The organism is Delftia sp. WSY_10 (assembly GCF_043104705.1).
GTDB classification, from domain to species: Bacteria; Pseudomonadota; Gammaproteobacteria; order Burkholderiales; family Burkholderiaceae_C; genus Comamonas; species Comamonas tsuruhatensis.
In genome coordinates this window covers 276,928-462,607 of record NZ_JBICKY010000035.1, presented here as the reverse complement: position 1 = coordinate 462,607, position 185,680 = coordinate 276,928, and the positions used below count along the sequence as shown (strand labels likewise).

General features: G+C 67.0%; 166 protein-coding genes, 2 pseudogenes and 2 riboswitches (1 of these 170 cut by a window edge). Of the genes and pseudogenes, 69 read left to right on the top strand and 99 right to left on the bottom strand.

Going from position 1 to position 185,680, the window contains the following annotated elements; all coding sequences use genetic code 11:
- The 5 genes and pseudogenes from ACF8ML_RS17855 to ACF8ML_RS17835 all read left to right on the top strand — a co-directional run.
- Positions 1-93, top strand: a pseudogene (locus tag ACF8ML_RS17855) (protocatechuate 3,4-dioxygenase); the annotation flags it as partial.
- A gap of 82 nt (positions 94-175) precedes the next feature.
- Entirely contained in the window at positions 176-1,135 is a 960-nt protein-coding gene (locus tag ACF8ML_RS17850) for a Gfo/Idh/MocA family oxidoreductase (protein ID WP_016450429.1), read from the top strand.
- A gap of 168 nt (positions 1,136-1,303) precedes the next feature.
- Complete coding sequence (locus ACF8ML_RS17845; RefSeq protein WP_034366790.1) at positions 1,304-2,188, top strand: 4-hydroxyphenylpyruvate dioxygenase; 885 nt, start codon at positions 1,304-1,306, stop codon at positions 2,186-2,188.
- A gap of 65 nt (positions 2,189-2,253) precedes the next feature.
- The gene (locus tag ACF8ML_RS17840) at positions 2,254-3,150 is read left to right on the top strand and encodes a sugar phosphate isomerase/epimerase (protein WP_016450427.1); all 897 of its coding nucleotides are present in this window, start codon (positions 2,254-2,256) and stop codon (positions 3,148-3,150) included.
- A 74-nt stretch (positions 3,151-3,224) separates the two neighbouring features.
- Positions 3,225-4,250, top strand: a complete 1,026-nt coding sequence (locus ACF8ML_RS17835) for an aldo/keto reductase (protein WP_392407561.1) — start codon at positions 3,225-3,227, stop codon at positions 4,248-4,250.
- A gap of 16 nt (positions 4,251-4,266) precedes the next feature.
- Here ACF8ML_RS17835 and ACF8ML_RS17830 read toward each other — a convergent pair whose 3' ends face one another.
- Entirely contained in the window at positions 4,267-4,704 is a 438-nt protein-coding gene (locus ACF8ML_RS17830) for a DUF4440 domain-containing protein (RefSeq protein ID WP_392407560.1), read from the bottom strand.
- Between the two features lie 17 nt (positions 4,705-4,721).
- Positions 4,722-5,492, bottom strand: a complete 771-nt coding sequence (locus tag ACF8ML_RS17825) for an IclR family transcriptional regulator C-terminal domain-containing protein (protein ID WP_012206241.1) — start codon at positions 5,490-5,492, stop codon at positions 4,722-4,724.
- A 186-nt stretch (positions 5,493-5,678) separates the two neighbouring features.
- On the opposite strand from ACF8ML_RS17825, the gene ACF8ML_RS17820 reads away from it, so the two are divergent.
- From ACF8ML_RS17820 to ACF8ML_RS17790, 7 genes are all read left to right on the top strand, one after another.
- Positions 5,679-7,073, top strand: a complete 1,395-nt coding sequence (locus ACF8ML_RS17820) for an MFS transporter (protein ID WP_392407559.1) — start codon at positions 5,679-5,681, stop codon at positions 7,071-7,073.
- Positions 7,074-7,108: 35 nt separating this feature from the next.
- Positions 7,109-7,942 carry a shikimate dehydrogenase family protein gene (locus tag ACF8ML_RS17815; protein WP_392407558.1) on the top strand — a complete coding sequence of 278 codons (834 nt, stop codon included), beginning with the start codon at positions 7,109-7,111 and terminating at the stop codon, positions 7,940-7,942.
- Between the two features lie 91 nt (positions 7,943-8,033).
- The gene (locus ACF8ML_RS17810; RefSeq protein WP_392407557.1) at positions 8,034-9,185 is read left to right on the top strand and encodes a porin; all 1,152 of its coding nucleotides are present in this window, start codon (positions 8,034-8,036) and stop codon (positions 9,183-9,185) included.
- 11 nt (positions 9,186-9,196) lie between these two features.
- A complete protein-coding gene (locus ACF8ML_RS17805; protein WP_392407555.1) occupies positions 9,197-10,258 on the top strand; it encodes a Gfo/Idh/MocA family protein in 1,062 nt (353 codons plus the stop codon).
- Between the two features lie 26 nt (positions 10,259-10,284).
- Entirely contained in the window at positions 10,285-10,722 is a 438-nt protein-coding gene (gene aroQ, locus ACF8ML_RS17800) for a type II 3-dehydroquinate dehydratase (RefSeq protein ID WP_392407554.1), read from the top strand.
- 84 nt (positions 10,723-10,806) lie between these two features.
- Positions 10,807-12,066, top strand: coding sequence for an MFS transporter (locus tag ACF8ML_RS17795; protein ID WP_392407553.1), 1,260 nt, complete (start codon positions 10,807-10,809; stop codon positions 12,064-12,066).
- A gap of 122 nt (positions 12,067-12,188) precedes the next feature.
- Complete coding sequence (locus ACF8ML_RS17790) at positions 12,189-12,602, top strand: RidA family protein (RefSeq protein WP_392407552.1); 414 nt, start codon at positions 12,189-12,191, stop codon at positions 12,600-12,602.
- Between the two features lie 75 nt (positions 12,603-12,677).
- Here ACF8ML_RS17790 and ACF8ML_RS17785 read toward each other — a convergent pair whose 3' ends face one another.
- Positions 12,678-13,334, bottom strand: a complete 657-nt coding sequence (locus ACF8ML_RS17785; protein ID WP_047327528.1) for a GntR family transcriptional regulator — start codon at positions 13,332-13,334, stop codon at positions 12,678-12,680.
- Positions 13,335-13,522: 188 nt separating this feature from the next.
- On the opposite strand from ACF8ML_RS17785, the gene ACF8ML_RS17780 reads away from it, so the two are divergent.
- The 3 genes from ACF8ML_RS17780 to ACF8ML_RS17770 are packed head-to-tail and all read left to right on the top strand — an operon-like array spanning position 13,523 to position 16,150.
- Positions 13,523-14,401 (top strand): NAD(P)-binding domain-containing protein, encoded by an 879-nt coding sequence (locus tag ACF8ML_RS17780; protein ID WP_392407551.1) that lies wholly within the window; start codon positions 13,523-13,525, stop codon positions 14,399-14,401.
- Positions 14,402-14,448: 47 nt separating this feature from the next.
- On the top strand, positions 14,449-15,435 hold the full coding sequence (locus ACF8ML_RS17775; RefSeq protein ID WP_016450417.1) for a tripartite tricarboxylate transporter substrate binding protein: 987 nt from the start codon (positions 14,449-14,451) through the stop codon (positions 15,433-15,435).
- Between the two features lie 40 nt (positions 15,436-15,475).
- Positions 15,476-16,150 (top strand): RraA family protein, encoded by a 675-nt coding sequence (locus ACF8ML_RS17770; RefSeq protein WP_063325658.1) that lies wholly within the window; start codon positions 15,476-15,478, stop codon positions 16,148-16,150.
- A 55-nt stretch (positions 16,151-16,205) separates the two neighbouring features.
- Here the strand turns inward: ACF8ML_RS17770 and ACF8ML_RS17765 are convergent, their stop codons facing one another.
- The gene (locus tag ACF8ML_RS17765) at positions 16,206-16,544 is read right to left on the bottom strand and encodes a DUF6616 family protein (protein ID WP_392407550.1); all 339 of its coding nucleotides are present in this window, start codon (positions 16,542-16,544) and stop codon (positions 16,206-16,208) included.
- Between the two features lie 429 nt (positions 16,545-16,973).
- Here ACF8ML_RS17765 and ACF8ML_RS17760 point away from each other — a divergent pair, with 429 nt between their 5' ends.
- A complete protein-coding gene (locus ACF8ML_RS17760; RefSeq protein WP_392407548.1) occupies positions 16,974-23,033 on the top strand; it encodes a DUF4011 domain-containing protein in 6,060 nt (2,019 codons plus the stop codon).
- A 60-nt stretch (positions 23,034-23,093) separates the two neighbouring features.
- Here the strand turns inward: ACF8ML_RS17760 and ppk2 are convergent, their stop codons facing one another.
- The gene (ppk2, locus tag ACF8ML_RS17755) at positions 23,094-24,014 is read right to left on the bottom strand and encodes a polyphosphate kinase 2 (RefSeq protein ID WP_046238364.1); all 921 of its coding nucleotides are present in this window, start codon (positions 24,012-24,014) and stop codon (positions 23,094-23,096) included.
- 114 nt (positions 24,015-24,128) lie between these two features.
- Positions 24,129-25,103 carry a magnesium/cobalt transporter CorA gene (gene corA / locus ACF8ML_RS17750; RefSeq protein WP_012206223.1) on the bottom strand — a complete coding sequence of 325 codons (975 nt, stop codon included), beginning with the start codon at positions 25,101-25,103 and terminating at the stop codon, positions 24,129-24,131.
- A 181-nt stretch (positions 25,104-25,284) separates the two neighbouring features.
- On the opposite strand from corA, the gene ACF8ML_RS17745 reads away from it, so the two are divergent.
- Positions 25,285-26,178, top strand: a complete 894-nt coding sequence (locus ACF8ML_RS17745) for an amino acid ABC transporter substrate-binding protein (protein WP_016446415.1) — start codon at positions 25,285-25,287, stop codon at positions 26,176-26,178.
- An 88-nt stretch (positions 26,179-26,266) separates the two neighbouring features.
- On the opposite strand, the gene ACF8ML_RS17740 is transcribed toward ACF8ML_RS17745, so the two are convergent.
- Both ACF8ML_RS17740 and ACF8ML_RS17735 read right to left on the bottom strand, forming a co-directional pair.
- Positions 26,267-26,572, bottom strand: coding sequence for an NIPSNAP family protein (locus tag ACF8ML_RS17740; RefSeq protein ID WP_012206218.1), 306 nt, complete (start codon positions 26,570-26,572; stop codon positions 26,267-26,269).
- Positions 26,573-26,627: 55 nt separating this feature from the next.
- The gene (locus ACF8ML_RS17735; protein WP_392407547.1) at positions 26,628-28,184 is read right to left on the bottom strand and encodes a methyl-accepting chemotaxis protein; all 1,557 of its coding nucleotides are present in this window, start codon (positions 28,182-28,184) and stop codon (positions 26,628-26,630) included.
- A gap of 123 nt (positions 28,185-28,307) precedes the next feature.
- On the opposite strand from ACF8ML_RS17735, the gene ACF8ML_RS17730 reads away from it, so the two are divergent.
- The gene (locus ACF8ML_RS17730) at positions 28,308-28,571 is read left to right on the top strand and encodes a VF530 family DNA-binding protein (protein ID WP_191625470.1); all 264 of its coding nucleotides are present in this window, start codon (positions 28,308-28,310) and stop codon (positions 28,569-28,571) included.
- 126 nt (positions 28,572-28,697) lie between these two features.
- On the opposite strand, the gene ACF8ML_RS17725 is transcribed toward ACF8ML_RS17730, so the two are convergent.
- On the bottom strand, positions 28,698-29,573 hold the full coding sequence (locus ACF8ML_RS17725; protein WP_061289469.1) for a LysR family transcriptional regulator: 876 nt from the start codon (positions 29,571-29,573) through the stop codon (positions 28,698-28,700).
- 122 nt (positions 29,574-29,695) lie between these two features.
- On the opposite strand from ACF8ML_RS17725, the gene ACF8ML_RS17720 reads away from it, so the two are divergent.
- Positions 29,696-30,709, top strand: a complete 1,014-nt coding sequence (locus tag ACF8ML_RS17720) for an NAD(P)H-quinone oxidoreductase (protein WP_392407546.1) — start codon at positions 29,696-29,698, stop codon at positions 30,707-30,709.
- 17 nt (positions 30,710-30,726) lie between these two features.
- On the opposite strand, the gene ACF8ML_RS17715 is transcribed toward ACF8ML_RS17720, so the two are convergent.
- The 4 genes from ACF8ML_RS17715 to ACF8ML_RS17700 all read right to left on the bottom strand — a co-directional run bounded on the left by ACF8ML_RS17715 (position 30,727) and on the right by ACF8ML_RS17700 (position 33,872).
- Complete coding sequence (locus ACF8ML_RS17715) at positions 30,727-31,401, bottom strand: hypothetical protein (RefSeq protein ID WP_154834065.1); 675 nt, start codon at positions 31,399-31,401, stop codon at positions 30,727-30,729.
- 4 nt (positions 31,402-31,405) lie between these two features.
- Complete coding sequence (locus tag ACF8ML_RS17710; RefSeq protein ID WP_016451460.1) at positions 31,406-31,924, bottom strand: carboxymuconolactone decarboxylase family protein; 519 nt, start codon at positions 31,922-31,924, stop codon at positions 31,406-31,408.
- Positions 31,925-31,935: 11 nt separating this feature from the next.
- Positions 31,936-32,940, bottom strand: coding sequence for a tripartite tricarboxylate transporter substrate binding protein (locus tag ACF8ML_RS17705; RefSeq protein WP_047471551.1), 1,005 nt, complete (start codon positions 32,938-32,940; stop codon positions 31,936-31,938).
- A gap of 77 nt (positions 32,941-33,017) precedes the next feature.
- A complete protein-coding gene (locus ACF8ML_RS17700; RefSeq protein ID WP_392407545.1) occupies positions 33,018-33,872 on the bottom strand; it encodes an amidohydrolase family protein in 855 nt (284 codons plus the stop codon).
- A 133-nt stretch (positions 33,873-34,005) separates the two neighbouring features.
- Between ACF8ML_RS17700 and ACF8ML_RS17695 the strand changes: the two genes are divergently transcribed.
- A complete protein-coding gene (locus tag ACF8ML_RS17695; RefSeq protein ID WP_016446401.1) occupies positions 34,006-34,899 on the top strand; it encodes a LysR family transcriptional regulator in 894 nt (297 codons plus the stop codon).
- A 43-nt stretch (positions 34,900-34,942) separates the two neighbouring features.
- Here ACF8ML_RS17695 and ACF8ML_RS17690 read toward each other — a convergent pair whose 3' ends face one another.
- Together ACF8ML_RS17690 and ACF8ML_RS17685 are read right to left on the bottom strand one after the other, a co-directional pair.
- The gene (locus tag ACF8ML_RS17690) at positions 34,943-35,581 is read right to left on the bottom strand and encodes a LysE family translocator (RefSeq protein ID WP_016451462.1); all 639 of its coding nucleotides are present in this window, start codon (positions 35,579-35,581) and stop codon (positions 34,943-34,945) included.
- Positions 35,578-36,948 (bottom strand): MFS transporter, encoded by a 1,371-nt coding sequence (locus ACF8ML_RS17685; protein ID WP_046238365.1) that lies wholly within the window; start codon positions 36,946-36,948, stop codon positions 35,578-35,580. The genes ACF8ML_RS17690 and ACF8ML_RS17685 overlap by 4 nt, the downstream gene beginning before the upstream one ends.
- A gap of 89 nt (positions 36,949-37,037) precedes the next feature.
- On the opposite strand from ACF8ML_RS17685, the gene ACF8ML_RS17680 reads away from it, so the two are divergent.
- Complete coding sequence (locus ACF8ML_RS17680; protein WP_016446398.1) at positions 37,038-37,973, top strand: LysR substrate-binding domain-containing protein; 936 nt, start codon at positions 37,038-37,040, stop codon at positions 37,971-37,973.
- Positions 37,974-37,975: 2 nt separating this feature from the next.
- Here the strand turns inward: ACF8ML_RS17680 and ACF8ML_RS17675 are convergent, their stop codons facing one another.
- The 5 genes from ACF8ML_RS17675 to ACF8ML_RS17655 all read right to left on the bottom strand — a co-directional run bounded on the left by ACF8ML_RS17675 (position 37,976) and on the right by ACF8ML_RS17655 (position 42,426).
- Positions 37,976-38,350 (bottom strand): cytochrome c, encoded by a 375-nt coding sequence (locus tag ACF8ML_RS17675; RefSeq protein ID WP_016446397.1) that lies wholly within the window; start codon positions 38,348-38,350, stop codon positions 37,976-37,978.
- A gap of 120 nt (positions 38,351-38,470) precedes the next feature.
- Positions 38,471-38,878, bottom strand: a complete 408-nt coding sequence (locus ACF8ML_RS17670; RefSeq protein ID WP_016446396.1) for a PRC-barrel domain-containing protein — start codon at positions 38,876-38,878, stop codon at positions 38,471-38,473.
- A gap of 177 nt (positions 38,879-39,055) precedes the next feature.
- On the bottom strand, positions 39,056-40,840 hold the full coding sequence (locus ACF8ML_RS17665) for a putative bifunctional diguanylate cyclase/phosphodiesterase (RefSeq protein ID WP_392407544.1): 1,785 nt from the start codon (positions 40,838-40,840) through the stop codon (positions 39,056-39,058).
- Positions 40,841-40,900: 60 nt separating this feature from the next.
- Positions 40,901-41,374: a BLUF domain-containing protein gene (locus tag ACF8ML_RS17660; RefSeq protein ID WP_241150299.1), complete on the bottom strand. Its 474-nt coding sequence runs from the start codon at positions 41,372-41,374 to the stop codon at positions 40,901-40,903.
- Positions 41,375-41,523: 149 nt separating this feature from the next.
- Entirely contained in the window at positions 41,524-42,426 is a 903-nt protein-coding gene (locus ACF8ML_RS17655; protein ID WP_046238351.1) for a LysR family transcriptional regulator, read from the bottom strand.
- Between the two features lie 128 nt (positions 42,427-42,554).
- Between ACF8ML_RS17655 and ACF8ML_RS17650 the strand changes: the two genes are divergently transcribed.
- Positions 42,555-44,045, top strand: coding sequence for an MFS transporter (locus ACF8ML_RS17650; RefSeq protein ID WP_392407543.1), 1,491 nt, complete (start codon positions 42,555-42,557; stop codon positions 44,043-44,045).
- Here the strand turns inward: ACF8ML_RS17650 and ACF8ML_RS17645 are convergent.
- Positions 44,026-45,408, bottom strand: a complete 1,383-nt coding sequence (locus ACF8ML_RS17645; RefSeq protein WP_392407542.1) for a PLP-dependent aminotransferase family protein — start codon at positions 45,406-45,408, stop codon at positions 44,026-44,028. The two genes, ACF8ML_RS17650 and ACF8ML_RS17645, sit on opposite strands and share 20 nt — an antisense overlap.
- A gap of 174 nt (positions 45,409-45,582) precedes the next feature.
- Between ACF8ML_RS17645 and ACF8ML_RS17640 the strand changes: the two genes are divergently transcribed.
- The gene (locus ACF8ML_RS17640; RefSeq protein ID WP_016446390.1) at positions 45,583-45,819 is read left to right on the top strand and encodes a hypothetical protein; all 237 of its coding nucleotides are present in this window, start codon (positions 45,583-45,585) and stop codon (positions 45,817-45,819) included.
- A gap of 19 nt (positions 45,820-45,838) precedes the next feature.
- Here ACF8ML_RS17640 and ACF8ML_RS17635 read toward each other — a convergent pair whose 3' ends face one another.
- From ACF8ML_RS17635 to ACF8ML_RS17620, 4 genes are all read right to left on the bottom strand, one after another.
- The gene (locus ACF8ML_RS17635) at positions 45,839-46,639 is read right to left on the bottom strand and encodes an amino acid ABC transporter permease (protein WP_392407541.1); all 801 of its coding nucleotides are present in this window, start codon (positions 46,637-46,639) and stop codon (positions 45,839-45,841) included.
- A complete protein-coding gene (locus ACF8ML_RS17630) occupies positions 46,636-47,298 on the bottom strand; it encodes an ABC transporter permease subunit (RefSeq protein WP_392407540.1) in 663 nt (220 codons plus the stop codon). The genes ACF8ML_RS17635 and ACF8ML_RS17630 overlap by 4 nt, the downstream gene beginning before the upstream one ends.
- A gap of 3 nt (positions 47,299-47,301) precedes the next feature.
- Positions 47,302-48,204: a glutamate ABC transporter substrate-binding protein gene (locus ACF8ML_RS17625; RefSeq protein WP_016446387.1), complete on the bottom strand. Its 903-nt coding sequence runs from the start codon at positions 48,202-48,204 to the stop codon at positions 47,302-47,304.
- Between the two features lie 98 nt (positions 48,205-48,302).
- Positions 48,303-49,613, bottom strand: coding sequence for a flavin-dependent oxidoreductase (locus ACF8ML_RS17620; RefSeq protein ID WP_016451470.1), 1,311 nt, complete (start codon positions 49,611-49,613; stop codon positions 48,303-48,305).
- Between the two features lie 70 nt (positions 49,614-49,683).
- Between ACF8ML_RS17620 and ACF8ML_RS17615 the strand changes: the two genes are divergently transcribed.
- From ACF8ML_RS17615 to ACF8ML_RS17600, 4 genes are all read left to right on the top strand, one after another.
- Positions 49,684-50,289: a TetR/AcrR family transcriptional regulator gene (locus ACF8ML_RS17615; RefSeq protein WP_392407539.1), complete on the top strand. Its 606-nt coding sequence runs from the start codon at positions 49,684-49,686 to the stop codon at positions 50,287-50,289.
- A 73-nt stretch (positions 50,290-50,362) separates the two neighbouring features.
- Positions 50,363-51,364 (top strand): NADP-dependent oxidoreductase, encoded by a 1,002-nt coding sequence (locus ACF8ML_RS17610; RefSeq protein WP_392407538.1) that lies wholly within the window; start codon positions 50,363-50,365, stop codon positions 51,362-51,364.
- A gap of 30 nt (positions 51,365-51,394) precedes the next feature.
- Positions 51,395-52,099 (top strand): SDR family oxidoreductase, encoded by a 705-nt coding sequence (locus ACF8ML_RS17605; protein WP_074922907.1) that lies wholly within the window; start codon positions 51,395-51,397, stop codon positions 52,097-52,099.
- A 6-nt stretch (positions 52,100-52,105) separates the two neighbouring features.
- Entirely contained in the window at positions 52,106-52,267 is a 162-nt protein-coding gene (locus ACF8ML_RS17600) for a hypothetical protein (protein WP_156136031.1), read from the top strand.
- A gap of 27 nt (positions 52,268-52,294) precedes the next feature.
- On the opposite strand, the gene ACF8ML_RS17595 is transcribed toward ACF8ML_RS17600, so the two are convergent.
- Positions 52,295-52,666, bottom strand: a complete 372-nt coding sequence (locus tag ACF8ML_RS17595; RefSeq protein WP_209672831.1) for a hypothetical protein — start codon at positions 52,664-52,666, stop codon at positions 52,295-52,297.
- 504 nt (positions 52,667-53,170) lie between these two features.
- Here ACF8ML_RS17595 and ACF8ML_RS17590 point away from each other — a divergent pair.
- Positions 53,171-56,671 (top strand): IPTL-CTERM sorting domain-containing protein, encoded by a 3,501-nt coding sequence (locus ACF8ML_RS17590; protein WP_392407536.1) that lies wholly within the window; start codon positions 53,171-53,173, stop codon positions 56,669-56,671.
- A gap of 129 nt (positions 56,672-56,800) precedes the next feature.
- Positions 56,801-57,280, top strand: coding sequence for a GNAT family N-acetyltransferase (locus ACF8ML_RS17585; RefSeq protein ID WP_074931903.1), 480 nt, complete (start codon positions 56,801-56,803; stop codon positions 57,278-57,280).
- A gap of 36 nt (positions 57,281-57,316) precedes the next feature.
- Here the strand turns inward: ACF8ML_RS17585 and ACF8ML_RS17580 are convergent, their stop codons facing one another.
- The 10 genes from ACF8ML_RS17580 to ACF8ML_RS17535 all read right to left on the bottom strand — a co-directional run bounded on the left by ACF8ML_RS17580 (position 57,317) and on the right by ACF8ML_RS17535 (position 70,650).
- A complete protein-coding gene (locus tag ACF8ML_RS17580; RefSeq protein WP_209668839.1) occupies positions 57,317-57,757 on the bottom strand; it encodes a hypothetical protein in 441 nt (146 codons plus the stop codon).
- Positions 57,758-57,962: 205 nt separating this feature from the next.
- On the bottom strand, positions 57,963-59,948 hold the full coding sequence (locus ACF8ML_RS17575; RefSeq protein WP_209668842.1) for a HEAT repeat domain-containing protein: 1,986 nt from the start codon (positions 59,946-59,948) through the stop codon (positions 57,963-57,965).
- A gap of 189 nt (positions 59,949-60,137) precedes the next feature.
- On the bottom strand, positions 60,138-60,545 hold the full coding sequence (locus tag ACF8ML_RS17570; protein WP_016446377.1) for a GFA family protein: 408 nt from the start codon (positions 60,543-60,545) through the stop codon (positions 60,138-60,140).
- A gap of 94 nt (positions 60,546-60,639) precedes the next feature.
- A complete protein-coding gene (locus tag ACF8ML_RS17565) occupies positions 60,640-60,975 on the bottom strand; it encodes a hypothetical protein (RefSeq protein WP_223275358.1) in 336 nt (111 codons plus the stop codon).
- 198 nt (positions 60,976-61,173) lie between these two features.
- Positions 61,174-62,118 carry an FHA domain-containing protein gene (locus ACF8ML_RS17560; protein WP_016446376.1) on the bottom strand — a complete coding sequence of 315 codons (945 nt, stop codon included), beginning with the start codon at positions 62,116-62,118 and terminating at the stop codon, positions 61,174-61,176.
- A 119-nt stretch (positions 62,119-62,237) separates the two neighbouring features.
- Positions 62,238-64,448: a TOMM precursor leader peptide-binding protein gene (locus ACF8ML_RS17555; RefSeq protein WP_392407534.1), complete on the bottom strand. Its 2,211-nt coding sequence runs from the start codon at positions 64,446-64,448 to the stop codon at positions 62,238-62,240.
- Complete coding sequence (locus ACF8ML_RS17550; protein ID WP_289087145.1) at positions 64,405-65,271, bottom strand: class I SAM-dependent methyltransferase; 867 nt, start codon at positions 65,269-65,271, stop codon at positions 64,405-64,407. The genes ACF8ML_RS17555 and ACF8ML_RS17550 overlap by 44 nt, the downstream gene beginning before the upstream one ends.
- Complete coding sequence (locus ACF8ML_RS17545; protein WP_016446373.1) at positions 65,246-66,031, bottom strand: BMA_0021/BMA_0022 family TOMM bacteriocin; 786 nt, start codon at positions 66,029-66,031, stop codon at positions 65,246-65,248. Before ACF8ML_RS17545 ends, ACF8ML_RS17550 begins: the two co-directional genes overlap by 26 nt.
- A 17-nt stretch (positions 66,032-66,048) precedes the next feature.
- Positions 66,049-70,137 carry a TOMM system kinase/cyclase fusion protein gene (locus ACF8ML_RS17540; protein ID WP_047327504.1) on the bottom strand — a complete coding sequence of 1,363 codons (4,089 nt, stop codon included), beginning with the start codon at positions 70,135-70,137 and terminating at the stop codon, positions 66,049-66,051.
- Between the two features lie 165 nt (positions 70,138-70,302).
- Positions 70,303-70,650: a low molecular weight protein tyrosine phosphatase family protein gene (locus tag ACF8ML_RS17535; RefSeq protein ID WP_016446371.1), complete on the bottom strand. Its 348-nt coding sequence runs from the start codon at positions 70,648-70,650 to the stop codon at positions 70,303-70,305.
- Positions 70,651-70,793: 143 nt separating this feature from the next.
- On the opposite strand from ACF8ML_RS17535, the gene ACF8ML_RS17530 reads away from it, so the two are divergent.
- Both ACF8ML_RS17530 and ACF8ML_RS17525 read left to right on the top strand, forming a co-directional pair.
- Positions 70,794-71,198, top strand: coding sequence for a GFA family protein (locus tag ACF8ML_RS17530; RefSeq protein WP_016446370.1), 405 nt, complete (start codon positions 70,794-70,796; stop codon positions 71,196-71,198).
- Positions 71,199-71,209: 11 nt separating this feature from the next.
- Positions 71,210-72,352 (top strand): DSD1 family PLP-dependent enzyme, encoded by a 1,143-nt coding sequence (locus ACF8ML_RS17525; RefSeq protein WP_047327503.1) that lies wholly within the window; start codon positions 71,210-71,212, stop codon positions 72,350-72,352.
- 74 nt (positions 72,353-72,426) lie between these two features.
- Here the strand turns inward: ACF8ML_RS17525 and ACF8ML_RS17520 are convergent, their stop codons facing one another.
- The gene (locus ACF8ML_RS17520) at positions 72,427-73,434 is read right to left on the bottom strand and encodes a tripartite tricarboxylate transporter substrate binding protein (RefSeq protein WP_046238589.1); all 1,008 of its coding nucleotides are present in this window, start codon (positions 73,432-73,434) and stop codon (positions 72,427-72,429) included.
- Positions 73,435-73,637: 203 nt separating this feature from the next.
- On the opposite strand from ACF8ML_RS17520, the gene ACF8ML_RS17515 reads away from it, so the two are divergent.
- Positions 73,638-74,537, top strand: coding sequence for a LysR family transcriptional regulator (locus ACF8ML_RS17515; RefSeq protein ID WP_013801913.1), 900 nt, complete (start codon positions 73,638-73,640; stop codon positions 74,535-74,537).
- Between the two features lie 40 nt (positions 74,538-74,577).
- On the opposite strand, the gene ACF8ML_RS17510 is transcribed toward ACF8ML_RS17515, so the two are convergent.
- Positions 74,578-75,360 carry an IclR family transcriptional regulator C-terminal domain-containing protein gene (locus tag ACF8ML_RS17510; RefSeq protein WP_392407532.1) on the bottom strand — a complete coding sequence of 261 codons (783 nt, stop codon included), beginning with the start codon at positions 75,358-75,360 and terminating at the stop codon, positions 74,578-74,580.
- A 170-nt stretch (positions 75,361-75,530) separates the two neighbouring features.
- Between ACF8ML_RS17510 and pobA the strand changes: the two genes are divergently transcribed.
- The 3 genes from pobA (at position 75,531) to ACF8ML_RS17495 (ending at position 78,146) form a co-directional block, all read left to right on the top strand.
- Positions 75,531-76,706 (top strand): 4-hydroxybenzoate 3-monooxygenase, encoded by a 1,176-nt coding sequence (pobA, locus tag ACF8ML_RS17505; RefSeq protein WP_047327502.1) that lies wholly within the window; start codon positions 75,531-75,533, stop codon positions 76,704-76,706.
- A 120-nt stretch (positions 76,707-76,826) separates the two neighbouring features.
- Entirely contained in the window at positions 76,827-77,609 is a 783-nt protein-coding gene (locus ACF8ML_RS17500) for a 2OG-Fe dioxygenase family protein (protein WP_043791151.1), read from the top strand.
- Positions 77,610-77,708: 99 nt separating this feature from the next.
- Positions 77,709-78,146, top strand: a complete 438-nt coding sequence (locus tag ACF8ML_RS17495; protein WP_016446360.1) for a universal stress protein — start codon at positions 77,709-77,711, stop codon at positions 78,144-78,146.
- Positions 78,147-78,236: 90 nt separating this feature from the next.
- Here ACF8ML_RS17495 and ACF8ML_RS17490 read toward each other — a convergent pair whose 3' ends face one another.
- The 7 genes from ACF8ML_RS17490 to rpoN all read right to left on the bottom strand — a co-directional run bounded on the left by ACF8ML_RS17490 (position 78,237) and on the right by rpoN (position 87,696).
- Positions 78,237-78,791 (bottom strand): bacteriohemerythrin, encoded by a 555-nt coding sequence (locus ACF8ML_RS17490; protein WP_227468561.1) that lies wholly within the window; start codon positions 78,789-78,791, stop codon positions 78,237-78,239.
- Positions 78,792-78,851: 60 nt separating this feature from the next.
- Entirely contained in the window at positions 78,852-79,835 is a 984-nt protein-coding gene (locus ACF8ML_RS17485) for a Bug family tripartite tricarboxylate transporter substrate binding protein (protein ID WP_392407530.1), read from the bottom strand.
- 254 nt (positions 79,836-80,089) lie between these two features.
- Positions 80,090-81,367 carry a Zn-dependent hydrolase gene (locus tag ACF8ML_RS17480; protein ID WP_047327501.1) on the bottom strand — a complete coding sequence of 426 codons (1,278 nt, stop codon included), beginning with the start codon at positions 81,365-81,367 and terminating at the stop codon, positions 80,090-80,092.
- Positions 81,368-81,460: 93 nt separating this feature from the next.
- Positions 81,461-85,300: an ATP-binding protein gene (locus tag ACF8ML_RS17475; RefSeq protein WP_392407528.1), complete on the bottom strand. Its 3,840-nt coding sequence runs from the start codon at positions 85,298-85,300 to the stop codon at positions 81,461-81,463.
- Positions 85,301-85,633: 333 nt separating this feature from the next.
- Positions 85,634-85,828, bottom strand: a complete 195-nt coding sequence (locus tag ACF8ML_RS17470; RefSeq protein ID WP_016446355.1) for a hypothetical protein — start codon at positions 85,826-85,828, stop codon at positions 85,634-85,636.
- Positions 85,829-85,877: 49 nt separating this feature from the next.
- Positions 85,878-86,177 carry a hypothetical protein gene (locus ACF8ML_RS17465; protein ID WP_209801995.1) on the bottom strand — a complete coding sequence of 100 codons (300 nt, stop codon included), beginning with the start codon at positions 86,175-86,177 and terminating at the stop codon, positions 85,878-85,880.
- A gap of 184 nt (positions 86,178-86,361) precedes the next feature.
- Positions 86,362-87,696 (bottom strand): RNA polymerase factor sigma-54, encoded by a 1,335-nt coding sequence (gene rpoN / locus ACF8ML_RS17460; RefSeq protein WP_047327499.1) that lies wholly within the window; start codon positions 87,694-87,696, stop codon positions 86,362-86,364.
- A gap of 233 nt (positions 87,697-87,929) precedes the next feature.
- Between rpoN and ACF8ML_RS17455 the strand changes: the two genes are divergently transcribed.
- Positions 87,930-89,540 (top strand): hypothetical protein, encoded by a 1,611-nt coding sequence (locus ACF8ML_RS17455; RefSeq protein WP_047327498.1) that lies wholly within the window; start codon positions 87,930-87,932, stop codon positions 89,538-89,540.
- Positions 89,541-89,632: 92 nt separating this feature from the next.
- Here the strand turns inward: ACF8ML_RS17455 and ACF8ML_RS17450 are convergent, their stop codons facing one another.
- The 6 genes from ACF8ML_RS17450 to ACF8ML_RS17425 form a co-directional block, all read right to left on the bottom strand.
- Positions 89,633-89,776, bottom strand: a complete 144-nt coding sequence (locus ACF8ML_RS17450) for a hypothetical protein (protein WP_016446351.1) — start codon at positions 89,774-89,776, stop codon at positions 89,633-89,635.
- Positions 89,777-89,820: 44 nt separating this feature from the next.
- Positions 89,821-90,099 carry a GlsB/YeaQ/YmgE family stress response membrane protein gene (locus ACF8ML_RS17445; protein WP_016446350.1) on the bottom strand — a complete coding sequence of 93 codons (279 nt, stop codon included), beginning with the start codon at positions 90,097-90,099 and terminating at the stop codon, positions 89,821-89,823.
- Positions 90,100-90,169: 70 nt separating this feature from the next.
- Positions 90,170-90,697, bottom strand: a complete 528-nt coding sequence (locus ACF8ML_RS17440) for a hypothetical protein (protein ID WP_392407526.1) — start codon at positions 90,695-90,697, stop codon at positions 90,170-90,172.
- Between the two features lie 95 nt (positions 90,698-90,792).
- Positions 90,793-92,388: a sigma-54 dependent transcriptional regulator gene (locus ACF8ML_RS17435; protein WP_017404825.1), complete on the bottom strand. Its 1,596-nt coding sequence runs from the start codon at positions 92,386-92,388 to the stop codon at positions 90,793-90,795.
- 162 nt (positions 92,389-92,550) lie between these two features.
- Entirely contained in the window at positions 92,551-93,612 is a 1,062-nt protein-coding gene (locus tag ACF8ML_RS17430) for a DNA topoisomerase IB (protein ID WP_016446347.1), read from the bottom strand.
- Positions 93,613-93,957: 345 nt separating this feature from the next.
- A complete protein-coding gene (locus ACF8ML_RS17425) occupies positions 93,958-96,045 on the bottom strand; it encodes a catalase (RefSeq protein WP_392407524.1) in 2,088 nt (695 codons plus the stop codon).
- Here ACF8ML_RS17425 and ACF8ML_RS17420 point away from each other — a divergent pair.
- A complete protein-coding gene (locus ACF8ML_RS17420) occupies positions 95,953-96,411 on the top strand; it encodes a hypothetical protein (RefSeq protein WP_275826769.1) in 459 nt (152 codons plus the stop codon). The genes ACF8ML_RS17425 and ACF8ML_RS17420 overlap by 93 nt on opposite strands.
- Positions 96,412-96,612: 201 nt before the next feature.
- Here ACF8ML_RS17420 and ACF8ML_RS17415 read toward each other — a convergent pair whose 3' ends face one another.
- The 5 genes from ACF8ML_RS17415 to pdxK form a co-directional block, all read right to left on the bottom strand.
- Positions 96,613-97,602 carry a Ku protein gene (locus ACF8ML_RS17415; protein ID WP_016451498.1) on the bottom strand — a complete coding sequence of 330 codons (990 nt, stop codon included), beginning with the start codon at positions 97,600-97,602 and terminating at the stop codon, positions 96,613-96,615.
- Entirely contained in the window at positions 97,599-100,271 is a 2,673-nt protein-coding gene (gene ligD, locus ACF8ML_RS17410) for a DNA ligase D (RefSeq protein WP_392407523.1), read from the bottom strand. The genes ACF8ML_RS17415 and ligD overlap by 4 nt, the downstream gene beginning before the upstream one ends.
- A 134-nt stretch (positions 100,272-100,405) precedes the next feature.
- The gene (locus ACF8ML_RS17405; RefSeq protein ID WP_016451500.1) at positions 100,406-101,380 is read right to left on the bottom strand and encodes a hypothetical protein; all 975 of its coding nucleotides are present in this window, start codon (positions 101,378-101,380) and stop codon (positions 100,406-100,408) included.
- A 292-nt stretch (positions 101,381-101,672) separates the two neighbouring features.
- Positions 101,673-102,449 carry an SDR family NAD(P)-dependent oxidoreductase gene (locus tag ACF8ML_RS17400; RefSeq protein ID WP_279495118.1) on the bottom strand — a complete coding sequence of 259 codons (777 nt, stop codon included), beginning with the start codon at positions 102,447-102,449 and terminating at the stop codon, positions 101,673-101,675.
- The gene (pdxK, locus tag ACF8ML_RS17395; RefSeq protein WP_392407521.1) at positions 102,446-103,366 is read right to left on the bottom strand and encodes a pyridoxine/pyridoxal/pyridoxamine kinase; all 921 of its coding nucleotides are present in this window, start codon (positions 103,364-103,366) and stop codon (positions 102,446-102,448) included. The genes ACF8ML_RS17400 and pdxK overlap by 4 nt, the downstream gene beginning before the upstream one ends.
- A gap of 172 nt (positions 103,367-103,538) precedes the next feature.
- Here pdxK and ACF8ML_RS17390 point away from each other — a divergent pair, with 172 nt between their 5' ends.
- Positions 103,539-104,687 (top strand): hypothetical protein, encoded by a 1,149-nt coding sequence (locus tag ACF8ML_RS17390; protein ID WP_016446338.1) that lies wholly within the window; start codon positions 103,539-103,541, stop codon positions 104,685-104,687.
- 99 nt (positions 104,688-104,786) lie between these two features.
- Here the strand turns inward: ACF8ML_RS17390 and ACF8ML_RS17385 are convergent, their stop codons facing one another.
- The 10 genes from ACF8ML_RS17385 to gcvT form a co-directional block, all read right to left on the bottom strand.
- Positions 104,787-105,488 carry an ABC transporter ATP-binding protein gene (locus ACF8ML_RS17385; protein ID WP_026062223.1) on the bottom strand — a complete coding sequence of 234 codons (702 nt, stop codon included), beginning with the start codon at positions 105,486-105,488 and terminating at the stop codon, positions 104,787-104,789.
- A gap of 8 nt (positions 105,489-105,496) precedes the next feature.
- Positions 105,497-106,264, bottom strand: a complete 768-nt coding sequence (gene livG, locus ACF8ML_RS17380; RefSeq protein ID WP_016446336.1) for a high-affinity branched-chain amino acid ABC transporter ATP-binding protein LivG — start codon at positions 106,262-106,264, stop codon at positions 105,497-105,499.
- A gap of 52 nt (positions 106,265-106,316) precedes the next feature.
- Positions 106,317-107,555, bottom strand: coding sequence for a high-affinity branched-chain amino acid ABC transporter permease LivM (locus tag ACF8ML_RS17375; RefSeq protein ID WP_016451503.1), 1,239 nt, complete (start codon positions 107,553-107,555; stop codon positions 106,317-106,319).
- Positions 107,555-108,481 carry a high-affinity branched-chain amino acid ABC transporter permease LivH gene (gene livH, locus ACF8ML_RS17370; RefSeq protein ID WP_016446334.1) on the bottom strand — a complete coding sequence of 309 codons (927 nt, stop codon included), beginning with the start codon at positions 108,479-108,481 and terminating at the stop codon, positions 107,555-107,557. The genes ACF8ML_RS17375 and livH overlap by 1 nt, the downstream gene beginning before the upstream one ends.
- A 100-nt stretch (positions 108,482-108,581) precedes the next feature.
- Entirely contained in the window at positions 108,582-109,703 is a 1,122-nt protein-coding gene (locus tag ACF8ML_RS17365) for a branched-chain amino acid ABC transporter substrate-binding protein (RefSeq protein WP_016446333.1), read from the bottom strand.
- Between the two features lie 340 nt (positions 109,704-110,043).
- The gene (locus ACF8ML_RS17360) at positions 110,044-110,745 is read right to left on the bottom strand and encodes an RluA family pseudouridine synthase (RefSeq protein ID WP_392407518.1); all 702 of its coding nucleotides are present in this window, start codon (positions 110,743-110,745) and stop codon (positions 110,044-110,046) included.
- Positions 110,742-112,970 (bottom strand): PAS domain-containing sensor histidine kinase, encoded by a 2,229-nt coding sequence (locus ACF8ML_RS17355; protein ID WP_272206773.1) that lies wholly within the window; start codon positions 112,968-112,970, stop codon positions 110,742-110,744. The genes ACF8ML_RS17360 and ACF8ML_RS17355 overlap by 4 nt, the downstream gene beginning before the upstream one ends.
- Before the next feature lie 155 nt (positions 112,971-113,125).
- Entirely contained in the window at positions 113,126-116,017 is a 2,892-nt protein-coding gene (gene gcvP, locus ACF8ML_RS17350) for an aminomethyl-transferring glycine dehydrogenase (protein WP_016451506.1), read from the bottom strand.
- 71 nt (positions 116,018-116,088) lie between these two features.
- Positions 116,089-116,463, bottom strand: coding sequence for a glycine cleavage system protein GcvH (gene gcvH / locus ACF8ML_RS17345; RefSeq protein WP_012206130.1), 375 nt, complete (start codon positions 116,461-116,463; stop codon positions 116,089-116,091).
- Positions 116,464-116,596: 133 nt separating this feature from the next.
- A complete protein-coding gene (gene gcvT / locus ACF8ML_RS17340) occupies positions 116,597-117,763 on the bottom strand; it encodes a glycine cleavage system aminomethyltransferase GcvT (protein ID WP_252651968.1) in 1,167 nt (388 codons plus the stop codon).
- A gap of 25 nt (positions 117,764-117,788) precedes the next feature.
- Positions 117,789-117,907: riboswitch (glycine riboswitch) on the bottom strand.
- Between the two features lie 15 nt (positions 117,908-117,922).
- A riboswitch (glycine riboswitch) is annotated at positions 117,923-118,034 on the bottom strand.
- Between the two features lie 169 nt (positions 118,035-118,203).
- Here gcvT and ACF8ML_RS17335 point away from each other — a divergent pair.
- Positions 118,204-119,808: a fatty acid--CoA ligase gene (locus tag ACF8ML_RS17335; protein ID WP_154836355.1), complete on the top strand. Its 1,605-nt coding sequence runs from the start codon at positions 118,204-118,206 to the stop codon at positions 119,806-119,808.
- 15 nt (positions 119,809-119,823) lie between these two features.
- On the opposite strand, the gene ACF8ML_RS17330 is transcribed toward ACF8ML_RS17335, so the two are convergent.
- On the bottom strand, positions 119,824-120,753 hold the full coding sequence (locus tag ACF8ML_RS17330) for a LysR family transcriptional regulator (RefSeq protein WP_392407516.1): 930 nt from the start codon (positions 120,751-120,753) through the stop codon (positions 119,824-119,826).
- 98 nt (positions 120,754-120,851) lie between these two features.
- Between ACF8ML_RS17330 and ACF8ML_RS17325 the strand changes: the two genes are divergently transcribed.
- Complete coding sequence (locus tag ACF8ML_RS17325) at positions 120,852-121,343, top strand: DMT family transporter (RefSeq protein ID WP_082254744.1); 492 nt, start codon at positions 120,852-120,854, stop codon at positions 121,341-121,343.
- 50 nt (positions 121,344-121,393) lie between these two features.
- On the opposite strand, the gene ACF8ML_RS17320 is transcribed toward ACF8ML_RS17325, so the two are convergent.
- Positions 121,394-123,040 (bottom strand): ATP-binding protein, encoded by a 1,647-nt coding sequence (locus ACF8ML_RS17320; protein ID WP_392407515.1) that lies wholly within the window; start codon positions 123,038-123,040, stop codon positions 121,394-121,396.
- 458 nt (positions 123,041-123,498) lie between these two features.
- Here ACF8ML_RS17320 and ACF8ML_RS17315 point away from each other — a divergent pair, with 458 nt between their 5' ends.
- The 3 genes from ACF8ML_RS17315 to ACF8ML_RS17305 all read left to right on the top strand — a co-directional run bounded on the left by ACF8ML_RS17315 (position 123,499) and on the right by ACF8ML_RS17305 (position 125,169).
- Positions 123,499-123,954: an Lrp/AsnC family transcriptional regulator gene (locus tag ACF8ML_RS17315; RefSeq protein ID WP_016446324.1), complete on the top strand. Its 456-nt coding sequence runs from the start codon at positions 123,499-123,501 to the stop codon at positions 123,952-123,954.
- Between the two features lie 5 nt (positions 123,955-123,959).
- Positions 123,960-124,727, top strand: a complete 768-nt coding sequence (locus ACF8ML_RS17310; RefSeq protein ID WP_392407513.1) for a helix-turn-helix domain-containing protein — start codon at positions 123,960-123,962, stop codon at positions 124,725-124,727.
- An 85-nt stretch (positions 124,728-124,812) separates the two neighbouring features.
- Entirely contained in the window at positions 124,813-125,169 is a 357-nt protein-coding gene (locus tag ACF8ML_RS17305; protein WP_046985412.1) for a VOC family protein, read from the top strand.
- 50 nt (positions 125,170-125,219) lie between these two features.
- Here ACF8ML_RS17305 and ACF8ML_RS17300 read toward each other — a convergent pair whose 3' ends face one another.
- A complete protein-coding gene (locus tag ACF8ML_RS17300; RefSeq protein WP_016446321.1) occupies positions 125,220-126,701 on the bottom strand; it encodes an amino acid permease in 1,482 nt (493 codons plus the stop codon).
- Positions 126,702-126,958: 257 nt separating this feature from the next.
- A complete protein-coding gene (locus tag ACF8ML_RS17295) occupies positions 126,959-127,849 on the bottom strand; it encodes a LysR family transcriptional regulator (protein WP_016446320.1) in 891 nt (296 codons plus the stop codon).
- 91 nt (positions 127,850-127,940) lie between these two features.
- Here ACF8ML_RS17295 and ACF8ML_RS17290 point away from each other — a divergent pair, with 91 nt between their 5' ends.
- The 3 genes from ACF8ML_RS17290 to ACF8ML_RS17280 all read left to right on the top strand — a co-directional run bounded on the left by ACF8ML_RS17290 (position 127,941) and on the right by ACF8ML_RS17280 (position 130,740).
- A complete protein-coding gene (locus ACF8ML_RS17290) occupies positions 127,941-129,404 on the top strand; it encodes an MFS transporter (RefSeq protein WP_392407512.1) in 1,464 nt (487 codons plus the stop codon).
- Positions 129,405-129,464: 60 nt separating this feature from the next.
- Positions 129,465-130,277, top strand: coding sequence for an AraC family transcriptional regulator (locus tag ACF8ML_RS17285; RefSeq protein ID WP_392407511.1), 813 nt, complete (start codon positions 129,465-129,467; stop codon positions 130,275-130,277).
- A 76-nt stretch (positions 130,278-130,353) separates the two neighbouring features.
- The gene (locus ACF8ML_RS17280; RefSeq protein ID WP_016446317.1) at positions 130,354-130,740 is read left to right on the top strand and encodes a cupin domain-containing protein; all 387 of its coding nucleotides are present in this window, start codon (positions 130,354-130,356) and stop codon (positions 130,738-130,740) included.
- A 67-nt stretch (positions 130,741-130,807) separates the two neighbouring features.
- On the opposite strand, the gene ACF8ML_RS17275 is transcribed toward ACF8ML_RS17280, so the two are convergent.
- The 4 genes from ACF8ML_RS17275 to ACF8ML_RS17260 all read right to left on the bottom strand — a co-directional run bounded on the left by ACF8ML_RS17275 (position 130,808) and on the right by ACF8ML_RS17260 (position 135,857).
- Positions 130,808-131,602, bottom strand: a complete 795-nt coding sequence (locus ACF8ML_RS17275) for an ABC transporter ATP-binding protein (RefSeq protein WP_016446316.1) — start codon at positions 131,600-131,602, stop codon at positions 130,808-130,810.
- Between the two features lie 169 nt (positions 131,603-131,771).
- Positions 131,772-132,656, bottom strand: coding sequence for an ABC transporter permease (locus ACF8ML_RS17270; RefSeq protein ID WP_016446315.1), 885 nt, complete (start codon positions 132,654-132,656; stop codon positions 131,772-131,774).
- Between the two features lie 124 nt (positions 132,657-132,780).
- Complete coding sequence (locus ACF8ML_RS17265; RefSeq protein WP_016446314.1) at positions 132,781-133,752, bottom strand: ABC transporter substrate-binding protein; 972 nt, start codon at positions 133,750-133,752, stop codon at positions 132,781-132,783.
- Between the two features lie 404 nt (positions 133,753-134,156).
- Positions 134,157-135,857, bottom strand: coding sequence for an electron transfer flavoprotein-ubiquinone oxidoreductase (locus ACF8ML_RS17260; protein WP_034394846.1), 1,701 nt, complete (start codon positions 135,855-135,857; stop codon positions 134,157-134,159).
- 217 nt (positions 135,858-136,074) lie between these two features.
- Between ACF8ML_RS17260 and ACF8ML_RS17255 the strand changes: the two genes are divergently transcribed.
- On the top strand, positions 136,075-136,512 hold the full coding sequence (locus ACF8ML_RS17255) for a thioesterase family protein (protein ID WP_047327475.1): 438 nt from the start codon (positions 136,075-136,077) through the stop codon (positions 136,510-136,512).
- A gap of 168 nt (positions 136,513-136,680) precedes the next feature.
- Here ACF8ML_RS17255 and ACF8ML_RS17250 read toward each other — a convergent pair whose 3' ends face one another.
- The 3 genes from ACF8ML_RS17250 to ACF8ML_RS17240 form a co-directional block, all read right to left on the bottom strand.
- Positions 136,681-137,706, bottom strand: coding sequence for a methionine synthase (locus ACF8ML_RS17250; protein WP_016451519.1), 1,026 nt, complete (start codon positions 137,704-137,706; stop codon positions 136,681-136,683).
- 104 nt (positions 137,707-137,810) lie between these two features.
- Positions 137,811-138,794 carry a DUF1852 domain-containing protein gene (locus ACF8ML_RS17245; RefSeq protein WP_034366714.1) on the bottom strand — a complete coding sequence of 328 codons (984 nt, stop codon included), beginning with the start codon at positions 138,792-138,794 and terminating at the stop codon, positions 137,811-137,813.
- A 208-nt stretch (positions 138,795-139,002) separates the two neighbouring features.
- Positions 139,003-140,019, bottom strand: a complete 1,017-nt coding sequence (locus ACF8ML_RS17240; RefSeq protein WP_016446309.1) for a LacI family DNA-binding transcriptional regulator — start codon at positions 140,017-140,019, stop codon at positions 139,003-139,005.
- Between the two features lie 110 nt (positions 140,020-140,129).
- On the opposite strand from ACF8ML_RS17240, the gene ACF8ML_RS17235 reads away from it, so the two are divergent.
- The 12 genes from ACF8ML_RS17235 (at position 140,130) to ACF8ML_RS17180 (ending at position 154,447) form a co-directional block, all read left to right on the top strand.
- Positions 140,130-141,161 carry a Gfo/Idh/MocA family protein gene (locus ACF8ML_RS17235; RefSeq protein WP_392407510.1) on the top strand — a complete coding sequence of 344 codons (1,032 nt, stop codon included), beginning with the start codon at positions 140,130-140,132 and terminating at the stop codon, positions 141,159-141,161.
- Positions 141,158-142,753 carry an acyl CoA:acetate/3-ketoacid CoA transferase gene (locus ACF8ML_RS17230; protein ID WP_392407509.1) on the top strand — a complete coding sequence of 532 codons (1,596 nt, stop codon included), beginning with the start codon at positions 141,158-141,160 and terminating at the stop codon, positions 142,751-142,753. The genes ACF8ML_RS17235 and ACF8ML_RS17230 overlap by 4 nt, the downstream gene beginning before the upstream one ends.
- The gene (locus ACF8ML_RS17225) at positions 142,746-143,525 is read left to right on the top strand and encodes an enoyl-CoA hydratase/isomerase family protein (protein WP_043791169.1); all 780 of its coding nucleotides are present in this window, start codon (positions 142,746-142,748) and stop codon (positions 143,523-143,525) included. The genes ACF8ML_RS17230 and ACF8ML_RS17225 overlap by 8 nt, the downstream gene beginning before the upstream one ends.
- A 75-nt stretch (positions 143,526-143,600) precedes the next feature.
- Positions 143,601-145,160: an aldehyde dehydrogenase family protein gene (locus ACF8ML_RS17220; protein WP_392407508.1), complete on the top strand. Its 1,560-nt coding sequence runs from the start codon at positions 143,601-143,603 to the stop codon at positions 145,158-145,160.
- On the top strand, positions 145,157-146,404 hold the full coding sequence (locus ACF8ML_RS17215) for an ABC transporter substrate-binding protein (protein ID WP_392407506.1): 1,248 nt from the start codon (positions 145,157-145,159) through the stop codon (positions 146,402-146,404). Before ACF8ML_RS17220 ends, ACF8ML_RS17215 begins: the two co-directional genes overlap by 4 nt.
- Before the next feature lie 14 nt (positions 146,405-146,418).
- The gene (locus ACF8ML_RS17210; RefSeq protein ID WP_016446303.1) at positions 146,419-147,291 is read left to right on the top strand and encodes a carbohydrate ABC transporter permease; all 873 of its coding nucleotides are present in this window, start codon (positions 146,419-146,421) and stop codon (positions 147,289-147,291) included.
- Positions 147,284-148,168 (top strand): carbohydrate ABC transporter permease, encoded by an 885-nt coding sequence (locus tag ACF8ML_RS17205; protein WP_392407504.1) that lies wholly within the window; start codon positions 147,284-147,286, stop codon positions 148,166-148,168. The genes ACF8ML_RS17210 and ACF8ML_RS17205 overlap by 8 nt, the downstream gene beginning before the upstream one ends.
- Positions 148,169-148,196: 28 nt before the next feature.
- The gene (locus tag ACF8ML_RS17200; RefSeq protein WP_392407503.1) at positions 148,197-149,312 is read left to right on the top strand and encodes an ABC transporter ATP-binding protein; all 1,116 of its coding nucleotides are present in this window, start codon (positions 148,197-148,199) and stop codon (positions 149,310-149,312) included.
- Entirely contained in the window at positions 149,309-150,844 is a 1,536-nt protein-coding gene (locus tag ACF8ML_RS17195; protein ID WP_392407502.1) for a GMC family oxidoreductase, read from the top strand. The genes ACF8ML_RS17200 and ACF8ML_RS17195 overlap by 4 nt, the downstream gene beginning before the upstream one ends.
- A complete protein-coding gene (locus ACF8ML_RS17190) occupies positions 150,841-151,626 on the top strand; it encodes a 3-ketoacyl-ACP reductase (protein ID WP_392407501.1) in 786 nt (261 codons plus the stop codon). The genes ACF8ML_RS17195 and ACF8ML_RS17190 overlap by 4 nt, the downstream gene beginning before the upstream one ends.
- Before the next feature lie 11 nt (positions 151,627-151,637).
- A complete protein-coding gene (locus ACF8ML_RS17185) occupies positions 151,638-153,251 on the top strand; it encodes a GMC family oxidoreductase (protein ID WP_392407500.1) in 1,614 nt (537 codons plus the stop codon).
- Positions 153,252-153,265: 14 nt separating this feature from the next.
- Positions 153,266-154,447 carry a dihydrodipicolinate synthase family protein gene (locus ACF8ML_RS17180; RefSeq protein WP_392407499.1) on the top strand — a complete coding sequence of 394 codons (1,182 nt, stop codon included), beginning with the start codon at positions 153,266-153,268 and terminating at the stop codon, positions 154,445-154,447.
- Between the two features lie 78 nt (positions 154,448-154,525).
- On the opposite strand, the gene argC is transcribed toward ACF8ML_RS17180, so the two are convergent.
- Entirely contained in the window at positions 154,526-155,494 is a 969-nt protein-coding gene (argC, locus tag ACF8ML_RS17175; protein ID WP_392407498.1) for an N-acetyl-gamma-glutamyl-phosphate reductase, read from the bottom strand.
- 119 nt (positions 155,495-155,613) lie between these two features.
- Here argC and ACF8ML_RS17170 point away from each other — a divergent pair.
- Positions 155,614-156,490 (top strand): annotated as a pseudogene (locus ACF8ML_RS17170) (LysR family transcriptional regulator).
- A gap of 129 nt (positions 156,491-156,619) precedes the next feature.
- On the opposite strand, the gene ACF8ML_RS17165 reads toward ACF8ML_RS17170, so the two are convergent.
- Positions 156,620-157,036, bottom strand: a complete 417-nt coding sequence (locus ACF8ML_RS17165) for a jacalin-like lectin (protein WP_074922946.1) — start codon at positions 157,034-157,036, stop codon at positions 156,620-156,622.
- Between the two features lie 832 nt (positions 157,037-157,868).
- Here ACF8ML_RS17165 and ACF8ML_RS17160 point away from each other — a divergent pair.
- Together ACF8ML_RS17160 and ACF8ML_RS17155 are read left to right on the top strand one after the other, a co-directional pair.
- On the top strand, positions 157,869-158,795 hold the full coding sequence (locus tag ACF8ML_RS17160) for an NAD-dependent epimerase/dehydratase family protein (RefSeq protein WP_154834128.1): 927 nt from the start codon (positions 157,869-157,871) through the stop codon (positions 158,793-158,795).
- Positions 158,792-159,487 (top strand): type 1 glutamine amidotransferase domain-containing protein, encoded by a 696-nt coding sequence (locus ACF8ML_RS17155; protein ID WP_392407497.1) that lies wholly within the window; start codon positions 158,792-158,794, stop codon positions 159,485-159,487. Before ACF8ML_RS17160 ends, ACF8ML_RS17155 begins: the two co-directional genes overlap by 4 nt.
- A 25-nt stretch (positions 159,488-159,512) precedes the next feature.
- Here ACF8ML_RS17155 and ACF8ML_RS17150 read toward each other — a convergent pair whose 3' ends face one another.
- From ACF8ML_RS17150 to ACF8ML_RS17135, 4 genes are all read right to left on the bottom strand, one after another.
- Positions 159,513-160,007 carry a MerR family transcriptional regulator gene (locus tag ACF8ML_RS17150; protein ID WP_016451534.1) on the bottom strand — a complete coding sequence of 165 codons (495 nt, stop codon included), beginning with the start codon at positions 160,005-160,007 and terminating at the stop codon, positions 159,513-159,515.
- A 149-nt stretch (positions 160,008-160,156) separates the two neighbouring features.
- Positions 160,157-160,387 (bottom strand): hypothetical protein, encoded by a 231-nt coding sequence (locus tag ACF8ML_RS17145; protein ID WP_154834131.1) that lies wholly within the window; start codon positions 160,385-160,387, stop codon positions 160,157-160,159.
- Between the two features lie 11 nt (positions 160,388-160,398).
- The gene (locus ACF8ML_RS17140) at positions 160,399-160,806 is read right to left on the bottom strand and encodes a VOC family protein (RefSeq protein WP_013801980.1); all 408 of its coding nucleotides are present in this window, start codon (positions 160,804-160,806) and stop codon (positions 160,399-160,401) included.
- Positions 160,803-161,294: a helix-turn-helix domain-containing protein gene (locus ACF8ML_RS17135; RefSeq protein ID WP_043821580.1), complete on the bottom strand. Its 492-nt coding sequence runs from the start codon at positions 161,292-161,294 to the stop codon at positions 160,803-160,805. Before ACF8ML_RS17135 ends, ACF8ML_RS17140 begins: the two co-directional genes overlap by 4 nt.
- 136 nt (positions 161,295-161,430) lie before the next feature.
- Between ACF8ML_RS17135 and ACF8ML_RS17130 the strand changes: the two genes are divergently transcribed.
- Positions 161,431-161,922, top strand: coding sequence for a hypothetical protein (locus ACF8ML_RS17130; RefSeq protein ID WP_012206106.1), 492 nt, complete (start codon positions 161,431-161,433; stop codon positions 161,920-161,922).
- Between the two features lie 88 nt (positions 161,923-162,010).
- Here the strand turns inward: ACF8ML_RS17130 and ACF8ML_RS17125 are convergent, their stop codons facing one another.
- The 5 genes from ACF8ML_RS17125 to ACF8ML_RS17105 all read right to left on the bottom strand — a co-directional run bounded on the left by ACF8ML_RS17125 (position 162,011) and on the right by ACF8ML_RS17105 (position 165,542).
- On the bottom strand, positions 162,011-162,619 hold the full coding sequence (locus ACF8ML_RS17125; protein WP_034366698.1) for a DUF4337 domain-containing protein: 609 nt from the start codon (positions 162,617-162,619) through the stop codon (positions 162,011-162,013).
- A 100-nt stretch (positions 162,620-162,719) separates the two neighbouring features.
- Positions 162,720-162,899: a DUF2256 domain-containing protein gene (locus ACF8ML_RS17120; RefSeq protein WP_013801983.1), complete on the bottom strand. Its 180-nt coding sequence runs from the start codon at positions 162,897-162,899 to the stop codon at positions 162,720-162,722.
- 20 nt (positions 162,900-162,919) lie between these two features.
- Complete coding sequence (locus ACF8ML_RS17115) at positions 162,920-163,969, bottom strand: NAD(P)/FAD-dependent oxidoreductase (RefSeq protein WP_392407496.1); 1,050 nt, start codon at positions 163,967-163,969, stop codon at positions 162,920-162,922.
- Positions 163,966-164,598: a lipocalin family protein gene (locus tag ACF8ML_RS17110; RefSeq protein ID WP_160852366.1), complete on the bottom strand. Its 633-nt coding sequence runs from the start codon at positions 164,596-164,598 to the stop codon at positions 163,966-163,968. Before ACF8ML_RS17110 ends, ACF8ML_RS17115 begins: the two co-directional genes overlap by 4 nt.
- Entirely contained in the window at positions 164,559-165,542 is a 984-nt protein-coding gene (locus ACF8ML_RS17105; RefSeq protein ID WP_392407495.1) for a MerR family transcriptional regulator, read from the bottom strand. Before ACF8ML_RS17105 ends, ACF8ML_RS17110 begins: the two co-directional genes overlap by 40 nt.
- A 259-nt stretch (positions 165,543-165,801) precedes the next feature.
- Between ACF8ML_RS17105 and ACF8ML_RS17100 the strand changes: the two genes are divergently transcribed.
- The 4 genes from ACF8ML_RS17100 (at position 165,802) to ACF8ML_RS17085 (ending at position 172,423) form a co-directional block, all read left to right on the top strand.
- The gene (locus ACF8ML_RS17100; RefSeq protein WP_392407493.1) at positions 165,802-167,376 is read left to right on the top strand and encodes a methyl-accepting chemotaxis protein; all 1,575 of its coding nucleotides are present in this window, start codon (positions 165,802-165,804) and stop codon (positions 167,374-167,376) included.
- Positions 167,377-167,845: 469 nt separating this feature from the next.
- The gene (locus ACF8ML_RS17095; protein ID WP_016446285.1) at positions 167,846-169,153 is read left to right on the top strand and encodes a dicarboxylate/amino acid:cation symporter; all 1,308 of its coding nucleotides are present in this window, start codon (positions 167,846-167,848) and stop codon (positions 169,151-169,153) included.
- A 46-nt stretch (positions 169,154-169,199) separates the two neighbouring features.
- Positions 169,200-171,080 carry an ATP-binding protein gene (locus ACF8ML_RS17090; protein WP_016446284.1) on the top strand — a complete coding sequence of 627 codons (1,881 nt, stop codon included), beginning with the start codon at positions 169,200-169,202 and terminating at the stop codon, positions 171,078-171,080.
- Entirely contained in the window at positions 171,077-172,423 is a 1,347-nt protein-coding gene (locus tag ACF8ML_RS17085; protein ID WP_017407471.1) for a sigma-54 dependent transcriptional regulator, read from the top strand. Before ACF8ML_RS17090 ends, ACF8ML_RS17085 begins: the two co-directional genes overlap by 4 nt.
- Before the next feature lie 6 nt (positions 172,424-172,429).
- On the opposite strand, the gene ACF8ML_RS17080 is transcribed toward ACF8ML_RS17085, so the two are convergent.
- Both ACF8ML_RS17080 and ACF8ML_RS17075 read right to left on the bottom strand, forming a co-directional pair.
- Positions 172,430-173,587, bottom strand: a complete 1,158-nt coding sequence (locus ACF8ML_RS17080) for a mandelate racemase/muconate lactonizing enzyme family protein (protein WP_392407492.1) — start codon at positions 173,585-173,587, stop codon at positions 172,430-172,432.
- A gap of 43 nt (positions 173,588-173,630) precedes the next feature.
- Positions 173,631-174,599, bottom strand: a complete 969-nt coding sequence (locus ACF8ML_RS17075) for a Bug family tripartite tricarboxylate transporter substrate binding protein (protein ID WP_392407491.1) — start codon at positions 174,597-174,599, stop codon at positions 173,631-173,633.
- A 229-nt stretch (positions 174,600-174,828) separates the two neighbouring features.
- Between ACF8ML_RS17075 and ACF8ML_RS17070 the strand changes: the two genes are divergently transcribed.
- Positions 174,829-175,833 (top strand): LacI family DNA-binding transcriptional regulator, encoded by a 1,005-nt coding sequence (locus tag ACF8ML_RS17070; RefSeq protein ID WP_017403823.1) that lies wholly within the window; start codon positions 174,829-174,831, stop codon positions 175,831-175,833.
- 4 nt (positions 175,834-175,837) lie between these two features.
- Here ACF8ML_RS17070 and ACF8ML_RS17065 read toward each other — a convergent pair whose 3' ends face one another.
- Positions 175,838-176,632 carry an arylamine N-acetyltransferase gene (locus ACF8ML_RS17065; RefSeq protein ID WP_392407490.1) on the bottom strand — a complete coding sequence of 265 codons (795 nt, stop codon included), beginning with the start codon at positions 176,630-176,632 and terminating at the stop codon, positions 175,838-175,840.
- Positions 176,633-176,728: 96 nt separating this feature from the next.
- Between ACF8ML_RS17065 and ACF8ML_RS17060 the strand changes: the two genes are divergently transcribed.
- Entirely contained in the window at positions 176,729-178,222 is a 1,494-nt protein-coding gene (locus ACF8ML_RS17060; RefSeq protein ID WP_392407489.1) for a PLP-dependent aminotransferase family protein, read from the top strand.
- Positions 178,223-178,317: 95 nt separating this feature from the next.
- Here ACF8ML_RS17060 and ACF8ML_RS17055 read toward each other — a convergent pair whose 3' ends face one another.
- The 8 genes from ACF8ML_RS17055 to ACF8ML_RS17020 form a co-directional block, all read right to left on the bottom strand.
- Complete coding sequence (locus tag ACF8ML_RS17055) at positions 178,318-178,704, bottom strand: hypothetical protein (protein WP_392407488.1); 387 nt, start codon at positions 178,702-178,704, stop codon at positions 178,318-178,320.
- A 93-nt stretch (positions 178,705-178,797) separates the two neighbouring features.
- Positions 178,798-179,190 (bottom strand): pentapeptide repeat-containing protein, encoded by a 393-nt coding sequence (locus ACF8ML_RS17050; RefSeq protein ID WP_392407487.1) that lies wholly within the window; start codon positions 179,188-179,190, stop codon positions 178,798-178,800.
- Between the two features lie 34 nt (positions 179,191-179,224).
- Positions 179,225-179,464 (bottom strand): hypothetical protein, encoded by a 240-nt coding sequence (locus ACF8ML_RS17045; RefSeq protein ID WP_392407486.1) that lies wholly within the window; start codon positions 179,462-179,464, stop codon positions 179,225-179,227.
- 128 nt (positions 179,465-179,592) lie between these two features.
- Positions 179,593-180,066 (bottom strand): hypothetical protein, encoded by a 474-nt coding sequence (locus ACF8ML_RS17040; RefSeq protein WP_392407485.1) that lies wholly within the window; start codon positions 180,064-180,066, stop codon positions 179,593-179,595.
- Positions 180,066-181,007 (bottom strand): RHS repeat domain-containing protein, encoded by a 942-nt coding sequence (locus tag ACF8ML_RS17035; RefSeq protein ID WP_392407484.1) that lies wholly within the window; start codon positions 181,005-181,007, stop codon positions 180,066-180,068. Before ACF8ML_RS17035 ends, ACF8ML_RS17040 begins: the two co-directional genes overlap by 1 nt.
- Positions 181,004-184,387 carry a DUF6531 domain-containing protein gene (locus ACF8ML_RS17030; RefSeq protein WP_392407483.1) on the bottom strand — a complete coding sequence of 1,128 codons (3,384 nt, stop codon included), beginning with the start codon at positions 184,385-184,387 and terminating at the stop codon, positions 181,004-181,006. The genes ACF8ML_RS17035 and ACF8ML_RS17030 overlap by 4 nt, the downstream gene beginning before the upstream one ends.
- A gap of 374 nt (positions 184,388-184,761) precedes the next feature.
- Positions 184,762-185,343, bottom strand: a complete 582-nt coding sequence (locus ACF8ML_RS17025) for a peroxidase-related enzyme (protein ID WP_013801997.1) — start codon at positions 185,341-185,343, stop codon at positions 184,762-184,764.
- Between the two features lie 120 nt (positions 185,344-185,463).
- Positions 185,464-185,680 carry the 3' end of a LysR family transcriptional regulator gene (locus ACF8ML_RS17020; protein ID WP_392407482.1) on the bottom strand. Its footprint extends 710 nt past the window's final position, so 217 of the gene's 927 nt are visible here — the last part of the coding sequence; its start codon lies off the right edge, out of view; the stop codon is at positions 185,464-185,466.

Sequence of the window (185,680 nt, the reverse complement as noted above, 5' to 3'; positions counted from 1 at the left end):
GGCCCCGCGCCGCTGCCCAAGGTCAACCACCGCTTCTACCATGTGCCGGCATCGAACACCGCTGTCGGACATCTCATCCTGGAGAACGGCTGAGGCACCCACGTTCATCACTGCGTGTATTCACTGCCCCCCGAGGGGGCCTTCGCCTCCTTGAGGCGGCTCTACGGAGACTCATATGAGCAACAAGACCATCAAAGTCGCCCTGGCGGGCGCCGGTGCCTTCGGCATCAAGCACCTGGACGGCATCAAGAACATCGACGGCGTTGAAGTCGTCTCCCTGGTGGGCCGCGAGCTGGCCAAGACCCAGGAAGTGGCCGACAAGTACGGCATCCAACATGTGACCACCGAGCTGGCCGACAGCCTGGCCCTGCCCGAGGTGGACGCCGTCATCCTGTGCACGCCCACGCAGATGCATGCCGCCCAGGCCATCGAATGCCTGAAGGCCGGCAAGCATGTGCAGGTGGAGATCCCGCTGGCCGACAGCCTCAAGGACGCGCAGGCCGTGGCCGATCTGCAAAAGCAGACCGGCCTGGTGGCCATGTGCGGCCATACGCGCCGCTTCAACCCCAGCCACCAGTGGGTGCACAAGAAGATCGCGGCCGGCGAGTTCAACATCCAGCAGATGGATGTGCAGACCTACTTCTTCCGCCGCACCAACATGAACGCGCTGGGCCAGGCCCGCAGCTGGACCGACCACCTGCTGTGGCACCACGCTGCCCACACCGTGGACCTGTTCGCCTACCAGGCCGGCAGCCCCATCGTGAAGGCCAACGCCGTGCAAGGCCCCATCCACCCGGAACTGGGCATTGCCATGGACATGAGCATCCAGCTCAAGGCCGCCAATGGCGCCATCTGCACGCTGAGCCTGTCGTTCAACAACGACGGCCCGCTGGGCACCTTCTTCCGCTACATCGGCGACACCGGCACCTACATCGCGCGCTATGACGACCTGGTCAACGGCAAGGAAGAGAAGATCGACGTTTCCAAGGTCGACGTGTCCATGAACGGCATCGAGCTGCAGGACCGCGAGTTCTTCGCCGCCATCCGCGAAGGCCGCGAGCCCAATTCCAGCGTGGCCCAGGTGCTGCCCTGCTATCAGGTCCTGCACGATCTGGAAAAACAGCTCACCCCCTGAGCCGCTTCGCGTCTTCCCCCTGAAAAGGGGGACGACATCCTCGGTGCGGGGCGGCCCTTCCTCGGTGTCTCTGAGTTGGGCCGCGCCAGTTTTACGCGTATTTGATCGTAGGAGAGCGATGCCACTTGGGCGTGGCACGACGATCATGTTTCCACCCGGAGTACCGCAATGACCGATTCCTCCTCCAGCAGCCGGGAAGACGTGCCCGAGGCGTCCAATCGCCTCGGGATCGACGGCATAGAGTTCATCGAGTACACGACCAGCCAGCCCCAGGCCCTGGGCCAGGTGCTGGAGGGGCTGGGTTTTCGCCCCGTGGCGCGGCACCGCTCGCGCGAGGTGACGCTGTACCGGCAGGGGGACATGAACCTGGTGGTCAATGCGGGCGCTGCCGATGCGCTGGCCCATGCCGCCTCGGACGGGCAGCCCGTCATCTCGGCCGTGGCGCTGCGCGTGCAGGATGCCCTGCAGGCGCATACGCGCTGCATCGAGCTGGGAGCCTGGGCGGCGCCCAGCCAGGCCCAGGCGATGGAGCTGCACATCCCGGCCATCCACGGCCCGGGTGGCAGCCGCTTCTACTTTGTCGATCGATGGCAGGAGTTCTCCATCTATGACATCGACTTCAAGCCCGTTGCCGGGGCCGATCCCCATCCGCCGGCGCTGGCCGGCCTGGGCTATTTCGGCGTGGTCCAGTACATAGGGCGTGGCCGCAGCGCCGACTGGATCACCTACTTCGAACGCATGTTCGACTTCCACCTGCTGCCCGATGCGCAGCGCTTCGGCATCCTGCCCAAAGGCAAGCTCATGCGCAGCCCCTGCAAGCGCTTCCTGTGGCAGCTAATCGAGCCCGATCCGGGCCTGGAGTGGGACGACATGCCCGAGCGCCTGCAGCGCATCGGCCTGGGCACCACCGACGTGCCTGCTGCCGTGCAGGCCTTGCGCCAGCGCGGCGTGGAGTTCGTGGAATCGAGCCGCCTGCACCCCGATGACCGCGGCGCGCTCACGCGCAACGCCATGGGCACCGTGGTGTTCGAGCTGGTGCACCGCGACGCCTAGCGCAAAGCCTGGCGCGCCGCCGTCCGATTCAACCGCCGATACACACAACGATCCTGGAGGGCAACATGGGCTTGCTGGACAGCTATGGCATGGACACCATCACTCTGAATGGCTCGCTGGAGGCCAAGCTCGACGCCATCCGGCGCGCGGGCTTCACCCAGGTCATGCTCAGCGCGCGCGACCTGGCCGGCCACCCGGGCGGCGTCAAGGCGGCTGCGGCGGCGGTGCGCGCCAGCGGCCTGCGGCCCACGGGCTTTCAGGTGCTGCGCGACTTCGAGGGCCTGTCCGACCACCTGCACCACTACAAGGTGGACATCGCCAAATCCATGCTGGAGATGTGCGCCGAGATCGGCAGCCCCGTGCTGCTGGCCTGCTCGTCCACCTCGCGCCATGCCACGGGCGATCTCGACGTGATTGCGCGTGACCTGCGCAAGCTGGCCATGCTCGGCATTCCGCTGGGCGTGAAGATCGCCTACGAGGGCCTGTCCTGGGGCCGCAACGTCAACGAATTCACCACCAGCTGGGACGTGGTCTGCCGCGCCGACATGTCCAACCTGGGCATCGGCCTGGACTCCTTCCACATCCTGGCCGCCAAGACGCCGCTGGATGCGCTGGAGCTGATCGACCGCGACAAGATCTTCCTGGTGCAGCTGTCCGACTTCATGTGGCATGACGCGCCCACCTTCGAGGAGCGCATGGCCACGGCGCGCACCTTCCGCGTGTTTCCGGGCGAGGGCGTGCACAGCGAGCGTCTGGCCGACCTGGTGCTGCGCCTGGACCGCCTGGGCTACCGTGGCGACTACAGCTTCGAGGTCTTTAACGACGACTACCAGCAACTGCCGCTGGACACCGTGGCCGAGCGCGCGCGCCGCAGCGCGCAGTGGCTCAACGACGACGTGCTGCACCGGCCCGTGCCGCTGCCGGCCTGGGCGCGCACGGGCGTGCGGGGCGCTGCGGTTTGACGGCAAAATCGTTGTGCGAATGCACTGCAAGGGAGCGCCGGCCGCTCCCTTTCTTCTTTTCCCTGTGAGCCACCATGACCAACCTGTCCACACGAAACCTGGGTCCCTTCTCCGTCAGCGCCGTCGGCCTGGGCTGCATGAACCTCAGCCACGCCTATGGCCATCCGCCGTCGCCCGAGCAGGGCAGGGCCGTGCTGCATGCGGCGCTGGACGCCGGTGTCACGCTGTTCGACACGGCGGCGCTGTATGGCTTCGGCGCCAATGAATCCCTGGTCGGCCCCGTGCTCAAGTCCCACCGCAACCACATCACCCTGGCCAGCAAATGCGGCATGGCCGGCGTGCGCGGCGAAGACGGCGTGGTGCGCCGCGTGATCGATGGCCACCCCAGGACCCTGCGCCGCAATTGCGAAGACAGCCTGCAGCGCCTGGGCACCGATGTCATCGACCTCTACTACCTGCACCGCTGGGACCGCCGCGTGCCCATCGAGGAATCGGTGGGCGAGATGTCGCGCCTGGTGGAAGAGGGCAAGGTGCGCGCCCTGGGCCTGTCCGAGATCGGCGCCGACGCGCTGCGCCGCGCCCATGCCACCTTCCCCATCGCCGCGCTGCAAAGCGAGTATTCGCTGTGGTCGCGCAATGCCGAGCTGGGCACGCTGCAGGCCTGCAAGGAACTGGGCATTGCCTACGTGGCCTTCAGCCCGCTGGGCCGCGCCTTCCTCACCGGCAAGCTCCAGGAGGTCGAGGGACTGGTCAAGGGCGATATCCGCGCCGCCATGCCGCGCTTTGCGCCCGAGGCCTATGCGAAGAACCTGCAGCTGCTCGCGCCCATGCAGTCCATTGCCGAGCGCGCCGACTGCACGCTGGCCGAGCTGGCCATCGCCTGGGTGCTGCACCAGGGCGAGCATGTGATTGCCCTGCCGGGCACCACCAGCGTGGACCACCTGCACGAAGACCTGCGCGGCGGCGCCGTGCGCCTGGATGCGGCCCTGCTGGCCGAACTGGACGACCTCTTCAAGCCCGAGCGCATCCAGGGCGACCGCTATGCCGTGGCCTCGCAGCGCGAGGTGGATACGGAAAAGTACGCGTTCGAGACCGTCTGAACACGCCGCAGGCCGCTCATGGCATGGATGCGGCCAGGTCGAATGGCGCCGTGGGCGTGCCCTGGTGGAAGCGCATCTGCCAGCCCCGCACCGTGTGCAGCCAGACCGAGGAGCGCAGCGTATGCCGGCCGGCCGTTCCATCCTCGGCCACGCTGGCCGAGCGGTAGGTCAGCAGCGCGCTGTCCGGTCCCAGGCGCGCCAGCGCAAAGCCGCCTGACACCAGCCGGGCAGGGGCCTGTGCTGGCAAGGCGTCCGCCAGGCTGTCCACGGTGGCGGCCCGGTCGTGCATGCCGCCCGATCGGCCGAATTCCAGGAAGTCTTCATGCAGCAGCGCCTGCAGCTGGCCTGCGTCCGATCGCACCTGCGGATCGTGCAGCCGCACTTCCAGTGCCTGCAGATGCTGCAGCAGATGGTCGTCGCCGCCATGCATGTCCAGGCCAGGAAGTTGCGCCATGGCCGTGTTGTTCACCATCAGATCAGATCCCGCATGGCCTGCGCCGTCTCGCGCAGCATGGGCAGCACGCGCGCCACGGCGTCCTTGCCGGTTTCGCGGCCCATGGGCATGGTGATGTTGAGGGCGCCGGCCAGCGCGCCGTGGCGGTCGCGCAGCGGCACGGCAATGCCGCGCGAGTCCAGGTTCAGCTGCTGCTCGCACAGGGCCCAGTCCTGGGTGCGGATCAAGGCCAGCTCGCGGCGCATTTCGGCGGGGCAGGTGATGGTGTGCGAGGTGAAGACCGTCAGCGCGCGGTTGTCCAGCCAGTGCTCCAGCTCGGCGTCACTGCGCATGGACAGCATCAGCATGCCGGCCGCCGTGACCTGGGCCGGCACGCGCGCGCCCAGCACGTAGCCGGTGTTCATGTTGCGGTTGGGGCCGTTGCGCGCGATGTAGACCACCTCGTCGTCGTCCAGCACCGCCAGGTAGGCGGTTTCATGGGTGCCGGCGGCCACGCGCTGCAGGAACGGCTGGACGATGCGCGGCAGCCGCGCCGACTCCAGGTACGACTGCCCCAGCCGCAGCACGCGCGGCGTGAGCCAGAACAGCTTGCCGTCCCCCGCCACGTAGCCCATGTGCTGCAGCGTCAGCAGGTAGCGCCGCGCGGCGGTGCGCGTCATGCCCGTGCGCTGGCCGGCCTCGGCGGCCGTCATGCGCGGGTGGGCGTCGTCAAAGGCTTCGATGATCGATACGCCGCGTTCCAGTCCGGCAATCCAGTCGCGCTGGGCGAGGGTGGAAGGTGTTGTCATGACGGTTTTGATTTTTCCGTATTAACCCTGGGTGCGTGCGATTATCGAACAGCGCGGTGCGATCAGCGCACATGCCTTTCGAAATTGGCTTGGGCGCATCCATAGGCGGGAACTACATTTTTTACATCCCGCCGGCCTGGCCGCAAGCATCGGGCAGGGGCCTTTTCTACATGGAGGAGACAACACATGAGCGCAACCCCGATACACACACAGCCCACCGGGCACCAGCCGCGCAAGGCCGCCACCAGCGGCTGGATAGGCTCGGCCCTGGAGTACTACGACTTCTTCATCTACGCCACGGCGGCTGCGCTGATCTTTCCGCAGATCTTCTTTCCGCAGGGTGATCCGGCGATTGCCATCATCGCCTCGCTGGCCACCTATGGCGTGGGCTATGTGGCGCGGCCCATCGGCGCCTTCGTGCTGGGCCACCTGGGCGACACGCACGGGCGCAAGCAGGTGCTGGTGTGGTGCATGTTCCTGATGGGCTTTTCCACCATCGCCGTGGGCCTGCTGCCCACCTATGACCAGGTCGGCCTGTGGGCGCCCGCGCTGCTGGTGCTGATGCGGCTGATACAGGGCTTCGCGGTGGCCGGCGAGATCTCGGGCGCCAGCTCCATGATCCTGGAGCATGCCCCGTTCGGGCGGCGCGGCTTCTTCGCCAGCTTCACGCTGCAGGGCGTGCAGGCCGGCCAGATCCTGGCAGCGGCTGTGTTCCTGCCGCTGGCGCACTACATGCCCACCGAGCAGTTCAACAGCTGGGGCTGGCGCATTCCCTTCATCCTGAGCTTCGTCGTCATCATCGCGGGCTGGATCATCCGCCGCGAGGTCAACGAGACCCCGGCCTTCACCGCCGCAGGCCGCAGCGAGGCGCGTCCGAGTTCGCCCGTGGTCGAGGCCTTCCGCCACCATTCGCCCGACATGCTGCGCGTGGTCTGCATGGCGCTGATGAACGTGATCCCCGTGGTGGCCACCATCTTCGGCGCGGCCTACGCCGTGCAGCCCGCCTACGGCATCGGCTTCGCCAAGGACATGTACCTGTGGATTCCCGTGGTGGGCAACATCGTCGCGGTGCTGGTGATCCCCATGGTGGGCAACCTGTCCGACCGCATCGGCCGGCGCCCGCCCATCATCTTCGGCGCGCTGCTGTCGGGCCTGCTGGCCATCGGCTACCTCTACGCCATCAGCGAACGCAACATGCCGCTGGCCTTCGCCATGTCCATCCTGATGTGGGGCGTGGTCTACCAGGGCTACAACGCGGTGTTCCCCAGCTTCTACCCCGAGCTGTTCCCCACCCGCACCCGTGTCTCGGCCATGGCCATCTCGCAGAACGTGGGCACGGCCATCACCGCCATGCTGCCCGCGCTGTTCACGGCCGTGGCGCCTCCGGGTGCGCACAACATCTGGCTGACCGTGGGCCTGATCGCCTTCGGCATCACCGTGGTGGCCGCCCTGGCCGCGTGGAGCGCCCGCGAGACCTACCGCGTGCGCATGGAAGACCTGGGCGAGGCCGGTGCGCAGCCCGTGGCAGCTGCCGAGTACGACCGCCTGCGCAACCAGGCCCTGGCCCAGTCCGGCCGCTGAATCCTGCAACCCAAGGCATCCGAAGGCCCCAGGAAATGATTTCCGGAAAAACCACCCTCATCGCGCACATCGGCGACCCGACCGAGACCTTCAAGTCGCCCATGATCTACAACCCGTGGTTCGACGGCCGGGGCATTGATGCCTGCGTCGTGCCCATGGGCGTGAAGGCGGCGCATTTCGCCGGCGACTTTGCCGCCATCATGCGTTTCACCAACCTGCGCGGCGCGCTGATCACCATGCCGCACAAGGTGTCCGTGGTGGACCTGGTGCACGAGGTCACGCCCGCCGTGCACATTGCAGGCGCCTGCAATGCCGTGCTGCGGCGCGAGGACGGCACGCTGCTGGGCGACCAGTTCGACGGCGCGGGCTTTGTGCGCGGCGTGCTGCGCAAGGGGCGGCAGCTGCAGGGCGCGCGGGTGCTGATTTCCGGGGCGGGTGGCGTGGGCTCGGCGATTGCCGCCTCGCTGGCGGCGGCCGGCGTGGGCGAGCTGATGCTGTTCGATACGCGGGACGAGAGCGCGCAGGCCCTGGCCGGGCGGCTCGCTGCCTACTACCCGAGGATGAAGGTGGGCACGGGCTCCAGGGACCCGCAGGGCTTTGACGTGGTCGTCAACGCCACGCCGCTGGGCATGAAGGACGATGACCCGCTGCCGTTCGATGTGCAGCGCATCGCGCCCACCACCTTTGTGGGCGAGGTGGTGATGAAGTCCGAGTTCACGTCCCTGCTGCGCGCCGTGCGCGACAAGGGCTGCGACTTCCAGGTGGGCACGGACATGCTGTTCGAGATGATTCCCGCCTACCTCGAATTCTTCGGCTTCGGCAGCGCCACGCCTGACCAGCTGCGCGCCACCGCCCACATCTCCTACTGATCCAGCCGACAGACAACCGGCCCTGGATGCGTCCGGGGCAGGGCGCAGCCACGCCCGAAAAAGCATTTTTCACAGAGAAGGAGACAAGACCATGCAACAGCAAATGCACCAGACACCGCGAGTGCCGCAGCGCGGGGCCCTTCGCATCCTGGCCCTGGCCACCGTGCTGGGCGCCTGGGGAGCGGGCGCCCAGGCCCAGTCCTCGGTCACCATCTACGGCAGCTTGGACCAGTACGTCAACCACATGCGCAGCAGCTCGGGCGCATCCATGACCACGCTGGAGGACGGTGCCCTGCTGCGCAGCCGCCTGGGCTTTCGCGGTCAGGAAGACCTGGGTGGTGGCCTGTACGCGAAGTTCCAGCTGGAGATGGGCATCAACGCCGACAACGGCACGCAGGCCGACAGCACGCGCGGCTTCGACCGCCAAAGTTGGGTGGGCCTGGGCGGCGGCTGGGGCGAGGTGCGGCTGGGACGGCAGAACACCGTGATCTTCGGGCGCGGCGACTACATCGACTTCACCTCGCGCACGTTGGGATCGATGGTCAACAACTTCGGCGTGCCCTCGCGCTTCGACAACGACATCTCCTACACCTCGCCGCGCGTGGCCGGCTTCCTGTTCGAGGCCCACTACGCCATGGCCGAGACCGGTGCTCCAGCGCGCCAGGCCATCTACCAGCTGGGCCTGGACTACCTGAACGGCCCCTACCGCGTGGGCTATGCAGGCCTGTATGCGCGTGCGCCGCAGAGCGCGGCCTATACCGACGCGGTCCGCTACGACAACCTCTACGCCAACTACGACTACGGCAAGGGCAAGGTCCAACTGGCCTTTGTGCGGTCCAACAACAGCACGGCAGGCTCGGCGGGCAACAACACGGGCACGGTGCTGGGCAATGTGGGCGGGCTGGTGGCGGGCACGAATGCCGATGTGCGCCGCTTCTACCGCGTCTGGCAGCTGTCGGCAGACTACCGCGTGACGCCGCAGCTGCGCGTGGGCGCACTGTGGGGCCGCATACAGGATGGCTCGGACAGCGGGCGCGGCGCATCGGGCGGCGCGGTCGCGGCCTACTACGACCTGTCCAAGCGCACCATGCTCTACGCGGTGGCCGAGCAGTTGAAGAACGACCGCAACGCGGGCTTCCGGCTGGCGGCCTCCGGCGGCATGAAGCCCAACTTCACATCGGCCGACGACGTCAACGGCCGCACCATCAAGGGCGTGCAGCTGGGCGTGCTGCACCGCTTCTGAGGGGGCATGCCATGGCACAGCTGCACTCGCTTCGCATTGCCGTGGCCGGCGCCGGCGCGATCGGCCAGGCGCATATCGCCGCCATCGGGGCCCAGGCGGATTGCCGCCTGTCCGCCGTCGTGGACCCGGCGCCCGCAGCCCGGGATCTTGCCCAAAGGGCCGGAGTGCCGCTGTGGCCCGACCTGGGCGAGCTGATCGCCCATGATCGGCCCGACGCCGTGGTGCTGGCCACGCCCAACCGACTGCATGCCCCGCAGGCGGCCCAGTGCATGCATGCGCGCTTGCCCATACTGCTGGAAAAACCCGTGACCGCCACCGTGGCCGAGGCCCAGCGCCTGGCCGCGCTGGCCGAGCGCAGCGGCGCCCGCGTGCTGGTGGGCCACCACCGCGCCCACAGCCCGATCATGGCGCGGGCCGCAGCCCTCATCGCCCAGGGGCGGCTGGGCCGCCTGGTGGCCGTGACAGGCGCGGCCCTGTTCTACAAGCCGGACGCCTATTTCGAGGAAGGCCCCTGGCGCCGCGAGGCCGGGGGCGGCCCCATCCTGCTCAACATGATCCACGAGGTCCACAACCTGCGCATGCTGTGCGGCGACATCGTGGCCGTGCAGGCCTTCGCCTCGCATGCCACGCGCGGTTTTGCCGTGGAAGACACGGTGGCCATCAACCTGCGCTTTGCCAGCGGTGCGCTGGGCAGCTTTGTGCTTTCGGACACGGCCGCCAGCGCGCGCAGCTGGGAGCAGACCTCGCAGGAGAACAAGGCCTATGCCAGCTATGAGGACGAAGACTGCTACCTGGTGGCGGGCACCTTCGGCTCGCTGGCCATACCGAGCATGCGGCTGAAGACCTATGCATCGGCCGGCCAGCGCTCCTGGAATGAGCCCTTCGACCTGGATGTGGCCGCCGTGGAGCGCGAAGACCCGCTGGTGCGCCAGATGGCGCATTTCGCGCAGGTGGCGCGCGGGCAGGCTGAGCCGCTGGTCAGCGTGCACGACGGCCTGCGCAACCTGCAGATCACCGAGGCCATTGCAGAGGCGGCGCGTACCGGTGCCGCCGTCGAGACCCCGGTGGCATGAACGAATCCCTGAATCGAGGACACCCCATGAAGACCATCCTGATGCTGCACGGCATCAACCACAACATGTTCGGCCAGCGCGATCCGGCGCAGTACGGCACGGTCACGCTGGCCGAGATCGACGCCTCGCTGCGCAGCCTGGGCAGCCAGCTGGGCTGCGAGGTGGACAGCTTCCAGACCAATTGCGAAGGCGCCATGTGCGATCGCATCCACCAGGGCTTTCTGGACGGCGTCGATGGCGTGCTCATCAACGCCGGCGCCTGGACGCACTACAGCTACGGCATCCGCGACGCGCTGGCCATGCTCACCGTGCCCGTGGTGGAGATCCACATGAGCAACATCCACGCGCGCGAGCCCTTCCGCCACCACTCGGTGTTTGCCGACATCGCCCGGGGCCAGATCTGCGGCTTCGGCGCGGACAGCTATCTGCTGGGCCTGCGGGCCGTGCTGTCCGCCGTCGCATAGGATGCATGGCGCGCAACTGGCCATGTATCGTCCTTCGAACTCCCTCGCTCGACGCGCTGCATGCCGTGACCAGGCTTCATTGAGATGAACTTCGCCGATCCCGGCCCGCGCCGCACCGTTTCCTTTCTCCTGCTGCTGCCGCTGCTGCTGGCCGCGCAGCCGGTCGCCACCGATGGCTATCTGCCGGCGTTGCCCGAGATCGCGCGCGACCTGGGCTCGGCCAGCAGCAGCCTGACCGTGTTCATGCTGGCCTTCGGTGTCGCCCAGCTGGTGTGCGGGCCGCTGGCCGACCGCTTCGGGCGCCGGCCCGTTCTGCTGACGGGTTTGGCCTGCTACACGGCAGCGGCGGCCGGCTGTGCGCTGGCGGGCAGCGCGGACGCACTGGTGGCCTGGCGCGCCGTGCAGGGCGCGGCCATGGCGGCCATCCTGGTGTGCGCCCGGGCTGCGGTGCGCGACCTGTATCCGGCCCATGAAGGACCGCGCATCATGGCCCGCGGCCTGATGGGCCTGGGGCTGGTAGCCCTGGTGGCGCCGATTGCCGGTGCATGGGCAGTCCAGGCCACCGGCTGGCGCTGGGTGCTGGGGGCGATGGGCGTCTACTCGCTGGCTTTGCTGGCACTGTGCTGGCGCACTTTCAGCGAGACGCGGCAAGCGCCGGTGGAGTCTGCCCCGGTCCTCGCATCCGTACCCGTATCCGTATCCGTATCCGCTGGCGGTGTGCGCCAGGTGTTCGCCGAACCCGGCTTTTGCGCCTGGACGGCGCTGGCCGCAACCACCTACGGCGGCATCTTCTGCTTTTTGCTGCTGTCGCCGATGGTGTACGTCGACCTGTTCGGCCTGTCGCCCGTGCTCTACGGCTGGATTCCAGCAGGCGGCTCGCTGGTCTACATCCTGGGCATCACATGGTGCCGGCGCCTGCTGTCGCGCCACGGGCCGGTGCGCACGGTGCAGCTGGGCGCTACGCTCAGTCTGCTGGGGCCGTGCATCCAGATCGCCGGCTGCGTGCTGGCGCCGAACTCGCCCTTTCCATTGTTGCTAGGGCACGCGGTATACGCGTTGGGCAATGGCCTGCACCAGCCTTGCGGCCAGGCGGGCGCGGTGGGTGGCCTGCCGCCGCAGCTGGCCGGGCGGGCCGTGTCGTGCTCGGGCTTCGTGATCATGTGCGTGGCCTTCTGCGCCGGCCAGCTGGCGGCGCAATTTGTCGATCCGACCATGCGCCACGGTGCCTGGCCGATGGTGCTGCCCATGGCGCTGGCGGGCGTTGTTCTGGTCCTCATCGCCTTTGTCTGGCTGCCCTGGTTGTATCGGGGGCGGGCGGCGGAAATGGTTCAGCCCCGCTCATGAGGTCACCGCGCAGTTGGCCGTTGGGAGTCAGACCTGCTAAAGGCCTCGGCTTTGCTCAAAGTCAATGAACTTTCAGTCCGACCAACAAGTTCAACTTGAACTGATTTAAGGGAGTCCATCCAATGTCCAATCTGATCCAATATCTCAATCCCCCAACGCTGGCGTGCCCCAATGGGTTTTCGCATCTGGCGGAAGCTTCTGTGGAGCGTCTGGTTTTCATCTCGGGGCAGGTTGCCTGTGATCCTGACGGGAATATCGTGGGCGCGGATGATCTCGCAGTCCAGACCCGCCAGGTGTTTATCAATCTGGGCCATGCCCTCGAAGCGGCGGGCACAGATTTCGATCAAGTGGCGAAGCTCAACATCTACGTACGGAACATTTCGGAGTCGGCCGTCGCGACCATCCAGCGGGTGCGCAAGGACTTCCTGCTCGATACGGCGCTGCCTGCAAGCACACTGGTCGGCGTGACAGGTCTGGCAAAGGAGGCTTTCTTGGTGGAAGTCGAGGCCTACGCCTTGAAAAAGCGTGCCGCTTGACTTGGTTGTGATCCGTACCTCGCCAAGCTGATGGGTTGGCGCCTGTCTACCGGACCAGGGCACTCCATTTAGTGCTCATGTATCCGCGCGGTATTCCCCTCGATGCTTCATGAACCGGTGGTAGGACATGCGCAGGTGCAGCTGCATCACCTGGCGTGCCAGCTCCCCATCCCTGGCACGTATGGCGATCACCAGGTCGCAGTGGTGGTGCAGGCTTTGCACCAGCTCTTCGGGCGTGTAGATGTAGAACGACCGCTTGATGATCGGCATGTCGATCATCGTCGCCAGCATGGTCTTGAGGCGCGGCGAGCCCGATGCCTCGATCAGCGCGTGGTGAAAATCCCGGTTGGCTGACTGCACCTCGCCAATGCCGTCGTGGCCAGCGGCAATGCCGGCCTCCATGCGCTGGTTGCTGGCCTCCAGCTCATCGGCCAGCCCCTCGCCGCCGCGCGTGGCCGCGAGGAACGAGGCGTACGGCTCCAGCAGCATGCGCAGCTGGAAGGTCTCCTCCACATCCCAGTCGCTCCACTCCGACACGCGGATACCCTGGCCCGCGCCATCGGTGGCCAGGCCATCTTCCACCAGGCGGTGCAGCGCATTGCGCACCGGTGTGCGGCTCAGTCCCAGGTCGCGGGCAATGGGCTCCTCCTTGAGCTGTTCGCCGGGTCGGTAGTGGCCGCCGATGAGCCGCTGCCGCAGAACCTCGTACGCCTTGTCTTTCACGTTTTGCACTGTGTTTGCACCAAGTGGATGGGAGTGGTGCGCCGATTCTAGGTGACGGCGGAGGGACCCGTTTCGCTTCGCTTCATTCCGAAAAATACAAAACAAGTACAAATATTCGAAGTTCTACGGGAAATCTCTAGGAAGAAAAAGGAGATGCGCTCCGTAGACTGCGATGAATGTTTTAAATTTGTATTTTTATGAAGTTCGCAATACTGGGTGGTGGAATGGTCGGCGCCTGCTACATGCAGGCCTTTTTGGAGCAGGGGCACAGCCTGGTGGGCCTGTGCGAGCTGCAGCCCAACGCTGCGGTGGCCGACGCCGTGCAGGCCGCTGGCGCGCAGGTGCATGCCGCGCCCGGCGCCTGGCTGGCCGAGGCCGACGTGGTGGTGAGCGCCGTGTTCGGCACCGTGGCGCGCAGCCTGTTCGAGGCCTGCCTGCCCCATCTGCGCGATGGCGTGGTCTATGTGGACATGACCACGGCCGACCCGCAGGAGATGCGCGAATGCGGCGAGCTGGCCCGGCGCGTCGCCCAGGGCAGGGCGGTGCACTTCGTGGATGTGGCCATCACCGGCGCGGTCAACCTGGGCGGCAGCAAGACGCCGCTGCTCGTGGCCGGTGGCAAGGCCGGTTTTGTACAGGAATTGTTCTTGCCCTTTGGCGGCTCCGTTCGCGTGGTGGGCGGACAGCCGGGCGATGCCGCCGCGCTCAAGCTCCTGCGCAGCATCTACACCAAGGGGGCCGAGGCGCTGGCCGTGGAGTGCCTGGTGACGGCCCAGCAGATGGGCCTGCGCGAGCAACTGCATGCCGTGCTGCAGGACATCGACGAGACACCGTTGCGCACGCTGATGGAGTCCATGGTGCGCACGCACATCCCGCATTCCGCACGCCGCCGCAACGAGGTGGCCGAGGCCCGGCAGCAGATGGCCCGCAACGGCCTGACGCCCATCGCCTTGACCGCCGTCGAGGCGCTGTTCGCCGACACGGCCCGGGCGCATGCGGTGCAGCCCTTCACCGGCACCTCCACCGACGAGGCCATCGATTGGCTGGGCAGCCACGTGCTCGCCAGCCAAGCCTGATCAACGTACCCATGCGCCAACCGACACCACCAAAGGAGACATCCGCAATGACGACCCCGACCCGACGCCGCCTGGCCCTCGCCGGCCTGCTGGCACTGACCGCTGCCGCCATGGCTCCGGCCCATGCCCAGGGCACCTATCCGCAGCGCCCCATCAGGTTCATCGTGCCCTTTCCGGCCGGTGGCGGCACCGACAACCTCACGCGGCTGGTCGGCACCAAGCTCACCGAGGCCCATGGGTGGGCCATCGTGGTGGAGAACAAGCCCGGGGCCGGTGGCAACCTGGCTCTGGACCAGGTGGCCAAGGCCCCCGCCGACGGCCTGACCCTGGTGATGGCGCAGACCGACAACGTGGTGCTCAACCCGCTGCTGTACTCCAAGCTCACCTACAACCCCGACAAGGACCTGCGCGCCGTGGCCCTGGTCGCAGCCGGCCCGGCCGTGCTCGTGGTGAATGCCGATTCCCCGTACAAGTCCCTGGACGACATCATTCAGGCGGCGAAGAAGGAACCCGGGCGCCTGAGCTTTGCCACGCCGGGCACCGGCACCATTTCGCACCTCATCAGCGAGGCCTGGCAGAAAAGCTCGAATGTGAAGTTCACCCACGTGCCGTTTCGCGGCATGGCGCAGGCCATGCCCGACCTGCTGGGCGGGCGCATCGACATGTACATGGGCTCCATCCCCACGCTGCTGTCGCACATCCAGTCGGGCAAGGTGCGCGCCATCGGCGTGACCACCGCGAGCCGCTCCAAGCTGCTGCCCGACGTGCCGACCTACACCGAATCCGGCATCAAGGGCGTGGAGCTGGCCAGCGTGTGGGGCGTGATGGCCCCGGCCGGCACCTCCGACGCCATCGTCAGGCAGCTCAACGAAGCCATCAACAAGGTGGTGAACGCACCCGACACGGCCAGGAAGATCGCCGACTCCGGCGCCGAACTCATCACCGGCACACCGCAGGACATGGCCAGGCTCTACGCCAGCGACCGCGCACGCCTGGCACCCATCGTCAAGAGCTCTGGCACCACGCTCGATTGAGCGGCACGGCTTTCATTCCATCCACTCTGAGCACCACACCATGATCGGTCTTCAAATTCTGAAGCGGCAACGCGCTGTCAGCCTGGATATTGCCAGGCGCTATCTCGACGTGCCTGTCGCCAACGTCAGCGACTGCATGGCCCGCATGACGGCTGGCGGCGCGCGGCTGCGCCCCATGCACGGCGGCGGGCGCATGGCCGGCCCCGCGTTGACCATCAAGACCCGCCCGGGCGACAACCTCATGCTCCACAAGGCACTTCAACTGGCCAGCCCAGGTGACGTGATCGTGGTGGATGCGGGCGGCGACCTCACCAACGCACTCATCGGAGAAATCATGGTCGGAGACGCCATGCGTCGCCAGCTGGGCGGGATCGTGATCAACGGCGCGATCCGCGACGCGGCATGGATTCGTGCTGGCAGCTTCCCGGTATTTGCCGCGGGCGTCACGCACCGCGGACCCTACAAGGATGGCCCGGGCGAAATCAATGTGCCTATCGCCATCGATGGCATGGTGATCGAGCCCGGTGACCTCATGATTGGCGACGACGATGGCTTGCTGTGCGTACCGCATGCGCAGGCGCAGGCCTTGCTGGATGCAGCACACGGAAAGCAGGTCGTTGAGGCCAGGATGGTGGCCGACATCGCTGCCGGTACCTACAGCGCGCCATGGATCGACGAGACGCTCAAGCGTCTGGGCTGCCCGATTCAGCCGTAGCGCCGGCGTTGCAGCATCCATCCTGCACCCATTCATCACCCATCGCCCGTCCGCCTCAGGCCTCGGCCAGCGCCTTCAGATGGCTTTCCAGGCCACCCGTGCCGCTGGCCGCGTTCACATGGTCGAAGTAGCCGTACCAGCCGCTGGCCTTGATGCCCGCCAGCAGGGCATCGCGCGCGGCGGTATCGGGAAAGCGCCAGATGCCCAGGAAGCGGTGCGGGCTGGCCTGGTCCAGGCCGCGCTCGGTCTCGGCCAGGGCCAGCACCTGCACGCCCATGGCAGCCAGCCCACCCATGGCGCTGGCAACCGCGTCCAGAAACTGCTGGCGCTGCGCGGCGGGCAGGGCCAGCCAGGCGGGGCTGGGGGAATAGAGCTCGACCAGATAGTGGGACATGGTGTTTCCTTGCATGGGCGCTGTGCGCCGTGGTTGTTGGTGCCATATTGTATGGTGGCTAATCATAAAGTTCCACAACCACGTGCAGCCGGGACCGTCCACCAGGCATTTGCGCATATCCAGATGCGGCAGGCTTGTTTGCGATGGGGTCAGCGCGCTTTGCCCGTGCCGTGACCGCCGTGCACGGCGCCGTCAACGCCATGATCTGCGAGGTGCTGATGGGATGCGCTCGTGCATGAAGTGATTGCCGGGCCTTCGGATTGATGTTCTCAGCAGGCCTCTTCGCTCTTATTTTTTGCAAACAGTGACCCCTGAAAACCGCCCATCTCGGACACGGCGCCCCATTCGCAGCGGACAATCGTCGGGCCAGGAATATGACGGGATTTCGACAGTTCCCGCCGCCTGCTGGCCAGCCAAGGACTACCGCGCATGACAGAAGACCCCCGCCGAGATTCCCCCGCAGATGCCGCCCCCGCCGCCGCCCAGGCGCCGCAGACGGCCCCGCAGCTGCGCATCGGCACCGTCGCCAAGCTCAATCTCGCCGACTTCCAGAACGCCGTGCCCGCGCTGCTGGAGCTGGCCATCGTCAACGAGGGCGATCTGCCGCTGCAGGCGCTGAGCCTGCATCTGGCCTCGGAGCCTGCCTTCATCAAGCCGCGCACCTGGCGCCTGGAGTCGGTGGCCGCGCACAGCACCTATGCGCTGACCGACCTGGATGTGGCGCTGGACGGCGCCTTGCTCTCGCGCCTGACCGAGGCCGAGCCTGCCGTGCTGCGGCTGGAGCTGCGCAGCGGCCAGCCGGCACAGACGGTGCTGGCCCGGCACGAACACCCGCTGGAACTGCTGGCCCGCAACCAGTGGGGCGGCCTGGGGCATTTGCCCGAGATGGTGGCGGCCTTCGTGCAACCCAACGATCCGGCCGTGGACCGCATCCTCAAGGGCGCGGCGCAGGCGCTGGAGGCGGCGGGCAAGTCCGGCGCCATCAACGGCTATGAACAGGGGCCGCAGCGGGCCTGGGAACTGGCCTCGGCCATCTGGACTTCCGTGCTCCAGAAGAAACTCAACTACGCGCTGCCGCCGGCCAGCTTCGAGCATGCGGGCCAGAAGATACGCGGCGCGACCCAGGTGCTGGATGCGGGCCTGGCCACCTGCCTGGACCTGACGCTGCTGTTCGCCTCCTGCCTGGAGCAGGCGCACCTGAACCCGCTGCTGGTCTTCACGCGCGGCCATGCCTTCGTGGGCCTGTGGCTGGGCAGGCAGGAATTCTCGACCGCCGTGGTCGATGACATCACGGCCGTGCGCAAGCGGCTCAAGCTGCAGGAGCTGGTGGTCTTCGAGACCACGCTGGCCGCGCAAGGCCAGGCCGTGGCCTTCAGCCAGGCCATTGCCCAGGGCGCGCGCCAGCTGGCCGAAGAGCATGAGGACCAGTTCGAGCTGCTGGTGGACGTGCGGCGCGCACGCATGCAGCGCATCCGCCCGCTGGCGCTGGCCCAGCCGCAGGACGCCGCGCCCGAGGCCGGCGAAGGCCAGGCCGAGCCACGGCTCACCGTGGAGCCGCCGCCCGAACTCCTGGCGCAGGCGCAGACACGCGAAGTGCCCACCTCCCAGCTCGATCCCAAGGACAGGCTGGCGCGCTGGCAGCGCCGGCTGCTGGACCTGTCGCTGCGCAATGCCCTGCTCAACTTCAAGCCCGGCAAGAAATCGCTGCTGCTGCAGGTGGCCGCGCCCGCGCTGGAGGACACGCTGGCCCGGGGCCAGGTGCTCAAGCTGCTGCCCAGCCCCGAGCTCATGCAGGGCAAGGACCCGCGCAGCCAGCCATTGCACGAGGCGCGCAGCCTGGAAGACCTGCGCGGCGCGCACGCCGAAGAGGCGCTGCAGCGCCGCGAGGTCTTCATCGACCTGGAGCCGCTGGAGCTGGACAGCCGCTTTGTGGAGCTGTTTCGCGGCGCGCGCAACGCGCTGCAGGAAGGCGGCGCCAACACCTTGTTCGTGGCCCTGGGCTTTCTGGTCTGGAGCCGGCCCGACAAGCCCGATGTACGCGTGCGCGCGCCGCTGATCCTGCTGCCCGTCACGCTGGAGCGCAAGAGCGCGCGCTCGGGCTTCACGCTGCAGGCGCATGAGGACGAGCCGCGCTTCAATCCCACGCTGGTCGAGATGCTGCGCCAGGACTTCCAGCTGGAGCTGGGCGTGCCCGCAGGCGACCTGCCGCGCGACGAGGCCGGGCTGGACATCACCGGCATCTGGGCCCGCGTGCGCGAGGCGATCAAGGACGTGCGCGGCTGGGAGGTCAGCGAGGACGTGGTGCTGTCCATGTTCTCCTTCGCCAAATACCTGATGTGGAAGGACCTGGCCGAGCGCGCCGACCAGCTGCGCAGCTCGCCCGTGGTCGCCCACCTGATCGACACGCCGCGCGAGCCCTATCGCTCGGAGATCGCCTTTCCCGACACGCGGCGGCTGGACCAGGAGTTCGCGCCGCAGCAGGTCTTCAGCCCGCTGCCGGCCGATTCATCGCAGCTGTCGGCCGTGATGGCCGCTGCGCGCGGCAAGGACTTCGTGCTCATCGGCCCGCCGGGCACGGGCAAGAGCCAGACCATTGCCAACCTGATCGCGCAATGCCTGGCCGAGGACAAGCGCGTGCTCTTCGTGGCCGAGAAAATCGCCGCGCTGGACGTGGTCTACCGCCGCCTGCGCGAAGTGGGCCTGGGCGAGTTCTGCCTGGAGCTGCACTCCAACAAGAGCCGCAAGCTCGACGTGCTGGGCCAGCTGCAGAAATCCTGGGACTCGCATGGCCAGGTGGATGCCGAGGCCTGGGCCGCCAAGGCCAGCCAGCTCGGCCGCCTGCGCGAGCAGCTGTCGGCCTATGTGGAGCGCCTGCACCGGCGCCACGCCAACGGCTGGACCATCTACCGCGCCATTGGCGCCGTGGCCGGTGGCCAGGCGCTGCCGCGCCTGGGATTTCACTGGCCCACGCCCCAGGCCCATGACGAAGCGGGCCTGGCCCTTTTGCGCGAGACTGCGGGCCGCCTGCAGGCCAATGCCCAGGCCGTTGGCGCGCAGCATCTGAAGGACGGGCCGCTGGCCACGGTGCAGGCCAGCGACTGGTCCGTGCGCTGGCAGCAGCAGATGATGGATGCCGCCCAGGCCCTGCACGATGCAGGCCAGGGCTTTGCCGAGGCGGCGCAGCAGCTGGGCCGGCTGCTGCGCATCGAGTGGCCGGCGCTGGGGCGCCAGGCGCGCTCGGCGCTGGGCGTGATCGCGCGCGCGCTGCCTGCGGCCGCAGGCAGCAACCTGGCTTTCTGCGTGCTGCCTGACGGCGCGCGCATTGGCGAATCCCTGCAATCGGGCCTGCAGCTGCTGGCGCAGCACGGTGATCTGTCCGCACAGATGCTGGCGCCCTGGCCGGCCGAGCTGCAGACGCGCCTGGCCCAGGCGCTGGACCTGCTGGCGCAGCGCCGGCGCCTGCAGGCCGGGCTGGGCACGCCCTGGCCCGTGGCCCTGGGCGACGAGCTGGAGCGCGGCCTGCAGTGCATCGACGAGATCGCGGCGCTGCGCCAGGGCCTGTCCGTCAAGTACGGCGCGGGCGTGGGCCAGCTCAATGTCTCGCAGCTGCAGCGCGAATGGGCCAGAGCCGGCAAGTCCTTGTGGCCGCTGTCCTGGCTGGGCCGGCGCAAGGTGCGCGCGGCGCTGGAGGCCACCATCGAAGGCGCGGGCGAGCCGCGCGTGGCCGATGACCTGGCCGCCCTGGTGCGCATCCGGGGCCTGCGCGAGGAACTGGACCAGATCCAGCCCGGGGCCGCAGCCGACGGCCTGTGGGCCGGACACCGCACGCGCACCGACCATGCGCGCAGCGCCTTGAAGGCCAATGCGGCCCTGCTGGCCGCGCGTGCGCAGAAGTCCTTCTCGCTCGACGGCCTGGAGGCCGTGGCCGAAGGCCATGGCGGCGAGCGCTGGGCGGCCGAAGTGCAGCGCCTGCAGGCCCTGTACCAGATCGACCGCCAGCTCGATGGCTACCTGCCGCTGGCCGATGCCAGCCACGGCCTGTGGCGCGGCCTGGAAACCGATACCCAGGCCTTGCAGGACGCGCTGGCCTTCGAGCGCGAGCGCCTGCAACTGACGCGGCGCGGCGGCCTGATGGCATCGCACGCCGCCGTGGCCCAGGGCCGCTGTGGCGCGGCGCTGCAGCAGGCCCATGCGCAACTGGCGGCCCGCAGCGCCATCGAGGAACAACTGCTGGCGCTGGACGAGCTGCGCTTGCGCTGCCCCGGCGTCTGGGACGGCCTGGACACGCGCCCGCAAGCCGTGGAGCATGCGCTGCGCCTGCAGGGATCGCTGCAGGCAGGGCTGACCGGGCTGGGCTGGCAGGAGGCCGAGCTGGCCCAGGCACGCCAGGCCCTGCACCAGGTGCTGGCCTTGCGCAGCGCCGAGCTGGGCGAGGGTGCCGCGGTCGGCATGGCCTGCCAGCAGTTGCTGGACAGCCTGGCCGGCCTGCACGCGGCCATAGACCCCTTCAGCGCGGCGGCAGCCCATGGCGAGTCGCAGCAGCGTGCCCTGGCCCAGCGCACGGCCGAGCAGCTGGCGGCCACGGCGGGCGGCGTGCTGGCCGGGCAGGGCGGCCTGCATGCCTGGTGCGCCTGGCGCAATGCCCAGGCCGCGGCCCGCGCGGGCGGGCTGGGTGCGCTGGCCGACGCCATCGAGTCCGGCAGCCTGGAGCCGGCCCAGGCACCCAAGGCCTTCGAGGTCAACTACGCGCGCTGGTGGCTGGCGCTGGCCGTGGACGAGGACGAGGTGCTCAAGCGCTTCGTCTCTGCCGAGCATGAGCGGCGCATTGCCGACTTCCGCGCGCTGGACGATGAATTCACCTCGGTCACGCGCCAGTGGATACGTGCGCGGCTGTGCGCGGGCCTGCCGTCGGCCGACAGCATCCAGCGCAACAGCGAGTGGGGCATCCTGCGGCGCGAGATCACCAAGAAGCGCCAGCACCTGCCGCTGCGCCAGCTGCTGGAGCAGATCCCGTCGGCCGTGCTGCGCCTGACGCCCTGCCTGCTGATGAGCCCGCTGTCCATTGCCCAGTACCTGAGCGCCGAGACCAGCAACTTCGACATCGTCATCTTCGACGAGGCCTCGCAGATCCCCGTCTGGGACGCCATCGGCGCCATGGCGCGTGCGAAGCAGGTGGTCATGGTGGGCGACCCCAAGCAGCTGCCGCCCACCAGCTTCTTCGGCCGCGCCGACACCTCCGACACCTTCGACGAGGACACGCAGGGCGTGGAAGGGGACATGGAAAGCATCCTGGACGAATGCCTGGGCGCCAGCCTGCCCACGCGCAACCTGTCGTGGCACTACCGCTCGCGCCATGAAAGCCTGATCGCCTTCAGCAACCACCGCTACTACGGCGGCGGGCTGGTGACCTTTCCCTCGCCCGTCACCGATGACCGCGCCGTCAGCTTCCACGCCGTGCAGGGCCGCTATGAAAAAGGTGGCGCCCGCATCAACCAGCCCGAGGCCAAGGCCCTGGTGGCCGACCTGGTGGCGCGGCTGAAGTCGCCGGGGTTTGCGCAGTCGGGTGCCACCATCGGCGTGGTCACCTTCAACTCCGAGCAGCAAAGCCTGATCGAGGATTTGCTGGACGAAGAGCGCCGCAAGGACCCGGGGCTGGAGCCGTTTTTCTCCGATGCGCTGCTGGAGCCCGTCTTCGTCAAGAACCTGGAAAGCGTGCAGGGCGACGAGCGGGACATCATGTACTTTTCCATCACCTACGGGCCCGATATCTCGGGCGCGGTATCCATGAACTTCGGCCCGCTCAACCGCGACGGCGGCGAGCGGCGGCTGAACGTGGCGGTGACGCGCGCGCGGCAGGAGCTGCGCATCTTCTCCAGCCTGCGCGGCGAGCAGATGGACCTGTCGCGCACCCAGGCGGCGGGCGTGCGCGACCTCAAGCATTTCCTGGAATTTGCCGAGCGCGGCCCGCGCGCGCTGGCCGAGTCGCACCATGGCAGCCAGGGCGATTTCGACAGCCCCTTCGAGGCCAGCGTGGCCCAGGCGCTGGAGCGCAAGGGCTGGCGCGTGCACACGCAGATCGGCGCGTCCTCGTTCCGCGTGGACCTGGGCGTGGTGCACCCGGACCATGCGGGCAGCTACCTGGCGGGCGTGGAGTGCGACGGCGCCACCTACCACCGCTCGGCCACGGCGCGCGACCGCGACAAGCTGCGCGAGCAGGTGCTGCGCGGCCTGGGCTGGCAGATACTGCGCATCTGGTCCACGGACTGGTGGGTCAACCCGGGCGGCACGCTGGAGCGCATCCACGCGGCGCTGACCGCGCTGCTCGAGCAGGAGCGGCGCAAGCGTGCGGCCGAGGTTGTTGAGGTGCCGCAGGCGGCCGCAGTCGCCGGGGCAGAGCCAGAGCCAGAGACGCCTGAGGCGTCCGAGGCATCCGAGGCCTCCGCGTCCTCCGAGGCATCCGTGGAGGATGGCGAGGCGCAGAAGGCGTGAGGAAACGGGTCTTGAGAAGACGGGTCGCGGGAACGCCGGCGGCCCGCTGCCGGCCGCCGCTCAGTACAGATCCGGCACGTACATGTGCTGGGGAACGGGGTTGCGTGTGTATTCGGGGTTGCGCGTGCGCTCGGGCAGCACGATGGCCGGGTGCTCTATCTCTTCATAGGGCAGCTGCGTCAGCAGGTGGGAGATGCAGTTGAGCCGCGCCTTCTTCTTGTCCACGGCCTGCACCAGCCACCAGGGCGCCTCGGCGATGTGGGTGCGCTCCAGCATGGCTTCCTTGGCCTTGGTGTAGTCCTCCCAGCGGCGGCGGCTCTCGAAGTCCATGGGACTGAGCTTCCACTGCTTGAGCGGGTCGTGCACGCGGCCCAGAAAGCGCAGGTGCTGCTCCTCGTCGGTGATGGAGAACCAGTACTTCACCAGCGTGATGCCCGAGCGCACCAGCATCTTCTCGAACTCGGGCACGGAGCGGAAGAACTCCTCGTACTCCTCGTCGGAGCAAAAGCCCATCACGCGCTCCACGCCGGCGCGGTTGTACCAGCTGCGGTCAAAGAGAACGATCTCGCCGCCCGCAGGCAGGTGGGAGACATAGCGCTGGAAATACCATTGCGTGCGCTCGCGGTCGTTGGGCGCGGGCAGGGCGGCCACGCGGCACACGCGAGGGTTCAGGCGCTGGGTGATGCGCTTGATCACGCCGCCCTTGCCGGCCGCATCGCGGCCCTCGAAGAGGATGACCACCTTTTTTCTGTGGTGCTGCACCCAGTCCTGCAGCTTGACCAGCTCGCCCTGCAGGCGCAGCAGCTCGCGGAAGTAGGTCTGGCGGCTCACGGTGTCGGCACCGTCCAGATCGTCGCCACCGCTGCCCAGGCGGGCGTCGTCTATCTCCATCTCCAGTTCTTCGTCGTAGCTGTCGAGCAGATCGCGTTCGATGCGCTGCATCAGCGAATCATGGTGGTCGGGCAGAAGTTCGTCGTACATGGTGGGGAATCCGGGCGTGCAGGAGTTGGCGCCTGGGATGGTGGCGTGGATGTGTGACGCGGCTGTGACGGTGCGGCTGGGTGAATACCCTGGCACCGCTCGCCTTCCCGCCGCCTACAGCCACCCCGCCTTGCGGAACTTGTAGTAAAGCAGGCCGCAAACACCCAGCACGAACAGCAGCGCGGCCGGATAGCCGTACTGCCACTTCAGTTCGGGCATGTTCTCGAAGTTCATGCCCCAGACGCCGAAGAAGGCCGTGCAGATGGCGAAGATACTGGCCCAGGCTGCCAGCCGCTTGGTGACTTCGTTTTCCTCGATGGACACCATGGACAGGTTCACCTGGATGGCCGTGCCCACGGTGTCGCGCATGGTGTCGATCTGGGCGTTGATGCGGCCCAGGTGATCCATCACATCGCGGAAGTAGTCCCTGGAGCCCACGCAGATCTGGGGGACGCGCCCGCCGTTGAGCTTGCCCACGGCTTCCAGCAGGGGGGCCACGGCGTGCTTGAGGTCCATGGCGCGGCCCTTGAGTTCATACAGCTGCTTGATGTTGTCGCGCGCCGCGCCCTTGGTGAAGATCTGCTGCTCGATCTGCTCCAGCTCCACCTCCAGCGCGTCGATGATGGGAAAGTAGCGGTCCACCACCGCATCCATCAGCGCATACAGCACAAAGCCCGAGCCGTGGCGCAGCAGCTCCGGCTCGCTCTCGCAGCGCTCGCGCACGCCCAGGAAACCGCGCTTGCTGCGGTTGCGCACCGACAGCACGTAATTGGAGCCCACGAAGACATCGACCTCGCCGTGGTTGAAGTGGCCGGGCCGCTCGGGCTCGGGCTCCAGCAGGTGCATCACGGCAAACAGCGAGCTGCCGTACTCCTCCAGCTTGGGCCGCTGGTGGCCGTGCAGCGCATCCTCCACGGCCAGGGCGTGCAGGCCGAACTCCTGGCGCATCTCCTCCAGCTCGGCCGGCGTGGCGTCCGCCAGCGCCACCCAGACGAAGCAGCCGGGCCGCTCTATGTAGTTGCTGATGTCGGCGACAGGAATGTCCGCCAGCTTGGCCCCGTTTTCGTAGGCAACGCAGTTGATCAGCATGGGAGTTCCCTCGGTAATTCTGGTGCTGGTGATCCTGCCATAACGGGGGAGGGGGAAAAGCCAGTGCCCAAGCTGCCACCGAAACAGCCAGCAGCCCAGGTTTGCGCACCTGGTAACAATACGTGTATAACCTGTCACAACCTGCTGGGCGCCGCCCGGCGCTTGCGAGCCAAGGACTCAGATGATCTTTCGCCAGTGGGGAATTGCGTTGGGTGCGTTGGGCCTGTGGGCCTTGAGCGGTGTATCTGCAGCCGGTGTGCTGGACAAGATCCAGGCCGGTGGCGCGCTGGTGATTGCGCACCGGGAATCGTCGGTTCCCTTCTCCTACATCGACACCCGCAGCGGCAAGCCCGTCGGTTATGCGCTGGATCTGTGCCTTCGCCTGGCCGAGGCGGTGCGCAAGCAGACAGGCAGGAAGGACATGAAGGTGGAGTTCCTGATGGTCACGCCCGCCAATCGCATGGCCGTGATCGAGCAGGGCAAGGCCGACATGGAGTGCGGCTCGACCACGAACAACGCGCAGCGGCGCCAGACCGTGGCGTTCACGGTTCCCCATTTCATCACCGGCGCCCGGATGCTAGTGAAGGCCGACAGCACCATCAACGCGATGGAGGATCTCAAGGGCAAAAAGCTGGTTTCCACCAAGGGCACCAGCCCGATGGCCCTGGTGACGCAGGCCAACAGGCAGCGCCTGATGGGCATCACCATTGTGGAGGCCCCCGATCACGCGAGGGCCCTGGAGATGGTGGAGAAGGGCGAAGCCGACGCGTTCGTGATGGATGACGTGCTTCTCAACGGGCTGGCCGCTGCACGGCCCGATCCACGTGCCCTGAAGGTGGTGGGCAAGTTCCTGTCCACCGAACCCCTGGCGATCATGCTGCCGAAGGCCGATACCGCGTTCAAGAAACTGGTCGATGAAGAGATGAAGCGGATCATCACCAGCCGCGAAATCCACCCCATCTACGAGAAGTGGTTCCTGCAGCCGATTCCACCCAACTCCACGAATCTGAACCTGCCGATCAGCTACCTGCTGCGCGACTTCTGGAAGTACCCCACGGCGGACATTCTGCTGTAGGCCCGTTCAGACGCGGCGCCGGATTTGTCGAGCCGCCAGCGCTTGCCCGCTTGCCCGGTTCGACGGGCGGCTGCGGCGCCGGGCAGATTCAGCCGAACACGGGGCGCATGAAGCTGCGCTCGTAGCTGAGGATGCAGCGCGTGTCCTCCGCGTAGCGGAAGGCGGCCTGGCACTCGGGGTCCTGCATGGACTTGATGCGGTACTCCTCGTACAGCGCCATGCTGGGAAAGCTGAACATGGCCAGCGCCACATTGTTGGCACCTTCGGACGGCAGGAAGTAGCCGTGGTGCTTGCCGCCGAACTTCTCGACCAGCGGAATCCAGGTCTTGCCGTACTCCTCGAATTCCTTGGCCTTGAACGGGTCGATGATGTAGCGCAGGTAGCAGGTGATCATGGGGATGGAAGAAGGGGAGGAAAGGAAAGGGGAGGCAGGGAGGGCAGAGCCGGCTCTAGAGTTTGAACGAAGCCGTCAGGCGCGACAGCTTCTCCGATTCTTCCTGCAGCACCTGGGTGGCAGCCGAGGACTGCTCGACCAGTGCGGCGTTCTGCTGGGTCACGCGGTCCATGTCGGTCACGGCATGGCCCACCTGCTCGATGCCGGTGCTTTGCTCGCGGCTGGCCGAGGCGATCTCGGTCACGATGCCTGTGATGTTGCGCACCGTGGTGACCACTTCGCGCATGGTCTGCCCGGCCTGGTCCACCAGGGTGGCGCCGGCGTCCACGCTGTCCACCGAGGTCTGGATCAGCGTCTTGATCTCGCGCGCGGCCGAGGCGCTGCGCTGTGCCAGCGTGCGCACCTCGCCCGCCACCACGGCAAAGCCGCGCCCGTGCTCGCCCGCGCGCGCCGCTTCCACGGCCGCATTCAGCGCGAGGATATTGGTCTGGAAGGCAATGCCGTCGATCACGCCGATGATGTCCACCACGCGGCGCGAGGAGCTGTTGATCTCGCCCATGGTGGCCACCACCTGGTCCACCACGGAGCCGCCGCGCTCGGCCACGGAACAGGCGCCCGAGGCGATCTGGCTGGCGTGCTGGGCGTTCTCGGCGTTCTGGTGCACGGTGGCCGTGAGCTGCTCCATGGAGGCGGCGGTTTCTTCCAGCGAACTGGCCTGGCGCTCCGTGCGCTGCGACAGGTCCACGCTGCCCGTGGCGATCTCGCCGGCCGAGCGGTGGATGACGCCGGCCGTTTCATGGATGCGCGTCACCAGCTGGCGCAGCTGCTCGCTCATGCGCTGCACGGCGGCGATCACGCTGCCTTCGGGGGCCTGGGCTGCGCCCGCCAGCCCCGACTGCGACAGGTCGCCCGAGGCGATGCGGTTGGCAATCTCGGCCGCCACCGCCGGCTCGCCGCCAATGGCATTGAGCACGCTGCGCGTGGCCAGCCACGCGATCAGGGACAGCAGTGCGCCCAGCACGGCCAGCGCCGCCACCGACTTGGTGATGGTGGCGACAAAGGCCTGCTGGATGTCGTCCACATAGTCGCCAGCGATCAGGTCCCAGTTCCAGGCCGTGGAGCGCCTGGCATAGGCCAGCTTCTCGCTGGGCTCCTTGGCGCCGGGGCGGGGCCACCAGTACGTGAGGTAGCCGCTGCCCTGGGCCGACGCGCCCACGGCGGCAATGTTGCGGTACAGGTAGTTGCCCTTGGCATCCTGGAAGCCGCCCATGTTCTTGCCGTTGATGCCCGGGCTTGCGGGATTGTTCAGCACCACGGAATCCGTGGTGATGCTGGTGATGTAGCCTGCGCCGCCCGCATAGCGCAACTGGCCCACGCGGGCAATGGCGGTGGCCTTGGCTTCTTCCTCTGTCAGCTTGCCGGCCTTGGCCTCGGCGGCAATCGCCGCAATCAGGCTGTCGCCCGCATCGACGAAGTCGCGCAGCGCCTGCTGCCGGGCCTCGTAGGCCTTGTCGCGTGCCTGGTAGGCGTTGAAGAGGGTGAGCGCAAGCAGCGCGAGAAGGCAGAAAACCAGCGGTGCCAGCAGTTTCTGGCGAAGGGACAGGGCGGGCATGGTCGGGGAGTGCAGCAGAAGGCCAGGAACGCCACAATGCTACAGAAACTTACGGCATGGTTGCATGTAATTACAAATAAAGCTGCGGTCCGCAGCACTGCAAAGGCGGGCGAAAATCGCGCCATGCAAGAAACCCCGCCTCCCGCCGCCCAGCCCCGCAATCCGCTGCACGGCGTCACGCTCGAAGCCATCGTCCTTGCCCTGGAGGCCCGCTACGGCTGGGCCGGGCTTGCGCGGCAGGTTCCGGTGCGCTGCTTTGCGCTGGACCCCAGCGTCAGCTCCAGCCTGAAGTTCCTGCGCAAGACGCCCTGGGCGCGCGAGAAGGTGGAGGCGCTCTATCTGGAGATGCTGCGCAAGGACAGGCACAGGCCTGCTTCCCAAGACTGAAGGCGCAGCCGGTGGCCACCGGGCAGCCTGTCCGGTGCGCTGGCGCAGGTTCTGCCGATCATCGGCTCCCGCTGCATGCCTGCATCCCTGCCGCCGTGATTGCCGCCGCCCTGGACAAGCTCTGCATCACGCAGGCTCCGCGCCCAGCGCCTGGGCCAGGAACTCGGCCGTGACGCGCACCCGGGCCGTGCGCTGCAGGTCGGGGTGCATGACCTGCCAGACCTCGTAGTCGTCCGAGCGCTGGCGCTGCGGCCAGATGCGCAGCAGGCCTTCGCGCTCGCCCATGCTCACGGGCATTTCGCCCAGGCCTATGCCGGCCGCCACGGCCTTGCGCACCAGCAGGCTGGAGTTGGCGGCCATGGCGATCCTGGCCTGGCGCGCGGGCACGTCCACCATGGTGGGAACGGGCCGCTGCTCCAGGAAGGGGCCGTAGACCACGAGGTGGTGGCCGCGCAGTTCGTCCTCGGCCACGGGCTCGCCAAAGCGCGCCACATAGGCGGCACTCGCAAACAGTCCTACCGGCCATGCCGCCACGCGGCGCACCACCAGCTCGGGCGCCTCGGGGCGGACGTTGCGAAACGCGATGTCGGCCTGGCGGCGGCCCAGGTTGAGCATCTGGGTGGACACCTCCAGGTCCACGCGGATGCCGGGCCAGCGCTGCTGCAGGCGCTCGATGGCGGGCAGCAGGAATTCTGTGGCAATCGAGTCGGTGCTGGTCACGCGCACCAGGCCGGCCGGGCTGTCGTCCAGGCCTTCGATGCGCGTGCGCAGGTCCAGCGCCGCGACCTCCATGCGTCGCGCCGCGCCCAGTGCGGCCTCGCCGGCGGCGGTCAGCAGGTAGCCGTCCCTGGCGCGCAGGAAGAGCTTGCTGCCCAGCTCGGCCTCCAGCGCATTCAGGCGCCGGCCCACGGTGGCCTGGTCCACGCCCAGGGTGCGTGCGGCCGCGCGCAGGGAGGGGGCGCGTGTCAGGGCGAGAAAGATGCGGGTGTCATCCCAGTTCATGGCGGTTGGCGTGATGCAGATTTGCAGCACTGTAGAGCGAAATCGCTGCGTTCGAGCGGCTGGCGGCAGTCGTAAGCTCGGGGCATTCATTTCTTCAACCTGTTTTTGGACACTCTTTCGCCATGAATGACGACGCCCGCATGCAAGCCATTGTTTTCGACGATTTCGGCGGCCCCGAAGTGCTCGTGGTCCGCGACGTGGCCCGGCCCGAAGTCCGGCCCCATGACCTTCTGGTGCGCAATGCCTCCATCGGCGTGAACCGTGCCGATGTCTCGCACCGCAAGGGCGCCTATGGCCGCGCCCACTTTGGCGAATCCGACCTCATGGGCCTGGAGATCGCCGGCACGGTGGTGCAAGTGGGCGCCGAGGTGCAGGGCTTCGCCGTGGGCGACCGCGTCATGGGCATCGTGGGCGGCGGCGCCTATGCCGAGCTGTCGCGCATCGACCACCGCATGGCCATGCATGTGCCCGAGGGCCTTTCGCTGACGGATGCCGGCGCGGTGGCCGAAGTCTTCGTGACGGCGCATGAGGCGCTGTTCCACCTGGCCCAACTGCAGCCTGGCGAAGCCGTGCTCATCCACGCGGCCGGCAGCGGCGTGGGCTCGGCGGCGGTGCAGCTGGCGCATGCGGCCGGGGCGCGCGTGTTCGCCACGGCCAGCGGCGACAAGCGGGCGGCTGTCTTGGGCCTGGGCGCCGACGTGTTCATCGACTACCGCAGCGAAGACTTCCAGGCCGTGGTGGCCGAGCAGACCGGCGGCCAGGGTGTGGATGTGGTGGTGGACTTCATCGGCGCCCCGTATCTGGAGCGCAACCTGCGCTCGATGGCCATGGGCGGGCGCATGGTCTGCGTGGGCCTGCTGGGCGGCGCGCTGGCGGCGGCCGTGCCCATGGACGTGCTGCTGTACAGGCACCTGAGGATCTTCGGCACGGTGATGAAGTCGCGCCCGCCCGAAGTCAAGCAGGCCATGGTCCGGCGCTTTGCCCAGCGCTGGCTGCCCGCGCTGGCTGCCGGCACCATCCGCCCCGTGATCGACAGCACCTGGCCGCTGGCCGAGGCCGCGCAGGCGCACCGGCGCATGGAGTCGGGCCAGAGCGTGGGCAAGCTGCTGCTGATTCCCGGGCAGGGCGCTCAATAGGGCGCTCAATAGGGCGTTCAATAGGGCGGCCAGGCCCCATCCCCCGCGTCCACGGTCGCGAACATGGTGCGCACGGTGTGCGTGAAATGCGGCCGCGTGATGTCGCTCCAGGCCGTGGCGCGCACCTGCAGCCAGGCCGGGCAGCCCAGCACCTCGGGGTTTTGCAGGTCATAGCAGGCCAGGGACAGCGGGCCGCCGTCGTGGTTCAGGTAGCGGCGTGAATGGATGTTGCCCTGCACGGCGGCCAGGCCCGGCATGTGTTCTTCGTCGTACCAGCGAAAGATCTCGGGCGCCCAGCCTTCGGCCGGGTCCATCTCCACCGTGTAGTGGGCATGGCGCTGCTGCCCGTGCGAGGCGCCGGGCCGGTCGAAGGCCAGCGTCAGCCTGGACGCCGCAAGGTTTGATGCGGCCGGCAGCATGGCCTGCGCCGCCGCCTGCACGGCAAGCACTGCAGGCCGCGAGACGCCCATGCGGCCCGGCAGCTCCACATAGACGTAGATGCGCCCCGTGCTGGCCGACCAGGCGAATCGCTGGACGGTCAGGCGCACGCCCAGGCCTGCCGCCTGGGTGAGGGCGTCGCCAAACGCAGGACCGTAGGCGCTTCTTGCGAATGCCTTGGCGCTTGCCAGGCAGGGCGCTGCCATCGTCCATTGCAGCAGCAGGCAGTCGGCAGGTATGCGGGAATCAGCCATGCCTTCAGTGCCCGATATGGAATGCGGTGAGAAAGCGCGAGACCATGTTGTAGGCCGCGATGGTGGCCACCAGGTCCACCTGTTCCTGCGCGCTGAAGCGGGCCTGCACCTGGGCGAACAGCGCGTCGGCGACGGTGATGTCGCGCGTCATGGCATCGGTCAGGCGGATGGCAAGGTGCTCTTGCTCGGTCCACGGCGCATCCGCGGCGCAGGGGATGCTGCGGGTCGCCTCGATGGCCGCATCGCTCTTGCCCGCCTTGTGGGCATGGGGTACATGGGCATTGAATTCATAGGGCGCGCCGTTGAGCACGGCCACGCGCAGGATGACCAGCTCGCGCAGCCCTGCATCCAGGCTGCTGCGATTGCGCACGGCCGACAGCATCTGCTCCCATCCGTGGGCGATGGGCGGGCTGTTGAGCAGCACCTGGTACAGCTCGGAAATGCGGCCGCGTTCGGCCAGGATGCGCGATTCCACAGCCGCCAGTTCGGGGCGGGTTCCGGGGAGTACGGGTTGGATTCTCATGGGGGCTCGCTTCAGTCGGGGGTGATGCCGTTGGCGCGTACCACGCGGCTCCATTTGAGGGTGTCGGCCTGCAGCGCCCTGGCCAGTTCGGCCGGCGTGCTGCCCACGACTTCGGTGCCAGAGGCTTCCAGGCGGCTTTTGACCGAGGACGTGTTCAGCGCTCGCTGCACGGCCTGGCTCATTTTTTCGGTCTCGGCCGCTGGCGTACCCTTGGGGGCGAACAGGGCGTACCAGTTGTCCGAATCCACGCCGGTGATGCCGATCTCGGCAAAGGTCCTGACCTCGGGAAAGCGCGGGTGGCGCCGGCTGGCGGCAATGGCAACGGGCTTGAGCTTGCCGGCGGAGATCTGTCCGATCAGCCCGGGAATGTCGCCAAAGAAACCATCGACATGGCCCGCCACCACATCCGTGATGGCGGGCGCGGCGCCCTTGTAGGGAATGTGGGCGAGCTGGATGCCCGCATGCTCTTTGAGCAATTCCATGGCCAGGTGCGGCACGCTGCCCGTGCCGGACGAGGCCATGGTCAGCGGTGTACGGGCCTGGCGTGCGGCTGCCACGAACTGCGCGCCGTTGCCGTAGGGCGCCTTGGCGTTGACCACCAGCATCTCCACGTTGCTGACCACCAGCGACACCGGTGCGAGGTCGGTGGCCGGCTTGTAGCCGAGCTTGGGGTACAGCGCCGGGTTGATGGCCACGGCGCCCACGCTGGTCAGCCACAGCGTGCGCGTGTCCGGCTGTGCGCGCGATACGTATTCGGCCGCAATGGCGCCGTTGGCACCGGCCTTGTTCTCGACCACGACGATGCTGCCCAGCTCCTTGCCCAACTGCTCGGCCAGCGTGCGCGCCACGAAGTCCACCGGGCCGCCCGGCGGAAAGGCCACGACGATGCGCGTCATCTGCGGCTGCGCGGGCGCAGGCGCGGGCCATGCGGCGCAAACCAGGGCAGCGAGGGGCGCCAGGGCCGCCAGCGCCATGGACAGGCAGCGCCTGCGGCGGGTGGAAGGGATGCTTGTCATGGATGTCTCCTTTTATGGGTATCTGTGGGCAGGGCGACGGGCGATGAGCCACAGGCGACAGGCGCCTTGTGCGATCCTCAGAACCGGTACAGCCCCTGCGGGTTGTCCACCAGCAGGGCCTGCCGCAGCGCTGGCGTGGGCGCGATGTCGGCCAGCGCATCGACCAGCAGGCCGTCGTCGGGCACATGCGTGTGGTTGGGGTGGGGCCAGTCCGTGCCCCACAGGCATTGCGTGGGAAAGCGCTCCACCAGCAGGCGCGCCAGCGGCTTGCCCTGGGCATAGGGCGGCTGGCTGTCGATGCGGTCCACGCCGCTGACCTTGACGTGGAACTGCGGCTGGTCGGCCAGCAGCTGCATCAGCGCCTGGAAATCTGCATGCCCTGCGCCCAGGCGCGCATCCACGCGCCCCATGTGGTCGATCACCACGGGCACGGCACTGGCCTGCAACTGCCGGCCCACCGTATGCACCAGGCTGCTTTCGAAATGCACCTGCAGATGCAGGCCGGCCGTGGCCAGGCGCGGGGTCAGTGCCAGAACGTCTTCAATGCAGGCGCCGGCCAGGTGCCGCATGAAGTTGAAGCGCACGCCCCGGAACCCCGCACCCGCCAGCCGCGCCAGCTCGCCATCGGACACATCGGCGGCCACCAGCGCCACGCCCAGGTAGTTGCCGCCACCGGCGGCAATCGCGTCCTGCACCGCACTGTTGTCCAGGCCGTGGCAGGCGGACTGCACGATCACGCAGCGCGACACGCCCAGGTGGCGGTGCAGTGCAAACAGCGTGTGCTTGCCCGCGTCCGCCGGGGTGAAGCTGCGCCCGGCCGCATAGGGAAACTGGGTGCCGGGACCGAACACATGCACATGGGTATCGCAGGCGCCCGCAGGCAGCTGCAGCGCGGGCTTGGAGGGGGACAGGGCGTAGGTGAGTTCAGGCATGGGGCTTTGCAACAAGGCAGCGACAGCGAAGGCTTGTGGCGATTGTGGTCGGGCTTGCCGCGAATGAGGCATAGACTTGGCTGATACCTGCTATCAGCCAAAAGCATGCTGAAAGCCCTTGCCAAGGAGAACCATGGACCTGACGCGCCTGAGCTATTTCGCTGCGGTGGCCGAGGCCGGCAGCTTCAGCCGCGCCGCCGCCGCCCTGCATTTGTCGCAACCGGCCCTCAGCCGACAGGTGCTGTTGCTGGAGGGGGAGCTGGGACAGCGGCTGCTGGAGCGCACCGGGCGCGGCGTGGTGCTGACCGAGCCGGGCCAGGCGCTGCTGCAGCATGCGGCCGGCATCTTTGCGCTGGCCGCGCAGGCCGAATCGGACATGCAGGACCGGCTGCGCAGCCCGCGCGGGCGCATCAGCATCGGCCTGCCGCCCTGGGTGGCGCGCTCCATCGCCGCAGACCTGGTGCAGGGCTTTTTGCAGCAGTACCCCGACGTCACCATCTCCATCGAGGAGAACCTGAGCATCAGCCTGCGCGAATGGCTGATCGCCGGGCGCGTGGACATGGCCCTGCTGTTCGATCCCCCGCACTCGCCGCAGATCACCACGGAGACCCTGCTGCGCGAGCCGCTGGTGCTGGTCAGCAGGCATGCGCTGCCCGCCAAGGTCCGCATGGCGGCGCTGTCCCAGCGCAAGCTCGTCATGGCGCGCGGCCCCAACGCGCTGCGCAAGCTGCTGGAGAGCTACACCGTGCCGCGCGGCGTGCCGCTGCACATGCTGGCCGAGGTCGATTCCGTGCACACCGTGCTCTCGCTGGTGGCCCGGGGCATGGGCGACTCCGTGCTGCCGCTGAGCGCCATCCAGGGCACGGCCTCGCCGTCGCAGCTGTCGATCGCGCAGATCATCTCGCCCGTCGTGCGCAACCGCCTGGTGCTGGCCATTCCGCGCGCACGCCCGTCCACCCGCGTCACGCGCTTTGCAGAGCAGCTGATCAAGCGGGTGGTGAGCGAGCGGCTGGGCTTGCCGGGTTGATCCGACAGCTGTTGAACGGCCAGTGCGAAGCCCTGGCCCGCACTCAGCCCAGCTTGTGCCGCGTCCTGAGCAATCCCAGGCCCAGCGCGATGAAGGTGCCGCCCACGATGCGGTTGAACAGCCTGGCGTGCGCCAGCACGTGGCCCTTGATCATGGAGATCAGCAGCACATAGCAGGCGTGCGAGATCAGGGCGCAGACCGCGAACGTGGTGGTCAGCACCAGGTACTGCGTGAGCAGCGGCTCGCCCGGGATGACGAATTGCGGGAACAGCGCGGAGAAGAACAGGATGGCCTTGGGATTGGTCAGCGACACGCCCAGGCCCTGCGCCACCAACTGCCAGTTCCCGCGTTCACGCCGGTGGGCAGGCGCCAGGCCGGCGTCGCTGCCCAGCAGCGCGTCCTTGCTGCGCCAGCGCTTGACGCCCAGCCAGATCAGGTACATGGCGCCTGCCACCTTCATGACCAGAAATGCGTGGGCCGACATGCTGAGAATGGTGCCCATGCCGATCATGGCCAGCCCGGAGACCACGAAGATGCCCACCGAGCTGCCCAGCGAACTCAGGGCCGTTCGCCTGGCGCCCACGTCCACCGAGTTGGAGATGGCTAGCAGCACTGCCGGGCCGGGAGTGAAGCACATCAGCAGCGAGACGCCGCAGAAAACAAGCCAGTGGGCGATGGTCATGGTCGGTGCGAGGAGGCCGTGGGAAGACAGCCGGTATTCTCGTTCAATAACGCCCCCTGCGTGGCCCCGGGGTTGCCGGCCACCCCGGCCCGTGCAAACAGATGCATGGCCCAGCCCGCGCAGGCCGCCGCGCAGGCCCAGACCAGCCCCCAGCCCTGGGCCGACAGCAAGTGCGGAATGGCCAGCGGCACGAGGAAGCACACCGCGAACACCGAGGTATTGGCCATGCCCAGCGCCGTGCCCGCGCGGGCCGCGCCGGCCAGCCCGGCCAGCTGCGTGTAGGCAACGCCGTGCCAGGCGGACACGCAGATACCGCACACGCCCAGCATCACCATCAGCACCAGGCCCATGGCGGGCGACACTGCCGATGCGCCCGGATGGCTGCTCCAGCTCAGGGCCGCCATGCCCGCGAACAACGCCAGGGTGAGCTGGCAGCAGGCGCGCAGAAAGGCCGGGCGGTTCTGGCGCCTGTCGGTCCAGCGGCCGCTGCAGATGCGCAGGGCCATGGAGGCGAGCTGCACGGCCGACATGACAGCCGCCGCCACGCCCAGCCCCAGGTGGGCATGGTCATGCAGAAACACCGTTCCGAACGAGAGCACGGCGAACTGCGGGGCGCACAGGATGCCGATGCCGGCGGCCATGCGCCAGGCTTGCCGATCGCGCAGGGGCCCTGGCGCGGATGGCCCGGCCCGGCCTGGCGCAGCGGCCTTGCCTGAGGCCGGGGCATGCGATGGCTCCTGAATCCACAGCGCTGCAAACACCGCCGCCGCCAGGCACAGCGCCGCCAGCACGCCATAGACGGCGGCAAAGCCTGCATGCGTGGCCAGGCCGGTCAGCAAGGGGGCGCCAATGGCGCCGCCCAAGGGCACTGCGGTCTGGCGGATGCTCATGGCCAGGCCGCGCTCGCCTTCGGCAAACCAGCCCATGACGGCCCGGCCACTGGCACCGTTGACGCTGCCGCCCAGCAGCCCCACCAGCACCAGCCCGCCGGCCAGCAGGCCGAACGAAGGGATATGGTCCGGCGATGGCGAGGCCCAGAGCGCCATCGCCGCCAGGGCCAAGGCCGTGCCGCACAGGCCCAGCAGCAGCACCGGCCGGTCGCCCCAGCGGTCCGTCAGCAGGCCCCAGGGCAGTTCGCTGAGCGCAATGCCCAGGCCCATCAGCCCCAGCGCCAGGCCCAGCGTCTGCGTGTCCAGCTGGTAGCCCGAACGCATGAGGATGGCCGTCATGGGAATGCCGCTGAAAGCCACGGAAAACGCGGCGTTGGCGATGACGCCAGCGGCCAGCACCTTCCATCGGTGGCGGGGCGGGCGGGGGGAAGCCAAGGGGCTGGGATTGGCGCTGCGGCCGGCAGGAGAAGAGGTCATGGCCGGCAGTATGGTCAGCCCCAACCATCCTGAAAATCACATAATTTCGTATCTACAATCCAGTTTTTCAGCACGATGAAGGCTTGGCAATGACACGTGTGCTCTATGACCTGGATGTGCTGCGCACGTTTTGCACCGGCGTCGAACTGGGCAGTTTTGCCCGCGCTGCGGACAAGCTCGGCCGCTCCACCTCGGCCGTCAGCGCCCAGCTCAAGAAGCTGGAATCCCAATGCGGCACGCCCTTGCTGCGCAAGTCCGGCCGGGGGCTGGTGCTGACGGAGGCCGGAGAAACCCTGCGCGGCTACGCGCTGCGCCTGCTCGAACTCAACGACCGCGCCGTGGCGGCCGTGCGCGGCAGCGAACTGCGCGGCCTGGTGCGCCTGGGCCTGCAGGAGGACCTGGGCGAAAGCGTGCTGCCCCATGTGCTGGGGCAGTTCGCGCGCGCCCATCCCCATGTGCGCATCGAAGCCAGCGTGGCCCGCAGCGATGAACTGCGCGAGCGCATCGCCCTCGGGCAATTCGACCTGGCCCTGCTATGGGATGCGGGCGTGAACCACGCGTGCGTGCATGGGGAGCACATCATGCGGCTGCCGCTCCAGTGGATTGGCCCGGCATCCATGGACGCGGCCGACGCCGGCTGGGCACGCTGGCGCAGTGGTGCAGCGCAGGACGACGACGTGCTGCCCCTGGCCATGCTCGATGCGCCTTGCCCCTTGCGGGACATCGTGACGGCTGCGCTGGACAAGAAGGGCATGGCCTGGCGCCATGCCTTCAACAGTGCCAGCCTGTCCGCCGTCTGGGCCGCCACGGCTGCAGGCCTGGGCCTGTCCGTGCGCACGCCGTTCGGCCTGCCCGCGCACGTCAAGCCGCTGGATGCGCAGGCCCTGGGCCTGCCGGCCCTGCCGTCCATGGATCTGATCCTGGGCCGTGCCACGCTCGATGCGCCAGCGCCCGTGGACCGGCTGGCCAGCATCCTGGTCGATGCGGTGCGCGAGCATATGCGCGCGCAGAAACTCGATATATAGGGCTACTTCTTCGCAACCAGGCCACTGAAGTATTCATTGAGGTCGCGGAAATCCTTCACGGTCCAGGCATGGGGCGGCACCTTCACCCCGTTTTCCCGCAAGGTCCTGGGAATCAGGTCGCCATTGGGGCGAAGAATGACGGACGAGACGATCACGCCCGGATAGTCATGGAGCCTTTTTCTGAACGCGGCGGTCGCCAGGTCGGGGGTGGGTGGATTGCTCTTGTTGGCCAGCGGGCCCGTACCCTTGGCGTCTGCCCCGTGGCACATGGCGCATCTGGACAGGTAGAGCTGCTTTCCATTGCTGTTGTCTGCAAGGCAGGGCAATGCCTGAATGCACAGCGATATTCCCAAGGATACGGCGACGATTGTTTTCATTGACTCGCGGATATTTTTTGGTATGAATCTGATCCGCCGCGATCATATGGTCCTGCACGGCCGCCCACGAAAAAGCCCTGCAACGCAGGGCTTGTCAAAGAAGCAGGGCGCGCGCCCGGCTTACTTCTTGGCGTACTCGAATTTGGGCAGCGCCTTCAGCGCGTCCTTGGTGGCGCCGGGCAGCGTGATCTTGTTGTTTTCCACGCGGAACTGGTTCACCGGAATGGCCACGTCATGCTTGCCCATGCCCAGGAAGCCGCCGGCGCCGACGATGGCGTAGGAGACCGCCTTGTCGGGTGCGACGATCACGTCGTCGATCTTGCCCACGGCCTTGCCTTCCTCGTTGTAGACGCTCTTGCCCAGCACGGACTTCTTCAGGCTCCAGCCCGTGGCCACGGCCTGGACTTCGGTGGCCGCCACGCCCAAGGTGGTAGTGCCCGCCACGGGCTGTGCCCAGCTGGTCGAGGCCGTGGCTGCGATCAGCGCGGTTGCGATCAAACCCATCTTCAGCGTCTTGAGACCTGTCATAGAGAACTCCTGGAAAACAAAATTTGAAGCCCTCATTAGGAGTGCAGCCCGGCAGCGGCGAGATCGGAAAACCAAGCAAAGCCATGTCAGCCGATCCAGCGCCACGGTGAGGAGACTGCCTACAGTCGTCCCGCCAATTGCCTGCGCCTGCGCCCGGCATGCCATGGCCAAGGCCCTTCATTTTCCCTGTGCGTATCGATTGCGCTCTTCGACGAATTTCCTGATTTCCGATGCCTCTATGGGCCTGCTGAAATAGTAGCCCTGTATCTCATCGAACCCCAGCGAAACCAGCAGATCGAAGACTTCGGCGCTGTCAACGCCTTCTGCCACGAGGCGGTAGCCAAGGTCCGAGGCCATGGTCATGATGGATTTGAGCACGGCCAGCGCCCGTTCATTGGTATCGACGTCGCAGACCATGGAGCGGTCTATCTTCAATATCTCGGCAGGCAGATTCTTGAGTGACGCAAGATTGGAGTAGGCGGCACCAAAATCATCCAGTGCGACCTGGATTCCGAGTTTTCTGATGTGCTGAAGCGCCTGGACCGTGCCGTGGCCTGTCAGCACATCGCTTTCGGTGCACTCGATCACGATATTTTCCAGGGCAACGCCATATTGACTGCACATGGCGTTGAGGTAGTCCGGAAAATCGACCTCGTCCAGATTGCGCGGCGAGACATTGATGGAGACCTGGAGGTCGAGACTTTCCGCTTTCCAGGCCGCAACCTGCGCCAGCGCCGTTTTGATCACGAACCGCGTCAGGCCATGGATCAACGGCGTGGCTTCCACCAGGGGGATGAATTCGCTGGGCGGGATTTCCCCCATTTCCGGGTGCTTCCAGCGGATGAGCGCCTCCAGCCCCTTGCAGCTGAAACTGCGGTTGTCGAATTTGGGCTGGTACACCAGCCGCAGCTGCCCCTTGTCCAGCGCATGCCCAAAGTCCCGCAATAGCCGATAGGATCTTCGCTGGCGGCTGTCCTCGTTCTCCTCATAGCGGTGAAGTGACCGATGGTTGTGGCCAGCCTGCTGCACGGACACCATGGCCTTGCGAATGACATCATCGACCTCGGCCTGGGCCAGGTGGAACCGCACCACGCCTGCCCGGGGCTGAAGTTCGAACCGGAGATCGGCACTGGTGATGGGCTTTTGCAGGTGTTTCAGCAATTGCCTGACCAGGGCCTCTTCATCTTCTTGCCTGCCTGCGCTGATGATCCATGCAAACCTGGCCAAGCCCACGTGGTACACGGTTGCGTGCGGTCCCGTCATGTCCGTGACGGCCTTCGCAATGTCACGCAGGAGCTGCTCGACATAGTTCAAGCCCAGCGCATTGCTCATTTCCAGCAGGCTGCAATGGTTGATCGCTTCCATCAATACCAGGCTGCGTGCCTCCTGCGGGGCCACAATGCAAAGGCTGTTCAGGTCGGACTGGAGCTGCGAGCGATTGTGCAAGCCCGTGACCTCGTCTACTTTTCCAATGCTGTGATGGTATTGGATCTGAGCCTGCACTATCGCAGCCATGGCGGCCAGTTGCCGGCCTTGCTCTTCAGAGAAGGTTCTGGGTCGGGTATCGATGATGCACAGGCTGCCGATGGCATGGCCGGATTTCATGATCAGGGGAACGCCGGCATAGAACCTGATGTTCGGTTGGCCGGTTACCAGCGCATTGCCTGAGAACCTGCGGTCAAGGTGCGTGTCAGGAATCACCATGATTCCTTCGTTTCTGATGGTGTGGTCGCAGAAGGCGTCCGTGCGCAGGCTGCCGTCCATGTCCACACCTACGGGCGCCTTGAACCATTGCCTGTGCTCGTCCAGAACCGTGATGATGGCAATCGGCACCATGAACATCTGGCTGGTCAGCTGGGTGATGCGCTGAAATTCCCGTCTGGCGGTCATGTCCAGGATTTCAGCGGTCTGAAGTCCGAGCAGTTGCTCTTTCTCGGATTCGGTAGTCCAACGGGTGAGCATCGATTTCCTGCCTCAGTGAACCCACATCATGAAAATCCCGCTCCGCTTTGGCCGAAGGAATTACTGAACATCCAGCAGCGGCAACAGCTCCTGCAATTTGGCCAGCGCACCAGGGCCTTCAAGCTTGGAAATCGTGCCCAGATGTTCTGCATCTTCCACAATCACATAGGCCATGGACCACTTGGCGAAACGCCTTTGATCAATGCGCGTTTGCGGGAACATCGGCGTGAAGTTGATATGTCTTTCGTCGCGCGAGATGGACTCCACCAGCAAACCCAATTGCCGTGCCGGCCCTTCGACATACTGAAAGAAACGTTCCCCGTCGAAAACCAGCATGCCCGTGATCCCGGCCGACCCGTTGAAGGAGCGTGCGGTCTTGATGATGCCCGCGATGCAGGTGGTGTCGGCCCCTGGTGCCAACTGACTGTGATAGAGGAAGCACTCCAGAGAACTCTCCTGCATAACCTCGCGCCTTTCTGTGTTGTAGGCCGGCGATGGTATGGCCTGCGCGGGACGGTCCACGTAGGTGTGCAACCCGTTGTTGCATATGTAACCATCCCGGCCTCCAGCGCCTGCTGCATCTGGCGCTGGTCAGCCTTGGTCTGCTGATGGGCTGGCCCATCTGCATGGGTATCTGCATGGGTGCATGGGAGCGGCGATGGCAGCCCGCTGGCTGCGGGCGCTCATGGCGAATCAGCCTTTGCGCAAATCTCCCGTACGCACCCGCGCAGCCAGCGGTGCGCAGGATCGGCATGCAGCCTGGGATGCCAGAGCAATGAAACCGTGATCTGCGGCATGGAGACCGGAAGGGGGAAGCTGTGCATTTGCGCGCGCAGGTTGCCGGTGTGCCGTTCGGGAACGCTGGCGATCAGGTCGCTGGCGCGGGCCAGGGCCAGCGCGCTGGAAAAGCCGCCGACGGTCGCAACGATCTGCCGCTGCAGGCCGAGCGCATTCAAGGCTTCATCAATGGGCCCCTTTTCCTGCCCCCGCCGGGACACCAGGATATGCCTGCCGCTCGCATAGCGCGCGGGTGTGATCTCGCCCTGGCTCAGCGGATGGCCCTGGCGCACGACGCCGATGAAACGGTCTCGGAACAGCGCCTGCGCGCGCACCTCCGGACCTATCGTGCTTGCGACAACGCCGGTTTCCAGGTCGACCGTCCCGTCGCGAAGCGGGCCGCTGTCCTTGTTGGTCTTTTGCACGAAGCAAAGCCGTACGCCGGGCGCTTGCTGGCCCACGCGGGCAATGAGGTCCGGTCCGAAATTCTCCACGAAGCCTTCACTGGTGCGCAGCGTGAACGTGCGCACCAGTTGTCCGAGGTCGGGCTGCCCGGCAGGGCGCAGAACAGCTTCCGTGTCCTGCACCAGCTGGCTGACCCGCTCGCGCAGCTCAAGCGCTCGCGGTGTGGGAACGAGACCCCGCCCGGCCCTGACCAGCAGCGGATCGCCGGTGGTCTCACGCAGCCGCGCCAGCGCCCGGCTCATTGCCGACGGGCTCAGCCGCAACCGCTGGGCCGCGCGCGCAACGTTTCCCTCCGCAAGGAGCACATCCAGGGTGACAAGCAGGTTGAGATCGGGCTTCGGCATGGATTGACCGTAGCACAGCGGGTAGTGACATGGCGTCAAACGCATGAATAAAGTGAGAGCAGTGCGCCTTCCGCCATGCCAGGCGCGGCACTAGGCTCCTGAGAACTTGAATATGGGAGTCGCCAAAGATGAAGTCCACGTCGAAACCGATCGGTGCCGGAACAGGTGGGGCAGGGGCCGGCGGTGCGCAACAGGGGCCGCCGGTCCGGTGGGTGCTGGCCGGCCTTTCGCTGTCCATGCTGCTGTCCTCCCTGGGCACCAGCATCGCCAACGTGGGATTGCCCACCTTCGCGCAGGCGTTCAACGCGTCCTTCCAGCAGGTCCAGTGGATCGTCCTGGCCTATCTGCTGGCCATCACCGCCCTGACCGTCAGCGCCGGCCGGCTGGGCGATGTCCTGGGCCGCCGACGGCTGCTGCTGGCCGGCATCGTCCTGTTCACGCTGGCCTCGGTCCTTTGCGGCCTGGCCCCCAATCTCTGGCTGTTGATTGCCGCCCGGGCGGTGCAGGGCCTGGGAGCGGCCATCATGATGGCCCTCTCCATGGCGCTGGTCGCCGAGACGGTTCCGAAGGCGAGGACCGGTAGCGCGATGGGCCTGCTCGGAACGATGTCCGCGATGGGCACCACCCTCGGTCCAGCACTCGGCGGATATCTGATCGCCGGACCCGGCTGGCGGGCCATCTTCCTCATCAACCTGCCGCTGGGCGTCCTGACATTCCTTCTCGCGCATCGATACCTGCCCGTGCATCGCCAAGGGGCGCAGGCGGATCGGGCGCGCTTCGACCACCTGGGCACCTTGCTGCTCGCTCTGACGCTTGTGGCCTATGCACTCGCCATGACGCTGGGGCGCGCAAGCTTCGGTTCGCTCAACGGGGCTTTGCTGTCGGCCGCGGCCTTCGGCGTCGTGCTCTTCGCGAGGGCCCAGGCGGCAGCCGCATCGCCATTGATCCGATTGGAGCGGTTCCGCGATCCGGGCTTCAGCGCGAGCCTGGCCATGAATGCGCTCGTCTCGACGGTGATGATGGTGACGCTGGTGGTCGGGCCGTTCTATCTGTCTCGCGGGCTCGGGCTTGACGAAACCACGGTCGGGCTCGTGATGTCGGTGGGCCCGTTCATCGCCATCCTGAGCGGTGTCCCGGCCGGCCGTGTCGTCGATCGCCTGGGCGCTGCCCCCATGGTCATCGCCGGACTCATCGCCATGGCGGCGGGCGCATTCGCCCTGTCCGTGCTTGCGGCGATGTTCGGTGTTGCGGGCTACGTTGCCGCCATCGCCGTCCTGACCCCTGGCTACCAGCTGTTCCAGGCCGCCAACAACACGGCCGTCATGGCCGATGTCGCTGCGGACCAGCGTGGCGTGATGTCGGGCATGCTCGGGCTGTCGCGCAACCTCGGGCTCGTCACCGGGGCATCCGTGATGGGGATGGTGTTCGCGTTCGCGTCAGGGACGGCCGACATCGCCGCGGCGCATCCCGGGGCCATTGCCCACGCGATGCGGATCACGTTCGCAGTCGCGGCAGTGCTGGTCGTGGCCGCGCTCGTGATTGCGATTGCGGCTGCGGCTGCGGCTGCGGCCGCAAGCCGTGCTCCCGCGACCGGCGCGGCTACACCACGGCAGCGCTGAACGACTCCGGCAGCCGTGCAAGCAGATGGGACAGCCGTTGAAGACCGGCGTGCAGGCGTCCTCGGTCCTTGATGCTGCCCAGGGAGATGCGGATGGCATTCACGGATTCGCTGCCGGTGGCGAATGCCTGCGCGGGCGTGACGGCGATGCCCTCGCTGTCGGCGGCACGTGCCAGCTGAGCGCAAGTCCAGTACCCCGGCAGCTCCAGCCATACATGCAGGCCGTCCCCGGCGCCGCTGTACCGCCCCGCCAGGATGTCCCTGGCCATCCGGTGGCGCAGGCGCGCCTCCTTGCGCACGCCGTCCATCAATTGCCCGGCCGAACCATCGAGGATCCACTGCGTGGCCAGCGCGGCCGTCACGGGGGTGGCCATCAGCGCAAAGGACCTGAGCGCCACCAGGAAGCGCTGGCGTTCATGCGGGTCGCGCATGAGCACGAAGGCCACGCGCAGGCCGGGCGTCAGGCATTTGGACAGGGTCGAGATGTAGTACACCTGCTGCGGGGCGAATGCGGCAATGGGCGGCGGCGGGGCGTCGGCCAGCAGCCAGTAGGGGTCGTCCTCGACGATGCGCACCTGGCAGCGCCTGGCCACGCTGGCCAGCTGCTTGCGCCGGCCTTCCGACATGGTGATGGCGGTCGGGTTCTGCAGTGTCGGATTGAGGTAGACCAGCGCCGGCCTGTGCTCGCGGCAGGCCTGCTCCAGCATCTCCGGCACCATCCCCTGCCTGTCCGCCTGCACCGCCAGGATGCGCCGGCCGAACTGGGCCGCTGCGGCACGCAGGCCGGGATAACTGGCGGGCTCCGCCAGGATCACGTCGCCCGGCGCGGTCAGCGCAAGAATCAGGGCGGCGATCGCCGCCTGCGCCCCGGGGCAGACAACGACCTGCCGGTCATCCAGACTTCCAAACATCGGCTCCAGCCATTGGGCTGCGGCCTTGCGGTCGGAGTCGCTGCCCCCGCCCAGGTGGTAGGTCATCAGCAGCTGGGCATCGGCCCTCATCAATACCTGCGACAAGCCCTGTTTGAGCATGTCGTCGAAGTCCACGCCCTCGGGCGGCGGCGGGGTGTTCATGCTCAGGTCGAGCACCGAGCTCCATTCGACCTTCGGCGCCGCGACATAGGTGCCTCGCGCGCCGCGTCCCTCCAGCAGGTGGCGCCGCCGGGCCTCGTCGTAGGCGCGGGTGATGGTCGTCAGGTCCACATCCAGCTGCGCTGCCAGCAGGCGCTGCGGAGGCAGGCGGTCACCCGGTTTCAGCGATCCGTCCGCCACCGCTGCCTGCAAGGCATCCGCAATCTGCAGAAAACGGGGGCCGCGCTGCACGGCCAGGCGCGGCAGCCAGCTTGGCAAAGAGTCATCTTGCATGGTTTTCAGCAGCGATGTTTGGGTCCATGTATGGAAATTGCTTTTGGGTAGTATGCGCCACAAGGTGTGGCTGCACCGTGCTTGCATGGCCGTCGCTGACGCTCTGCCTCTCATGTCCGGGAGGGGGGCTCCCCACCGTGGACAGTGCCAAGTCATTGGCTGGAAGTTCTCAAAATGATCGATTGGATCCCCGTAGTCTTCGTCACGTTCAAGGCGCTCGTGTTCGGCACGGCCATGTTCTTCGCCATCAAGTGGCATTACGACCAAGGCAAGAAGAAGGGGGCGGACAGGCGCGAGCTGCTCATTGCGGGCGGCAAGATCGCTGCCGTCTTCACGCTGCTGCTGCTGTGCGTGCTGGCCTTCACCTTCGGCCTTGCCAGGATGCTCGGCATGGATCTGAGCCTTCCCTGAGGGCAGGCACTGGCGGGCCTCAGTGCACGGGCCGGTTCAGCCGCCTGCTCGCCCTTGATATCGCGTAGTTCACAAGGCAGTAGAGCACCGCCACCACCAGGTACACGGGCACCAGCGCGTGGTAGTTGGCAATGAGCACCTTGGCGTTCTGCATGAGCTCGCCGTAGGTGACGATGTAGCCGAAGGTGGTGTCCTTGACCACGATGACCAGTTGCGCGACCAGCGCCGGCACGATGAAGCGCACCGCCTGGGGGAAGACGACGAACCGGAAGACCTGGACCTCGGTCAGCCCCAGGCTTCGCGCGGCATCGGTCTGGCCGCGAGGGACGGCCAGCACGCCTGCGCGGTAGACCTCGGCCACCACGGCGGCGGTGCTCAGGCCTATGGGAAGGGTCAGCATCCAGTACGTGCCGAGCTTGATGCCGGCTGCGGGAAGCACCAGAAAGCACACATAGATCAGCAGCAGCGTGGGCGTGCCGCGCAGGAATTCGATGACGGCGATGCTGGGCCAGCGCACGATGCGGGGCCGCGCCAGGCGCCCCGCCAGCAGCACCAGCCCAAGGCTCAGCGCAATGACGGCGGCCATGGCCGAGGATGCCAGCGTGCCGAGCAGGCCCTTGGCCAGAAAGGCCCAGGTGGTGGGCCAGGCGAAGAATTCCCAGAACCGGGCCTCGAGCTGGCCTGCGGAATGAAAACGCCACACGATGCCCGCAGCCAGCGCAATCAGCCCGGCCGCGGCGATCAGGCTGACCACCTGCGTGATCTTCCTGGCCTGCGGGCTGGGCGCGCCAAACAGAATGTCTTCCAGAGAACGGCTCATCGCAGTATCCGCAGCTTCTTTTCCAGGATGGCGCCCGCCCAGGCGATCAGCAATCCGGTGGCCACGTACATCGCGGCGGCCACGGCGAAGGCGGCCATGCCGGCAGCGGAGTCGTTGGCGATCTTGGACACGAGCGAGGTGAGTTCCCGGCCCGCCAGCGGCACCTGGGATGCCAGCGAGGTGGACAGCATCAGCGCAATGAGCAGCGACGTCATCGGCTGCACCACCGAGCGCAGCGCCTGCGGCAGCACCACGGCCGAGATGATCTGCATGGGCCGCATGCCCAGGCTGAGCGCGGCCTCGATCTGGCTGCCTGCAATGGTGTTGATGCCCGCGCGCAGATAGTCCGCCGTGAACGCGGAACACACCAGCGCCAGGGTCAGGACCACGCTGGGCTCATAGTCGATCACGACGTTGAGATCGGGCAGCGCGAACACGATGAAGATCAGCAGCGCCACGCTGGGGATGTTGCGGAAGATCTCGACGTAGCCCGTCAGCACGAAGCGCAGCGGCGGCAGCGGAAGCAACCTGAGCACCGTGACGACCACGCCCAGCAGGAAGCCGGGCAGGAACGAGAACGCGGTGAGCTTCCAGGTCAGCAAGAGGGCCTGCCAGAAGGCAGGCCCGTGGTCGGCGAGGAGTCTGGAGACGTCACCCATCGCTCAGGGCAGGGCGGGCGGCGTGGGAACGGCCGTGCTGCCGGTGCGCTGGCCGATGGAGATGGTCCACAGCTTGGCCCAGGTGCCGTCGGCTTCGATTTTCTTCAGGAAGGCGTTGATGAAGGCCACGCCGTCCGAGCCCTTGGGCAGGCCGATGCCATAGGAATCCTGCGTGCCGAAGGGCGCGCCCGCCAGCCGCGCGTCGCCGGTGCCCAGGCTCAGGGTGTTGAGCAGCAGGGTGTAGTCGGTCACATAGGCGTCCACGCGGCCCTGGCGCAGGGAGTCCAGCGCTTCCTGGTGCGTCTGGAACTCCTGCACGACCGCCTTGGGCGCGTGCTGCGCCAGGATGGCAGGCCCCGTGGAGCCGGCCTGCGTGGCGACCTTCTTGCCGCCCAGATCGCTGTACGACTGCACGGTCTTGTTGCTTGCCTTGACCAGCACCCCGGCCTGCGAGGTGTAGTAGGGGCCGGCAAACGAGATCTTCTCGGCACGGGCGGGGGTGATGGAGTAGGTGGCAATCACCATGTCCGCCTGGTTGTTGATCAGCACCTGCTCGCGCGTGGACGAGGTGACCTGCGCGAACTGGTACTTGGACGCATCGCCCAGGATGTAGCGCGTGAGCAGCTGGGCCAGGCCTGCGTCGAAGCCGCGGATCTTGCCGTCCTTCTCGTTGAGCAGGGAAAACAGATTGGAGGTCTGGGTGCTGCCCAGGCGCAGCGTGCCGGCCTGCTTGATCTTGCTGGCCCAGGTGCTCGATGCGATGGTCGCGGCGTCGGCGACGGGGCCTTGCGCAATCAGGGCGTCGAACGCCGCTGTGTTCAGGGGCGCGCCCTGCGCAAAGAGCGAACCGCTGCCCACGATCGCCAGTGCCACCACGGTGGATTTCAGAATGGATTGGATCGGCATGGGGTCTTCCTGCTGGGTCTGTGATGTAAATCTGGGGATGGCTGCCAGGGGCAAGGGCCGATTATGGCGACTCGCGGCCCTTGCCGCCGCACAAGGGCTCAGGCCCCGGCCACGCGCTGCCCTGGCGCAATGGTGGGGGGCGCGGCGTTGAGCGTCTCGATCGCAAAGCCGGCAGCGGCCTTGTACCGGGCCATGAAGCCCTCGCGCTCCTCGCGTGGCAGCACCTCGTCGATGTCGTCGAAGACGCCGCCGCAGCGCTCGTCCACCAGCCCCAGCAGGCCGAAGGGGCCGGCCCCCCGGTTGCGCAGCACCAGCGCCGAGAGGTCCTTGCACAGCTTGTCGTCATAGGCGCGCAGCGCCTGCGGGCCCACGCCGTGGGCAAGGAACTGCGCACCCAGCACGCGCGCGTCCACGATGGCCTGGCTGGCGCCATTGGAGCCCACCGGGTACATCACATGCGCCGCATCGCCCAGCAAGGCCACGCGGCCGTCCACCCAGGTGGGCACGGGGTCGCGGTCGATCATGGGGTACTCGAAGACATCCGTGGCGCCGCGCAGCATGGCCGGCACGTCCAGCCAGCCGTAGTCCCAGCCGTCGAAGTGGTGGATGAATTCCTCCAGCGCCACGCGCCGGTTCCAGTCGCCCTGCCGCCAGCCGCCCTGGTTGTCCACCGTGATCTCGGCGATCCAGTTGATGGTGGCCAGGCCCGTGACGGGGTCCGGCGGCGTGATGGGGTACAGCACCACGCGATGGCGCAGCGAGCCCACGCCCACGAAGGACGCGCCGGTGCGCACCGGCACCCCGGGCGTGGTGCCGCGCCACATGATGGCGCCGCCCCACTGTATGGGCGGCTGCGCGGGGTGCATCTGCGCGCGCACGGCCGAGTGCAGGCCATCGGCCGCCACCAGCAGCGAGCCCTGCACCTCCAGCCGCTGGCCATCGCGGGTGTCGATGAGGGCGGTCACGCCCTCGGCATCCTGCCGGTAGCCCACCACGCGCCGGCCCAGCTGCACGGCGTCGTCGCCCAGGCGCTGCCTGACGGCGTTGAACAGCATCATCTGCAGCTGCCCGCGGTGCACCGCGTACTGCGGCCAGCGGTAGCCGGCCTGCAGCCCGCGCGGCTCGGCATACACCTCGTTGCCGTTGCGCCCGACCAGCGCCCATTCCCGGGCCTGCAGGCCGATGGTGTCCAGCACATCGTTGCCGAAGCCCAGGTCATGCAGTTCCCGCACCGCGTTCGGCTGCAGGTTGATGCCCACGCCCAGCGGCTGCAGCTGCGCCACCGACTCGAACACGATGCAGGGCACGCCGATCTGGTGCAGCGTGAGGGCAGTGGCCATGCCACCGATGCCGCCGCCGGCAATGAGCACGGGGCGGGATGGATTGTGGTGTGAAGCAGCAGCAGACATGCCGGGATTGTCCATGCAATGGCTGCGGGCGGATGTCCCATCTGCGGTGCGTGCATGGCGCAAACAATGTATGATGACCATCATGCAAAACACAAATTCCAGCGCCCGGGCTTCCGCCAAGGAGGCCACGCATGAGCGCATCGTCTCCGTGGCGGCGCGTGCCATCCGCCGCAGCGGCTATGGCGGCACCGGGGTGGCGGACATCATGAAGGAGGCGGGCCTGACGCATGGCGCCTTCTACGCCCATTTCGCCTCGCGCGATGCCATGCTGGCCGAAGCGGCGGGCAAGGCCTGCGCGGAGTCCTGTGCCGCCGTCGCCGACGTGGTGGCCAAGGCGCCGCCCGGCATGGTGCTGCAGGCCATGCTGGCCGCCTATCTTTCCAAGGAACATGTCCAGCGCGCCGAGTTGGGCTGCCCCCTGGCGGCCCTGGGTTCCGAGACCTCGCGCCAGGCGCCGGAGGTGCGCCGCGTGGCCACGGGCCACATCAAGGAAATGGTCGATCTCATCGCCCGCCAATCACCGGACTGGGGACAGCCCGGTGCCCACGAGCGCGCGCTCGTCACCTTGTCCACCATGGTCGGCAGCCTGCTGCTGGCTCGGGCGGTGGACGATCCGGCCCTGTCCGACAACCTGCGCGAGGCAGCACTCAAGCACCTGGCGCCGGCCAGCCAGTGATGGCGCATGCCCTGTGCATGTGCCTGGATTTTTTTCGTCTTTACATATGATGATCATCATATAAAGGAGAGCCATGAAGGCATTCATTCTGGAAAGCTATGGAGCGAACCGCGCCTTGCAGCTGGCAGACGTACCCGAGCCGCAGCTGCGTGACGACGAAGTCCTGGTCCAGGTCCATGCCGCAGGCGTGAACCAGCTGGACTCCAAGATCAAGGATGGGCAATTCAAGCTCATCCTGCCCTATCGCCTGCCCCTGATCCTGGGCCACGACGTGGCCGGCGTGGTGGTCAAGGCCGGCCCGCGCGTGCGGCAGTTCAAGCCCGGTGACGAGGTCTATGCACGCACGGACGATTTCCGGATCGGCACGTTCGCGGAGTTCGTGCCGGTCAGGGAATCATCGCTGGCGCCCAAGCCCAAGGGGCTCACGATGGAAGAGGCCGCCTCCATCCCCCTGGTGGGCCTGACGGCCTGGCAGGCACTGGTGGAGACAGCGAAGCTGACGAAGGGGCAAAGGGTCTTCATCCAGGCCGGCTCCGGGGGCGTGGGCACGTTCGCCATCCAGCTGGCCAGGCACCTGGGCGCCACCGTTGCCACCACCACAAGCGCTGCCAACTTCGAACTGGTCAGGAGCCTGGGTGCGGATGTCGTCATCGACTACCGCACGCAGGACTTCGAGGATGTCCTGCACGACTACGACGTGGTGCTCAACAGCCAGGACGGCAAGGCGCTTGGCAAATCCCTGCGCGTGCTCAAGGGCGGCGCGAAGCTGGTCTCCATCTCCGGCCCGCCCGATCCCGCATTTGGCAGAAACATCGCGGCGCCCGCATTCGTGCGGCTGGTGATGCGGCTGCTCAGCTCCGGCATCAGGCGCCGGGCGCGAAGCCGTGGCATTGACTACTCCTTTGTCTTCATGAAGGCCGACGGTGGCCAGCTGCGCGAGATCACCCGCCTCATCGAGGCGGGCGCCATCCGCCCGGTCGTGGACAAGGTCTTCGCATTCGAGTCCACCAACGAGGCCCTTGCCTATGCCGAAGCCGGCCACGCAAAGGGCAAGGTCGTCATCAAGATCCGTTGAATCTGTTTCCCCCCACCCCTGGAGTGCTCCATGAAAATTGAAAACGCTGTTGTTCTCGTCACCGGCGCCAATCGCGGCATCGGCCTGGCCTTCGCACGCGAGCTGCTTGCCCGTGGCGCCCGCAAGGTCTACGCCGGCGCGCGCGACCCCGCCACCGTCACCCAGCCCGGCGTGCATGCCCTGCAGCTGGACGTGAACCGCCCGCAGGACGTGGCCGCCGCCGCAGCGCAGGCGCCGGACGTCACGCTGGTGATCAACAACGCCGGCATCGCGCAGCCCGGCGGCTTTCTGGCGCCCGACAGCGAAGAGGTCGCCAGGCGCATCTTCGAGACCAACTTCTTCGCCGTGCTGCGCATGAGCCAGGCCTTTGCGCCGGTTCTCAAGGCCAACGGCGGCGGGGCCTTGCTCAATGTGCTGTCGGTGGCCTCCTGGGTCAATGGCGGCGAACTGGCCGCCTACTCGGCCAGCAAGTCGGCCGCCTGGTCGCTCACCAACGCCCTGCGCAGCGAGCTTGCAGGGCAGAAGACACAGGTGCTGGGCCTGCACATGGCCTATGTCGATACCGACCTCACGCGCGGGCTTGACGCACCGAAGTCCAGCCCCGAGGACATCGTCAGCCGCGCGCTGGACGGACTGGAGGCCGGGCTCGATGAAGTGCTGGCCGACGAGCTCACCCAGCAGGTCAAGCGCGGCATGACGGCGGCACGGCCAAGCTATCTGCCGCAGGGCGCCTGAGCCTGGATGACCGCCGCAGCCCGTGGCCGGACCATCAACACAGGCCGGGCCATGAAGTGCGCGCCATGGCAGATCGCCGTGCTCTCCCCGGGCGTGTGCCTGGGAATCTGCGGCCAGTGCAACGCAGGGCTGACTGTGGTGCTGAGTACGGCGCTGAGTGTGGGCTGAACGCAGGCTGACTGGCGCGCTGGCGCATCAGCTGCTGCCGTCCAGCCCGGGCACCGGCCGGCGCTCAAGCAGTTGCGCCATGGCCCGGGCAGCCGCCTCGGCCGCTTCGGCGCGGCGCATCTCGGCCGCGTCTTCGAACCCGCAGCCCATGGCCTGGGCCTCGGTGCCGGCGTAGTCGGCCAGCGTGTCGGCGCTGTCGCGGATGCTTTGCAGGGCGCGGGCCACCACGTCCAGGTGGCGATGGCCCTTGGGGGTCTCCAGCCATGCCAGGGCCAGCTGGGCGATGGCGGAGATTTCTGCACAGCCTTGCTGCACAAGATGGTTCACCTGGGTGAGCGCATTGGACAGCTGCCGGGTGCTGTGGCTGTCTGTGGCGGGGGAGGGCTGGGCGGGGTTCATGCCATGTCCCTCCGCAGTTGGCCGGACACAAAGGGCTGGCATGAGGGAGGGACTGCGCCAAAAGACGGCGCGCAGGCGAGAGAAACGGCGTTCATTGTTCCGTGCTCCATTGCGGATCGAATCCACAGGCCATCGCATCTGCGTTGACTGATGGATTCGGTGTACCAAGCCTCGCTTTCGGAGAGGCTGTGCCGCTATACGACGGATGTTTTGAAGCATCAGCCCCGGGACAGGGGGCCGGGGCGGATGATAGCGCGGGACGGGAGGGGAACGCCCCTTTTTTTGGGGGGGTGAGGCTTGCGAAACGTCCAGTCAAGCGCGGCACGAACGCACAGTCAAGCCGCCAGGGCTGCGCGCCCGCAAGATGGCCGGCAGTGCGCATCCACCCGTGCCACACGCTTGCATCAACATGGCTTTCAGCGCTTGATACACAAGTGCTGAAAGCATTTTTCATGGCCGATCGCGGCTGGGTGGAACACCGCTCCACCCACCCACCCCATCGCCATGAAAACCCTTGCCCTTCGAATTGCCATGCTGCTGCTGACGGCGGCGGCTTCAGTGTCTGCTGGTGCAGTCACGGTATTCGACAACCTGGCAGCCGCCAATGACCCGTGGCTCATCCAGCACAACTCCAGCTACCACACCAAACTGTGGGTGGCCAACCGCATCCCGATTGGCAGCCAGTCGCTGCGCATCACGCAGGTGAAGATGAATCTCACCCAGATCGACCAGTTCGAGCTGCAAGTGTGCGCAACCGACGCCAGCGCCGCCACGCCGTTCGTGGACATGACGGCCTGCGCCCCCTTCACCGCCGACGCGGCCACGCCGGGCATGCGCGTGTTCACGGGCGACCGCATCGTGGCGGCGGGCGACTTTGCCTGGGTGGTGGTGCGCAGCATCGGCCAGACCATGATCCGCCGCCAGATCACCACGGCCACCAACGACGGGCTGACCTGGTATTCAGGCGCGAGCCACAACCCGGCCTGGGTGGCCGAGCCGCAGACCTCCATCGGCATGACGGTCGAGGCCGGCTCCGTGCAGCTCGATGGCGTGTGCGGCAGTGCCAGCAGCACCACGCCTCGCCGTTATCCGCCAGACGCCTTGCTGTGCAGCGTGGGCACGACCAGCGGCGTGATGGGTGAAACCTACTCCTTCTCCTGGGTGTGCCAGAGCAGCTACGGCGGCAACCCTTCGCCGCAATGCTCCGTGCCTCGCGCCTACCTCGTTACCTCCCAGGCCACGGGCGGCGGCAGCATCGAGGCGGGGCGCGATGTAGCGGCGGGGCAGCAGGCCAGCTTCACGCTCACCACGCCACCGGGCTATACGGTGCAGGTCAGCGGCTGCGGCGGATCGCTTGCGGGCAACACCTACACCACTGCGACCATTACCGGCAATTGCACCATCAGCGCCACCTTCGCGCCGCCGCCCACCAATGGCGCGTGTGGCAGCACTGCGCCTTCGCTCACCTTGCCAACCCTCTTGTGCAGCGCCGGTTCGGCCACCAACCAGTCTGCCGCGTCCGATGCCTTCCGCTGGAATTGCGCGGGCATCAGCGGCGGCACCACGGCCGCTTGCCTGGCACCGCGCCAGTACATGGTGACAGTCAACACGGATGCGGGCATTGCCAGCGCACAGTGCACCCCGAACCCCGTGACCCATGGCTCCAGCGCCAGCTGCACGGCCACGGTGCACGACCCTGTCGCCCGCCCCTTCAGCGGCTGGGGCGGCGCCTGCAGCGGCACGGGGGCTTGCCAGCCCGTGGTGCTCGGGGCTACCACCGTCTCTGCCAACACGACGCTCATCACCTACGCCATCACTACCACTGCCACCACGGGCGGGAGCATGTCTTGCACGCCCAATCCCGTGCCCCACGGCCAGGCCGCTGGCTGCACTGCCACGCCGCAAACGGGCTTTCAGTTCACCGGCTGGACGGGCGATTGCGCGGGCACGGGTGCATGCCAGTTCACCAACGTGACCAGCGCGCACAGCGTGGGAGCCACCTTCGCGCCGATTACCTACGCCATCGCCACCCCTGCCGTCACCGGCGGCAGCGTGAACTGCACGGCCAACCCCGTGCCCCATGGGCAAGACACCATCTGCGTCGCCTCGCCCGCGATGGGCTACCACTTCACCCATTGGTCGGGCGATTGCACGGGCACTGCCAGCGCGTGCATTCTCTACAACGTGACCAGCCCGCGCAGCGTGGGGGCCACATTTGTACTCAACACCTATTCCATCGGCATCGTCCCCGCCCCGGCCAACGGCACAGTCACCTGCACGCCCAACCCCGTCACCCACGGCCAGGATGCAAGCTGCACCGCCACGCCCGATGCGGGCTACCACTTCACCAGTTGGTCGGGCGATTGCACGGGCACGGGGGCATGCCAGTTCACCAGCGTGACCGCGTCGCGCACCGTCTCGGCCACCTTCACGCCCAACACCCACTCCATCGCCACCCCCGCCGCCGTCAACGGCACGGTCACCTGCGCGCCCAACCCCGTCACCCACGGCCAGGACGCAAGCTGCACCGCCACGCCCAATGCGGGCTATCACTTCACCAGTTGGTCAGGCGATTGCACGGGCACGGGGGCATGCCAGCTCACCAACGTGACCAGCCCGCGCAGCGTGGGTGCCACTTTCGCGCTGAACACCTACCCCATCAGCATCGCCCCCGCCACCACCAACGGCACGGTCACCTGCACGCCCAACCCCGTGACCCACGGCCAGGCCGCAAGCTGCACCGCCACGCCCGATACGGGCTATCACTTCACCAGTTGGTCGGGCGATTGCGCAGGGGCGGGGGCATGCCAGCTCACCAACGTGACCAGCCCGCGCAGCGTGAGTGCCACCTTCGCGCTCAACACCTACCCCATCAGCATCACCCCCGCCCCGGCCAACGGCACGGTCACCTGCGCGCCCAACCCCGTCACCCACGGCCAGGACGCAAGCTGCACTGCCATGCCCGATACGGGCTATCACTTCACCAGTTGGTCAGGCGATTGCACGGGCACGGGAGCATGCCAGCTCACCAACGTGACCAGCCCGCGCAGCGTGGGTGCCACCTTCGCGCTGAACACATACCCCATCAGCATCACCCCCGCGACCACCAACGGCACAGTCACCTGCGCGCCCAACCCCGTCACCCACGGCCAGGACGCAAGCTGCACCGCCACGCCTGGTACGGGTTATCACTTCACCAGTTGGTCGGGCGATTGCGCGGGCACGGGAGCATGCCAGCTCACCAACGTGACCAGTCCGCGCAGCGTTTCGGCCACGTTCACCCACGACCCGGTCGATGCCACCTGCGGCTCAGCGGCCAACGGCGCTGTGGCCTTCAAGCCCAGCGCGAATCTGTGCGCCACAGGCACGCCAGGGATAGTGCTATCCGCTGGCGGCCAATACAAATGGCAGTGCAGCGGTGAATATGGCGGCGCAGCGCAGCAGTGCAGCGCACCGTGGCAGGGTGCGGGCGGCAACGGCAATCTGGGGGCGGTGGAGGTGGATGGAGCGAACGGCTGGGAGATCAGCAGCGCTGCCTTTGCCTCCACCTTGCCCGCGCCCTTGCCGTCCCATGTGCGTGCGGTGCACGCGCCGCTGGGCCTGGTGCTGGGGCGTGTCGCTGGCAATGCAGATGCACAGGTGACCGTGCACTTCACCACACCAGTGCCGCAGGGGGCCGTTTATTACAAATACGGCCCCAGCCCCGACGGGCTGGGCTGCACCGGCGCTGCCTGCGCGCAGCCGCACTGGTATGCGCTGCCCGGCGCGCAGTTTGCGCCCGACGGCCTGAGCGTGACCTTCACCCTGGCCGATGGCGGCGTGGGTGACAGCGATTCCGTGCCCAACCAGATCACCGACCCCGGCCTGCCCGTGCTGCTGGCCCCGCAGGCCATCCCCGCGCTCGGCCCCTGGGCGCTGGCGTTGCTTTCGCTGCTGGCAGCGGGTCTGGTGGCGGTGCGTCGCCGAGCGCCGAGCAGTGGTTGCGCACCGCCGATCAGAAAGTGAAGCCTTGGCTTGCAGCGGCAGCAACCCCGCACTGTGGACTGCTGCCCCTTGGTTGACGCTCAGATAGACGGTCGGCAACCACCGTTTTGGTAGGCTTTGAATTTGATGGATAGACAACCAGATACAGGCATGAATTTGAAATTTAAGCGACTCACTGAAGTTGATCCGGCTCACATTGTTTCGCTGAACAACAATCCAGATGTGCTGCGACAAATGCCGCTTGGAAGTGCGAATTTCGACCTGGCGAAAGCAAATGAATGGGCTCGGCAAAAGGATGCCCAGTGGCAACAATACGGCTATGGGCCATGGGCGTTTGAAATTGACCAGCAATTTGCCGGCTGGGGCGGTTTGCAGTACGAGGAAGGTGATGCCGACCTCGCTTTGGTGCTTCACCCCAAATTCTGGGGAAGTGGCAAAGCCATCTATCAAGAGATAGTGAAACGTGCATTCACTGGCTTGGGGCTGAGCTCCATCACGATTTTGCTGCCACCTTCAAGAACCAGAATAAAAGGGATTCTCAAGCTGGGATTTCGGCCAGATGGCGCACTGGATATCGAGGGGACTCGCTTTTTGCGCTATCGCCTGCATGCACCCGGCAAACCCGCTTGACCAGATCTTTGGGCAGCGCGTCTTGATCCCGCGCGCTCATACCTTGGCAAGGAAGGCCGCTGCATCACCCGCTTCACACTTCCAGTCTGCGAAGACCCCAACCAGATTGCACTCCACGCAGCGGCAAGCGATGTAGTACCAGCGCACGTCGTGTGTGCCTTCGTACACGGAGACGCCGGACATCAGTTCGAACGTCTCGTTCTCGCACACGCACTCGTGTGCCTCAGGGGTGGCCTCTTCAACATGTTCCGCGCTGTCGCCCATCAGGTGTTCCTGCCCGCAGTCGGTGCAGGTGCGGATGGCCACGCCGGCTTCTTCATCCGTCTGCAGCGCAAAAGTCCGGCATCCGCAATCGCATTTGGACGAGGCAAACCGGACGGCCTCATGGCGATTCGCAACGCTGTAGCTGCGCAGCTCGGCTTGGGTGTCGCCGGACGTTGTCCCGTACCAGAACTCGCCCTTCTTCGTCAGTGACATTGATACTGTTCCATTCTTCAAGTTGGGCTTCCCGGCAGACCTGACGCCAAGCTTTCCCGATCGTCTGGATTTTGCCTGAAGGCACGGTGAATCTTCGTCAAGGGGCCGGGCAGCTCTCAGCCTCAAGCAGCCGCACCAAATGCCGGCTCTACAGCGATGGCAGATCCTGACCGGGCGCACCGCAATCCGTGCGGGGATGTGCGTGTCAGCGTTCCCTGCGCAGCTGTCTGGCACTGGCCAACAGGAATGCGCGCGTGCCCGGCGCGCCCAGCCCATCGAGTGCGCCACCATCTTGCGCGCCCATGGCCAGCCAGGCTTGCATTGCGGCCTGCGCCACCTCCAGATGAAACTCTTTCAGCAGCAGGCGGACAAGCGGTGCCCCCGCCGCAGGGTCTGCGATCTGCCCCAGCGCCATGGCCGCTGCCTGGCGGCGGCGCGCGTTGGGGCTGCTCAGTTGATCGATCAGTGCAGGCACAACCGCCTGGTCGCCCAGACTGCCCAGACGGCCCAAGGCTTCCAATATCTCTTCGGTGGCGAGGTCGGCCTGCAGCGCCCGTATCAGGTCTGGAATCGCCTCGCGCGTGGCTGCCTTCGCCAGCGTTTCGGTGATCAGCCGGGCATCAGCCGGCGATTCGGCTTGCAGCAATGCCGCAGCTAGCGCCGCGCTGGCCTCGGCGCTGGGCGTGGCTGACAGCGACAGCATGGCGGCGTCCCGCAACGGGTTGCGGCGGACCATCAGAGGCGCCAGCAAACCGGCCCCCTGGGGGTCGCGGAACTCGGCAAGCGCCATCACGTACCGGTGTCGCACGCTGTCGCCGGCTGCCTGGGCTGCAGCGATCAGCGCAGGCAATACGTCAGCCCCTTGCGCTGCCAGTGCTTTGCAGACGTGGTGGACGTATTCGTTGCGGATGCCGGGTATCAGCCCCAGGAGCAGGGCCTGCACTTGGGGGCCGCGAAGATTCTGGCAGGCGTACGCCACGGCGCTGGCATTCCAGTGGTGGGGGTCGTCCGCCAATGCCTTCGCGAAGCCTTCGAAACCCTCTGCTGAGCCCATCAAGGCCAGCGTTTCGGCCACGCCCACGGCGTCGCCGCCGCACAGCTGGGGCAGCATGGCGCGCAGATGCTGGGCCGCTTCCTGGGGCGCGGTGCGCGCCAGCTGCAGCGCGGCGGCTCGCCGTACCTGCAGCGACGCCGTGCGCAACCCTGCGCGGGGCCACTGCGACTCGCCAGGCCCTTGCAGCTGGGCCAACACCTCGGCCAGCTCGTCGGCATCGCGCGGTGTCCTTGCCTGCTCCAGCGCGGCCATCAGTTCAGGCACGGCTTCCTGCGCCTTCAGCGGGCCCAGCGCCGGTGCTGCAACGGTCACTCCGGCACGCAGCAGTGGCGCGATCGCACGCGCGTCGCCCAACTCGCCAAGCACCTTGACCAGTGCCGTCCTCAGCTCCCGCGGCATCCCGCGGCGCGGGTGTTCAAACGTCTCGATCAGCGGGACCACGGCTGCCGTATCGCCCAGGCGCCCCAGTGCGCTGATACAGGTCCCGCGGACTCTGGCGTCCGTATCGTGGAGTCCTTCCATCAGCAGGTCCAGGCAGGCGTGTGTGGATTTCTGGACCACCGCGCTGCACAGCGTGTTGATCACCTCGCCAAAGTCTTTCTTTTTGTCGGTCTCCTCACGCCGCAGCGTGCGGATGGCCTCCAGCAGGTCGGCGATCCAGTGTTCGTCGGCGTGGCTGTGAATGGATGTCGCCGCATACTCGCGCACCGCCGCGCTGCGGTGACCCAAGGCCTTGAACAAAGGCGCCCGGGCCTGTGGCGAGGAGATACGGCCCAGGTACATGCAGCCCGAGCAGGCTTCGTCAACGCTCTTGGACTTGGCCATGCGCAGGTACAGGGGCAGTGCCTCATTGGAGGGACGGATCAACAAGGCCTGCCTGGCCGCGTCAGCCACCTTTGCGTCTTCGTCCAGCGTCGCGCTCACCAGGAGCGCGGGAGCGCGGTCCGCCAGCTCCAGCAGTGCATTTCGGGCCAGGGGCAGCTGATTTGCCGGCGCGGACCTCATGAATGTCGTGATGGCCTCGAAAGCCACTGCGGGGGCAGCGCAGGACAGCGCTTGCAGCGCCATGAACACATCGACGTTTTTTGTGGAGCTCTGCAGCTGGTCTGCGAGTGCCTGGCTTGGGTTGTCGTTCATAAGTACTGGAAGGGCCGGTCCGGATTGCCCTGGTTCTGCTTGTCCGAGAAGACCACCAGCACAGGCTCGTCTGGCGCGCCCTGCATCATAGGTGCCGCCCCAGGGCCGCCACTGGACAAGTCGTCCACCGGTCGACCGGCCGGGCAGGCCTTGGCATCCGGCCGCTTTTTGCCGACCCCATCCGCCCGATCACCTTGTCCCACCATCCACCCACGCCATCCCCGCCCCCCGGTTCACATGCCGCTGCCTGCCCACGACAAACTCCGAATCCAGCGTGGCCAGTGCGACGGAGATCCATGCGCCTTCTTCGTAATGCTGGCTGTGCCATGACAGCGATGAGCCGCATTGCTGGCAAAAGCAGCGCGTGATGCCGGGCGATGAGGCAAAGGAGCGCAATTGCTCCTGGCCCCGGGTGAAGACAAGGTCCTTTGCCGGCACGCTGCCGTAGGTGGCGAATGCGGCACCGTGGGCCTTCTGGCAGATGCGGCAGTGGCAGTGCGAGACGGCCTGGGGCGTGGAGCGCAGTGCATAGGCGATGGCGCCGCACAGGCAGCTGCCGGTCAGGGCAAGAGGGGGGCTATCCGGGGCGTTGCTCATGGTCGGGCGGGCACGAAAAAAGGCGCATGCCATTGTGCATGCGCCCCAATGCCGCGACAGGGATGCGCGGCAACCCCAGGAGTCATCCGTTTCGTCAGTCGCCGATGACCTGCAGCCCGCTGCCGTCCCCATGCGCCTGCAGGCACATTCTTCCGAGGTCGTTGAGAAAGCGCAGCACCGGCATCTCGCCCACGCAGGCGGGGATGGCGGCCATGATGTCGTTGTGCAGTTCCAGCAACTGGTCCGAGGCCACGAACATGGCGGCGGATTCGCCGTAGTAGTGCCGCCAGAAGTCCTGCAGCAGGCCGTGACGGGCCTTGCCGACGACCAGGGGATAGCCGTTTTCCCAGACCTGTGCGTCCATGGAAAGGCTGGCCAGGCCAGGGTCAACGGGCCGCGCGCTGGCGGGGATCAACAGTACACGTCGCATGTCCATGCTCATTTGCGGTTTCCAGGTGCGCCAGTGGACTCGGGCAACCCGGTCCGGGAGGAGGGTGAGAGGTCCTTGCCGCAGGCGGCAGGAACCGGTTCCCACTTTATTGACGTGTGCACAACAAGAAAATTACAGCTGATTACATACGGCGAGCGATGCGCCGTGTGCCTGCCGTTCTCCGTTGCAGTTCGCCGTTCAGGCGCTGCGCGCCCCGCCCTCGATCTCGAACGCAAAGTCCCCGAAGCGCAGGCTGCCGCGCCGCCGCTCCACCAGGGCCGGCAAGGCCGCGCATTCGGGCAGGGCGCTGAGGATCTGGTGCTTGGCGCGGAAGATCTGGATGTTCACGTATGACGAATCCACGCCCAGCATGCGCGAGAGCGCGTCGAGCTCTATCCAGCCCTGGCTTGCGGGGGCCAGGCCCTTGTGGGCGTCCTGCTGGCGCACGCGGGCCAGGGTGACCAGGGTGTAGTGGTGTATGCGTTCACCCAGCGCGATGGGCTTGCCGTCGCTCATGACGGTCAGGCTGGCGTGCTCCTCGTTCTGGCTGACGTGGAAGCGAAAGGACACGTCCGGCGGCTTGGGCGCATGCGGGTCGAAGCTGCTTTCCCGCGTGGATTCCAGGTCGTCGCATTGCACGAATTCCCAGCTGCCTGCCGAGGTGTGGACCATGGCGCCGTCCACCAGGGGTTCGGTGCCGTCGCCGGACTCCAGCAGCCAGCGGCCGTCTTCGAAGAAGACGTTGGCTTCGGGCTCCTGGGCGTCGGGCAGCAGGGTGCCGCGCGGGTTCAGGGCCAGGGGGGCGTCCTGGGGCAGGCCCGGGCCGGGGCTCAGGCAGGTGACGGGCGGTCCCAGGTCTTGCACGGTCCAGGCCGCTTCTGCGCCTTCGCCCATGCTGAGCCTGGCGCCCACGGTCAGTACGGTCCAGCGGCCGGCGACCAGGCGCACGCCGTTGAGCATGGTGCCGTTGCGGCTCTGGTCCACGATTTCCCAGGTCTGCCGGTTCCAGCGGAACAGGGCGTGGACCTGGGAGACGTCGGGCGCCTTCATGACGGTCTGGCAGACCGAGGGGTGGCGGCCGAAGGTATGCAGGGGCCGCAGCACGACGATGCTGCCGTCGAGTTGGTTACGAAAGAGGGCCATCGCCTCGAATTCTCCTTGGGGCTTGTGTGAACAGGGGGTGGGCTGGGGGCGCATTGGCCCGGAGCCGGCAGCCTGTTGCCAAGCCGAGAGAGTACATGCCCGCTGCGCGTTTCAGTTTGTCAAACGTACAGCGCCTGCGGATTGAACTCGGATTCCTGCAGCGGCCGGCTGCGCCAGCCCAGGGCCACGGGCACGTCGCGCAGCCGTGGATTGCCCAGTTCCGGCCAGATATGGCACAGGCCCGGAACCACGACCTTGACGGTGTACAGAGGGATGTCGGGGCGCGAGTGGTCGTAGACGATGGTTTCCAGGCCCAGGCCCCGTGCGATGTCCACGCAGTGCGCAATGGCCCGGGCAATGTCCGGCGGCGCGGTGTCCGCCTGCTGCGCAGGCTGTTGCGGCGGCGCATCGGTGCCGTCCAGCGGATGCAGAAAGGCCTGCACCTGCTGCGGCACGGCAAAGCCCTTGCCCGCCGCGATCAGCTGGCTGATTTCGGTGAGGGCGCGTTCGCAGGCCAGGGCGCGGTCCAGGCTGCAGCCAAAGCCCACGGCCCAATGGCCGGTATCCGCGTGGCGGCCCACGCAGACCACGACCGGTATGCCGAAGTCATGGGTGATGTCCAGCAGCCAGTACGACCATTGCGGGCCGCAGCTGCGCGCCAGGCGCTGGCGCGTGGCTGCGGCGATGCCGTCCAGCGCGATGGCGGGCCTGCGGATCTGGCCGTACCACCAGATGGCGGCGGCGTCGCGTTCCACCAGTTCCATGAAGCCTTGGAGGATGGCCTCTTCCCGTGTGTTGCCTGCGGCGCAGCCGTTGGAGGTCCAGCCCACGTGGTGCTGGCTTTGCGCGGGCGCATGGGCCAGGCAAAAGCCCAGCGGCAGGTAGCGGCGCGCATCGGCGGTCAGGGACCAGGCGGGCGCCCACCACAGGGGTTCGCCCTGGCCGGCGCCGGGGGCCACGGCATGCGGCGGCCTGTCGGTGGCAAAGCGGGCGGTCTGCCGGTCGCTGAAGCGGGCCAGCGCTGTGGGAGGAATGCAGGGCGCATCCAGCTGCGCGGCGGGGGCGACGACCACGGCTTCATCGCCCTGGTGGAAGGCGGCGTAGCGCTCCACGGCTTCGCACATGGCGCTGGCGCGGGCCTGCATGGCCGACAGGCCCTTGCCCAGGCACAGCTGTGTCGGGGGGCCTGCCAGGAAGCCGCTGCCAGGCGCGGGCGTTCTGAAGATTTCGCTGCGGTAGACGGTGAGCGCTTCGTCGGTCTCGGCCGTCAGCGGCGTGACCCGGGCAATCACGCCGGTCAGCGGGCTGACGTGCCGGGACAGGCGCTGCACCGTGGTCTCGGCCGGCACGCTGCGCCAGCCGCCGTCGGCGCGCGCGGCATGCGTGCCGGGAACTGGCGCAATGGGTTCGCGTTGGCGCAGTGCCATCAGCCCCGGTGTGCCGCAGTGCGGGCATTGCGGGTGGGCGGCCACGGGGTGGGCCTGGGAGGGCTCCAGCGTCCACACGGTTTGCGCTGCATCGGTGTGCGCCAGCAGGCGCTGCACCGTGGGCAGCAGGGCCTGCAGCCGCGTGGCGATGAGGTCGGCGCCGGCGCGCACGGGCGGGCAGCGGCCGCTGTCGTGCGGCGGGCCGCCTTGCGCGGCGCGTGCGGGATGGTTGCGTTGCCAGCGGTGCGCCAGGCAATGCCAGCAGGCCGATGCGGTGCCGGCATGGGGCGTGAACAAAGGCCCGGCCATGGCCTGCTCGCCCGCGGGCCGGACCAGCAGCCAGGGCCGGCCTGCGGCACGCTGGCCGGCGTCGATGGCGCCCAGGCGCGGGTCCAGGTAGTCGTCGCAGAAAACGATGGTGAGCGGGGCGGGGGCGGGTGCCTGCGTGGCCACGGCTGCAGCCCAGTGGCAGGCGGCTGTGCTGTCCAGCGCTGCAGTCAGCAGGACGATGTCGATCTGCTCCGATGCCTGCAGGCGCACGGGCGGGGCCGAGAAATCCGGTTGCAGATAACCGTGGCCGTTCAAGTCGCTGTGCAGCACCGGCTGGACCAGGCCCTGGCGCAGCAGGGCGCCCAGGGCGTGCAGCATCTGCGCAAGCGGCGCATCGGGCGCTGTGGCGCAGTGCTGCATGAGGCTGTTGCCGGCCTGCAGCGGGGCGTTGAGCGCCAGCACGGCGGCGGAGCCCAGGGCCAGGGTGTCGCGTTCGCTGGCCAGCAAGAGGCGGTCGCCCTGCTGCACGGGGGGCAGGAATTTCTCGTGCCAGCGGAAGGCGTCGGCAAACAGGTCCGGGGCCGCAGGCTCAGGCAAGGGACGGGGCTCCCAGTTCAAGGCGGACGACGGCATACGGATGCTGGCCGGTGGTGGCGTGGAAGGCGGTCTCGAACAGCTGGTGCTGCTGCGAGAACCGGGCATACAGGTGTTCCTGCAGGCTGATGCGGATGGCGGGGTGAATGCGCTCCATCTGGGCGCCGTCCGCAAAGCCGGAGACGACGGGCAGCCGCATGCCGCCCACCTGCATGGGCAGCCGTGCAAGGGCCGGGTGCACATGGTCGAGCACCACGGTGCACGGCGGGCTGCCGGGCGCGGCAAAACGCTGGGCCAGCTGCTGCAGCATGGCCTCCAGCGGCGCCTGGGGAAGGTAGGGGCAGACGCCTTCGAGCAGCACCAGAACGGGCTGGCTGCCGGGCAGGGCGGCGGCGTCCAGCCAGGAGGTGTCGAGGATGGAGCAGGCAAGGCGGGTTTCGTCGCCGTCCATGTATTGATCGCGCAGCGCAATGGCGTCGGGCAGGTCCACGTTCAGCCAGCGTGCGGTGCCGGCCAGGGCCGCCAGGCGGCTGCGCCGCGTGCACAGGCCCGCGCCCAGCGCAATGCACAGGCCGGACGGATGCGCGCTCAGGAATTGCGTGGTGAGCCGGTCGAACAGCTGCGTGCGCAGCACCACGCTGCGCACAAAGGCGGGGTCGGCGGCGTGCGCCTCGCTGGCCTGGGGCAGCGCCGCCGCGATGCGGCACGCCTCGGGGTCGGCAAAGGGCGGCAGGTCGTGCAGCTCCGGGGGAGCTGCCGCACCTGCAGCGCGGGCACGTGCCGCCAGCGTCAGCAGCAAGGTGGCCGTGGCCCCTTGCAGCTGCGCCGGTGCCGTATCAGCAGGTGAAGGGATAGGCGTCACCGGTGTTGTTGTAGGAGGTGAGGGCGATGGCCCACAGGTCCTGCTCGGCGGGTGCCACCGGGTAGTTCAGCACGATGCCGTTCTTGATGGCCGTGCCGTCTGCGCGCTGCAGGTTCCACTCGCCGCGCGCGGCGTCCCAGGTGAAGGCCTGTTCGGTCTCGAAGCGGACCTGGAAGTTGAACGGGTTGTTGTAGCCCAGCCATTGGCTCAGCACGGGGGCCTTGTCCTTGCCGTCGTCACGCGTCAGCTCCGCGTGGAACTCGGGCGACTGCCAGGCCAGGGCGATGGCCCGCAGCACCACGCCGCCGAAGGCCAGCAGCGAGTCCGGGCCGCCGCCGGGGATGCCCAGGCCCGTGGGCAGGGCAGCCCTGAGCATGCCGTTGTTCGGTTCCTCGAACGAGGTGCTCACGCCCATGAAGTTGGGGAACAGCTGGTAGTAGGCGGCCAGGGCCTCGGAGGCATGGGTCTGGGGCGCCTGGGGCAGGACGATGACGAATTCATCGTCGGGACCGATCCAGCCGGCCGTGAGCACGGGCTTCCATTCGGCGCGCTGGGTGGGGTCGTCGCTCAGGCGCAGCGACACATCGACCTGGGGCCACTGGGTCGGCAGGTTGAAGTCGCGGTGCAGCATGGGCTGGATGTCGCGCTGCCCCAGCAGGTCACGGCGGTAGGCGTCATCCTGCCAGGAGCGGGCGATGGCCCGCAGGTAGGCAAGGCGGAATGCGAGCAACGGTTCAGTATTCTGCAGCTGGGTGGTCATGTGACTTCATCCTCGGTTCAAGAAAAATGCGCCTGGCCGGGCAGGGGCCCGGACAGGTGCACGGACAGTTCAGGCCGCAGCGCGGCCAGCTCACTCAGGCGCGCGGCCACGTCAGGCCTGGCGGGTGCCAGGGCCTGCGACAGGGCCAGTGCCTCGGTTTCGGTGCGGTACTTGCCGGCAGTGCGCGCAGTCCCGGCCGCCTGGGCCAGGCTGTCCTGCACGGCCGCGTGGTCGGCGCCCATGGCCAGCAGGAAGCGGGCCTTCTTCAGGTGCAGCTCGCTGCTGTGCAGCCGCTCGTCCAGCACGTCGGCCAGGCGCAGGCATTCGTCGATCTTGTCCAGGGCCTCGGCCCAGCGCCCGCTGGCCGCCAGCATTTCGGCGACGAAGGAGCGGTAGTAGGTCTGGCAGTAGCGGCAGCCCATGTCCCAGAGCAGCTGCGCCGTGCCGCTGGCGCGTTCAATGCCCTCGGCGCTGGCGCTGCCTGCGCCGTCACCCAGCGCCCAGCAGCGGATGATGTCCGCATAGCCCGAGAACGCAGGCAGGCCGTAGCGGGCCGTGATGTCCAGCAGTTCGCCCGTGGTGGCCAAGGCGCTTTCCTTGTCGCCACGTGCCTGGTGGACCAGGGCCTGGTAGAGCAGGGCCATGCTCAGGGATGGGATGTGCGAGACCTCGTGCGCCAGGCGCACTGCGTCGTTCGCATCGGCCAGCGCGGCCTGGTCGAAGCCGGCGAACCAGCGCACCAGGGCGCGCCCGCAGGTGGCCCAGACGCGCGTGTCGAAGCCGAACTCGGCCGCATGGTGGGCATGGGCCACGGGGTCGTAGCGGGTGATGGCGTCGGTCAGCGCTTCTTCGGCCTGCTCGAATCGGCCGTCGGAGTAGTGGGCCAGTCCCAGGTAGGTCTGGGCGGCCACCAGCACGCCCGTGTCCTGCTGGCGCACGGCCTGCTCCAGCAGCCGGTGGCTGAGCTGGCGCACTTCCTCGCGGTTGCTGGCCACGTGGTGGTAGGTGATCAGCATCCACAGGTGCTGCACCTGCTTGTAGTCGGCCACGGCGTTGGCGCCCGGGCCGGCCAGCAGCTCCTGCGACAGCGCGATGCGTTCCACCACCTGGGCATGGGCCCAGCCGTGCTTGTTCATCAGCGCCTGGGTCACGTAGCTGTTGACGTCCAGCCGCGCCTCGCGCTGGGCCACGCCCTGGAGCTGTTGCAGCCAGTCGTCGATATGGCGCGCGTAGGCAATGGTTTCATCGTTGAGCGAGCGCAGCTGGGTGATGCGCAACTGCCGCACGGCCAGGGCCACGGCCTGGGCGTGGTCGCCGGCGTCCGCCCAGTGCTGGGCCACGCCTGCGGGTTCCGCCGCAACGCGCTGCGGCTGGTGCTGCATCAGGGCCAGGGCCACGTCGCGGTGCAGCAGCCGGCGCTGCGATACCAGCATGCATTCGTAGGCCGTGTCCCTGATCAGCGCGTGGCGGAACATGTAGGCGCCCGGGCCCGCGCGTTCGTCGGCAATCACCAGGCCGGCCTGGCCCAGGGCGGCCAGTTCCTGCCCGACTTCGCCCTGCGGGCGTTCCAGGCAGGCGCACAGCAGGTCGAAGTCGAAGTGCCGGCCCATGGTGGCGGCCAGCTGCAGCAGGGGCTTGAGCGGGCCGATGCGGTCAAAGCGGCTGACCAGCGAGTCGCGCAGCGTGAGCGGAATGGCGGCCGGCAGCTCGGCATGGCGAAAGTCCCAGACGCCGTCTTCCTCCACCAGGTGGGCATCCAGCAGCATGCGCGCCATTTCCTGGATGAACAGCGGCACGCCGTCCGTGCGTTCCACCACGTGGCGGATCACGGCAGGGCTGAGCCGGCGCGGTGCCAGCGTCTGGCGGGCCAGTTCGGTGGCCTGGGCGTCTTCCAGGCGCCGCACGTCCACGCAGTCGGCCTGCAGGCCCTCGGGCGGTTGCCACTGCGGCCGCGCCGTGAGCACCAGCAGCACGCGCCGCCCGGGCAGGCGTGATACCAGTTGCTCCAGCAGTTCGATGCTGGTGGGGTCGGCCCAGTGCACGTCCTCGACGACCAGCAGCAGGGGCTCGGCTTCGGACATGTGCAGCAGCCATTGCGCGGTGGACTGCAGCAGCAGCGCCCTTTGCATGACGGCCGAGATGCGGCTGGGCTCGCAGTCGCCCAGGGGCAGCGAGAGCCAGGCGCACAGAATGGGCAGGGCGGCCTCGGCATCGCAGCCTGCGGCGCGCAGGGCTTCGCGCATCTGTTCGCGGTGGTCCTGCGGGGGATCTGCCGCCTCCAGCCGCTGCCGTATCAGGCCCAGGAAAGGGGTCAGCGCGGTGTTGCGGTGCTCGGGCTGGCATTGCAGCACCACGGTGTTCGCGCCCTGTGTCCTGGCGTGGACGAGCAGCATGTCGGCCAGGCAGGATTTGCCGATGCCCGGCTCGCCGCGAATCCACAGCGCATTGCCCCCGGCTTCGCGGGCCCGCGCCCATGCGTCGTGCAGGCGTTGCAGTTCGGGTTCGCGGCCTATGCACTGCAAGGCTGCATCGGACACAGGTCCCTGCAGTAGCTCGGCTGGCTGCTCCAGCTCCAGGCGATAGGTCTGCATGCCCGTGGGCTGGCCGGGCAGGCGCAGGCTGCCGGCCTTCTCGAAGCGCGCATGGCGCGACAGCAGGCGGTGGCTGCTTTCGCTGGCCAGCAGGGTGCCCGCATCGGCGATGGCCTCCAGCCGCATGGCCACGTTGACGGCATGGCCCGAGGGTGCTTCGCCGCCGACCACCACAGCCATGCCGGTGTGCAGGCCCATGCGGATTCCCAGGTGCAGTCCGTGGACCTGCTCGATGGCGGCCGCGCGGCTGCGGCTGAGCGTCAGCAGCTCCTGGGCCGTCATGCCGGCCTGGCGGGCATCGGTGTCGCTGGTGTGCGGGTAGCCGAAGAGCACCAGCATGCGGTCGCCCAGCGTGCCCGCCAGCATGCCACCGCGCCGGGTGGCAACGTCGGAGAATAGCGTGAGTTCCTCGCGCTGCAGCAGCTCGATGTCTTCGATGTTCAGCCCCTGCGAGGGCTGGCTTGAGGTGCCCGTCGTGCCGTCCATGCCGTGGGTGTCGCTGCCCGGCCAGAGGGAGACGCTGCAGCACAGCACGGTGAGCTGGCGCACTTCGGAGAACACGCGTGTGGTGGCCACGGTGCGTGTCAGGTCCGCCTGCTGCACCTGGGCGGCGGCGGGCAACTGGCCCACCAGATCGTCCAGCCGCACGCGCATGAGGTCCCTGAGCAGGGCCGCCGCCGAGTCGCTGCGCTCCGCAGGCCGCTTCTTGAGCGCCTTGCGCAGCAGGGCGGCGATGGGGTGGGTGGAGATGGCCGGCGGCAGCTGCACTTCCTGCGGGCTGAGCTGGCGGTGCACGATCTCGGCCACCGAGGCGCCCTGCACGGCGGGCGTGCCCGTCAGGCATTCGAGGAACATCAGCCCCCAGGCATACAGGTCGGTGCGGGCGCTGGGCGGCTCGCCGCGCAGCTGCTCGGGGGCGCTGTAGGCGGGCGTGCCAAGGCATTCGTCGCCCATGGTGAGCTGCGAGACCTGCGGGCCGGCAAACTGCGGGATCACGGTGCCGATGCCGAAGTCCAGCACCATGGCGTGGCGCACCGCGCCCGTGGAGGTGACCATCACGTTGTCGGGCTTGAGGTCGCGGTGCACGATGCCGGCGGCATGCGCGCAGTCCAGCGCATCGAGCACCTCGGCCATGAGGCGGCCGGCCTCGGCGGCAGTCAGCACGCCCTGGCGGCGGATCAGGCTCTTGAGGGTCTCGCCGGGCACATATTCGAAGACGCCGTAGACGCAGTCGCCTTGCTCGCCCTTGTCCAGCAGCTGGACGATGTGGGGATGGTGCAGGGACGCGCACAGCATGGTCTCGCGGTGGAAGCGCTCCACCTGGCGGCCGCCTTCCTGCAGCCTGACGACCTTGATGGCCACCGATGCACCCGTGCGCCGGTGTCGCGCGCGGTATACGGTGCCGTAGCCACCCGATCCCAAGGTTTCCAGCAGTTCGTAATCGGGTATTTCCAGGGGGGCTGGCGCCACCGGGGTCACCGCAGCTTGCGTGGGGTTGGTGATGGCATCGTGCATTTCAGCCTCGGTTGGGTATCCTCCTGGAGGGTATCCAGTCGTCCATTTGTCATACGGCAGACCGTGCTTTTGATACCGTTCGTTACTATAGCGTACGTCCGAATGCAATTGCCTGTTTTTGCCTACGTGCTTGCCCATGGTTGCCGTCGCCGTGGCGTCCGGCGCTCAGTCCAGTTGCAGCAGTGCGCTGACGGCGGTCTGCAGCATGTCCACCAGTTCCGGGTCCATGTAGCGGTACTCGTCAGGAATATCGAGCACATGCAGGCGCTTTTGCGCCAGCAGCCGGCCGTAATCGGCCTTGAGGCGGGACTGGTGCCTTTCCTCCATCACGAGAATCACGTCGGCCCAGGCCACATCGTCGGCCGACACGCGGTGGCGGGCGCCCGCACTGGTGCCTCCCGAGCGCACCTGCAAGGCAGGGTGCCTGCGCCAGACCTGCTCTGCCGTGGGGCTGCGCCACTGGTTGCGGCTGCAGACGAAGAGGACCTTGAGGCGGTTGTCATTGCGGGGCATGGCTGACAAGGGGGATGGATGGTTGAGAGGACTGGCGCGCAGTGTAGGGCGCCGCGGTTTGCAGGTGCTGCGCCATCGCCTATGATGCGCGACACCTGTGAATAATCCCAGGTACTCGCAACCCACGGAAAGGTCCATGCACCATGAACGGTCACTGTCTTTGCGGCGCTGTCAGCTTTGTCTCTCCCCAGGCCCGGGAAATCGGGGCCTGCCACTGTGGATACTGCCGGCGCTGGGGCGGCGGCCCCATGCTGGCGGTGCATTGCGGGCCCGATGTGAAGTTCGAGGGCGGCGAGCACATCGGCACCTATGCCTCCTCCGAATGGGCCGAGCGCGCCTTCTGCAGGCAATGCGGCACGCACCTGTACTACCGGCTGCACGCCACGGGCGAGTACTTTGTGCCGGCCGGCGCCTTCGAGTCGCAGGACTTTGAGTTGGCCACGCAGATCTACATCGACAGAAAGCCCGGCTACTACGACTTCGCCAACCAGACGCCGACCATGACCGAGGCCGAGGTCATCGCCCAGTACGCGCCCCCGCAGGAATGAGGCACAGCACCATGCCCTTGCACGATGACGCCAGCGGTCTGGCACTGGAGCCTGCCGCACGGCCCGGCGATCCGCTCGATCGCATCGACACACCCAGCCTGGCGCTGGACCTGACGGCCTTCGATGCCAACCTGCGCACCATGCAGGACTGGGCCGACCGCCATGGCGTGGCGCTGCGCCCGCATGCCAAGGCGCACAAGTGCCCCCAGATCGCGCTGCGCCAGCTGGCGCTGGGCGCGCGTGGCATCTGCTGCCAGAAGGTGAGCGAAGCGCTGCCCTTTGTGGCGGCCGGCGTGCGCGACATCCTGATCAGCAACGAGGTCGTGGGGCCGGCCAAGCACGCGCTGCTGGCCCGGCTGGCGCGCAGTGCGCGCATGGCCGTGTGCGTGGACAACGCGGCCAACCTGGTGCAGCTGTCCGAGGCCATGTCGCAGGCGGGCGTGGAGATCGACGTGCTGGTGGAGGTGGACGTGGGTCAAGGCCGCTGCGGCGTCACGGGCCCCGAGGCCGTGCTGGCCCTGGCGCGGCAGGCGCACAACCTGCCGGGCGTGAATTTCGCGGGCCTGCAGGCCTACCACGGAGCGGCGCAGCACCGGCGCAGCCGCGAAGAGCGTGCGCAGGCCTGCCAGGAGGCTGCGAGCCGGGCGGCGGCCTGCGCGCAGCTGCTGCGCGACAACGGCCTGGCGTGCCACACCATCACGGGCGGCGGCACGGGCAGCGTGGAGTTCGATGCGGCCAGCGGCGTCTACACCGAGCTGCAGCCGGGCTCCTATGCCTTCATGGATGGCGACTACGGCGCCAACGAATGGGGCGGGGCGCTGGCCTTTCGCCGCAGCCTGTTCCTGCTGTCCACGGTGATGAGCACGCCCGCGCCGGACCGCGTCATCCTCGATGCGGGCCTGAAATCCACCTCGGCCGAATGCGGCCCGCCCGCCGTCTACGGCACGCCGGGCCTGCGCTGCGTGGCCATCAATGACGAGCACAGCGTGGTATGCGTGGAGCCTGGCGCCCAGGCGCCCGCCCTGGGCAGCGTGCTGCAGCTGCTGCCCTCGCACGTGGACCCGACATTCAACCTGCACGACGAGCTGGTGGTGCTGCAGGGCGGCACGGTGCACGCGCTGTGGCCGATTGCGGCGCGCGGGCTGTCGCGCTGAAGACGGCATGAAAGAAGCCGCCGGCCTTGCGGCGCGGCGGCTTTTTTGCGTCTGCGCCTGCTGTGGCCTGTGGCTTACAGCTCGATCTTGGCGCGGCGGATCACGTCGCCAAAGCGCTTGTTTTCCTCGACGATGAAGGCCTTGAACTCTTCGGGCGTGGGAAAGTAGTTCTCGTAGCCGAAGGTCTGGAACTTGGGCTGGATGTCGGGCTCGCGCAGGACTTTCATGGTGTCCTGGCGGATCTTCTCGACCACGGCCGGCGGCGTGGACTTGGAGACGGCAAAGGCATTCCAGCCGGTGACCACGGCATCGGCCGGGCCGCCGGACTCGGCCACGGTGGGCACGTCTTCATAGCCCTTGAGGCGGTGGGGCGCCAGCACGGCCAGAAAGCGCAGCTTGCCCGAGCGCATCAGCGGGCCGGCCGTGCCCGAGGAGCCCAGCGCAAAGGCCAGCTCGCCCGTGGCCACGCTGGTGTACAGCTGGCTGGTTTCCTTGTAGATGACGTGTTCCATCTTGGTGCCCGTCAGCGACTCCAGCAGGGCCGAGCCCAGGTGCACCGGGTTGCCCACGGACCACGAGCCGTAGTTGAGCTTGCCGGGGCGCGCCTTGGCGTCGGCAATCAGGTCGGCCACGGTCTTGTAGGGGCTGTTGACCGGCACGCAGACGAAGAAGAAGGTGCGAAACAGCGGCAGGACGACCTCGAAGTCCTTGTCGATGCTGTAGGGCAGTTTCTTGAACAGGTGGGGATAGGCGGCCAGGTGGACGTTGTCCAGCTGGATGATGTCCGTGCCGTCGGTGGCGCCCCGCTTGAAGGCCTCGATGGCGATGAAGCCGTTGCCCCCCGGGCGGTTTTCCACGATGACGGGCTGGTTCCACAGGCGCGCCAGCTTGTCGGCCACCAGGCGCGAGGTGCCGTCCGGCCCGCCGCCCACGGGGAAGGGGTTGATGATGCGCACCTGCTTGGTGGGCCAGTTGGCGGCGGCACCCGACTGGGCGCGCGCGGGTGCCAGGGCGCCCATGGCCAGGGCGCCAAGGGCGAGGCCCGCCTGGCGGCGATTGATGCGGAAGGCGCTGTCTTTCATGGTTTGTCTCCGAGTCGCTGTTGGGCTTGCTGGGTGGCTTGGTCCTATGCCGGCAAGGCACAGGCTGCTCTTGTTTTTACGCTCTCTTGCGGGAGCGGCTGGATCATCCAGTCGCCGCATTGTGTCAGTTCGTTGCAAAGCACCTAGCCGTGGCTGGCGCTAGCAGCTATAGCAAAATGGCATAAGTGAGGAGGCGAGAGAACATGAATTTGCAGCAGATAGAGACGTTCGTGCATGTGGCCGAGACCGGCAGCTTCAGCAAGGCGGCCGTGCTGCTGGAGACGGCCCAGCCCGCACTGAGCCGCCAGGTGCGGGCGCTGGAGACCGAGCTGCGCGAAACCCTGCTGATTCGCACCGGCCGCGGCGTGACGTTGACCGACGCGGGCCGCCGCCTGCTGGAGCACGGCCACGCCATCATGCAGCGCGTGGCGCTGGCCAAGGAGGATCTGGGCAGCCAGCGCGACGAGCCCGTGGGCCGCATCGTGGTGGGCCTGCCGCCCAGCCTGGCGCGGCGCCTGACGCTGCCGCTGATCGACCTGTTCAGCAAGGACATGCCCAAGGCCCGCCTGGCCGTGGTCGAGGGCTTTTCCATGAACATTGCCGAATGGCTGACTTCGGGCCGCATGGACCTGGGCCTGGTCTACACGCCCGAGCCGCATCCGCACATCGAGGTCACGCCCGTGCTGGAAGAGCGCCTGTGCCTGATCGGCCCGGCGCGCACCCTGGGCGGGCGCAGCGGCGTGCGCTTTGACGAGCTGTCGCAGTTTCCGTTGATCATGCCGCAGCACGGCCAGATCTTCCGCAAGTTGATGGAAGCGCAGGCCACGCTGTCCCAGGTCAAGCTCAACGTGGTCTGGGAAGTGTCCAGCGTGCCGGCCATCCTGGACCTGGTGCGCGGCGGTTACGGCTACGCCGCGCTGACCGACAGCGCCATGCGCAGCCACCTGACCGATGCCGAGCTGGTGGGCATTCCCATCGAGTCGCCCCATGTGGTGAGCACGCTGTGCCTGGCGCAGTCGGCCAAGAAAAAGGCCACGCCGCTGATCCGAAAGACCTCGCTGGCCCTGCGCGAACTGAGCCAGCAGGTGTGCGCGCCGCTCTGAGCGGCTGCAGCGACGGAGGCAGGTCGCAGGTCAGCAGGCCTCAGAGCAGCGGCCGCAGCTCCCGCGCCGCCTCCTGCAGCAGCGGCAGCAGCTCGGCCGCCATGTCGGCGGGCGCCATGCGCTGGGGCGAGGTCACGATGTTGAGCGCGGCCACCGTGCGGCCCTCCATGTTGCGCAGCGGCACGGCCAGGGCCTGCACGGCCAGCTCATGCTCTTCCAGGGCCAGGCAGAAGTCCTGTCGGCGCACTTCGTCCAGCACGCCTTCGAGCGCTGCGCTGTCGGTGACCGTGTGGGCGGTCAGGCGCCGCAGGTCGTGCGAGGCCAGCCATTGCCTGAGCTCGGCCGCAGGCAGGGCGGCCAGCAGCACGCGGCCGGTGGAGGTGGCGTGGGCGGGCAGGCGGCTGCCCAGGTGCAGGCCGTGGGCCATGAGGCGCTGGCCGCGCTCGTGCAGGGCGCTGCGCGCGACGATGACCACCTCGTGGCCATCGCGCACCACGCAGGAAAACGACAGCTGGGTCTGCGCCGCCAGCCGGTAGAGCACGGGCTGGACGATGCGCGGCAGCCGCGCCGAGGCCAGGTAGCTGCCCGACAGCCGCAGCACCTTGGGCGCCAGCCAGAAATGGCTGCCGTCCGTCTCCAGGTAACCCAGGTGCGCCAGCGTCAGCAGATGGCGGCGCGCGGCCGTGCGCGTGATGCCCGAGCGCTCGGCCGCCATGGTGGCGTTCAGGCGCTGGCGCTCGGTGTCGAAGCTCTCCAGCACGGCCAGGCCCTTGGCCAGTCCGGCGATGAAGTCATCGGGGTCGATGGGAAAGGGCTGGTTCATGGGCGGGGAGGGCGGGCATGCAGGTAGTGCGCGATTGTCGCGCAGATTGCGCGATCACCGCGCAACTCATGTGCCAGCCCCTCGTCTTTGCGCTGCCTCAAAACTAGTCTTGGGACCAGGCCATGGCATGAACCGGCCATGACATCGAACAACGCAACGGAGACAGATCAATGCGTACCCAAGTCGCCATCATCGGCGCAGGCCCTGCCGGCCTGCTTCTCGGCCAGCTGCTGTACCGCGCAGGCATAGACAACGTCATCATCGAGCAGCGCAGCGCCGACTACGTGCTGGGACGCATCCGCGCCGGCGTGCTGGAACAGGTCACCGTGGACCTGCTGGAGCAGGCCGGCGCCGATGCCCGCATGCGCGCCGAAGGCCTGCCGCACGACGGCATCGAGCTGCTGTTCGGCGGCCAGCGCCACCGCATCGACCTGCACGGCCTGACCGGCGGCAAGCGCGTCATGGTCTACGGCCAGACCGAGGTCACGCGCGACCTGATGGAAGTGCGCGTCGCCGAGGGCCTGGCCACGGTCTACGAGGCCAGCAACGTGCAGCCCGTGGGCTTCGATGGCGACAGCCCCGTCGTGCGCTACGAAAAGGACGGCCAGGTCCATGAGCTGCAATGCGACTTCATCGCCGGCTGCGACGGCTTTCACGGCATCTGCCGCGCCAGCGTGCCGCAGGACAAGGTGCGCACCTTCGAGAAGGTCTACCCCTTCGGCTGGCTGGGACTGCTGTCGGACACGCCGCCCGTCTCGCACGAACTGATCTACGCCCAGACCGAGCGCGGCTTCGCACTGTGCAGCCAGCGCAGCGCCACGCGCAGCCGCTACTACCTGCAGGTGCCGCTGACCGAAAAGGTCGAGGACTGGAGCGACGAGGCCTTCTGGAACGAACTGCGCCTGCGCCTGGACCCCGAGGCCCGCGAGCGCCTGGTGACCGGCCCCTCGCTGGAAAAGAGCATTGCCCCGCTGCGCAGCTTCGTGACCGAGCCCATGCGCTTCGGCCGCCTGTTCCTGGCCGGCGACGCGGCCCACATCGTGCCGCCCACGGGCGCCAAGGGCCTGAACCTGGCCGCCTCGGACGTGGGCTACCTGTCCAGCGCCTTCGCGCAGTACTACCGCGACAAGGCGCCCGAAGGCATCGACGGCTATTCCGAGCAATGCCTGCGCCGCGTCTGGAAGGCCGAGCGCTTTTCGTGGTGGATGACCTCGCTCATGCACCGCTTCCCCGACGCGGGCGGCTTCGACACCAAGGTGCAGGAGGCGGAACTGGACTACATCGTCAACTCCCGGGCAGGCTCGACCTCGCTGGCGGAGAACTATGTGGGGTTGCCGCTGGTGTGAGCCCAGGGCAATAGCGAGGGGCAGCGCCCGCATTGATGCGCGTCTGTCGCCACAGCATTGCGCAAATTTGCAGCCCGCCTCGCCCGGACGGGTGCGGGCGAGGAGTAAGCTTGTCGGGTTATGGCGCACATCACGTTTCCCCCTCCCTATATCGCCCCCCAGAATGCAGCGCAGTCGCTGCGCGACGCAGGCTATGCGGTGCTGCGCCCCGATGAATTCGCGGCCTGGGCAGGCGTGTCATTGACCGAGCTGCATGCGCTCGATGCCGACTGGGCCCAGCTGCCGCCCGATGCCTTTCTGAAGGACGGCGGGCGCTACCGGCGCCGCCGCCATTCCTGCTTCATCGCCGGGCAGGACGGGCTGCAGCAGGTGGAGCACCGCGCGCACTGGCAGCCGGTGGAATACAACGCCCTGCATGGCGGCATGCTGCGCATGTTCGATCCCATGCGCGACGCCACGGCGCAAAGCGCCACCTGGAGCCGCCTGCTGCTGGCGCTGGCGGGCCTGTCCGACCAGGTGTTCTGCGCACAGGGCGATGATGTGCAGCACGAGCGCTGGTTCATCGAGTCCCACCAGTTCCGCATCGACACCACGGACGGCATTGGCCGACCCACGCCCGAAGGCGCGCACCGCGACGGCGTGGACCTGGTGGCCGTGATCCTGGTCGGGCGCGAGGGCGTGAAGGGCGGCGAGACACGCATCTTCGAGGCCACGGGTCCCAGCGGCCAGCGCTTTACGCTGACCGAGCCCTGGTCGGTGATGCTGCTGGACGATGCCCGCATGATCCACGAGACCACGCCCATCCAGCCAGAGCAGCCGGGCGGCGTGCGCGATACCCTGGTGCTGACCTATCGCCGCCAGGGTTTCCAGGGCTCGGAGCTGACGCGTCGCCGCAAGGATTGATGCAGCTCAAGACGCTGGCGCATGATGGGCGCACACTTTGGTTCATCGACCCGGCCGTCCCCGATTCCTGAGGGCGGCCAAGCACAAAGGAGAAAACGCATGTTCAAGCACATCCTGGTTCCCGTGGACGGCTCCAACAGCTCGATGCTGGCGGTCCACAAGGGCGTGGAGCTGGCCAAGGTCTTTGGCAGCACGCTGACGGCGGTCTACGTGGTGGACCCCTATCCGTTCACGGGCGTGGGCGCCGACTTCGCCTACGGCCAGTCGCAGTACCTGAGCGCGGCCACGGCCGAGGCCAACACCACGCTGGACGCCGTCAAGAAGATCACCGACGAGGCCGGCATCACCGCCACCACCGTGGTGGGCGAAGGCCATGCGGTGCACGAAGGCATCGTGCGCGTGCTCGAGAGCACGGGCGCCGACCTGATCATCATGGGCTCGCAAGGCCGCCGTGGCCTGGAAAAGCTGATGCTGGGCAGCGTGACCCAGCGCGTGCTGGGCGCCGTGCGCGTGCCGGTGCTGGTGGTGCGCGAGTAATTCCCGGGCCGCTCGGCCCTTCGCCGGGTGAAACGTCAACGGCTCCTTCGGGAGCCGTTTTTATTGGTGCGCTGCAGGGGGAGAGGGCGATCAGCGATTGAGCAGCCGTGCCAGCCAGCCCTTTTTCTTGCGCTGCAGTTCCAGTTCCTGCAGCACTTCGTTCTTGAGCCTTTCCTTCTCGGCGGCAGGACTGGACTCGCGCGCCATGCGCAGATAGGCCTTGGCCGAGTCCACGTAGCCGGTGTCTTCGTTGCGGATGTGGTTGAACAGCCAGCGCGAGAGCATGCCGTGCAGCTCGGCGGCCACGTCCTCGCCGGCATCGAAGCGGGTCTGCATCTCGATCACGCGGCGGGTGAACAGCTCGTGCACCTTCTTGTGCGGGCCGGCGAACATGTAGCCGGCGCTCTCGATCAGGCTTTCCTCGAACACGAAGTGCGAGACGGTGTAGTCGATCATCTCGCCGATGACATCGCCCAGGGCCTCGCGGTCGGGCGACGAACGCAGCTCGTAGAGCTTGTTGATGTAGTCGACGATGCGGCGGTGCTGCCTGTCGATCTCTGCAATTCCGGTGTCCAGCTCGGGGACCCAGACCAGCAATGCCATGGCGTTCTCCAGGAATTCGGTGATTTCCGGAGAAGTATTCACGGGACTGTCACATCGCCCCTTGATGCAGATCAGTCTGATCTGCATCAAGGAGACGCGGCGTCACTCGATCTTGGCGCCCGAGGACTCGACGATCTGCTTGGACTGCTTGAAGTCGGCCTGGAACATTTTGTCGAAGTCGGCCACGGTAATGGACTGGGGCTCGGCGCCCTGGGTCTGGATGGCGTCGCGCACTTCGGGCATGGCCAGCAGCTTGTTCACTTCGGCGTTGACCTTGGTCACGACGGCCGTGGGCGTGCCCTTGGGCATGAACAGGCCGTACCAGGTGCTCACGTCAAAGCCCTTGAGGCCCGATTCGGCCAGCGTGGGCGTGTCGGGCAGCGAGGACGAGCGCTTGGCCGAGGTCACGGCGATGGCGCGCAGCTTGCCGGCCTTGATCTGGCCGATGGCCGAGGGCACGGAGGACACCAGCAGGTCCACGTTGCCGGCCAGCGCATCCATCAGGGCCGGATTGGAGCCCTTGTAGGGCACGTGCACCAGCTGGATGCCCGCCGCTTTCTCCAGCAGCACGCCCGAGAGGTGGATGCTGGTGCCATTGCCCGGCGAGCCGTAGGTCACCTTGCCCGGGTGCTGCTTGGCAGCGGCCACGATGTCGGCCAGGGTCTTGTAGGGCGAGTTCACGCTGGTGGCGATCACGATGGGCGTGTAGGCCACGTGGGCCACGGGCACCAGGTCCTTGACGGGGTTCCAGGGCAGGTTCTTGTAGAGGTAGGGGCCCAGGACCACGTTGTCCTTCTGGCCCATGACCATGTCGTAGCCCGTGGGCGCTGCCTTGGCGGCCTCGGTGATGCCGATGGTACCGCCTGCGCCCGCGCGGTTGTCGGGCACCACGGTCCACTTGCTGACTTCGGTGAGCTTGTTGGACACCACGCGCGCGAGGATGTCGGTGCCGCCGCCGGGCGGGAAGGGCACGATCATGCGCACGGGCTTGTTCGGGTAGTCGGCCGCCGCGCCTTGGGCGGCTGCGGAAAAGCTCAGGCCCATGGCGGCGGCCACGGCGGTGCAGGTGATCAGTTGGCGGAACATGAAAGAAGAAACTCCAGGGTCTGATGGGGCGGTGCAACCTTCTCGCGGCGGACCGGCAGCGCCGGGCCGCCCATGCGGTGGGTTGTCGATGATCGGGGAGGGTGGTTCCGCCATCTTGCATTGGGAAACCCGCTATTTGGGCGGATTTCCGCAATCTGTGCCACAGGGGCTTCCACCAAGGAGCAGCTTGTGCCTGCTCCAGAGGGAAGCGGGCTATTTTATGCCGCCTTGGTGCCTGGCCGCAGGCCAGGCGCTCAGCCCTGCGCCAACTGCCTGTCCAGCACGCGCACCGTCTCGTACAGCACCCGGGTGCCGTCCAGCAGCTGGGACGGCTCTATCCATTCCTCGGGCGCGTGGCTGCGGCCGTGGAGGCAGGGGATGAAGATCATGCCCATGGGGCCGGTGGGCGCCATGTAGACGGCGTCATGGCCGGCGCCGCTGGGCATGCGCATGTGGGCGTAGCCCAGGTTGTCGCAGGCCTGCTCCACGCCCTGCATGACCAGGCCAGCGCAGTCCGTGGGCTGGGAGCGGCTCACGTCGGCCATCTCGGCACGCACGCGCAGGGCGGCCAGGCCGGGCAGGACTTCGGCCAGCAGTTCCTCGGGGAAGCTCTCCAGCACGCCGGCGTGGTCGCTGCGCACTTCCATCATCATCTCGACCAGGCCGGGCACGGCATTGGAGGCATTGGGCGTGAGCGAGAGCCGGCCCACAGTGGCCACCACATAGTGGGGCTGGCCATTGAGCGCAGCGGCCTTGCGGTTGGCCGCATCGATGATGCGCGCCGCGCCCACCAGCGCGTCCTGTCGGATGTCCATGGGCGTGGTGCCTGCGTGGTCGGCCTGGCCGTGCACGGTGAAGCCCACGCGGCGTATGCCCACGATGTTCGTCACCACGCCAATGGGCAGGCCGCGCTGCTCCAGCACCGGGCCCTGCTCTATGTGCAGCTCCACAAAGGCGGCCGTGCCGCCGGCGCTGCGCAGCGGGCGGTGCAGCGCCTCGGGCCGTGCGCCGATGCGCCGCATGCCTTCGGCCAGGGTTTCGCCTTGCGGGTTGCGTGCCGCCAGCATGGCGGCGTCCAGCTTGCCCGACAGCGCGCGGCTGCCTATGCAGGAGATGCCGTAGTCGCTGGGCTCCTCGGACAGGAAGTCGATCACCTCGAACGGGTGCTGCAGGGCGATGCCGTTTTCATGCAGGCAGTGCGCCACCTCGATGCCGGCCAGCACGCCGATGATGCCGTCGAAGCGCCCGCCCATCATCACGGTGTCGCAGTGCGAGCCGGTGGAGATGGGGGCGCGTTCTGCGCCGCCCGCAGCGGCCTGGGCAGACGGCAGGCGGCCGACCAGATTGCCGCCTTCATCCAGATGCACCTGCATGCCCGCGGCCGCGAGCTCGGCGCGCAGCCAGGCGCGGGCCTGGTCGAACTCGGGCGAGAAGGCGCGGCGGGTCCAGGGCCGGTCGGGCAGGGTGAAGGTGGACAGGGTCTGGACACGGCGCCAAAGGCGCTCGGCATTGATGGGGGGCAGGGCGGTCATGGGTCTCGGTGAGTTCTGCGGCAGGCGCGCGAGCCGCGCAGGCAGCGCAGGCAGGCTGGGCGAAGCGGGGATTGTCGCGCGCAAAGGCGGTGCTCATGCAGACGTGCGCAGGCTCCTGAGCAACCGCTCCAGCGTGTCGAAGCTCACGGGCTTGACCAGGTGGTGGTCCATGCCGGCCTCGCGCGATCGTCTCAGGTCATCCTCCTGCCCCCAGCCCGTGAGGGCGATCAGCAGCACCTGGTCGCGGTCCTGCCGGGCGCGGATGCGGCGCGCAACTTCCAGGCCGTCCATGCCGGGCAGGCCGATGTCCAGCAGCACGACGTCGGGCCTGAAGGCGTCGTGCATGGCCAGCGCGCCGGGGCCGTCGCGGGCGATCTCGACCTCGGCTCCCAGCAGCCCTAGCAGCATGGACAGGGTGTCGGCGGCGTCCGCGTTGTCATCGACCACCAGGATGCGGCCGAAGGCTGGCGCGTCCCCGGACTGCGCGCCTGCGGCCGGGCCGGGCAGGGAGGGCACATCGGCGGGTGCATGGGCGGATGCATCGGCAGGTGCATGGGCCGGCAAGGGCAGGCGCAGCCGCAATTCACTGCCCTGGCCCGGACCTTCGCTGAGCGCCTGCACGCTGCCGCCGTGCATCTCCACCAGGCTGCGCACCAGGGTCAGGCCGATGCCCAGGCCCCCCTGGCCCTGGCGGCCGCCGCGGTCCACCTGCATGAACATGTCGAAGATCCTGTCCAGCAGCGCGGCGGGGATGCCTATGCCGTCGTCACGCACGGAGATCACGGCCTGCGCACCCTCTGCCCAGGCCGCCAGCACGACGTGGCCGCCGGGATCGGTGTACTTGGCGGCATTGTTGAGAAGGTTGGTGACCATTTGCGCCAGCCGCACGGGGTCGGCAGGCAGCAGCAGGGTCTCGGCGGGCAGCTCCAGCCGAAGCTGGTGGCCGCCGGATTCCATGACCGCATGGCTGGCCGCCGCCACGCCTTGCAGCACGTTGTTCAGGTCCACCACCTCCTTGCGCAGCTGGACCTTGCCCGTGGTGATGCGCGAGACCTCCAGCAGGTCGTCCACCATGCGCACCATGTGGTTGACCTGGCGCTCCAGCATCTCCTGGCTGCGGCGCGCGCTGTCGTCGCCATGGACGGTGCGCTTGAGGATTTGCAGGCCGTGGCTGATGGGTGCCAGCGGATTGCGCAGCTCGTGGGCCAGGGTTGCCAGGAACTCGTCCTTGCGCCGGTCGGCCTCCCTGAGGTGCTGCTCGGCGCGCTTGAGTTCGGTGATGTCCTGGATGACGGAGCAGGTGCCCACGAGCTGCCCGCCGTCATCGCGCAGCGGAGCGGCGCTGACGCGCATCCACCATTCGCGGCCCTCGTCGTCGGTGTGCAGCATCTCCAGCCCCGGCATGACCACCTCGCCGCGCAGCGCGCGCCTGCCGGGCCAGTTCTCGGGCGGTATGGGCCGGCCCTTGTCGTCCCAGCCGCGCCAGCGCTGCACGCGGTCGGCAAGGGTGGACGGGATGGCGCGCGGGACGAATCGGTCCATGAGCGCATTGCTGAGCACCATGGTGCCGCCCATGTCGGACACGCCCACGCCCGCCGGCATCTGGTCGATGATGGCGCGCAGCCTTTTCTCGTTGGCGCGCAGGGCGGCATGGGCCTGCTCGCGCACGCGCTCGAGCTGCAGCAGCGAGGCGACGCGCGCCAGCAGCTCGCGCGCCGAAAAGGGCTTGACCAGGTAGTCGTCCGCGCCTGCGCGCAGGCCTTCGACCTGGGCCTCCTGGCCTGCACGCGCGGACAGCATGATGACGGGGATGGAGCGCGTGGCCTCGTCGCTGCGCAGCGCATGCAGCAACTCGAAGCCGTCGAGCACGGGCATCATCACGTCGGCAATCACGAGATCGGGCCGCTGGCGCCGGATGCAGTCCAGCGCGGCCCGGCCGTCACCAGCCACCTCCACCTCGTACAGCGGACGCAGCAACTGGCCGATATAGCCGCGCATGTCGGCGTTGTCGTCGGCGCAGACGATGCGCGGCCGGGGGCCTTGCGGTTCGGCCCCAGCCGGCACGCCGTGCGGGGCGTGCGGGACGTGCGTGGGCGATTCGCCCGGCTCCCACTGCCGCGTCTCGTCCACGAGCTGGCGTGCGGCCGGGGCGCCCGCGCCGTGCCCCGGCGGCGGCGGGGTTGACGGTGACGCGATGGGGTTCACCTGTTCGGCCGGCAGGTGCGCGCTGCCCTTGGGCAGCCGCACGGTGAAGCGGCTGCCCTCGCCCTCCGTGCTGGTGACCGTGATGGTGCCGCCATGCAGCCGCACCAGTTCCTGCACCAGGGCCAGGCCGATGCCCGTGCCCTCGTGCGTGCGGGCGGGCTTGCCCGGAATGCGGTGAAAGCGCTGGAAAAGATGGGGCAGGTGCTGGGGTGCGATCCCCGAGCCGGTGTCGCTGACGGACAGCTCCACCGCAGGGCCCGCGTCGTGCAGCGCCACGGCGATCTCGCCCTGCAAGGTGAACTTGAAGGCGTTGGACAGCAGGTTGAGCACGATCTTTTCGTACATGTCCTGGTCCACGTAGACCGGCCCTTGCAGTGGCGGGCAGTCCACGCGCAGCCGCAGGCCCGCCTGCTCCATGGCCGAGCGGAACACGCTGGCCAGCTCGGCCGTGGCGCGGGCCAGGTCCGTGGGCTCGTAGCTGGCCTGCATGCGCCCGGCCTCGATGCGCGCGAAGTCCAGCAGGGCGTTGACCAGCTTTTGCAGGCGCAGCGCGTTGCGGTGGACCATCTGCGCCTGATCGGGCGGCAGGTGGCCGCCGTGCTCGCGCAGGGCGTCGTCCAGCGGCCCCAGGATCAGCGTCAGCGGCGTGCGCAGCTCGTGGCTGACGTTGGAGAAGAACACGGTCTTGGCACGGTCCACCTCGGCCAGGGCCCGGGCGCGCCGCGCTTCCTGCTCATAGGCCACGGCGTGCGCGACAACGCCGCCCGTGTGGCTTGCCACCATATCGAGGAAGGCGCAGTACTCCGCATCCAGCGGGCGGCGCGGGCTGACGCCCAGCACCAGCACGCCCGAGGCCTGGCCGTCGCCCGACCAGCGAACGGGCACGATGCGCGCCAGGCGCGAGGGTTCGGGCCAGGGGCCGCCAGGCAGGGGCAGGCCCAGCTGCGCCAGGTCCACGTTGGCCGGCTGGCCCGATTGCACGGCCTGGGCCAGCGGCCAGGGCGCGGGGTCGGCCGCCAGGTCAGTGTCCATGCCGGTGGAACACAGCAGCTGGAAGGCCGGGGGAGCGGTGTCTGCGCTGCCTGCATCCGGGGCGGCCTGGCATTCGTAGATGATGGCGAAGGGCACGTCGTAGGGGTTTTCATCCAGCACGGCGCAGACCTTTTCGCCCGCGTCCTTGGCACTGCGCATGTCCAGCGTGCGGATGCCCAGGCGGTGCAGCGTCTCCAGGCGCCGCCGGCTGACGATTTTCTCGGTGGTGTCGGTGCAGGGACAGAACACGCCCTGCACGGTGATGCCGTCATCGGCCAGGATGGGGCCGTAGGTGAAGGTGACGAAGACCTCTTCCTGCGGCAGCTCGCGGTCGAAGAAGTAGCGCGCATCGGTGGACCAGGTGGCCTGGCCCGTGCGCAGCACGCCCTCCAGCATGGGGCCGATGTCGTCCCAGATCTCGCTCCAGCATTGCGCGCCGGCCTGTCCCAGCGCCTTGGGGTGCTTGCTGGTGCCCAGGAAGGGAATGTAGGCGTCGTTGTAGATCAGCCGGAAGTCATCGCCCCACCAGATGATGATGGGAAAGCGCGAGCCCAGCATCAGGCTGGCGGCGTTGCGCAGGCTTTGCGGCCAGCTCTGCGGCGAGCCCAGGGGCGTGCCCTCCCAGTCGTGGGCGCGCACGCGTGCCGCCATTTCGCCGCGCTGCGGCAGGAATCCAAAACCGTCTTCTGAATTCACGGGTTCTCCCACGGGATTGCCGACTTCGCGGGCCGGCCTGTGTCGTTGATCCAGGCGCCGGGGCCGCGGGGGCGGCGCAGCTATCGCGAGGCGGATTGCGCTGCAGGTGCGGCGCCTCGCCTGCGGGCGCCCTTGCGGGCAGCGCAATGCGCTGCTTGCCAGCCCCGGCCGCAGCCCGATTGCCTGCTGCCGCCGCTGTCCTTGTCCACGGTGGCCCACAGGCGCCTTTCGGCCTCTTCATGGCCTGCGCCGCGCGATTCGTGGCTGTGCACTATGTGCCGGGCCTGGCGTTTTCGCTCATGGGTATCGGTGGATTGGTCTCCTCGGGGCATGTCACTCTCCCTTGCGGGTCTGTTCCTGCTCGGGCGCGGGCGGCAATTCTATGGGGGGCGCCGTGGTGGGCGGATCTATCGGCTCGGGTCCGCGCGGGCGGCCGGGCTGGCGGTTGGGATCGTCGGGTGCCACGGGGTCGTTGGGCGTGGTCGGCACCTGGGGAATATTGGGTGCGTGGGGCAGGGGGTGGTTCATGGCTGCTGCTGTCCTGAGGGGAAGGGTTGATACAAGGGCGCAAGCGGGCTCAGCGTGGCGCGGTGGTGGCGGGTGCGGTGGCCGGATCGGCCTGCGGCGGCGTCATGGACGGCGCGGCAGGTGCGGCCGGCGAGGCAGAGGAGGTGGGTTCTGTCGCTGGCGTTCCGGTGGCGCTGGGCGCATCCAGCCGCCCCCTGGGTGCCATGAAGTTGAACATCAGCACCAGGATCAGTGCGACGGCGGCCGTGAGGGCGGCGATGCGCAGCGGCCAGCGGCCATCGCGGATGTGGTTGTTCTCGCTGCGCTGGCGTTCGAGGGGGGCGTGCACTCTGCGGGGAGGGGTGTCCATGGCGGTCTCCTTCAATCCATGAGCCTTCACCTTAGGCCGGACGGCGGCCTGCAACTGTCGGACAAGGCAGGACCTGGGGGAGCGACAAGCCGCTGCGCGGCAGTGGGGCTTGGCAGGACACACCGCCACGGGCAGCGGCGCCAAGGGCCATCGCAAGGCCGCGGCCGCGACGGCAGGTGCCGTGTCAGCCGTGGCGCCTGCGCCGGTCGGCCGGCGCTATGCGCAGCAGCTGACGGTACTTGGTGACGGTGCGGCGGGCCACGACCAGGCCCTGGGCGCCCAGCTGGCGTGCGATATCGACGTCGGACAGGGGCCGGGCATCGGATTCGGCCGCGATGATGTCGCCGATCAGCTCGCGGATGGCCGTGGCCGAGCAGGCGCTGCCGCTGGCACTGAGCATGGGGCGCGAGAAGAAGTGCTTGAGCTCGAACACGCCCGTGGGCGTGGCCATGTACTTGTTGTTGGTCACGCGCGAGACGGTGGATTCGTGCACACCCACTTCCTCGGCAATTTCGCGCAGCACCAGCGGCTTCATGGCCATGGCGCCGAACTCCAGGAACAGCTCCTGCTTTCGCACGATGGCCCGGGCCACGTCCAGGATGGTGGAAAAGCGCTGCTCCACATTGCGCACGGTCCAGCGCGCGTCCTGCAGATGGTCGGCCAATTGGGCCTGGCCCGTGCAGCGGTGGCGCTGGAACAGCTGCTCGTAGACGCTGTTCAGTCGCACGCGCGGCACGACGGCGGGGTTCAGTTGCGCATTCCAGCCGCTCGGTCCCCTGCGCACGATCACGTCGGGAACGATGTAGTCCACGTGCGTGGAGCCGAAGCTCCAGCCAGGCCTGGGGTTGAGGCGCCGTATGGCATCCATGGCCTGCACGATCTGGGCCGCCGGCACCTGCAGCGCCTTGGCCAGCCGCGGCACGTCGCGCGCGGCCAGCGCGTCCATGTGGTGCTGCAGCAGGGTCTGCGACAGCTGGCGCAGCGTGGCGTCGGCCATCTGCGGGCATTGCAGCAACAGGCATTCGCCCACGCTGCGCGCGGCCACGCCCGCCGGATCCAGCGATTGCACCAGTCGCAGGGCGATGAGCATTTCCTGCGCATCGGGCGCCGGGCTGAGCGCCAGCAGGCCGGCCAGCTCCTGCAGGTCCGTGCGCAGATAGCCGTCGTCGTCCAGCGATTCCACGATGGCGCGCGCCATGCACAGGTCGCGCGGCGTCATGGCCGTCACGTTGAGCTGGCCGTGCAGGTGCATGGCCAGCGTGGTTTCGCAGGCAGCCGTGTCCATGGCGGAGCCTTCCGCGTCAACGGCCTGGCGCGCGCCCAGGTGCATGTCGGCCACCCACAGGTCGCGGTCATCTGCGGGCTCGGCATCTTCCAGGAATGGGTTGTCCTCCATCTTGCTGCGCACCATCGCGGCAAAGTCCAGCGAGGACATCTGCAGCATGCGCACCGCGTGCTGCAAGCGCGGGGAAAGCGTCTGGGACTGGCGTATGTCCGCCTTGAGGTGCATGGAACCCATCTCGTCTCCTTGTTGCGATGGCCACAAGGACGCAACGTTCATGCCCCGATCAGCGTGGCGAATCGTCTGGATACACTTTGGGCACGAAACCTGCTGCGTACTTGCTGCGCAGAAGGCACAGGGGCCCGGGGTTCGGCCGTCGCTGCGGGTATCGGCTTTGCAACAGCAGGGCCGCTCAAGGCGCCTGCGGTAAAAATTTCCGCTCGGGCGCAAGGTTTTCTGCAAACTTTGCCATGTACCAATCCACCGGTTTTCACACGGTCCCGCCGCCGGGAACCCTCAATGCAGTCCCGCAAGGCGGGGCGCGCGGCGCCGCACGCGGGCCATCCATGTCCATGCGCCTGAGACGGGTCCTGTTGCTTCTGGCCTTGCTGGTGCTTGTGCTGGCCGCCTCGTCCTGGCTGCTGTTGCGCGCCTATCAATCCGGGCACGCGGCGCAGGAGCAGGCCGTTCGCATCGCCAGCATGGCCGCGGCCCGCCTGCTGGACAGGCAGGAGCCACGCGCTGCCAATGCCGAGCAGGCGCTGGCTGCCGTCCAACCGCTGCTGGAGGCGGGATGGTCCGGCTTTCTGGTGGACAGCGCGGGCCGTGCGGTGCCGGCCGGCACGGCTGCGGCAACGGGTCAGCCTGCCTTGCCCGCTGATTTCAGCGAGCGCCTGGCTTCCAGCCTGGCGCACGGCTGGCTGGATGTGCCCGATGCGCAGGGCGGCACCCTGCGCGTTTTCTTCAGCAGGACGGCCCAGGGCTGGACCTGGGTGAGCTGGGTTCCCTGTTCCGCGCTGGATCCGGCGTGTTCCCCGCTCCTGAGGGGCGTGATCTGGGCGGCGATCGTGTTGTTTGCGCTGGCCGGCCTGGGCCTGGCGGGGCTGGCCCTGCGTGGCAGGGCGGACCCGATGAGGCCGGCCCGGCGCAGCCAGGCCGGCGGCGCACCGGGGGAGCGGGACAACGAAGCCGGCGAGGCCCATATCCAGAATGAGCGCCTGCAGGTGGTCGGCCGGCTGGCAGGCCGCTTCTCCCATGAGTTCAACAACCAGCTCGGCGTTCTGAGCAACAGCGCCTATCTGATTGAGCGTCGTTCGGAGGACCCGAACCTGCGCCTGCCTGCACAGGCCATGCTGCGTTCGGTGGACACGGCCAGTCGGTTGACACAGCAGCTGCTGCGCTTCGGGCCGCGCCACAGCACGCATGCGCTGGTGGTGGATCTGTACCGCTGGTTGCCGGGGGTGCGGGGCACGCTGGCCGTGGTGCTGGGAAAGCGCGTGGCGCTGGAGGTGGCTGAGCCCGCCGAGGCCAGCCCGCCGGGCCAGCCGGCCGCGCGCCTGGGCGTGTATGTGGACCCTGACGAGCTGGAGCTGGCGCTGATCAGCATTTTCCTGTCCGTGCGCGAGGCCTTGCCCGATGGCGCCCGCGTGCGCATGGCGGCACATCCCGTGGGCGGACATCTTGCGGCATCGGCCGCCAAGGGCGAGCAGGTGGAGATCCGCATCGAGGCCGTGGCCCACTGGCAGGGCGCCGGGCCGGGGCCGGAGGGGGCGGGTCCGGGCGAATCGGGCGCTGCGGCCGAAGCGGGCGAAGCGGGCGTAGTGGCCGCAGCCAGCGCCGAGGCGCCGCAGCGGCCGCAGGAATCCCGCCCCGGCGTGCGGTTGAGCGACGCCGATGCAGATGCCTCCTGCGGCCTGGCCCTGGCGCGCCGACTGTGCCTGGCTGGCGGTGGCGTGGCGTGGGCCGAGGGCGGCAGCGGGGGAGGCGACGGCGATGGAGACAGCGGCGGCCTGGCCGTCTCTCTGGTCCTGCCGCGCGTGCCCATGGCGGCGCAGGATTGTCTTGCGCAAAGCCTGGACTGAGCTGGCATTCGCGGTCCTGGAAACAGGACTGCGCGCCGGGGCGCGCAGTCAGCAAGCAGGAAAGTCAAAAAAGAGAGGAGGGCCGAGCCCGGTCAGCGTGCGAGGCGCGCGATCAGCAGCCCCGCCGCCAGCGCCGTGGCAATGGAGCGCAGCGGTTTCTTGCACACGGCGCTGCCCTGGCGGGAGAGGTCGGTGCTGCCAGCGGTACTTCTGGTCTGGAAGGGATCTTTGCTCATGGAGGCTCCTTTCCTGCAAGTCAATGGCCCGTGGCCGGGCCGGCTCAGTGGCGCATGCGCGGTTTGCACAGGTTGAAGATGGCCAGCAGCGCAACGGCGCTGGCCATGGAAATGAAGATGGACATGGATGTGGCAGGCACCTGCGCCTGCGCATCCATGGCCGAAGGCGCCAGCAGCGGCGCCAGCAGCCAGCCGCCCAGCAAGGCGCCGATGGCGCCTATTGCCACGTTGAGCAAAATGCCTTGCTGGGCCTGGGTGTTCGTGACCATGCTGGTGATCCAGCCGATCAGCCCGCCCACCATCAGCCAGATGAGGAAATCCATGGCATCGCCTTTGACAAAAGTTGCAGTTGAATATCAATGGCAATCGGCGTGCCTGCCCGTCGCAAGCGACTCAGCGCTCCGGTCGCGGGGTGCCGTTGCCCCGGGCCGGCGCAGGGCGGATTTGTGCACGCTCGGCTTCGCGGCCTGAAGGTGTCTGGGCGTCCAGGCCCCGGTCGGGCGACTCGCTGACCTGGGGCAGATCGGCGGCGTGTTCTATCAATTCCTCGATGATGAAGCGGCCGTAGAGCTGGGCGCGCTCGGCGCCGGCGGCCTTGAGGGCATCGGCGGCGTTGCGTGCGGCCTCGTCGCTGTCCACCCGTACCACCAGCCAGTGGTAGCCGCGCTCGGCCAGGGCCTGGTGGGCCTTGACCAGATTGAGTTCCTGGCCCACGGCGGCCACGGGGCTGGCCTGTCGCAGGTCTTGGTCGATCTGGGCCAGCATTTCCCGGTCGGTGTAGCGCCGTACGTCCTGCTCGGGCAGGTTCAGCGCCTGCAGCGCCGCCATGCCGTCATCGGCCTGCGCAGCCGTGGGAAAAGAGACCACCATGTGGCCCACGGGCTTGAAGACACCGTAGGCGCGGGCAGGAGAGGAGTCCATGGGCTTGTCCTTGGTTGCTCAAAGGTGCTTGCAGGGTGGCAAGCAGCGTGCCCGCAAGGCAACGGCAGCAGGTGCTGTGCGCGTCTGCGCACGTGTCAGCCGGGTTCGGGGTCCGTCCTGTCCTTTTTGCCGCCCGCATAGTCCTTGAGCCGGTTGTACAGCGTCTTGAGGCTGATGCCGAGCACGGCGGCCGTGCGTTCCTTCTGGTACTTGCACTGCTTGAGCGTGGCCTGGATCAGCAGCCGCTCGGCCTGCGCCATGGTCATGCCGATGGGCAGCTGTATGGTGGCCGGCTCCATATCGGGCAGGTCGTAGGCGTCGCCTGCCGCGCCGTGGTCGGCGAACGGATGCACGGCGACAGGCGCGGCCTGCGCAGTGGGCGGCAACTGCGGGGCGTTGGCGGCCAGCTGTGCAGGCACGGATGTGTGCACGGATGCGTGCAATGACACCGGCATGGGGGCGGGCTGGGCAATGGCCACCGGTGGGCGGGGCAGCCATTCGGTGCCTACCTGCGGGCCGGGCTCCATGACGTAGGCACGCTGCACGGCATTGCGCAGCTCGCGCACATTGCCGGGCCAGCTGTGCTGTGCCAACTGCCTCAGGGCCGACGCCGTGAACTGCTTGGTCTGGCCCTCTCGCTGCGAGATGGCCTGCAGCAAGTGCTGGGCCAGCAGCGGGACGTCGGACAGGCGCTCGCGCAGCGGCGGCAGCTCGATGGGAAAGACGTTCAGCCGGTACAGCAGGTCCTCGCGCAGCCTGCCGCTGGCCACGGCCTCGAAGGGGCAGCGGTTGGTGGCGGCGATCACGCGCACATCGGTCTGCAGCGTCTGGGTGGAGCCCACGCGCATGAAGCGGCCGGTCTCCAGCACGCGCAGCAGCTTGACCTGCAGCTCCATGGGCATTTCCGTGATCTCGTCCAGGAACAGCGTGCCCGTGGCCGCGCGCTCGAAAAAGCCCTGGTGCTGGCGGTCGGCACCCGTGAAGCTGCCCTTTTCGTGGCCGAAGATCTCGCTTTCGATGAGATGCGGCGAAATGGCGCCGCAGTTCACGGCAAGAAACGGGCGGCTGCGCCGCTGGCTCAAGTCGTGCAGGGTCTGCGCCACGACCTCCTTGCCGGTGCCGCTCTCCCCCGTGAGGAATACCGTGACCGAGGTGCCTGCCACGCGCTCCATCTGCTGGTACAGGCGCTGCATGGGAGGCGATTGGCCCAGGAGCCGGCCAAAGCGTCCTTCCTGCGCGCAGTAGCTGCCAGCGGGTGCGCAATGGTCTTGTGCCGTGATCTGATCGGAGGCCGGGCCTGCGCCGTTGCGGCTGTCCGCGCCCGACAGGCCCGGCGTGGGGATGAGAAAGCGCGAAAGAATGTCCTCGAGCCGGCCTATGCCCACGGGCTTGACCAGATAGTCCATGGCGCCTCGGCGCAGGGCTTCGATGGAGGAGTCCAGGCTGGCATGGCCGGTCACCAGCACGATCTGCGAGTCCTGCGGCACTTGCCGGTCGCCGAACAGGTCCATGCCGTTGCCATCGGGCAGCTGCAGGTCCAGCAGAACCAGGCTGGGCGGCTGCATGGCCATCTGGCGGCGCGCATCGCGCAGGGTGTGGGCCACGGCGACCGAAAAGCGGTCCACGCCCACCAGTTCGCGCATGGTGGCTGCCGAGTCCGCGTCGTCATCGACGATCAGCACGTGGTTCATTCCATGGCCTCCAGAGCTGCTGGCCGCAGCCTGTTTTGACAAAAATTCATGATCCGGCAGTTTAGGGGCTGGGATGTATGCATCTGTGTCAGTCCACAGGCACAGTGCTTGCCGGGTGGTCCGGTCCCCGCCGCCGTCGCCGCAAAGAGAGGATCAAGCGGATCAGGCGGGCCGGCGGCTGGCGCCCTGGCCACGTCGGGGCGGGGTCCGGCGGGGCCGGGGCTGGGGCTCCAGCAGGCCCAGGAACAGGCATTCCTTGGCGCTCAGCCCGCGCGTGCGCCGTGCGGGTGCAGCGGTCGCGGCGGGCGGGCATTGTCCGGGCTGCTCGCACAGGGCCAGTACCTGGGGATGGATGTAGAACTTGCGGCAAACCGTACAGGTATTGCCCAGGCGCCGCGCCACCTCGGCGATGAGGTCCGTGAAGGTGAGCGCGCCTGGATGGCGGCTGCCCGCCGGTGACGCTGCGGCGGCCATGGCCAGCTCCAGCGCGTACACGCTGGCATGCCAGGTACGGAAGTCCTTGGCACTGAAGTCCGGTCCGTCTGCCTCGTCTGCCCCGGCCTTGCTGCAGATCCTGCGGATGTAGTCGTTCACGTGCTCGGAGCGCACGTGGTGAACATCCCCCTCGTCGTCCACGAACTGGAAAAGCCGCTGCCCCGGCAGGTCCTGGCAGCGCTTGACGATGCGGGCCACGGCCCGGTCGGACACGCGGGCCTGCTGGGCGACGCCGCTCTTGCCCTTGAAGCTCAGCGTCAGCTCGCCGGCGCGCACCTGGGCGTGGCGGTTCCTGAGCGTGGTCAGGCCGAAGGATCCATTGGCTTCTGAATACTCGTCATTACCAACGCGCAGTGCCGTGCAGTCCAGCAGCCAGACGATGGTGGCCACCACGGTTTCGAGCTGCGGCCGCCCCGGCCTGAGGTCCCGCGCCACGGCACGCCGAATGGCGGGCAGATGCCGGCCGAACTCGCGCATGCGGTCGAACTTGACCTGCTTGCGCTGCTCCTGCCACTGCGGGTGATAGCGGTATTGCTTGCGCCCGCGGGCATCGCGGCCCGTGGCCTGCAGGTGGCCCCGGGCGTCAGGGCAGATCCATACATCCACATAGGCCGGTGGAATGGCCAATTTGCGGATGCGCTCCAGCGCCTGGGCGTCGCGCACGGGCCTGCCGTCCTGGTCCACATAGGAAAAGCCTTTGCCACGCCGCACGCGGCGCCAGCCGGGCATGCGGTCGTTGATATGGATGAGGTCTGCAGTCAGTGCAACCCCTGCGGCGGCGGCGGCGGAGGTGCGATGGGGGGATCGGAATAGGGCGAAGGCGCCGGAGCCGGCGGAGGATCACCCACGGGTGGCACCAGCGGCTCGGTCGGCGGCGGATTGACCGGCGGAGCGACGGGAGGTGTGGCAGGCGGTGTGGGTGGCGCAGCGATCATGGAACGGTTTCTCCTGTGATGGTGGCGGGCCGCAGCGGCCATGCAGCCGCTGCAGCAATCGCCATGCCCGGACCCCTGCACGGGGCCGAAGCGTTGACATTTGGTAGCAATGATTCGCAAAAGCCGGTGGCCTGCGGCCTCAGGCCAGCGTCCTCAGCGTGGGCTCGCGGTCCCAGAAGCGTTTCTTGGCGCCTTCGACAAAGGGCTTGGGCGTGTCGATGGGAAACACGCCATCGTCCGGCGTGATGCCCGCGGTCTGCAGGATGTGCCCGGTGGCCTTGCAGGCCGCAATGGCCTTGAGGTGGCCGAAGGCATCGCGGAACCAGTCCTGGGCAGCCGCTTCCCGGGCCAGGGCTTCGCCGCGCTGCGGCGTGAGGATGGACACCACGGCGTCGAACTGCGCCGAGGGCGATCCGGCCAGCTGGCCGTCTGCAGGCAGGTGGCTGCCGTCGTCCAGCGTGGCGCCGCCGATCTTGGGCGCAATGATCTTCACGCTGGCCTTTTGCGCCACCAGGGCCTTGTGGAAGGCGGCAATGTGTCGGGCGCTGGAGCCTTCATCCACCAGGATGGCCACGCAGCGGCCCTGCAGTGTGGGTTTCATGCGGTCGATGATGCGCGTGGCCGGGCTGGGCGGCAGCTTTTGCGGGGGCACGGCAGGCTTGGCGGCAGGCGGCAGCTGGGGCAGGCCCAGGCCGTCGGCCACGCGCTTTGCCAGGTCGGCGTCTATCACCTGCAGGTGGCCCACCACGGCCAGTCGCACATGCGGCGTCTGCACCTTGGACAGCTCGAACACCAGGGCGCTGGCGATGTGGGCCTTCTCCACCGCGCTCTGGCTGGCGTAGAACATGCGCGCCTGGCTGTAGTGGTCGGCAAAGCTTTCGGGGCGGATGCGGCCCTTGGCGCCGTCCCCGTCATCCTGGGCAAAGTGCCTGAAGCCGCGCGCCGCCGAGGCGCGCGGACTGTCGGCCTGCAGGCTGGAGGGCTCGTAGGCCACGCGGCCCTTGGGCACCTGGGTCTGCATATGGCCGTCGCGCTGGTCGTGGGCAAACGGGCATTTGGGCGCGTTGATGGGCAGCTGCGTGAAGTTGGGCCCGCCCAGGCGCGACAGCTGGGTGTCCAGGTAGGAGAAAAGGCGGCCCTGCAGCAGCGGATCGTTGCTGAAGTCGATGCCCGGGGGCAGGTTGGCCGGGCAGAAGGCGACCTGCTCGGTCTCGGCAAAGAAGTTGTCGGGCCAGCGGTCCAGCACGAAGCGGCCGATCTTGCGCAGCGGTATTTCCTCTTCCGGAATGATCTTGGTGGGGTCCAGATGGTCATAGGGAAGGGCGTCGGCCTGTTCCTGCGAGAACAGCTGCACGCACAGCTCCCAGGCCGGGTAGTCGCCGGCCTCGATGGCCTCGAACAGGTCGCGGCGGTGGTAGTCGTTGTCGGCGGCCTGCAGCTTCAGGGCCTCGTCCCAGACGGTGGACTGGATGCCCAGCTCGGGCCGCCAGTGGAATTTCACGAAGGTGCTTTTGCCTTGCGCATTGACCAGCCGGAAACTGTGCACGCCAAAGCCCTCGATCATGCGCAGGCTGCGCGCGATGGTGCGGTCGCTCATGATCCACATGACCATGTGCATGGACTCGGGCATGAGGGAGATGAAGTCCCAGAACGTGTCGTGCGCCGTGGCGGCCTGTGGAAAGCCCCGGTCCGGCTCCATCTTCACGGCATGGACCAGGTCGGGAAACTTCATGGCGTCCTGTATGAAGAACACCGGAATGTTGTTGCCGACCAGATCCCAGTTGCCCTCTTCGGTATAGAACTTGATGGCGAAGCCGCGCACATCCCGCGGGGTGTCCACCGAGCCTGCGCCGCCGGCCACGGTGGAAAAGCGCACGAAGACCGGCACCTGCTTGCCGGTTTCGGTCAGCACCTTGGCGGTGGTGTACTGCTCCAGTGAATCGGTCAGCTGGAAATAACCGTGGACACCTGTGCCGCGTGCATGGACGATCCGCTCCGGAATGCGCTCATGGTCGAAATGCGTGATTTTCTCGCGCAATATGAAATCTTCCAGCAGCGTGGGTCCCTTTGGCCCTTGCTTCAATGAATTCTGGTTGTCCGCAACCGGTATGCCCTGCTGCGTCGTCAATACAGGATGAGAGGCTTCGGCCTGCTGCTGGAGTTCTCCGCCGTGGCCAACGGGGCATTGGGATGGGGATTTCTTTTCAGCTGGGGCTTTCTTGGCCATGATGCACTCCTTGGGAATGAACGCCATGTTCTTTTGACGCGGATATTTCAAGCGGAGCAACGGTATGTTTTTCAGTTGCCGCAATGGGAAAATAAAAAAAGGGCCCGGAGGACCCTTTTTTCAGGTCATGCAACCTGCGGCTCAACGCTGCTGGTGGCTGTCCTGCTTTTGCTGCTGACCCGGCTGGTTGCGCTGAGGGTTGCTCTGCTGTTGCTGGTGGTTGGGATTATTGGGATTGCTTTGCTGCTGCTGCCCCGGATTGTTTTGTTGCTGCTGCTGGTTCTGCTTGTTCTTGTCGTTTTGCTGGTTGCTGGCCGTGTTGCCTTGAGGGTTATTGGTCTGTTGCGTCATTTCCATACTCCTTAAGTAAACAGCGATGCCGTCATCACTGCAATTTCATTGTGCTGCTTGAAAAATCCACGGCGTGTAGGAAATTCGGAAGATTACTTTTGGTAAATCATTGGAATTTGCTATGCATATCGTGGAATCCATTTTTGCGGCAAAAATGCATGTATTTTTTATCATGAAATGCCATTTTTAGATTATGCAAAACGGCAATGGTCCGTTTCATTTGGATGTTGAACGTTTTGCAGGCGCCTTGGACGCTGGCTTTCGGGGCTTGGGCGTTGTCCGGGTCGCGGGCGCTTTTGCAGCTTTTGCAGCTTTTGCCGCCGCCCCGGTATTTTTTTCCTTGGCCGCGGAGGCGGGGGCCCCGCTGCCTGCCTTGCCCAGGCTGCTCCTGAGCAGGGCGGTCAGATCCAGCACGGCTGCGTTGGCGGGTGCGGCGGGCGCGTCCTGCTGCCTTTGCACACTTTGCACGTCGCCCGCATGGGCCTTGGCCTGCACCAGCTGGTGGATTTCCTCGCTGAAGGAGTTGCGGAACTGGTCGGCGTCCCAGGCCTGGCTCATGTCCTTGATCAGTGCCAGGGCCATGGTCATTTCGGCGGCCTTGATGCCTGCGGCCCTTGCGTCCAGCGGCGGCAGGTCCAGCTGCTCGAAGGAACGGATCTCGCCGCCCCAGCGCAGCAGGTTCAGCACCAGCGCCCGGCCGCAGGGGATCAGGATGGCCAGGTGCTGCTTGGCCTGGATGACGACCTTGGCCACGCCCACCTTGTTGCTCTTGCGCAGCGCCTCGCGCAGCAGTGCGTAGACCTTCCCGCCCCGGTGCAGGGGGGCGGTGTAGTAGGGCCGCTCCAGGTAGATGAAGGGGATATCGTCGGCATCGACAAAGGCCTCGATCTCTATGGTCTGCGTGGTCTTGGGAAAGGCGGCGGCAATCTCTTCGGCGCTCAGCACCACGTAGCGGCCTTCTTCGAATTCCACGCCCTTGACGATGTCGGCCGAGGCCACCTCCTTGCCTGTGACTTTGTTGATGCGCTTGTAGCCCACGGGCTGCATGTTGCGCTTGTCCAGCCAGTCGAAGTCGATGTCCGTGCTGGCCGTGGCCGCATACAGGCCTATCGGGATGTGGACCAGGCCAAAGCTGATGGCCCCCTTCCACAGGCTGCGCGAGGAGACGGCCGGGGCCGTGCGGGGAGATGTGGCTTTCCTGGTCATCGTTGTGCTTTCCTCGTTGGCGGCGCTTCGCGGGCCGGTGCCTCGAAGCCCAGCGCCTTCATGGCGCGGCCCAGGCTGGTGGCCGCCGTGCCGTAGTGCTCCCAGGGCGAGTTGCCCAGGCGCAGGCGCTGGTCCACCGAGCGAATGGTCCAGTGCGCGCCGCCCGTGAGCCTGTCGAGCTCGTTCCAGCCCACGGGCACGGAGATGCCCATGCCGGGCCGCGCACGCGCTGTCCACGCGCAGGCCGTGGTGGCGCCAAAGCCGTTGCGCAGGTAGTCCACGAAGATTTTTCCCACGCGGTTGCGTGGCCCGCTCTTGGCCACGAAGCGCTGGGGCACGGTGCTGGCCAGGTGCTGGACCACGGCCTGGGAGAAGGCCTTGACCGTGTCCCAGTCCAGCAGCCGCTTGATCGGCACGACCACATGCAGGCCCTTGCCTCCGCTGGTCTTGAGGAAGGCCGGCAGCTCCAGCTCCTGCAGCAGCACATGCAGCAAGGTGGCCGCTTCCTGCACCTGCGTCCAGGGCACGCCCTCGCCGGGGTCCAGGTCGAAGGTCATGCGGTCGGGCCGGTCGATGCGGTCCCGGCGGGCATTCCAGGTGTGCCATTCGATGGTGTTCATCTGCGCAGCCGCCACCAGGCCTTCACGCCGCGCCACCTCCATCAGCGGCGCATGGCCGGGATCGAGTTCGGGCGCCAGGGCGGCAATGCCCTGCAGCGGCGTCTGGTCCATGTGTTTCTGGAAGAACAGCTCGCCCTCGATGCCCTCCGGCGCGCGCACCATGGCCACGGGCCGGGCCTTGAGGTGGGTGATCATGAAGGGGGCCACCGTGGCGTAGTAGCGCGCCAGCTCCATCTTGGTGATGCCGGTGGAGGGGTCGATGACACGCTCGGCATGGGTGATGGCGATCGTGGCGGGCAGGCGCGCCGCCTTGGCCATGCGGGGCGGGGCGGCTTTGTGGCGGGTTGCGGTGCGGGGTGAAGATGCGGTCGATGGCACGTGCTGTGGCTCCTCTTTTGCGATGCGGCGCGCAGGCTTGTCCGTGCGCAGGCCCTGGAATACGGCGTGGCGGATGCGGCCGTCCGCGGTCCATTGCGCGAACGAGACTTCGGCCAGCAGGGTGGGGCGCACCCAGTGCACCTGGCTGCCAAGGCCCCGGGTGTCTGCCAGCGGGGATGTGCCGGTGGCCAGGCCGTCCAGGCGCTGGCGCAGGTCGGCCAGGGTGCGTGCGTTGAAACCCGTGCCGACCTTGCCGGCCGCGTGCAGCTGCCCGTCCTCGCCATGCACGGCGAGGACCAGGGCCCCCAGGCCGGTGCGCGAGCCCTGGGGATCGGTATAGCCGGCGATCACGAACTCCTGGCGGTGGCCGCACTTGAGCTTGATCCAGTCCATGCTGCGCCTCGAGACGTAGGCGCTGCCGCGCCGCTTGCCGATCACGCCCTCCAGGCCCAGCCGGCAGGCGGCAGCCATCAGGTCGGCGGGCGGGGCGTCAAAGGCCTGGCTGAACCGAACGCGGTCCGACGGCGCCTTGTGCAGCAGCTCCTGCAACCGCTGGCGGCGCTGTTCCACGGGCTGCGGGCGCAGGTCCTGGCCGTCGTGCCACAGCAGGTCGAAGGCGAAGAAGACCAGCAGGTCGGTGTGCTCGCCGTCGAAGGCGTTCTGCAGGGCCTGGAAGTCGGGGCGGTCGTCGCTGTCCAGCATCAGCACCTCGCCGTCGATCCAGCCTGTTTGCAAGGGCAGGGCCGCCAAGGCGCGGGCCAGGGCAGGCATTCTGGCGGTCCAGTCCTTGCCGTTGCGCGTGACAAGCCGCACGGTACCGCTGTCGATGCGGGCCAGCAGGCGGTAGCCGTCGAACTTGCTCTCGAAGATCCATTGCCCGGCCTCCGTGGGCGGGCGGTCCACCAAGGTCGCCAGCTGGGGGTCGATCTCCTGCGGCATGGTCGCGGTGCCGGCGTGCTGCTTTCGTGCTGGCGCTGGCGCTGTTGCTGTTGTTGTTTCTGTCGTTGCCGCTGCTGCAGGTTCCAGGGGAAGGCCGGCCACGCTGTCGGGCATGTCCTCGACCACGCTGAATTCGCCGGCGGCGCGTTCCAGCCCGTCATGCTCCTTGATCAGCAGCCACGCGGGTTTTTTGGCATCGTCCTTGCCGCGCATGCGCACCAGGGTCCAGCGGCCCTGCAGCTTGTGGCCGCGCAACTCGAACTTGAGCTTGCCCTTGCGAAGGCCCTCGGCGGCGTCGCCTTGTGGCCACCAGGTGCCCCGGTCCCAGATGATGACCTTGCCCGCACCGTACTGGCCCGGCGGAATCTGGCCTTCGAAGCGGTTGTAGGCCATGGGGTGGTCTTCCACCTGCACGGCCATGCGCTTGTCGGCCGGGTCGTAGCTGGGGCCCATGGGCACGGCCCAGCTTTTCATGCTGCCGTCCAGCTCCAGCCGGAAGTCGTAGTGCAGATGGCTGGCCCAGTGCTTTTGAATGACGAATTGCAGGACCCCCGTGCCGGGCTGCCCTGCAATCGCGTCGCTGGAAGGTTCTGCCGAGGGCTCCGGCGTGCGCGTGAAGTCGCGCTTTTGCCGGTAGGCCGCCAGCGAAGCGGCAGCCTTGTCCTGCCCGCCGGCCGCAGCAGCCCGCCGCGGCTGCTGCGTGACCGGGTGGCTGCGGCGCGGTGCGGGCATGCGGCGCTCCTTCAGAACATCAGTGCAATCAAAATGATGATGGGAATGGGCACGCCCAGAAGAAAAAGCAGTATGGATCGCATGAATGGCCTCCGTTCAATGAATGGTTGGATGGTGTTGACTGCGATGCAGGATCAAATGGCATCGCGTTGGCGGCCACCCCAGGTGGCGCACAGGCTGCCCACAAAGGCGCCCAGCATCAGGGAAACAAACAGCCAGAGCATGGAATGGGCGGTGGCCTTTCGCGTTTCTTCAGCGGCCTGCTTGGCCTTTTGCTTGGCCTCTTCTGCCTTTTGCTCGGCCTGCTTTATCTGCATCTGTACGGAATCAAAGGTGCTTCGCACTTTCTTTTGCGCTTCTTCCACCGGAATATCGGAATTGCGCGCAATCAGCTGGGCCAGATATTGCTCATCGGCCGCAGAAAGCTGGCCGGTGCGCAGCGACTGGGCAAAGATCACGCCGGCCTCCCGCGTGGCGCTGGCCATGTCGGCAGGCGTTGTGCTGCCGGAGGTTGCCGCGGAATTGCGGAACAGGCTGCCGGTCCAGTAGGCCAGGCCCTGGGGCGAGGCATCGGCGCCCGAGGCACCGGCCATGGCTGCGGCACCGCCAGCAGCCGCACCGCCGGCGGCGCCGATCGCGCCACCCACCACGCTGGAGGCGCTGGTGGCCACGGTCTGCGCCGCCTTGAAGGCGCCGGACACCGCACCACCGGCCGCAGCGCCCATCAGGGCCACCATGGCCAGCGTGGCCAGCGCCCAGGACAGAAAGCCGTGGGCCGTGTCGCGGAAGTAGACCTCGTCCGTATGCACGCCTTGCCAGCGGGTGCGCAGCCGCCCGGCCAGGTACCCGCCCACGCCGGCGGAGGCCAGCTGGGTGAAGGCGATCCAGGCCACGGCCGTCCACCCCAGGGCGCCGGCATCCATGCCTTGGCCGGTCCATACCGAGACAGACGACAGGCCCAGGCCCGTGCCCAGAATGAACAGCAGCAGCGACAGCGAGGCCGCCGCCATGGCGCCCGCGAATATCGCCGCCCATGAAACACCGCTGACGGATGTATTGGCCGCAGGGACCACTGGCGCTGCCAGGGGATCGGAATAGGCAATGGACATGGCTGGATTTCCTGGAGTTGAGTGCCCCATTCTTGCCAGCCGCAATAAATGCCACTGTAGGAGGATTGGAAAAGCGGGACTGGCAAACGCAGACGAAAAACGTCATCCTTTGCCAGATGACGTTTTTGAAGGCAATGCGCGGCCTGGATATGGGAAATGATTCCTGCAACCGGTAAAACTTGCGGAATATTTTCCAGTGCGAAGGGCTGGATTGTTTCCGGCAGCACGGCGATATGTTTCTGTCTGCTGCCGGTGTTTTTATTGCTGCATCGGGCCTGCCAGACCCGTACGTTCAGGGCTGGCGCACGTCGGCCACGACCTGCTCGCCAAAATCCGCGCGCTGCAGCCAGCCCAGCACCAGGGTGGCGGCCTGCTCGGGCGTGGACAGCTTGCCGCCCTCCTTGAGCTGGGCGAAGTTGCCTGCGTCGGGAAAGGCTGCGGCATCGGCGCTGCGCAGCTGCACCTGCATGTCGGTGTCGATGACGCCGGGCGCCAGCGAGCAGATGCGCGCGCCGTGGGGCTTGAGCGCCTCGTCCAGCGCCACGCTGCGGCTGAAATGGTCCATGCCGGCCTTGGCCGCGCAGTAGGAGGCCTGCGAGGCAATGGCGCGCCGCCCCAGGCCGGAAGAGATGTTGAGCACCTTGCGCGGCACGGCCGTCCAGCCTTCGGTGGCGGCCAGGAAGGCGGCCGTCAGCAGCATGGGCGCCTCCAGTCCCACGCGCATGGCCTGGGCGATGTCGGCGGGCCGCAGCTGCGACAGCGGCGCGATCTGCGGAATCACGCCCGCGTTGTTGATCAGGGTGACGCTGGCGTAGCGCGTGGCGTCCAGCCCGGCGAGCCATTCGCCCAGCCTGCGGGCCGCTGCCTCGGGCTCGCCCAGGTCCACGCTCCACTGCTGCAGCGGGGCGCCTGCCGTGGCGGCGGCCCGGTTCAGGTCTTCGCTGGTGGAGCGCGACAGCGTGACCAGCTCATGGCCGGCATCGAGCAGTTGCCGGGCCAGGGCCAGGCCCATGCCGCGCGAAGCGCCCGTGAGAATCGTCAGGGAAAGGAGAGGCGATGCATTGTTCATGCGGGCGATGGTATCGCTTGTGCCCGTGCTGCCGGTGCTGCCTGCGCGGTCATTGCCCGGGAGGCGACGGGGTCCGAGGGCAGCAGCAGCTCGGCGCTGCGCGCCTGCCGCGTGCGCTCCAGCGCCTGCACGATGCGTTCGCAGGCGCGCTCGGCCGCCTCGCGCAGGCTGGCGCCCTGCAGCCAGTGGCCGGTGAGCGCGGCGCTGAACAAGTCGCCCGTTCCCTTGGGCACCGTATCCACGCGCGCGTGGGTGACCACATGCACGTCCTCGCGCGTGACCAGCGCCACGCGCATGCGCAGTGCATGCTCGCCGCCCAGCTCGGGCGCCGCGCTGGTCACGGCCACCCACTGCGTGCGGCCGGTCAGCAGGCTGCGCGCGGCCTGGACCACATCGTCCATGCCGTGCACAGGGCGCGCGGTCAGCCGTTCCAGCTCGAAATGGTTGGGTGTCAGCCCGTCGGCCAGGGGCAGCAGGTGGCGCTGGTAGGCCTCGACCATGGCGGGGTCCACGTAGATGCCGCTGTCGTGGTCGCCGATCACCGGGTCCACCACCACGCGCAGGCCGGGGCGCTGCTGCAGCAGGCCCGCCACCCAGTCCGCCAGCAGCCCGGCCTGTTCCGGCCCGCCCAGGTAGCCGGCCAGAACGGCCTGCAGTTGCCCGAGCGCGCCGCGCGCGCCCAGGTCCTGCAGATAGCCCGCAAACCACTCGGCGGCAATTGCTCCGCCGTGGATGCTGGGATAGTGCGGCGTATTGCTGAACACCACCGTGGGCACGGCCGCCGCCGCCAGTCCCATGGCCTGCAGCGTGGGCATGGCCACGTTGTTGCCAACGCGGCCGTAGACGACCTGGGACTGCACGGACACCACGTCGATGGCCAGGGGGTGCAGCATGTCATGGGGGGCGGGGGCGTTCATGGGCGGCCTTGCGGGTGGTAATTCTTGGGCGAAGCTGCATTTATAGCGCTGCCATGCGAGGGCCGGCAGCACAATCCAGGGAGCACGGCCAGACCACTTCCAGAATCGCGGCAGCGGGATTGGAGCGCCATGCAAGAATGGTTTTTTCCGCGCGCATGCATCTCGCTTGAACATGAATTCCCCTTCAGAAATCCAGGCCCTGTATTCGAAATTCAGCGGTGCCGAGGCCTCGGAGCGATTGAGGGCCGAGATCCGCAGCCAGGTCGCAAGCTGGCGCTGGGCGTCCGACTCCATGAGCTTTGACGAACCCTATGCCCGTGAGCTGTTCGGCGGCCCTGCCGCACGCTGGCTCAGCGATGGGCGGGCAGACCCGCAAAAGCATGTGCACCACGGCTTTGATGCCCAGGGACGTATCGTCATCGAATGCCGGTCCAACGCGCGCGAGCAGGTATGCCTGTACACGCCCGGCCAGCGCACAACCGTGTCGTGGCATGGAGGCGGCAGCATCGATTCCGTCAGCCAAAGCCGCTACGAGGAGGGGCGGCTGGTCGCCCATCACATGCACCTTGGCTACCGTGGCATGGACAGCCGTTATGAGTACGACGGCCGGCAACTGCAGTGCAGCGTGACCCGGAACTGGGAAACCCGTGAGAAGCCCTGGCTCACGCGGCATGTGTTCGTGCATGGCGCGGACGGCGTTCTGGATCGCATCCACCTTCAATACCTGGACACCCAGGGCCAGCCCGAGCCGGGTGCCGACAGGCTGCTCTACCTGCGCCTGCCCAGGGGCGAGACGCTGAAGACCGTCGAGGCGCGTGTGCAGCAGCTGCTGGAGCAGTCACTGGCCACGGCCTTGCAGCAGATCCCACGCGGCGAACCGCTCTACGGTCTTTTGCTTTGCTACACGCATGAGGACCTGACTGCAGCCTGGCCGCCTTTTCTGGTCTGGGGGCGCGAATCCTATCGGCGCGCGGTGCTGGAGCGTGGTGAAGAGATTCCGTATTACCTGTGGGCGCCGGACGAGATACGCGGCATGGGCGAGGCCGATGAGCACTGGTTCTCCGATGAGGCGCTAGGCGAAGCCTGCCTGCTGCATGGCCAGTTGATGGAGATGAAGCAAAGCAATGCCTCGGCCATGCGGGTGCTCAGGCACATGCTGCCCTTGCTGGAGAGCATGGTCAGGCAGGCGGGCCTGCCCGTGACCGATGATTTCGTGGTGGCCTTTGCCGACAACACGGGCGAGGTCGATCCCTTGAAGGCCATGAAGGCCCGTCTGCCGGATGCGCATTGGGCGTTGCTCAAGCAGCGCGGCCTGGTGTGAGGTCTCGCGGGCTCTGAAATGAAAAGGCCCGCCGAATGGCGGGCCTCCGTTCAGTGCCGGCGTGCAGTATTGCCGGCGTTTTGCCGGGCGCGCAGGCGCTCAGGCGCCCAGGTAGGCGCGGCGCACGGCGTCGTTGGTCAGCAGGTTGGCGCCGGTGTCCTCCAGCACCACCTTGCCGGTCTCCAGCACATAGCCGCGGTCGGCGATCTGCAGGGCGCGGTTGGCGTTCTGCTCGACCAGGAAGACCGTGACGCCAGCGGCGCGGATGGTCTGGATGATCTCGAAGATCTGCGCAATGATCAGCGGCGCCAGGCCCAGCGTGGGTTCGTCCAGCAGCAGCAGGCGGGGCTTGCTCATCAGCGCGCGGCCGATGGCCAGCATCTGCTGCTCGCCGCCCGACATGGTGCCGGCGCGCTGGTGGGCGCGCTCGCGCAGGCGCGGGAAGAGGCCGAACACATGTTCGATGCCGGCCTCGATCTGCGGCTTGTCCAGGAAGAATCCGCCCATCTTCAGGTTGTCGGTGACCGTGAGGTCCGAGAAGATGCGCCGCCCTTCTGGCGAGACCGCAATGCCCTTGCGCATGATGTGGTGCGAAGGAAGCTGGGTGATGTCCTCGCCCTCGAACGAGATGCGACCCGAGCTGGCGCGCGGGTTGCCGCACACCGTCATCAGCAGTGAGGTCTTGCCGGCGCCGTTGGAGCCGATCAGCGAGACGATCTCGCCCTGGTTGACGTGCAGGCTGACGCTGTCGACCGCGCAGATGGCGCCGTAGTGGGTGGAGATGTTCTCCAGTTGCAGCATGGCAGGCATCAGGCTTCTCCCAGATAGGCCTTGATGACCCGTTCATCGTTGCGAATGGCATCCGGCAGACCCATGGCGATGGGCTTGCCGTACTCCATGACCAGGATGCGCTCGGACACGCCCATGACCAAGCCCATGTCGTGCTCGATCAGCAGCACGGCAATGCCGTACTGGCGGCGCAGCTGGTCGATCAGGCCCTGCAGGTCCTTTTTCTCCTGCGGGTTCAGGCCGGCGGCGGGTTCGTCGAGCATGAGCACGCGCGGCTTGGTGATCATGCAGCGCGCGATCTCCAGGCGGCGCTGGTGGCCGTAGGCCAGGTTGCCGGCCTCGCGGTTGACGAACTCGCGCAGGCCCATCACGTCCAGCCAGTGCAGGGCGCTCTCGATCTTTTCCTCTTCGCTGCGGCGGTAGCCCGCCGTGTTGAACAGGCCCGACAGCAGGTTGACGCCCGAGCGGCGGTGCTGTGCCACCAGCAGGTTTTCCAGCACCGTCATGGACTTGAACAGGCGCACGTTCTGGAAGGTGCGCACCACGCCGTGGTTGGCCACGTGGTGGCTGCTGCGCCCCTCGATGGCGCTGCCGTCCAGCGCGATGGAGCCGCTGCTGGGCTGGTAGAAACCGCTGATGCAGTTGAACACCGTGGTCTTGCCGGCGCCGTTGGGGCCGATGATGGCAAACACTTCCTGCGGACGCACGTTGAAGCCCACGTGGTCCACGGCCAGCAGGCCGCCGAAGCGCATGCACAGGTCTTTGACTTCTAGCAAATACTCGCTCATTGCCGGCCCTTGCTGCTATCTGTTGTCCCAAAAATCATGGTGTCGGCATGCCTCATGAGCGCACCTCCACATGGCGACGGCGCATGGGCAGCAGGCCCTGCGGGCGCCAGACCATCATCAGCACCATCACCAGGCCGAAGATCAGCATGCGGTACTCGGAGAACTCTCGTGCCAGCTCGGGCAGCACCGTCAGCAAGATGGCCGCGATGATCACGCCCAGCTGCGAGCCCATGCCGCCCAGCACCACGATGGACAGGATCAGCGCCGACTCGATGAAGGTGAAGGACTCGGGGTTGACGATGCCTTGGCGCGCCGCGAAGAAGGCACCGCCGAAGCCGGCGAACATGGCGCCCAGCGTGAAGGCCGACAGCTTGATCTTCATGGGGTTCAGGCCCAGCGAGCGGCAGGCGATCTCGTCCTCGCGCAGTGCCTCCCAGGCGCGGCCTATGGGCATGCGCACCAGGCGGTTGGAGATCCACAGCGTGACCACGGCCAGCAGCAGCGCCATCAGGTACAGGAAGATCACCATGTGCAGCGAGCTGAACTCCAGCCCCAGGAACTGGTGGAACGTCGTGCCGCCCTCGGTGGAGGGGGTGCGCGTCATCTCCAGGCCCAGCACCGTGGGCTTGGGGATGCTGGAGATGCCGTCCGGCCCGCCCGTGATGCTGGTCAGGTTGACCAGCAGCAGGCGGATGATCTCGCCAAAGCCCAGGGTCACGATGGCCAGGTAGTCACCGCGCAGCCGCAGCACCGGAAAGCCCAGCACGAAGCCGAACATCGCGGCAGCGGCACCGGCCAGCGGCAGCGCTTCCCAGAAGGACCAGCCGGCCCAGTGGAAGAGCAGCGCATAGGTGTAGGCGCCCACGGCGTAGAAGCCCACGAAGCCCAGGTCCAGCAGGCCGGCAAAGCCCACGACGATGTTCAGGCCCAGGCCCAGCATCACGTAGATCATGGCCAGCGTGGCGATGTCCACCGCGTTGCGGCCCGCAAAGAACGGCCAGGACACGGCGATCAGCAGGGCCGCCAGCATCAGGCCGTTGCGGTGGCTGGGGCGCGCCTGCGGCAGCGAGGGCAGCGAGACCTTGGGCATCTTCGCCGCGATCAGCGGGCGCAGCAGCTGCACCAGGAAGACCAGGGCGCAGGCCCAGGCCACCACCGTCCAGTCGGGGTTGATGATGGTGCGGGTGCCGGCGCGTTCCAGGTGCAGGCCGAAGATGGGCGTGACGACCACGGCCGTCATCACCGTGGCGATCAGGGCGTCGCGCAGGTTCAAAGTGGGTTTGGTTTTCATCAGACCTTCTCCACTTCAGGTTTGCCCAGCAGGCCCGTGGGGCGGAACAGCAGGATCAGCACCAGCAGGCCGAAGGCCACGATGTCCTTGTACTCGGACGAGATGTAGGCTGCCGCAAAGGTCTCGGCCACGCCCAGCAGCACGCCGCCCAGCATGGCGCCGGGGATGGAGCCGATGCCGCCCAGCACCGCGGCCGTGAAGGCCTTGATGCCGGCCAGAAAGCCGATGAACGGGTTGAGCTTGCCCACGGCCAGCGCGATCAGCACCCCGCCCACGGCCGCCAGCATGGCGCCCAGCACGAAGGTGAACGAGATCACGCGGTTGGTGTCGATGCCCAGCAGGCTGGCCATGTGCATGTCCTGGGCGCAGGCGCGCGAGGCGCGGCCCATGCGCGAGTGGCGGATGTACAGCGTCAGCAGCACCATGAGCACGATGGCCACCACGATGATCAGGATGCGCGAGTAGGGCACATAGATCTCGAAGCCGCCTTCGGCACCGAAGCGCAGCGCGCCCGGCAGCAGCGAGGGCACGGCCATGTCGCGCGCACCCTGGCCCAGGGCCACCCAGTTCTGCAGGAAGATGGACATGCCGATGGCCGAGATCAGGGCCACCAGGCGGGGACTGCGGCGCAGCGGCTTGTAGGCCACCTGCTCCACCACCAGGCCATAGACGCCGGTGACGAAGACCGAGACCACCAGCATCAGGCCGATGATGGCCCACACCGGCAGGCCGCTTTGCGTGCCTATGGCCGACAGCGTGACCAGGCCGATGTAGGCCCCGATCATGTAGATGTCGCCGTGGGCGAAGTTGATCATCCCGATGATGCCGTAGACCATCGTGTAGCCGATGGCGATCAGGGCATAGATGGCGCCCAGGGACAGTCCGTTGAACAGCTGCTGTATCAGCTGAGGTAAGAGTTCTGACATGGTGTAATGCCGCCCCAAAACAGGAAAAGGCCTAAAAGGCCAGGATGCAGACGACCGGGACACGCCGAATGCGTGCCCCGGTCAGTCAGACGGAGGGGGATTACTTGGCAGCGACCGACTTGCTGCCGTCCTTGTGCCATTCGAACACCTGGAAGTCGAAGGACTTCAGGTCGCCCTGCTTGTTCCAGCCCACCGAGCCCAGAACGGTCTCGAAGTTGGACTTGTGCAGGTGGTCAGCCACCTTGGCGGGGCTGTCGCCCACGGCCTTGATGCTGTCCAGCAGCACTTGCGTGGCGGCAAATGCGGTCAGCTGGAAGGCGCCCGAAGGATTGCGCTTCTTGTCCTTGAAGGCCTTGACCACGGCGGCGTTCTTGGGGTTGGCCGAGAAGTCTGCGGGCAGGGTCACCAGCATGCCTTCGACGGCGTTGCCGGCGATGGCGTTGACTTCGGGGTTGCCCACGCCTTCGGGGCCCATCATGCGGACCTTCAGGCCCTGCTCGGAAGCCTGGCGCAGCAGCAGGCCCATTTCGGGGTGGTAGCCACCGTAGTAGATGAAGTCCACGCCGGCGCTCTTGAGCTTGGTGATGACGGCGGAGTAGTCGCTGTCGCCGGCGTTGATGCCTTCGAACAGGGCCACTTCCACGCCGGCCTTCTTCAGGTCGTCGCGCACGGAGGATGCAATGCCCTGGCCATACGACTGCTTGTCGTGCAGCACGGCAACCTTCTTGGGCTTGGCCTTTTCCAGGATGAACTTGGCGGCGGCCGGGCCCTGTTGGTCATCGCGGCCGATGGTGCGGAAGATGAAGTGGTAGTTCTTGCCGTCGGTCAGGGCGGGGGACGTCGCCGAGGGGGTCACCACGACCACGCCTTCGTTGTTGTAGATCGGGGCTGCGGCAATCGATGCGCCCGAGCAGACGGGGCCGATCACGTAGCCGATCTTGGCGTTGACCACGCGGTTGGCGGCCACGGGACCTTGCTTGGGTTCGCAGGCGTCATCGACGGACACCAGCTCGATCTTCTTGCCGTTGACGCCGCCGGCCGCATTGGCCATTTCCACGGCGGTGTTCACGCCTTCCTTGACCATGTCGCCGTACTGCGTCAGCGGGCCGGTGGTGGGAACCACCATGGCGATCTTGATTTGCGCATGCGCTGTGGAGAACAGGGCGGCGCCAGCCAAACCCAGGGCGGCGACGACGGTGTGCATGCGGAACGGAATGCTCATGAGTACTTCCTTCAACTTTGGGTAAAGCGTTCTGAAAAACGCGGTGGCTCCTGTAGGGGCTAGCCGCGCAAAGAAGCACAGGTTAATCGCCTGGTTACCAATGGCAACAGGGTATCCCGGGGCTGGCGCGGCAACAGGCTTTTCGCTAAGGCTCCCATCGCGGCCTGCGCCCTCGGGCGGGGGCTGTTTTGGCCGAAGAAAACGGCTGATGCCGACGATGCACCCTGACGGTGCTTCATGAAGTCAATATGACCAACTGCAAGAAGGGGAAACACGTACGCTGAATGTTGCATTGCAGCAACGTACGCGGTGGCGATGATTTGCGTGTTCCTGCGATGGATCAGAACGGCGCGGTGGATTCGAAACGCAGCGTCTCGCCAGACAGGGGATGCGCCAGCTCCAGCAGCTGCGCATGCAGCAGCAGGCGCGGCGACAGCGCCTGCACGGCGGCATCGGCATAGAGCGCATCGCCCAGGATGGGATGGCCCAGCGCTGCCATGTGCACGCGCAGCTGGTGGGTGCGCCCCGTCACGGGCTGCAGCTGCACCCGCGTGGTGATTGCGTCCCGGACTTCGGTGGCTTGCGCGCCTGGCAGGGCGCGCCACAGGGTCTGGCTGGGCTTGCCCTGCACGGCATCGATGATGCGCAGCGGGCGCCGCTCCCAGTCGGCGGCAATCGGCAGGTCGATGCTCTGCCATGCGCCGGCTTGCCGCGCGGCGGGGCTGCCTGCCACCACGGCCACATAGCGCTTGTGCACGCGGCGCTGCGCAAAGGCCTCGCTCAGCAGGCGCTGGCTGGCCAGGCTGCGCGCCATGATCACCAGGCCCGAGGTGGCCTGGTCCAGCCGGTGCACGACCAGCGCATCGGGCCAGCGCTGCAGGGCGCGGGCGCTCAGGCAGTCCTGCTTGTCTGGGCCGCGCCCGGGCACGCACAGCAGGCCGCTGGGCTTGTCCAGCACCAGCAGTTCGGCATCTTCGTGCAGGCAGATGACGCCTGCGCCGTCACCTGCACTGGCGCCGCCATCGCGTTGCTCAGGGGTCAAGCCGTTCCCCGCTCATTCAGCAGCCTGTGCACCGTGGCGCACAGCTCTTCCACGTCGTTGGGCTTGTGGACCAGGGCCCTGGCGCCTGCAGCCAATGCGGCCTGCTCGATCTCGGTGGTGATGTAGCCCGAGGCCAGCGCGATGGGCAGCTGCGGCTGGATGGACAGGGCCTCGTGCACCAGGTCGATGCCGCTGTAGCCGGGCATGTTGTAGTCGGTGACCAGCAGGTCGCAGTCCTGGGGCGCGGCGCGCAGCGCCTCGATGGCCTCGTGCGGATCGGTGAAGCCGCTGACCTGGTAGCCGCGCCGGCGCAGCAGGCGCTGCACCAGAAAGACCAGGGCCTGGTCATCGTCCACGTACATCACATGCTGCTGCGCGGCCTGCGGGTCGGGCAGCAGGGCGAACTGCGGGCCGGTCGGGGTTTCCGCGGCAGCCAGGGGCTCGGGTGCGCTGGGCAGCGCCTGGGCGGCGAGGGGCTCGGCCGGTGCAGAGTCGGCCGGCGTCAGGGGGTCGGCCGGAGGAAAGTACAGCGTGAAGCGGCTGCCCTGGCCGGGGATGCTGTACACGTCCACGGCGCCGCCGTGGTTGCGCATGACACCGTGCACCACGGGCAGGCCCAGGCCCGTTCCCTGGCCCACGGGCTTGGTGGTGAAGAAGGGCTCGAAGATGCGCTGCAGCGTGCGTGCGTCCATGCCGGGGCCGTTGTCCTGCACCGACAGCGCCACATAGCTGACGGGCGGCAGGCCCAGGCGTTCGCACAGGCGCTGGTCCGGGCGCACCAGATCGGCATCCATCTGGATCAGGCCGCGCCGCTCGCCCAGGGCGTGCATGGCATTGGTGCACAGGTTGAACAGGGCCTGCTCCACTTGCATGGCGTCGGCCAGCATGGGCGGCATCTGCGGCGGCACGTGCACCTGCAGCTCCACGGCGGGCGGCAGGGTCACGCGCAGCAGCCGCGCCGTGTCGCCCATGACCTCGCGCGCCTGCACGGGCTTGCGCTGCGGCGGTTCATTGCGGCTGAACGTCAGGATCTGGCGTACCAGATCGCGCGCGCGGCGGCCGGCCTTTTCGATCTCCTGCAGGCTTTCGATGGCTGCGGCATTGCCGCCGCAGTCGGCCTTGGCCAGCTCCACATTGCCCAGGATGGCGCCCACGATGTTGTTGAAGTCGTGGGCAATGCCGCCGGCCATGGTGCCCAGGGCCTGCATCTTGTGCGATTCGCGCAGCTGCTCTTCCAGCTCGTTGCGCTGGGCCTCGGCCTTCTTGCGGCTGGTGAGGTCGCGCGCGAACACGGTGGTGGTCTCGCCGCCGCTGTGGTGCTCGAAGGAGACGCTGACCTCGACCGGGATTTCGCGGCCGCTGGCCGTGCGTGCCGTCATCTCGCCCAGCACGGCCTGCGTGGTCAGCGGCGCAAAGGACAGGGCCTGGGCCGCATCGGGCAGGAAACGCTCCAGCGGACTGCCCAGCGCGTCGTGCGGCGGACACAGAAACAGGGCGGCAGCCGTGGGATTGAAGACGGTGATGCGCTGCTCGTGGTCCAGGCAGATGATGGCGTCCAGGGCCGAGTTGATGACCGATTCGAGCCGCCGCTCGCTCAGGAACAGCTGGTGGTTGCGCTGCTGCAGCGCCAGGCGCTCGGCCAGCAGCGGACCCTGGTCGACCACGGCGCACAGGTACTGCGCAATGGGCGGGCCGCTTTGCTGCGGGATGGCGATGCAGGCCACATGCAGGTCGGCGCGCAGCTGGTGCTGCTCGGTGATGTCGAAGCAGACCTCGTGGGCCTCGGTGCGGCCCAGTTCGCGTGCCGCAACGAAGGTCTCGCGCACGCGCTCGGCGTCGTCAGGGTGCACGAAGGGCGCGAAATTGACCAGCAGCCGGTCATGCTCGGTGGGCTGGAAGGCGCTGTGTGCCATGGCGTTGGCCTGCACCACCATGTCGTGCTCGTCCACCACCAGCAGGGGCAGGGGAATGCTGGCAAACAGGGCTTCGAAGCGCTCGGAGGCGCTTTCGGCCACGGCCTGGCTATAGTCCAGCACGCGGTTCTGGATCTCCAGCTCGCGCTGGTAGTTGCGCAGCTCGGCGACCAGGGCCTGCAGCGGATCGTCTTCGGGCTGGAAGGAGGGGAAACGTTCGACGGGGGGCAGGTCGGCGCCGGGCGCCAGCAAGGCATGCAGGGGCAGGTGCTCGTCGTCGCGAGGCTGGTCGGAAGGGTCTTGGCTGCTCATCGCGTGCTGGCGCTGGGGAAAGCGGCATCTGCCGCACAAATCCTGGTTGCCCGCGCCTGGCGTCCGGCAGATGGACCGGGGCCCGGCGCGGGCAGGGCCGCAGTGTACGCGCGCCGGGCGGGGCGCCACAAGCGCCCCTTTGGGTGGCAGGTGCTTCAGCTCAGGTAAGCGTCGACCGGGATGCAGCTGCAGTAGAGGTTGCGGTCGCCGTAGACGTTGTCCACCCGGCCCACGGGACACCAGTACTTGGACTGGCGCAGGGCAGCCACGGGGTAGGCGGCGGCCTCGCGGCTGTACGGGTGGGCCCATTCCGAAGCCAGCAGGGTCTCGGCCGTGTGCGGCGCGTTCTTGAGCGGGTTGTCGTCCTGGGGCAGGCGGCCCTGCTCGATGGCGCGGATTTCCTCGCGGATGGCGATCATGGCGTCCACGAAGCGGTCCAGCTCGTACAGGCTTTCGCTTTCGGTGGGCTCCACCATCAGCGTGTTGGGCACGGGGAAGGACAGCGTGGGCGCATGGAAGCCGTAGTCGATCAGGCGCTTGGCCACGTCCTCGGCCATGACGCCCGTGCTTTCCTTGAACGGGCGCAGGTCCAGGATGCACTCGTGCGCCACATGGCCGTGCTCGCCCGCGTACAGCGTGGGGTAGTGGTCGCGCAGCCGGGCGCTGATGTAGTTGGCGCTGAGGATGGCGGTCTCGGTGGCCAGGGTCAGGCCCTGGGCGCCCATCATGCGGATGTACATCCAGCTGATGGGCAGCACGGCCGCATTGCCCAGCGGCGCGGCACTGATCGCGCCCGTGCCGCCCGCAAGGCCCGTGGTGGCATGGCCGGGCAGGAAGGGCACGAGATCCTCGACCACGCAGACGGGGCCCACGCCCGGGCCGCCGCCGCCGTGCGGGATGCAGAAGGTCTTGTGCAGGTTCAGGTGGCTGACATCGCCGCCGAAGCTGCCCGGCGCGGCCAGGCCCACCAGGGCGTTCATGTTGGCGCCGTCCACGTAGACGCGGCCGCCGTGGTCATGCACCAGCTTGCACAGCTCCTTGACCTGGGTCTCGAACACGCCGTGCGTGCTGGGGTAGGTGATCATGATGCAGGCCAGGTTGGCACTGTGCTGCTCACACTTGGCCGCCAGGTCCGCCATGTCGACGTTGCCGTTGGCGTCGCAGGCGGTGACCACCACCTGCATGCCCACCATCTGCGCGCTGGCGGGGTTGGTGCCGTGGGCGCTGCTGGGAATCAGGCAGACGTTGCGGTGCGACTGGCCCCGGCTCGCATGCCAGCCCTTGATGGCCAGCAGGCCCGCGTACTCGCCCTGGCTGCCGGCATTGGGCTGCAGGCTGATGCCGGCGTAGCCCGTGGCCTGGCACAGCCAGTCGCGCAGCTGCTTGTCCAGTTCCGCATAGCCCTGCTGCTGGTCGGCCGGGGCAAAGGGGTGCACCTGGGCGAATTCGGGCCAGGTGATGGGAATCATCTCGCTGGTGGCGTTGAGCTTCATGGTGCAGGAGCCCAGCGGGATCATGCTGCGGTCCAGCGCCAGGTCCTTGTCCGACAGCTGGCGGATGTAGCGCAGCATGGCGGTCTCGGAGCGGTGGGTGTTGAACACCGGGTGCGTGAGGAAGGCGCTGCTGCGGCGCAGTCCGTCGGGAATCAGCGGCTCCACGCCCTTTTCGAAGGCGGTGAAGCTGGGCAGGGCCTGGCCGTCCCGGGCGAAGATCTTCCACAGCAGTTCGACATCGGCGCGCGTGGTGGTCTCGTCCAGCGAGATGCACAGGTATTCCTTGAAATACACGCGCAGGTTGGCGCCCAGGGACACGGCACGCTCCACGATGGCCTGGGTGGCCGCGCCCGTGTGCAGGCTCAGCGTGTCGAAGCTGGGCGCCTCGCGCAGCGGCGCGCCCAGCTCGGCCAGGCCGCGCGCCAGGATGGCCGTGTACGAGGCCACGCGGCGGGCGATGCGCTCCAGGCCCTCGGGGCCGTGGTAGACGGCGTACATGCTGGCCACCACGGCGGGCAGCACCTGGGCCGTGCAGATGTTGGAGGTGGCCTTTTCGCGGCGGATGTGCTGCTCGCGCGTCTGCAGTGCCAGGCGGTAGGCGGGCTTGCCGTGCACGTCCACGCTCACGCCGACCAGGCGGCCGGGCAGGGAGCGCTTGAACTCGTCGCGGCAGGCCATGAAGGCGGCGTGCGGGCCGCCGGCGCCCATGGGCATGCCAAAGCGCTGGGTGGTGCCCACCACGATGTCGGCACCCCATTCGCCGGGCGGCGTGATCAGGGTCAGCGCCAGCAGGTCGGTGGCCACGATGAAGGCGGCCTGCTTGCCATGGGCCTTGTCCACGTCGGCGCGCAGATCGTCGATGCGGCCGCTGGTGGCAGGGTACTGGGCCAGCACGGCGAAGTAGTCGCCCTCCATCAGCTGGTTCCATTCCTCCAGCGAGTTGGCCAGCAGCACCTCGATGCCCAGCGGCGCGGCGCGCGTCTGTATCACCTCGATGGTCTGGGGGTGGGCATCGCCGGCCACCACGAAACGGTTGCTCTTGCTTTTGACGGAGCGCTTGGCCAGCGTCATGGCCTCGGCGGCCGCCGTGGCCTCGTCCAGCATGGAGGCGTTGGCAATCGGCATGGCCGTCAGGTCGCAGACCATGGTCTGGAAGTTGACCAGGGCCTCCATGCGGCCTTGCGAGATCTCGGCCTGGTAGGGCGTGTAGGCCGTGTACCAGGCGGGGTTCTCGAGAATGTTGCGCAGGATGACGCCGGGCGTGTGCGTGCCGTAGTAGCCCTGGCCGATGAAGCTTTTGAGCAGCTGGTTGCGGCCTGCCAGCGCCTTGAGTTCGGCCAGCGCCTGGGCCTCGGTGGCCGCTGGCGGCAGCGCCATGGGCTGGTGGCGCCGGATGGAGGGCGGGACGATGGCGTCGATCAGCGCATCGCGCGATGCCGCGCCGATGGCGCTGAGCATGTGGGCCTCGTCTTCGGGCGCGATGCCGATATGGCGGGCCACGAATTCGGTGGCGTTCTCGAGGGCGGCAAGGGGCTGGGTGGAGGACATCAGCATGGAGGGACCTGTCTCAAAAGCTGAAAAGCGCCAGGGCGGGCCCTGGCGCCCGTCCTGGCCGGAAAGTGGCGTCAGTTGCTCTGGGCAAAGGCCGTGTAGGCGGCTTCGTCGAGCAGCGCGGCCAGCTGGCCTGCGTCGCTGAGCTTGACCTTGAAGAACCAGCCTTCGCCCAGCGGGTCGCTGTTGGCCAGGGAGGGGTCGTCGCGCAGGGCCTCGTTGACTTCGACGATCTCGCCGCTGACGGGCATGTAGACATCGGCGGCGGCCTTGACGGACTCGACCACGCCGGCCACATCGCCCTGGTTGAAGCTGGTGCCCACGGCGGGCAGGTCGACGAACACCACGTCGCCCAGCGCGTCCTGCGCGTGGAGGGTGATGCCGACGATGGCCGCGTCAGGGTTGGCGGCGTTGATCCACTCGTGGTCCTTGGAATACTGGATGCTCATGGCTTGCTCCGATAGAAACTGAAAAAACCTGTGAAAGGCGGTTTGAGAAAGGTCAGTGCGCACTGTAGCGGCATGCGATGGCAGGAAAAACGAATCCGCCGAACTCGATCCACGCCAAGCGCGCAGGCTGTCCTCAACCGCGGTGATAGCGGGGCGCCACGAAGGGCGTGGCCTGCACCTGCATGGGCACGGCCTTGCCGCGCACCATGGCCTGCAGCGTGGTGCCGACGGCGGCGCTGCCCGGCTCCACGTACGCCAGGGCCACGGGCTGGTTCAGCGTGGGCGACAGCAGGCCGCTGGTGACCTGGCCGACCTTGCGGCCGCCGGCATCCAGCAGCTCCGTGCCTTCGCGCACGGGCACGCGCTCCAGGGCCACCAGGCCCACGCGCTTGCGCGTGAGCAGCTCGGGCGACTGCAGCTGGGCCAGCACGGTGGCCGCGCCGGGAAATCCGCCTTCGCGCTCGCCACCTGCGCGGCGGACCTTCTGCACGGCCCAGTTCAGGGCGGCCTCGGCCGGGGTGGTGGTCGTGTCCAGATCGTTGCCGTACAGGCACAGGCCGGCTTCCAGGCGCAGCGAATTGCGCGCGCCCAGGCCCACGGGCCTGACTTCGGGCTGGGCCAGCAGGGCACGGGCAAAGGCCTCGGCGTGGCTGGCGGGCAAGGAGATCTCGAAGCCGTCCTCGCCGGTATAGCCGCTGCGCGTGATGTACAGCTCGGCCCCCTCCCAGTCGAAGTGGCCGCCTGTCATGAAAACCAGGCCGGCCGTGTCGGGCAGCAGGCGCTCCATGGCGGCTGCGGCCTGCGGGCCCTGCAGCGCCAGCAGGCCCCGGTCGAACTGGGGCTCGATTTCACAGCGCTGGCCGATGCGGGCCTGGATGTGCGCCAGGTCTTCATGCTTGCAGGCGCCGTTGACGATCAGGAACAGGTCGTCCTCGCGGCGCACGAACATCAGGTCGTCCAGAATGCCGCCCGCCTCATTGAGCAGCAGGCCGTAGCGCTGGCGGTGTTCGCCCAGTCCCAGCACGTCCATGGGCATCAGCGACTCCAGCGCGGCCCCGGCGTCGGCACCGCGCACGCTGATCTGGCCCATGTGCGAGACATCGAACAGGCCTGCCGCCTCGCGCGTGTGCAGATGCTCGGCCATCAGCCCCTGCGGGTATTGCACGGGCATGGAGTAGCCGGCAAACGGCACCATGCGCGCGCCCAGTTCCTGGTGCAGGTCGAACAGCGGGGTCTTGAGCAGATCGGTGGTGGAGGCAGCGGACAAGGAGGGCTCTCTTTCAGGCAAGGAACAAGGCATAACGCCATCCCGGTCCTCCGGGATGTGCTGCCCTGCTGTCCGCTTTACCTGAGAGATTCACCCGCACCTTCCATGCGTGGGGCTTGCTCCTTCGGTGGATGGGGCACACCGCCGTGCCCTGCATCTCTCTCCAGCTAGGAACGCCTGCGGCCGTGGCGGCAGGCGGTGCCAGTCCTTTTGCCTGAGCGTTCGGGGCGAACCCTGCGCCTTCGGCGGTGCCGCTGCCTGCGACCGTTGCGGCCGGGCGGGCACTCTCTCCTGACCGGCGCATTCTAGCTGCGGCCAGCGTCCGCGCGGCTTCGGGATTTCCGCGGGCCGACTGCAACTCCATGCGCTTGCCTGCATGGATGCATTTGCAAATTGCATAACTGTCTAAAAAATCTCCTACATTGAGGTGCATCGATATATGAAATCTCGTGAGCGAGAAGGAAGAAGCGCACATGCAGCAGACGCTGGGAGACACATTGGCCTGGCCGGCACGTTACCTGCCGAACAAGGAAGCCCTGGTCGCATGGGAGGGCGGCGAGCGCCGCGCCTGGACCTACGCCCAGCTCGATGCCGAAGTCAACCGCCACGCCCACGGCCTGGCAGAGCTGGGCATAGGCCATGGCGACGTGGTCGCCGCCTTCCTCTACAACACGCCGGCCTTTGTTTTCACCATGCTGGCGGCCGCGCGCCTGGGCGCCATCTTCAACCCCATCAACTACCGGCTGGCGGCGCAGGAGCTGGCCTTCATCCTCAAGGACGGCGCAGCACGCGCCCTGGTCTTCGAGCACGAGGGCGGCGAGGTGGCCGCACGCGCCCAGGCCCTGCTCAAGGCCGAAGGCGGCGGCACTGGCGCAGGCATCGAGCACTGGATCTTTGCCGACGATGCCCCGGCCGACCCGCTGCCGGTCTGGGCCACGCAGCGCCTGTCCGCCCTGGCCAGGGGCCGCAGCAGCGCGCCGCCCCAGGCCCATGTGCGCGAGAGCGACCCCTGCATCCTCATGTACACCAGCGGCACCACGGGCCGGCCCAAGGGCGTGCTGCATACGCACCGCAGCAAGCTGGCGCACAACGCCCTCATGCACCAGACCATGCAGTTCACGCGCGACGACGTGGGCCTGGCCATGGCGCCGCTCAACCACACGGCCGAGCTGCACACCAGCTTTCTGCCGCGCCTGCAGGCCGGCGCCACCCAGGTGCTGCTGCGCCGCTTCGACGTGGCCGAGGCCTGGCGCCTGATCCGCGAAGAGCGCGTGAGCTTCTTCTTCGCGGCGCCCACCATGATCACCATGCTGCTGGCCGAACCCATCGCCTCGCCTGAGCAGGCGCCCGCGCTGAGGCTGGTGGAGTACGGCGGCGCCTCCATGGCGCCGCACCTGATCCGCGAATGGACGCGCAAGGTCGGCAGCGACCTGGTCCAGGTCTACGGCACCACGGAAATGGGCCCCTGCATGTCCGTCCTGCTGCCGCGCGAGCAACTCTCGCACGCGGGCTCGGCCGGGCTGCCCTCCATGGGCCATGACCTCATCGTGGCCCGCTTGCGCGAAGACAACGCCCCCACCGACCCGGCCGAGGCCTGCCTGCCCGGCGAGGTGGGCGAAATCCTCGTGCGCGGCCCCTGCATGATGGCCGGCTACCTCAACCGCCCCGACGCCAACACCCGCGCCCTGGCGCACGGCTGGTACCACACGGGCGACCTGGGCCACATCGACGACGACGGCTATCTCTGGATCCGCGACCGCATCGACTACATGATCAATTCGGGTGCCGAGAACGTCTATCCGCGTGAGGTGGAAGACGCGCTGGTCGAACACGCCGACGTGCTCGAGGTCGCCGTCATCGGCGAGGCCGACGAGCGCTGGGGCCAGATCGTCGCCGCCCACGTGGTTGCCAAGCCGGGCGCCACACCCACGGCCGAGGCGCTGGACGCCTTCCTGGTCCACGGCGACCGCCTGGCTGCCTACAAGCGCCCGCGCCGCTACCACTTCCGCGAGGCCCTGCCCAAGACGGCCAGCGGGAAGATACAGAAGCAGTTGCTGAGGGTGGTGGTGGCAGCCTGAGGCTGCGGCCTGCACTTACTTCTGTGTTTGCCCCTGCGCAGTACAGCACTGCGCCATCGAGTTGCGCAGCCACCGATGCATGGCATCCCCCTGCTTGCGCACATGCCAGGCCTGCTGGTAGGCGAACTCGGGCAGCTCCAGCGGAGGAGTGAAGCGGCGCAGCGTTTTGTGGCGGCGCAGGTCACCGATGGCGCGGCTGCCCACGGTCAGCACGAGGTCGGTGCCTGCCAGCACCTCCAGCGCCGCGCTCCAGTGGGGCAGGGCCAGCACCACGCGGCGGCTCAGGCCTTGGGCGGCCAGCGCCCGTTCGATCTCCTCGCTGGCGTCGGGCCGCATGGCCAGCATGACGTGCGGGTGCTGCAGCCAGTCCTGCAGTGACAGCCCGCCGCGTGCCGGCAGCACGGCCTGGTCGGCCACGCTCACGAACTGTTCCTGGAACAGATCCTGCACCTCGATGCCCTCGGGCAGGTCGGGTCCGTCGGGGAAGGGGCCCAGGGCCAGGTCCAGTTCGCCATCGGCCAGCTGGGCCAGCATCACCTCGCGCGTGGACTGGCTGATGGCCAGGTCCAGCCCGGGTGCGTGCTGGCGCAGATGCCGCATCAGCGGCGGCAGCACGATGCGTGATGCGTAGTCCGACAGCGCCAGCCGCAGCCGTCCGCGTGCGTGGGCCGAGTCGAACTCCGCCTGTGCCAGCAAGCCGTTGAGGCTGCCCAGCGCATCCGCCAGCGGTTGCACCAGGCCTTGCGCGCGTGCCGTCAGCGCCATGCGGCCGCCGCGCCGCACCAGCAACGGGTCGCCCAGGTGCTCGCGCAGCTGCGCCAGCGAATGGCTCATGGCCGGCTGGCTCTTGTGCAGCCGCAGGGCCGCGCGCGTCACATGTTTTTCAGCCAGCAGGGCATGCAGGGCCAGCAGCAGGTTGAGGTCGATCCGGCGCAGTTCATCCATGCCATGAATATAGACCGTGCACACAAATGATTTCCATCAACGTGCTGGATGCGAGAGCATGCAGGCATCGATTGACAGAAGAAGAAAGGTCTTGCCGCATGACAGGTAAAAGCACATTCACCGCCCTTGCTCCCGTGGCCCTGGCGCTGCTGGCGGGGGCCATGCTGCCATTCCAGGCTGCCAGCAATGCCCTGGTGGGCCGTCTGCTGGGCCACCCGCTGTGGGGCACGCTGGTCTCGCTGGCCGTGAGCGTCATGGTCGTGGTGCCTGCACTGTGGGTGCTGCGCGCGCCCGCTCCGGCCATGGCCCAGGCGGCAGCGGGGCCATGGTGGCTATGGATAGGCGGCGTGCTGGGTGCCATCTATGTGGCCAGTGCGGCGGCCGTGACACCCAAGCTGGGCGCAGGCGGCTTCCTGGTTTGCGTGGTGGCGGGGCAGATCGTGGTCTCGGTGCTGGTGGACCACTTCGGCCTGATGGGCCTGGGCGCACGGCCGGTCAATGCGACGCGTCTGGCCGGCGTGGCCTTGATCCTGGGTGGCGTGCTGCTGGTGGTGCAGGGTGGGACGGCCCGTGCAGCGGCGGCGCCATGAGCGCCGCGAGCACGCCCTGCTTCACCGGCGAAGGCCCGGCCTTGCCCGCGTCAGGCGGGCATGCCCGGCGGCACGGCGGCCGGCCTTGCCGCTGGCGGACATTCCTGGCGGGCATCTGCCGTGCCGGGCAGGAGGCGGCCCAGCCGGATGACAAAGCAGGCCCCGCCTGCGGCAGCCGGCTGGAAGAACGCGTCGCCTGCGTGCAGCCTGGCGATGCGCCTGACCACGGACAGGCCCAGGCCATGCCCGTTGACGTGCCGGGTGGCGCTTGCGCGTTCATAGGGCTCAAAAACCTGTCTTGCCGCTTCGGGCGCAAGGCCCGGTCCCTGGTCGCTGACGGAAATCAGCAGGTCACCGGACGCATCGCAGCGGGCGGCCAGGGTGATGTTGCCCGCCTTGGCATATTTGATGGCGTTGCCGACAAGGTTGGAGATGGCGATGCGCACCAGGACAGGGTCGCATTGCCATTGCTGCGGGCCTTGTTCCAGATCCAGTTTCAGGCGATGCCGCCGGGACCAGCCGACGAGCTCTGCAGACTCCTCCAGGAGTTCATCCAATGGCGTCTGCTCCAGTTGCAGCCGGAACGCGCCCGCGTCCAGCCGGTCGCTGATCAGGCAGGTGTCCACCAGGGTCATCAGCCGGCGCGAAGCCCTGCGTATCTGGGACGCCTGCTCGATGAGGGAGTCCGCATCCGTCGTCGGGAACGTCTGCAGCTCGGTCGCGGCGCCGTCCACGATGGTGAGCGGGGTGCGGAACTCGTGGTTGATCATGTTGAAGAACTGGCGCTGCTCCAGCCGCATCTCCCGCTCGCTGTGCAAGGCGGTCTGCAGGGCCTGCTGGGCCGTTTGCAGCTGTGCGGTGCGCTGCAGGACCTTGGACTCCAGCTCGCGCTCGGCCGCCTGGGCGCGTGACAGGGCCTGCATCCGCTCACTGCGCAGGGCGCGCTCCGCCACCCGCGTGCGATTGGTCACCGCCATTCCCAGCAGGATGGCCTCGGAAACACGCCCGGCAAACCACAGCATCTGTGCCGATGGCAGCGCGACATCCGGCAGCAGGCCCTGGGTTCTCAGCAGGTTCAGGATGCCCAGGGCGGATGGCACGGCAAACGCCAGCGCGCCGGGCAGGTATTGCCACTGCCTTCGAACCACCAGCAGGTACAGCACGAAGACCGCACCGAACGATGTGGACACCAGGGCCGTGAACACCACGGCACGCGAGATCTGCGCATAGCCACCCAACAGTGCCATGCCCAGTGCGATGGCATTCAGCCAGGCCACCACGCTGAAGAGGTGCGCAGCCCAGATCCAATGGCGGCGGAACTCGAACAATTGGCTGAAAAACACCGTCGCCACCACACAGAAGCTGCAGTAGGCGATGGACAGCGCATGCTGGGGCTGGTCGGCGCCGGGCAGCCACAGGCCTTCGGGCCGGTAACGGAAGGCGGCGTAGGCAAAGCCGGCTGCCAGGAGCGCGGCGCAAAGAATGTAGAGCCTTTCCCTGAGCCAGCACCACAGGATCAGGCTCATCAGCGTGATGGCCAGGGCCGAGCCCATGTACGCGTAAAGCAGCATGGCGGCCGGCGCCATGCTCCTGCCGGGAAAGACCGCGATGCCCTGGGCTGCCTGGGGGTTGGGCAGCCAGCGGGTGAGCAGTGCCAGAAGCGCTGCGGCTGCCAGGGCTTGCGCCAGCCATCGCATTGCAGAATCCGTTGGCCAGTGCCTCCGGCGGCCTTCGGTGGGATTGTCTTGGGTGTGGATCAAGGGGCCGATTGGTTGATGTGGCGAGCGCCCATGCATGCCCGACGTCAGGGTCAGTGCATGGGCGTGCACGTTTGCGGGAGGCATTGTGCACCGGCCGCCGTTGCGGGAAAGCGCTGCCGGGTGTCTGCGGATGCCTGCCGGGTGCCCCAATGCAACAGGCCGCCCCACTGCGGATAAGCGGGGCGGCCTGTAACGGGTTCCTGAGGGGATCACGCATCCGGGCGCTGGCGGTAGTCGGCGGGGCTGGGTGAATGGTTTTGCTGCGCCGGTAAGCGTGCTCCCATGCAGACAAGTGTGCGCGTTTGGCCTCAGAAAATGCTGCTTTATTTCTTCAAAACAGGCGTTGCTACAGAAAATTATTCTGCGCCTGCCTGTTTTGCAGTAGATTGCCGGACATGGATACCCTCGACAGAAAGATTCTTTCCGCCCTGCAGGCCAACGCGCGCGCCAGCCTGCAGGAAATCGGCGCCGCCGTGGGCCTGAGCGCCTCGCCCTGCTGGGCGCGCATCAAGAAGCTGGAAGAGGCGGGGGTGATCGAGGGCTATACCGTGCGCCTGAACCCGCTGGCGCTGGGCCTGGGCGATACGGTGCTGGTGCAGGTCACGCTGGACAGCCATTCGGACAACACGCTGGAGAAATTCGGCGAGATGCTGGCGACCATTCCCGAGGTGGTGGAGGCGCACCTGGTCTCGGGCGAGTACGACTACCTGCTGCGCGTCGTCGTCAAGGACACGCGCGACTACGAGCGCCTGCTGCGCGAGAAGCTCTACAAGATCAAGGGCATACGCCACAGCCAGTCCAGCTTTGTGCTGCGCACGCTGAAGAAGGCGGACCTGCCGCTGGGGGTCTGAAGTCCATGCCTTCTGGCCAGGCGCCGCCGCCCGCTCCCTACCGCGAACACTCCCCGCCGCCCGCCCTGCAGCCGCACTTCCAGTGCCTGTGGAGCAGCACCGTGGCCCCGGACTATGGCGGCGGTTTTCTCGTGGTGCCCGATGGCTGCGTGGACATCGTCTGCAAGGGCGGGCGGCTGCTGGCCGTGGGGCCTGACAGGGTGGCTGCGCGGCCTGCGCTCGTGCCGGGGTCCGAGGTATGGGGGGCGCGCTTCGGCCCCGGTGCGGCCAGCGCCTGGCTGGGCCTGCCCATGGACGAGATCGTGGGGCAGGCGGTGGAACTGGGCGATCTGCTGGGGCCGCGCGCGCGGGAGTGGTTGCATCGCTTCAACGATGCGCAGCCGGGCGCAGGGCAGGCCGTGTTCATCCATGGACTGGTGCAAATGGGCCGCGACGCCCCGGAGCCCGACCGGCAGGCCATGGAGCTGTTCAATGTGGCGGCTGCAGCCGGGCGGGACGAATCCGGTGTGCTGGCCGCCATGCGCGCGCAGCTGGACATGTCCGAGCGCAGCCTGCGCCGCCTGTGCCACGCGCAGTTTGGCTACGGCCCCAAGACGTTGGAGCGCGTGCTGCGCTTTCAGCGCCTGCTGGCCCTGGCACGGTCTGACCGGCAGGCAGGTCTTGCGGCCCTGGCGGCGGAGGCCGGCTATGCGGACCAGGCGCATCTGTCGCGCGAAGTGAGGGCGCTGTGCGGCATCACGCCCCGCGCTGCCCTGCAGCAACTGCTGGATTGAGCGGCCCGGCTGGCCGTTTTGTTCAAGATGCCATGCCCCTGCGTGGCCGATGATGGCGGCCTACCGACATTCAATGGAGCATCTCATGGGCATCAGGGGCAACAACCACCAGATCGACAACATCGAATTCAACGTGGCCGACATCGCACGCAGCAAGGCGTTCTACGGCGCGGCCTTCGGCTGGACCTTCACCGACTACGGGCCGAGCTACACCGAGTTCAGCGATGGCCGGCTGACGGGCGGCTTCACCACGGGCGAGGAGGTGCGGCCCGGCGGCCCGCTGGTCATCCTCTACGCCGACGATCTGGCCGAGGCGCAGCGCCGCGTGGAAGCGGCCGGTGCCGTGATCAGCCGCGCGGTGTTCGCGTTCCCGGGGGGGCGCAGGTTCCACTTCACCGATCCGGATGGCTACGAGCTGGCCGTGTGGTCGGCCGATGCCTGAAAGACGACAGCCCGCATCTGCGGGCTGTTTTCATGGGGACTGGGAGGGCGTCAGTCGACGTTGGAGCCCAGCTGCATGTCCTTGTACTGCACGATGTGCGTGCCCTTGACCAGGCGGTAGCCGCCCCAGATCAGCAGGAACAACGGCAGGCCGATATAGGTGGCGACCACGCCGGTCCAGTCGATGCGGTCTGCCATGAAGGCCTCGTAGTTCTGGCCCAGCGTGATCACCATGCACAGCACGAAGGCGAAGATGGGGCCGAACGGGAACCACGATGCACGGTAGGGCAGCCGGTTCAGGTCCAGGCCCTGGGCCTCGTAGCCCTTGCGGAAGCGGTAGTGGCTGATGGCGATGCCCAGCCAGGCGATGAAGCCCGTCATGCCCGACAGATTCAGCAGCCAGATGTAGACCAGCTGGGGGCTGAAGATGTTGGTCAGAAAGCACAGAGCAGCCACGACCGTGGTGGCCAGCAGGGCCATCGTGGGCACGCCGCGCTTGTTGACGTACGAGAACATGCGCGGCGCCATGCGCTGGCAGGCCAGCGTGTAGAGCATGCGCGTGGAGGCGTACATGCCCGAGTTGCCGGCCGACAGCACCGAGGTCAGCACCACGGCGTTCATCACGGCGGCGGCCGACAGCAGGCCCGCGCGCTCGAAGACCAGGGTGAAGGGGCTGACGCTGATGTCGCCCAGGTCGTTCTTGAGCAGTTGCGGATCGGTGTAGGGGATCAGCAGGCTGATGACCAGGATGGCCAGGACGTAGAACAGCAAAATGCGCCAGAACACCTGGCGCACGGCGCGGGGCACGTTCTTGGCGGGGTTCTCGGATTCGCCAGCGGCAATGCCGATCAGCTCCGTGCCCTGGAAGGAAAAGCCCACGATCATGGCCACGCCGATCAGCGCCGAGAAACCGCCTGCAAAGGGCGCATCGCCCTGGCTCCACAGGGCAAAGTTGCCCCAGATGCCTTCAGGCGCGCCGCCCCGCACGATGCCCAGGATCATGAGCACGCCCACGCCGATGAAGAGGATGACGGTGGTCACCTTGATGGCGGCGAACCAGTACTCGGCCTCGCCGAAGCCTTTGACCGAGATGGCGTTGAGGCCGAACATGATGGCCAGGAACAGGGCGCTCCACAGCATGCCGTTGCCGTCGGGGAACCAGTAGGCCATGACCAGCTGGGCGGCCACCAGGTCCACGGCAATGGTGACGGCCCAGTTGTACCAGTAGTTCCAGCCCAGCGCGAAGCCGAAGCCTTCGTCCACGTAGCGCGCGCCGTAGGTGGCGAACGAGCCCGAGACGGGCAGGTTCGCGGCCATTTCGCCGAGGCTGGTCATGAGGAAGTAGACCATCAGGCCCACGATCATGTAGGCCAGCAGGGCGCCGCCGGGGCCGGCCTGCGAGATGGTGGCGCCCGAGGCAACGAAGAGGCCGGTACCGATGGAGCCGCCGATGGCGATCATGGACAGATGCCGCGCCTTGAGTTCGCGCCTGAGTGCGGTGGGAGCGGCGTTCTTGGAGTTGTCTGCTGCCATGGATGTGTCGATGGTTGGATCAGATCCCGCGTGGCCGCTGGCCGGCGCGGGGGCAGGAATGCAAAACAGGTGAAAACAAAAGAGCCGCGCTGTCGCGGCCCCATCAAGGTGCATGCACCACGAAAAGGCGTGATTGTCCGAGAACGCAGCCATCGTGGAAAGGCAGCAGTTTAATCTCCCTTCACCCGCATAAGCCGATCTGAATCAGCACCCACTGTGTGTGCGGCGCCACGCCAGCTCGGCTGGCCGCTGCCGCCTCACCACTGTGTCTGCGCCAGCAGCAGTTGTGCCAGTGCCTTGATGCGCGGCGAAGCCTGGCGCGTGCGCGGGTAGACCAGGGACAGCTCGCGGGCGCGGCCTTCGTGCTGGGGCAGCAGCCGCACCAGCCTGCCCGCCTGCAGGTGCTCGCGCACCGCGAACTCCATGACCTGGGCCACGCCCAGGCCGCCCAGCGAGCCTTCCACCAGCGGATCGCCGCTGTCGAAGGTCACGGTCTGCGGCGCCGGCCAGTCCAGCATCTCGCCGTTGCCCGCCAGGAACTGCCAGGGCACGCGCCGGCCCAGGTAGTGGTTGTAGACGGCCATGCAGCTGTGCTGTGCCAGCTCCTGCAGCGTCTGCGGCGTGCCGCGCGCCGCCAGGTAGGCGGGCGAGGCCACGGTCACCCAGCGCAGCGGCGGCAGGGCGCGGGCGATCATGCGGCTGTCTGCCAGCGGGCCGATGCGCACGGCCGCGTCAAAGCCTTCTTCCACCATGTCCACCATGCGGTCGGTGAAGCTGGTGTCGATCTGCAATTGCGGATGCTCGCGCAGCAACTGCCCCAGCAGCGGCACCAGCACGATGCGGCCCAGCATGGACGGCGCCGTCATGCGCAGCACGCCGCTGGGCGCGCAGCGCCGGTCGCTGACCAGCTGGCGCGCCTCCTCCAGCCCGGCGATCAGCGGGGCGCAGCGGTCCACCAGCGCGCAGCCGTCTGGCGTGAGCGACACGCTGCGCGTATTGCGGTGCAGCAGCCGCGTGCCCAGGTCTTTCTCCAGCTGCGCCACGGCGCGCGATATGCGGGACTGGCTGGTGCCCAGCAGGCTTGCCGCCTGGGTGAAGCTGCGGCTTTCGGCCACCTTGATGAGCAATTGAACGGCGTTGAGGTCCATGGCGATGGCAAGTTTGATTGATTCGATTTTGCATAAGAAAAATGAATATCTGATGTTTATCTTCGGAAATGCATTAATTAGGATCGCTCCCATGCTTGTGAACGACTCCCCCGCTGGCGCCCTGCGCCACCCGCGCGCCGCGCTGGCGCTGCTGTCCCTGTCCCAGTTGCTGATTGCGCTGGATGCCACCATCGTCTTCGTCGCGCTCGACGCCATGGGCCAGCAGCTGCAGATGGATGCGCACCACCTGCAATGGGTGGTCAGTGCCTACAGCGTGGCCTTTGGCGGCTGCCTGCTGCTGGGCGGGCGCTGTGCGGACCTGCTGGGCAAGCGGCGCATGTATGTGGCGGGGATGGCGCTGTTCGGCCTGGCCTCGCTGGTCGGCGGCTTCGCCTCCCAGCCCTGGCAACTGGTGCTGGGCCGCGCAGGGCAGGGCGTGGCAGGGGCGCTGCTGTTTCCGGCCACGCTGTCGCTGATCAATACCTTGTATGCGGCCGGGCCCGAGCGCAACCGCGCCCTGGCCGTGTGGAGCATGGCGTCGGCCGGCGGGCTGGCGGCCGGCGCGCTGCTGGGCGGCGTGCTCACGCAGACGCTGGGCTGGAACTGGGTGCTGTGGGTGCTGGTGCCCGTGGCCTGGCCGTGTGCCATGGCGGCGCTGCGCTTTCTGCCGCCCTCGGCCCGTACCGGGCGTGCCGCACCGGGCCAGGGCTTTGATCTGGCCGGTTGCCTGAGCGTGACCGTGGGCAGCAGCCTGCTGGTGACGGCCCTGGTGCAAGGCCCTGAATGGGGCTTTGCCAGCGCCGCCACGCTGGGGACGCTGGCCGTGGCCATGGCGGCGCTGGCCCTTTTCTGGCGCATCGAGGCCCGCATCGCCTCGCCGCTGATGCCGCTGTCCCTGCTGCGCGTGCCCAGCCTGCGCTCGGCCATGCTGCTGACCATGATCTTCATGAGCAGCTTTGGCGTGCAGTACTACTTTCTGGCGCTGTACTTCCAGCAGATCTACGGCTGGAGCCCGCTGCAGGCCGGCCTGGCCTTCCTGCTGCCCACGGCGGTCTGCACGCTGGGCATCCGCTGGGCCGAACACTGGCTGCACCGCTCCACGCCGCGCACCGTGCTCATGGGCGGCTGGGCCGCAGGCACCCTCGGCCTGGCGTACATGGCCTGGGCACTGCCGCTGGGCGGCAGCTATGTCTGGCTGGTGCCGGGCTTTGTGGTGCTCAGCCTGGGCCAGGGCGCCAGCTGGACCGCCATGTGGGTGGTCGCCGGCCAGGGCGTGGCGGCTGCGCAGCAGGGCGTGGCCTCGGGCATTGCGGCCACGGCCCAGCAGGTGGGCGCAGCAATGGGGCTGGCCTTGCTGGTGATGGTGGCCACGGCGCCGCTGGCCGGTATCACGGCGCCCGATGCGCTGCGCGAGGCCACGGCCCGGGGGCTGCAGCAGGCCGAATGGGGTGCCGCGCTGATCGCGCTGCTGGGGTGGGTGGTGTCGGCGGCCATGCGCCGCGCACCGGCAATCCAGTCCGTGCCGGGCGCGGAGCAGCCTGCCTGCTCGCCTTGAGGTCACTGGCCCGCAGTTACCATCTGCGGCTGCTTTGCACACCCCTCACCACCAACCCACATGGCAGAAACGAGCATCTCCAGCGACTGGGTCCGGCATTCGCAGCTGGGCGCAGGCCTGGAGCGCATCGAGGCCTACTTCGGCGGGCACGGCTATGCGCCCCACAGGCACGACACCTATGCACTGGGCCTGACGCTGTCCGGCGTGCAAAGCTTTGCCTACCGCCGCAGCCAGCGGCACAGCCTGCCGGGCGGTGCCATGGTGCTGCACCCTGACGAATTGCATGACGGCCACGCGGGCACCGACGCAGGCTTTCGCTACCGCATGGTCTATGTGGAGCCGGCCCTGATCCAGCAGGTGCTGGGCGGCAGGCCCTTGCCCTTTGTCGAGGGCGGGCTGTCTGCCGATCCGCGGCTCAAGGCCGCGCTGCTGCCGCTGCTGCAGGGCCTGGATGAAGACCTGGAGCCGCTGGCACGCGACGATGCCCTCTACGACCTGGCATGGGCGCTGGACGCCGTGGCGGGCCGGCGCAACGTCCGGCGCCTGCCGGACCTGGGGGCCGTGGAGCGCGCCCGCGCCTGCATCCACGACGCGCTGGTGCAGGGCGTGACCCTGGAGGACCTGGCCCGGGCCAGCGGCCTGGACCGCTGGCGGCTGTGCCGGGATTTCCGCGCGCTCTACGGCACCAGCCCCTACCGCTACCTGAGCATGCGCCGGCTGGACACCGTGCGGCGCCTGCTGCTGGCGGGGCAGGGCGTGGCCGATGCTGCACTGCAGGCCGGCTTCTTCGACCAGAGCCACATGGCGCGCCAGTTCGCCATGGCCTATGGCGTGCCGCCCGCACGCTGGCTCAGGCGCCTGGGCGCGGCCTGAGCTGCACGATCGTGCAAGACCGCAGGGAAGGCGCTTCCTAGCATGGAGGCTTCACACGCTTTCATAAGGTCTGCCCATGACGTTCCCCGTTGAAAACCGCCCCTGCGAGGCCATCAATTTCCCCGACAAATTCAGCCGCTTCACCGGCCAGTGGAGCCCCCGCGTCGTTGCCGAAATGAACGACTACCAGTTCAAGATCGTGCGCGTGCAGGGCGAGTTCATCTGGCACTCGCATGCCGAAACGGATGAAGCCTTCCTGGTGCTGGACGGCGAGCTGCGCATCGACTTCCGTGATGGCCATGTGCTGCTGCGCCAGGGCGAGCTCTACGTGGTCCCCAAAGGCACGGAGCACAGGCCCAGCGCCGAGCGGGAAGCCCGCCTCATGCTGATCGAGCCGCGCGGTGTGCTGAACACCGGGGAGGAAGGCGGCGAGAGGACGGCGTTGAACGACGTGTGGGTTTAGCCAGCCCGTAGCCATCCCATGAACAAAGGGCGCCGTAGCGCCCCTTGTTTCCTGGAGTGCGGGGCGTTCAGCCCAGCAGCAGCGCGTCGTCTGCCAGCTTTTCGCCGCGCACCTTCTCGAACATTTGCAGCAGGTCGGGCACGTCCATGCGGGCGCGTTCCTCGCCGCTGACGTCGAGCACCACCTGGCCCTGGTGCAGCATCACCGTGCGCTCGCCCACGTCCAGCGCCTGGCGCATGCTGTGGGTGACCATCATGGTGGTGAGCTTGGCCTCGGAGACGATGCGCGCCGTCAGCTGCAGCACGAAGTCGGCCGTGCGCGGGTCGAGCGCGGCGGTGTGCTCGTCCAGCAGCAGGATGCGCGAAGGCTGCAGCGCCGCCATCAGCAGGCTCACGGCCTGGCGCTGGCCGCCAGAGAGCAGGCCGATGCGGTCGGTCAGGCGGTTTTCCAGGCCCAGGCCCAGGATGGACAGGCGTTCGCGGAAGTTGTCGCGCATCTCGGCCTTGACGGCGCGGCTCAGGCGGCGGAAGGTGCCGCGGCGCTGGGCCAGGGCCATGTTTTCCTCGATGGTCAGGTCCTCGCAGGTGCCCGCCATGGGGTCCTGGAAGACGCGGGCCACGCGCTCGGAACGTGCCCACACGGGCAGGCGCGTCATGTCCTGGCCGGCGATCTCGATGCGGCCCTTGTCCACGGACAGGTCGCCCGAGACGGCGTTCAGGAAGGTGGACTTGCCGGCGCCGTTGGAGCCGATGACGGTGACGAACTGGCCGTCGGGAATGTCCAGCGACATGCCGCGCAGCGCCCGCGTTTCGATGGGCGTGCCGGGGTTGAAGGTGATTTCGAGTTGTTGTGCGCTCAGCATGAGTGCAATCTCCGGTATTTCTTCGTTCAGTCGCTCAAGGCGTGGTGCTTGAACTGACGCGGTCCAAACTCAGGGACGCCGAGCAAGGGCCGCCCCGCAGCGATGGCGTCGTTCCCCTCCCTCGCGCAGCGAGTAGAGAGGGGGAAGCGGCATAGCCGCTCAGGGGGTGTCATTTCCTTTGCGCAAATTTGCGCTTCAGTTGGGGGATCACCAGGGCGACGGTCACCAGCAGCGCGGTGACAAGGTTCAGATCCTGGGCCTTGAGGCCGATGAAATCGCTGTTGAGGGCCGCTGCAATGAAGAAGCGGTACACGATGGCGCCCACCACCACGGCCAGCGTGGCCCAGACGATGCGGCGCGAAGGCAGGATGGACTCGCCCACGATCACGGCAGCCAGGCCGATGACGATGGTGCCGATGCCCATGGAAATGTCCGAGCCGCCCTGGGTCTGCACGAACAGCGCGCCGGCCAGGCCGACCAGGCCGTTGGAGATCGCCATGCCCAGCAGGATCATGGCGCCGGTGTTCACGCCCTGCGAGCGTGCCATGCGGGCGTTGGAGCCCGTGGCGCGGATGGCCAGGCCCCGTTCGGTGGCGAAGAACCAGTCCAGGCCCAGCTTGGCCAGCACGACGATGACGAACAGGATCAGCGGGCGCATCACATAGTCGGCCACGCTGTCGGGCTGCAGCAGGGTGAACAGCGTGGTCTCGTTGATCAGCGGCACGTTGGGGCCGCCCATGATGCGCAGGTTGACCGAATACAGGCCGATCATCATCAGGATGGAGGCCAGCAGGTCCATGATCTTCAGGCGCACATTGAGCCAGCCCGTGATCAGGCCCGCGACGGCGCCAGCGGCCGTGCCGGCCAGCGTGGCCAGCCAGGGATTGGTGCCCGTGGAAATCAGGATGGCGCAGACGGCGCCGCCCAGCGGAAAGCTGCCGTCCACCGTGAGGTCGGGAAAGCGCAGCAGTCTGAACGAGATGAAGACGCCCAGCGCCACCAGGCTGAAGATCAGGCCGATCTCGACGGCACCGAGCAATGAAAAGAGGGACATAGGAAGAGCGACAGGCGCGTGGGAACGGAAAACGACTTAAAAAAAGGGCAGGGCCATGTTGCCATGGCGCCTGCCACCGTGGGCGCACTGCCCGGGTTGGTCCCGGGCAGGCAAACCCCGGGTATTACTTGATCACCTGGGCGGCCGACTTGACCAGTGCGTCGGACAGCTTGACGCCCTGCTTCTCGGCGGCGCCCGGATTCACGAACAGCTCCATCTTGGTGCTGACTTCGGTCTTGAGATCGCCGGGCTTCTCGCCCTTGAGGATGCGCACCACCATGCGGCCGGTCTGCTCGCCCAGATCGCGGTAGTTGATGCCCAGGGCCGCCACGGCGCCGCGCTTGACGGAGTCGGTGTCCGAGGCCACCAGCGGGATCTTGGCGTCCTGGCCGACCTTGACCAGCGACTCGTAGGCCGAGACCACGTTGTTGTCGGTGTTGGTATAGATCACATCGACCTTGCCGACCAGGCTGCGCGCAGCGCTGCTGACGTCCACGGAGCGGGGAGCGGCGGCTTCCACCAGGGTCATGCCCAGCTTGGGCAGCAGGGTCTTGAGTTCCTTGACCACCACGGCGGAGTTGGCCTCGCCGGGGTTGTAGACCATGCCCACGCGCTTGGCGTTGGGCACGACCTGCTTGACCAGCTCCATCTGCTTGTCCAGGGCCAGCAGGTCGGACACGCCGGTCACGTTGTTCTTGGAAGGCTCCCAGCTGGGCACCAGCTTGGCGGCCACGGGGTCGGTCACGGCGGAGAACACCACGGGCACGGTCTTGGTGGCGGCGACCACGGCCTGGGCCGAGGGCGTGGCGATGGCGACGATGGCATCAGGCTTGTCGCCCACGAACTTTCGAGCGATCTGCGCGGCCGTGCCGGTGTTGCCCTGGGCACTCTGGTACTGCCACTTGAGGTTCTTGCCGGCTTCGTAGCCTGCTTCCTTGAGCGCGGCCTGCACGCCGTCGCGCACGGCGTCGAGTGCAGGATGCTCGACGATGGCGGTCACTGCGACCGACTTCTCGTCAGCGGCGTGGGCGCCGCCCGCAATGGCGGAAATTGCCAGGGCCAGCGCGCCCAGGGGCGCCCAAGACAAGTGCTTCATACGTGTATCTCCAACGTGCTTGTGGTTGTTCCTGTTTGCTCAGCAGAAGGCCGCACAGGACGGTCGCGGCGCTTCGCGGCAAAGTCTACTGCAGCCGCCCTGTACGCCTTGGCGTTTGGACGACCCGGTTTTCACCTATAGGTTTGTATCTAAAAATTGGCATGAAATCTGCGGGGAATGCCCTAGGTGCAACTTTTTCATGCGTCTTGGACAGGTTTGGCGATGCAGGTTTGCGTCTTCAAGGGCCTGTTTTTGGCTTTGCCGTGCATTTTTATTGCGTGCGATGGCATTTCGGATGGCCTTCTATGCTTTCTGCACCGATGTTGCTTTGACGAGGCTCAAAGAAAAAGCCTGCACAAGCAGGCTTGGGCAGGCTTCAGAGAAGGGCCGGTGTGGCGCGCGGATCACATGCCCGCGTAGTTCGGCCCTCCGCCGCCTTCGGGCGTGACCCAGACGATGTTCTGCGTGGGGTCCTTGATGTCGCAGGTCTTGCAGTGCACGCAGTTCTGGGCGTTGATCTGCAGGCGCTTGCCGCCCTGGGCCGTGTCGTCCACGAACTCGTAGACGCCGGCTGGGCAGTAGCGCTGCTCGGGGCCTGCGTACTTGGCCAGGTTGATGGCCACGGGCACCGAGGCGTCCTTGAGCGTCAGGTGGGCGGGCTGGTCTTCGGCGTGGTTGGTGTTGCTGATGAAGACGCTGGACAGGCGGTCGAAGGTCAGCTTGCCATCGGGCTTGGGGTAGTCGATGGGCTTGCACTCGGCCGCCGGCTTCAGGTAGGCGTGGTCGGGCTTGTCGCGGTGCAGCGTCCAGGGGATGTTGCCCTTGAGCACGAACTGCTCGATGCCGTTCATCAGCGTGGCCGTGGTCAGGCCCTTCTTGAACCAGGCCTTGAAGTTGCGCGACTTGTTCAGCTCTTCGTACAGCCAGCTGTTCTCGAAGGCCTCTACATAGGCGCCCAGCTCGTCGCCCTGGCGGCCCGCGACGATGGCGTCATAGGCGGCCTCGGCGGCCAGCATGCCGGTCTTGATGGCGGCATGGCTGCCCTTGATGCGGCTGACGTTCAGGAAACCTGCGTCGCAGCCCACGAGCGCGCCGCCCGGGAACACGAACTTGGGCAGGGACAGCAGGCCGCCGGCCGTGATGGCGCGCGCGCCGTAGCCCAGGCGCTTGGCCGGCTTGATGCCCTTGGACTCGTCGCCTTCCAGGTAGTAGCGGATGTTGGGATGGGTCTTCCAGCGCTGGAATTCCTCGAAGGGGCTCAGGTAGGGGTTGGCATAGTCCAGGCCCGTGATGAAGCCCAGCGTGACCTTGTTGTCGTCCAGGTGGTAGAGGAAGGCGCCGCCGTAGGTCTTGCTGTCCATGGGCCAGCCGGCCGTGTGCATCACGAAGCCGGGCTTGTGGCGTGCCGGGTCGATTTCCCACAGCTCCTTGATGCCCAGGCCGTAGCTTTGCGGGTCCTTGCCGGCGTCCAGCTGGTACTTGGCGATGATCTGCTTGCCCAGATGGCCGCGTGAGCCTTCGGCAAAGATCGTGTACTTGGCGTGCAGCTCCATGCCCAGCTGGAACTCGCCCGTGGGCTCGCCGTCCTTGCCGATGCCCATGTTGCCGGTGGCCACGCCCTTGACCGAACCGTCCTCGTTGTAGAGCACCTCGGCGGCAGCAAAGCCCGGGAAGATTTCAACGCCCAGTGCCTCGGCCTGCTCGCCCAGCCACTTGACCACGTAGCCCAGGCGAACGATGTAGTTGCCATGGTTCTGGAAACAGGCCGGCAGCAGGAAGTTGGGCGTGCGCAGGGCGGATTTCTCGCCCAGGAAGACCATGGCGTCATCGGTGACGGGCTGGGTCAGGGGCGCGCCCTTTTCCTTCCAGTCAGGGATCAGCTCGGTCAGCGCACGCGGGTCCATGATGGCGCCCGACAGGATGTGGGCACCGGGTTCCGACCCCTTTTCCAGCACGACGACGGAGACATCCTGGCCTTTTTCGGCCGCCAGCTGCTTGAGGCGGATGGCCGTGGCCAGCCCGCCGGGGCCGCCGCCGACCACCACCACGTCGTATTCCATGGCTTCGCGCGGCCCGTACTGGGCCAGGATTTCTTCGTTCGTCATCGGGGTGTCTCGCTTGGATATTGAAAAACAGGATGGTCGGCAGACCGAACGTTTGTTCGGTTGCAGCGCAAAAGCCGCAATGCGGTGGATTCTATGACGTGCTTGGACCCTGCCGTTGCTGATAGGTGACAGCGCGGGAATCCGCCCTGCTGCACAGTGACCGGGGGCTGCGGGGCATGGTGCCTTGCGGTGGCGCTACAACAAGGAGACTGCAGGCATGCGCATAGAGATTCCAGAATATAAAAAATGGGTTCACGAGATGCGATTCAAAGTGCGCTGGGGCGACATGGACGCCATGGGCCATGTCAACAACGCCATGTACTTCCGCTATCTAGAGACTGCCCGCATCGACTGGATGGTTGAAGCGGGCATGGAGCCTACGCCGGGCGGGCAGGGGCCGGTCATCGTCAATGCTTTTTGCAACTTCCACCAGCAGCTGGCCTATCCCGACGAAGTACTGCTCAAGATGTATGTCAGCGACCCCGGCCGCACCACCTTCGAGACCTGGGGAACCATGGAACGCGTCTCCGAACCCGGCGTGATCTGCGCGGCCGGTGGCGGCACCGTCATCTGGGTGGACTTTCCCAGGCAGAAGGCCGTCGAGCTGCCGGGCTGGGTGCGGGAGATGGTGGGCGGCACGGCTGGCCCAGGTTGACTCAGGCTCGCCCGCTGTACCAGCCGACGTGTAGCCAGCAATGGCTGGCGGGGCTGGCCCGGTCCGGACGAACAAGCCCTTTGATGCAGGGTGCGCTGGGGTTTTTGTTCTGCCGCATTGCAGATCCATCGCAGCCCTGGGTAGCCCGGCGTGGCGGCCGGGCGCGACTTACGCAGCGGCCAACCGCTCCTTTGCCAGCCGCGTGCCTGCTGCCAGCGCTTGCAGCTTGCGCCACGCCACGTCGCGGCCCATGGGTGCGAGGCCGCAGTTCGTGCAGGGGAACAGCCGCTCCTTCGGCACGAACTCCAGCGCCCGGCCGATGGTGTCGGCCACCTCTTCGGGGGTCTCGACCACGTCGCTGGCCACGTCGATCACGCCGACCATCACGTCCTTGCCGGCCAGCAGCCTCATCAGGTCGGGCGGCACGTGGGAGTGGATGCACTCCAGGCTCACCTGGTCGATGCGGCTCCTGGCCAGCGCGGGGAACACCGTCTCGTACTGGCGCCATTCATCGCCCAGGGTGCTTTTCCAGTCCGTATTGGCCTTGATCCCGTAGCCGTAGCAGATATGCACGGCCGTCGTGCAGGTCAGGCCCTGCGCCGCACGTTCCAGCGCCTGCACGCCCCAGTCGGCGGCGTCCTTCATGTAGACGTTGAAGGCGGGCTCGTCGAACTGGATGATGTCCACGCCGTCGGCCTGCAGCGCCAGGGCCTCCTGGTTGAGCAGCTCGGCGAAGGCGAAGGCCATCTTCACCCTGTCGCCATAGAAGCGGTCCGCCACGGTGTCGACGATGGTCATGGGGCCGGGCAGCGTGAACTTCAGCTTCTTCCTGGTGTGCGCGCGTGCCAGTTGGGCCTCGAAGGCATGCACGCGGCCCTTCAGGCGCAGGGCCGACACCACCTGCGGCACCATCGCGTCGTAGCGGTTGTCGCGGATGCCCATCTTCACCTTGTTCTCGAAGTCGATGCCCTCGACCTGCTCCAGGAAGCCGTGCACGAAGTGCTGGCGCGACTGCTCGCCGTCGCACACGATGTCCAGGCCTGCGTCTTCCTGGGCCTTGATCCACAGCAGGGTTGCATCGGCCTTGGCCTGGCGAAGCGCATCGCCTTCGGCCTTCCACTGGGGCCAGAGCTTGTTGGTTTCAGCCAGCCAGGCGGGCTTGGGCAGGCTGCCGGCGATCGAGGTTTCGAACATCTGGGAATTCCTTCAAATCAAACAGGGGTATGGCGGGCGTGCTCCGGGACGGTTTTCCCGGCCCGCCACGGATTGGGTGCCATGGCAGGCATGGCGGCGGGTGGCTACAGGGCGAAATCGGCAGCCCATTGCTCAAGCACATTCTTGTACGGCTTGATGAAGTGCTGCTCTGCAAACTTGCCCTGCTTGACAGCCAACTGGCTGCGCTCTTCCCGGTCATAGACAATCTGCGTCGACGAGTAATCGTGATTCTTCAGGCTGGGTTGATAGAGCATCCCGGCTGCAGAATTCGCGTTGTAGATTTCGGGGCGATAAATCTTCTGGAAGGTCTCCATGGTGCTGATCGTGCCGATCAGCTCGATATTCGTATAGTCGTTCAGCAGGTCGCCGTGAAAGTAGAAGGCCAGTGGCGCAACGCCATTTGGAGGCATGAAGAAGCGAACCTGCATTCCCATCTTCTCGAAATACCGGTCGGTCGAGGAGAACTCGCTCTGCCGATACTCGATGCCCAGTATGGGGTGCCGGTTTCCGGTGCGCTGGTAGGTCTTGCTGGTGGACACGCTGATACAGATGACGGGCGGCTTGTCGAAGTGCTGCCTGTAGGTGCCTGAACTGGAAAATTGCCTGAACAGCTTCCCATGCAAGTCGCCAAAATCATCGGGGGTGCCGAATTCGGATCGGTTGGCGTTGTACTGCGCAAGCACAACGCTGAAATCGTAGTCGCGCACGTAGGAGGAGAAATTGTTCCCTGCGATGCCGTCTATGCGCTTGTGGTTCTTCTTGTCGAGGATGCTGGTCTTCAATATCTCGATCAACGGAAACGCACCAAGGCCGTTTCTGGCGCCAATTCCCATTTCGACCGAGATGATCTCGAGCTCCACCGAGTAGCGATCTCCCGTGGGATTGTCCCAGTGGGCCAGGTCGTTGAAGCGGTTGTCAATCATCCTCAGCGTGTTGCGCAGGTTCTGCTGCCGGCAATCGCCACGGGCCAGATTGGCAAAGTTGGTGGTAATGCGCGTGCTGTCCGATGGTTGATAGTCTTCATCGAAACGAATGCGCTTGAGATGGAAGCTGAGTTCTTGGTTCATTGTGATCTGCGACCTGATTCATGCCCTTGCCGAAAACTGCGGGCAAGCAATAGGTGCGGATGTTATGGACGGCAATCGATGAAGTAAAGTGGTCTTATCTCATGAAACCATGAGCCTGGTTCATCAAAAGCCGGCAGGCCAGAGCGCATCCCGCTCAGCGCGGTGGAGCCAGTCGGTATCCGGGCCAGTTCCGACCGAGCCGCGGTCTTCAGGCTGACTGGCGCAGCACCAGCTTGGGCCTGGCCAACAACTGCTGGCGGGGCTGGCCCGGATGGGCCATGCGTGCCAGCAGCAAGGTGGCAGCCTGTTCGCCAAGCTCGGCGGGGCGCACGTCCACCGTGCTCAGGGGGGGATGGGAATGCGCGGCATCGAACACGTTGTCGAAGCCCATGAGCGCGAAGTCTTTGCCTGCGCGCAGTCCGTTTTCGTCCAGGGCAGACAGTGCGCCAAAGGCCACCAGATCGTTGTAGCAGATGGCCGCCTTGATGGCTGGCTGCGCGGCCAGCAGGCTGCGCATGGCGTCATGCCCTCCCGTGCGCGTGGGGCTGGCGGAGAAAACCAGGTCTTCATCGAAAGCCAGGCCCGCATCGGCAAAGGCGGCCCTGCAGCCGCTCAGGCGCTGCTCCAGCATCAGGCCGTCCAGCCCTCCCAGAAAACCGATGCGGCGATGCCCGGCCGCCAGCAGGTGGCGCGTGGCCGCCATCACGCCATGGGCGTTGTCGGCGCCTGCGAAGTCGTAGCTTCCCTCGCCCAGCGTGCGGATCATGACCACCAGGGGAATGCCCCATGACTGCAGGTCCTGCGCCAGCGAGGCCGGCGTGTCCAGCGCCGGGCACAGCGCAATGCCGGCCGCGTTGTGCTCGCGCATGGTGGTCAGCACTTTTTGCTGGCGCTCCAGGCTTTCGCTGGTGTGGGCCATGAGCGTGATGAAGCCGGCATCGGCCAGCCTGCGCTCCAGCCCCGCCAGCACCTCGGCAAAGAAGGGGTTCATCAGGTCGTTGATCACGACACCGACCATGTTGGACGACTGGCGCCGCAGCTCTCCGGCGCGGCGGTTGTAGACGTAGCCGAGCTGCGCTGCCGCTGCACGCACGCGCTCCGATGTCTCGGCCGGAATCAGGGGGCTGCCCTTGAGCACCAGCGACACCGTTGATTTGGAGACCTGGGCCGCAGCCGCCACGTCAAGGATGGTCACGGCGCGCACGGAAGGGGGCTTGTTCATCATGGTTCGGTGTTTTCCCTGGGTCGGCGCGATTGTGCTTGATCTTCTTTTGGAACGTTCCAATAATCAATTAGAACGTTCCAATAGAAATCATAAATACAGGGAGGGAGACCATGAGCGAGGTCGGTTGGGGATTGATAGGGGCCAGCACCATTGCTGCCGATCACATGATCGGTGCCATCCGCGCGCAGCGCGGGCACACGGTGGCGGCGGTCGCCAGCCGCAGTGCAAAGCGCGCGGCGCAGTTTGCTGCCGAGCAGGGCATTGCCCGCGCCTACGACTCGGTGCCCGCCATGCTGGCCGACCCGTCAGTCCAGGTGGTCTACGTCAGCTCCGACAACGAACTGCGCCACGCCCAGGTCCTTGCTGCGGCAGCGGCCGGCAAGCATGTCCTGTGCGAGAAGCCATTGGCGCTGACCGTGCAGCAGGCGCTGGACATGGTGAGGGCATGCCGGGCCGCAGGCGTGGTGCTGGGCACCAACCACCACCTGCGCAACGCGGCAACGCACCGCAGGATGCGCGGGCTGGTGCGCGATGGCGCCGTGGGCCAGCCGCTGTTTGCGCGCGTCTTCCACGCCATCGAGCTGCCGCCCTCTGTGCAGGGCTGGCGGCTGGAGCGGCCCGAGGCCGGTGGCGCGATCCTCGACATCGGCGTGCATGACGTGGATGCGCTGCGCTTCATCCTGGGGGCTGAGCCGGTGGAGGCGGTGGCGCTGGAGCAGCAAGGACCGCTGTCCCGCAACGGCGTGGCGGACGGCGTGATGGCCGTGCTGCGGCTGGACAACGGCGTGCTGGCGCAACTGCATGCGGCATTCACCGTGGCGCATGCGGGAACCGGCATCGAGATCCATGGCACCTCGGGCTCGCTCATCGGGCGCGATGTGATGACGCAGCGGCCGGGCGGCGAGGTGCTGCTGCGCAATGGGGCCGGCGAGCAGGCCATTGCCGTGGAGCACCACGGTCTCTACGCGCATGGGGTGGCCGCGTTCTGCGCCGCGCTGCGTGGCGAAGGCCTGCCTGCCGCCACCGGCGAGGACGGCGTGCGCTCGCTGGCGGCGGCGGTGGCCATGGCCCAGGCCTGCCGCACGGGCCGGGCCGTGCCCATAGCCAATCCCCTTGCACGGGAATGGGGGGCAGCCGCATGAGCAAGCACATCACCGCCGCACAGGCTGCAGCCTTGCTGCGCGACGGCGACATCGTCAGCGTGAGCTCGTCCAGCGGGCTGGGCTGCCCCGACAAGGTGCTGGCCGCCATTGGCGAGCGCTTCGAACGCGAGGGTGCTCCGCGCAACCTGACCACGCTGCACCCGATTGCGGCCGGCGATATGTACGGCATCAAGGGAATGGACCATCTGGCCCGGCCCGGGCTGCTGTCGCGTGTCCTGGCCGGCTCGTATCCCAGCGGCCCGTCCTCGCTGCCCATGCCTGCGATCTGGCGCATGGTGGTGGACAACCAGATCCAGGCCTACAACATTCCCAGCGGCATCCTGTTCGACATGCACCGCGAGGCGGCTGCGCGGCGCCCGGGCGTGCTGACCCAGGCGGGCATGGGCACCTTTGTCGATCCCGCACAGCAGGGCTGCGCGATGAACGAGCCGGCCAGCCGCCATCCGGTAGTGCGCCTGCAGCATTTCGACGGGCGCGACTGGCTGTTCTTTCCCGCTGTGGCGCCCGACGTGACCGTCCTGCGCGCCACCACGGCCGATGAGCGCGGCAACCTGGGCTATGAGCACGAAGGCGCGCTGCTGGGCGCGCTGGAGCAGGCGATGGCCGCACGCAACAACGGCGGCATCGTCATCGCCCAGGTCAAGCGCATCGTCAGGGCCGGCCACCTGAGGCCGCACGATGTCCACGTCCCCTGCCATCTGGTGGACCATGTGGTGGTCGATGCCGATCAGTGGCAGACCACGCAGACGGCGTATGACCCGGCCATCAGCGGGGAGGTTGCGCAACCGCTGTCCGGCTTCGAGCCCCAGGCCTGGGGGCCCGAGAAGGTGATTGCGCGCCGCGCCGCCATGGAGCTGGCGCACGGGCATGCCGCCAACCTGGGCTTTGGCATTGCGGCCAATGTGCCGCGCATCCTGCTCGAGGAGGGCCTGCATGGCGAGGTGACCTGGGTCATAGAGCAGGGCGCCGTCGGCGGCATGCCGCTGCTGGGCTTTGCCTTTGGCTGCGCGGCCAATGCCGATGCCATCGTGGCCTCGCCCCAGCAGTTCACCTATTTCCAGGGCGGGGGCTTCGATGTGACGCTGCTGTCCTTCCTGCAGGTGGATGGCGATGGCAGCGTCAATGTCTCGCGGCTGGGGGCCAGGCCCTATCTGACGGCCGGCTGCGGCGGCTTTGTGGATATCACGGCCCATGCGCGGCGCATCGTCTTCTGCGGACTTTTCACGGCCGGCGCCAGGCTGCGCGTGGGAGACGGGCGGCTGGACATCCTCGAGGAGGGCGGCACGCGCAAGTTCGTCGGCATGGCCGAGCACATCAGCTTCAGCGGCCTGGTCGGGCGCCAGCGCGGGCAGCGGGTGCGCTATGTGACCGAGCGCTGCGTCATCGACCTCGAAGACCAGGGCCTGGTCGTGCGCGAGATCGCGCCCGGCGTGGACCTGCAGCGCGATGTGCTGGAGCAGGCCGGCATGGCGCTGCAGGTGGCGCCCGACCTGCGGCGTATGGATGAGCGCCTGTTCCACGATGCGCCCTTTGGCCTGGCCCTGCAGGCCCGGGAGGTCCGCCGTGGCTGAGACCCTGGTTCAACTGGTGCGCCAGGGCCCCGTGGCCCAGGTCACGATAGACCGGCCCGCACGGCTGAACGCGCTGACCCCCTGCATGCTTGACGCACTGGAGCACATGGCGCGCGAGATCGAGGCCGATGGCGCCATCCGTGCCGTGGTGCTGACCGGCCGTGGCGACAGGGCCTTTTGCGCGGGCGCTGACATTCATGCCTGGGCCGCGCTGCAGCCGCTGGACATGTGGCGGCAGTGGGTGCGCCGTGGCCACCAGGTGTTTGACCGGTGGGCGCGGCTGCGCCAGCCCGTGATTGCGGCGCTCAACGGCCATGCGTTCGGCGGCGGGCTGGAGCTGGCCATCACCAGCGATGTGCGCATCGCCGTCGATACGGCCCAGTTCGCGCTGCCAGAGGCATCGATCGCCACCTGTCCCGGCTGGTCCGGCTCGCAGCGGCTGGTGCGGCTGATCGGCCCCGGCCACGCGAAGTACCTGGCCCTGGGCGGCGTGCGGCTGTCCGCCGATCAGGCGCTGGCCTGCGGGCTGGTGCATGAACGGGTGCCGGCCAGCGAACTGGGCCTGCGCGCTGCTGCGTTGGCCCACGACATGGCAGGCCAGGCGCCCGTGGCACTGCAGCTGACCAAGCAACTGATCAATGCCGCCGCCGGCGAAGACGCACCCGCCGCACTGGAAGCCATGGCCGCAGCCCTGGCCGCGAGCACGGCCGATGCAGCCGAAGGCCTGCTCAGCTTCAAGGAAAAGCGCGTGCCGCGCTACCTGGGCCGCTGAATCTGCGCCGACCTGCCGACCTGCTGATTCGCCGTCCCGCCCTTGCCCCCTGAACCACCCAAGGAGACCGCCACCATGACTGCCGCGAACCCGCCTCCAGCCCATGCAACTGCAGTGAATGCAGGGGCCATGACCGGCCTCATCCACAGGCCCCCGTTCCATGGCCGGCTGCTCATCGATGGCGCCTGGGCCGATGCGGCCGACGGCGCGACGCTGGAACGCCGCTCCCCGGCCCACGGCACCGTGGCCAGCATCCATGCGCGGGCCGGGCGGGCCGATGCCGCGCGTGCCATTGCCGCAGCACGCCGCGCTGCGGACCACGGGCCCTGGCCCCGCATGAAGGGTGCGCAGCGCGCCAGCGTGCTGCGTGCCGTGGCCGAATGCCTGCTGGACCGCAGGCAGGAATTGGCGCGTATGGAGACGCTGGAGACCGGCAAGCCGCTGGCCCAGTCGCTGGACGAGGTGGGCGCGGCGGCCGACCTGTGGCACTACGCCGCCGCACTGGCGCGCAACCTGCATGGCGACAGCTATGACACGCTGGGCGAGCAGACGCTGGGTGTGGTGCTGCGCGAGCCGCTGGGCGTGGTCGGCATCGTCACGCCCTGGAACTTTCCCCTGCTCATCGTCAGCCAGAAGCTGCCCTTTGCGCTGGCCGCCGGCTGCACGGCCGTGGTCAAGCCGGCCGAGGAAACATCGGCCACCACGCTGATGCTGGGCGAGATCCTCATGAACGCCGGCCTGCCGCCCGGTGCCGTCAACATCCTGCCAGGCGGCGGTGGCGCTGTCGGCGAGGTCCTGGCCGCGCACCCGGACATCGACATGCTGTCCTTCACGGGCTCCACGGAAACAGGCCGGAAGGTGGCCGCAGCTTCGGCGCAGACCCTCAAGAAGCTGTCCCTGGAGCTGGGCGGCAAGAACCCCCAGATCGTCTTTGCCGACTGCGACTTCGAGGCGGCCGTCGATGCCACGGTGCTGGGCATGCACTTCAATGCCGGCCAGTGCTGCAACAGCGGCAGCCGCGTGCTGGTGCAGGCGGCCATCGCCGAGCGCTTCGTGGCCGCCGTGGCCGAGCGCGCTCGGCAGGTGCGCGTGGGCGATCCGCTGGACCAGGGCGTGCAGGTGGGCGCCATCACCACGCAGCGCCAGCTGGACGCCATCCTCACCCACATCGAGGCCGCGCGCCAGGCCGGCGCCCGCGTGGTGCTGGGCGGCGGCCGCATGGCGCGCCCGGGCCTGTATGTGGGGCCCACGGTGCTGGCCGGCGTGACGCCGGACATGGCCATTGCCAGGCAGGAGGTCTTCGGGCCCGTGCTCGCGGTGCTGGTCTTCGAGGACCTGGACGATGCGATCGACCTGGCCAACGCCACGCTCTACGGCCTGTCGGCCGCCGTCTGGAGCCGTGACTTCAGCACCTGCCTGGCGGCGGCGCGGCGCATCAAGGCCGGCACGGTCTGGGTCAATACCTTCCTCGAAGGCCATGCCGAGCTGCCTTTCGGCGGCTACCGCCAAAGCGGCCTGGGCCGAGAGCTGGGCCGCCGTGCCGCCGAGGACTACACCCAGGCCAAGACCCTGCACATGCACCTGGGTGCGCGCAGCCACTGGTATCTGCCCATCCACGAAGGAGACACGGCATGAAGCGGCCACTGACTGCCATGGCGATGGCCATGGCCCTTGCCACACCGCCGGCCGCCATGGCCGGGCAGAGCGTCGAGGTCCTGCACTGGTGGACCGCTGGCGGCGAGGCCGCTGCGCTGAACCTGCTCAAGAGCGGGCTGGAAAAGCAGGGCGTGCGCTGGAACGACATGCCCGTGGCCGGTGGCGGCGGCGAGGCGGCCATGACGGCGGTGCGCGCCCGCGTGACCTCGGGCAACCCGCCCACGGCGGTGCAGATGCTGGGCTTCGACATCCTGGACTGGGGCGGCCAGGGCGTGGTCGCCGACCTGGATGCCCTGGCCGCGCGCGAGGGCTGGGACAAAAGCGTGCCGCAGGAGGTGCAGAAATTCTCGCGCTACCAGGGCCGCTGGATCGCGGCGCCGGTCAACATCCATTCGACCAACTGGCTGTGGGCCAACCGGCAGGTGCTGGCCCAGGCGGGCGTGACGGCCGAGCCAGCGAGCTTTGACGAATTCATCACGGCGGCGCGCAAGGTGCGCCAGGCCGGCTTCATCGCCATCGCCCATGGCGGCCAGCCCTGGCAGGAGGCCATCGTGTTCGACAGCGTGGCCCTGTCCACGGGCGGCGCCGACTACTACCGCAAGGCCTTCATCGAGCGCGATCCGGCCACCATCCGGTCGGCGACCACGCGCAAGGTATTCCAGCGCATGGCGCAGATCCGCAGCCTGGTGGACAAGGATTTTTCGGGGCGCGACTGGAACGTGGCCTCGGGCATGGTCATCGCCGGCAAGGCGGGCTTCCAGATCATGGGCGACTGGGCCAAGGGCGAGTTCCTCAACGCCGGCAAGCAGCCCGGCAAGGACTTTGCCTGCTATCGCTTCCCGGGCACCCAGGGCATGGTGGCCTTCAGTACCGACCAGTTCGTGATGTTCAGGCTGTCCGACGCGGGCAAGGCGGCCGCTCAGCGCAAGCTGGCGGCCGCCATCATGGAGCCGGCCTTTCAGTCGGCGTTCAATGTCGTCAAGGGTGCGGCGCCTGCGCGCCTGGACGTGGCGGATACGGCCTTCGACGAATGCGGCAAAAAGGCCATCCGCGACGTGGCCGAGGCCGATGGCCGGCGCAGCATGCTGGGCTCCATTGCGCTGGGCCATGCGACGGCCGCATCGGCCAAGAACGCCATCTATGACGTGGTCACGCGCCACTTCAACGGCCAGATCGACGATGCCAGGGCCGTGACCGAGCTGGCCTCGGCCCTGGCCGACTGATGGAGGACCCTGCCATGAAGGCCGGCTGGCTCCCCAGGCTGCTGCTCAGCCCCAGCGTGCTGCTCACGCTGGTGTGCGTGTACGGATGCATTCTGTTCACGGTCTATCTGTCGTTCACGGCATCGACCCTGCTGCCGCGCCATGAATGGGCCGGCACCGCTGCCTACACGCGGCTGCTGGGGCTGGAGAACTGGAAGATCTCGGCGAACAACCTCGCGGTGTTCGCCAGCCTCTACATCGCCATTGCCATGGCGCTGGGCCTGGTACTGGCCATCCTGATCGACCAGAAGATCCGCGCCGAGGCCGTGCTGCGCTCCATCTTCCTGTACCCCATGGCCCTGTCCTTCATCGTCACGGGAACGGCGTGGAAATGGCTGCTCGACCCCGGCGTGGGCCTGGAAAAATCCATGCACCTGCTGGGCTGGCAGGGTTTTGCGTTCGGCTGGATCAAGGACGGCGACATGGCCATCTACTGCGTGGTCATCGCCGCCGTGTGGCAGACCAGCGGCTTTGCCATGGCCCTGTTCCTGGCGGGCCTGCGCGGGGTGGACTCCGAGCAGATCCATGCGGCGCGGCTCGATGGCGCGCGCACCTGGCAGGTCTACTGGCGCATCATCCTGCCGCAATTGGGGCCGGTTTTCGTATCGGCCTTCGTGATCCTGGCGCACATGGCCATCAAGTCCTATGACCTGGTGATTGCGCTGACCAATGGCGGGCCCGGCCGCTCGACCTGGCTGCCCTCGGTGTTCATGTACCAGTACTCGTTCACCCGCAACGAGATGGCCGTGGGCGCGGCCAGCTCGGTGCTGATGCTGCTGGCCGTGGGCGCCATCGTCCTGCCCTATCTCTGGGGCGCCATGCGCAGCGCAGGAGGTCGCCATGACTGAGCTGCGCACACCCTGGTCCGTGACACGGCGGCTTCAGCCCTGGCGCGTGCTGCTGTATGCGGCGCTGGTCCTGCTGGCGGCGGTCTTCCTGCTGCCGGTCTATGTGATGCTGGCCAATTCCTTCAAGCCGCTCGACGAGATCCGCAGCGGCCACCTGCTGGCGCTGCCCGGCCAGTGGACGCTGGCGCCCTGGCGCAGCGCCTGGAGCACGGCGCAGATCGGCGTGCAGGCCACGGGGCTGCGGCCGTTCTTCCTCAATTCCTTCCTGGTGGCCGTGCCATCCGTGCTGCTGTCCACGGCCCTGGGCGCGCTCAACGGCTGCATCCTGACCCAGTTCCGTTTCCGGAGGGCGGACCTGCTGTTCGGCGCCATCTTGCTGTCGGTCTTCATTCCATTCCAGATCGTGCTGATCCCCATGGCCAAGATGCTGGGGGCGCTGGGCCTGGCGGGCAGCCTCAAGGGCCTGGTCTTCGTCAACACGGTGTACGGCATAGGCTTCACCACGCTGTTCTTTCGCAACTACTACGCGGCCTTCCCGGCCGAGCTGGTGCGCTCGGCGCGCATGGATGGCGCGGGGTTCTTCGGGCTGCTGTGGCGCGTGCTGCTGCCCAACAGCCTGCCCATCGTCGTGGTGGCCGCGATATGGCAGTTCACCAGCATCTGGAACGAGTTCCTGTTCGGCGCCTCGTTCAGCGATTTCAGCTCCTACCCGCTGACCGTGGCGCTGAACAACCTGGTCAACAGCAGCACCGGCGTCAAGGAATACAACGTCCACTTCGCGGGGGCGTTCATCGCGGCCTTGCCGACGCTGGCCGTGTACCTGGTGTCGGGCCGGTTCTTCGTGCGCGGGCTGATGGCCGGCGCCGTCAAAGGCTGATGCCCAGCATCTTGCAGTGAGGCATTCCATGGCATTCCTTGATCTCGACCGCATCCACAAGCGCTTCGGCGCGGCCAGCATCCTGCAGGACATCAGCATTGCCGTGCAGGAGGGCGAATTCCTGGTCCTCGTCGGCCCGTCGGGCTGTGGCAAGAGCACGCTGATGAACATCATCGCGGGCCTGGAGCCGCCCAGCGGCGGCCGCCTGGCGCTGGGCGGCCGCGACATCACCCACGCGGCGCCGGCCGAGCGCGACATCTCCATGGTGTTCCAGTCCTATGCGCTGTACCCCAACATGACCGTGGCGGGCAACATCGGCTTTCCGCTGGAGATGCGCAAGGTGGACAAGTCGCGGCGCCTTGCGCGGGTGCAGGAGGTGTCCAGGCTGCTGCAGATAGAGCACCTGCTGGGGCGCAAGCCGCGCCAGCTGTCGGGCGGCCAGCGCCAGCGCGTGGCCATAGGGCGGGCGCTGGCGCGCGAGCCGCAGCTCTACCTGTTCGACGAGCCGCTGTCCAACCTCGAAGCCCAGCTGCGCGTGGACATGCGCGCCGAGATCAAGAAGCTGCATCAGCGCCTGGGCGCCACCATCATCTATGTCACGCACGACCAGATCGAGGCCATGACCCTGGCCACGCGCATCGCCGTCATGAAGGGCGGGGTGCTGCAGCAGCTGGGCACGCCGCAGCAGGTCTACAACCGGCCGGCCAACACCTTTGTGGCGGGCTTCATGGGGTCGCCGCGCATGAACCTGCTGCCTGCGCGCGTGGGTGAGGGGGCGGGTGAGGGGCAGGGCGGTCCCTTCCTCGATATCGGCGGCCAGTCCCTGCCCCTGCCGCAGCCGCTGGCCACCGCGCTGCAGGGCCATGCGGGCAGCGAAGTCATTGCCGGCATACGTGCCGAGGCCGTGGGCCTGGCGCCCGAAGGCGTGCCGGCCGCCCCTGGCCAGGGCCTGGCCGAGGCCCGCGTCGAGCTGCTGGAGCCCACCGGATCGGACACGCTGGCCCTGCTGAAGCTCGGTGGCCATGCGTTCACCGCGCGGCTGCCGCCCGATGCGCCGTTGCGCGCCGGGGACAGGGCACGCCTGCTGATCGACCTGTCTCGGCTGGTCTGCTTCGATGCCGCCACCCAGGCGCTGATCGCATGACCGCCATGGCGCACAACGGGCTGGACTGCGATGTGCTCATCATCGGCTCGGGCGTGGGCGGCTCGGCCGTGGCCCTGCAACTGGCGGACAGCGGTGCGAGCGTATGGGTGCTGGAGCGCGGCCCGGTGCTGCCGCGCGAGGCGCAGAACTGGGACATCGAGGCCGTCTTCGCCGAAAGACGCTACCAGACCGACGAGGTCTGGTACGCCAGCGGGCGGGCGTTTCGGCCCGGCATGTTCTATTTCGTGGGCGGGCACACCAAGTTCTACGGCACGGCCATGCTGCGCTTTCGGCAGCGCGATTTCGAGGCGGTGGAGCATGAGGAGGGCATCTCGCCCGCCTGGCCGCTGCGCTATGCCGATCTCGAACCCTGGTATGCCCTGGCCGAGCAGCTGTTCGGCGTGCGCGGCCAGGGCGGCGCCGACCCCACGGAGCCGCCGCGCAGCACGGCCTATGCCCATCCCCCGGTGCCGCACGAGCCGCTGCTTTCGCGCATCGAGCAGCGCTTGCGTGCCCAGGGCCTGCGGCCGTTTCCCATGCCCTGCGCCATCGACCTGGGACCGGGCGGGCACTGCTGGCGCTGCGCCAATTGCGACGCCGTGCCCTGCATGGTGGGGGCCAAGGGCGATGCCGAAACCTGCCTGCTGCGGCCTGCGCTGGCGCACCGCAATGTGCGGCTGCACACCGGCGTGCACGTTCAGCGCCTGCTCACCGATGCGGGGGGGCGGCGCGTCGTCGCGGCGGAGGTGGTGGACCGCGGCGTGGCGCGCCGCATCACGGCGGGGCTGTTCGTGCTCAGTGCCGGCGCCATCAACTCGGCGGCCCTGCTGCTGCGCTCGGCCAATGCGCGGCATCCGCGCGGCCTGGCCAATGGCAGCGACGTGGTGGGCCGCCACTACATGACGCACAACACCACGGCCCTGATGGCATGGCACCCGTTCAGGCGCAACCGCACGCGCTTTCCCAAGACGCTGGCACTGCACGACTTCTATTTCGGCGACGGCGCGGGCGGCCCGCCGCTGGGCAGCCTGCAACTGCTGGGAAAGATCCGCGAGCCCATGCTGCGTGCCGCCCTGCCGGGCACCCCGAGGTGGCTGCGCAGCGCGCTGGCCGAGCGCAGTGTGGACTGGTACGCGCAAAGCGAGGACCTGCCCCACCCCAGCAGCCGCGTCACGCTGCGCGCAGACGGAGCCATCGACCTGCACTGGCACCGCACCAACCTGCGCGCCCACCAGCGTTGGGTGGCGCGCTGCGCCCAGATACTGCGCGGCACCGGCTACCCGCTGGTGCTGTCGCGCGGCTTCGGCACCGAGGTGGTGTCGCACCAGTGCGGAACGGTGCGCCTTGGGAGTGATCCGGCCACCTCGGCGCTGGACCCGCAGTGCAAGGCCTGGGAGCTGGACAACCTGTATGTGGTCGATGCGGGATTCTTCCCGTCCTCGGCCGCAGTCAACCCCGCGCTGACCGTGGCGGCCCAGGCCCTGCGCGTGGGCAGTCACCTGCGTCACCACCTTCAGGAGCTGCTGCCATGAATCCGCAATCGACGGCACGGCGCCCCGTGGCCCTGGTCACCGGCGGCAGCCAGGGCATAGGCGCCGCCATTGCGCTGCAACTGGCGCACGACGGCTTTGACGTGGCCATCACCACGCTGCAGGACGACGGCGCCAGTGACGGCGCCAGCGTCGCGCAGATCCAGGCCTGCGGCGCGCGTGCGCTGCGTGTGCGCGGCGACCTGGCCGACGTGCACGACCACGCTCGTGTGCTCGATGCGGTCTGCGCCTGGGGCGGTGTGCCGTCCTGCCTGGTCAACAACGCAGGCATGGGATCGCCGCGCCGCGGCGATCTGCTGGACATCCGCGCCGAGGACTTCGACCGGGTGATGGCCACCAACCTGCGCGGCAGCTTCTTTTTCACGCAGGCCGTGGCGCAGCGCATGCTGGCTGCGTCTTCGGGCGCTGCGCGGTCCATCGTCACCGTGTCCTCGGTCAGCGGCGAGATGGCGTCGGTGGAGCGCGGCGAGTACTGCCTGTCCAAGGCCGGCCTGGGCATGCTGACGCGCCTGTTCGCGCTGCGCCTGGCGGCGCACGGCATTGGCGTGTTCGAGCTGCGCCCCGGCATCGTCCGCACGGCCATGACGGCGGGTGCTGCCGATCGGTACGACGGCCTGATCGCTGCGGGCCTTGTGCCCATGGGCCGCTGGGGCCGGCCCGAGGACGTGGCGCAGGCCGCCAGCGCGCTGGCCAGCGGCAGGCTGGCGTTTGCGACGGGGTCGGTGCTGCATGTGGATGGCGCGCTCTCCATCGCGCGGCTGTGAGGAGGATGACCATGGACAGCTATGACTACATCATCACGGGCGCGGGCTCTGCGGGCTGCGTGCTGGCCAACCGGCTGAGCGCCGACCCCTCGGTGCGCGTGCTGCTGCTGGAGGCCGGGGGCTGGGACTCGCATCTTCTGTACCACTGGCCTGCGGGCTTTGCGCGCATGACCCGGGGCCGGGGCTCCTGGGGATGGCAGACCGTGCCGCAGCGGCATCTGAACCAGCGCGTGCTGCGCTACACGCAGGCCAAGGTCATCGGTGGCGGCTCGACCATCAACGCCCAGCTGTACACGCGCGGCGTGCCGGCAGACTATGACGACTGGGAGCGCCTGGGCGGCGCCACGGGCTGGTCCTGGCGCGACGTGCTGCCGTACTTCAAGCGGTCGGAGAACAACCAGCGCTTCGCCAACGAGTACCACGGCTACGGCGGCCCGCTGGGCGTGTCCTGCCCCGTCAGCCCGCTGCCCATCTGCGAGGCCTTCTTCCAGGCCGGCCAGGAAATGGGCATGCCCTTCAACCCCGACTTCAACGGCGCCGCGCAGCAGGGCCTGGGCTACTACCAGCTCACGCAGTGGAATGCGCGCCGTGCGTCGGCGGCCACCGGCTTCATCGATCCGGTGCGCATGCGCCGCCCCAATCTGACCATCCAGCTGCAGACCCAGGCGCTGCGCGTGCTGGTGCAGGGCCGGCGCGCGGTTGGCGTAGAGGCGGTCTCGGGCACCAGCCGCACGCCTTTCAGCGTGCACGCCAGCCGCGAAGTCATCGTCTGCTCGGGCGCCATAGGCTCGCCCAGGCTGCTGATGCACTCCGGCATAGGCCCTGCCGACCATCTGCGCAGCGTGGGGCTGGCGCCTGTGCATGACCTCCCTGGTGTCGGCTCCAACCTGCAGGACCACCTGGACCTGTTCGTGATCGCCGAATGCACGGGCGACCACACCTACGACAAATACCAGCGCCCCTGGCACGCGGCCTGGGCGGGCCTGCAGTACCTGCTGCTCAAGAAAGGGCCGGCCGCCTCCAGCCTCTTCGAGACCGGGGGCTTCTGGTATGCCGACCCCGATGCGCTCGCGCGCTCGCCCGACATCCAGTTCCATCTGGGGCTGGGCTCGGGCATAGAAGCCGGGATGACCGGGCTGGAGAACGCGGGCGTGACGCTGAACACGGCCTACCTGCGCCCCCGCTCGCGTGGCACGGTCCGGCTCGCGGATGCAGACCCGGCGTCGGCGCCCTTGATCGATCCCAACTACTGGGCAGACCCGCATGACCGGGCCATGTCCATCAAGGGCCTGCGCCTCGCGCGCAAGCTGCTGGGCCAGCCAGCGCTGCAGCGCTACGTGCACGGCGAGGTATTGCCGGGCGGACATCGGGACAGCGATGCCGAGCTGTCTGACTACGCCTGCGCCCATGCCAAGACCGACCACCATCCCGTGGGCACCTGCCGCATGGGCCCCGAGCACGACCCGTACAGCGTGGTGACGCCGCAACTGCAGCTCATCGGCATGGAGGGGCTGCGGGTGGCCGATGCGTCCGTGATGCCCTTCATCCCCTCGTGCAACACCAACGCTCCCACCATCATGGTGGCCGAGAAGGCTGCCGACCACATCCTCGGCCGACGGGCTTGAGGCAGGAGACCCCCATGCAGATCCTCCTTCCCCGAAGCGACGGCCGTCTCGTGCCACTGGCCATGAAGGCCAGTCCCATCGCTCCCGCGGGCCCGGCCCCTGCCTTCAACCGCAGCGTCTACGCAGCGGCCCATGTGGTGATCGACCCGTTGGCAACCACGCATCCCTGGGATGGCCCGCCTGCCATCGATTGGGAGGCGACGTTGGCCTTCCGCGAGCATCTGTACCGCCTGGGCTTCAAGGTCGCCGAAGCCATGGACACGGCCCAGCGCGGCATGGGCCTGGACTGGCCATCGGCACGCGAACTCATCCAGCGCAGCGCGCGCCATGCGCGGGCAGTGGGCGGCCAGCTGGCCTGCGGCGCGGGCACCGACCAGCTGGCGGCGCAACCCGGGGTCACGCTGGCACAGGTCGAGGGGGCCTATCGCGAGCAGATGGACGTGGTGCAGGCCGAAGGCTGCCCCGTGGTCCTCATGGCCAGCCGCGCCCTGGCCCAGGCCGCGCGCGGCCCGCAGGACTATCTGCAACTCTATGACCGGCTGCTGGACGCTGCCGACCAGCCCGTGGTGCTGCACTGGCTGGGCGAGATGTTCGACCCTGCGCTGCGCGGCTACTGGGGCAGTACGGACCTGGCGCAGGCCCTCGATACCGTCGCCGCGCTGATCGCAGCGAAGGCGCCCAAGGTCGAAGGCATCAAGGTATCGCTGCTCGATGCGCAATGGGAGAAGGCGCTGCGCCGCAGGCTGCCTGCGGGCGTGAAGATGTACACGGGTGACGATTTCCACTACGCCGAACTCATGGCCGGCGATGGGACGGCAGCCGGTGAGGGCGGCCACTCCCACGGCCTGCTGGGCATCTTCGACCCCATCGCCCCGGTGGCGGCCGTGGCGCTGGCCGAACTGGCCCAGGGCCGCAGCGGACGCTTCCGGGAACTGCTGGATCCCACGGTGGCGCTGTCGCGCGAGGTTTTTTGCGCGCCCACGCGGCATTACAAGGCAGGCATCGTGTTCCTGGCCTGGCTCAATGGCCACCAGAAGCACTTCTCCATGGCCGGCGGAATGCAGTCTGCACGCGGGGCCGTGCACTTTGCCAAGGTGTTCGAGCTGGCCGATGCCTGCGGTGCGCTGGCCGACCCGGAGCGGGCCAGCGCGCGCATGAAAAGCTATCTGTCGGTGGCCTGTGGCGTGGAGGCTTGAAGCAGGATTGCCCGGATCTTGCCCCGTCTTCCCCAGGCCGGCAGCTCACACCGCACTCACTCCACGCTCACACCAGGCTCACACCAGGCTCAGGGATTCATCGAATCCTGGCTGCAGCATCGGCTGCAGCCCGAGCATCAGATCAAGGTTCTGCACCGCCGCGCCGGCGGCGCCCTTGCCCAGGTTGTCGAACACGGCGGTCAGCAGCACCTGCTGCTCCTGCGGCTGTCCGAACACCGCGAGCCGCATCCGGTTGCTGCCATTGAGCGCACGCGGATCGAGCCGCTGCGCATCGGCGTCCTCCTCCAGGGGTTGCAGCTCGATGCACGGCTGGTCCTGGTACCGCGCCTGCAGCGCAGCGTGCAGGCTGCGGGCGGTCACACCGGCGGGCAGCAGCCGCAGATGCAGGGCGATGGTCAGTACGATGCCTTGCCGGTAGTGGCCATAGGCCGGCACGAACACCGGCGCATGGGCCAGGCCAGCAAGCTGCTGGATCTCGGGCACGTGCTTGTGGTGCAGCCCCAGGCCGTAGACCTGCAGGGGCACGGCAGTGGCGGCGGCAGCGCCCTCATGGTCCAGCAGTCCTGCGCGGCCCCGTCCCGAATAGCCCGATACCGCGTGAATGGCCAGCGGGTAGTCGGGGGGCAGCAGGCCCGCGTCGATCAAGGGCCTGAGCAGTGCCAGAGCACCTGTCGGATAGCAGCCGGGATTGCTGACGCGCCGGGCATGGGCGATGCGTTCAGCCTGGCCTGCCTCCAGTTCCGGCAGGCCATAGACCCAGCCCGGCGCGGTGCGATGCGCAGAACTCGCATCGATCACGCGCACGCCGGGCCGGCGCACCAGCGCCACCGCCTCGCGCGCAGCCTCGTCCGGCAGGCACAGCAAGGCGATGTCGCAGTCGTTGAGCGCCTCGGCCCGGTGCGCCGTGCTTTTGCGCTGGTCGGCCGGCAGTTGCAGCAGGCGCAGGTCGGTCCGATCCGCCAGCCATTCGCGCACCTGCAGGCCGGTGGTGCCTTGGTCGCCATCGATGAAAACAAGAGAGGTCATGGGTTGCTCCGATTGGGTGTGGAGCGCATGGTGCAGCGCCTGCCGCATGCAGGCCAGTTGAATCTGACAAACTACGGATTCATGATTCCTGAATTGCTGGCAACCTGGGACACCGCACCATGCGCGAAATCAATCTGGACCGTCTGCGCACCCTGCTGACGGTGGCCGACCTGGGCTCATTCGCCGCCGCCGCCAAGGTGCTGCACCTGGCGCCGCCCACGGTGACGCTGCATGTGGCGCAGCTCGAAGAGCGTCTGGGAACTCGTCTATTGCACCGCGCACCGGCCGGCGTCACCGCCACATCGGCGGGCAGCCTGCTGATAGACAAGGCGCGCCAGCTCCTGGCCGAGGCCGACGATCTCCTGCAGACCGTGCAGCGCCAGATCGCCACGCGCGGGGGCCGCGTGCGCCTGGGCGCCTCCACTGGCGCACCTCTTGCCCCAGGCACTGGAAACCCTGGCCGCCCGGCATCCCGAGATCGACGTGCAAGTGGCGGTGATGACCAGCGAGGAAGCCCTGGCGCGCCTGGCGGCCGGCAGCCTGGACATCGGCATCGTTGCCTTGCCGCAGCCTGTGCTGCGCGGGCTGCAGGTGCAGGCCTGGCGCCAGGACCCCGTGCTGGCCTTCATCCCGGCCGCCTGGAAGCCGCCGCGGCACATCACGCCCGCGTGGCTTGCGGCCCGCCCGCTGATCGCCAACGACCGTGGCACCCGGCTGTCGCGCCAGACCGCCGAATGGTTTGCCGCAGGCGGCGCCCGGCCGCAGGCACGCATCGAGCTGAACTACAACGACGCAATGAAGAGCCTGGTGGCAGCGGGCTACGGCGCCGCGCTGCTGCCCCACGAGGCCGGCGCACCGCAGCCTGACCCCCGCATCACCACGCGACCCCTGCGGCCAGCACTGTCAAGGGCGTTGGGCATCGCGCATCGCAAAAGGCCGGATGACGACGCGACGACGGTGACGATTGAGGTTTTGATGGGGATGCGGGGGCGTTGACTTTGCTGATTGATGCCTGATTGACAGCAGGAATCAATAGAGCCGATGAGCGGACTGGAATAAACCTCGGCTTCATCCCAGTCCGTTTCGGTGCCTTGTTGATGCGATGGCACCATCACCGGTTTGACACTACGCTGGAATGAAAACGCCTATCGCGTCAACATTTGTGCCGGAACGACCAAAGAATCCACCCGCTGCTTCAGCAGGAATGGGGCCGAAGGGTTTCCCTCCGTCGCCTCCGTAGGGGCCGTAGGACTTCTTGTTGGTGGTAATGGTCAGGGAATCAATTCGACTTCCGCTTCGCCCTTGTATCGTAACGATGTGCTCGTTGCTGCCAAACTCGATCACAGTTTCTTCGCCGCCCCCGCCACCATGGCGTGCACCAGTGAGTTGTGTTCCGTCTGTCAGAAGCCATGTGGTTTGGATGGCATCGACTCTGGCTCCATGCCTGATCGAAATCCTCACAATTCGAACCACTTGGGTCAGATCATCGGAAAATTCGTCTCCACCCTGACCGCCGACTTGTTGACTTTTCTTGTAAGGCATATAAATCTCCGTTGTCAATCGCCCTTGGTTTTTTGGCTTCTACGGGGCGATGTTCATAGAAGCGTAAGGCTCGAAAGCCAGAAGCTGAATTCAATGATTGGCCGAATGGCGACAATGGCCGTAGTGCGCTTCCAGTGCAAATGAGGTGCGGTCGACAAGAGTACGCTCTGACGTTCATTGACCAAACGATCCATCCGAAATGCGCGAAGTCAACACGATTTGATTTCTGGATCTCAATAGCGGCACATCCGGTTTTTCGTCCTGTCATTGCGATCGCCATGGCAATATTTGCCACTGCCATCATCAGAGGACTTCAGGCCATTCATCGCTGGCGTTTCATTCTGTCACATTGAATAAGCGGCGTCCATCGGAAGTTGGCAATTCAATCGTTGGATTGAGAATGGCTTCTTCTTTTCAATGGTGGTGGTGCATTCTGATCGCATCAAATATTTGCTGTACACACATTGCTGCCATTGCTCTCATTGCACCCATTGCAGCAATTGATGCCGGTGTGCGGTGGCAGTCTCGATAAAGCCGACAAGTTCGGACCACAGATGAGCAACCGCAAAGAGGCAAGTCCGCCATCGCGGCTCATGCACAGGCGCTGCCGACCCGAACCGGGCCTTCACCAGGTGCACCAAAGCAGGCCGCAGTGTGCAGGCTCCAGGCTCCCCGACATGATGGAAGTGCCGGGTTTCTTCAGACAGCCAGCGAGTCGGCAGGGGGCTTCGACCTGATATCAGGGACCTGCAGTTTTGCCGCTTGACCTTCAACTCAAGTTGAAGCTTAAGCTCCTTATCCTCTCATCACACAAGATGCTGCAAGGATCGATATGCAAACCATTTTGGGCGCCAATGGCCAGATCGCTGTGGAGCTGGCGCGCGAGCTCCACCGCAACTACACGCAGAACCTGCGCCTGGTCAGCCGCAAGCCGCGCAAGGTGAACGATACGGACGAGCTGGTGTCCGCCGACCTGATGAATTCCGCGCAAACCCTGGAGGCCGTGCGTGGCAGCGAGGTCGTGTACTTCACCGCCGGCCTGCCACCAGACACCGAGTTATGGGAGGGGCAATTTCCTGCCATGCTGCGCAACGCGCTCGATGCCACGCGGGCAGCGGGGGCCAAGTTTGTCTACTTCGACAACACCTACATGTACCCGCAAAGCGCGCAGCGGCAGACCGAGGAAACCGCCTTTGCCCCGGTGGGCCGCAAGGGGCGCGTGCGCGCCTTGATGGCCGAGATGGTGCTGGCCGAGATGCAGCGCGGCGATATCCCCGTGGCCATTGCCCGCGCGCCAGAGTTCTACGGCCCCGGCAAAACCCAAAGCATCACCAACACCCTGGTGATCGGCCCGCTCAAGGCGGGCCAGAAGGCCAAAGTGCCGGTGCGTGACGACAAGCTGCGCACCCTGATCTGGACGCCCGATGCAAGCCGCGCCATGGCAGCCATTGGCAATGCGCAAGATGCGTATGGCCAGACCTGGCATCTGCCTTGCTGGGACGAGCGGCTGACCTATCAGGCCTTTGTGAACCTGGCGGCTGCAACCTTTGGGGTTGAGCCGCGCTACAAGGTACTGAGCCACCTGGCCATGGTGGTTGCTGGCTGGGTCTCCAAGCCCGTGCGCGAACTGCGTGAACTGCTGCCACGCTACGCGCACGACAATGTGTTTGATTCGTCCAAGTTCAAGCGCCGCTTTCCCGACTTTGCTGTCACCAGCTACGCACAGGGCCTCAAGCACATCGCGCAGGAGTCATCATGAGTACGCCACGTATCTTGCATGTCGTCACCAATGTCGCTCATTACGACGACCCTGCGCACGCCACAGGGCTGTGGCTGTCGGAGCTGACCCATGCCTGGGATGTGTTTGCTGCGCAAGGGTATCTGCAGCAACTGGTGAGCCCGCGGGGTGGCGCCGTACCGCTGGAGCCGCGCGCACTCCAATGGCCGCACTTCGATGCTTCGGCCAAAGCCTGGCTCGATGATCCCGCGCGCATGGCCCTGCTGGCGAACACTGCGGCACCTGCCGATATCGATGCGAACTATTTCGATGCCATCTACTTCACCGGAGGGCATGCGGTGATGTGGGATTTTCCCGATAGTGCGGGGCTGCAGCGCATCACACGCAGCATCTGGGAGCGAAGTGGCATCGTTGCATCGGTTTGCCACGGCTACTGCGGCCTGCTCAATACGCAGCTCAGCGACGGCTCTTTGCTGGTCGCGGGCAAACGGGTCACGGGTTTTTCATGGACGGAAGAAATCCTGGCCGGAGTGGCCCGGTCCATGCCCTACAACGCCGAGCAGGAGATGAAGATGCGCGGTGCGCGCTATCAGAAAGCCTTGCTGCCTTTTATGTCGTATGTGGTGGCCGATGGCCGCCTCATCACCGGGCAAAACCCGGGGTCGGCCAAAGCGACTGCCAAGCAGGTGGTGCAGGCTTTGGCAAGGCGCTAGGGCCACGTTCCAAACTGGCGCAGGCCTATGCCGCGCTTGCCCGCTTCTTGTGTCCGGTGCGCATGAGCTTGCCCATTTTTTCTTCGGCCGCTGCTTCAGAGGCCAGGGATTCGGATTGCTGGGCCAGTACATGGGAGAGCACGCGGCGTGCGTTGTCATGGCAATCCATGTTGTCTGGCCGCGCTTCAATATCGGACAACAAAGCCTGCAACTGCTTTTTGCTGGTCTGCAGCTTTTTCTCCATGGCCTTGATATCGGCAATTTTTTGGCGCAGCGCGCCCACGACGGCCTCATGGTCCCAGCCTTGCAGGCCGGGCGGCAAGAGTGCACGAATTTCATCCAGGCTGAAGCCCACCCCTTGCGCAATCGCAATCAGCTCCAGCATCTGCACCATCTCAGGCGGATAGCTGCGGTAGCCATTCGCGCCACGCTCAGCCGCTTGCAGCAGGCCGCTTTGCTCATAAAAACGAATGCGTGATGTGGACAGGCCTGTGCGTTTGCTCAGTTCACCAATGTTCATGCGCAACCTTCGGCAAGGGGTCCTTGACCTTCAACAAGACTTGAAGCTTATCGCATTCGCAAGCCCTTCGTTGCGGCGGCAATTTGCGGCGAGTGCAACGTGCCCTTGTCGAAGAATGCGTGCTGGCGGCCATTCAAGGGCCAAGACACCTACCTCGCATCGCCTGGCTTCCTTGTTCCACTGCGTCGCATGCAGGCGTACGGCAGCACGAAGAGGTACAGACCGCTCAACAGCAAGAGAAAGAGCGGGGGCAGCGGCGAGTAGCTGACCCAGGAGGGAGGCTCCCCCTGCGCCCGGACAATGAAGTTGGCGATGACGGTGACCATGAAGGCGACGGACAGCCAGCGGTGGATCTGCCGGATCCGGTGGTTCCAGTTCAAGGCGGCCTCCCTTAGCGGCGCGCCTGGATCATCTTCCACCCGTTCCCCGACGGATCGCGGAAGCCTGCGTCCACGGTGCCGTACCGTGCCACGGGTTCCTGCGTGAATTCCACTCCGCTTGCGAGCATTCGGTCGTAGGCCGCGCGGCAGTCATCCACGGTCAGTACGAGGGGCGGCATGGCGCCTTTGGCCACAATCGCGCGCACTGCCTGCGCCGTTGCTGCGTCGAGCACGGGCGGGCCGGGTGTGAACAGGCCGAGCTGGAACGACGGCTGTTCCGGGTGCTGCACCGTGAGCCAGCGATAGTCGCCGTTTGCCACGTCCGTGTGGACGCGGAACCCGAGTTTGTCGACATAGAACGCGAGTGCTTCGTCTTGATCGCGCACATACAAACCAACCACTTCAACGCCTTGAATCATGGGATCTCCTGTTGTTCGGGTTCGTTTGTATCGCTTGTTGCCCGGCGTCGCTTCTCCGAAACTGCGGTCGTGAGGTCGGGGCGGTGCGCGGCGCTGACGATGCAGGCGGGCACGCGGCCCAGCTCGTGCATCGTCGCCCGGGCGCGCACCCGGACTGCGCTGGGACTGTCGCCTGTGATATCGCGGAAGGTGCGTCCGAAGGTGCCCAGGCTTGCCCAGCCTGTATCAAAGGCGATGTCGGTAATGGCCAGATCGGTTTCGCGCAGCAGCGTCATTGCCCGCTCGATGCGCCGCGTGAGCAAGTACCGGTGCGGCGGACTGCCGAAGGCCTGCTTGAACGACCGGGCGAAGTGCGCTTCGGACACGCCACTGACCTGCGCCAGTCGGCCGACAGGCCAGGCCTCGTGCGATGCGGCGTCAATGCTGTCCTTCGCGCGCAGCAGCCGGCGCAACAGTTCAGGATCCTGGTGTGCAAGGTCGTTGTTCATGCCGTCTCCGGTGCCATCGGGAAGCATTTTCGTCTCTTGGGAGTCCACGGTTTGGGAATAGACCCCTGCGCGCGAACTGTATGGATGGACAGTAGAATTTCGGGCTCGATAGTTTCCACAAGGGAAGGGTCTGGACATGTCCGCAGAACTCGAACAAGAAGTCGTCTCAATCTTCGAAGACCGCCTTTGGCATCACAACGGCTGGGAGGCCCGCGTCATCAAGAATGAAGACGACGATGGCTGGGCCGTTGCCATGACCCAGGACGGCCAGGTGGAGCCAAGCCTGGTCGGCCCGTGGACCATGGGCCGCGACAAGAAAAATCCCAAGCCGCTGGACGTTTCCGCCTTCAACACGCTCGTCAAGACGGCGCACGAGGTGATGCGCCGGCATGAGCAGCATCTGGCAGCGCAGTTGCACAAGGATGTGCAGATCGTGGTGGGCGGGTCACGCGTGACCGTCTCTCTGGATATCGAGCCCGATGAAGACAATCCCAGCGCCACGCTCACCGCCACTGCCGCCGACGGCAGCGAGCTGGCCAAGGTGGGAGTCAGGCCGGACCATCAGCTCACCCGGACGTCTGCGCAAGCCTGGGCAGAGGCCGGCTACCCCCGTCCCAGCGAGGACTGAGCCGCGGGCAAGGCCGGGGAATCGGGGGGGGCTGTTTCACAGCTGCCTTCCAAGGCGGATATGCGGCTTTGCGGCTTTGCCACACGCTCTAGATGTGCAGCATGGCCAGCCCGCCCACGCCAAGGCCCAGCGCTGCCACGCCGAGCATGGCGTATTCCAGCCATTTCTTCTTGGTCAGCAGCGCGATGGCTGCAAGGGCAATGGCGACCTGCAGCGCGGTGGTGGCCTGCGCCCAGCGGTGATGCAGGTGCATCTGCATCTCTGACTTCTCGTCCCATTGCCGGGCCTCGGCTTCCAGGCGGTCGGCATCGCGCTTGATGTCGTCCTTTTCCTTTTCGTAGCGCTCCACCTTGGCCTGGTAGGCCGCCCGCCTGTCCTCCGTGGTCGCCAGATCACGCGCGAACTCGGACAACGATTGCTTGGTGCTCTTGGCCTGGAAGAAGGCCCATTGGTTGGCCGCTTCGGTCTTCTTGATGGCTGCGTCGTTCTTGTACAGCCCGGCATTGGCCTGGGTGGCGCCGCCCATGTACGCGAAGATGGCGCCCACCGTGGCGATGACTGCCGTGCACATGGCGATCTGGTTGGTCAGGCTGCCGCCGCCGATGCCGTGATGGGCGGTGTGGCCATGCTCGCCCTGGGCAGCATGTTCGAGTTCGTGATCGTGTGGGCCGTGGACGTGAAAGCCGCCGGAAGACATAGGTGCCAATTCCTTGATGCAATGGGGTGGCGCATTATGGGGCCGGCCTGGCGGCAATCCAGGGCTCCAGGATGTGCGGGGCGCATGGCCCGCTTGGAGGTCAGCGCCTTGGCTGACGGCCTGCAGATGGGGGAGTGGGATCAGGCGGCAGTCGCGCGGTGCGGCAGCGCTGCGAGCAGTATTTGACCTCGTCCCAATCACGTGCCCATTTTTTGCGCCATGTGAACGCAAGACCGCAGCACGCACACAGCTTGGAGGGAAGGTGGGGCTTCTTGTGCATGGCGCGGGCGTTCCTGCAGTTCAGCGCGTCAGCGTGGCCAGGGCGCGCCGGGCCAGCGCCCGTCCGCTGAGCCAGGCGCCTTCGACGCCTGCGCCGCACATCCAGTCGCCGCACAGGCCCAGGCCCGCAGGCGCGTCCCACCAGCAGCGGTTGACCAGGTGGGGTGCCGGCAGCGCATAGCGCCAGCGGTGGGCAGTGACGCGCAGGCCGCCTGGCAGAGAGTCGGACAGAGAGCCGGCCAGGGCCTCGAATGCCTGCAGCAGTTGCCCGGCCACGGATTCAGCGTCCGATTCGATGTGATCCTGGCTCCACCGTGCACTGGCATGCAGTACCCAGGTCTGCTGCCCTTGCTGCCCTTGCCGCCCTGGCTTGGCGCTGTCGCGTGCCACCCAGCACAGCGGGCCATCCGTGATTTCTGCCGCATCCCAGTCCAGCGGCAGGGGGGCGTCGGTGCGCAGCATGGCCACCCAGCAAGGCTGCATGCGTGCGCTGGCGGCCAGTGCCGCAGCATAGGGCGAGACCGGCTCCAGCAAGGCTGCCGCCTGCGGTGCAGGCACTGCCAGCACCAGGGCGCAGTATTCCGGCCCCATCTGCCCTTGTTCGGCACAGTGCACTGTCCAGCGGGCAGGCCCGTGCTGCAAATGCTGCACCGTGGCCTGCAGGTGCAGCCGTACGCCATGCCCCTGCTGTCCAAGCCGCTGGACAAGAAACGCTGCGGGAGAGGTCATGCGCGGCACGCCCACCCAGCGGTCGAGGCCTGCCTCTGCGGGCACCGCGTCTGTGCCCTGCAGGCGCACTGCGCGCGGACGCCAGGCGGCGACAACGCCGTGCTGCTCCCACTGGCGCACCTCCTGCACAAACTCCGGGTCCTGGGCTGCAAACGATGGGGCGCCGTGATCGCACTGCCACGCACCCTGCAGATCCTGCGCGCGCCGTGTGCTCATGCGCCCGGATGGGCCTCGGCTTTTCTCGAAGATATCCACGCGGCAGCCAGCCTCGGCCAGCAACTGTGCGCAGGCCAAACCCGCCATTCCTGCGCCGATCACCGCGACGGGGGGCAGGCTGTTCACAAGGCCTCCTGGCTGCGCGCTTCCTGGTGCCGATCATGGCTGACCCAGATCAGCGCGCCGGTATCGACGCCCAGTTCCGCGGCCTTGGCGACGATGGATTGCAGGGTCTGCGGGGGCAGTTTCGGCTCCCTGGCCAGTATCCAGCAGTACTGCGTGTCCGGCCCGAGGACCAGCGCCCAGCGGTAGTCAGGGTCCAGGGCGGCCACATGGTAGCCGCCGTAGAACGGACCGAAGAAGGAGACCTTGAGCGAAGCCGTGTCCGGCTTGCCCGTGAACAAGGCCTTGCCGACGGCGCGCTGCCACTGGCCCCGGGGCACGGAAAAACCCCGGTTCACCACCTTCACGCTGCCGTCTGCCTGCGGCGTGTACTCGGCGGTCACATCGGTCATGCCCCGCTCGAAACCATGGTCCAGCCGTGCCAGTTCGTACCACAGGCCCTGGTAGCGCTGCAGGTCGAACGGTGAGACGGGCGTGACCGAGCCTGGCGGGCGCATGCTGGCGCAACCGCTGGCCAGCAGGCCGGCGCCAAGGGTCGCTGCCAGCAGGGTGCGCCGCCTGGCGATGAAGACGGGGCGGGGGGCGGGAAAGTTCATGCGTATGTCCTTGATGTTCTTGTCGTCTGCCGCCATCGGGCGACCAGCGGTTGCAGATCCGTGAGATGGCGCACCGGCGTGATGCCCGCGACAGGGCTGGAATAGAGCGCCGGGCATGCTCCACCGGCCCACAACTCGATGGCCGGCGGCAGGTGGCTGCGCAGCTCGCCCAGGCAAGCCTGCGCCATCGCTCCGTTGTGCGCGCTGCTGAAGCTCAGCCCCACGATGTCGGCGCGATGCGCCCGCGCGGCCTGTGCCACGTCGCCGATGGGCGTCTGGGTGCCCAGCGATACGCAGTTGCAGCCTTCCAGGGCCAGCAGGGCTTCGACCATGAGCAGGCCCAGTCCATGCATCTCCTGCGGCAGCGTGGTCAGCAACACCTTGGGCGCGGGCGGCGGGGAAGGCGGGATGAGCGAGGCGATCGCCTGCCTCAAGACGCCGGTGAGCACCTCGGTGTACAGGTGCTCTTCGAACACTTCAAAACGCCCCTGTGCCCAGAAATCGCCGACCGCCGTGGTCAGCGGGGCCACGAGCGTGGTCACGAAACCGGCCAGGCCCATGCGCGACTGGGCCAGGCTCAGGCAATGCCTGAGCTGGGCGGGATCATGGGCAGCAATGGCGTTGAGCATGGGTGCGAAGCGGTCAGAGTCTGCTGCATTCTCTGGATTTGTCCTGGACAAATTCATGGCTGGCGAGGTGTCGGCGCGGGCCAGCAGCGCCTGCAGGCCGTCCAGATCCACGCCCATCAGCTTGCTGGGGCGCAGCCCCGTATCCATGAGCCGCCGGATCAGGGTCAGTTGTCGAACCTGGTCTGCCGGGTAGCGGCGATCGCCGGCCGAATCCCGTTCAGGCCTTGGAAAGCCGTAGCGTCTTTCCCAGACACGCAGGGTGTCCTTGGCAAGTCCGGTCTCGCGTTCGACGGCCGAGATGGGCAGCCCGGGGCCAGGCGCCAAAGGCAGGGGGTCAGAAAGTGGCGTCATTGATCTGAAGGGAACAAAACGTCCGGCCATGGCCGGAATGTTTTGAGGGATTTTGCGAATTGTCTAGGACAAAAATATGTTTTGTCCAATATATTACATAGAGAAACAAAGCACAGGCCCGCTGGCCGCCACCCGGCAGCCGCTGGCGCGAGTGCTCTGTAGATCCCGGCCAGGAGATGACTGCCCCAGGCGCAGGCGAGGCTTGACATCGTGATCGCCGCGCCCGTGTGCAGTCTTTCCGGCCACGCAGTCCGTACCGATGATCATCATGAATTTGTCCAACTGGCCACTGGCCCGCCGTCTCGCAGCTGCCTTCGCATGCGTCATCGCCATTTTTCTTCTTGTCATCGCGCTGGCCGTGAGCAGCCAGGCCCGGCTCAAGGAGGCCCAGCAATGGAACGAGCACACCTTCAAGGTGATGTCCCAGGGACAGCGCATGCTCACGGGCATGGTCAACATGGAGACGGCCTCGCGGGGCTATCTCCTGTCGGGCGACTCCCGTTTTCTGGCCCCCTGGGATGAAGGACTCAAGGAGTTCGAGGCCTCCTGGCAGGAGGCCGTACGCCTGACCGAGGACAACCCCGCACAGCAGCGCCGGCTCGACGGTATCCGGCTGCGCCACCGTGAATTCGTGCAGGCGGTGCAGCCGCTGCAGGCGCTGCGGCGGCAAGTTCAGGATGGCACGGCGACGGTCGAGGATCTGGTTCGCGAGTTCTCCCTGGGGCGCGAGAAGGCGGCCATGGATGGGCTGCGCGCACTGCAGGCAGACCTGGTGCGGGAGGAGGAGCAGCTCATGGCCGAGCGCCTGACGCGCACCGAGTCGCTGGCGGCAATGACGCTGGCGTTCGAGCTGGGGGGCGCGCTGGTGGCCGTCGTGCTGGCCGCCTTGCTGGGCACCTGGGTCACGCGCTCCATCACGGTTCCCATCGGCCGGGCCATCCTGGTGGCACGCGCGGTGGCATGCGGGGATCTGACGCAGCGGGTGGAGGCCACCACCCACGATGAAGTGGGGACCCTGCTGCGCAGCCTCGGCGAGATGAGTGATGCGCTATCGCAGGTCGTGGCCGTCGTGCGCAGCGGCAGCGAATCCGTGGCGAGTGCAAGCACCCAGATTGCCCAGGGCAACACCGACCTGTCCTCGCGAACCGAAAGCCAGGCCAGCGCGCTTGAACAGACGGCGGCCTCCATGGAGCAGCTCGGAGCCACCGTGACCCAGAACGCAGAGGGAGCGGGCAAGGCCAACGCGCTCGCGCAGCAGGCCAGCGGCGTGGCCGGGCAGGCGGGCGAGGTGGTCACCCAGGTCGTGGACACGATGAAGGGCATCAGTGAAAGTTCGCGCCGCATCGCCGACATCATCAACGTCATAGACGGCATCGCGTTCCAGACCAACATCCTGGCGCTGAACGCTGCGGTGGAGGCTGCGCGTGCCGGTGAACAGGGCCGCGGCTTCGCTGTGGTGGCCTCCGAGGTCCGCAGCCTGGCCGGCCGCAGCGCGGCGGCGGCCAAGGAGATCAAGGCCCTGATCTCCGACAGCGTCGAGCGGGTCGAACAGGGCTCTGTGCTGGCCGACCGCGCGGGGGGCACCATGGCTGAAGTGGTGATGAGCATACGCAGCGTCACCGACCTCATGGGCGAGATCAGCGCGGCTTCTGCCGAACAACGCAGCGGCGTGGCACAAGTGGGCGAGGCGGTCACGCAGATGGACCAGGCGACGCAGCAAAACGCGGCTCTGGTGGAGGAAATGGCGGCGGCAGCCACGAGCCTGCGCCAGCAGGCGCATGACCTTGTGCAGTCCGTGAGCGTTTTTCGCCTGGGGCCTCAAGCGCAGGGTTGAAGCAGGGTTGGCGCAGGGGTGAGGCAGGGTTGATGCACCGGGTGAAGACACGGTGCGGGACCCTGGGAGAGCGGGCCCCTCTACAGGCGCTGGAGCATCAGCCGCTGCTGCCGTCCTGCCCGGGCACCGGCCGGCGTTCAAATAGTTGCACCATGGCCCGGGAGGGCCGGAGCCCGCAGGTCGCGCCATCCGGTTTTCCGAACGGCGCCTGCATTTCATTGTTCGGATTTCCGTTCCACCTTATGCATAAAAGTAAGGTCGATATAGGCGAATCAAGCAGTTAGCGCGTGGCGCAGGTGCCGGATGCGGCTGGCACGGTCTGTGCACTGTCAGGCGCAGGCCACGTGCGTCGTGGTTGTGTGTGCAGGGAGACAAGCCCGTCTTCGCAATGGCATCCGGCAGAGACCCGGGGGCTGCGGCGGACCGGGCTCGCTTGCAAGACCGAAATACGTCCAACGAAAAAATCCGCATGAAATTCAATCGCTTGACCACCATGGTGCTCGTGGCCATGGTCCTCGGCGTGCTGGTGGGCTATGCCTGCAACAGCTACGCGCCCACGCCCGAGGCCGCCAAGGAAATCGCCAGCTACTTCGGCATCCTCACCGATGTCTTCCTGCGCATGATCAAGATGATCATCGCGCCCCTGGTGTTCGCCACCCTGGTGTCGGGCCTGGCCAACATGGGCGACGCCAAGGCCGTGGGCCGCATCGGCGGCCGCGCGCTGGGCTGGTTCATCGTGGCCTCGTTCTGCTCGCTGGCCATCGGCCTGATCTATGCGAACGTGCTGCAGCCCGGCCATGGCCTGAGCGTGGCCCTGCCGTCGTCGGCCGAAGGGCTGAACCTCAAGACCTCGGCGCTGAACCTCAAGGACTTCATCGCCCACGTGTTCCCCAAGAACATCTTCGAGGCCATGGCGACCAACGAGGTGCTGCAGATCCTGGTGTTCGCGCTGTTCTTCGGCATTGCGCTGGGCAACCTGCACAACCAGGCCGCGCGTTCCATGGTGGGCCTGATGGACGAAGTGGTCCACATCATGCTCAAGGTCACCGACTACGTGATGCGCTTCGCCCCCGTGGGCGTGTTCGGCGCCGTGGCCGGCACCATCACCATCCATGGCCTGGGCATGCTGTCGGTGTTCGGCAAGTTCATGCTGTGCTTCTACCTGGCCCTGGCCACGCTGTGGGTGCTGCTGATCGTGGCCGGCTACGTCGTGCTGGGCCGTGACATCTTCCGCCTGCTGAACCTGATCCGCGGCCCGCTGCTGGTGGGCTTTTCCACGGCCAGCAGCGAATCGACCTATCCCAAGCTGATGGAGCAGCTGGAGAAGTTCGGCATCAAGCCGCGCATCATCGGCTTCGTGCTGCCGCTGGGCTACTCGTTCAATCTCGATGGCTCCATGGTCTACACCACCTTCCTGGCCATCTTCATCGCCCAGGCCTACGGCATCGACATGACGCTGACGGCCCAGATCACCATGCTGCTGGTGCTGATGGTCTCCAGCAAGGGCATTGCCGGCGTGCCGCGCGCCTCGCTGGTGGTGGTGGCCGCCGTGCTGCCCATGTTCGGCCTGCCCGAGGCCGGCATCCTGCTGATCCTGGGCATCGACCATTTCCTGGACATGGGCCGCACGCTGACCAATGTGCTGGGCAATGCCATTGCCACGGCCGTGGTGGCCAAGTGGGAAGGCGCGGTCGATCCGAATGCCACCACGGACGACGACGAGTCGCTGCTGCCCATGGAGCACTCCCAGGAAGGGCGGCCCGCTGTCTCGGCCTGAGGCCCAGGCGGCGCTGGGGGGCACTGATAACATTGGTGCCTTCACCATGCCCGCCCGCCGCCCCCTGCGCCAGCTCATCCTGCTTTTGCTGTGGCTTGCCCTGAGCGGGCTGAGCGGCTGGGGTGCGTACCTGATGGCGCAGCGGCTGGGCATCGCCGATCTGCGTGCCACGGGCATGCACCGGCTGGAGCTGTACGGCGCCAGCCTGCAGCGCGAGATCGGCAAATACGCCTTCCTGCCCGACGTGCTGGCACTGGAAGGCAATGTGCAAAGGCTGCTGGCCGAGCCCGGCGACGAGCAGCTCACCAACCGCGTCAACGCCTACCTGGAGCAGCTCAACGACCGCGCGGGCACGCTGACCGCCTACCTGGTCGATGCGCGCGGCCACGTCGTGGCCTCCAGCAACTGGCGGCGCTCCGACAGCTACATGGGCGAGGACCTGAGCTTTCGCCCCTACTACCGCACGGCCATGGCCACGGGCAGCGCGCGCTTCTTCGGCATTGGCACCACGCGCGGCGAGCCCGGCTACTACCTGGCCTCCACCCTGGGCGACGACACCCACACGCTGGGCGTGGCCGTGGTCAAGGTCAGCCTGGACCAGCTGGAGCAATCGTGGTCCACGGTGGAGGCGCCCGTGCTGGTGGGCGACGAGAACGGCGTCGTCATCCTGGGCACGGTCTCCGACTGGAAATTCACCACCTTGCGCACGCTGGACGAGGGCACGCGCGCCGCCTTCGACCACACGCGCCAGTACAACCGCCGCGCGCTGGAGCCGCTGGGCCTGCAGGTGCTGCGCGACCTGGGCCAGGGCGCGCGCCTGGTGCGCATTGCCCGCCATGGCGAGGAATCGCCGGGCTCGGTCTACCCGGTCAGCGGCCGCTTCCTCGCCCAGTCGCGCCAGCTGCCGGGCACGCCCTGGACGATCACCGTGCTCTCGCACCTGGAGCAGGTCGACCAGCTGGCCCAGAGCCGCGCGCTGGCCGCGGCCGTGGGCGCGGCCTTTGTGCTGCTGCTGGCCATGATGGTCAACGAGCGCCGCCGCCACCTGCGCGACCGGCTGGCCGCGCGCGAGGCGCTGCAGGCCGCGCACGACGAGCTCGAGCGCAAGGTGGAGCAGCGCACGGCCGACCTGTCGGCCGCCAACGAGGCGCTGCAGGCCGAGGTGGCCGAGCGCACCCACGCCGAGGCCACGCTGCGCGCCGCCCAGGACGAACTGGTGCAGGCCGGCAAGCTGGCCGTGATAGGCCAGCTGTCCACGGGCGTGGCCCATGAACTCAACCAGCCGCTGACGGCGCTGCGCACCCTGGCCGGCAACAGCCAGCGCTTTCTGGAGCGCGGCGATACCGAAACCACGCGCGTGAACCTGGAGCGCATGGCGCAGCTGGCCGACCGCATGGGCCGCATCACCGGCCAGCTGCGCAACTTCGCGCGCAAGTCCAGCGGCGCCAGCCAGGCCGTGCCGCTGGCGCGTGCCCTGGACAATGCGCTGGCCGTGCTGGAGTCGCGCGTGGCCGAGACCGGCGCCCGCATCCTGCGCGATGACGGCGTGCCCGAGGCCGTGGCCTGGTGCGACCGCAACCGCATCGAGCAGGTGCTGATCAACCTGATCAACAACTCCCTGGACGCCATGCGCGGCCAGCCCGCGCCCTGCCTGGAGCTGGCCTGCGCCGTGGCCGATGGCCGCGCCCAGGTCACCGTGCGCGACCACGGGCCGGGCCTGAGCGAAGCGGCGCAGGCCCATCTGTTCCAGCCGTTTTTCACCACCAAGGAAGAGGGCGTGGGCCTGGGCCTGGGGCTGGCGCTGTCGGCCGGCATCGTGCGTGAATGCGGCGGCACGCTGACGGGCAGCAACCATCCGGGCGGCGGCGCCGTCTTCACGCTGAGCCTGGCCCTGGCTCCCTCCACACCCTCTGCCGACACACCATGACCGACGCCCTCAAAGTCCTGATCATCGAGGATGACCCCGACATCGTGCTCGGCTGCGAGCAGGCGCTGCAGCTCGAAGGCATCGCCTGCGAAAGCGTGGGCAGCGCCGAGCAGGCGCGCCGGCGCCTGTCGCGCGACTTCGCGGGCATCGTAGTCAGCGACATCCGCCTGCCGCGCATGGACGGCATGGCCTTCCTGCGCGAACTGGTGGCCATGGATGCCGAGCTGCCCGTGGTGCTGATCACCGGCCACGGCGACATCTCCATGGCCGTGCAGGCCATGAAGGACGGCGCCCAGGACTTCATCCAGAAACCCTTCGCCCCCGAAACCCTGGTCGGCGCCGTGCGCCGCGCCCTGGAGCGCCGGCGCCTGGTGCTGGAAGTGCGGGCGCTGCGCCAGCAGCTGGACCAACGCGACAGCCTGGAGCACCGGCTGATAGGCCGCGCGCCCAACATGCGCCAGCTGCGCCAGATGCTCACGGGGCTGGCGCAAAGCGCGGCCGATGTGCTGATCCAGGGCGAGACCGGCACGGGCAAGGAACTGGTGGCGCGCTGCCTGCACGAAGCCAGCGCGCGGCGCGATGGCAATTTCGTGGCCGTCAACTGCGGCGGCCTGCCCGACACGCTGTTCGACAGCGAAATGTTCGGCAGCGAGGCCGGCGCCTATACCGGCGCGGGCAAGAAGCGCATCGGCAAGCTGGAGCACGCCAGCGGCGGCACGCTGTTCCTGGACGAGATCGAGAGCATGCCCGTGCCCATGCAGATCAAGCTGCTGCGCGTGCTGCAGGAACGCGTGCTGGAGCGCCTGGGCTCCAATACCCTGATCCCCATCGACTGCCGTGTGATCGCGGCCACCAAGGTGGATTTGCTCGAACTCAGCAGGCAGGGCCTGTTCCGCGCCGACCTCTACTACCGCCTGAACGTGGCCACCGTCTCGTTGCCGCCGCTGCGCGAGCGGCGCGAGGACGTGCCGCTGCTGTTCGAGCATTTCGCGCTGCAGGGCGCGGCGCGCCACCAGCGGCCCGTGCCCGAGCTGACCACCGCGCGCGTGCAGCAGTTGCTGGGCTATGACTGGCCCGGCAACGTGCGCGAGCTGCGCAACGTGGCCGAGCGCACGGTGCTGGGCATCGAGGCCGGCTCGCCCCCCTTCGGCCAGCCGGCCGGCACCACCGCGCAGGACACCGCACCCCGGCCGCTGTCCGCCACCGTCGAGGCCTTCGAGCGCGCCCTCATCGCCGACGCCCTGCGCCGCCACGGCGGCAGCCTGGCGCGCACGGCCGAAGCCCTGGGCAGCCCCAAGACCACGCTGCACGACAAGATCCGCAAGTACGGGCTGGATGGGTAGGCACCCTCAACCCCGCTCCCCGAACTCCACGCTTTCGCGCGTCCAGTGCCGTGCCTGCTCGCTCAGGCTCAGTCCCAGGCCGGGGCGGGTGGGCACGAGCATGCGGCCATTGGCGATTTCCAGGCGTTCGTTGAACAGCGGCTCCAGCCAGTCGAAGTGTTCCACCCAGGGCTCGTTGGCGCAGGTGGCGGCCAGGTGCACATGCAGCTCCATGGCGAAGTGGGGCGCCAGGCTCAGGTGGGCCAGTTCGGCCTGGGCCGCGATCTGCAGGAAGGGCGTGATGCCGCCCACGCGCGGCGCGTCGGGCATGAGGAAGTCGGCGCTGCGGTGGCGTATGAGATCGCCGTGCTCGGCGGCGCTGGTCAGCATCTCGCCGGTGGCGATCGGCGTGTCGAAGCGCGCGGCCAGCGCGGCATGGCCTTCGTGGTCGTAGGCGTCCAGCGGCTCCTCGATCCAGACCAGGTTGAATTCCTCGAAGACACGGCACATGCGCTGGGCCGTGGGGCGGTCCCATTGCTGGTTGGCATCGACCATGATGGGCGCGGCATCGCCCAGGTGGGCGCGCATGGCCTCCACGCGCCGTATGTCCAGCGCGCAGTCGGGCTGGCCCACCTTGAGCTTGATGCCGCAAATGCCGCGCTCCAGCGAGGCGCTGGCGTTGCGCTTGAGCTCATCGAGCGGCGTGTGCAGAAAGCCGCCCGAGGTGTTGTAGCAGCGCACGGATTCGCGCTGCGAGCCCAGCAGCTTGGACAGCGGCAGGTCCCCGCGGCGCGCCTTGATGTCGTACAGCGCCACATCAAAGGCCGCGATGGCCTGCACGGCCAGCCCGCTGCGGCCCACGGAGGCGCCGGCCCAGCACATGCGCGTCCACAGCCGTGCGATGTCGCTGGGGTCTTCGCCCAGCAGGGTGGGCGCGATCTCGCTGGCATGGGCGAACTGGCCGGGGCCGCCTGCGCGCTTGGCGTAGCTCAGGCCCAGGCCCCGGTGGCCGTCGCGGGTCTGGATCTCGGCGAACAGCATGGCTACCTCGGTCATGGGCTTTTGGCGGCCCGTGAGCACCTTGGCATCGCTGATGGGCCGGGCCAGGGGGAGGTAGCAGGACGACAGGCGTATCCACTGGATGCGGTCCTGGCTGGTGGTTTCGGAGAGCGCGGAAGAGGTCATGGCTGCGGGAGTGCGGTGGTTGGGAAAAGGACAGGGGCAGGCATCAGTCGATGCTGATCTTTCCGGCCTCGATGACCGACTTCCAGCGCGCGTATTCCTGGCGCTGGAACTCGGCGAACTGCTGGGGCGTGCCGGCCACCATCTCGTAGCCGATGGAGACGAACTGCTCGCGCACCCGGGGATCGTTGAGCGCCTCGACAAAGGCCGCATGCGCCTTGTCGCGCAGCGCAGGCGGCAGGCCCTTGGGCGCGACGATGGCCTGCCAGGAGGCGACCTCCACGTTCTTCACCCCGGCCTCGGCCAGCGTGGGCAGGTCCGGCAGCACGGGCGAGCGGCGCGGGCTGGTCACGGCCAGGGCGCGCATCTTGCCGGCCCGGATGTGCTGGATCACGGCATTGATGTTCTGGAACGAGGCATCGACCTGGCCGCCGATCAGGTCGGCATGGGCGGGCGCGCCACCCTTGTAGGGGATGTGCACGCCCTGGGTGCCCGTTTGCTGCCAGAACAGTTCGGCCGTCAGGTGGTCGCTGGAGCCGTGGCCGGCCGAGGCAAAGCTCATCTTGCCCGGGTGGGCCTTGAGGTGGGCGACCACGTCGGCCACGCTGTTGTGCGGCGAGCTTGCAGGCACGACCAGCACGTTGGGCGACTGCACGGCCACGGTGATCAGGTCGAAGTCCTTGAGCGCGTCGTAGGGCAGGTTCTTGATCAGGTGGGGCACGATGACCAGCGGGCCCAGCGAGGTGACGAGAAAGGTCTGCCCGTCCGCCGCCGCGCGCTGCACGAAGGCCGCGCCGATGGTGCCCGTGGCGCCGGCCTTGTTTTCCACCACGAAGGACTGCCTGAGCTTCTCGCCCAGCCTGGGCGCCACGGCGCGCGCGACCTGGTCGGTGGAGCCGCCGGCGGGGAAGGGCACGACCAGGGTGACGGGCCTGTCTGGCCAGGCCTGGGCCGACGCAGAAAAAGCAGCGAGTGCGGCCAGGGCCAGCGCCATGGCACGAAGAGTGTGATTCATCTTGTCTCCTGATTTGTGAATGACATCGTTGTCATTTCCGGGGAAATGAAAAAGCGCCGATGCCATTTTGTAGATGCAAGGATTTGCGCTTTCAGCAAAATGATATCGTTGTCATTTTGGCTGTCAATCACGATTTCTGCGATGCAGGGCAGGCCTGGCGCCCGTGCGTGGAGGGCGGTCTGCTATCTTCAGGCCCGTCCCCGATACCCGCCCGCGATCGCGCTTGCCCATGAACACACCCACACCCCCCAGGCCCGCCACGCTGCACGACGTGGCCGAGGCGGCCGGCGTCTCGCTGATCACGGCCTCGCGCGCACTGGGCAATCCTTCCATCGTTTCGGAGAAGACGCGCGAGCGCGTGCGCCAGGCCGTGGAGGCCACGGGCTACATCCCCAACCTGCTGGCCGGCGGGCTCAAGTCCCGCCGCAGCCGCATGGTGGCCGGCGTGGTGCCCGCGCTGTCGGTGTCGCAGTTCCTGCCCACGGTGCAGTCATTGACGGCCACGCTGGCGCAGGAGGGCTATCAGCTGCTGCTGGGCCAGACCTTCTACGACGAGCAGCGCGAGGAGGAGGTGCTCAACGCCATGATCGGGCGCCAGCCCGACGGCATTGTGATGATGGGCCTGGTGCAGTCCGGCAAGGCGCGCGAGCGGCTGCGCAGGACCGGCATTCCCGTGGTGGAAACCTGGGACTTCAGCGACCGGCCGCTGGACATGGTGGTGGGCTTTTCCCACCTCAAGGTGGGCAGCGCGCTGGCCGGCTATTTCCTCTCGCGCGGCCTGCAGCGCGTGGGCATGGCCACGGGCAGCGACCACCGGGCCCAGCAGCGGCGCGAGGGCTTTCTCGCAGCCTGGGGCCGCGAGGTGCCCACGGTCACCGTGTCCGCGCCCGGCAGCCTGGAGCTGGGCCGGCAGGCGCTGGGCCAGTTGCTGGCGCAGCAGCCTGATCTGCAGGCCGTGGTCTGCAGCTCGGACATGCTGGCCCACGGCATTTTGGTGGAAGCCCAGGCGCGCGGCCTGCGCGTGCCCGTGGACCTGGCCGTCTCGGGCTTCGGCAATGCCGATTTCGCGGCCCATCTGCTGCCGTCGCTGACCACCGTGCATGTGGACGGGCCGGGCATAGGCCGCCTGGCCGCCGAACTCGTGCTGGCCCGCTGCCAGGGCCGCAGTGCCGGGCGCTCGGCGTTCGACCTGGGGTTCGAGCTGATCGAGCGGGATTCGACCCGCCTGGCTTAGAGGCTCAGCACAGGGCAGCCGCCTGGCGCTCGGTCGCCAGCCCGAACAGGCTGCCCAGCACGTGCTGGATTTCATCAGGGGCCAGCTGCCTGGTCTCGGTGCCGCTGGCCGTGATGGTCTTGAGCGCGTCGCCCACCAGGATCATGCGGCCGGCCGGCTGGTGCAGCACCACCACCCGCTTTTGCACGAAGATGGCATCCGGGTGCGTGGAGTTCAGGTAGTTGGCGGGGGCGAAATCCACCCATTCCTGGGGCGACAGGTTGAAGGCGTACTGGTTGGCCCATTCACCGTCCACGCGGGCCTGCAGCAGGTATTCGCCCTGGTCGTCCAGGCTCAGGCGGAAGGTGTCGCCGTCCTGGCGGACCTCGGTGTCCAGCTCGTCCAGGGCCATGGGGGCGCGTATGCCGTAGCTGCCAAAGCCCAGGTCGCACAGCCAGCGCCGTCCCTCGACCTCGGCCACCAGGGCCATGTGGGTGCGGGGCCGGCGTGCCGGATAGAACATGGGCCGCGCCGCCACAAAGCGGTAGGCAATGCCCAGGGCCTGCAGCGCCATGGCGAACAGGCCGTTCACCTCGTAGCAGTAGCCGCCACGGGCGCCGCCGAGGATCTTGCCCGCAATGTCTTCGGGCACCAGAGAGACGATCTTGCCGGCCTGCACGTCGAGATTCTCGAAAGGCACCGCGAACAACTGGTGGCGCATCAGCGCATGCAAGGTGGCGGTATCGGCCTTGGCGGAGTCACCGGCACTGAAGCCGATGCGGCGGAAATAGGCCTGGAGATCGAAATTGCTGGCTTGCATGGGTTTCCTCGGGTTGCTTGATGGCTGCAACGATAAATCCGGGCAGCCAATGCCTGTATAAGCAGAATCCAAGAAAACTGACCTGTACAGATTGGCATGCCCACCACCAACGAACCCTTGCCCCAGTACCGCCGCATTGCCCAGGCCCTGCGCCAGACGCTGGCCTGCGGCGCACTGCGCCCCGGCGACAGGCTGATCTCCGCCCGCAGCCTGGCCGAGCGCGAACAGGTCAGCCTGCCCACCGCGCTGGAGGCGCTGCGCTGCCTGGAGGCCGAGGGCCTGATCGTCGCGCGCCCGCGCTCGGGCTACTTTGTGCGGCAGGCAACCGGCGGCGCGGCGCTGCAGGCGTCCCGTCCGTCGTCGCGCCCCGTGCCCGTGACCCTGTCGGCCCTGGCGCGCTCGCTGTTCAGCAGTCCCGACACGCGCCTGATCCCGCTGGGTGCGGCATTGCCCGATCCGGCCTGGCTGCCCACGGCCCGGCTGCAGCGCGCGCTGCAGACCGCCGGGCGCCGCCTGGACGCGCACGGGCAGACCTACAGCATGCCGCCGGGCCGCGCCGACCTGCGCGGCCAGATCGCGGCCCGGGCCGCGCAATGGGGTGCGCGCTTCGGCCCCGACGACCTGGTCCTGACGGCAGGCGCCACCCAGGCCGTGCGGCTGGCGCTGCGCGCCGTGTGCAAGCCCGGCGATGTCGTGGCCGTTGAGCGGCCCGCCTATTTCGGCAGCCTGCTACTGCTGGAGGACCTGGGCCTGAAGGCGCTGGAGATTGCCACCGATCCCCGCGAAGGCCTGCTGCTGGAGCCGCTGGCCGAGGCCATTGCCCGCCACCGGCCGGCTGCCGTGCTGGCATCGCCCACCGTGCAGAACCCGCTGGGCGCCAGCATGCCGGTGGAGCGCAAGCAGGCCCTGGTGGCGCTGCTGGAGCGGGCGGGCATTCCCTTGATCGAAGACGATGTCTATGGCGACCTTGCCGGCGACGGACAGCGCCCGCCGGCCTGCAAGGCCTTCGACGGCAGCGGCAACGTGCTGTATTGCGGCTCGGTGTCCAAGACCCTGGCGCCGGGCTGGCGCGTGGGCTGGATTGCGGCGGGCCGCTTCCATGCCCAGGTGCTGCAGGTGCGCCTGGCGGGCGACTGGGCCGGTGCGCCGCTGCTGGAGGCCGCCGTGAGCGAGGTGCTTGCCAGCGGCGACTACGACCGGCACCTGCGCCGTCTCAAGTCCCGCGTGCAGGCCGGGGTGCAGGCCGTCACGGCCAGGGTCGAGGCCAGCTTTCCGCCCGGCACCCGCGTCTCGGCCCCGCGCGCGGGCTTTCTGCTGTGGGTGGAGTTGCCGCGCCAGGTCAATGCACTGGAGGTGCACCGCCGCGCGCTGGAGCTGGGCATTGGCGTCAGCCCCGGCCCGCTGTTCTCATCGCGCTCGGACCTGCCCAACCACCTGCGCCTGAACTGCGCCAACGAGCCCACGCCGCGCCTGCTGGGGGCCGTGGGGCAGGTGGGGGAGATATGCCGGGGTTTGGTCGAGGGTGCTGCGGTGCGCCAGGGGGCACAGGTCGGCCAGCCTACTTCTTCTCGCGCGGCACGCGCCCCATGAGGAAGAATTCGGTCAACGCGCTTGCTTTTGAGTCGAATGTATTCGGATGGCTGAACGTTGCTTTATTGCAGGAAAAATTGCCATGCGCGCTATTTTTAAATAGAACTATTGAAACTTTGAATATGTAGGATATCTTTCATAAGAGATTGATGTTCCGACTTTTTTAGATGTATCCAATAAAATTGCATCTTCTCCAAAGATTTTTTGTCGCCGTCGATGATTTCTTTTGTTTTGACAATATGCAGTTGATTTTTCTTTCCAGAAGAGAACTCTAGTTCTAAGGAGGCAAGCAGCAAAAGATAGAGTGCAGTCTTTGCCTCGTCGTCGAATTCTCTCAATTCTAGTGAATTCAATAATCTGGGAATAATTTCAGGATCTGCAAATTCTATTTCCCAATCCTGTTCTTTGCCGCTAGTGGTTATTCCAATCAAAGTGCTGGCCATTTTGGCTGCCTTTACCGTGGGTCCATAGTATTCTGACATATTCATAGCTCAGGATAATTGCGTGGTGGAATGACTTCGTCGGGCGGATGTAGAGAGATTGTTAGAAACGAATTTCGAAAATTCATAATTCTTTTAAAATGAATTGCGAGAAGAGTGAAAATCTTTTGGAAATATTGTATTTTCATCAAATAACGCATCTCTAAAGTCTGTTTTCGTAATGCGTACGTTAGCCAAATTTGCACCTCTAAGATCTGCGCCAAAAAATCTGCAGGAATCGAGCTCTGCGCCTTGTAGATTGGCTCCCCGTAAATTGGCTTGAGAGAAATCTGCAGCATCCAATTCGGCGTTCATAAGATTTGCTTTTTCTAGATTTGCTGCTGTCAGTACCGTATTCATTATTTTTGGACCTTCGAAATTTGCTTGAATTAATACTGCACGTGTAAATAGTGCGCTTCGCAAATTTGCATTGGAAAAACCGGCGCCAGAAAGGTCTGCCTCCTCAAATAGTGCTCTGTGCAAGTTCAATCAATTTAGATTGGCTCCTTGAGGAGATACGGCATCAATCTCTATGTTTTATTTCTAAATTTTGTATGGGATTTATTTTTGTTATCTGCCTTGGAGATAGAGCCCCAGGAGTTTGTGCAGGTTCCTTTCCTACAATTCTTCCCACAATATATCTATGGTGGCCATCGACAATTTTTTCATCAGATTTTATGGGCGGTGCAACGTCTCCGGCTTCCAAGCGTCGGACATATCTCTCTACCACAGGCTGTGATATCGATATTTGGATGGTTTGCATATCGGAGTCTTTAGGGCTGCACGAATTACCTCTTCTGTAACAGTGACGCTTTTGGCGCCTGAACGATAGGCCGCAATACTCGCCCCAATCCCTCAAGGACCTGGCAGTTATTTGCGATATTTTGTACGCTATATTTTATTCAAAGGTCCTATAGTATCCTTTGAGAAAAATCTGGTTTCTTGGTCTGTTGCTGGCTCGTAACCACAGTAGTAATCATCTGAATGAGATATTTTTGAAAGATATTTCGAGCCGAGTGCAAGCGACATGATGATATTTTTTGAATCAATTTCATCTATATCGTTATTCGAGAAAATAATACTTACCTCATTTATCTGCTCAAAACGAAGTAGCCGGATGAGAGGCTGACGAATCTTTACTTTCCCAATGCTTGCCCAAGTTGATGTTATGAAAATGGAGGCAGGGGTAGGTCCGGACTTGAGGTGTTGTATAAAATCGTGATCATTATGGAGATCGGCAATTTTTCCCAATTCACTATGAGATATTTCTAAAATGTTGTAGGATTGGATTATATTTGCAACTAAAATATTAAGTAAATTATCTGGAATTTTGTCGAAAACAAGCTCAATAAGTTCGGTCGTCATTAGTCTAGAAATCCTTTAAATGTTCCATCCATATTTAATCTTACGCCACGTCCATCTTCAATTCTTTTTTCTAGAAAGGCTGGCCCATTTTCAGCTTTCTTTTGTGTGAATTTCCCAGGGGAGCGAATTATGTCGCGAAAATGATTCATTCCTTGCTCGTTCCATGTTCCCATAGAGCCGCTCATCTTTCCCCATGTCTCAGGATGTCTTCCCGAGTGCTTCGCTAGAGCATGTCCAACAACGGTACTGCCTTTATATGCATTTTGTGCAGAAGACAGGGCTAGCTTGGTTTGGGAGACGGATAGCCCCCATACTGTGCCTTCTATAGCCCGATACGCCGCAATACTCGCCCCAACCCCTCCAGGTACCACAGGTATCGCCGCCGCAACCCCATCAATCGCGATACCCGCCGCATCCACCGTGGCACCGCTCCAGTTCCCTTCCTGGACATTGCTGACCAGGCTCTGGAAGCCCAGGGAAATATTGAACGCGTCCCAGACGGTTTCGGCAAGCTTGCCGTCCGGATCGATGTAGCTGTTGGGGTTGTTGTTGGCGTAGGCGTAGCGGTTGAAGCTGTGGATCTGCTCGGGATTCATCTCCTTGGGGTCCATGCCCGTGAACCGGCCCAGCAGCGGCATGTAGTACCGCGCGCCCATGTAGGTCATGCCCGTATCGGGGTCGTAGGGCCTGCCAGCGAACCACAGCGTGTTGTCCGCGATGGCCGGCTCCACCTTCTGGCGGTAGCCATAGGGCAGGTAGTTTTCCTTCCAGAGTACGGCGCCGGATTGGTTGGTGGCCAGCCAGGGCGTGCCTGCAGCGTCGTTGTGGAAGTAGGTGACGGTGGCCTGGGCTAGCGCACCGGGCGTGGTCAGCAGGGCTGCCAGAAGCAGCGCGGCAACTGCCAGCAGGCGCCGGCAGGATTGGCGGATGGCGTTCTTCATCGGGCGCTCACTTTCTGTGCAATGCGCTTGCCGTTGAGGTAGATGTATTCGGTGAGCTGGCCGGAGCCGTATTCCGCGAGCAGGTTGCCGTGCACACCATGGAACTCGTAGGTGGTGACGCCTGCCTTGGTGGTGTGGGTGCGTTTCTGGTCGCCGTCGTAGGCATAACGGATGGGGGAATTGCCCCAGCAGTCGGCGCACAGCAGGTTGGGGACGGCGTTGTAGGTGTAGGACTTCTGGCTGCTCTGGATGAAGTTACCCGCCGTGTCGTAGGTGAAGTGGTTGGTCGGGCCGCCATTGACGGTGATGGAGGACAGGCGGTGGCGGCTGTCGTAGCGGTAGTCGATCAGTTCGCTGCCCAGGCTCTGGCGGGTAATGTTGCCGGAGCCGCTGTAGCTGATGCTTCCGCGCCCCCTGGAGGTGCCCATGGATACCAGTCTGTGCACGCCGTCATAGCCGAAGGTACGGTCATAGTCCGCATCGGCCGTATCCCTCACGCTGGTGAGATTGCCCGTGCGGTCATAGGTCAGGATGGATCGGTGGAAATAGCTGCCCTGGCGCGAGGTGGCGAACGAGGCGGGAAGCAGCCTTTCGTTCTGGCCATATTCGGACTGCACTCCGTTGGCATAGGCGATGCGCTGGATCTGGCGGGACGGCCAGTAGCTGACGCTGCTGATGTAGCCGGGCATGGCCGTGGGTCTGCCCAGACTGTCCAGTGTGTAGCTGACGGTGGAGCCAGACAGTGGGTAGGTGATGGATGCCAATTGGTCATTGCCGCTGTAGCTGTAGCCAGCATTCCAATTGAAGCCACCTGCAGCCAACTCCTCCCGCGTGAGGTTGCCGTTGCGGTCGTAGGTGAAGCGACGTGTGGCTTCGGATGTGGCCGTGCTCAGCAGGCGGTGGGCCCTGTCGTAGCTGTACGTGGCGTCCGGGGTGGAGCCGGGGTAGCTGATGGACTGCAGGCGGTTGTGCCCGTCGTATCGGTATTGGATGGTGCCTACGGTCCCTGTGATCCTTGAAATCATGTTGCCTGCGGCATCGCGGCCCAGGCTTGTGGTGCCGGTCTCTGGGTGTGTGATGGATGTCAGTTGGTAGCTGCCGTTGTAGCCGTAGCTTCGTGTGATGCCCGCTTGCGTGACTGAGGTCACCAGTCCCCTGGCATTGCGGCCGATGGACAGGTTGGTGGACGGCTCCGGTGTGGAGATGGCCATCAGCAGCGGCTGGTCGGGGTCGCCGTAGGCGCGGTAGCGGTAGGTGGTTGTCAGACCGCGTTCGTCCACCACGGCGCGTGTGGCGGGGCCGTAGCCTATGCCCTGCGTGCTGCCATCCGCATGGCGTATGGAGATGACGCGGTCCAGGATGTCGTGCCGGTAGGCGGTTCCTGCGCTGGTGCCCGGGTCGGATTCAAAGGTTCTGCGGCCCAGCGCGTCGACGCTGAAACTTCGCACGATGCCGCCATGGTTGACGGACACGGGCTGACCGAAGCCGTTGAAGCTGGTGGTCTGGGTGAGCGCTCCCCGGCTGACGGTGCGCGTGGTGGTGCCATGGCTGATCTGGACGCTGTTGCCTGTGGGATAGCCGACGGAGATGATGCGGTTGAGACCGTCATAGCCATAGGTCCAGGTACTGCCGTCACCCCGAGTCTCGTAAGTGACGTTGCCCGCATCGCTGACCGTCCGCGAGATGGAAATGCCCTCGGGCTGCGATTCCGATTGGGCTATTCCCCGCCTGTAGCCACCGTAGTAGTGTGTCAGCCCTCGCGGGAAGGTGGTGGCGCTCAGGTTGCCTTGGCCGTCATACGCGTGGCGGGTCTGGATGCCATCGCGGGTGATGGAGGTCATGTTGCCATTGCCGTCGAAGCTGCGCGATATGCTGCCGCCCGCATGGCTTTCGCTTTGCACCTGGCGCACTATCCATTTGGACGGGTTGATGTAGTAGCTCAGGCTGGTGGTGCGGTTGCCGCTCGATGGGCCGTATTCGGAGATCGTGCCAGGATTGCCATAGGTGTCGAAGTTGCTGTAGCGGGTCGTATAGCTGGCGTTGTCTCGGGTGATGGTGCGCTCTGCAAGAAGCGGGGCGTTGAATTCACCGATATCGACCTTGGTAGCGAAGGCGCCGGGACGGAAGTTGTTCTCGCTCGATATCTTCTGCTTGCCCCAGGTGTAGGTCTCGGTCTGGCTGCTACCCAGGCTTTTGGAGGCCAGCAGGCCCACCATCCATACGCTGCCCGAGCTAGAGTAATTGGGCCCTATGTGCCGGTAGGTCACGGTGCCTGAGGGGGTGTTGACGGTGGTTACGTCGTGTGCGCCGGGGCGTCCGGGCGCGTAGCTGAAGGACCAGTTGCCTCCCGTGCTTGTGGACTTGGCCGTGACCACGGTAGAGCGGCTGGCGGGATTGGCCTGGGTGTCGAAGTGGACGAAACCGTATTGATAGCCGATGGAGCCCCCCTGAGGGTAGGTCAGGCGCCGCATGATGTGGCTGCCGGGGGTGTTGTTGAGGTTCCCGTTGTAGTCATAGATCCAGCGCAGACCGTCGGGCCGGGTGACGGAGCCGAGCTGGAATTTGTCCCTGACGTTTGAGATGCCCTGATAGGCGTAGTGGTAGGTCTGGCCTGCCGCGCTGATGGCGGTGATCCTCCGGCTCGCCATACCGCTGTCCGCATAGAAAAACTGGACTGAGCGACCATCGCTTGTGACCACGCTGGATATCTGCGGCGAGGCGGCCGCCGCGTACTGGATGGTGGCGTAGTTGCCGTTGCGGTCCGTGATGCGGCTCGTCAACCAGGCATATGTGGGATAGGGGCCGCCACCCAGATTGACCAGTTGGTTCATGTCGTAGCGCGTGCCGTCGGGTGATGTGACGGCCAGCCCACCCGCGCCGCTGGTGATGCAGTCGGCGCGCCAACGCTGCGTGGTGATCAGCAGTGGTGCGGTCGTGCCTGTGAAAGCCAGGAGCTGGCGGCTGCCGTCAGGCAGCTCCAGCACGGGGTTGTCAGCGATGGTCTGGCTGTTCTTGTTGAAGCAAATACTGGTTTCGCGGGACTTGAGCACCCTTCCAAAATGGATGTTCCAGCCCACGCCCGCCAGCGATTCATGGAGCGCCGGATTCGTGGGCTCTACCGATGTGCTGTTGTACGAACGTACTACTTTCAGGTCGAAGCCGCCATTGCCGGGCAGGTGGATATCCACGTAATGCAGTTGCAGTGCGCCGGTGAATGGATCAATGAATTCACCGAATCCCTGGTTCACATAGCTGCGATTGGGTTGGATTCCCGGATCTTTGTAGAAGTCGGGAATGACTTCCTGGGAATGGACGGGCCATGCCGCCATTGCCATCAGCAGCGCCAGACTGCCCGCAATTGCCTTTGTTGCCGGATTCATGGGTTCTCCCTGAAGAAACTGGACAGGTGCGCACGCGTGGCTCGGGCAGTTGGTTCTGCTCTTGGCTGGCTGCAGGGCCATGCTGTGTATCTTCAGGGAGGCCGGCAAGAGAGCCCCCTTGGGCGGCAGGGTGGCTTCGAACGGTTCTTTTTACGCCGGAGTGCGGGAATCCAGCTAATGCGCTACATCAGGAATCCCGTGTTAATGACTGTCAAGAAAAGAAAATAGCCAAGCGTCCATCTTGAAAAGCGTACCGAATCATGATCTTTGGCCGATATTTTCCAGAATATCTCTCAGCTTATTTTCAGATTATTCCTAGGATCATTGGAGGCTACGGGATTGGATTTTCCATGAAGCCGTCCCACTCTGACGCCTTATTTCTTCTCGCGCGGCACGCGCCCCATGAGGAAGAACTCGGGATTGGGCTGCATGCCGGCAAAGCTGGCCATGCGGTTGGACAGGCCGAAGAAGGCGGTGATGGCGGCGATGTCCCAGATGTCCTCGTCGTCGAAGCCATGCGGGTACAGCGCCTCGAAGTCGGCCTCGCAGATTTCATGGCTTCGCTCGCAGACCTTCATTGCGAAGTCCAGCATGGCGCGCTGGCGGGCGCTGATGTCGGCCTTGCGGTAGTTGACGGCCACCTGGTCGGCCACGTAGGGCTGCTTTTCGTAGATGCGCAGGATGGCGCCGTGGGCCACCACGCAGTACAGGCACTGGTTGGCCGCGCTGGTGGTGGTGACGATCATCTCGCGCTCGCCCTTGGTCAGGCTGCCTTCCTCCTTGAGCATGAGGGCATCGTGGTAGGCGAAGAAGGCGCGCCACTCGGCAGGGCGGCGCGCAAAGGCCAGGAAGACGTTGGGGATGAAGCCTGCCTTTTCCTGCACTTCAAGGATGCGGGTGCGGATGTCCTCGGGCAGGCTGGACAGTTCGGGCTGGGGGTAGCGGGCGGTGGCCATGTGTCTTGTCTCCTGGGTGTGGTGGTTGTCGTTGCGGGCCATGTTCGCATGGCCTGCGCTGCGCGGGGTGAACGCGCATGACAGCCTGCCTGCCGCCGAGGTTGCAGATTGCGCCCGGGCTCAGGCGGGCGCCATGTCCGGCTCAGGCCGTTGTGCAAACCAGTCGCCCAGAAAGCCGGTGAGCGCGCGTATTCTGGCCGACATCTCGCTGCGCGTGGCGTGCACCAGGTAGATGTCGGCCGCAGGCAGCTGCCATTGGGGCAGGACCTCGCGCAGCGCGCCTGCGGCCAGCGGCGCGGCCACGTCCCACAGCGAGCGCTGCAGGATGCCGTGGCCG

What these genes read in the sequence shown, in the direction of transcription:
- pobA (WP_047327502.1), top strand. Translation starts at nt 75,531, where the DNA reads ATGCGTACCCAAGTCGCCATCATCGGCGCAGGCCCTGCCGGCCTGCTT.
- ACF8ML_RS17305 (WP_046985412.1), top strand. Translation starts at nt 124,813, where the DNA reads ATGGGCATCAGGGGCAACAACCACCAGATCGACAACATCGAATTCAAC.
- ACF8ML_RS17745 (WP_016446415.1), top strand. Translation starts at nt 25,285, where the DNA reads ATGATCTTTCGCCAGTGGGGAATTGCGTTGGGTGCGTTGGGCCTGTGG.
- ACF8ML_RS17200 (WP_392407503.1), top strand. Translation starts at nt 148,197, where the DNA reads ATGGCATTCCTTGATCTCGACCGCATCCACAAGCGCTTCGGCGCGGCC.
- ACF8ML_RS17150 (WP_016451534.1), bottom strand. Translation starts at nt 160,007, where the DNA reads ATGAACATTGGTGAACTGAGCAAACGCACAGGCCTGTCCACATCACGC.
- ACF8ML_RS17810 (WP_392407557.1), top strand. Translation starts at nt 8,034, where the DNA reads ATGCAACAGCAAATGCACCAGACACCGCGAGTGCCGCAGCGCGGGGCC.
- ACF8ML_RS17590 (WP_392407536.1), top strand. Translation starts at nt 53,171, where the DNA reads ATGAAAACCCTTGCCCTTCGAATTGCCATGCTGCTGCTGACGGCGGCG.
- ACF8ML_RS17685 (WP_046238365.1), bottom strand. Translation starts at nt 36,948, where the DNA reads ATGACCTCTTCTCCTGCCGGCCGCAGCGCCAATCCCAGCCCCTTGGCT.
- ACF8ML_RS17445 (WP_016446350.1), bottom strand. Translation starts at nt 90,099, where the DNA reads ATGGATTTCCTCATCTGGCTGATGGTGGGCGGGCTGATCGGCTGGATC.
- ppk2 (WP_046238364.1), bottom strand. Translation starts at nt 24,014, where the DNA reads ATGTACGACGAACTTCTGCCCGACCACCATGATTCGCTGATGCAGCGC.
- ACF8ML_RS17775 (WP_016450417.1), top strand. Translation starts at nt 14,449, where the DNA reads ATGACGACCCCGACCCGACGCCGCCTGGCCCTCGCCGGCCTGCTGGCA.
- ACF8ML_RS17815 (WP_392407558.1), top strand. Translation starts at nt 7,109, where the DNA reads ATGATTTCCGGAAAAACCACCCTCATCGCGCACATCGGCGACCCGACC.
- ACF8ML_RS17285 (WP_392407511.1), top strand. Translation starts at nt 129,465, where the DNA reads ATGGCAGAAACGAGCATCTCCAGCGACTGGGTCCGGCATTCGCAGCTG.
- ACF8ML_RS17605 (WP_074922907.1), top strand. Translation starts at nt 51,395, where the DNA reads ATGAAAATTGAAAACGCTGTTGTTCTCGTCACCGGCGCCAATCGCGGC.
- ACF8ML_RS17290 (WP_392407512.1), top strand. Translation starts at nt 127,941, where the DNA reads ATGCTTGTGAACGACTCCCCCGCTGGCGCCCTGCGCCACCCGCGCGCC.
- ACF8ML_RS17385 (WP_026062223.1), bottom strand. Translation starts at nt 105,488, where the DNA reads ATGCTGCAACTGGAGAACATCTCCACCCACTACGGCGCCATCTGCGCG.
- ACF8ML_RS17720 (WP_392407546.1), top strand. Translation starts at nt 29,696, where the DNA reads ATGAATGACGACGCCCGCATGCAAGCCATTGTTTTCGACGATTTCGGC.
- ACF8ML_RS17770 (WP_063325658.1), top strand. Translation starts at nt 15,476, where the DNA reads ATGATCGGTCTTCAAATTCTGAAGCGGCAACGCGCTGTCAGCCTGGAT.
- ACF8ML_RS17265 (WP_016446314.1), bottom strand. Translation starts at nt 133,752, where the DNA reads ATGAAGCACTTGTCTTGGGCGCCCCTGGGCGCGCTGGCCCTGGCAATT.
- ACF8ML_RS17545 (WP_016446373.1), bottom strand. Translation starts at nt 66,031, where the DNA reads ATGACCACCCAGCTGCAGAATACTGAACCGTTGCTCGCATTCCGCCTT.
- ACF8ML_RS17140 (WP_013801980.1), bottom strand. Translation starts at nt 160,806, where the DNA reads ATGATTCAAGGCGTTGAAGTGGTTGGTTTGTATGTGCGCGATCAAGAC.
- ACF8ML_RS17330 (WP_392407516.1), bottom strand. Translation starts at nt 120,753, where the DNA reads ATGGATGAACTGCGCCGGATCGACCTCAACCTGCTGCTGGCCCTGCAT.
- ACF8ML_RS17845 (WP_034366790.1), top strand. Translation starts at nt 1,304, where the DNA reads ATGACCGATTCCTCCTCCAGCAGCCGGGAAGACGTGCCCGAGGCGTCC.
- corA (WP_012206223.1), bottom strand. Translation starts at nt 25,103, where the DNA reads ATGCTGATCAACTGCGTTGCCTACGAAAACGGGGCCAAGCTGGCGGAC.
- gcvT (WP_252651968.1), bottom strand. Translation starts at nt 117,763, where the DNA reads ATGCCTTGTTCCTTGCCTGAAAGAGAGCCCTCCTTGTCCGCTGCCTCC.
- ACF8ML_RS17415 (WP_016451498.1), bottom strand. Translation starts at nt 97,602, where the DNA reads ATGACCAGGAAAGCCACATCTCCCCGCACGGCCCCGGCCGTCTCCTCG.
- ACF8ML_RS17325 (WP_082254744.1), top strand. Translation starts at nt 120,852, where the DNA reads ATGACAGGTAAAAGCACATTCACCGCCCTTGCTCCCGTGGCCCTGGCG.
- ACF8ML_RS17435 (WP_017404825.1), bottom strand. Translation starts at nt 92,388, where the DNA reads ATGAACCACGTGCTGATCGTCGATGACGACGCGGACTCGGCAGCCACC.
- ACF8ML_RS17765 (WP_392407550.1), bottom strand. Translation starts at nt 16,544, where the DNA reads ATGTCCCACTATCTGGTCGAGCTCTATTCCCCCAGCCCCGCCTGGCTG.
- ACF8ML_RS17465 (WP_209801995.1), bottom strand. Translation starts at nt 86,177, where the DNA reads ATGGACACCCCTCCCCGCAGAGTGCACGCCCCCCTCGAACGCCAGCGC.
- ACF8ML_RS17630 (WP_392407540.1), bottom strand. Translation starts at nt 47,298, where the DNA reads ATGGGTGACGTCTCCAGACTCCTCGCCGACCACGGGCCTGCCTTCTGG.
- ACF8ML_RS17840 (WP_016450427.1), top strand. Translation starts at nt 2,254, where the DNA reads ATGGGCTTGCTGGACAGCTATGGCATGGACACCATCACTCTGAATGGC.
- ACF8ML_RS17645 (WP_392407542.1), bottom strand. Translation starts at nt 45,408, where the DNA reads ATGCAAGATGACTCTTTGCCAAGCTGGCTGCCGCGCCTGGCCGTGCAG.
- ACF8ML_RS17690 (WP_016451462.1), bottom strand. Translation starts at nt 35,581, where the DNA reads ATGACCATCGCCCACTGGCTTGTTTTCTGCGGCGTCTCGCTGCTGATG.
- ACF8ML_RS17825 (WP_012206241.1), bottom strand. Translation starts at nt 5,492, where the DNA reads ATGACAACACCTTCCACCCTCGCCCAGCGCGACTGGATTGCCGGACTG.
- ACF8ML_RS17530 (WP_016446370.1), top strand. Translation starts at nt 70,794, where the DNA reads ATGAACGGTCACTGTCTTTGCGGCGCTGTCAGCTTTGTCTCTCCCCAG.
- gcvH (WP_012206130.1), bottom strand. Translation starts at nt 116,463, where the DNA reads ATGAGCATCCAGTATTCCAAGGACCACGAGTGGATCAACGCCGCCAAC.
- ACF8ML_RS17250 (WP_016451519.1), bottom strand. Translation starts at nt 137,706, where the DNA reads ATGTTCGAAACCTCGATCGCCGGCAGCCTGCCCAAGCCCGCCTGGCTG.
- ACF8ML_RS17130 (WP_012206106.1), top strand. Translation starts at nt 161,431, where the DNA reads ATGTCCGCAGAACTCGAACAAGAAGTCGTCTCAATCTTCGAAGACCGC.
- ACF8ML_RS17420 (WP_275826769.1), top strand. Translation starts at nt 95,953, where the DNA reads ATGAGAGGCTTCGGCCTGCTGCTGGAGTTCTCCGCCGTGGCCAACGGG.
- ACF8ML_RS17665 (WP_392407544.1), bottom strand. Translation starts at nt 40,840, where the DNA reads ATGCTCACCCGTTGGACTACCGAATCCGAGAAAGAGCAACTGCTCGGA.
- ACF8ML_RS17715 (WP_154834065.1), bottom strand. Translation starts at nt 31,401, where the DNA reads ATGGCTGATTCCCGCATACCTGCCGACTGCCTGCTGCTGCAATGGACG.
- ACF8ML_RS17090 (WP_016446284.1), top strand. Translation starts at nt 169,200, where the DNA reads ATGCCCGCCCGCCGCCCCCTGCGCCAGCTCATCCTGCTTTTGCTGTGG.
- ACF8ML_RS17375 (WP_016451503.1), bottom strand. Translation starts at nt 107,555, where the DNA reads ATGAAAACCAAACCCACTTTGAACCTGCGCGACGCCCTGATCGCCACG.
- ACF8ML_RS17450 (WP_016446351.1), bottom strand. Translation starts at nt 89,776, where the DNA reads ATGAGCAAAGATCCCTTCCAGACCAGAAGTACCGCTGGCAGCACCGAC.
- ACF8ML_RS17100 (WP_392407493.1), top strand. Translation starts at nt 165,802, where the DNA reads ATGATCATCATGAATTTGTCCAACTGGCCACTGGCCCGCCGTCTCGCA.
- ACF8ML_RS17600 (WP_156136031.1), top strand. Translation starts at nt 52,106, where the DNA reads ATGACCGCCGCAGCCCGTGGCCGGACCATCAACACAGGCCGGGCCATG.
- ACF8ML_RS17205 (WP_392407504.1), top strand. Translation starts at nt 147,284, where the DNA reads ATGACTGAGCTGCGCACACCCTGGTCCGTGACACGGCGGCTTCAGCCC.
- ACF8ML_RS17540 (WP_047327504.1), bottom strand. Translation starts at nt 70,137, where the DNA reads ATGCACGATGCCATCACCAACCCCACGCAAGCTGCGGTGACCCCGGTG.
- ACF8ML_RS17535 (WP_016446371.1), bottom strand. Translation starts at nt 70,650, where the DNA reads ATGCCCCGCAATGACAACCGCCTCAAGGTCCTCTTCGTCTGCAGCCGC.
- ACF8ML_RS17520 (WP_046238589.1), bottom strand. Translation starts at nt 73,434, where the DNA reads ATGAAAGACAGCGCCTTCCGCATCAATCGCCGCCAGGCGGGCCTCGCC.
- ACF8ML_RS17185 (WP_392407500.1), top strand. Translation starts at nt 151,638, where the DNA reads ATGGACAGCTATGACTACATCATCACGGGCGCGGGCTCTGCGGGCTGC.
- ACF8ML_RS17390 (WP_016446338.1), top strand. Translation starts at nt 103,539, where the DNA reads ATGAATTCCCCTTCAGAAATCCAGGCCCTGTATTCGAAATTCAGCGGT.
- ACF8ML_RS17710 (WP_016451460.1), bottom strand. Translation starts at nt 31,924, where the DNA reads ATGAGAATCCAACCCGTACTCCCCGGAACCCGCCCCGAACTGGCGGCT.
- ACF8ML_RS17310 (WP_392407513.1), top strand. Translation starts at nt 123,960, where the DNA reads ATGCCTTCTGGCCAGGCGCCGCCGCCCGCTCCCTACCGCGAACACTCC.
- ACF8ML_RS17430 (WP_016446347.1), bottom strand. Translation starts at nt 93,612, where the DNA reads ATGCCCGGCTGGCGCCGCGTGCGGCGTGGCAAAGGCTTTTCCTATGTG.
- ACF8ML_RS17705 (WP_047471551.1), bottom strand. Translation starts at nt 32,940, where the DNA reads ATGACAAGCATCCCTTCCACCCGCCGCAGGCGCTGCCTGTCCATGGCG.
- ACF8ML_RS17160 (WP_154834128.1), top strand. Translation starts at nt 157,869, where the DNA reads ATGCAAACCATTTTGGGCGCCAATGGCCAGATCGCTGTGGAGCTGGCG.
- ACF8ML_RS17620 (WP_016451470.1), bottom strand. Translation starts at nt 49,613, where the DNA reads ATGTCTGCTGCTGCTTCACACCACAATCCATCCCGCCCCGTGCTCATT.
- ACF8ML_RS17725 (WP_061289469.1), bottom strand. Translation starts at nt 29,573, where the DNA reads ATGAACTGGGATGACACCCGCATCTTTCTCGCCCTGACACGCGCCCCC.
- ACF8ML_RS17280 (WP_016446317.1), top strand. Translation starts at nt 130,354, where the DNA reads ATGACGTTCCCCGTTGAAAACCGCCCCTGCGAGGCCATCAATTTCCCC.
- ACF8ML_RS17515 (WP_013801913.1), top strand. Translation starts at nt 73,638, where the DNA reads ATGAATTTGCAGCAGATAGAGACGTTCGTGCATGTGGCCGAGACCGGC.
- ACF8ML_RS17670 (WP_016446396.1), bottom strand. Translation starts at nt 38,878, where the DNA reads ATGACAGGTCTCAAGACGCTGAAGATGGGTTTGATCGCAACCGCGCTG.
- argC (WP_392407498.1), bottom strand. Translation starts at nt 155,494, where the DNA reads ATGACCTCTCTTGTTTTCATCGATGGCGACCAAGGCACCACCGGCCTG.
- ACF8ML_RS17110 (WP_160852366.1), bottom strand. Translation starts at nt 164,598, where the DNA reads ATGGCGGCAGACGACAAGAACATCAAGGACATACGCATGAACTTTCCC.
- ACF8ML_RS17120 (WP_013801983.1), bottom strand. Translation starts at nt 162,899, where the DNA reads ATGCACAAGAAGCCCCACCTTCCCTCCAAGCTGTGTGCGTGCTGCGGT.
- ACF8ML_RS17260 (WP_034394846.1), bottom strand. Translation starts at nt 135,857, where the DNA reads ATGACGAACGAAGAAATCCTGGCCCAGTACGGGCCGCGCGAAGCCATG.
- pdxK (WP_392407521.1), bottom strand. Translation starts at nt 103,366, where the DNA reads ATGAACGCCCCCGCCCCCCATGACATGCTGCACCCCCTGGCCATCGAC.
- ACF8ML_RS17580 (WP_209668839.1), bottom strand. Translation starts at nt 57,757, where the DNA reads ATGTCACTGACGAAGAAGGGCGAGTTCTGGTACGGGACAACGTCCGGC.
- ACF8ML_RS17270 (WP_016446315.1), bottom strand. Translation starts at nt 132,656, where the DNA reads ATGTCCCTCTTTTCATTGCTCGGTGCCGTCGAGATCGGCCTGATCTTC.
- ACF8ML_RS17210 (WP_016446303.1), top strand. Translation starts at nt 146,419, where the DNA reads ATGAAGGCCGGCTGGCTCCCCAGGCTGCTGCTCAGCCCCAGCGTGCTG.
- ACF8ML_RS17830 (WP_392407560.1), bottom strand. Translation starts at nt 4,704, where the DNA reads ATGGCGCAACTTCCTGGCCTGGACATGCATGGCGGCGACGACCATCTG.
- ACF8ML_RS17525 (WP_047327503.1), top strand. Translation starts at nt 71,210, where the DNA reads ATGCCCTTGCACGATGACGCCAGCGGTCTGGCACTGGAGCCTGCCGCA.
- ACF8ML_RS17485 (WP_392407530.1), bottom strand. Translation starts at nt 79,835, where the DNA reads ATGTTCCGCCAACTGATCACCTGCACCGCCGTGGCCGCCGCCATGGGC.
- ACF8ML_RS17585 (WP_074931903.1), top strand. Translation starts at nt 56,801, where the DNA reads ATGAATTTGAAATTTAAGCGACTCACTGAAGTTGATCCGGCTCACATT.
- ACF8ML_RS17155 (WP_392407497.1), top strand. Translation starts at nt 158,792, where the DNA reads ATGAGTACGCCACGTATCTTGCATGTCGTCACCAATGTCGCTCATTAC.
- ACF8ML_RS17635 (WP_392407541.1), bottom strand. Translation starts at nt 46,639, where the DNA reads ATGAGCCGTTCTCTGGAAGACATTCTGTTTGGCGCGCCCAGCCCGCAG.
- livG (WP_016446336.1), bottom strand. Translation starts at nt 106,264, where the DNA reads ATGAGCGAGTATTTGCTAGAAGTCAAAGACCTGTGCATGCGCTTCGGC.
- ACF8ML_RS17625 (WP_016446387.1), bottom strand. Translation starts at nt 48,204, where the DNA reads ATGCCGATCCAATCCATTCTGAAATCCACCGTGGTGGCACTGGCGATC.
- ACF8ML_RS17480 (WP_047327501.1), bottom strand. Translation starts at nt 81,367, where the DNA reads ATGACCGCCCTGCCCCCCATCAATGCCGAGCGCCTTTGGCGCCGTGTC.
- ACF8ML_RS17575 (WP_209668842.1), bottom strand. Translation starts at nt 59,948, where the DNA reads ATGAACGACAACCCAAGCCAGGCACTCGCAGACCAGCTGCAGAGCTCC.
- ACF8ML_RS17640 (WP_016446390.1), top strand. Translation starts at nt 45,583, where the DNA reads ATGATCGATTGGATCCCCGTAGTCTTCGTCACGTTCAAGGCGCTCGTG.
- ACF8ML_RS17275 (WP_016446316.1), bottom strand. Translation starts at nt 131,602, where the DNA reads ATGCTGAGCGCACAACAACTCGAAATCACCTTCAACCCCGGCACGCCC.
- ACF8ML_RS17675 (WP_016446397.1), bottom strand. Translation starts at nt 38,350, where the DNA reads ATGAAAACAATCGTCGCCGTATCCTTGGGAATATCGCTGTGCATTCAG.
- ligD (WP_392407523.1), bottom strand. Translation starts at nt 100,271, where the DNA reads ATGCCCGCACCGCGCCGCAGCCACCCGGTCACGCAGCAGCCGCGGCGG.
- ACF8ML_RS17560 (WP_016446376.1), bottom strand. Translation starts at nt 62,118, where the DNA reads ATGGCCCTCTTTCGTAACCAACTCGACGGCAGCATCGTCGTGCTGCGG.
- ACF8ML_RS17065 (WP_392407490.1), bottom strand. Translation starts at nt 176,632, where the DNA reads ATGCAAGCCAGCAATTTCGATCTCCAGGCCTATTTCCGCCGCATCGGC.
- ACF8ML_RS17425 (WP_392407524.1), bottom strand. Translation starts at nt 96,045, where the DNA reads ATGGCCAAGAAAGCCCCAGCTGAAAAGAAATCCCCATCCCAATGCCCC.
- aroQ (WP_392407554.1), top strand. Translation starts at nt 10,285, where the DNA reads ATGAAGACCATCCTGATGCTGCACGGCATCAACCACAACATGTTCGGC.
- ACF8ML_RS17820 (WP_392407559.1), top strand. Translation starts at nt 5,679, where the DNA reads ATGAGCGCAACCCCGATACACACACAGCCCACCGGGCACCAGCCGCGC.
- ACF8ML_RS17455 (WP_047327498.1), top strand. Translation starts at nt 87,930, where the DNA reads ATGTACCAATCCACCGGTTTTCACACGGTCCCGCCGCCGGGAACCCTC.
- ACF8ML_RS17400 (WP_279495118.1), bottom strand. Translation starts at nt 102,449, where the DNA reads ATGAACAATGCATCGCCTCTCCTTTCCCTGACGATTCTCACGGGCGCT.
- ACF8ML_RS17135 (WP_043821580.1), bottom strand. Translation starts at nt 161,294, where the DNA reads ATGAACAACGACCTTGCACACCAGGATCCTGAACTGTTGCGCCGGCTG.
- ACF8ML_RS17735 (WP_392407547.1), bottom strand. Translation starts at nt 28,184, where the DNA reads ATGCCCGCCCTGTCCCTTCGCCAGAAACTGCTGGCACCGCTGGTTTTC.
- ACF8ML_RS17230 (WP_392407509.1), top strand. Translation starts at nt 141,158, where the DNA reads ATGAGCAAGCACATCACCGCCGCACAGGCTGCAGCCTTGCTGCGCGAC.
- ACF8ML_RS17045 (WP_392407486.1), bottom strand. Translation starts at nt 179,464, where the DNA reads ATGCAAACCATCCAAATATCGATATCACAGCCTGTGGTAGAGAGATAT.
- ACF8ML_RS17080 (WP_392407492.1), bottom strand. Translation starts at nt 173,587, where the DNA reads ATGACCTCTTCCGCGCTCTCCGAAACCACCAGCCAGGACCGCATCCAG.
- ACF8ML_RS17850 (WP_016450429.1), top strand. Translation starts at nt 176, where the DNA reads ATGAGCAACAAGACCATCAAAGTCGCCCTGGCGGGCGCCGGTGCCTTC.
- ACF8ML_RS17495 (WP_016446360.1), top strand. Translation starts at nt 77,709, where the DNA reads ATGTTCAAGCACATCCTGGTTCCCGTGGACGGCTCCAACAGCTCGATG.
- ACF8ML_RS17240 (WP_016446309.1), bottom strand. Translation starts at nt 140,019, where the DNA reads ATGATGAACAAGCCCCCTTCCGTGCGCGCCGTGACCATCCTTGACGTG.
- ACF8ML_RS17220 (WP_392407508.1), top strand. Translation starts at nt 143,601, where the DNA reads ATGACTGCCGCGAACCCGCCTCCAGCCCATGCAACTGCAGTGAATGCA.
- ACF8ML_RS17570 (WP_016446377.1), bottom strand. Translation starts at nt 60,545, where the DNA reads ATGAGCAACGCCCCGGATAGCCCCCCTCTTGCCCTGACCGGCAGCTGC.
- ACF8ML_RS17700 (WP_392407545.1), bottom strand. Translation starts at nt 33,872, where the DNA reads ATGCCTGAACTCACCTACGCCCTGTCCCCCTCCAAGCCCGCGCTGCAG.
- ACF8ML_RS17615 (WP_392407539.1), top strand. Translation starts at nt 49,684, where the DNA reads ATGATGACCATCATGCAAAACACAAATTCCAGCGCCCGGGCTTCCGCC.
- ACF8ML_RS17085 (WP_017407471.1), top strand. Translation starts at nt 171,077, where the DNA reads ATGACCGACGCCCTCAAAGTCCTGATCATCGAGGATGACCCCGACATC.
- livH (WP_016446334.1), bottom strand. Translation starts at nt 108,481, where the DNA reads ATGTCAGAACTCTTACCTCAGCTGATACAGCAGCTGTTCAACGGACTG.
- ACF8ML_RS17835 (WP_392407561.1), top strand. Translation starts at nt 3,225, where the DNA reads ATGACCAACCTGTCCACACGAAACCTGGGTCCCTTCTCCGTCAGCGCC.
- ACF8ML_RS17405 (WP_016451500.1), bottom strand. Translation starts at nt 101,380, where the DNA reads ATGTCCATTGCCTATTCCGATCCCCTGGCAGCGCCAGTGGTCCCTGCG.
- ACF8ML_RS17055 (WP_392407488.1), bottom strand. Translation starts at nt 178,704, where the DNA reads ATGTCAGAATACTATGGACCCACGGTAAAGGCAGCCAAAATGGCCAGC.
- ACF8ML_RS17500 (WP_043791151.1), top strand. Translation starts at nt 76,827, where the DNA reads ATGGCGCACATCACGTTTCCCCCTCCCTATATCGCCCCCCAGAATGCA.
- ACF8ML_RS17125 (WP_034366698.1), bottom strand. Translation starts at nt 162,619, where the DNA reads ATGTCTTCCGGCGGCTTTCACGTCCACGGCCCACACGATCACGAACTC.
- ACF8ML_RS17320 (WP_392407515.1), bottom strand. Translation starts at nt 123,040, where the DNA reads ATGCGATGGCTGGCGCAAGCCCTGGCAGCCGCAGCGCTTCTGGCACTG.
- ACF8ML_RS17035 (WP_392407484.1), bottom strand. Translation starts at nt 181,007, where the DNA reads ATGAAGAACGCCATCCGCCAATCCTGCCGGCGCCTGCTGGCAGTTGCC.
- ACF8ML_RS17780 (WP_392407551.1), top strand. Translation starts at nt 13,523, where the DNA reads ATGAAGTTCGCAATACTGGGTGGTGGAATGGTCGGCGCCTGCTACATG.
- ACF8ML_RS17740 (WP_012206218.1), bottom strand. Translation starts at nt 26,572, where the DNA reads ATGATCACCTGCTACCTGCGCTACATCATCGACCCGTTCAAGGCCAAG.
- ACF8ML_RS17245 (WP_034366714.1), bottom strand. Translation starts at nt 138,794, where the DNA reads ATGAACCAAGAACTCAGCTTCCATCTCAAGCGCATTCGTTTCGATGAA.
- ACF8ML_RS17470 (WP_016446355.1), bottom strand. Translation starts at nt 85,828, where the DNA reads ATGAACCACCCCCTGCCCCACGCACCCAATATTCCCCAGGTGCCGACC.
- ACF8ML_RS17095 (WP_016446285.1), top strand. Translation starts at nt 167,846, where the DNA reads ATGAAATTCAATCGCTTGACCACCATGGTGCTCGTGGCCATGGTCCTC.
- ACF8ML_RS17650 (WP_392407543.1), top strand. Translation starts at nt 42,555, where the DNA reads ATGAAGTCCACGTCGAAACCGATCGGTGCCGGAACAGGTGGGGCAGGG.
- ACF8ML_RS17790 (WP_392407552.1), top strand. Translation starts at nt 12,189, where the DNA reads ATGTCCAATCTGATCCAATATCTCAATCCCCCAACGCTGGCGTGCCCC.
- ACF8ML_RS17805 (WP_392407555.1), top strand. Translation starts at nt 9,197, where the DNA reads ATGGCACAGCTGCACTCGCTTCGCATTGCCGTGGCCGGCGCCGGCGCG.
- ACF8ML_RS17440 (WP_392407526.1), bottom strand. Translation starts at nt 90,697, where the DNA reads ATGGACTCCTCTCCTGCCCGCGCCTACGGTGTCTTCAAGCCCGTGGGC.
- ACF8ML_RS17610 (WP_392407538.1), top strand. Translation starts at nt 50,363, where the DNA reads ATGAAGGCATTCATTCTGGAAAGCTATGGAGCGAACCGCGCCTTGCAG.
- ACF8ML_RS17760 (WP_392407548.1), top strand. Translation starts at nt 16,974, where the DNA reads ATGACAGAAGACCCCCGCCGAGATTCCCCCGCAGATGCCGCCCCCGCC.
- ACF8ML_RS17510 (WP_392407532.1), bottom strand. Translation starts at nt 75,360, where the DNA reads ATGAACCAGCCCTTTCCCATCGACCCCGATGACTTCATCGCCGGACTG.
- ACF8ML_RS17060 (WP_392407489.1), top strand. Translation starts at nt 176,729, where the DNA reads ATGCCCACCACCAACGAACCCTTGCCCCAGTACCGCCGCATTGCCCAG.
- ACF8ML_RS17030 (WP_392407483.1), bottom strand. Translation starts at nt 184,387, where the DNA reads ATGAATCCGGCAACAAAGGCAATTGCGGGCAGTCTGGCGCTGCTGATG.
- ACF8ML_RS17235 (WP_392407510.1), top strand. Translation starts at nt 140,130, where the DNA reads ATGAGCGAGGTCGGTTGGGGATTGATAGGGGCCAGCACCATTGCTGCC.
- ACF8ML_RS17190 (WP_392407501.1), top strand. Translation starts at nt 150,841, where the DNA reads ATGAATCCGCAATCGACGGCACGGCGCCCCGTGGCCCTGGTCACCGGC.
- ACF8ML_RS17195 (WP_392407502.1), top strand. Translation starts at nt 149,309, where the DNA reads ATGACCGCCATGGCGCACAACGGGCTGGACTGCGATGTGCTCATCATC.
- ACF8ML_RS17355 (WP_272206773.1), bottom strand. Translation starts at nt 112,970, where the DNA reads ATGAGCAGCCAAGACCCTTCCGACCAGCCTCGCGACGACGAGCACCTG.
- ACF8ML_RS17165 (WP_074922946.1), bottom strand. Translation starts at nt 157,036, where the DNA reads ATGCCTTACAAGAAAAGTCAACAAGTCGGCGGTCAGGGTGGAGACGAA.
- ACF8ML_RS17335 (WP_154836355.1), top strand. Translation starts at nt 118,204, where the DNA reads ATGCAGCAGACGCTGGGAGACACATTGGCCTGGCCGGCACGTTACCTG.
- ACF8ML_RS17255 (WP_047327475.1), top strand. Translation starts at nt 136,075, where the DNA reads ATGCGCATAGAGATTCCAGAATATAAAAAATGGGTTCACGAGATGCGA.
- ACF8ML_RS17680 (WP_016446398.1), top strand. Translation starts at nt 37,038, where the DNA reads ATGACACGTGTGCTCTATGACCTGGATGTGCTGCGCACGTTTTGCACC.
- ACF8ML_RS17565 (WP_223275358.1), bottom strand. Translation starts at nt 60,975, where the DNA reads ATGCGACGTGTACTGTTGATCCCCGCCAGCGCGCGGCCCGTTGACCCT.
- ACF8ML_RS17180 (WP_392407499.1), top strand. Translation starts at nt 153,266, where the DNA reads ATGCAGATCCTCCTTCCCCGAAGCGACGGCCGTCTCGTGCCACTGGCC.
- ACF8ML_RS17105 (WP_392407495.1), bottom strand. Translation starts at nt 165,542, where the DNA reads ATGACGCCACTTTCTGACCCCCTGCCTTTGGCGCCTGGCCCCGGGCTG.
- ACF8ML_RS17795 (WP_392407553.1), top strand. Translation starts at nt 10,807, where the DNA reads ATGAACTTCGCCGATCCCGGCCCGCGCCGCACCGTTTCCTTTCTCCTG.
- rpoN (WP_047327499.1), bottom strand. Translation starts at nt 87,696, where the DNA reads ATGGGTTCCATGCACCTCAAGGCGGACATACGCCAGTCCCAGACGCTT.
- ACF8ML_RS17040 (WP_392407485.1), bottom strand. Translation starts at nt 180,066, where the DNA reads ATGACGACCGAACTTATTGAGCTTGTTTTCGACAAAATTCCAGATAAT.
- ACF8ML_RS17315 (WP_016446324.1), top strand. Translation starts at nt 123,499, where the DNA reads ATGGATACCCTCGACAGAAAGATTCTTTCCGCCCTGCAGGCCAACGCG.
- ACF8ML_RS17295 (WP_016446320.1), bottom strand. Translation starts at nt 127,849, where the DNA reads ATGGACCTCAACGCCGTTCAATTGCTCATCAAGGTGGCCGAAAGCCGC.
- ACF8ML_RS17075 (WP_392407491.1), bottom strand. Translation starts at nt 174,599, where the DNA reads ATGAATCACACTCTTCGTGCCATGGCGCTGGCCCTGGCCGCACTCGCT.
- gcvP (WP_016451506.1), bottom strand. Translation starts at nt 116,017, where the DNA reads ATGCTGATGTCCTCCACCCAGCCCCTTGCCGCCCTCGAGAACGCCACC.
- ACF8ML_RS17730 (WP_191625470.1), top strand. Translation starts at nt 28,308, where the DNA reads ATGCAAGAAACCCCGCCTCCCGCCGCCCAGCCCCGCAATCCGCTGCAC.
- ACF8ML_RS17215 (WP_392407506.1), top strand. Translation starts at nt 145,157, where the DNA reads ATGAAGCGGCCACTGACTGCCATGGCGATGGCCATGGCCCTTGCCACA.
- ACF8ML_RS17595 (WP_209672831.1), bottom strand. Translation starts at nt 52,666, where the DNA reads ATGAACCCCGCCCAGCCCTCCCCCGCCACAGACAGCCACAGCACCCGG.
- ACF8ML_RS17300 (WP_016446321.1), bottom strand. Translation starts at nt 126,701, where the DNA reads ATGGCAGCAGACAACTCCAAGAACGCCGCTCCCACCGCACTCAGGCGC.
- ACF8ML_RS17070 (WP_017403823.1), top strand. Translation starts at nt 174,829, where the DNA reads ATGAACACACCCACACCCCCCAGGCCCGCCACGCTGCACGACGTGGCC.
- ACF8ML_RS17025 (WP_013801997.1), bottom strand. Translation starts at nt 185,343, where the DNA reads ATGGCCACCGCCCGCTACCCCCAGCCCGAACTGTCCAGCCTGCCCGAG.
- ACF8ML_RS17695 (WP_016446401.1), top strand. Translation starts at nt 34,006, where the DNA reads ATGGACCTGACGCGCCTGAGCTATTTCGCTGCGGTGGCCGAGGCCGGC.
- ACF8ML_RS17555 (WP_392407534.1), bottom strand. Translation starts at nt 64,448, where the DNA reads ATGCCGTCGTCCGCCTTGAACTGGGAGCCCCGTCCCTTGCCTGAGCCT.
- ACF8ML_RS17365 (WP_016446333.1), bottom strand. Translation starts at nt 109,703, where the DNA reads ATGAGCATTCCGTTCCGCATGCACACCGTCGTCGCCGCCCTGGGTTTG.
- ACF8ML_RS17655 (WP_046238351.1), bottom strand. Translation starts at nt 42,426, where the DNA reads ATGCCGAAGCCCGATCTCAACCTGCTTGTCACCCTGGATGTGCTCCTT.